Here is a 230,686-nt window from a genome sequence, read left to right on the forward strand (position 1 = left end):
GTTGCGATTTTATCTTCAAGCGCTTTTAGGCGTTTTGTAAAATTTTCGAGATTATGGCGCAGCCAAATAGAGCGAACGCCACTCCCCGAAACAAAAATGCCTTTTTTTCTTAGTTCATTACTACTGCGGTGTTGACCGTGTGCAGGATATTCAATCGCATACTCGACTACAGCGCTTTCAATCTGTTCATCTACTCTATTTTTTACGTTAGGCACCCGTCGATTTTGATTAATTAAAGCGTCTATCCCACCATCGTTAACAAGTTCCTGGTAGCGATAAAACGTATCTCGGGATACCCCCATAATCTTACAGGCTTTTGAGACGTTATTAAGCTCTTCAGCGAGGTTAAGTAACCCGACTTTATGTTTGATGATAGGATTATTTGTTTGATACATAGAATTACCTTTTATTTAATTATCTAATGATGTTAATTAAAACCGGTAACGCTCTTTTTTAAATCAGAATTGTCGGATTAAGTTAAGACTAATACAATTTATTAAATAAATTTTAGCCCAAAAGTAACTTATTCATACGGCGAATAAATAGATTGGGATCTTCTAGGCTACCTTGTTCAACAAACAACGCCTGATCTAATAATATCTCTATCCACTCAGAAAATAAGCCATCATCAGTTAGCTCTGTCGCTTTTTTAACTAATGGATGTTCAGGATTAAGTTCAAAATTATATTTTATTTCCGGCGCTGATTGACCCACCGCAGCAAAAAGTTTTGCCATCTGAGTACTCATATCATTCGCATCGGTCGTCACGATTGCCGGCGTGTCTGTTAAACGGTGTGTTAACTTCACTTCCTTCACCCGCTCGCCTAATAATTTTTTTACCCGCTCAACGAAAGGCTCCAGTTTTTTATCGGTCTCTTCTTGCTCTTTCTTATCTTCATCAGCCAATTTTTCTAATGACTCATCTGTCTTACTAACAGATTGAAAGGATTTGCCTTCAAACTCTGGCAAATAGTTCATCATCCACTCATCAATCCGCTCAGACAATAATAAAACCTCAATCCCTTTTTTACGGAATAGTTCTAAATGCGGGCTATTTTTCGCAGCGGCATAACTATCTGCAGTAATGTAATAGATCTTTTCCTGCCCTTCAATCATACGACTAACATAATCTTCTAAAGAAACATTCTGTAAATTACTCTCATTATGCGTTGATGCAAAGCGTAATAATTTAGTAATCGCTTCTTTATTAGTTGTATCTTCCGCTGGCCCCTCTTTCAACACTAGTCCAAATTCTTGCCAGAATTGTTGATACTGTTCAGGTTCACTTTTAGCTAATTTTTCCAACATTTGCAATGCGCGTTTGGTTAATGCACTGCGCAAACTACGAGTGATATCACTATCTTGTAAAATTTCGCGCGAAACATTTAATGGTAAGTCATTGGAGTCAACTAACCCACGTACAAAACGTAAGTAATTTGGCATAAATTGCTCTGCTTCATCCATAATAAAAACACGATGAACATAAAGCTTTAAACCATGTTTATTATCACGATTCCATAAATCAAAAGGCGCTTTAGTCGGTATATAAAGTAGGCTGGTATATTCTTGTTTACCCTCTACCCGATTATGACTCCATATTAAAGGATCTGCATAATCATGGGAAACATGCTTATAAAACTCTTTATATTCTTCAGCCGTAATATCGTTTTTGTTACGTGTCCATAGCGCCTGGGCTTTATTAATTTTTTCCCAAATAACAGTATCATTTTCTTCGTTCTTGGCTTCAATTTCCACTGGCAGGGCAATATGATCTGAATATTTGCTGATCACTGAACGTAAACGCCAGTCATCTAAGAATTCCGTTTGGTCTTCACGTAAATGCAAGGTAATTTCAGTCCCACGCTCTGCTTTTTCAATATCAGCAACGGTATATTCACCCTCACCCTGAGATTGCCAGAAAACCCCTTTATCGGCGGCCACGCCCGCTGCCCGAGTACGCACTGTCACTTTATCTGCAACAATAAAAGCTGAATAGAAACCAACACCAAACTGACCGATTAATGGGCTATCTTTCGCTTGTTCGTTGCCTAAAGACTGTAAAAAAGCCTTGGTACCAGATTTAGCAATAGTCCCTAAATTATCAATAACCTCTTCGCGCGTCATGCCAATGCCGTTATCACTAATCGTTAAGGTTTTTTTGTCTTTATCAATAGCAATTCTAACTCTTAAATCACCGTCATTTTCATAAAGATCAGATTGTGATAGTGCTTTAAAACGTAATTTATCCGCTGCATCAGATGCGTTTGAAATCAGCTCGCGTAGAAAGATTTCTTTATTGGAATAAAGAGAATGGATCATCAATTGCAATAACTGTTTTACTTCTGATTGAAATCCAAGAGTTTCTTGTCCTTTCATACTCATTAAATAGCCTCAATTTTAGAATAATTTTATTAGGTTGAATGGTTATGAAACTCAGATGGGGATATAACTTGAAAATTTCAAGTTCACCGTCGTGAAAAGCGTGCTTGATAGCCGATATGATTAACTTTTTCACAAAAAAATAAGCAGAGTCTTTAACCTCTGCATATGTTTATTTTATATTACGCTTATACTATCAATAATTAATTTTCTGACGGCCAATAATTGAATGTGATAACGTGGTTCCGTCAACCATTTCAAGCTCACCGCCAACAGGAATACCATGAGCAATACGACTGGCCATCACCCCATATTGAGCACATATGCCAGCAATATAATTAGAGGTTGCTTCCCCTTCAATTGTTGGATTGGTCGCCAGGATCACTTCTGATAGCGTCTCAGTCGCGAGTTTATCGGCTAAGCTTTCAAGACCGATATCCTTAGGTCCAATACCATCTAATGGCGACAAATGCCCCATTAAAACAAAATAACGCCCGGCAAACTGTCCTGTTTGTTCAATTGCATAAATATCAGCAGGGCTTTCAACTACACAAATTTGGCCAGTTTGTTGACGCCTCGGATTAGTACAAATAGAACAGTGATCTTTTTCAGTAAATGTTCGACAACCCTGACAATGGCCAATTTCCGACATTGCACATGTCAATGCCTGAGCCAATTGCATGCCACCACTACGATCACGTTGCAGAAGATGGAAAGCCATACGTTGCGCCGATTTTGGTCCTACACCAGGTAAAGAGCGTAGCGCTTCCATTAAAGATTCAAGAAGGGGGCTCGTTTGCATCAAAATGGCATCTTAAAGCCTGGAGGTAATTGCATGCCATTGGATACATTGGCCATTTTTTCTTTTTGGGCTTCTTCTATACGACGCGCAGCATCATTAAATGCAGCAGCAATAAGATCTTCTAACATATCTTTGTCATCTGCCATTAAACTAGGATCAATTTCAATCCGACGACAATTATGCGCGCCATTAATGGTTATTTTAACAAGACCTGCACCCGATTCGCCGGTAATCTCCATGTTAGCAATCTCTTCTTGTACTTTCTGCATCTTTTCTTGCATTTGCTGAGCCTGTTTCATCAGGTTACCCAGCCCACCTTTACCAAACATAATATTCTCTCTTTCTGATCTGTTACAAAAATAGATTTTAACATTGCAACATTATACTTAAAGGTATGCATTCGGCTATACCGGCCGAATACTTTCTTCATCTAACTGCGCGTCAAACAGCGTGCGCAAAGTCTGAATCGTTTTATCCACTATAATAGATTGACGAGCCTGTGCTAGCTTCTCTTCATAAATTACCTGCCGCCATTCCAAAGGTGTCTTGACGGCTGAATTATCATCTTCAATGATAACCAGTTTTATCGGCTTACCATATAACTCACTCAAGGCTTTTGTTAATGTTTTATGCGCCGGTTTAGTATTCAAATGCCGTTGCGTTGAGCGTAAATGTAAACAAATTTCCGTTTCACTTAACGCTTCTTTATAAGCATTTAACGCAACTTGTTCTATCAATTTTGGCATTTTTAACTGACAAATTTCTGCCGACCAGTGGTCACGTTCTCGAGCTTCAAGCGCAATTTTATTGGCAAGTTCCGGCGTCCTTTCATATTCCAATGCTTGTTTAATATTGCCAGGCGTGGTTACTCGCTCTACTTTTTGTTCAGAAACATTTTGCGGGCGCCATTGATAAGATTTACCCTTTTGATTTTTTTCATTTTTATTAGCTGGTTTGGGCTGATTTAAAACAGAGAGCTGATGCTGTGCCGAAACGGTAGCTAACCTTTCTAGCGCCGACATCGCTAGTGGCGTTTTTGTCTTTGGTGATGCTGTTTCAGACTTTTTTAACGGCGTTTTTTCTTGTGCTTTATTTAGCGATGCTTTTGCTTGCAATAATTGCAATGTAGGCATACTAATTAATTTTTCATCCGATGAGCTTGTTGCTTTATTGGTGATTTTTTTTTTATCTTTTAAGTTAGCAGAAATATCGACATGATTATCAATATCATTGGCTATAGTAGTTGTTTCAGAGAGACTTGGTGATGACACCAATGGAATTTCAATATCATTAACACACTTAGGATGAAATGCTAATGCACGTAACAATGTCATCTCAACTCCCATTCGCCTTTCTGGCGCATAGGGAAGCTCTTTACGTCCGACTAACAAGGTTTGATAATAGAGCTGTAAATCCGTTGGCGTAATCAAGCGCGCAAGTAAACGTAGACGCTCGTCTATAGGTGATGCAGTATTTTGCATCTTCACAGGTAAAAGCTGGACCATCGCAATACGATGAATTAATGATAACATTTCAATCAATACGCTTTCCCAGTCACCGCCTCGCAAAGCAATATCTTCTACTAAAGCCATGATTTTTGGACCATCAGCATGCACAATCGCTTCAATGATCGCTAGCGGCTGTTCATCATCTAATATGCCTAGCATTTGGCTAACTGAATCTGCCGATACTTGCCCTTGCCCCATAGCAATAGCTTGATCGGTTAAACTTAATGCATCACGTAAACTACCTTCGGCAGCTCTAGCGATTAATTGGCGGGCATGTTTATCACTAGATATTTGCTCAGCCGCTAAAATGCGTTCAAGTTGACTGCTTATTTGGTCAATATCAAGTGATCTTAAATGAAATTGAAGGCAACGTGATAAAACCGTTATCGGTAATTTCTGTGGATCTGTCGTTGCTAATAGAAATTTTACATGTTCTGGTGGTTCTTCCAGCGTCTTGAGTAAAGCATTAAAGCTATGACGAGATAGCATATGAACTTCGTCGATTAAGTACACTTTAAATCGACCGCGTGCCGGTGCATACTGGACATTATCTAGTAGCTCGCGGGTATCCTCAACTTTAGTGCGCGAAGCGGCATCAATTTCAATCAAATCAACAAATCGCCCATCCGCTATCTCTAGGCAGTTAGCACATTTACCACAAGGGTTTTGGCTTATCCCTACCTCACAGTTAAGCCCTTTCGCAAACAGCCGCGCAATGGTCGTTTTTCCAACTCCACGTGTACCAGAAAATAAGTAGGCATGATGGAGCCGCTGCTGTTGCAAACCATTTGCCAGCGCGGTCAAAACATGTTGTTGCCCAACAACATCGGTAAATGTTTGTGGGCGCCATTTACGGGCAAGTACCTGGTAGCTCATGATTCTTATTAGACGTTAAATATATAGAGATTCGCCAACATATCGCTGTTCGCTAGTCAGCACATTTTACTAGAAAATTTTGCGCATTAACTCCCTGGGAATTCAGCCAAATTAAAACAATTGACCCCTTGCTTTTTTAAACGTTCGATACCACCGTCAGGCAAACAGATAATAAATGCCGCTTCATTAACTTTACCACCAAGCTGCCGGATCAAGCGTACTGTCGCTTCAATCGTTCCACCTGTAGCAAGTAAATCATCAACAACTAAAACATTGTCTTTGGCTGAAATACTATCTTTATGGATCTCTAGTTCATCGGTACCATATTCTAGCTCATAATTTTGTCGTAATGTGGCGCGCGGTAATTTTCCTTCTTTACGTACTGGTACAAATCCTACACCTAAACGCAAAGCAAGCGGCACCCAAATAAAAATCCTCTCGCTTCAGTGCCAATAATTTTAGTAATACCTTTATTTTTATAATGCTAAACGAGTAGATCAATTGTGGCCTGATAAGCGTCCGGATTATCCAATAAGGTTGTAATATCACGAAACAATACGCCTGGTATCGGATAATCAGGAATTGTTTCAATACTATCTTTTATAAATTATATTTTTTTCATTAACCATCATAATTATCATCATAGATAAAATAATCAAACGTTACAATCTATGAAAACTACTATAAAAATGCAATAACTAGCTTACCAATATGCGCGTTTTTACTGTAAGAAGTCAAATCTCAATCACATATTTTATTATTATGGCTTAATATATGAAAACACAAAAGTTGCTAAACGCTCTTGAAGAGCAAATTGAAGCATTGGCAGAAAAAATAAAACCAATTGCACACTCTTCTTTTATAACATTGCGTTTTGATCAAAAATTATTTCATCGAAAAAGCCATCAATTAAGCGAATGTTTATTTGAAATTAAGCAACATTTTAATCAATTAAAACATGCGGTTATTACGTCACGTTCAGAACAGGTTACTTTTTTGACAGAAAAAATTATTGCTCAAATTGGTGCTATAACGCGAGAATCTGCAACCCAAACTTTAAGAGAACAAGAAAGCCAACATAGCCAAAAAGAAAAAACCATAGATCTTTACGAACGTTTAGTTCAACACCAAGATTATGAACGTCGCCTAATCGCAATGATAAATGATCGAGAGCAACAATTATATAAACAGCAGTCATACGTTGCTTGCCAGAAGCTGCAACAAGAAATAGCTGCATTAACTGGAAGATTAGTGAGATGCCGTCAGGCTCTTTCAAGCATAGAAAGGGCAATTGAACGCTATGAAAATCAAAGTATCGAATAAAAAATAATATAGGTGATATTTAATGAATTTAGAGAATGCTCCAATAGAAATCCAAGTTGCCATTGATTTAATTTATATTCTAGAAATTAATCAAATAGAACCCACTACAGCACTCAAAGCGCTTGATATTGTAAAAAAAGATTATGAGAATAAGTGTATTAGTCTTAACTTAATCTGACAATTCTGATTTAAAAAAGAGCGTTACCGGTTTTAATTAACACCAATTAGATAATTAAATAAAAGGTAATTCTATGTATCAAACAAATAATCCTATCATCGAACATAAAGTCGGGTTACTTAACCTTGCTGAAAAGCTTCATATAGCTAGGCGACTTAATTTTGATTACAGCATATGTATTAAAAACAGGTCATCGATAGTGCATCCTGTTTCCATCTTTTTACGTTTAGCTTGAGACCATTTATGTTCTATAGGATTTAAATCTGGTGAATACACAGGCAAATATTCTATCTGGTGTCCTGCGTTTATAATTGCCTGTTCAATATTCTTACCTTTGTGAAAGCTAGCGTTGTCCATAAAAATAACAGAATTTTCAGGAAGTTCTGGGAGCAATATTTTTGTGATCCAAACATAAAAAACATCACGATTAATATTGCAATCAAATAATCCGATAGCAAAAAGGGTTGTTCCCAATAAAGCGCCAATAACATTTGTTCTTCCCTTAGCACCCCAGTTTTTCAGGCCAAAACAACGGTGACCTTTTGGGGAATAGCCGTGAGTTCGTGGAGTGTCATGTGAAAAACCACTTTCATCAATAAAAACAACAGATTTATCTTTTTTTTCATACTGTTGTCTTTTTTGCTGATGTGCCAGCCTGTCGCTTTCGTTGGTTTTTGGATGGAATAGAGTTTTTTTTATAGGTTAATCCCAGCTTTTTAAGGGATTGCCAAATAGTCTTTTTACAAACACCGAATCGCTCTGCCCGTTCCTTTTGGTAAGCATCTGGATACTGTTCCACATCTTTTGCTAAAGCATTTTTATCGAGCTTCCTCTTACGTGGCGTTGAATTTTTTGGCTCTGGTCGTTTAAGCCAACGTACTAAAGACGCTTTTCCAATACGGAATTGTTTCGCAGTTTCTCGAATTGTTAAACCTTCGGCTTTCCTTACAGATATTACTTTACGTCGAAAATCAATTGTATAACTCATAACACACCTTGTAATCAAAATTAAGTCGCCTAGCTATATTTATCGGCTTCACTGAAACAGCAACTGAAAACAATGGGAATTAACCTTATAACGAATATCAAGCACGAGTTTCGCACCAATAAAAAAACGCTCTATTTTTAAGTTTAATTCAGCATAATATATAAATAGACAAAATCTTATAAATTAAAAGCAACTTATTGTAATTTAAACAAATTTATACGTTTTAGTAACTTGCAAATTAACCATTGCTTTTAAGTCATTTCTGGAATTTTATATGCCTGTGCGAAACTCGTGTCAAGAAGAAAATGAAGCCTGTCGAACAGACTTGTTTTGACAAAGTCATCTTGCGTCATCGTTCTGTCATTGAAACGGTATTTGATGAGTTTCTTTGTCAGATAGAGCATACGCGGCACCGCTCTCCTGCTAACTTTGTAGTGAATTTATTAGCAGGGCGGGTTGCATATTGTTTAATTCCATCTAAACCAAAGATACCTGTGGCAGGAACATATCTTCAAGCATAATTGATCCGAACTCAGGTTATGATACCATTAAATACCGCACTTCGTGCTCATAATCTTGAACTGGATATCGAGATAGCCAATGCAAAAGTGGGTCCATGGTTAGAACGAGTCACACATCAGCGGATTCATGGAACAACCTTAGAAAAGCCAGCAAACAGATTAGCTAAGGAAGTTAAGTATCTTCTTCCCTTACCAGCAAGGGTTTGCCAATCTATCTCGCAGACTAATACGCTTAATGTCCGTATCGTACCGCCCCTTGAATCTGTCAATTTGCAACACTCAATCAGCGTATATGAAGCATTGCTGGGAGGTGAACATATTATTGCATGAACAAATTGAACACCTGTGTGAGTCATTGAAATTAAATTCTGTTCCGACTCATTGGTCATCACTTGCCGAACAGTGCATCGCCCAAGACAAAAGCTACGGAGAGTTTTTACTGTCCCTATTAAAAGGTGAACAACAACAACGAGATGAACGAACTCGCAATCTCTTTAGTCGGATGGCGGGATTCCCAACGCTTTAAAGCTTCTAAATATTCATCAGAATAAGTATTTTTGTGTTGCCATGGCGGCCATTGTAATTTACCTTTTAAAACAAAATATTGAATGTAATGCTCACACACTTAATATTTTTAGATATAAAAACAGTATGTGTTGCTATTTTGTGTTACAGAATTAGGTTTTTCAATGTAATGTATACTGTATGAAATTACAAGTTATAGATAAAAGTAACTAATATTTATCATACTTAAATTATTGATATTTATTTAAATTAATTATAAGGTATTGATATGTCTTTATTAATTACTCATCGATGTATCAACTGTGATATGTGTGAACCAGAATGCCCAAATGAAGCGATTTCAATGGGAGAAGAATTTTACCAAATCAATCCCAATCTTTGCACTGAATGCATTGGACACTATGATAAGCCAACTTGCCAATCCGTTTGTCCGATCAACAATACCATTTTAAAAGATCCTAATAATCCTGAAACAGAAGAACAATTATGGGATAAATTTGTCTTATTACATCATGCCGATAAAATTTAACTTTCCATAATCACAGTGGCACAAGCATAATTTTGTTCATCAGATAATGATACATGGATATGTTGCACACCTAAAGAATCAGCCAATATTTTTGCTTGTCCTAATAAATTAAGCCCTGGCTTACCTAATTGATCATTAAAAACTTCAAATTGATTAAGCGCTAAACCGTTTCGGATCCCCGTGCCTAAAGCTTTTGTTGCTGCTTCTTTGACCGCAAAACGCTTAGCCAAAAAACGGACTGGCTGAGAATGATGTTGATATTGTCGCCACTCTTGCGCGGACAATATACGCTTTGCCAGACGTTCCTCTAAACGCTTGATAATTTGCTCAATACGTACAATTTCAACCAGATCAGTACCTAATCCAATAATCGCCATTAACAACGCGCCTCACGAAGAATTTTCTTCATATCACTCACGGCTGTCGCCATGCCACTAAAAAGTGCTCGCCCAATAATCGCATGGCCAATATTAAGTTCATATATATTAGGCAATTGAGCAATACGTTGAACATTATGATAAGTTAACCCATGACCCGCATTGACCTTAAGTTTTTTTGCAGTGGCATAACTTATCGCCTGCTTGATACGTTTAAACTCTTCTTGCTGTTTTAACTCGCTCTTAGCATCAGCATAGGCACCGGTATGAATTTCAATAAAGGGCGCACCAATTTCCACTGCTGCATCAATTTGTTGTTCTTTAGCATCAATGAACAAAGAAACCGTGATACCTGCTTCGGTTAATCGTTTGACCGCCGTTGCGACTAATGCTCGTTGCCCAACAACGTCAAGCCCACCTTCTGTCGTAACTTCTTCACGTCGCTCTGGTACCAAGCAGCAAAATTGAGGTTTGATCTGACATGCAAAATTGACCATTTCATCCGTTATTGCCATCTCCAAATTCATCCGGGTTTGTAACGTCTGGCGAAGTAGCTTAACGTCACGATCAGTAATATGACGGCGATCTTCACGCAAATGAACAGTGATCCCATCTGCATCAGCTTGTTCAGCAAGAAATGCTGCATGTAGCGGATCGGGATATTGTGTTCCCCGTGCATTACGCACCGTGGCAACATGATCAATATTAACGCCTAATAATAACTCTGCCATATTTAACTCCAGTTATCCATTTCATAGTTTGAATTTCGTTTATCCATGCAATCATAATATATTCAAATAGGTTTTAATAACCACACTTCAACGCGTTTTAAGCAATATAACCTGGTAAAAAAGCTCGCGGCTTTTTAATGGACTTCCCCCCAGATAAGGCTTTAGCCCAATACGCGTAAAACGCTTGGCTGCTCTTAATGTATCGACATCAGGAAACTGACGAGCGGCAAATGCCTTAAGTTGCTTGCCAGTAAAACTTAAGTGATCAATAACCAAACTGGCAATAAAGCCTTTCTCTTCTCGATAACGGTAAGTCATACTATCTGTCACTGGTTCACCACTACCGGAACAGTGTAAAAAATCAACACCATAACCTAAATGAGATAGCAATGATAATTCAAAACGGCGCAATGCATGTTCCGGCGTATATTCACTACCAGCCAATACCTGCAAACAGGTAAGATATTCAAAAAATAGGGTTTGATAAGGGATATTTTGGGCTAAAACTCGCGCAAGCAATTCATTAACATATAGACCGCTATACAGTACGGTACCGGTAAATGGTAGCGCTAGAGAAATCGGTTCTGCGCCACGCAACGTTTTCATTTCTCCCTTGCCTCCCCAACGGATCAGCAATGGCGTAAAGGGTTGTAAACAGCCTTTTAAATTAGATCGACGGCTACGAGCACCTTTGGCTAATAGTCGAATACGGCCCTCATTTTCGGTGAAAAAATCTAACAATAAACTCGTTTCACTATAAGGGCGAGTATGAAGTACAAATGCACGTTGCCAACCGTCCACGGAAACCCGCCTTAATGAAGATCGTCCATATAACCTAAACTACGCAGTGCACGTTCATCATCGGCCCATCCGGCTTTAACTTTCACCCAAAGTTCAAGATGAACCTTAGTAGCAAAAAGTTTTTCCATATCCATCCGAGCTTCAATGCCAATTTTCTTAATTTTGCTACCTTTATTGCCAATAACCATTTTTTTCTGACCATCTCTTTCAACCAAAATCAGGCCATGAATGTTATAGCCACCGCGTTCATTTACCACAAATTGTTCAATTTCAACTGTGACCGAATAGGGGAGTTCATCGCCGAGAAAACGCATTAACTTCTCACGAATAATTTCACCAGCCATAAAACGTTGTGAGCGATCGGTGATATAGTCCGCTGGAAAATGATGTGCTGCTTCTGGCATATGTTGGCGGACAATTTTAGTAATAATATCGATACCGATACCTTTTTCTGCACTAATTGGCACAATATCCAGAAAATTCATTTGCTTGCTAAGAAATTCAATATGGGGCAGCAAACGGGTTTTATCCACCACATTATCAATTTTATTGATCACTAATAATACAGGGCAAGGCAAATGACGCAGTTTATTTATTACCATCTCATCATCGCTTGTCCAATGTGTGCCTTCAACAACAAAAATAATTAGTTCCACATCACCAATTGAGCTACTTGCTGCCCGATTCATTAAACGATTTATTGCGCACTTTTCTTCTACATGCAATCCTGGAGTATCGACATAAATTGTTTGATAATTACCTTCTGTCTCAATGCCCATGATGCGATGACGGGTTGTCTGTGGTTTATGTGAAGTAATAGAAATCTTTTGCCCGAGTAATTGGTTCAATAATGTTGATTTACCCACATTTGGGCGCCCTACAATGGCTACAAATCCACAATAGGTTTTCTGTTTGCTCATTCAAGCTCCAATATTTTTAATGCCTGTTCAGCTGCGGCTTGTTCAGCCTTACGACGACTTGAACCCACTCCTTCAACCGGTTCATTTATACCACTAACCTGACAATGAATAGTAAATTCCTGATCGTGCGCTTCACCGCGAACTTGAACTACCAAATAACTTGGTAAAGGTAAATGGCGTCCCTGTAAATACTCTTGTAAACGTGTTTTAGGATCTTTTTGTTTATCGCCGGGGCTAATTTCTATTAATCGAGTGTCATACCAAGCTAAAACAATTTGTTCAGTCGTTTGAATATCACTATCTAAAAAAATACTGCCAATTAACGCTTCGATAGTATCTGCTAATATTGATTCTCGACGAAAACCACCGCTTTTTAATTCACCTGGCCCTAAACGCAAATATTCTCCCAAATCAAACTCTCGTGCAAGCTCAGCCAGTGTATTACCCCTGACCAATGTTGCTCGCATACGACTCATATCGCCTTCATCAACTTTAGGAAAACGATGATAAAGATCATTGGCAATCACAAAACTAAGAATTGAATCGCCTAAAAACTCCAATCTCTCATTGTGACTACTACTGGCACTACGATGAGTTACCGCTTGCTTTAATAATTCAATTTGTTTAAAAGTATAGCCAAGCTTACGCTGTAGCTGTTTAATTTCTTGCCGCTCTGACCACTCAATTAAAGAAGAATTCATGTGCTACCAATTATTTCATTATTAAATTACAAAAAGCATACGCAACAGATCTGCAAAATAAATTTTTACAAAACTGTTGCGTTGGCAGGTTTCCTGATATCGTTCAAGAAACCATCATTTTTGATTATCGTGCTATATTCTATATCGATTAGGATATAAATCAATTTAGCATTAATGATTAGTTTATCTCATTATTTTATTAGTTGATTGCACCAATACGACTCAAACGCACTCCAGTTGGCCATTCACCCTCGTGCTTATCAAGGCTAAACCAGATAATAACTGCACGCCCAACTAAATTTTCTTCTGGTACAAAACCCCACATACGACTATCTGCACTATTATCCCGATTATCTCCCATCATAAAATAGTGCTTAGGAGGAACAATCCATTCATTGTCTGGTAAACCGGGCTGTTGATAACGTGACCGGGTATATACTTGTGGGATCACTAAGATTTCATGGCTAGTACCATCTAATTTTTCGATTCTTTCCGCTTGGCGTAATGCGTTACTTGGTACTGGTTCGCCCAATGGAATTTGATAACTTCCTTTCTGACTTTCGACCATAGAGTCAATATTAAAAAATAAAGCCCATTCACCCTCTTTTAATGAAGAATAGATAATTGGTAACGCTCGAACACAGTTTGAAATTGAACAATTCGGATATATACGTAACTCTTTTTGTTCAGGATCATAAACAATTTTATCACCAGGTAGACCAATAACACGTTTAACAAAATCTACACTAGGATCCTTAGGATATTTAAATACCGCAATATCACCATGTTTAGGTTTTCCTGTTTCCAATAATGTCGTTTGGGTAACAGGATCTTTTAATCCATAAGCAAACTTTTCTACTAGTATAAAATCACCGACCAATAAGGTAGGCATCATTGAACCTGACGGGATTTGAAATGGCTCATAAATAAACGAACGTATCACTAATACAATCGCTAATATCGGAAAAATAGATGAACAAGTATCAACCCATGATGATTTATGAATATTTTCAGCTAAATGCGTCTGCTCTACGCTTCCCTCAGTAACTTTTTGCTGCTGCGCCATTTTTTTCTTACGAGCAGGTGCTAATTTAAAACGATCAATACCCCAGATAATCCCTGTAATCAAGGTCGCCAGCGTCAAGATCAAAGAAAAAGTGTTAGCCATTATGACTCCTTACAACGGTTAGTTATCTTTACCTACGTGAAGAATAGCAAGGAACGCTTCCTGTGGTAGTTCAACATTACCAACCTGCTTCATTCGTTTCTTACCTTCTTTCTGTTTCTGTAGTAATTTTTTCTTACGGCTAACATCACCACCATAACATTTAGCTAATACATTTTTACGTAATTGTTTCACCGTTGAACGCGCTATAATATGGGTACCAATTGCAGCCTGGATTGCAATATCAAACTGTTGGCGCGGAATCAGATCTTTCATTTTATCTACCAGCTCACGACCACTATATGGTGCATTTGCACGATGAGTAATCAATGCTAAGGCATCCACTCTTTCGCCATTAATTAACACATCTACACGCACCATATCAGCCGCCTGGAAGCGGGCAAAGCCATAATCCAATGAAGCATATCCTCGTGAAGTAGATTTCAATCGATCAAAGAAATCTAACACCACCTCAGCCATAGGAATTTCATAGGTTAATGCGACCTGATTACCATGGTAAACCATATTAGTCTGAACACCGCGTTTTTCTACACAGAGCGTAATAACATTACCAAGATATTCCTTAGGCATTAGCATGTTACATCCTGCAATTGGTTCGCGTAATTCATTTATATTATTAAGTGCTGGTAATTTAGAGGGACTATCAACATAGATGACATCACCATTTGTTAACTCAACTTCATAAATAACTGTAGGCGCAGTTGTAATAAGATCCAAATCATATTCACGTTCCAAACGCTCCTGGATAATCTCCATATGAAGTAGACCAAGGAAACCACACCGAAATCCAAAACCTAATGCAGTTGAACTCTCTGGTTCATAAAATAGCGAAGCATCATTCAAGCTTAATTTAGCTAAAGCGTCACGAAATGCTTCATAATCATCAGAGCTAACGGGGAATAAACCGGCATAAACCTGCGGTTTTACTTTTTTAAAACCAGGCAACGCCTGTATTGCAGAATGACGAGCACCAGTTAATGTATCGCCAACCGGCGCGCCGTGAATATCTTTTATGGCACAGACCAACCAACCGACTTCACCACAATTTAGTTGTTGACGATCAATTCGTTTGGGTGTGAAAATTCCTAAGCGATCAACATTATAAAGTTGGCCAGAGCTCATCACTTTAATTTTATCGCCTTTACAAAGCGTACCATTTTTAATCCGTACCAGCGAAACAACACCTAAATAATTATCAAACCACGAATCAATAATTAATGCCTGCAAAGGCGCTGTCGGATCACCTTCTGGTGGTGGGATCTCTTTAACCAGCCGTTCAATTACGTCTTGTACCCCTAATCCAGTTTTTGCCGAACATCGAACAGCATCATGAGCATCGATGCCAACAATATCTTCAATTTCTTCAGCTACCCGATCAGGCTCTGCCGCAGGTAAATCGATTTTATTAAGTACAGGAACAACTTCTAAATCCATTTCAATAGCGGTATAACAATTAGCAAGGGTTTGCGCTTCCACACCTTGCCCTGCATCAACAACCAGTAATGCACCTTCACAAGCAGCTAATGAACGGGATACTTCATAAGAGAAGTCAACATGGCCAGGTGTATCAATAAAATTAAGCTGATAAGTTTCACCATCACTGGCTTTATAATTCAGGGTAACACTCTGCGCTTTTATTGTGATCCCTCGTTCCCGCTCCAAATCCATAGAATCTAATACCTGGGCTGCCATTTCACGATCAGAAAGGCCACCACAGATCTGGATAATACGATCCGACAGAGTTGATTTACCATGATCAATGTGAGCGATGATGGAAAAATTTCTTATATGTTTGATTTTCAAGGTTATATCTTCTTCTAAATGGCCTTATAAAATCAGTTTTAGCGATAGCTTAGCCCTACAAAGCTAAAACTAATAAAAGCTGTTATAACAATCTTGGGAATGCATTTTACATATAAGCGACAAACAACTCCACGAGTTTCGCACCAATAAAAAAACGCTCTATTTTTAAGTTTAATTCAGCATAATATATAAATAGACAAAATCTTATAAATTAAAAGCAACTTATTGTAATTTAAACAAATTTATACGTTTTAGTAACTTGCAAATTAACCATTGCTTTTAAGCCATTTCTGGAATTTTATATGCCTGTGCGAAACTCATGTGATAATGAAAAAGTCGTTTTTATAAATAAGGCGGTTATAGGCATAGATTAGTGACGATATGTAATTACTAATGATAGACATTTAGGCTTACTATGTCATTCATACTTGCTGTTTTAATTCATCAGGCGGTAAACCTATTTGTAAAATGATCGGTTGATATAGCGTCTCTTTTTCCCAATAGTGCGCAATTTTTTTTGCCAGAAAAAAGCCAACACTGCCACCAATAACTGCACCTAAAAAAATAATAAATTGATTAAAAAAAAGAAATTGCATAACCCCACTGCCGATAAAAAGGCCAAGTAATGGGGTAAGGTAAACAAGCATTGCTGAACGTAATAAACTGGCTTCAGGGATCCCGACTTCAATTTTCTGACCAACTATCAGAGGCTGACTGATCTCAAGTTCTAATTGATACTCAGTTTTCGGTCCTATTTTATTGAGAATATAAGATCCGCAAGTTGAGCGAGCAGCACAACTGCCACAACCGGAATTAGAACCATATCGTAAAACAGCTCGACCATTATGCCAATACACAACCGTTGCCCACTCTTTAACCATTACTTGCCTCTTTAAAACTAACATTAGCTGCAATCTGGCTAGCAGTTAACAATGGTAACTGGCCAATAACCGTCACTTCGTATTGTCCCTTTATTACCGTATAAATAGTTAAACCACCTTTACGAAATGGTTTTTCACTAAGTTGACGCTCACCTGCTTTAGTAACATTAATAGAAAAACTAAATAACCCATCACTAAATAACATGGCTTCTAAAGATTCATTAGCAGCAATCTCTTTACAACTACGAGAAATTTCTTCAAATCCCAACGGCAGTTGGTTTATTTGCCAGTTAAATCGCTTAGTGATCGATTTGGGAATAAGTAATAAGGGAGGCATATTCAACGATGCGATCACATGCATTGATTTCAGCAACGCTTGACTATTAAAAGCCACAGAGACAACTCTAAATTGCTCTAATATTTCATTCTTACTATCTAAAAGATCAATGCACAATGGTAACTTGCTTTTTTCATCAATTAATAAGATATAGCTAAAACGTGAATTATCTTTCGGTATAACACGAATAACCTGACAGCTTATATCACCAATATGCGTTCTGCCTAGCTTAATGAAATTGTAATAGGATTGCAGTTTAGTAAAATTAGCAAAAACTACCGACGGCAAATAATCAACGATATAAGCGCCCTCTAAGCTAAAAGAATCAAATCCTGGCTCAAAGTAGCTAATTTGATTACCTTTCTGAATAATTTCACGACGAGAATTATCCATCTGCATCATTTGAGCAATTGGTTTATTGTCAATAATGACATGACGATATCTGATCGGCGTTATACCTTGTGGATTGACAATAATAAATGATAATTCGTAAGGTAAAGACTTTACTGCATTACCCATATCAGTTAATAAAGTTTCAGCCGATAATTCTTTCGCATAGGAATGTAAAGGCAACAATAAACCGCCCAGCAAAAAAAAGAGGGCGGATAACCAATGCTTCATTACTACTATTCTGCTCCTGAGTAAGATTTTTCTGCTACTGGTGAAGATGATGTTACACTTTGATTCAGCGTTAAACGACGCTCAAGCTCATATTGTTGTAACATCAGACCAAGTCGGCGATTACGTTGTTCTAGCTGCTCGGTTTGTGGATGAGCAACCAATTGATCATTAAATACATTTAAACTCACAGGCGACGCAGCACTCATGATAGGTACCGTATTAAATATGGGTGAGTCAGATTTGACATCAGCTTCTATGCTAGACGTATTATAATTCTGAACACCAGCAATAACAGCTACGGCAACGCTCGCTGCGACACCAACTTGCGTCATCTGGTTAGCCCAAGGGCGAAGCTTACGCCAAAAAGGCATTAAACACCAGCTAGCAGGCGCAGGTTGTGACTCCGGTATTGCATTAAGCGCAATTTGGATAGGCTCACTTGCCAGCGCCTGCTCTACTTTGTCGTTAATATCAAGATGGATAACTTCGTTGATATCGCCTCTCAAACTGTCGCGGATAAGATGGTAGCTCTCCCATCGTTTCTGTAACGAAACATCTTGTAAAATGGTATGGATCAATTCTGAATCAAAGATCTCTCCATCCATTAAAGCGGAAAGTCTCTCTCTATGCATGCCAAAGTACCCTTCAGTAAAATGTGAACCACATTTAATTTCGTATTAGCGGTTGCAGTTTATTATCAATAGCTTCTCTTGCTCGAAAAATGCGCGAACGAACTGTACCAACAGGACAATCCATAATAAGCGCTATCTCCTCATAACTTAGTCCATCTAACTCCCTAAGCGTAATTGCCAAACGTAAATCTTCAGGAAGTGATTCTATAGTCCGGAAGACTACTTTTCTCAATTCTTCTGACAACATTAAATTCTCAGGGTTCGAAATTTCTTTTAATGCATTAGAAGCCTCAAAATTCTCTGCATTAACTACATCCAAATCACTCGATGGCGGTCGACGTCCTTGGGATATAAGATAATTTTTTGCTGTATTTACTGAGATCCGGTAAAGCCAAGTATAAAATGCGCTTTCACCACGAAATGAACTGATAGCGCGATAAGCTTTAATAAATGCCTCTTGAGCTACATCCGGTACATCTCCCTGCGGCACATAACGAGAAACAAGGCTCACAACTTTATTCTGGTATCTAATAACCAGTAAATTAAAAGCTTTTTTATCCCCTTTTTGTACCCGTTCAACCAGCACCTGGTCTGTTAACTGCTCGCTCATTCGAGGTCATTTCTCCCGAAAATAAGCCTCATTTTTTCCTTATTTGAACCCGCCATGTTTTCTCTCATTTGTAAGCAAGCATTTTTTTGAGTGACAAAAACTAGCAAAGTTCCAGTCAATTTAAATTATTTATATTTAATCTAAGCTAAACCATAAGAAAAGTTCTTTCAAGGTCATCGTATTTACTCTAAATAAAAGAATAGGCTAACATGGTAATTTACTCTATTCCAAAACCTTAGTAATAAAATATTATGCCATCAACACAATATTATACGGATATTTTAATCATTGGTAGTGGCATCGCCGGTCTATCGTTAGCACTTCGATTAGCGCCACAATACCAAATAACGATACTCATAAAAACATTTCAACTGAAGGTGCATCTTAACTATGCTCAATGTGGAATTGCAGCGGTTTTTGATCAAACCGATAGTATAGAAGCCCACGTTAATGATACTTTAATTGCCGGTGCAGGGCTGTGTGATAAAAAAACCGTTGAATTTGTCGCCTGTAATGCCCGCCATTCTGTCCAATGGCTTATTAATCAAGGTGTTTTATTTGATAAAGAGCTAAATTGGGCCGGTAAAGAACAATATCATCTTGCAAAAGAAGGTGGCCATAGCCATCGCCGTATTCTTCATCATGCCGATGCAACAGGCAAACAAGTAGAAACAACCTTGGTTGAAAAAGCCATCAAGCATCCGAATATCACTATTAAGGAGCAGTATAACGCCATCGATTTGATCCGCTCAGATAAAGATCCAGCAACAATTATCGGTGCTTACATTTGGGATCTCAATCAACAACAAATCGTTATTTGCCATGCAAAAGTGACAGTCTTAGCAACCGAAGGAGCCGCAAAAGTATATCAATATACTACCAATCCTGATATTTCATCAGGCGATGGAATTGCAATGGCCTGGCGAACAGGTTGCCGTGTAGCCAATCTTGAATTTAATCAATTTCATCCGACTTGCCTTTATCATCCACAAAAGCACGCAATTTTCTACTAACTGAAGCGTTACGAGGTGAAGGTGCCTATCTTAAGCGATCTATGCCTGATTTTGATAAAATAGCGGAACTCGCCCCTCGTGATATAGTTGCCCGTGCCATTGATCATGAACACGAGTTTCGCACCAATAAAAAAACGCTCTATTTTTAAGTTTAATTCAGCATAATATATAAATAGAAAAAATCTTATAAATTAAAAGCAACTTATTGTAATTTAAACAAATTTATACGTTTTAGTAACTTGCAAATTAACCATTGCTTTTAAGCCATTTCTGGAATTTTATATGCCTGTGCGAAACTCGTGTATATGCTATTGATGAAGTCAGTTATACAGGGTTACATGGTGCCAACCGACTAGCATCCAATTCATTATTAGAGTGTCTCGTCTATAGATGGTCTGCGGCAAAACAGATAAAACCACGAGTTTCGCACAGGCATATAAAATTCCAGAAATGGCTTAAAAGCAATGGTTAATTTGCAAGTTACTAAAACGTATAAATTTGTTTAAATTACAATAAGTTGCTTTTAATTTATAAGATTTTTTCTATTTATATATTATGCTGAATTAAACTTAAAAATAGAGCGTTTTTTTATTGGTGCGAAACTCGTATCAATGTCATAATTTAACCTGAGTTCAGAATAAGCATTATCAATTATGCTTGAAGATATGTTCCTGCCATCGGTATCTTTGGTTTAGATGGAATTAAACAATATGCAACCCGCCCGGCTAATAAATTCACTACAAAGTTAGCAGGAGAGTAGTGCCGCGTATGCTCTATCTGACAAAGATTTTTTAACTCATCAAATACCGTTTCAATGACAGAACGATGACGCAAGATGGCTTTGTCGAAACAAGTCTGTTCAACAGGCTTCATTTTCTTCTTGATATTCGTTATAAGGTTAATTCCCATTGTTTTCAGTTGCTGTTTCAGTGAAGCCGATAAATACCCTTTATCCGCATACAAACAACCAGAAAGATCTTTTATCAGCTCAGGTAATGGTTTCCGATCATCTGTGTTTCCTGGTGTAAGTCGAAAACTGAGTATTTCCCTCAAAAGATTGATAATTACATGAAGTTTGAAACCAAAGAACCAACCTGTTGAGGTTTTTCCTCGTTCAGCTATCCCATCGAAGACTTTATGCCGGCGGATCCGTAAGTTATCACACAGCTATCGGAGTAGAATCGGCAACCGACAGACCCGTGCACTTTCCCTTAATTGACTCAAACAGTACCGTTAAAGCTAAGGCACTGCGCGGAAATAACTCTACGCAGCGTGAATATGATGGCAAGTTAGGAAATTCCTTCCTGAGATATAAACGGACATAATAGAGATAAAATACCTTGAATTGGCTGAATCGGAGTTGATGAAACAAAACAACCAGTGTCATCATTTCAGCCAATGAAAGCTGAGTAGACCGTCTAGGTAGTGTTCAAAAATCTGTGTCATATCTTAAACTCAAAAAAAGAGGTATGACAATATGAGAAATCAATCATTTAATTTTGATGAAGCGTTGAAGCAATTACAATCAGGTAAAAATTTACTCGGTACGGATGGAATACTCACACCACTCATAAAACAGCTGACCGAAGCTGCCCTGCAGGCAGAAATAGAACACTACCTATCGACAACGTCAATCGATACGCGTATGGCTATACTCGAAAAACGGTTAAATCGACATCAGGTTAATTTGAACTGAAAACGCCCAGAGACAGGTCAGGTGCTTTTGAGCCTCCGCTCATTAAGAAAAATCAGACAAAATTATCAGAGGATATTGATAACAAAATCCTATCGTTATTTGCATTAGGCATGAGTTATCGTGATATTCAAAAACATGTTGCAGAATTATATGGACTGGAAATATCAGATGGAGCTATTACGCATATTACTGATAAATTACTCCCTGAATTAAAAGCCTGGCAACAACACCCTCTGGAGGCGCTCTATCCTTTTGTCTGGCTCGATGCCATTCATTACAAGATAAAACATGATGGTCACTATATCAATAAGGCAATCTACACAGTACTTGGACTAACCACCGATGGGCATAAGGAATTGTTAGGACTCTATATGTCTGAAACAGAAGGAGCACATCATTGGCTGAGCGTTCTGACTGACTTACATAACCGTGGTATACAAGATATTTTAATCGCTTGTATTGACGGATTAAAAGGGTTTCCAGAAGCGATAGCCAGTATTTTCCCGCAGACAGAAGTTCAGCTATGCGTAGTTCATCAAATTCGCAATAGCTTACGTTATATTGCCAGTAAAGACCAAAAAGCCTTTATGGCTAAGCCGGTTTATCGTGCAGATACTAAAGCGGCTGCTGAGCTTGCCCTTGATGAACTGGAAACGAAATGGGGTGAAAAATATCCGATAGTGCTAGAATCCTGGCGAAGTAAATGGGAGTTGCTCAGTGCTTATTTTCGATACCCTAAAGCCATTAGAAAACCCATTTATACGACCAATGCAGTAGAGGCGGTTCATCGGCAGTTTAGAACATTAACTAAAACCAAAGGGGCTTTTCCTAATGAAAACAGCTTATTAAAATTACTCTATATTGGCATCAATCAGGTATCCAACAAATGGACTATGCCGATTAGTAACTGGGCGTTAACCATTGCTCAATTGTCCATCTATTTTAAAGGGCGCCTAGATGGTATAATCAAAATATAAAATCCCCTGACACAGAATTATGAACACCCTCACCGTCTACGACGCTTACTACCGTTATTCAGCAAAATTTCATACATTTTTGGCTCGAAGTCTTTACAAAAATCATCCATCAGGCAATAAAGTTCAGTAAGATTTTCCATCATTGTTTAACAATGCTCTACTCTTTAACCAGATTGTTAGAGTATTTTAACGAAATATGCGCATTCAACTATTTGAATAGCAAGACTTTCACTTTATTTCTTATCCCGAACTCAGGTTAAATTAACTAAACCTATGCCAGCAATAACATCATGTTCATTACCTGAATATTGATAATGGACCATCTCTATTTTTTTACTACGTGTTTTGGCAATCAATGTATCATCGGCAATTAGTACGCAAGGGCTTTTTATTGTCTATAGAAGGTTGAACTAATTGCCATAAGTCTTTAGGTCGAAAACATCTACTTTTTAGCCATCGACTAATAGTGTCATGAGACAAAGGCGATAGGCTTGCTTCTGATAACGCCAAACCAGAGTATCTTACACTGCTTATTTGTAAGAATGTTTTATAGATATTTTTAATGCATGGATAACCGGACAAAATACGAACACCCTAATTTTTTCTTGTTTTGAACTTTATACTTCTTTTTTGGAGATTGCGAAACTCGTGAACTAGAGAGGGGAATATAATTAACCCTCTTTTATATATGGCGGACAAAATGCTACCGAATTGCCATTAATTATTAATAATTATTTATATCATCACTCAAACATTCAACAAAACATTTTAATAGATGAACAATTTGGGCGTTCTGTTTATAATCCATTAAAATAGTTGCTGAATAGAGACTTGCATTTTTTGTCACGCTATAGACAATAAAAAGAGGTTTAACTTAGAAAATAACGGTTTGAAATGATCAACAAAGAGCGGTTGTTACGAGATAATCGTTTATGTAAAGCAATCATTGGATTATCAGTCGAAGAATTGAAAAATTTAGCCGCTGAATTTTCAGCTTGTTATTTGATTTATCGGAAAAAGAATCGAAAAGATCACGAGCGGCAGATGGGTGCAGGGCAGAAAGGATTTATCCCAACCCCATTAGATAAACTGCTTTTTATTTTATTGTATTTAAAATGTTATCCGACCTATGATTTGCAAGGACTTCTTTTTGGTTTAGATAGAACACGGGTATGTCGCTGGGTAAAAATATTATTGCCGGTTTTAGAGATGACCTTGGGGCGAGAATGTGTTTTGCCCGCTCGTCAAATTCGCTCTGCTGAGGAATTTTTTCGCGCCTTTCCTGGAGTTAAAGACGTCTTTATTGATGGGACAGAGCGACCTGTCCAAAAGCCTAAGAATCTGCGTCGGCGAAAAAAAATGTATTCGGGAAAGAAAAAACAGACCACTCGAAAAGGGCTTATTATGACTGACGAAACGAGGAAAATTGGATTTATCCCCATGATCAAAAATGGGCGCCGTCACGATAAACGCTTACTCGATAAAGTCGATATAATTCGCCATATTCCCCCTGAGGTAACCATCTGGGCCGATACCGGTTTTCAAGGTATAGATAAACAGCATCCTAATACACAAATCCCAAAAAAAGGAACTCGAAAAAGACCTTTATCGCCTGAACAAAAACAAGAAAATAAAATAATCTCGGGCATCCGTATTACGGTTGAACACGCCATCGCGGGTATCAAGCGCCTCGGTTGTATGACCCAAATTTTACGGAATCGTAGACCCTTTATTGATGATACCTTTTTACTCCTTAGTGCCGGTCTTTGGAATTTCCATCTCAGAACAGCCTAAAATTTACTTCAATCACCGAAATACCCTTATTTCACTATTAAGCAACATGCTTATTGCCTAACCAGAGGTATACAATGACTGCAACCACATTTTCTGAACTTGAGTTAGACCAAAGTCTTCTCAATGCACTGGATGATAAAGGCTATGACCGCCCGACAGTCATTCAGCTTGCAACTATCCCTGCCGCTATGGAAGGACGCGATATTTTAGGTTCATCGCCCACAGGAACAGGAAAAACTGCCGCTTACTTACTGCCAGTGATCCAACATTTACTTGATTTTCCACGTAAACGATCTGGACCACCGCGTATTCTCATACTAGCGCCAACCCGTGAGCTGGCAATGCAAGTAGCTGAACAAGCAAAAGAATTAGCCAAATACACCCATCTTGATATCGCAACCATTACTGGCGGGGTATCTTATATTAACCACGCTGAAATTTTTAGTGAAAACCAAGATATTGTGGTCGCAACCACAGGACGCTTACTACAGTATATCAAAGAAGAAAATTTTGATTGTCGGGCGATCGAAACATTAATTTTAGATGAAGCCGATCGAATGCTTGATATGGGATTTGCCAACGACATTGAAACCATTGCCGGAGAAACACGCTGGCGCAAACAAACTATGCTATTTTCAGCAACACTAGCCGGTGACGTCATTCACGATTTTGCTAATCGATTACTGAATAATCCTTATGAAATTGATGCTGATCCTTCAAGGCGTGAACGAAAAAAGATCCAACAATACTATTATCGCGCTGATAACCTCGAACATAAAACTGTGCTACTTTGCCATCTTTTAAAACAACCCGATGCCACTAAATCTATTATCTTTGTCCGTAAACGCGAAAGAGCACATGAGTTAGTTCAATGGTTACAGCAAGCCAAAATAAAAACCTGGTTACTTGAAGGAGAAATGGTTCAAGCAAAGCGGACTGAAGCGGTTAAACGCCTAAATAGTGGGCAAATTAACGTCTTAGTCGCGACCGATGTTGCCTCACGTGGCCTTGATATTGACGATATTAGTCACGTATTCAATTTCGACTTACCGCGTACTGCTGATGTTTATCTGCATCGAATTGGTAGAACCGCACGCGCGGGGCGAAAGGGGATTGCAATTAGCTTAGTAGAAGCCCATGATCAACCGCTATTAGGTAAAATTAACCGTTATCTTAAAGAACCATTAAAAATACGCGTCATTGATAGCCTTCGGCCTACCACCAAAGCACCGGCTGAAGGTTCACTACGTAAACCCAAACTATCGAAAAAAATCCAGCTAAAACGACAAGAAAAGAAAAAAATTGACCAACAAAAAAAGAAAAAAACCAAAGAACGCCATCGCGATAGTAAAAATATTGGCAAACGTCGTAAACCATCAGTAAAGCAAACTGATAACAACTAATAAACACACGAGTTTCGCACAGGCATATAAAATTCCAGAAATGGCTTAAAAGCAATGGTTAGTTTGCAAGTTACTAAAACGTATAAATTTGTTTAAATTACAATAAGTTGCTTTTAATTTTAAGTTTTATATAATTAAAATCATTATATATCAGACAGATAAAAAACAATTATCACTATAGTTCACTATATACTCACTGTTAATTTTAAATTTCAATCCAACTATTATTCCTATCATCCTGATATTTAGCTGTCATTTCTGCTGATTTATGGCCTAATAATTTACGAGTAAATTCACTTCCATTTTTTTCTGTATACAATCTGGCAGACAAACTCCTTATCTCGTGAAAAGTCGGGGGAGATCCTTCCCATGCTAATTTAGCTTTATCCCTAAATTTCGCAAATTCGTTTGATATTCTTGTTACTGTAATCTGTTTTTTGTCTTTTGTAATAACAAAATCAGTTTCATGATTAATTTTTTCCAGAGTGTCATTTAGTCTCATAGAGACAATTTCAATATCAAGCGGAATAGCTATTTTAGTTTCAGTTTTTTGCTGAATGACCCATAATTTCCCATCATGAATATCTTCCCATTTCAATTTTGAAATATCAGATACCCTCTGACCTGTAACTAAAGCAAGTTTCATTGCATGATTTAACCAATGACTGTGATCGTTTATTAACTTTAAAATAATATTAAAGTCATTTAGAGACAACCTTGCTCGCTGAATTTTAATTTTTGGATTTTTTGTTTGAGATACAGGGTTAATCTTTATAATATCCGTGTAAAGAGCTTCCTTGAAAATATCATTCAAAGTTCCCCTTATTTGTTTAGCAGCCGAAGGTTTATCTTTTATTAAATAGGAATAAATAAAGTCGCTGATTATTTTAGTAGAAATATTTTCTATCGGTGCGTCAAGAATTCCTTTTCTTATCGCTATAGCTAGGCGACTTAATTTTGATTACAGCATATGTATTAAAAACAGGTCATCGATAGTGCATCCTGTTTCCATCTTTTTACGTTTAGCTTGAGACCATTTATGTTCTATAGGATTTAAATCTGGTGAATACACAGGCAAATATTCTATCTGGTGTCCTGCGTTTATAATTGCCTGTTCAATATTCTTACCTTTGTGAAAGCTAGCGTTGTCCATAAAAATAACAGAATTTTCAGGAAGTTCTGGGAGCAATATTTTTGTGATCCAAACATAAAAAACATCACGGTTAATATTGCAATCAAATAATCCGATAGCAAAAAGGGTTGTTCCCAATAAAGCGCCAATAACATTTGTTCTTCCCTTAGCACCCCAGTTTTTCAGGCCAAAACAACGGTGACCTTTTGGGGAATAGCCGTGAGTTCGTGGAGTGTCATGTGAAAAACCACTTTCATCAATAAAAACAACAGATTTATCTTTTTTTTTTCATACTGTTGTCTTTTTTGCTGATGTGCCAGCCTGTCGCTTTCGTTGGTTTTTGGATGGAATAGAGTTTTTTTTATAGGTTAATCCCAGCTTTTTAAGGGATTGCCAAATAGTCTTTTTACAAACACCGAATCGCTCTGCCCGTTCCTTTTGGTAAGCATCTGGATACTGTTCCACATCTTTTGCTAAAGCATTTTTATCGAGCTTCCTCTTACGTGGCGTTGAATTTTTTGGCTCTGGTCGTTTAAGCCAACGTACTAAAGACGCTTTTCCAATACGGAATTGTTTCGCAGTTTCTCGAATTGTTAAACCTTCGGCTTTCCTTACAGATATTACTTTACGTCGAAAATCAATTGTATAACTCATAACACACCTTGTAATCAAAATTAAGTCGCCTAGCTATACCTTTTTACTCCTTAGTGCCGGTCTTTGGAATTTCCATCTCAGAACAGCCTAAAATTTACTTCAATCACCGAAATACCCTTATTTCACTATTAAGCAACACGCTTAATGAAGCGATACGGTTATTAGTCACCAGCTTCCCTAAAACCGCCACGTCATTTTTACCGGAATGGGAAGCGACGTTAGGTTTACCGGATAAATGTATGACCGCACCGCCTGATACCTTACCCAAACGCCAAGGGATAGCATTAGCGAAACTATTACGGACGGGTGGTCAATCAAAAAATTATTTTATCGCGCTCGCAGCAGAGACCGATTATCAGGTGACTATTACTGAATTTCGACAGGCGAGAGCTGGACTCTCGGCCTGTGGGCATGCGCTAAATGGTGAGGCATGGCCCTTTGTCTGGCGAATGCACGCGGGTAAAACGGTCGTATTATCTGCCCGTGCGGGTAGGAGTTATTGCGGTGACCCGCTGCGCGCCTGGGGTGATAAACAACTGGAATGTCAGTTTAATCAGATAGCTCCTTCTCACACCATTCTACAGGTCGGTTACGACCAATAATTTTCTGTTTTTACCCTTTTTACGCTATCACGTTATGGTGAGGATTTGTTATGAAAAAAATTGGGGATGTTACCCCTACCGCAACGCAAGCGGGCGAATTCACTAATGGGAATGTCGCGGCCGGCATTGCGCCGACCATTCTGGAAGGCGAGTGGCTTAACTCATTGCAGCGAGAAGTATTGAATGTCCTGTTAAAAGCCAATATTAAACAAGACCCTGAGATTGACGACCAGCTTACCCAGGCAATTATAAAATTAGCCGGAACGGCTTTTGGTGGGAGAATAAAGCAAACCCTGGGTGATTCAAGCACAGATGTCGTGAGTCAAAAAACCTTGACCGATGAATTAAGAAAAACCTCGACAGTTGATGGGATTTATCCGGTAGGAATTGTTGTTTGGTTTGCACGAAAACAACAATCCCAATACCTTATTTCCTAATACAAAGTGGCAATACATTGGTGAAAATAAAACCATTCGGTTAGCGAAAGCAGATGGCTCTAATGTATTAACCACCGGTGGGTCTGACGCTATTAAGCTAACAGAAGCACAATTACCCGCTCATGGGCACGCTTTTTCAGCAACTACCAGTAGCTATGATTATGGTAATAAAAATACCAATATAACAGGTAATCATTCACATAATTTTCAGGGAATAGTACCGGATAACTGGAAAGCTGCCGGACAAAGTGGTTCTAGAAATCAATGGGAAGTTGGTACTAAAACAACCACCCAAGCCGGTAACCACGCCCATACTGTTACTCTTGGTCCACATTCACATACGGTTTCAGGTACAACCGGAAAGATGGGAAATGGTAGCGAAATTAATATCACCAATGCTTTTGTTACTTTGATGGGTTGGTACGGAATTAGCTAAGGAATAAAAATGTTCAGAATTTTCAAAGCCTATAATTACACGAGTGATACCGGTGAGTTGTTTGGTTCTTGCGATGCTTACACGGATGAATTTCATAAGATACTGCCTTTTCATACTGAGAAGAAACCGCTTGATAAAAGGCAAGGTTTTGCCGTTGTTTTTAACGAACAAAGTCAGGAATGGGAATATCAGGAAGATCATCGAGGCTTGGTTTTGTTTGATACGAAAAACCGTCAATCTGTCACCCTTGAAAAACTGGGGAAAGTGCCGAAGAATTTGACACCATTAGCTCCTCAAAGTGAATATGATGCCTGGAACGGTGAAAAGTGTGTCAAGGATGTTGAAGCTGAAAATTTAGCAAAAAGATATAAATTGGAAGGCATCAAACAACAAAAATTATATGATGCCACTGGTGAAATTGCCCCTCTTCAAGATGCCATAGATTTAGATATGGCGACCGAAGAGGAGAAAAAACGACTGATAGCCTGGAAAAAATATCGTGTACTAGTTAATCGTATAGAAACATCAACTACAGATAATATAGTTTGGCCTGCAAAACCGTATTAATATAGCCTTAAGGCGGTAAATCAATCGGTAATTTTGTATAATCAACAAGTTTATCGTTAAAATTAAGGACATGGTTCTGATTTTTACATTTATCATTTGAAATCATCGTACATGAATTGTCTATACGGTTATCACCTATTCCTGACCATTGAGAGAATAGACTGAAAAAATTTAACGCACTTCTTTGAGCGGTTATATATTGTCTTTCTTTGGCGTTGTACGCAGTAATAAATAGCGGTATTTCAAAACCTTGTTTATAACGATCTTCATGCATAAGCCTTAATTCTTCAGAATTATTTTTTCCAGAGAAACCAAGACCATGATCGGAAAAATACATCATAGACCATTTTGAATGACTTTCAGCTAAATATTGATGAATGGCGGCCAATAATTTGTCGGTATTTTTTATACTTTGAACATAGCATGAAATTTCTTTGTTTTTGTAAAAAGTATCATATTGACCGTTTGTTCTGCTACATGCTCTGGGGTGACTGCCCATTAAATGAATAACGATAACTTTTTTTTTGTTGAGATGAATTTATTGCTTTAGCGATTTCAGGAAGTAATTCAGCATCGTTTGATGCTCTACTATCAGAAAAATTACCTTTTTTCAGAAAAACTGAATAATCTGCTTTTTTTCCTATAGCGGCAACGGGAGTATCGTTAAATCCTACAGCGCCCTGATTAGATAACCAATAAGTCATAAATCCTCTTTTTTTTGCTAATGAAATGATGTTATTGGCTATTTTTGGGGGTATTGAAAGGGAATTGATAAGTGAATGCTGAGTGGTTGCTCCGGCAGAAATGTAATGCGTAAAGAGTATCCCATTAGCAGAATTCATAAAGGGTGTATTATTGATAGGAAACCCATAAGCATGCATAAAGTCGCGTCTGGCACTTTCGCCAATCACAACAACATAGGTATTGAATAAAGTGGTAACATTGCTTGGTTGAAATTCATCTTTTTCGGATATTAAACTAAAAAGTTTTTTAGTCTCTTCTTGGGCATAATAAAAATCTTTTATAAATTTAAGTTCAGGGTAACCGGTATTCAAAATATTAAAATAACCTTCATTCTTATAATCTTTTATTGGGCCATAGAGGAGAACTGAAATAAAAATACAAAAAGCGATTATTTTTTTCTATTTGTTTTTAATTTAAATATTGTGCAAATATATCCTATTACCAAAATTAATGATGATATTAGTAATAAATAATTAGGAATACTGAAAATAAAATCTATTGTCTCATTTAAATTTGTGTAACTTAACGATGTAGTTATTGTTAGAGAAGGAGAACCATATAAAAAGCTTACGGGAAAATAGACAGCACCAGCAAGTGAAAACATTAATATAAAAATAAAATATATTGCCCTGTAGGAATTTAATATCAATAATAGTGAAACAATACCTATCGTGTACTGTATTCTTGGAACATACCCAAGAGCATAGTGAATTACAGAAAATAATATCAGCAGCAATGATAATTTTAGGTAAAAATCAATACTATAATTTTTTATTCTTTCTAACTTATTTATACTTAATAGCATGTAATCTTTTCCATAAATACTTAATATAAGCACTAAATGCTGACAAATAATTTTTCTGATATAGTGCATGTTTAAATTGATATTTCAGCAAATGGGCGCCTGTAGCGCTTTTCAATGCAATATCTTTCCAGGGAGAGGCGTTTTTAGCCACGATGAAGGCTTGTGTTGATGATGGGTTTGCCCATTTATGCCAAGGTTTTGTATGTCCTATTATAGTGTATTAATAAATCGTTATTACATATTTCTCTTTTTTTGTTGCCTTTCATTTCATCATCAAGACTGTAAATTTTATTCCATTTTTTATCCAAGAAAACGAGTTTATCAACTAATAACAAATTAAGCGCATCTTGATCAGGAAACGGGAGTTTTTTCTTTAATAACAAATTAATGGCCTGAGTTGATATATTTTCTTTTTGCCATTGTTGAATATTTATTAATAAAAATCCAGAGTTGAAATATTTTTCACCTGTACTACTGACATCTATTGATTTAAATTTATTTTTTCCACCTTCCTGTATGACAGCTGCAATTTCATTATTGTGGAAAGTGATTTTAGTTAATTGACTTATATTTCCATTACAAAAGATATCTGCGTCAAGATAAAGCACTTTATTAACCTTTAAAAATAAATAGTTAACAACTATAAATCTAAAATAAATAGCATATGACCAATTTTGGGTTGTTGGTAACTTTTTTATTTCATCACATTTAAGAAGATATATTGTTATTTTGGTATTATATTGTTTAGCTAACTGTGAGAACAAACTTTTTTGTTTATTATCAAAAAAATCAGTAAAAATATGGAAATGAAAATTCATATTTTTGTTATGCATTAGTATCGAGGCGATAGAGACTCCAGTACCAAATAGAAAGTTTTTGTCTACTCCATAAGCAATGTTAAATACATCATCTGAATAACGTAATTTCTCATTTTCTAAATTAATAACTTTTGTTACTAATTTATCAATTTCTAACATATTTTCCTCAGGCACATTTACAAGTGACTCAATCATAGAAGCATAATATTAGCAGCGTTGGGGGAAGTTGTTAACCTTAGTGAATTACTATCCCTACCTATACAAAAATGATCCACTTAGCAATGTAAAACTAATGCATCAAGAGTAAAAATGGCCGTTTTAAGATACGGCTGATCATGACATTGGAGATCAAAGTAGAGATTTCTGTTTTACATCGCCAGGAATGCCTATACGTTCGATTGAGCGATGGCTTTAAAAAAACCGGTTTTACTACGTTGCTAAAGCGATTTTTAAGCAACAACCCTTATTAATGCATTCTTTTTTTCACATTAGGCAGATCAACATAATGGTCTGCTGAATTCAAAGATACAAGGATGCCAAGTTAAATAGATTGATAGCGACAGACTAACTCTCCTTCATCACATCACCACAAAGCCCATTCCTATGATTCACCGACTACTCACTGTTATGACCAATAGTGAAGCAGCTTAAAAAGAGGTTTATAAAAATGGCAACCCGTTATATCGGACTTAAAGAAATGTGTCAATTAACCGGTAAGAGTCACCCTACACTTTGGAGAATGTGGGCAAAAAAGAAAGACTTTCCTGCTCCACAAAAAAGTAGAAGCGGTACTTTCTTAGGCTGGCCTGAAAAAGATTATGAAGAATGGGTTGACTCCTAAAGAGATAACAACACCCGTTAAAGCACCTGTTATTTTTGATTTGAGGAGGGAAAGCCACATAACCCATTAATTTTATTGGCGCGCCCTGTAGGACTCGAACCTACGACCTACGGCTTAGAAGGGCGATAACTTCTTATTTTAACTCATAACAAATGATTTCATTCAGTTTCAACTTGCTGTAATAAAAAGAATTTTACATGTTGTATGATTTCACTTTATAACATAGTATTTCACCATAACGACACCCGTAAGAGCACCCGTAATGGCAGGAATATTACTCACTGACACTGACAGCAAGATCAAAGGTATTAAACCAAAAGAGCAAGCGTATTACGTATGGCAGTCATCAGCCACCAGAGGTACAGGGCGCTTGGGTCTGAAAGTTTACCCTTCCGGCAGAAAGATTTTTGTTTACAAGTACCATAAAGAGGGTGCTCGAAAATTCCTTTCACTGGGAGATTATCCCACGGTAACCCTCGCAGAAGCAACCGCAAAAGCCCTCACCGCCGCTGCCAATATCACCACGCCAGAAACGTCTATTGCTGAACACGCCACTATAAAACAATTGTTTGACGATTACATCACCACTCAAAAAAACAAGGTAATCGCTCTTATGACAAAACAAAAAACAGACTCAACCAAGTGTTAACCAGTAAGTACATTGATCCTGCTACACCCGCTAAGGAAATAACACCCGTTCAGATCAAGCGTGTTCTTGCAGAGTTTATAGAACGTGGGGCAAACGCCGGAGCAAATAAGATTAGAGCTAACCTTCATGCCGTATTCAATTTTGGGTTATTCGCGGATAACGATCCGGCCAACATTAACGAAAAAACCATTTACGGGCTTGACCGAAATCCAGTCAGTGTCATTCCACCGCAAAAACGGGTAGATAAGGCGCTTGATCGTTTTTTGTCATGGGACGAACTCAGCGAGCTATTAAGATTGCTCTTAGTAACGGAATCAGCTTGCCCCATTCAGCCAGACTTCGCTCAATTGACCCTTCTGTGTATCTTTAGCGGCGGGCAGCGCCCTTGGGAAATAATGACCAATACTCGTGATCAATGGGATGAAAAAAATAAAACCCTTACAGTACCGCCTCACATATCAAAAAATAGTGATTTCCACATTATCCCACTGAATCAAAGCGCCACTGAGATTCTGAAACGGCAGAGAAAAAAATATCCAGACGCGCTGTTTCTCTTTCCGGGAAATACAAAAGAAGGGCATTTGCTGTCCGCTGAGTACAGTAAACAACTCCGTAAATTCTGTAAATTAACCGGTTTTAATAAATTCACCCCCAGAGATATTCGCCGTACCTCCAAAACCTTGGCAGGAAATATGGGCATTAGTGCAGAAATGCGTGATAGACTTCAAAATCACAAAAGGCCTGGCGTGTCAGCAAAACATTACGATAGGTATGATTATCTAAGAAAAAAACGAGAAATAATTGAACAGTGGGAAAAAAATTACTTGCTTTATGATGGATATAATTTTACATAGATTAGCTATCAGCTATGAACTGCTAATAGATTAGAAATATAAGGCCTTATACCGCTAGGAATACTCTTTTGCGGATACAAAAGGAGCAAGTATGCAATCAGTAAAAGTAGGTATCACTGCTATACAACAACTGGATTCATCTCCCCTAACAAAAAATCAAAAATCCCTTATATGTATGCTTACTATTGGAAATATTCTCGAATTTTTTGATTTATTTCTAGTCGGTTTTGTCATTACCCTGCTTATGCAAGATCAACGGTGGTCATTAAGCACAATACAGTCAGGTTTAATCCTCGCTGGAGCAGGATTTGGAACTGTCATCGGCGCAATTTTTTGGGGGTGGCTTGCTGATAAATATGGCCGTAAGAAATCATTTTTCTCATGTATTTTATTACTTGTAATATTTACCGGACTGGCTGCGCTAACGCCTGAAAATAATTGGTTATTTTTGTCAATCATGCGAGTTTGCGTAGGTATAGCCGTTGGCGGGCTTAATGTGACTTCTGTACCTTATGTTCAAGAATTTGTGCCATCTAAAAAAAGAGGGTTATTTACTGGTCTGACTTCAGCATTTGTACCATTGGGTCTATTTCTTGGATCATTCGCCACTCGTTATCTGGCTGAACCGCTTGGTTGGAGAGGACTTTTAATTATTGGTTGTCTTCCTGTTATTTTATTAGCATGGAGAAAATTCATTCCAGAATCACCACGATATTTAGTATCTAAAGGACGTTTTCAGGATGCCCGTGAAGCTTACTCCTGGGCGATGAATATCCCTGTAACTAATGTGGGGCATTTACCTGAAGATATATCGATTAGCAAAAAGTCTTATCTAAATATAATAAGACACTATCCAAAACAACTTACTATTGTCGCTATTGGTTCATTTTCTTTTATACTTGGAAGTTTCGCTATTCAGTCATGGGGACAGATATTATTGAATCAGGTTTTCCATTTTAGTATTAATGTTGTAGCAAATTTATTCATGATACTTTCTTTAGGGGATTTAGTTGGCCGATTATTTTCAGCATGGCTTTCCGATTATCTTGGAAGACGTCGAACACTCTTTTTATTCGGTCTTATTGGTGCGCTTGGATGTATGATTGCAACACTGTCTGTACAGATCAGCACAATCGTGCATTTTTTAAATTTGAATATGATATCTTCAGGCTGGATTTTCTTTGTTGGCACTCTTATTGCTATGATGTTTGGCGATGGTGCATTTGGGATTATCAATGCATTTGGTGGAGAAATGTTTTCTAATCAGGTACGCTCGACCTGTCTTGGACTCGGTTATGGTGTAGGTGCCACAGCTAAAATTGTTGGTCCTGTTTTTCTCGGCGGTCTCATCGATGGCAAAAATTTTTCTGAAGATGTCGTGTTCGTACCCTTCCTCATATTTTCGTTTATTTTTTTTATCGGTTCTATCGTTTATCTATTTGCTCGCGAAACCCGCAATATTCAACTTGAGGCTATGTAATTGATATCAATCTGTGACTCAGATTTGTTAGTATTCATAGATATGAATTTGATCACTTAGAAGCAATATCTTATGTAAAAATCGATTTTAAATCAAATTGTTACGTCCCCATTGCATATATTCTGTATAGAATCAGTAATCAATAATTTATTACTTATTAATATGTCAAAGGGATACAGAACAGCACATACCAGTACCAATGCACAAAATATTCGTTCCCACTTAGGATATTTACTGGGGTTCAATATTGGCATACAGAAACGTCGACGATATGGCCATAGTAACGGTATTCCTGCTGGTGTTAACATATCAGCTACAACGTAGCTAATATAACCAACGACCATGGCATGGACAAAATCTACCGATATCGGAATGATAATTCGTGACAACAAGTCTGAAGAAAGAAATATGCTGCACCCTACAATAGCCAGAAAACTGTGAGTAATATAGCTAGGCGACTTAATTTTGATTACAGCATATGTATTAAAAACAGGTCATCGATAGTGCATCCTGTTTCCATCTTTTTACGTTTAGCTTGAGACCATTTATGTTCTATAGGATTTAAATCTGGTGAATACACAGGCAAATATTCTATCTGGTGTCCTGCGTTTATAATTGCCTGTTCAATATTCTTACCTTTGTGAAAGCTAGCGTTGTCCATAAAAATAACAGAATTTTCAGGAAGTTCTGGGAGCAATATTTTTGTGATCCAAACATAAAAAACATCACGATTAATATTGCAATCAAATAATCCGATAGCAAAAAGGGTTGTTCCCAATAAAGCGCCAATAACATTTGTTCTTCCCTTAGCACCCCAGTTTTTCAGGCCAAAACAACGGTGACCTTTTGGGGAATAGCCGTGAGTTCGTGGAGTGTCATGTGAAAAACCACTTTCATCAATAAAAACAACAGATTTATCTTTTTTTTCATACTGTTGTCTTTTTTGCTGATGTGCCAGCCTGTCGCTTTCGTTGGTTTTTGGATGGAATAGAGTTTTTTTTATAGGTTAATCCCAGCTTTTTAAGGGATTGCCAAATAGTCTTTTTACAAACACCGAATCGCTCTGCCCGTTCCTTTTGGTAAGCATCTGGATACTGTTCCACATCTTTTGCTAAAGCATTTTTATCGAGCTTCCTCTTACGTGGCGTTGAATTTTTTTGCTCTGGTCGTTTAAGCCAACGTACTAAAGACGCTTTTCCAATACGGAATTGTTTCGCAGTTTCTCGAATTGTTAAACCTTCGGCTTTCCTTACAGATATTACTTTACGTCGAAAATCAATTGTATAACTCATAACACACCTTGTAATCAAAATTAAGTCGCCTAGCTATACCTCTATGACCGAACACTTTGGCAATGGGTATCGAAAGCCGTTTTAATCGTTGGCCTAAAAAAGACTTGGGGTGATCGATGTCTGGTAGCAGGCAGGTTAATATTCCGCCAATAATGATATGCCCCCAGTTCCCTTGAGCTAATGCTGGTGATAACGCCAATTTTTTCGCAAAAATAGCGTTTGCTAAAGCAAAGATGAAATGCCCGCCAGCAGTCATAGTAACCACACATAGTTATATTTAGATATAATTATTTGCTTGTGTGCATTATGCAGCTAAAATCATTCAACAATCAACAGTTTACTAAGTTAAAAACTCCGTCAATGCTAGATAGCTGTTGGTGACATCCATCAGAAGCGATCCGGCTTATTAGAGGTTCAGTAATTTCAATGGTAGACTATCCCCTTAACGCGGTATAATACACCCATGACAAAATCTTCACTATCCCAACATGATTCACTCTTTAAAAAGTTCCTAGGCGATATCGCCGTAGCTCGGGACTTTCTGGAAGTGCATTTGCCTCCTCATCTTCGGGAGCCTTGCGATTTCAACACTTTTGCGATTGTAGTGGTCAACTAAAATTGGCCACTACAAGTTAACCGATCCTGATGCAGCTGCGGCGCGTGTTGGAGAACGCTGGGTAGTCATCTCAGAATTTAATCGTAGAGTCCTTGAAGCTTATTACAACCGTCCTGCAGAAGAACGTGATGCTTGGCTTAAATGGCTTGGGTTGTGATGACCAGGCAAGAAGTCTAAACGAAAGTTCATAGCCAGCGTTTGCTGCGGAACTGCTCTTTAACATTTTGGTATCAGCAAAAAAAAGTCTGTGAAACGGATGGCAGGGAAGTTGCGCCTGTAATTTGCTGATAGCTTCGCAGGTTGTTTATGCGAAGCGGAGTTGAGCCTACTATCGTAGGGACTTTCCAGCCGGAGTATGCCGATACAGGTGTACACAAACCCCAAATAACCAATAGGTGGATTTGTAGTAAGTATTTTTCGTGCTTAGCATAAATCTTCTTATAGAGGAGCCATTTATCCATGAATGCTCGACAACGTTGCCGTGAACGTCGGCAGATGCGCTATAGAGATCAGTGTAGAATACGCACAATAAGATTAAATTTACTAAAAAAACGCTCCACCGAAGAAATCATTAATCGTGTATGGAGCGAACATCATACACAAGAAAATGCTATTGTGAACCTGCTTGTTGCATTTAAACATCAATTAGACAGACACCCCACAGACAGTATCAACAACCGCTGTCTAACAAAAACTTATCTTTATACGGTGAAGAACCGTTATCCTCGCAGAAGGAGACGTAATGGATCTGGCAACCGAGAACAAGATTTTACGAATAATCAAAAACTTGACACAAGAACAACTCGAGGCCTGCGATAAAGAAGGCGAACGCATTTATGAATCGTTAAATGACGGGTATCTTGCTCACGTCTTATCACAGCAAATCTTTATCTACGAAGATAATTATGATGAGTCTCTTCTCGCAATCCAAACTACTCCTGGTTTCAATAATGCACTCTATGACTTAGGTCAACAACTCGCCAAAATTCTTTATGCCAAGAAGTGTCAAGATTCCTATTATGTGTATTAGTCTTAACTTAATCCGACAATTCTGATTTAAAAAAGAGCGTTACCGGTTTTAATTAACATCATTAGATAATTAAATAAAAGGTAATTCTATGTATCAAACAAATAATCCTATCATCAAACATAAAGTCGGGTTACTTAACCTCGCTGAAGAGCTTAATAACGTCTCAAAAGCCTGTAAGATTATGGGGGTATCCCGAGATACGTTTTATCGCTACCAGGAACTTGTTAACGATGGTGGGATAGACGCTTTAATTAATCAAAATCGACGGGTGCCTAACGTAAAAAATAGAGTAGATGAACAGATTGAAAGCGCTGTAGTCGAGTATGCGATTGAATACCCTGCACACGGTCAACACCGCAGTAGTAATGAACTAAGAAAAAAAGGCATTTTTGTTTCGGGGAGTGGCATTCGCTCTATTTGGCTGCGCCATAATCTCGAAAATTTTACAAAACGCCTAAAAGCGCTTGAAGATAAAATCGCAACAGAAGGAATTATCCTGTCAGAATCACAAATCAGTGCTCTAGAAAAGAAAGCGCAAGATGATGAAGCCTGTGGTGAGATTGAAACAGCGCATCCAGGTTATCTGGGTTCACAAGATACTTTTTATGTCGGTCATTTAAAAGGCGTTGGTCGTGTTTATCAACAAACTTACATTGATACTTACAGTAAAGTCGTTCATTGTAAGCTTTACACAACAAAAAGCGCGATAACGGCGGCAGATTTATTAAATGACAAGGTTCTCCCTTTTTATTCCCAGCATGGGTTACCGGTGTTACGTATACTGACGGACAGAGGCAGTGAGTATTGTGGTAAAGTTGAACATCACGATTATCAACTTTATCTCGCTATCAATGATATTGATCATACAAAAACTAAAGCTCGTTCACCTCAAACTAATGGGATTTGTGAACGCTTTCATAAAACTGTATTACAAGAGTTCTATCAGGTGGCTTTTCGTAAGAAAATCTATAGGGCTTTAAATGAATTACAAGCTGATTTAGATAAATGGTTAGCGGAATATAATAACCAACGCACTCATCAAGGAAAAATGTGTTGCGGTCGAACTCCTATGGCAACTTTACACGATGGAAAACAACTTTGGAGAGAGAAAGATTTAAATCAAATTTAACCTGACAGGTACTGTATAAATAACCGGTAACTGTTAGATCAAGTCTGAGCTACTACATTTCAATGACAGAACGATGACGCAAGATGACTTTGTCGAAACAAGTCTGTTCAACAGGCTTCATTTTCTTCTTGATATTCGTTATAAGGTTAATTCCCATTGTTTTCAGTTGCCGTTTCAGTGAAGCCGATAAATACCCTTCATCCGCATACAAACAACCAGAAAGATCTTTTATCAGCTCAGGTAATGGTTTCCGATCATCTGTGTTTCCTGGTGTAAGTCGAAAACTGAGTATTTCCCCCAAATGATTGATAATTACATGAAGTCACGAGTTTCGCACAGGCATATAAAATTCCAGAAATGGCTTAAAAGCAATAGTTAATTTGCAAGTTACTAAAACGTATGAATTTGTTTAAATTACAATAAGTTGCTTTTAATTTATAAGATTTTGTCTATTTATATATTATGCTGAATTAAACTTAAAAATAGAGCGTTTTTTTATTGGTGCGAAACTCGTGTATTTGTTACTAAGTAATCAATACGGCCGTTTTTGGCTATAAATTGGTAGTGTTCAAAAATCTGTGTCATATCTTAAACTCAAAAAAAAAAAGAGGTATGACATATGAGAAATCAATCATTTAATTTTGATGAAGCGTTGAAGCAATTACAATCAGGTAAAAATTTACTCGGTACAGATGGAATACTCACACCACTCATAAAACAGCTGACCGAAGCTGCCCTGCAGGCAGAAATAGAACACTATAGCTAGGCGACTTAATTTTGATTACAAGGTGTGTTATGAGTTATACAATTGATTTTCGACGTAAAGTAATATCTGTAAGGAAAGCCGAAGGTTTAACAATTCGAGAAACTGCGAAACAATTCCGTATTGGAAAAGCGTCTTTAGTACGTTGGCTTAAACGACCAGAGCCAAAAAATTCAACGCCACGTAAGAGGAAGCTCGATAAAAATGCTTTATCAAAAGATGTGGAACAGTATCCAGATGCTTACCAAAAGGAACGGGCAGAGCGATTCGGTGTTTGTAAAAAGACTATTTGGCAATCCCTTAAAAAGCTGGGATTAACCTATAAAAAAAACTCTATTCCATCCAAAAACCAACGAAAGCGACAGGCTGGCACATCAGCAAAAAAGACAACAGTATGAAAAAAAAGATAAATCTGTTGTTTTTATTGATGAAAGTGGTTTTTCACATGACACTCCACGAACTCACGGCTATTCCCCAAAAGGTCACCGTTGTTTTGGCCTGAAAAACTGGGGTGCTAAGGGAAGAACAAATGTTATTGGCGCTTTATTGGGAACAACCCTTTTTGCTATCGGATTATTTGATTGCAATATTAATCGTGATGTTTTTTATGTTTGGATCACAAAAATATTGCTCCCAGAACTTCCTGAAAATTCTGTTATTTTTATGGACAACGCTAGCTTTCACAAAGGTAAGAATATTGAACAGGCAATTATAAACGCAGGACACCAGATAGAATATTTGCCTGTGTATTCACCAGATTTAAATCCTATAGAACATAAATGGTCTCAAGCTAAACGTAAAAAGATGGAAACAGGATGCACTATCGATGACCTGTTTTTAATACATATGCTGTAATCAAAATTAAGTCGCCTAGCTATACCTATCGACAACGTCAATCGATACGCGTAAAAATGGCTATAAGCCTGTTGCTCAATAGCAAAATTAATTATGACTTACAAAAAAACCAGCCGATGATGATAAAATCATCAATTTTTGCATTAAAAATAACCCATGTAAGATTAAAAAATAAACTATTTTTGTATTTTTTAGATGTATCTAACTTGTTTTTATTTTAAGCAACTTTATTTCACTATTGAGCAACATGCTTTATATTCGAAAAACGGTTAAATCGACATCAGGTCAATTTGAACTGAAAACGCCCAGAGACAGGTCAGGTGCTTTTGAGCCTCAGCTCATTAAGAAAAATCAGACAAAATTATCAGAGGATATTGATAACAAAATCCTATCGTTATTTGCATTAGGCATGAGTTATCGTGATATTCAAAAACATGTTGCAGAATTATATGGACTGGAAATATCAGATGGAGCTATTACGCATATTACTGACAAATTACTCCCTGAATTAAAAGCCTGGCAACAACGCCCTCTGGAGGCGCTCTATCCTTTTGTCTGGCTCGATGCCATTCATTACAAGATAAAACATGATGGTCGCTATATCAATAAGGCAATCTACACAGTACTTGGACTAACCACCGATGGGCATAAGGAATTGTTAGGACTCTATATGTCTGAAACAGAAGGAGCACATCATTGGCTGAGCGTTCTGACTGACTTACATAACCGTGGTATACAAGATATTTTAATCGCTTGTGTTGACGGATTAAAAGGGTTTCCAGAAGCGATAGCTAGTATTTTCCCGCAGACAGAAGTTCAGCTATGCGTAGTTCATCAAATTCGTAATAGCTTACGTTATATTGCCAGTAAAGACCAAAAAGCCTTTATGGCTGATTTTAAGCCGGTTTATCGTGCAGATACTAAAGCGGCTGCTGAGCTTGCCCTGTAGTGGTCAACTAAAATTGGCCACCCTACCTGACTGTTCACGGAACAGTCGCTCTGATTCGTTTGGCGTTAATCCACCGTTATACCAGTGAGGTCTTATATCGCTATAATAGTGGGTTATGTAGCGAATAATGGCTGACTGAGCAGTACTAAAGCTTTGGTAGCCAGTCGTTGGCACCCATTCGGTCTTCAGACTACGGAAGAATCGTTCCATCGGACTATTATCCCAACAATTCCCTCTGCGACTGATACTTTGGGTCATCTGATAACGCCACAATGCCTGCCTATACTGACGACTGGTATAATGACTTCCCTGATCACTATGGAACATCACCTGTTTGGGATGCCCACGTAGTTCCCAAGCCATTTGTAGTGCTTTGGCGGTTAATTCTGAGTCTGGTGCAAATGACATTGCCCAGCCCACCGGTTTTCGGGCAAACAAATCCAATACCACAGCCAGATAGGCCCATCGTGAGCCTGTCCAAATATAGGTTACATCGCCGCACCAAACCTGGTCAGGCTTTGTAACAGCGAACTGCCTATTGAGCAGATTTGGAATATCAATACGTTCATTTCCACCGCGGTTGTATTTATGTTTTCGCTCTTGGCAACTGACGATGATTAATTCTTTCATCAACTTACCCGCTAACCACCGCCCAAGTTTCACGTTGTGTGTATTGGTAACCATCGTGGCGATAGTCCTTGCGCCAGCAGAGCCGCCACTAACGTTCCACGCTTCGCTGACTAGGCTACGTTTTATCGTCCGCTCAATATCTGGCTCCTTAGGCTGACACCAATAGCGATATAGCTAGGCGACTTAATTTTGATTACAAGGTGTGTTATGAGTTATACAATTGATTTTCGACGTAAAGTAATATCTGTAAGGAAAGCCGAAGGTTTAACAATTCGAGAAACTGCGAAACAATTCCGTATTGGAAAAGCGTCTTTAGTACGTTGGCTTAAACGACCAGAGCCAAAAAATTCAACGCCACGTAAGAGGAAGCTCGATAAAAATGCTTTAGCAAAAGATGTGGAACAGTATCCAGATGCTTACCAAAAGGAACGGGCAGAGCGATTCGGTGTTTGTAAAAAGACTATTTGGCAATCCCTTAAAAAGCTGGGATTAACCTATAAAAAAAACTCTATTCCATCCAAAAACCAACGAAAGCGACAGGCTGGCACATCAGCAAAAAAGACAACAGTATGAAAAAAAAGATAAATCTGTTGTTTTTATTGATGAAAGTGGTTTTTCACATGACACTCCACGAACTCACGGCTATTCCCCAAAAGGTCACCGTTGTTTTGGCCTGAAAAACTGGGGTGCTAAGGGAAGAACAAATGTTATTGGCGCTTTATTGGGAACAACCCTTTTTGCTATCGGATTATTTGATTGCAATATTAACCGTGATGTTTTTTATGTTTGGATCACAAAAATATTGCTCCCAGAACTTCCTGAAAATTCTGTTATTTTTATGGACAACGCTAGCTTTCACAAAGGTAAGAATATTGAACAGGCAATTATAAACGCAGGACACCAGATAGAATATTTGCCTGTGTATTCACCAGATTTAAATCCTATAGAACATAAATGGTCTCAAGCTAAACGTAAAAAGATGGAAACAGGATGCACTATCGATGACCTGTTTTTAATACATATGCTGTAATCAAAATTAAGTCGCCTAGCTATAACTGCTTCGGTGAACATTAAAAATACGACACAAAGTTTTCACCGGATAAAGCACTCTTAGCTTTTCAACTACCGAAAATTTTTCAGTGAGTCGGACATTAAGAGCGCAGTAGCCTTTTTTAAGATGTCATTCTCCATTTCCAGCCGGTGGATTTTTTTCTTCATTTCTCCGAACTCAATTTGTTCAGGTGTTAATAAGCGTGTTGCTTAATAGTGAAATAAGGGTATTTTTCGGTGATTGAAGTAAATTTTAGGCTGTTCTGAGATGGAAATTCCAAAGACCGGCACTAAGGAGTAAAAAGGTATCATCAATAAAGGGTCTACGATTCCGTAAAATTTGGGTCATACAACCGAGGCGCTTGATACCCGCGATGGCGTGTTCAACCGTAATACGGATGCCCGAGATTATTTTATTTTCTTGTTTTTGTTCAGGCGATAAAGGTCTTTTTCGAGTTCCTTTTTTTGGGATTTGTGTATTAGGATGCTGTTTATCTATACCTTGAAAACCGGTATCGGCCCAGATGGTTACCTCAGGGGGAATATGGCGAATTATATCGACTTTATCGAGTAAGCGTTTATCGTGACGGCGCCCATTTTTGATCATGGGGATAAATCCAATTTTCCTCGTTTCGTCAGTCATAATAAGCCCTTTTCGAGTGGTCTGTCTTTTCTTTCCCGAATACATTTTTTTTCGCCGACGCAGATTCTTAGGCTTTTGGACAGGTCGCTCTGTCCCATCAATAAAGACGTCTTTAACTCCAGGAAAGGCGCGAAAAAATTCCTCAGCAGAGCGAATTTGACGAGCGGGCAAAACACATTCTCGCCCCAAGGTCATCTCTAAAACCGGCAATAATATTTTTACCCAGCGACATACCCGTGTTCTATCTAAACCAAAAAGAAGTCCTTGCAAATCATAGGTCGGATAACATTTTAAATACAATAAAATAAAAAGCAGTTTATCTAATGGGGTTGGGATAAATCCTTTCTGCCCTGCACCCATCTGCCGCTCGTGATCTTTTCGATTCTTTTTCCGATAAATCAAATAACAAGCTGAAAATTCAGCGGCTAAATTTTTCAATTCTTCGACTGATAATCCAATGATTGCTTTACATAAACGATTATCTCGTAACAACCGCTCTTTGTTGATCATTTCAAACCGTTATTTTCTAAGTTAAACCTCTTTTTATTGTCTATAGCGTGACAAAAAATGCAAGTCTCTATTCAGCAACTATTTTAATGGCAGACCAGGCGATGTTTTCCCTTGACGTTCTAAACGAAGGGCTCTTACCCACCGGTTAATCGCTGAAAGACTGACGTTCATGCCTTTCGCAGCTTCCTGGTAGGTGTAATTTTGGTCAAGGACTAATTTGGCGGTTTCACATTTAAATTCAGCAGTAATTATTTTACTCATTTCGGCACCTATAAAAATTATGAGGTAAGCATATCACCTCAACTTAGGTGGCCAAATTTAGTATGCCACTACAATGGTCACTATATCAATAAGGCAATCTACACAGTACTTGGACTAACCACCGATGGGCATAAGGAATTGTTAGGACTCTATATGTCTGAAACAGAAGGAGCACATCATTGGCTGAGCGTTCTGACTGACTTACATAACCGTGGTATACAAGATATTTTAATCGCTTGTGTTGACGGATTGAAAGGGTTTCCAGAAGCGATAGCCAGTATTTTCCCGAAGACAGAAGTTCAGCTATGCGTATAGCTAGGCGACTTAATTTTGATTACAAGGTGTGTTATGAGTTATACCATTGATTTTCGACGTAAAGTAATATCTGTAAGGAAAGCCGAAGGTTTAACAATTCGAGAAACTGCGAAACAATTCCGTATTGGAAAAGCGTCTTTAGTACGTTGGCTTAAACGACCAGAGCCAAAAAATTCAACGCCACGTAAGAGGAAGCTCGATAAAAATGCTTTAGCAAAAGATGTGGAACAGTATCCAGATGCTTACCAAAAGGAACGGGCAGAGCGATTCGGTGTTTGTAAAAAGACTATTTGGCAATCCCTTAAAAAGCTGGGATTAACCTATAAAAAAAACTCTATTCCATCCAAAAACCAACGAAAGCGACAGGCTGGCACATCAGCAAAAAAGACAACAGTATGAAAAAAAAGATAAATCTGTTGTTTTTATTGATGAAAGTGGTTTTTCACATGACACTCCACGAACTCACGGCTATTCCCCAAAAGGTCACCGTTGTTTTGGCCTGAAAAACTGGGGTGCTAAGGGAAGAACAAATGTTATTGGCGCTTTATTGGGAACACCCCTTTTTGCTATCGGATTATTTGATTGCAATATTAATCGTGATGTTTTTTATGTTTGGATCACAAAAATATTGCTCCCAGAACTTCCTGAAAATTCTGTTATTTTTATGGACAACGCTAGCTTTCACAAAGGTAAGAATATTGAACAGGCAATTATAAACGCAGGACACCAGATAGAATATTTGCCTGTGTATTCACCAGATTTAAATCCTATAGAACATAAATGGTCTCAAGCTAAACGTAAAAAGATGGAAACAGGATGCACTATCGATGACCTGTTTTTAATACATATGCTGTAATCAAAATTAAGTCGCCTAGCTATAGTTCATCAAATTCGCAATAGCTTACGTTATTTGCCAGTAAAGACCAAAAAGCCTTTATGGCTGATTTTAAGCCGGTTTATCGTGCAGATACTAAAGCGGCTGCTGAGCTTGCTCTTGATGAACTGGAAACGAAATGGGGTGAAAAATACCCGATAGTGCTAGAATCCTGGCGAAGTAAATGGGAGTTGCTCAGTGCTTATTTTCGATACCCTAAAGCCATTAGAAAACCCATTTATACGACCAATGCAGTAGAGGCGGTTCATCGGCAGTTTAGGAAATTAACTAAAACCAAAGGGGCTTTTCCTAATGAAAACAGCTTATTAAAATTACTCTATATTGGCATCAATCCGGTATCCAACAAATGGACTATGCCGATTAGTAACTGGGCGTTAACCATTGCTCAATTGTCCATCTATTTTAAAGGGCGCCTAGATGGTATAATCAAAATATAAAATCCCCTGACACAGAATTATGAACACCCTCGAAGAAAATGAAGCCTGTTGAACAGACTTGTTTCGACAAAGCCATCTTGCGTCATCGTTCTGTCATTGAAACGGTATTTGATGAGTTAAAAATCTTTGTCAGATAGCGCATACGTGGCACCACTCTCCTGCTAACTTTGTAGTGAATTTATTAGCCGGGCGGGTTGCATATTGTTTAATTCCATCTAAACCAAAGATACCTGTGGCAGGAACATCTCTTCAAGCATAATTGATAATGCTTATCCCGAACTCAGGTTATCCTAAAGGTCGAAATAAAAATCGTGAAACTAGGATAGAATAGGGTAATTACGCTGGAAATTAAAGCATAAAGCGGGTAGAAAGATGGCTATCAACCTGATTATTTATTTTAAGTGGTAAAAATACAACTTTTCTAATTAAATTTCGTTACAATAAAAAATACCCACAATATATGGGTATTAATAGTGGGTCATTTATTTAGTGTATTTGCGGAACACTCATCGGATTGATAATAGCATCCGGTGAGGTGGATAATGTTTTTCCTAAGCTACTATTTAAACGGAGCAGATCGCCTTCATTTAAAGTCCCACGGGCATACTGAATTTTTAGATCATTAATCAGATAATCATAACGTGCATTGGCTAAATTCTGTTTCGCCTGAAAAAGGGCTGTTGTTGCGTTCAATACATCCACGATAGTCCGAGTGCCGACCTGATAGCCTGCTTCCATCGCATCTAGCGAACTTTGTGCTGAAACAACCAATTGTTGGTAGGCTTTGATGCTACTAATAGAAGAAATAACATTATTATAGGAAGAGCGTGCTATCTGAATAACATTGCGATAAGTACTCTCAAGCTGTTCACTGGCACTAATATAACCATACTGTGCTTGCTCAACGCGTGAGTTAGTTCGGCCACCAGTATATAAAGGCACACTCAACGTTAGTCCGACACTATTTTGGCCAGTATAGCTAGGACCATTTTTATTCCATATTTGTTGATTAGCACTACCATGATAATGGGTGTTACTAACACCGGTTGACGCTTCTAATCCAAGGGTAGGTAAATGTCCTGATTGTTCATAGCGAATATTTTCTCGCGCCAGATCTTGTGATAAACGGGCACTAAGTAAACTTAAGTTGCGCGTTTCAGCATCTTTTAATAGCTTCTCTACTCGTGCGGGTGTCTGGGTACTGAAATGAGCAATATCTAAAGCCGCTAATTGACTGTAATAGATGCCGCTAACTTGACGTAACTTTTCCAGCGAATTTTCTAATTGATTACGGCTCGATACTTCTTGAGCTAATACGCTGTCATAATTAGCGCGGGCGTTTTGTACATCGGTAATCGCGACTAATCCTACGTTGAAACGTTGGATTGTTTGATCTAACTGGCGATAAACGGCTTTTTTCTGTGCTTCAATATAGTCTAATAAGTCAATAGCATGTAATACGTCAAAATAAGCTGTGGCGGTATCAAGAATTAATTTTTGTTGGTTAGTTTGATAAGTGACATATGCAATACCGGCGGTTTTTTCCTGCACGTCTAACTGTTGCCATTTTGACATATCAAAGATGGTTTGGGTGAGTTTAAGATTGGCGCCAAGTTGGTTGTTTTCCGTGTCATGATTATCACGATAACCGCTGTTATAGGTGAAATTTGCGCCTAAACCTAATTGTGGTAGCAAAGGACTACGAGATTCATTAATTTTTTCAAATGCTTGATTACGTTCTGCTAGCGATTTACGTAAATCCGGATTACTTTCTTTTGCTTTCTGATAGACTTGCAATAAATTTTCAGCTTGCCCAGTGGCACTTAGTCCAACTAGGCTAATGGTGATAAAAAGAGAGATAAATTTTTTCATTCTGATTCCTTGATTATACAATTTTTTGCTTTAGTTATCTCAGAAAAACATGAACACCGCTAATTTTAGCAGAATATGTCATTATTCCATGGTAGCTGTTTGTGCCATCTATCATGTTAAATCTGGCCAATGCTACATTATTTATAAGCTAATTTCCTTAAAAAACATTATACAAGTCTCACTTTTTGTCAGTTAGTGCATATAAATTCAGAGAATTTCTATGAGCGATAAAAAAAATTTACCCTTCAAGTTTAGCCAAAATGATGTGGAAATTACGGCTAAATTCGATCTTTATAATGGTTTTTTTCGTTTTGTCGAATACCGTTTTCGACATAAGTTGTTTAATGGTGGTTGGAGCAAGGAAATTCGGCGAGAAGTTTTGGAACGGGGTAATGCCGGCGTTATTTTACCCTATGATCAAGGTAGTGTTAGTTGAACAAGTACGGATCCCTGCGATGGATACGAGCGAAACACCGTGGTTGTTAGAAGTTATTGCTGGCATGGTAGAACAAAATGAAAACTTAGAACGGCTAGTTCGTCGTGAAGCAAAAGAAGAAGCGGATATTACCATTCAGCATTGTTACTATGCACTAAGTTATCTTACCAGCCCCCCGGGGGTACAACTGAGCGTATTTATGTTCATATCGGTGAAATTGATGCATCCGCTATCAAACCCGGCAGTGTATATGGATTAAGCAGTGAAAATGAAGATATTCGTGTCCATGTTGTTAGTCGTGAACAAGCTTATCAATGGGTGGAGTTAGGGTAATTGATAATGCGGCTACCGTAATCGCAATACAATGGTTACAATTAAATCATCTTAGGTTGAAAAATAACTGGTTGAAGAACTTAAAATAGCGGTTTGTCATAACATGAAAAAGAAGTGTGTATCAGCCTACAGATATTAATAAAGTATTAATATTAAAATAACGTATAAAGTAGGTAGAAACTAAGGAAATTGCTTGGATAGTCTGTTTAAATTAACAACAAAGCAAAAAAGCCTGGTGAGGATCTTGCAAATTACCGATACTCACCTTTTTGCTAATGTTGATGATACTCTACTTGGCGTCAATACTTTTGGTAGTTTTCATGCAGTAATTGATGCAATTTTAGCGCGCAATGAAAATGTTGACTTGGTTGTTGCTACCGGTGATTTGGTTCAAGATCAATCGGCATCAGCTTATCAGCATTTTACTGAAGGGATCAAACGGTTATCTGCTCCTTGTGTTTGGTTGCCGGGCAATCACGATTATCAACCGGCAATGGTTGCTACTTTAGCAAAAGCAGGAATTTTACCCTCTAAGCAGGTGCTAATTAATGATAATTGGCAAATCCTTATGTTGGACAGCCAAATTCAAGGTGCTGTGCATGGAAAATTATCTAAGCAACAGCTGTTATGGATGAAACGCTGTTTTGATGCATACACGGAACGTAGTCATTTATTGATGTTACATCATCATCCTTTGCCTTCGGGTTGTACCTGGCTTGATCAACATAGCTTGCGTAACTCTCATATTTTGGCTGACTATTTAAGTCAATATCAACAAGTTAAAGCGATTTTATGTGGACATATTCATCAAGAAATAGATGAATATTGGCAAGGGGTTCGCATGATGGCAACACCATCAACCTGTATACAATTTAAACCTCATTGTACTAATTTTACATTAGATACAATGGCACCGGGGTGGCGTTATCTTGATCTTTCTATCAATGATGACGGTGAAGATGTGTTGGATACACAAGTTTTCAGATTGGATAGTGATAAATTTCGCCTAGATTTCGACTCAGGTGGTTATTAATGTCAACATTAATTTATATACATGGTTTTAATAGTTCCCCCTTATCGCAAAAGGCAAATAGCTTAAAAACTTGACTACAGCGACAACATCCAGAAGTTAATATGTTGATATCCCAGCTTCCTTGTTATCCAGCAGAAGCGATTGAGTTATTACAGAATCTCGTAGCAGCCCATGCGGAAGAGCCGATTGGGTTGTTAGGTTCTTCATTGGGCGGTTATTTTGCTATTTGGTTATCGCAGAAATTTAATTTACCCGCTGTGGTTGTAAATCCAGCGGTACGCCCTTTTGATTTGTTTGAGCAGTATTTAGGTGAGCAAGTCAATCCTTATACAAAGGAACGCTACATTTTACAATCCCACCATTTAAATGAACTACAAGCAATACAAATTGATGCATTAACCGCGCCTGATTTGATTACTACAAAACAGGTGATGAAATATTGGACTATCGTCAAGCTGTTATCTATCTTATGGAGTTAAGTTTTATAAAATAAAAATACTTATATATCAAAGAGATAAAAAGAAATTGTCACTATAATTCACTATTCACTCACTATAAATTTTAAATTTCAATCCAACTATTACTCCTATCATCCTGATATTTAGCTGTCATTTCAGCAGACTTATGACCTAATAATTTTTGAGCAAAATTACTACCCATTTTTTCAGTATACAGTCTTGCCGACAAGCTTCTAATTTCATGAAAAGACGGTGGTGATCCTTCCCATGTTAATTTTGTTTTATCCCTAAATCTTGTAAATTCGGTTGATATTCTTGCTACTGTAATTTGTTTTTTATTTTTTGTAATAACAAAATCCGCGTCATGATTAATTTTTTCCAGAGTTTTATTTAAACTAATAGATTCAATTTTAATATCAAGCGGAATAGCTATTTTAGTTTCAGTTTTTTGTTGAATAACCCATAGTTTCCCATCATAAATATCTTTCCATTTCATTTTTGAAATATCAGACACTCTCTGACCGGTAACTAAAGCCAGTTTCATTGCATGATTTAACCAATGATTGTCATCGTTTATTAACTTTAAAATAATATTAAAGTCATTCAGAGACAACCTTGCTCGCTGAATTTTAATTTTTGGAGTTTTTGTTTGAGATACAGGGTTAATTTTTATAATATAGCTAGGCGACTTAATTTTGATTACAGCATATGTATTAAAAACAGGTCATCGATAGTGCATCCTGTTTCCATCTTTTTACGTTTAGCTTGAGACCATTTATGTTCTATAGGATTTAAATCTGGTGAATACACAGGCAAATATTCTATCTGGTGTCCTGCGTTTATAATTGCCTGTTCAATATTCTTACCTTTGTGAAAGCTAGCGTTGTCCATAAAAATAACAGAATTTTCAGGAAGTTCTGGGAGCAATATTTTTGTGATCCAAACATAAAAAACATCACGATTAATATTGCAATCAAATAATCCGATAGCAAAAAGGGTTGTTCCCAATAAAGCGCCAATAACATTTGTTCTTCCCTTAGCACCCCAGTTTTTCAGGCCAAAACAACGGTGACCTTTTGGGGAATAGCCGTGAGTTCGTGGAGTGTCATGTGAAAAACCACTTTCATCAATAAAAACAACAGATTTATCTTTTTTTTCATACTGTTGTCTTTTTTGCTGATGTGCCAGCCTGTCGCTTTCGTTGGTTTTTGGATGGAATATAGCTAGGCGACTTAATTTTGATTACAAGGTGTGTTATGAGTTATACAATTGATTTTCGACGTAAAGTAATATCTGTAAGGAAAGCCGAAGGTTTAACAATTCGAGAAACTGCGAAACAATTCCGTATTGGAAAAGCGTCTTTAGTACGTTGGCTTAAACGACCAGAGCCAAAAAATTCAACGCCACGTAAGAGGAAGCTCGATAAAAATGCTTTAGCAAAAGATGTGGAACAGTATCCAGATGCTTACCAAAAGGAACGGGCAGAGCGATTCGGTGTTTGTAAAAAGGCTATTTGGCAATCCCTTAAAAAGCTGGGATTAACCTATAAAAAAAACTCTATTCCATCCAAAAACCAACGAAAGCGACAGGCTGGCACATCAGCAAAAAAGACAACAGTATGAAAAAAAAGATAAATCTGTTGTTTTTATTGATGAAAGTGGTTTTTCACATGACACTCCACGAACTCACGGCTATTCCCCAAAAGGTCACCGTTGTTTTGGCCTGAAAAACTGGGGTGCTAAGGGAAGAACAAATGTTATTGGCGCTTTATTGGGAACAACCCTTTTTGCTATCGGATTATTTGATTGCAATATTAATCGTGATGTTTTTTATGTTTGGATCACAAAAATATTGCTCCCAGAACTTCCTGAAAATTCTGTTATTTTTATGGACAACGCTAGCTTTCACAAAGGTAAGAATATTGAACAGGCAATTATAAACGCAGGACACCAGATAGAATATTTGCCTGTGTATTCACCAGATTTAAATCCTATAGAACATAAATGGTCTCAAGCTAAACGTAAAAAGATGGAAACAGGATGCACTATCGATGACCTGTTTTTAATACATATGCTGTAATCAAAATTAAGTCGCCTAGCTATAACGCCCTCTCTCCGGCTCTTGTTAAGCACGGATTGCTTATTTTACCTCGCATTATTGAACGCAATGTGACAAGAGAGACAAACAAGAAATGGCGGAAGCTTATTTTATGTCACCGTTAAAGCAGAATTTGATTTTATTGCCACTGAAGATGGTAGCAAACATACCGTAACCACATTAAGCGTGTTGCTTAATAGTGAAATAAGGGTATTTCGGTGATTGAAGTAAATTTTAGGCTGTTCTGAGATGGAAATTCCAAAGACCGGCACTAAGGAGTAAAAAGGTATCATCAATAAAGGGTCTACGATTCCGTAAAATTTGGGTCATATAGCTAGGCGACTTAATTTTGATTACAAGGTGTGTTATGAGTTATACAATTGATTTTCGACGTAAAGTAATATCTGTAAGGAAAGCCGAAGGTTTAACAATTCGAGAAACTGCGAAACAATTCCGTATTGGAAAAGCGTCTTTAGTACGTTGGCTTAAACGACCAGAGCCAAAAAATTCAACGCCACGTAAGAGGAAGCTCGATAAAAATGCTTTAGCAAAAGATGTGGAACAGTATCCAGATGCTTACCAAAAGGAACGGGCAGAGCGATTCGGTGTTTGTAAAAAGACTATTTGGCAATCCCTTAAAAAGCTGGGATTAACCTATAAAAAAAACTCTATTCCATCCAAAAACCAACGAAAGCGACAGGCTGGCACATCAGCAAAAAAGACAACAGTATGAAAAAAAAGATAAATCTGTTGTTTTTATTGATGAAAGTGGTTTTTCACATGACACTCCACGAACTCACGGCTATTCCCCAAAAGGTCACCGTTGTTTTGGCCTGAAAAACTGGGGTGCTAAGGGAAGAACAAATGTTATTGGCGCTTTATTGGGAACAACCCTTTTTGCTATCGGATTATTTGATTGCAATATTAACCGTGATGTTTTTTATGTTTGGATCACAAAAATATTGCTCCCAGAACTTCCTGAAAATTCTGTTATTTTTATGGACAACGCTAGCTTTCACAAAGGTAAGAATATTGAACAGGCAATTATAAACGCAGGACACCAGATAGAATATTTGCCTGTGTATTCACCAGATTTAAATCCTATAGAACATAAATGGTCTCAAGCTAAACGTAAAAAGATGGAAACAGGATGCACTATCGATGACCTGTTTTTAATACATATGCTGTAATCAAAATTAAGTCGCCTAGCTATAATAGTCCGATGGAACGATTCTTCCGTAGTCTGAAGACCGAATGGGTGCCAACGACTGGCTACCAAAGCTTTAGTGCTGCTCAGTCAGCCATTATTCGCTACATAACCCACTACTATAGCGATATAAGACCTCACTGGTATAACGGTGGATTAACGCCAAACGAATCAGAGCGACTGTTCCGTGAACAGTCAGGTAGGGTGGCCAATTTTAGTTGACCACTACAATAGACGCTTTAATTAATCAAAATCGACGGGTGCCTAACGTAAAAAATAGAGTAGATGGACAGATTGAAAGCGCTGTAGTCGAGTATGCGATTGAATACCCTGCACACGGTCAACACCGCAGTAGTAATGAACTAAGAAAAAAAGGCATTTTTGTTTCGGGGAGTGGTGTTCGCTCTATTTGGCTGCGCCATAATCTCGAAAATTTTACAAAACGCCTAAAAGCGCTTGAAGATAAAATCGCAACAGAAGGAATTATCCTGTCAGAATCACAAATCAGTGCTCTAGAAAAGAAAGCGCAAGATGATGAAGCCTGTGGTGAGATTGAAACAGCGCATCCAGGTTATCTGGGTTCACAAGATACTTTTTATGTCGGTCATTTAAAAGGCGTTGGTCGTGTTTATCAACAAACTTACATTGATACTTACAGTAAAGTCGTTCATTGTAAGCTTTACACAACAAAAAGCGCGATAACGGCGGCAGATTTATTAAATGACAAGGTTCTCCCTTTTTATTCCCAGCATGGGTTACCGGTGTTACGTATACTGACGGACAGAGGCAGTGAGTATTGTGGTAAAGTTGAACATCACGATTATCAACTTTATCTCGCTATCAATGATATTGATCATACAAAAACTAAAGCTCGTTCACCTCAAACTAATGGGATTTGTGAACGCTTTCATAGAACTGTATTACAAGAGTTCTATCAGGTGGCTTTTCGTAAGAAAATCTATAGGGCTTTAAATGAATTACAAGCTGATTTAGATAAATGGTTAGCGGAATATAATAACCAACGCACTCATCAAGGAAAAATGTGTTGCGGTCGAACTCCTATGGCAACTTTACACGATGGAAAACAACTTTGGAGAGAGAAAGATTTAAATCAAATTTAACCTGACAGGTACTGTATAAATAACCGGTAACTGTCAGATTAAGCCTGAGCTACTACAAAGTAAATTAACTAAACCTATGCCAGCAATAACATCATGTTCATTACCTGAATATTGATAATGGACCATCTCTATTTTTTTACTACGTGTTTTGGCAATCAATGTATCATCGGCAATTAGTACACAAGGGCTTTTTTTGTCTATAGTTGTTTCAACTAATCTCCACAGGTCTTTAGGTCGAAACCACCTGCTTTTAGCCATCGACTAATACAAAGGTGATGGGCTTACTTCTGATAAAGCCAAACCAGAGTATCTCACACTGCTCACCTGTAAGAATGTTTTGTAGATATCTTTAATGCATGGATAACCGGACAAAATATAAACATCCTAATTTTTTCTTGTTTTTAAATTTATACTTCTTTTTCGGAGCTTGCGAAACTCGTGTAATATTGAATCTTCCGTTGCTTCCAGTCCTGATTTTGATCCGATAAAAGTAGAAATCGATAAAAAAATCGACAATAAATTTGGATTGGTTTTTAGTGGATTTTCTGGGATGGGATATGAAAATACAGAAAAATTATAAGACTATATAACAAAAGAGATAAAACAAAATATTGATGAGCATGGGATTCATAATTTACTTATTGTTGCCTGCGCGACTCCTGAAGGTATTGGCTGTATCTATGATATTGCTAAAAATTTAGGGGTAAGCACTTTTTGCATTGTTTCACAACAATGCTTCAACAAATAGCCTATCAAAAAATTGTGAGAGTGTTATGCAAATAAAGGATCCGGATAACAGCTGGAAAGTTTTGGATGATTCTGGTGGTTCTTATATGGTATACGTTGCAAGTAAAAATGGATGTTTTTCACGCGTTTCGCACCAATAAAAAAACGCTCTATTTTTAAGTTTAATTCAGCATAATATATAAATAGACAAAATCTTATAAGTTAAAAGCAACTTATTGTAATTTAAACAAATTTATACGTTTTAGTAACTTGCAAATTAACCATTGCTTTTAAGCCATTTCTGGAATTTTATATGCCTGTGCGAAACTCGTGACGTAGTAAAAAAATAGAGATGGTCCATTATCAATATTCAGGTAATGAACATGATGTTATTGCTGGCATAGGTTTAGTTAATTTACTTTGGCATAATCTAACAACTGTTGAATCAATTCCTATTGATTATCGTATTTAATCTGAGTTCGGGATAAGAAATAAAGTGAAAGTCTTGCTATTCAAATAGTTGAATGCGCATATTTCGTTAAAATACTCTAACAATCTGGTTAAAGAGTAGAGTATTGTTAAACAATGATGGAAAATCTTACTGAACTTTATTGCCTGATGGATGATTTTTGTAAAGACTTCGAGCCAAAAATGCATGAAATTTTGCTGAATAACGGTAGTAAGCGTCGTAGACGGTCTACTCAGCTTTCATTGGCTGAAATGATGACACTGGTTGTTTTGTTTCATCAACTCCGATTCAGCCAATTCAAGGTATTTTATTTCTATTATGTCCGTTTATATCTCAGGAAGGAATTTCCTAACTTGCCATCATATTCACGCTGCGTAGAGTTACTTCCGCGCAGTGCCTTAGCTTTAACGGCACTGTTTGAGTCAATTAAGGGAAAGTGCACGGGTCTGTCGGTTGCCGATTCTACTCCGATAGCTGTGTGTGATAACTTACGGATCCGCCGGCATAAAGTCTTCGATGGGATAGCTGAACGAGGAAAAACCTCAACAGGTTGGTTTTTTGGTTTCAAACTTCATGTAATTATCAATCATTTGGGGGAAATACTCAGTTTTCGACTTACACCAGGAAACACAGATGATCGGAAACCATTGCCTGAGCTGATAAAAGATCTTTCTGGTTGTTTGTATACGGATAAAGGGTATTTATCGGCTTCACTGAAACAGCAACTGAAAACAATGGGAATTAACCTTATAACGAATATCAAGAAGAAAATGAAGCCTGTTGAACAGACTTGTTTCGACAAAGCCATCTTGCGTCATCGTTCTGTCATTGAAACGGTATTTGATGAGTTAAAAAATCTTTGTCAGATAGCGCATACGCAGCACCGCTCTCCTGCTAACTTTGTAGTGAATTTATTAGCAGGGCTGGTTGCATATCACGAGTTTTGCACCAATAAAAAAACGCTCTATTTTTAAGTTTAATTCAGCATAATATATAAATAGACAAGATCTTATAAATTAAAAGCAACTTATTGTAATTTAAACAATTTTATACGTTTTATAGCTAGGCGACTTAATTTTGATTACAGCATATGTATTAAAAACAGGTCATCGATAGTGCATCCTGTTTCCATCTTTTTACGTTTAGCTTGAGACCATTTATGTTCTATAGGATTTAAATCTGGTGAATACACAGGCAAATATTCTATCTGGTGTCCTGCGTTTATAATTGCCTGTTCAATATTCTTACCTTTGTGAAAGCTAGCGTTGTCCATAAAAATAACAGAATTTTCAGGAAGTTCTGGGAGCAATATTTTTGTGATCCAAACATAAAAAACATCACGATTAATATTGCAATCAAATAATCCGATAGCAAAAAGGGTTGTTCCCAATAAAGCGCCAATATAGCTAGGCGACTTAATTTTGATTACAGCATATGTATTAAAAACAGGTCATCGATAGTGCATCCTGTTTCCATCTTTTTACGTTTAGCTTGAGACCATTTATGTTCTATAGGATTTAAATCTGGTGAATACACAGGCAAATATTCTATCTGGTGTCCTGCGTTTATAATTGCCTGTTCAATATTCTTACCTTTGTGAAAGCTAGCGTTGTCCATAAAAATAACAGAATTTTCAGGAAGTTCTGGGAGCAATATTTTTGTGATCCAAACATAAAAAACATCACGGTTAATATTGCAATCAAATAATCCGATAGCAAAAAGGGTTGTTCCCAATAAAGCGCCAATAACATTTGTTCTTCCCTTAGCACCCCAGTTTTTCAGGCCAAAACAACGGTGACCTTTTGGGGAATAGCCGTGAGTTCGTGGAGTGTCATGTGAAAAACCACTTTCATCAATAAAAACAACAGATTTATCTTTTTTTTCATACTGTTGTCTTTTTTGCTGATGTGCCAGCCTGTCGCTTTCGTTGGTTTTTGGATGGAATAGAGTTTTTTTTATAGGTTAATCCCAGCTTTTTAAGGGATTGCCAAATAGTCTTTTTACAAACACCGAATCGCTCTGCCCGTTCCTTTTGGTAAGCATCTGGATACTGTTCCACATCTTTTGCTAAAGCATTTTTATCGAGCTTCCTCTTACGTGGCGTTGAATTTTTTGGCTCTGGTCGTTTAAGCCAACGTACTAAAGACGCTTTTCCAATACGGAATTGTTTCGCAGTTTCTCGAATTGTTAAACCTTCGGCTTTCCTTACAGATATTACTTTACGTCGAAAATCAATTGTATAACTCATAACACACCTTGTAATCAAAATTAAGTCGCCTAGCTATAAATGGTCTCAAGCTAAACGTAAAAAGATGGAAACAGGATGCACTATCGATGACCTGTTTTTAATACATATGCTGTAATCAAAATTAAGTCGCCTAGCTATAGCGTACCTAAATTAGTTTTGTGCGAAACTCGTGTAATTTAGACGGTAAATTAGCACAAGGAAAAATAATGGCTGAAATATGTCCAATACAAACGAAATATACAAAAGAGGTATAGTATAAAAAATAATCTCTCCAACTGACTTACTATAAACGAATAAGGCAATATATTTAGCCCGCCATTTATTCTTAATAGCTAGGGTAGTTTGCTATCTTACAAAATGGAGTGATTATTTTAATTGTAAAAACTCTCAGTCTCTTGATGGGTATATTGCATTAAACAAAAAAACGTTTATCAAGTGGTGTTCAGTGTTATTGATATCTTACATATTATAGATTTTAGACGTTAAAGATTAGCAAGTCTTTGCGTAATTAGTTAAAAAATTACAATAAATATAGTTTTCTTTATTAGAAGGCTAGATTTATTTGGTTAAATTTTTTCAAAAGATAAAGTGTATTGTTCAAGCCAACGCATTAATAAAGTTAAAATACTATTCACGCATAAATAGATAATTCCCGCTGCAATAAAAACATCGACATTATAAGTTTGGCCAAAAATTTGTTGGCTATATCCCATAATTTCTAATAGCGTTATGGTACTTGCTAGTGAAGTGCTTTTAAAGATAAGGATCACCTCATTAGAATAGGATGAAAGTGCACGTTTAAGCGCGTAAGGCAAAATAATTCTTAGGGTTTGGTAATTTGACATACCTAACGCCTGACAAGATTGCCAGCTAGCTTTAGGAATTGCTTTTACTGCACCATGAAATAATAAGGTGGAATAGGCGGCACTATTAAGCGCTAACGCTAACAGGGCACAAACCCATGGAGTAGAAATCAATGCCCATAATGCAGGGTACTCTTTTAGTGCTGGAAGTTGACCGGGTCCATAGTAAATCAAAAAAAATTGAACCAGCAAAGGAGTACCGGTAAATAGCGTAATGTAACCTTGAATAATAGCTGAAAAAATCGCTGTTTTTAACGATAAAATAATAGTCAAAAATAGTGCTAACAAAAAGGCAATGAGTAACGCGTATAATGTTAACGATAGACTGGTTGGTAAGCCTGGTAGCAATGAAATGATTAAATCGATCATTTTGCAACTCCCCGTTCAAACTGAGTTGTGCGTAATTCTATGCGCCGTAAAATAAATTGACTTACTAGGGTGATAACCAGGTAGATTAATGCCACAATTAAGTACCAAGTAAAAGGTTCCTGAGTACGATTGACAATAGTTTTGGTTTGTAACATCAAGTCATTTACGCTAATCAGTGAAACCAATGCAGTATCTTTTAGCAATACCAGCCATTGATTGCCTAAGCCAGGTAATGCATGACGCCACATTTGGGGCATAATAAGCCGTAGGAAAGCAATATTTCGATTGAGACCCAATGCATGAGCTGATTCCCATTGGCCGGATGGTATCGCTTTTAGGGAGCCTCTTAAGGTTTGCGATGCATAGGCGGCATAGAGTAGAGCAAGAGCAACAACACCACAAAAAAAAGGGATAAAATCGAATTCACTATTTTGTGGGAAGAACCATTCAGGATCAACTTGCCAGGTTGTTTGCCAGAAAATGAAATTAATATTAATGCCGTCACCTAACAACATAATAAATTGTAATGTGCCATAGTAAACGAACAGCACAACTAATAATTCAGGTAATCCGCGAATTAAAGTCACCCAGCAAGAACCAAGCAAGGCTACAGGCCGCCAGCGAACAGATTCCCAAGCAGTAAATAACAGGGCTAATAACAGCCCTAGTATCAAAGCGATACCAGCAAGAGTAATCGTCAAACCGGCGGCATTTATTAGAAACAACAGATTATTCATCACGATAATCGACTATTTTTGCAACCATTTTTGATAGATAGCATCGTAGGTGCCATCTTGTTTTACTTGTGCCATCGCTTTATTTAATTTATCTAGCAGCGTTTTGTTTCCTTTGCGTACCGCAATACCAAGACCCACACCAAAATAATTAGCATCTGTTATTTTTTCATCCACGGCGGCAAGGTTTTCGTTACCTTTTGTTTTTAACCATTCCGTTGTGACAGCGGTATCTCCAAACACAGCATCTATACGGCCATTTTGTAAATCGAGGATAGCAGTTTGGTAATTATCATACGGGACAGCTTGCATCTCTTTATGCTGTTGGATAATATATTTTTGATGGGTGGTTCCATTTTGCACGCCAACTTTTTTACCTTTTAATAATGATATTTTATTAATTTTATTTTTTACCGCGATAAATGTTGCTGAATTATTGTAATAACTATCAGTAAAATCAACTTGTTTTTGCCTCTCTGGGGTAATATCAATTCCGGCCATCAAAGCATCAAATCGACGCATTTTCAAACTGGGGATTAAGCTATCAAAGGATTGGTGAGTAAATGTACAGTTGGCATTGAGTTTTTTACATATGGCATTGGCCAGATCAATATCAAAACCGACAATGTTATTATTGGCATCAATTGATTCGAATGGGGCATATGTTGCTTCAGTTGCAAAGCGTATCGTCTCCTTTGGTGAGGCTAGTACTGATATGGATAGGCTGCATAAGATAATAGCTAACAGTGATTTTTTCATTACGTTATTCTCAATGAGATGAATGGGATAGATAATTTTCCAAGCCTTGAGTTTGTGGTCTAGTGAAACGATCAATATCGCCTTGTTCCACAATTACCCCTTTTTCCATATAAACTATCTTGCTCGCTGTTTTACGGGCAAAATCAATTTCATGAGTCACTATCAGTTGGGTGATGCCCGTTTTTGATAATTCCTGTATAATATTAACTACTTGGGTTGTAATTTCAGGATCGAGAGCGGCTGTTGGTTCATCAAATAACAGTATTTCAGGCTCCATCATTAATGCTCTGGCAATTGCCACTCGCTGTTGCTGACCTCCAGAAAGATACAATGGGAAGCGATTAGCAAATTCAGTTAACCGTAAACGGTGCAATAAATTTGCTGCTTTTTCTTTAGCTGTTGCCTTAGTTAAACCTAATACTAAACAAGGCGCCTCAATCAGATTTTCCATTACGGTCAAATGTGGCCACAAGTTATATTGTTGAAATACCATCCCCACTTTTTGTCTTAACGCTCTGATTTCATTTTTTTTGGTTTGGCGTGAAAAATCAAAATGGTACCCAGCGATGTTCAGTTGGCCTGAACGGGGCATCTCTAGTAAATTGAAGACACGTAATAATGAGCTTTTGCTAGCACCGCTTGGGCCAAGTAATACCATCGTTTCACCCGTTTCACATGTCAAATTGATATTGTGTAGGGCTTGCTCTTCACCATAAAAGCAATTAATTTGTTTTAATTGAATAATCATGATAAAAATCTGAATAAATAAACAAGTTAAACAATGATAATCTTAATGGAATAATTATGCAATATGTAATTTCTATAAATAGACTAACATTGATGTTTTGTAAGGATTTTTGGCTTTATTAAGCTTATTTTGTTGTTTTTTATGCATCATTAATGCAATTTTATTGATTGTTTAGCCATGCCCTTAAATATAAAACAATGAATTGGGCTCATGATTAGCCAATACATTAGTCCTGAAAAACCGGCAGGATGCCACCATGCTCTGACATCTAACGTTCGATATTTGCCACAATCCTTGATGGTAAAAATTAAACGCCCTAGTCCCTGTGCTTTCATACCAAATAATAGGGTTAATTGATGTCTGGGTTTGATATTAATCACTTTCCAGCTATCGATCATGTTGCCTAAATATAATTCTTCATGTTTAGGGCGGCCATATTTTACTTTGTTGAGCATTGAATCATAAATCAAGGCGCGTAATTGCCATAAAATATTGGCGTAGAAACATCCTCTTTTGCCACCAATTTGTTGCACGATTTGCCAAATAGTCCGGCTAGTAGCGCGGATTGTTAGCGTAAAACCGGCATCTTTCGGATAATAACTAACCTGAGTTCGGGATAAGCATTATCAATTATGCTTGAAGATATGTTCCTGCCACCGGTATCTTTGGTTTAGATGGAATTAAACAATATGCAACCAGCCCGGCTAATAAATTCACTACAAAGTTAGCAGGAGAGCGGTGCCGCGTATGCGCTATCTGACAAAAATTTTTTAACTCATCAAATACCGTTTCAATGACAGAACGATGACGCAAAATGGCTTTGTCGAAACAAGTCTGTTCAACAGGCTTCATTTTCTTCTTGATATTCGTTATAAGGTTAATTCCCATTGTTTTCAGTTGCTGTTTCAGTGAAGCCGATAAATACCCTTTATCCGCATACAAACAACCAGAAAGAGCTTTTATAGCTAGGCGACTTAATTTTGATTACAAGGTGTGTTATGAGTTATACAATTGATTTTCGACGTAAAGTAATATCTGTAAGGAAAGCCGAAGGTTTAACAATTCGAGAAACTGCGAAACAATTCCGTATTGGAAAAGCGTCTTTAGTACGTTGGCTTAAACGACCAGAGCCAAAAAATTCAACGCCACGTAAGAGGAAGCTCGATAAAAATGCTTTAGCAAAAGATGTGGAACAGTATCCAGATGCTTACCAAAAGGAACGGGCAGAGCGATTCGGTGTTTGTAAAAAGACTATTTGGCAATCCCTTAAAAAGCTGGGATTAACCTATAAAAAAAACTCTATTCCATCCAAAAACCAACGAAAGCGACAGGCTGGCACATCAGCAAAAAAGACAACAGTATGAAAAAAAAGATAAATCTGTTGTTTTTATTGATGAAAGTGGTTTTTCACATGACACTCCACGAACTCGCGGCTATTCCCCAAAAGGTCACCGTTGTTTTGGCCTGAAAAACTGGGGTGCTAAGGGAAGAACAAATGTTATTGGCACTTTATTGGGAACAACCCTTTTTGCTATCGGATTATTTGATTGCAATATTAATCGTGATGTTTTTTATGTTTGGATCACAAAAATATTGCTCCCAGAACTTCCTGAAAATTCTGTTATTTTTATGGACAACGCTAGCTTTCACAAAGGTAAGAATATTGAACAGGCAATTATAAACGCAGGACACCAGATAGAATATTTGCCTGTGTATTCACCAGATTTAAATCCTATAGAACATAAATGGTCTCAAGCTAAACGTAAAAAGATGGAAACAGGATGCACTATCGATGACCTGTTTTTAATACATATGCTGTAATCAAAATTAAGTCGCCTAGCTATATGACTAAATCATCACTATCCCAACATGATGCTGTAGTGGTCAACTAAAATTGGCCACTACAATATTGATAACAAAATCCTATCGTTATTTGCATTAGGCATGAGTTATCATGATATTAAGCGTGTTGCTTAATAGTGAAATAAGGGTATTTCGGTGATTGAAGTAAATTTTAGGCTGTTCTGAGATGGAAATTCCAAAGACCGGCACTAAGGAGTAAAAAGGTATCATCAATAAAGGGTCTACGATTCCGTAAAATTTGGGTCATACAACCGAGGCGCTTGATACCCGCGATGGCGTGTTCAACCGTAATACGGATGCCCGAGATTATTTGATTTTCTTGTTTTTGTTCAGGCGATAAAGGTCTTTTTCGAGTTCCTTTTTTTGGGATTTGTGTATTAGGATGCTGTTTATCTATACCTTGAAAACCGGTATCGGCCCAGATGGTTACCTCAGGGGGAATATGGCGAATTATATCGACTTTATCGAGTAAGCGTTTATCGTGACGGCGCCCATTTTTGATCATGGGGATAAATCCAATTTTCCTCGTTTCGTCAGTCATAATAAGCCCTTTTCGAGTGGTCTGTCTTTTCTTTCCCGAATACATTTTTTTTCGCCGACGCAGATTCTTAGGCTTTTGGACAGGTCGCTCTGTCCCATCAATAAAGACGTCTTTAACTCCAGGAAAGGCGCGAAAAAATTCCTCAGCAGAGCGAATTTGACGAGCGGGCAAAACACATTCTCGCCCCAAGGTCATCTCTAAAACCGGCAATAATATTTTTACCCAGCGACATACCCGTGTTCTATCTAAACCAAAAAGAAGTCCTTGCAAATCATAGGTCGGATAACATTTTAAATACAATAAAATAAAAAGCAGTTTATCTAATGGGGTTGGGATAAATCCTTTCTGCCCTGCACCCATTTGCCGCTCGTGATCTTTTCGATTCTTTTTCCGATAAATCAAATAACAAGCTGAAAATTCAGCGGCTAAATTTTTCAATTCTTCGACTGATAATCCAATGATTGCTTTACATAAACGATTATCTCGTAACAACCGCTCTTTGTTGATCATTTCAAACCGTTATTTTCTAAGTTAAACCTCTTTTTATTGTCTATAGCGTGACAAAAAATGCAAGTCTCTATTCAGCAACTATTTTATTGGCTGAGCGTTCTGACTTACATAACCGTGGTATACAAGATATTTTAATCGCTTGTGTTGACGGATTAAAAGGGTTTCCAGAAGCGATGGCCAGTATTTTCCCGCAGACAGAAGTTCAGCCATGCGTAGTTCATCAAATTCGCAATAGCTTACGTTATATTGCCAGTAAAGACCAAAAAGCCTTTATGGCTGATTTTAAGCCGGTTTATCGTGCAGATACTAAAGCGGCTGCTGAGCTTGCCCTTGATGAACTGGAAACGAAATGGGGTGAAAAATACCCGATAGTGCTAGAATCCTGGCGAAGTAAATGGGAGTTGCTCAGTGCTTATTTTCGATACCCTAAAGCCATTAGAAAACCCATTTATACGACCAATGCAGTAGAGGCGGTTCATCGGCAGTTTAGGACATTAACTAAAACCAAAGGGGCTTTTCCTAATGAAAACAGCTTATTAAAATTACTCTATATTGGCATCAATCAGGTATCCAACAAATGGACTATGCCGATTAGTAACTGGGCGTTAACCATTGCTCAATTGTCCATCTATTTTAAAGGGCGCTTAGATGGTATAATCAAAAGATAAAATCCCCTGACACAGAATTATGAACACCCTCATTTTCTTATTTTTAATCTAACTTAGTGGATACTACTATGTTTTCATTTAGTCCAAGGTTGCAAACCAGAACATGTTGCCAGTGGTTAGTTTCTTTCTTGTCCTTATCTTGTGGTTTATTCTTTCTTTTTAATGCAACGTTAGTTGAGAGTGCTACCTTAACCAATATAACTTCAAGGCAAACTATTCAAAACCAATTAAATGCCTTAAGTAATCGTAGCAATTTAACTGCGTATGAAACGCTAGCTTTATCTGACTACAAAAAAGCCATCCAATTTTATGATGAATTAGCTGGATTAGAAAAACAAGCTGAATTAATGCAAAAAAGAGTGATGCAAGCGCCAAGAGAAGCGCGATATGCACTTGATAATTTAGCTAAAATTAAACGTGAGCAACAACAAAGTGAGCAGACTAAAACTGAATATCAGCATTTATCATTATGGCAACTCGAGAGCCAGTTAAAAAATAAATTAGAAATATTACAAAACCAGCAGGAAAATCTGGCCAATATTAATAACAACTTAGTTTCATTACAAACCCAGCCAGAGCGAGCAATGAATATTATGCTAGAAAATGCTCGGCGGCTACAAGATATTCGTTACCAACTAAATAATGATTTCTCTTCCAATGACGATATTCGGCCTTCTTTGCAAGTATTATTGCAAGTGGAACAATTATACCTGCAGCAGCAAAATAAATTTCAGCAACACTCATTACAAGCTAATACTCAATTACAGGATGTGCTACAGAAGCAACGTGATTATACAGCAACTTATCTTGAGTTAATTCAAAGTGATATACAATATATTCAGGCTGCTATTAATAATAAACGCTTAAATTATTCTGAGGAAACCGCTAAAGAAGCGCAACGCTCAACGATAAATAGTCAGGAGGTGGAAGAATATCCGGTAATTAAACATGAAAAAGCGATTAATAAAGCACTGAGTGAACGTTTGATCTCAGTAACTCAAGATAGTAACCAATTAGTACAAAAAGGAATAAGGATTAAATCTTGGCTAGAAAGAGCCATACAAGTAGAGAGTAATTTAAAAGAGCAAATTACTGTTTTACGAGGAAGTCTATTACTTTCACGCATCCTTTTTCAAAAACAGATTAATTTGCCACCGAATATACTGACAAAAAATCTGCCCATCTTAATTGCCGATTTACGGCTGGAACAGTTTGATATTAACCAAGAGCGTGATCAGTTATATCAGTCTTCTAATTATATTAATAAGTTGGCCGATACAATAAATGATTCAATAGTAGATAAGACTAAGACCATGCCACTTTCGAAGGAAGTCTGGCGGGCTTTGGAGTCACTGATTGATATACGCCGTGACCTTTTAGAACAGTTAAATATTCAACTGGGTAATCAGATTTCTCAGGCGATTAATTTACAGTTAGATCAACAACAATTACTGGGTGTCATTGATTCTTTAGAACAGACATTAGCTCAGCAAATTTTTTGGGTAAATAGTAATAAACCGATTGATCTGACATGGCTAACTTCTTTTCCTGATGCGGCGAAAGCAGAAATTACCGCTTTTAATTTTAAATTACCATTAGTTAGCATAGTCAAAGGGTTAATTAACTCTTCTGTTGTCACGATTCCCCTTTTGTTGGCTTGTCTGTTCTTTTTTGGGATGAATCGCAAGTTTAAACAGCGTTTAAAAGAAATCAATGAGGAAGTTAGAGTGTTCAAAAAAGATAGCCAATTACATACCCCTGTAGCGTTAATTTTAACCCTAATGATGACGTTTCCTGGTGCTTTTATTGTACTCGTTGTCGGTTACTGGTTTTTAAAAACAGGTAATCCTCATGGTGATTTTGTTTGGAGTTTTGCCCTGCAATTGGCTTTATTTTGGGTTTTATTTAGATGGTGTATTAATATTCTTAAGCCTGATGGTATTGCAGAAAATCATTTTTTAATTGCTAAAAAAGAGAATACCTGGTTACGCCAACATTTGATAAATTTGATGTTGCCGTTAATTGTGTTGATTTATTGGTCAAGTTATGGCGTCATGTATCCTTTGCGGTTGGCGGATGACGTCATCGGACAATTGATTGTTCTAATATTTCTGTTTTTGGTTTTTCTATTTACTTTGCCGTTTTGCCGTCGGATCTGGCAACTAAAAGGTGGGCATTTAACTCGCACTATTGTTATTACCATATTGGCTTTTTCTCCATTAGTACTAATTGGTTTAATGATGGTCGGTTATTATTACACTACTCTTCGGCTTTCAAGTCGTTGGATTGATAGTCTCTACTTATTACTCCTTTGGTATATTATTTACCATAGTTGTATTCGTGGATTATCGATAGCAGCGCGCAAGCTTGCTTATAAAAGGGCGTTAGAGCGCCGTCATAATATGACGCGAGAAGAACAAGAAAATGAACCGATCACCGAACCACCAATGTCAATTGAATTGATTAGTCAACAATCTCTACGTTTAACCAGTATGGTATTGTTTTTGATCTTTATCGTCGCTTTTTATTGGATTTGGTCAGATTTCATTACTATTTTCTCATTTTTAGATGGTATTCAACTTTGGCATACGAATGTACAAAGTGAGGCTGGTCATACTTTACAAGCAGTTACCCTAGCTAATTTAATTTTGGCGATTATTATTTTTATTGTCGCTTTAGTGATGACGCGAAATCTACCCGGTTTGTTAGAGGTTTTAGTATTGTCCCGGCTTAAGCTTCGGCAGGGATCAAGCTATGCGATCACGACGATGCTGACCTATATTATCATCGGTATTGGTACAATTATTGTATTAGCAATGTTAGGTGTTACTTGGAATAAGCTACAGTGGCTAGCGGCAGCATTAACATTTGGCTTAGGTTTTGGTCTACAAGAAATTTTTGCCAACTTTGTTTCGGGTATTATTATTCTGTTTGAACGGCCGGTCAGAATTGGTGATACTGTTACGATTGGTAATTTTTCAGGCACAGTGAGTAAAATTCGTATTCGAGCAACCACCATAACTGATTTTGATCGCAAAGAAGTCATTATTCCTAACAAAGCATTTGTGACTGAACGTTTAATAAATTGGTCGTTAACAGATACTATTACCCGTATTATTATCAAGCTAGGCGTTGCCTATGGTTCTGATCTTGATAAAGTGAAGGCGATTTTATTACAGACAGCGCAAAGTAATAATAAGATCATGTCAGATCCTGCGCCATTAGTATTTTTTACTGATTTTGGCGACAGTACTCTTAATCATGAATTACGTTTTTATGTTCGCCAGATAGCGGATAGAAGCACAACCTTGGACGAAGTTAATCGACTGATTGATCGCTTATGTCGAGAACAAAATATCAATATTGCTTTTAATCAGTTAGAAGTTCATCTTCATAATAGCAAAGGTGATTCTGTGCAAGAAGTTGAGCGTACGCTAGGCGGTGTGTAGTGGTCAACTAAAATTGGCCACCCTGACTGTTCACGGAACAGTCGCTCTGATTCGTTTGGCGTTAATCCACCGTTATACCAGTGAGGTCTTATATCGCTATAGTAGTGGGTTATGTAGCGAATAATGGCTGACTGAGCAGTACTAAAGTGTATTAGTCTTAACTTAATCCGACAATTCTGATTTAAAAAAGAGCGTTACCGGTTTTAATTAACATCATTAGATAATTAAATAAAAGGTAATTCTATGTATCAAACAAATAATCCTATCATCAAACATAAAGTCGGGTTACTTAACCTCGCTGAAGAGCTTAATAACGTCTCAAAAGCCTGTAAGATTATGGGGGTATCCCGAGATACGTTTTATCGCTACCAGGAACTTGTTAACGATGGTGGGATAGACGCTTTAATTAATCAAAATCGACGGGTGGTGCCTAACGTAAAAAATAGAGTAGATGAACAGATTGAAAGCGCTGTAGTCGAGTATGCGATTGAATACCCTGCACACGGTCAACACCGCAGTAGTAATGAACTAAGAAAAAAAGGCATTTTTGTTTCGGGGAGTGGCGTTCGCTCTATTTGGCTGCGCCATAATCTCGAAAATTTTACAAAACGCCTAAAAGCGCTTGAAGATAAAATCGCAACAGAAGGAATTATCCTGTCAGAATCACAAATCAGTGCTCTAGAAAAGAAAGCGCAAGATGATGAAGCCTGTGGTGAGATTGAAACAGCGCATCCAGGTTATCTGGGTTCACAAGATACTTTTTATGTCGGTCATTTAAAAGGCGTTGGTCGTGTTTATCAACAAACTTACATTGATACTTACAGTAAAGTCGTTCATTGTAAGCTTTACACAACAAAAAGCGCGATAACGGCGGCAGATTTATTAAATGACAAGGTTCTCCCTTTTTATTCCCAGCATGGGTTACCGGTGTTACGTATACTGACGGACAGAGGCAGTGAGTATTGTGGTAAAGTTGAACATCACGATTATCAACTTTATCTCGCTATCAATGATATTGATCATACAAAAACTAAAGCTCGTTCACCTCAAACTAATGGGATTTGTGAACGCTTTCATAAAACTGTATTACAAGAGTTCTATCAGGTGGCTTTTCGTAAGAAAATCTATAGGGCTTTAAATGAATTACAAGCTGATTTAGATAAATGGTTAGCGGAATATAATAACCAACGCACTCATCAAGGAAAAATGTGTTGCGGTCGAACTCCTATGGCAACTTTACACGATGGAAAACAACTTTGGAGAGAGAAAGATTTAAATCAAATTTAACCTGACAGGTACTGTATAAATAACCGATAACTGTCAGATTAAGTCTGAGCTACTACAACTAAAGCTTTGGTAGCCAGTCGTTGGCACCCATTCGGTCTTCAGACTACGGAAGAATCGTTCCATCGGACTATTATCCCAACAATTCCCTCTGCGACTGATACTTTGGGTCATCTGATAACGCCACAATGCCTGCCTATACTGACGACTGGTATAATGACTTCCCTGATCACTATGGAACATCACCTGTTTGGGATGCCCACGTAGTTCCCAAGCCATTTGTAGTGCTTTGGCTGTTAATTCTGAGTCTGGTGCAAATGACATTGCCCAGCTCACCGGTTTTCGGGCAAACAAATCCAATACCACAGCCAGATAGGCCCATCGTGAGCCTGTCCAAATATAGGTTACATCGCCGCACCAAACCTGGTCAGGCTTTGTAACAGCGAACTGCCTATTGAGCAGATTTGGAATATCAATACGTTCATTTCCACCGCGGTTGTATTTATGTTTTCGCTCTTGGCAACTGACGATGATTAATTCTTTCATCAACTTACCCGCTAACCACCGCCCAAGTTTCACGTTGTGTGTATTGGTAACCATCGTGGCGATAGTCCTTGCGCCAGCAGAGCCGCCACTAACCTTCCACGCTTCGCTGACTAGGCTACGTTTTATCGTCCGCTCAATATCTGGCTCCTTAGGCCGACACCAATAGCGATAACTGCTTCGGTGAACATTAAAAATACGACACAAAGTTTTCACCGGATAAAGCACTCTTAGCTTTTCAACTACCGAAAATTTTTCAGTGAGTCGGACATTAAGAGCGCAGTAGCCTTTTTTAAGATGTCATTCTCCATTTCCAGCCGGTGGATTTTTTTCTTCATTTCTCTGAACTCAATTTGTTCAGGTGTTAATGGCAGACCAGGCGATGTTTTCCCTTGACGTTCTAAACGAAGGGCTCTTACCCACCGGCTAATCGCTGAAAGACTGACGTTCATGCCTTTCGCGGCTTCCTGGTAGGTGTAATTTTGGTCAAGGACTAATTTGGCGGTTTCACATTTAAATTCAGCAGTAATTATTTTACTCATTTCGGCACCTATAAAAATTATGAGGTAAGCATATCACCTCAACTTAGGTGGCCAAATTTAGTATGCCACTACAGCTTGTAATTCGGCTAAATCACGAGTTTCGCACAGGCATATAAAATTCCAGAAATGGCTTAAAAGCAATGGTTAATTTGCAAGTTACTAAAACGTATAAATTTGTTTAAATTATAATAAGTTGCTTTTAATTTATAAGATTTTGTCTATTTATATATTATGCTGAATTAAACTTAAAAATAGAGCGTTTTTTTATTGGTGCGAAACTCGTGAAATAAAGAATAAGGATTTATTAAAATATCACCACCAACGAAATGAGAAACTAATAAATAAAATCAGCAAGTTACTAATAAAGCAAATGTAATAGTACAATAAAAATAACATTATATTTATATTCTATTTTTTGCCATAAAACCTTATGTCAAAATTAATCAACCTATTTAGTAAATTTAATCAGTAAAATAAGATATTATTTTTATTCTTTTTTCTATTATTAAAATTATCCTTTTATTGTTAGAAGTTTATTTTAATCATAATGGATAACAAAATATTACCTTATATTGTAAAAGTTTAATTTTAGAATCAATTTATCACTATAAATACATTATTATTTAAGATAAAAGTGACATATCCAGATGGATAAACCCCATTAAAATTGACTTAAGCAGTAAAAATTGCAATTGAAAACTAGGGTCGAAGTGTGTGATCCGTTATTATATCCACGATTTTTTGAAAAGGAATAACGAGGAAGCCTTGAGATGTGGTTTAAAAATTTAATGATCTACCGCTTAAATCGGGAATTTACATTATCCGTCGATAAGCTTGAAAAACAACTTGCCACACTGGCTTATAGCCCATGCGGAAGCCAAGATATGATGAAAATAGGTTGGACGTCACCGATGGAGCCTCACAGTGAAGCGCTAATACACTCGGTTAATAATCAAATTCTACTTTGTGCACAGAAGGAAGAAAAACTGCTGCCAGCACAAGTTATCAAACAAGAGTTACAAGCAAAAATTAAAAAACTAGAAACAGCTCAGGCGCGAAAACTGAAAAAAAGCGAAAAAGATCCATTGAAAGACGAAGTAATTCATGCGCTTTTGCCCAGAGCTTTTAGTAAAATCAGTCATACTTATATCTGGTTAGATATAATCAATAACCTGATTATCGTAGATGCAGCCAGTACTAAGCGTGCTGAAGATAACCTGGCTTTTTTACGTAAAACATTAGGTTCGCTGCCAGTTGTACCTTTAAGTTATCAAAATCCGATCGAACTGACATTAACTGAGTGGGTACGCTCGGGCCAACCAGCCAATGGTTTTAGTTTATTGGACGAAGCTGAATTAAAAGCACCTGTTGAAGAAGATGGCGTGATCCGTTGTAAAAAACAAGATTTATGCTGCGATGAAATTATTGCCCATATTGAAGCTAAAAAACGGGTAACAAAATTAGCATTAGAATGGGAAGAGCGTATTCAATTCATTCTTTCGGACGACGGAACTGTTAAAAGACTAAAATTTAGTGATCTAATAAAAGAACAAAATGATGATATTGATAAAACAGATTTTGCCCAACGTTTTGATGCTGATTATATCTTGATGACAAACAAAATAAGTGCGTTGATAAAATGCCTAATTGATGCTTTAAGTGCAGAAATGAATACTTAATGTGATTGGCTTAGTAATGCACTAAAACCATTGGGAATGGCGATTTTTAATCGCCAATTTAATTTTATCGATTAGGTAAATTCCCCCTTCCCTGGCTGAATGATAAATAAACTCATATCACTATACCTTTATTTGTTTAAATGAATAAATATAATTATTTGTAATAACTTATATACTTTTTATTACAAAATTGCCAACCATATAGATTATTATTTATGATTCTCAGATTAGGATTTTATCGCTAAAAATAATAGCAATAACTGTTTCAGTTATATAAGGCAGGGAGTTTTATTAAAATCAATAATATAAATATATTAAAAAGCAAATAAGAATTTTTCTTATTTACTTAACAGAGAATTGAATATACCGATTTTTATATTGAAAATATTAAATAGACACGAGTTTCGCACCAATAAAAAAACGCTCTATTTTTAAGTTTAATTCAGCATAATATATAAATAGACAAAATCTTATAAATTAAAAGCAACTTATTGTAATTTAAATAAATTTATACGTTTTAGTAACTTGCAAATTAACCATTGTTTTTAAGCCATTTCTGGAATTTTATATTCTTGTGCGAAACTCGTGATAGATTAAAAAAAACGTTATTTTGGCTAGATAACGTTAATACTAATATAGTTAAATATTATTGATATACTTTGCTGTATGTAGTTATCAAATCAGTCAGCCCATTAAAATTTCTAAAAAATAGCTGTAAATCATAGCTAGCTTAGGAAATGCTCATGTTAATTAGCTAATAAATACAATTAGATATAAATTCTATTGTAAACATAACTATATTGTTTATACAAATAAATACAAAAATTCTGCTATCAATAGTGATTATCTACAATATTAATAATATATTATCTAATATTTATTCTATAATTAAACTCTATTTTGATGCAAGTATTTTTTTGTTAAATTATTTTGTCAATTTATAACGCAATTAAATTACCTTATTTTTTATAGGTAATTATACTGTACATTAAAACTGATCTTACTTAGTGTATTCATTAGAATTATATATATTATAAATAGAATTTAACTAGTATATAATAAAAAATTGCTAATGTTTACTTCCAATTTATTAGCTTAAGAAAAATGAAATTAATAACCATAAATAATATAAAATATGAATATAAATTTTTTGTTGTTATATCTTAACTTCAATTAATAGTTTATTATTTTACTACATTAATAAATTTGGAATTATTAATTATATTACTTATTAACCATATAATTAACATGGATATGAAATATAAAAATATATAACACTATTGATTTATTACTAACCTAATTGAATAAATACTGGGTATTTAATTACCCAGTTTTGACATTATTAGCAATACTCTATTTTGTACTCTGTGACATTTCTATGCCAACTAATCCCACTTTAAGATAGCCAGATTTACGTAATAAGTTCATTACATCCATTATCTTTTCATAATTTACTGTTTTATCTGCTTGAAAAAAAATAGTGGTTTCTTTATTTGTACCGGTTATTAGATCCAATGCTGATGCCAATTGTTCCTGAGAGACATTTTGCTCTCCAACATACATTTGACCATTCGCTTTCACTGTTAAAAATAACGGTTTTTCCGGTCTAGGTTGGGGTTTAGCTGCAGAAGCCGGTAAATCAACTTTAATATCTACTGTCGCTAAAGGTGCAGCAACCATGAAAATAATCAGTAAAACCAACATTACATCAATAAATGGTGTAACATTAATTTCATGCATTTCACCATTATCATTTAAATCATCGTTTAAACGGATCGCCATAAGCACTTACCTTTCTTTTTTACTATCAGCTAAATCCAAATCTCTACCTAATAATACCGTCGCTTGAGCAGCTACATCACCCAGTTGACCACGGTAAGTATTAATCATGCGTGCAAATAAATTATAAATAACCACCGCCGGTATCGCAGCTACCAGCCCTATTGCTGTGGCCAACAAAGCTTCTGCTATACCGGGCGCAACAACTGCTAAATTAGTCGTCTGAGAATGGGCTATACTAATAAAGCTATTCATAATTCCCCAAACCGTACCAAATAAACCGATAAAGGGAGAAATTGCCCCTATGGTTGCTAAATAACCATTACCTCGTCCCATGTAACGACTAATTGAAGCAACCACTCTTTCAAGGCGAAAACTGGCACGATCTTTGGTTCCATTTGAATCATGACTGCCAGCTGATAATGTTTTTTCCGCCACAACTTCATCATATAATTTTCTAGTAACACTACTTTTTTTAAATGTTGCAGCAATTTCTACCACATCATCGAGTGATTTTACTTTAGATAGTTTTTGTTGTTCTTTTCGTAGCTGTCGGTATGCTCCAATCAATTCGATGCTTTTTGAGAAAAACAGTGCCCAGGTAATGATTGAAGCAACAATTAATCCTAGCATTACTACCTTTACAACCATGTCAGCATGCTGATACATACTCCAAACCGAAAGATCTTGATCAAATCCTCCTTGTGCAGTTAATAAATTAGGTTCCTGTTGTAGACTCACTAAATTTTTTTCCGCAGCAAGCTGTTTCTCGCTCGATTGCTCTTCATTAGCTGAAGTCGTTTGGATTTGATTTGTAGTGGATATATCTTGCTGATTAAGTGTATTAACAGGCTGAAACTGCTCAGACAGACCTGCCGGATTTGTCTCGGCGAATGTTATATTTATCAAACTCATTGCCAATAAAATAGAAGCTATCAATTTACGCATCAGTTGGCTATCACTCTTCGGTTATTTAACGTGATCCTTTTAGCTGATCATAACTTATGCCAGCTAGTCTATTGGTAGTAAATTTTGATTTACCACGCTTACATTATGAAAAACTGAGTGATCATACCAGACATTAAATCATTTGATAGTAATTATCATTACTATTTGATGAATTTTTTATTTATCACGAGTTTCGCACAGGCATATAAAATTCCAGAAATGGCTTAAAAGCAATGGTTAATTTGCAAGTTACTAAAACGTATAAATTTATTTAAATTACAATAAGTTGCTTTTAATTTATAAGATTTTGTCTATTTATATATTATGCTGAATTAAACTTAAAAATAGAGCGTTTTTTTATTGGTGCGAAACTCGTGTTTGAGAGAAGCAAATATTAAAAATGGCAAATATCTGTTGCGATTATCAGTTATTAAAACAAGTCAAATTGCAGCAAAACTTATTGATAGCAGTTAAATAAACACGAGTTTCGCAATCTCCAAAAAAGAAGTATAAATTTAAAAACAAGAAAAAATTAGGGTGCTTATATTTTGTCCGGTTATCCATGCATTAAAAATATCTATAAAACATTCTTACAAGTAAGCAGTGTAAGATACTCTGGTTTGGCGTTATCAGAAGTAAGCCCATCGCCTTTATCTCATGACACTATTAGTCGATGGCTAAAAAGTCGATGTTTTCGACCTAAAGACTTATGGCGATTAGTTCAACCTTCTATAGACAAAAAAAGCCCTTGCGTACTAATTGCCGATGATACATTGATTGCCAAAACACGTAGTAAAAAAATAGAGATGGTCCATTATCAATATTCAGGTAATGAACATGATATTATTGCTGGCGTAGGTTTAGTTAATTTACTTTGGCATAATCTAACAACTGTTGAATCAATTCCTATTGATTATCGTATTTATGATAAAGATTCTGATGGAAAAACAAAAAATACGCACTTTTCCGAAATGCTCGCTCTTGCTAAAAAAGAGGGATCATACCAGAAGCGGTAGTGATGGATGCCTGGTATTCTAGCCTGGATAATCTGAAATCAATTCGCTCTCATGGTTGGGTCAGGGTAACCACGCTGAGGAAAAACAGGATTGTTAACCATAACAAACAACTGAACAAGTTAGACATCTCAGAAGAAGGAACCTTAATACACTTACGAGGTTATGGTTGGGTGACTGTTTTCAAATTTACAGCCAAAAACGGCCGTATTGATTACATGGTAACACGAGTTTCGCACCAATAAAAAAACGCTCTATTTTTAAGTTTAATTCAGCATAATATATAAATAGACAAAATCTTATAAATTAAAAGCAACTTATTGTAATTTAAACAAATTTATACGTTTTAGTAACTTGCAAATTAACCATTGCTTTTAAGCCATTTCTGGAATTTTATATGCCTGTGCGAAACTCGTGTCATTTAATTTTGATGAAGCGTTGAAGCAATTACAATCAGGTAAAAATTTACTCGGTACGGATGGAATACTCACACCACTCATAAAACAGCTGACCGAAGCTGCCCTGCAGGCAGAAATAGAACACTACCTATCGACAACGTCAATCGATACGCGTAAAAATGGCTATACTCGAAAAACGGTTAAATCGACACCAGATCAATTTGAACTGAAAACGCCCAGAGACAGGTCAGGTGCTTTTGAGCCTCAGCTCATTAAGAAAAATCAGACAAAATTATCCGAGGATATTGATAACAAAATCCTATCGTTATTTGCATTAGGCATGAGTTATCGTGATATTCAAAAACATGTTGCAGAATTATATGGACTGGAAATATCAGATGGAGCTATTACGCATATTACTGACAAATTACTCCCTGAATTAAAAGCCTGGCAACAACACCCTCTGGAGGCGCTCTATCCTTTTGTCTGGCTCGATGCCATTCATTACAAGATAAAACATGATGGTCACTATATCAATAAGGCAATCTACTGTAGTGGCATACTAAATTTGGCTACCTAAGTTGAGGTGATATGCTTACCTCATAATTTTTATAGGTGCCGAAATGAGTAAAATAATTACTGCTGAATTTAAATGTGAAACCGCCAAATTAGTCCTTGACCAAAATTACACCTACCAGGAAGCCGCGAAAGGCATGAACGTCAGTCTTTCAGCGATTAGCCGGTGGGTAAGAGCCCTTCGTTTAGAACGTCAAGGGAAAACATCGCCTGGTCTGCCATTAACACCTGAACAAATTGAGTTCAGAGAAATGAAGAAAAAAATCCACCGGCTGGAAATGGAGAATGACATCTTAAAAAAGGCTACTGCGCTCTTAATGTCCGACTCACTGAAAAATTTTCGGTAGTTGAAAAGCTAAGAGTGCTTTATCCGGTGAAAACTTTGTGTCGTATTTTTAATGTTCACCGAAGCAGTTATCGCTATTGGTGTCGGCCTAAGGAGCCAGATATTGAGCGGACGATAAAACGTAGCCTAGTCAGCGAAGCGTGGAACGTTAGTGGCGGCTCTGCTGGCGCAAGGACTATCGCCACGATGGTTACCAATACACACAACGTGAAACTTGGGCGGTGGTTAGCGGGTAAGTTGATGAAAGAATTAATCATCGTCAGTTGCCAAGAGCGAAAACATAAATACAACCGCGGTGGAAATGAACGTATTGATATTCCAAATCTGCTCAATAGGCAGTTCGCTGTTACAAAGCCTGACCAGGGGTGCGGCGATGTAACCTATATTTGGACAGGCTCACGATGGGCCTATCTGGCTGTGGTATTGGATTTGTTCGCCCGAAAACCGGTGGGCTGGGCAATGTCATTTGCACCAGACTCAGAATTAACCGCCAAAGCACTACAAATGGCTTGGGAACTACGTGGGCATCCCAAACAGGTGATGTTCCATAGTGATCAGGGAAGTCATTATACCAGTCGTCAGTATAGGCAGGCATTGTGGCGTTATCAGATGACCCAAAGTATCAGTCGCAGAGGGAATTGTTGGGATAATAGTCCGATGGAACGATTCTTCCGTAGTCTGAAGACCGAATGGGTGCCAACGACTGGCTACCAAAGCTTTAGTACTGCTCAGTCAGCCATCATTCGCTACATAACCCACTACTATAGCGATATAAGACCTCACTGGTATAACGGTGGATTAACGCCAAACGAATCAGAGCGACTGTTCCGTGAACAGTCAGGTAGGGTGGCCAATTTTAGTTGACCACTACACTACACAGTACTTGGACTAACCACCGATGGGCATAAGGAATTGTTAGGACTCTATATGTCTGAAACAGAAGGAGCACATCATTGGCTGAGCGTTCTGACTGACTTACATAACCGTGGTATACAAGATATTTTAATGCTTGTATTGACGGATTAAAAGGGTTTCCAGAAGCGATATAGCTAGGCGACTTAATTTTGATTACAAGGTGTGTTATGAGTTATACAATTGATTTTCGACGTAAAGTAATATCTGTAAGGAAAGCCGAAGGTTTAACAATTCGAGAAACTGCGAAACAATTCCGTATTGGAAAAGCGTCTTTAGTACGTTGGCTTAAACGACCAGAGCCAAAAAATTCAACGCCACGTAAGAGGAAGCTCGATAAAAATGCTTTAGCAAAAGATGTGGAACAGTATCCAGATGCTTACCAAAAGGAACGGGCAGAGCGATTCGGTGTTTGTAAAAAGACTATTTGGCAATCCCTTAAAAAGCTGGGATTAACCTATAAAAAAAAACTCTATTCCATCCAAAAACCAACGAAAGCGACAGGCTGGCACATCAGCAAAAAAGACAACAGTATGAAAAAAAAAGATAAATCTGTTGTTTTTATTGATGAAAGTGGTTTTTCACATGACACTCCACGAACTCACGGCTATTCCCCAAAAGGTCACCGTTGTTTTGGCCTGAAAAACTGGGGTGCTAAGGGAAGAACAAATGTTATTGGCGCTTTATTGGGAACAACCCTTTTTGCTATCGGATTATTTGATTGCAATATTAACCGTGATGTTTTTTATGTTTGGATCACAAAAATATTGCTCCCAGAACTTCCTGAAAATTCTGTTATTTTTATGGACAACGCTAGCTTTCACAAAGGTAAGAATATTGAACAGGCAATTATAAACGCAGGACACCAGATAGAATATTTGCCTGTGTATTCACCAGATTTAAATCCTATAGAACATAAATGGTCTCAAGCTAAACGTAAAAAGATGGAAACAGGATGCACTATCGATGACCTGTTTTTAATACATATGCTGTAATCAAAATTAAGTCGCCTAGCTATAGCCAGTATTTTCCCGCAGACAGTCAGCTATGCGTAGTTCATCAAATTCGCAATAGCTTACGTTATATTGCCAGTAAAGACCAAAAAGCCTTTATGGCTGATTTTAAGCCGGTTTATCGTGCAGATACTAAAGACTGCTGAGCTTGCACTTGATGAACTGGAAACGAAATGGGATGAAAAATACCCGATAGTGCTAGAATCCTGGCGAAGTAAATGGGAGTTGCTCAGTGCTTATTTTCGATACCCTAAAGCCATTAGAAAACCCATTTATACGACCAATGCAGTAGAGGCGGTTCATCGGCAGTTTAGGACATTAACTAAAACCAAAGGGGCTTTTCCTAATGAAAACAGCTTATTAAAATTACTCTATATTGGCATCAATCAGGTATCCAACAAATGGACTATGCCGATTAGTAACTGGGCGTTAACCATCATTGCTCAATTGTCCATCTATTTTAAAGGGCGCCTAGATGGTATAATCAAAAGATAAAATCCCCTGACACAGAATTATGAACACCCTCAATTAAAACCAACTTATTGTAATTTAAACAAATTTATACGTTTTAGTAACTTGCAAATTAACCATTGCTTTTAAGCCATTTCTGGAATTTTATATGCCTGTGCGAAACTCGTGTCAAATAAACATTTTTTATCTAACTGGCTTTTATACTTAACGCTTGAATAAATCCAACATAATTCAGTTTTTTAAGGTAAACTGGCAACTATATCGATTCTTCATTTGGTTGTTCCTAACAGGGTAAGCTATGCAAGTTCTCAATGAGATCGTGATGGCAATTTGGCATCATGATTTTGCTAAACTAAATAATCCCGATATTTTATGGATTATTTATGCTGTACTTTTTACCATTATTGTATTAGAAAACAGTATTCTTCCTGCCGCATTTCTGCCAGGAGATACGTTGCTTATTCTTTCCGGTGCTTTGATTGCAAAAGGTGTTCTTTCCTTTATTCCCACAATTATTATTTTAACTATTGCTGCTAGCTTAGGTTGCTGGTTAGGTTTTTTACAAGGACGCTGGCTTAGTGATACCCATTTAGTAAAACAATGGTTAAAACAGATCCCACAAGAGTATCACGATCGTGCAAACCGATTATTTAATAACCAAGGCTTATATGCGCTTTTGATCGGTCGTTTTTTAGCTTTTGTGCGAACACTATTGCCAGTTTTAGCAGGACTTTCGACTTTGAGCCACCGGCGCTTTCAACTATTCAATTGGCTTAGCGGCCTATTATGGATTGGGATCATTGTTTCTCTAGGTTACGCAATAAATCAAATTTCTTTTATAAAACGCCATGAGAATATCGTTATGAATATTTTAATACTTTTACCGATACTGCTACTCATTAGTGGATTTATTGGCTCACTTGTCGTATATTGGAAACATAAAAAAAGCAATTAAATATTATGGATTTTATTCGCGCAGAATAAGAAAATGGCCCTGTTAAATAGGCCATTTCAAACACGAGTTTCGCACCAATAAAAAACGCTCTATTTTTAAGTTTAATTCAGCATAGTATATAAATAGACAAAATCTTATAAATTAAAAGCAACTCAGCAACTCATTGTAATTTAAACAAATTCATACGTTTTAGTAACTTGCAAATTAACCATTGCTTTTAAGCCATTTCTGGAATTTTATATGCCTGTGCGAAACTCGTGTCAAATAGTCAGTAATAGTTAATGCTGGATCATTTTATGCATCTCTTGGACAGAGATAACCTGCTCTGTAGGATCGACATCGAGAGAGATCGCGGTCGCAAAACCGCCATTGATAGTGGTATCATAATTTACTTTATATTGTAATGCACTACGACGAATCAGCTTCGAATCTTCTATTGCACAACGGCCCGCGGTAGTATTGACAGTATAACTGTATTCACCATTTTTTATTCTATCCTGAATATGAGGGCGTCCCTCATGCACTTTATTAACTAAACGCGGGTTAATTCCGCCCTCACCAAGCACAATTGTGGTACCATGAGTTGCATCTAACTCAAAACCATGAGCAATTAATTTAGCCGCTAAATCAACAACCTTGGCTTTATCATTCTCTCTTACTGAAAGTAATGCGCGGCCAGATTTTTTCATAGTAGAAGAGCAACCAAGCATAGCTTTAGCAAATGCTTCGGCAAAAGTGCGACCAATACCCATAACTTCACCGGTGGAACGCATTTCTGGCCCTAAAATAGGATCAACGCCAGGGAATTTATTAAATGGTAATACGACTTCTTTTACCGAATAATAAGGGGGAATAATTTCTTTCGTTACACCCTGTTTAGCTAAAGATTGCCCGACCATGACACGAGCAGCCACTTTTGCCAGTGGTATTCCTGTTGCTTTTGATACAAAAGGCACTGTACGCGCAGCACGTGGATTCACCTCGATTAAATAGACGTCATTATCTTTAACCGCAAATTGAACATTCACTAATCCTCGAACGCGTAGTTCAAAGGCCAGTTCTTTTACCTGTTCACGCATGACATTTTGTATATTCTGACTCAAAGTATAAGGTGGCAAGGAACAGGCCGAATCACCAGAGTGAACGCCCGCCTGTTCAATATGCTCCATAATACCACCAATTAATACGGTTTCCCCATCACAAATGGCATCTACATCAACCTCAATGGCATCATCCAGGAAATGATCGAGCAATACTGGCGCATCATTGGAAACACTTACCGCTGTCTGAAAGTACCGACGTAAGTCAGTTTCATCGTAGACAATTTCCATTGCCCGCCCGCCTAAAACATAGGAAGGACGCACAACTAATGGATAACCAATACTGTGAGCCTTTTCTATAGCCTGTTCAATTGTCGTAACCGTGGCGTTTTCTGGTTGCTTAAGTCCTAAACGGGCCACTACTTGTTGAAAACGTTCACGATCTTCAGCGCGATCAATCGCATCCGAGCTAGTGCCAATAATTGGAACACCCGCTTTTTCTAAGGCAAGCGCCAATTTTAAAGGTGTCTGGCCACCATACTGCACAATTACACCTTCAGGTTGTTCGACCCTGACTATTTCTAATACATCTTCTAACGTTACTGGTTCAAAATAAAGACGATCAGATGTATCATAATCAGTAGAAACCGTTTCAGGATTACAGTTTACCATTATTGTCTGATAGCCATCTTCACGTAACGCCAACGCAGCATGAACGCAGCAATAATCAAACTCAATTCCTTGACCAATACGGTTTGGTCCACCACCAAGTACCATAATCTTAGATTTACTATTGCCAGGGTTGGCTTCACATTCATCTTCATAAGTGGAATAGAGATAAGCGGTATCTGTGGCAAACTCTGCTGCACAAGTATCAACTCGCTTAAAAACAGGATGCAGTTTATAATTTTGGCGTAATTTACGGATTTCAGCTTCAGAAACACCGACTAATTTAGCCAAACGAATATCAGCAAACCCTTTTCGTTTCAAGAGCCGCAAGAATTCTGCCGATAAGCCATTAATGCCAAACTCAGCAACTTTCTCTTCTAAACGAACAAGCTCTTCAATTTGTACCAAGAACCAACGATCAATATTGGTTAGATTAAATACACCATCCACAGACATACCTGCGCGGAAAGCATCGGCTATATACCAGATACGTTCAGCTCCAGCATCTTTCAATTCTCGGCGAATTTTTGTTAACGAGTCGAATTCATCTAAATCTACTTTAGGATCAAAACCCGTTGCGGCAACTTCTAGTCCACGCAATGCTTTTTGCATTGATTCTTGAAAAGTTCGCCCAATAGCCATTACTTCACCAACAGATTTCATCTGTGTTGTCAGACGATCATTACTACCAGGAAATTTTTCAAAGTTAAAGCGTGGGATCTTAGTCACGACATAATCAATAGAAGGTTCAAAAGAAGCAAGTGTCCGTCCTCCGGTAATATCATTCATTAATTCATCAAGTGTATAACCTACGGCAAGTTTTGCTGCAACCTTAGCAATAGGAAAACCGGTTGCTTTAGATGCCAAGGCCGAAGAACGTGATACTCGTGGATTCATTTCAATAACAATTAAGCGGCCAGTTTTAGGATTTACGGCAAATTGAACATTTGAACCACCAGTTTCTACACCAATTTCTCGCAACACCGCCATCGATGCATTGCGCATGATTTGATATTCTTTATCAGTTAAAGTTTGAGCGGGTGCGACAGTGATAGAATCTCCCGTATGGATCCCCATTGCATCGACATTTTCAATAGAACAGATAATGATGCAATTATCATTTTTGTCACGCACCACTTCCATTTCATACTCTTTCCAACCAATCAGCGATTCATCTATCAATAATTCGTTGGTCGGTGAAAGATCTAAACCTGTCAGACAAATATCTTCAAACTCTTCACTGTTATATGCAATACCACCACCCGAGCCGCCCATAGTAAATGAAGGGCGAATAATACATGGGAAACCTACTTTTGCTACTACGCCTAACGCTTCTTCCAGGGAATGAGCAATTCCTGAACGTGCAGTTTCAAGGCCAATTTTCTTCATTGCTTTATCAAATCGCTGACGATCTTCTGCCTTATCAATTGCATCAGCAGTTGCGCCAATCATGGTAACAGCAAATTCTTTTAATACGCCTTTACGCTCTAATTCTAAAGCACAGTTTAAAGCAGTTTGCCCTCCCATCATAGGCAAAATCGCATCAGGACGTTCTTTTTCAATAATTTTGCGTACCACTTCCCACTGAATCGGCTCAATATAAGTAGCATCAGCTAGATCCGGATCCGTCATGATTGTCGCCGGATTGGAATTAACTAAAATAACTCGATAACCCTCTTCACGTAGTGCTTTACACGCTTGTGCACCTGAATAATCAAATTCACAAGCTTGGCCAATAACAATTGGACCCGCACCTAAAATCAGGATGCTTTTGATATCTGTCCGCTTCGCCATTTTTTGCTCCTGATCAATCAACTTGAGTATCTAAATTTGTTTGATGATATTTTTTAATCAATTCAATAAAATAATCAAATAGGGATTCTGCATCTTTAGGGCCTGGACTTGCTTCGGGATGCCCTTGAAATCCAAATACAGGCTTCTCGGTATGATGTATGCCTTGTAAACTTCCATCAAACAGTGATTTATGGGTCACGCGCAATTTGTCAGATAATGTTGCTTCATCGACTGCAAAACCGTGATTTTGTGTGGTGATCATGACGCGATTATTAACTAAATCTTTTACTGGATGGTTACCGCCATGGTGGCCAAATTTCATTTTAACGGTATCAGCCCCACTGGCTAATGCCAGTAATTGGTGACCTAAGCAAATACCAAAAATAGGTATTTCTGTTGTTAAAAACTGTTTAATTGCTTTAATTGCATAATCACAGGCTGCTGGATCACCCGGGCCATTAGAAAGAAAAATGCCATCAGGTGCCATTTTTAATACTTCATCAGCCGCTATTGTTGCTGGCACAACCGTCAAATAACAGCCACGATCAACGAGTAAACGTAAAATATTTCGTTTAACACCAAAATCATAAGCAACGACATGATAAGGCAGTTGCTCCCGTGCCTTAGTTGCCGATAATCCATCGGCACCAAGATGCCAACTCTGTTGCTGCCAAGTATAAATGTCTTTAGTAGCAACTTCTTTAGCTAAATCCAGCCCTTTTATTCCACCAAATAACTTAATTTTTTCTAATGCCAAATCGATGTATAAATTTTCACCAGTAATAATGCAACCATTTTGCGCGCCTTTTTCCCTTAATAGCCGCGTAAGCTTACGGGTATCAATATCAGCAATGGCGACTGTTTTATGGCGTTTTAAATAATCAGATAAACTATCTTTTCCACGAAAGTTACTATAAATTAACGGTAAATCACGTATAACAAGCCCTTGGGCATGAATGATGGCGGACTCTTCATCATCTGGGTTAATTCCTGTGTTTCCAATATGGGGATAAGTGAGTGTAACAATTTGGCGGGAGTAGGAAGGATCAGTGAGAATTTCTTGATATCCAGTTATTGATGTATTAAAAACTACTTCTCCAACAGCAATTCCTTCAGCCCCAATGGAATGACCATGAAACTGGGTTCCGTCTTCCAGAACCAATATAGCTGGCTTAATCAAAATACCCTCCAGAAGAATAAAAAATGACGTATTGAGCATATTTATTCATGCGTAAGCCAATAAATTCGTGCCAAAATGGAATTTAAGCAAATTTTTGACAAATTGTGCGTATTCTAATGATGAGAAGAGTGATTGTCTAGTAAAAAATAATTTTTTATTGCTTTTTTAGTTAATTTATAATAAAAAATCAATGTAACTAGTAAAATGATAAATTATCTTAGCAAAATAATCGATTGCATAGCATAATAATTGTAAAAGTATGGTTTAGATAAATTTCATTATAGTAAATGCGCAAAAAATCATCTTAAGTCAATAAAATTTTTATTTTAAATAATAGAAATAAAAGTTATCAAATAAAAAACTTAATAACGGCCAGAAAAAAATCACAAATTTAAAATTAATTTTTATTTATCAAACGAATAGATAAATAAAAAATTAAATATTTTCTAAATTTAATACATCTTTCATGCTATATAAACCACTTTTTTCCCCTTTTAACCACAAACAGGCCTTCACAGCCCCATTTGCAAACGTCATCCGACTTGATGCTTTATGAGTTATCTCTATTCTTTCACCTATATCAGCAAAAATCGCCGTATGCTCGCCAACAATATCGCCAGCTCTAATCGTTGCAAAGCCAATGCTGTTATTTTCTCTTTCATCAGTAATACCTTGGCGACCATACACTGCACAATCTTTTAAATCACGGCCAATTGACTTGGCAATAACATCGCCCATTGCTAAGGCTGTTCCTGAGGGCGCATCGACTTTATGCCTGTGGTGAGCTTCAATAATTTCAATATCACTATATTCGCCCATCACTTTTGCGGCTTTTTCTAATAACTTCAACATCAAATTAACGCCGACACTAAAATTGGCTGCTAATATAATAGGGATCGTTTTCGCCGCTTCTTCAATCGACTTCTGTTCAGTTTCATTAAAACCTGTAGTACCAATAATCATCGCTTTGGCATATTTTTTACAAACTGACAGGTAATATTGCGTACCTTCGGGACGGGTAAAATCGATCAAAATATCAAATTTATCTAAAACATTAATTAGTTCATCACTAATTATAACATTTAAACGGCCAATACCGACTAATTCACCAGCATCAGTACCTACTATACTTGAACCTTTTCTTTCTAATACAGCCCCTAAAACAACGCCATTCTGTTGTGAAACTGCTTTGATTAGTTCACGTCCCATGCGGCCACCCGCACCAACAATGGCAACACGAATATCTGAATTAGTCATTGTTTATCTCTCTTGGTTAAAAGCAGATTAAATATCCTGAGTTCGATAAGATTAACATTCATCCTAGCTTAACGCTTACAACAACCGTCAGTGACAAAAAAAAGCCATTAAAGTTGGCTTAATTAATAGATAAATTGCTGCACTAAAAAATTCATTTAATAAAATACCAAAATAGCTATTATTATATTTGCTTGATTCCAACACGTAGCTCTTTTGGTACTTCAAAAACAATATTTTCTTCATGACCAGCAAGTTCGATCATTTCACTGGCACCTAAAACCTTTAAACGTTCAATAACCTGACGAACAAGAATATCTGGTGCAGATGCGCCAGCAGTAAGCCCAATAATCTGCATATTTTCCAGCCAATCTTCTTGAATATCATCAGCAGAGTCAATCAGGTAACCCTGCTTGCCTGCTCTTTGAGCCAATTCAGCAAGACGATTGGAATTAGAAGAATTTTTAGAGCCGACAACTAGTACAATATCAGCCTTATTAGCCAATTCACGCGCTGCTTCCTGACGATTGGTTGTCGCATAACAGATATCATCTTTGCGTGGCCCGATAATATTTGGAAAACGAGTATTTAGCGCGTCAATAACATGAGCAGTATCATCAACCGATAAGGTAGTCTGGGTCATAAAACAGAGGTTATTTTCATCTTTTACTTGTAATTTCCAGACATCCTCCGGCGATTCAACCAGATACATACCTCCAGCCGGATTATTATATTGCCCCATTGTGCCTTCTACTTCAGGATGCCCAACATGACCAATTAAAATCGCTTCTTTACCTTTACGACTGGCACATACAACTTCCATGTGTACTTTAGTCACCAATGGACAAGTTGCATCAAATAACATGGTCAGATGACGTTGCTTAGCTTCCTGCCGAATTGCTTGAGAAACACCATGTGCAGAAAAGATCAAAATAGCACCATCAGGGACTTCAGAAATTTGTTCAATAAAAATCGCACCACGTTGCTGTAAATTGTCAACCACATAGCGGTTATGGACAACTTCATGACGAACATAAATCGGCGCACCATAAAGCGCCAGTGCTCTATCAACAATACTAATTGCCCGATCAACACCTGCACAGAAACCCCGAGGGTTAGCCAGCAATATTTGCATTTAATTCCTCCCATTTCGGGCCAATGTCCAACACTTCAATGTTAAAAATGATATTCTGAGCCGCTAATGGGTGATTAAAATCAACAGTGATAGACTCTTCCGTCACTGCTGTTACGATCCCTGGCATTTCACTGCCATTTATCGTGGTAAATAATATGATGGCACCGACTTCAGGTATACCGACCTGAATAAAATCTTTTGGCATAAAGTATTGGATCATATCTGGGTTTGGTTTACCAAAAACGTCCTCTCCGCCTAAAGTAAATGTCTTTTTTTCACCAACACTTAAACCAATTAATTGTTTTTCAAGTACTAGCGAGAGGCTTTTATCGCCAAGGCGAAAAAGTACCGGTTTATCCTGATTATAGGTTGAATCAGCAATTGAACCATCCTCAAGCTTGATCGTGAAATGCAGCAACACGGCACTATTTGCTTGTACTAAGGTTAACATGACAATAAAAACCCACTGTTAGAAATAAATCAACCTGTTATCAACGTAAACGAACGATAAACTAAGATCCACTCGCTTTTTTATCTGCATTGATAAAACTGTCGAGAATGATGAGTGCCGCACCAATACAAATCGCCATATCCGCAATGTTAAATGTTGGCCAATGCCAGTCACCAACATAAAAATCAATAAAGTCAACTACGAAGCCATGGACTAAGCGGTCGCACAAATTCCCTAGTGCTCCACCAATAACTAATGCATAAGCAATATTACTCAATTTTTTATTCACGCTTTGGCGATACATCATTACGATAAGCACCACACAAATGACAATCGCAACAAAGGCAAAGAACCAACGCTGCCATCCCCCTTTATCAGCTAGAAAACTAAATGCTGCACCAGTGTTTTGAGCATAAGCCAAATTGAAATAAGGCATTAATGGTATCGACTCATATAATTGAAAATTATTCAAAATGAGTTGCTTACTACCAAGATCAACAATTAATATCACAACCGTTAACCATAACCAGCGTAAGCCAGTAGAGCAAATAGGATTTTTCATTAGGCAAACTTACGTATTTCACCGTTACCGGCTACATTAGTAACACAGCGGCCGCATAATTCTGCATACTCCGCCTCCCGACCAATATCCGTTGCATAATGCCAACACCGAGGACATTTATCACCTTCCGCCTGCTGGAAAGCAATTTTCAATCCACTCAGTTCACTATTCTGTGCCTGAACTGGAGCTTGGCTAATATAAATTACTTTAGCCTGTGAAGTTAACAATACAAAACGTAACTCATCACCTAAACGATTAAGTATTTCAGCCAGTTCTGTATCAGCATATAAAATCACTGTGGCCTCCAACGAGCTGCGGATAAGTTTGTCTGCACGCGCTTGTTCGAGAACTTTATTAACCTCACTACGGATAATTAATAACTTATTCCAAAATTCACCATTAAGCGTTTCATTAACATCCAAGCCAAACAAGTCAGCATAATATTCCTCAGTAAAGACATATTTGCTCTGTCTAGCAGCAGGCAATTGCTGCCAAATTTCATCGGCCGTGAAAGAAAGGATCGGCGCAATCCAGCGTACCAATGCTTCTATGATATGAAATAAGGCTGTTTGACAACTACGACGTGCCAAGCTATCACTTTTTGCCGTATATTGACGATCTTTTATAATATCTAAATAGAAAGAACCCATTTCAACTGAACAAAACTGCATCAAACGCTGAACGACTGCATGAAAATCATAATTAGCATAATGCATAACGATTTCCGCTTGAGCGGCTTTCGCCCGCCCTACTGCCCAGCGATCTAATATCACCATATCTTCTGGTTTAACTTGATGTGAAGCAGGATCAAAACCGTTCAAATTGGCTAATAAGAAGCGTGCTGTATTACGAATACGCCGATAGCTGTCGGCAGAACGTTTTAAAATCTCATTTGAAACAGCAATTTCACTAGTATAGTCGGTTAAAGCAACCCATAGCCGTAGAATATCAGCCCCTAAATCATTCATGACGTCTTGTGGGCTAATGGTATTACCCAAAGATTTTGACATTTTACGGCCTTGTCCATCAACCGTAAAACCGTGGGTTAATACTTCTCGATAAGGCGCTTTTCCTTTCATCGCAGTTGATAGCATTAGAGACGACATAAACCAACCACGATGTTGATCAGAGCCTTCCAAATATAAATCAGCAGAATGGCCTTTAAATTCAGGACGAACATCTACAACGGCATAGTGTGTAGAACCAGAATCAAACCAGACATCAAGCGTATCGGGGACTTTAACATAATCAGCAGCATCACTTCCTAATAGGGCAACGGGGTCAAGATCCCACCACGCCTGGATACCTGCTTTTTCAACATGTTTAGCGACTTCTTCAATCAATTCTAACGTCCGCGGATGTAATTCTTCTGTCTGCTTATGCACAAATAATGCCATCGGCATACCCCAGGTGCGCTGACGAGAAATACACCAATCTGGACGATTTGCAACCATAGATTCAATCCGGCTTTGTCCCCAATCTGGGATCCATTTAACCCCGTTAATCTCTTTTAGCGATTGTTCACGTAAACCATTTTTTTCCATACTGACAAACCACTGAGGTGTGGCACGAAAAATAATCGGTGTCTTATGCCGCCAGCAACAAGGATAACTATGCTGTAATATTTCTTTATGTAGCAATGCCCCTTTTGCCGCTAAAAGTTCGATAATTAATTCATTTGCTTTAAATACAAAAACACCATCCAAACCAGGATAAGTATTAGGTAAATAACAACCATTTGGACCGACGGGATCTGCTATTTCAAGTTTATATTTCTGCCCAACAATATAATCATCCGGACCATGGCCTGGTGCCGTATGTACAATCCCTGTACCCGCGTCTAAAGTAACGTGATCGCCTAAAATAACAGGCACATCGAAATTCATAAATGGGTGATGAAAGCGCAGTAATTCCAATTCAGAGCCATTACATTGTGCTAAAATTTGCCACTCTGTTGCTGCAATACGCTGCATTACTGTTTCAACCAGTGATTTTGCCAAAATTAAACATTCATTATTATTGACTTTCACTAATTGATATTCAAAATCAGCGTTAACCGCAATCGCACGGTTGGCGGGTAACGTCCAAGGTGTTGTCGTCCAGATCACGGCTGAAACCGGCAAAGCCGACGATTTTACGCCAAATTTACTATAAACAGCGTTAGCATCCACCGCGCTAAAACGTACATCAATGGAAGGTGATGATTTATCATAATATTCAACTTCCGCTTCCGCTAAAGAAGAACCGCAAGCAGTACACCAATGAACCGGTTTAGCACCTTTCACTAAGTGGCCATTTTCAATCACTTTACCTAACGCACGAATAATATTGGCTTCGGTACTAAAATCCATGGTTAAATAAGGCTGTTCCCAATCACCAAGTACGCCCATTCTGATAAAATCAGCTTTCTGGTCCTCAATTTGTTCTTTGGCATATTTGCGACACTCTTCACGAAAAACAGCTGCAGAGACCTTGTCACCGGGTTTACCAATAATTTGTTCAACTTTATGTTCAATTGGCAAACCGTGACAATCCCAACCAGGAATATATGGCGAATCAAATCCGGCCAGTCCTTTAGATTTAATGATAATATCTTTGAGAATTTTATTAACTGAGTGACCAATATGAAGACTACCATTTGCATAGGGAGGACCATCATGCAGTATAAACATCTGTTTGCCTGTTTTGGCCTGGCGAATAGCTTGGTACAACCCTTCTTTATACCAACGGGCTAACATTTGTGGTTCTCGTTTAGCGAGATCACCGCGCATAGGGAACCCTGTTTTCGGTAAATTCAGGGTATTTTTATAGTCACTCATCTAAATTTTCAGTTCCAATTTTCTGCTAAATATCTAAATTATGACGACTGGAAGAATTGTCTCGCAGCCATCATATCCTTACCGATTTGCTGTCTTAATTTATCAATAGAAGCAAATCGCTGCTCGTTACGCAATTTTTTACGCAATACAACATCAATATGACGTCCATATATATCCATATGCACATCCATCAAATGAACTTCAATTTGATGATCTACCCCATTCACGGTTGGCCGTGTGCCAATATTTGCCACTGCCTGCAATGGGTGATCGGCTAATCCATATACTTCTACCACATAAACGCCTTTAACAGGCATGACTAAACATTTAAATGGTATATTCGCGGTTGGGAAACCGATCGCACTACCAAGCTGGCGACCATGTACCACTCGACCACTTAATCGGTAAGGGTGTCCCATAAGATTCTCAGCAAGGGTAAGATTATCACTTAGCAGTGCTTGTCTGACAGCCGTACTACTAACTCGCTGGCCGGCGTCACAAAAACTTTCAGTATTGGCCACTTCAAAACCATATTGTTCCCCTGCCTCACGAAGATATTTAAAATCACCCTGTCTATTTTTGCCAAAGCGAAAATCATCACCGATCGCCAAAAATTTAACCCCCAATTTTTCCACCAGCAATTGTGAAACAAAAGCCTGCGGTGTCAATGAAGCAAATGTTGGATTAAATTTAACACACAGTAAATAATCAACGCCATGTTCGGTAAAGTATTTTATCTTATCACGTAAACGCGTTAAACGTGCTGGCGCATTTGCGCCCAAAAAAAACTCCAATGGTTGAGGTTCAAAAATCATGACCATCGTTGGCAGCCCGAGACGCTCACTCTGTTGTTTTAAATGTTTCAATAATGCCTGATGCCCTCGATGAACAGCATCAAAATTGCCAATAGTCAACACACAACCATGATGATATGCGCGAATATTATGTATACCACGTACTAACTTCATAATCTGCTCAATATAATAAAAATTGCTGGATTATACCGCTTACTACCCTGAAGGTTAAGTCACCATTTGATTAATATTTATAACAAAGATAATAAATGGTTGTTTGTCAGTAAAAAAATACTTAATCTAACCACTTTCCTACAATTTCATCCGGTTTTTCACATTTAAAACTGTATTCGCACTCAGTAAACTGATAAAATCCTAGGTCATCACAACAGATCGCATTGCTGTACACGATGCTCATTTACACAAATTCATTGACAAATGAAGGTTAAAAAGGCATATTCCTCGACCTTTAGATTGTCCTCGATAGAATAAATATTTGGGAGTTGAACCTTGGCTAATATCAAATCAGCTAAGAAACGTGCTATACAATCAGAGAAACGCCGTCAGCATAATGCTAGCCGTCGTTCTATGGTGCGTACTTTTATCAAAAAAGTTTATGCCGCTATCGTCACTGGCGATAAAGAAGCAGCACAAAAAGCATTTAACGACATGCAACCTATTGTTGATCGCTATGCTAGCAAAGGCTTGATCCACAAAAATAAAGCTGCACGTCATAAAGCAAATTTAGCAGCGCAAATCAAATCAATGTAAATTTATTTTGATTTTGCTAAAAAACCGGCTGAAGCCGGTTTTTTTTATTATTAAAAATGGTTCTTATTGTTTATAAAAGCTTTGATCAAATAGACCAGAAAAATCCTTATTACAGACACGTTGTACTGCTGGATGCTGAATCATACGTTCAGCAAAAATAACATAATATTCTTCTTTTACTTTATCCATATGACCAATTTCAACCACTTCATTATCTAAAAAAATCTCACTAGCATAGAGCGATGGCGCAACAAATATTGCGTTATGATACATGCCAAATGCTTTCATCAACGCAGCATCATCAAACTCACCCAGGATTTCTACCTGCAAATTATTATTCTGGATCCAAGAAAGCAGGTGACGACCTAACATAGAACGCCGACCTGGGATCAATAATCGCCGCTCCTCTAGACACAGTGGAAAAGGTTTCTCTGGTATTGGTTTGCGACAGAAAAAACTAACGCCACACTCTCCAAGCTTGACGGAAAATAACCCTTCTTGTTGGGACGAATCAACCGGGCAATCAGATAAGATCATGTCTAACTTATGTTGACTTAATTGCTCCAATAAAAGCTCGTGTGTCGATTCAAAACAGCGTAAATGGATCCGCTCATGCTCAACAATAGCTGTTTCAAGGACACGGCTTACCAGCCGTTTCGATAAAGCGTCAGCAACACCAACATCAAATAGCAAATTCGTTTCACGGCTATAATTAACAATATCTAGCATTTCCTGGCTTAGCACAAACATTTTATCAGCATAACGAAAAACCAGTTGCCCTAGTTCTGAAGGAACCAGCCCTCTGCCTTGCCTTTTAAATAATTTACCATTCAAACGTTCTTCTAATGCCTTAATCTGACCTGTTATTGTCTGAGGCGTTAAATAAAGTTCTTCAGCGGCGCCAACAACCGATCCCTCTTTACAAACATGCCAGAAGTAATAGAGATGATTAAAATTGAGATGCGACACTCTCATATCGATTCCTTTTTGTACCACCGATAACTGTTTATATTCGTTATTTTCTGAACACCAGAAGATAAGCGATTCATTTCATTTTACCTAAATAAGATACTCTCGCTACAAAAATAAAATATTGTATCGCGAACACAAAAATACTATTTATTTCACGTAAATATAACTTAAAATTAACGTTATCCTGCCTGATTAGCTGTTTTAGTGCTAATTGGCTTTTTAGGTAATACACTATTCAATAATAATAATCCTAAGATAGCAGCTAGCGTCGAACCGATTAGGATCCCCAATCGTGCATAAGTACTAAAATTATCTAAACCTTCAAATGCTAAACTGGCAATAAAAATTGACATGGTAAAGCCAACACCACAGAGTACTGAAACAGCAAATATCTGCTTAAGGTTAATTTTGGCGGGTAATTTTGCAACACCTAATTTCAACGCAAGCCAACTAAACAGAAAAATACCTGTTGGTTTACCAATTAATAAGCCTAACGCGACACCGATCGGTAAAGCACTGGCAAAATTAGTTAGGGTAACACCATCAAGTTGTATGCCTGCATTAGCAAAGGCAAATAATGGCAAAATTAAATAAGCAACCCAAGGATGTAAAAGATGTTCTAATTGTTCAGAGGGTGAATTATTTTGTCCCCCTTTAAGCGGTATCAAAAAGCCCACAATGACACCAGCTAACGTTGCATGAATACCTGATTTTAATATACAGACCCATAAAATGATGCCAACAATCAAATAAGCAGAAGTATTTTCAACTTTACGCCAATTCATCCATATTAATACCAATAAAGAAAGCATAGCTAACCCTAATGCCATGATAGAAACAGATTTAGTATAAAAGAGAGCAATGATGATAATCACGCCAAGATCATCAATAATCGCCAATGCCAGTAGAAATACTTTTAACTCTGTTGGTACACGTTTACCTAATAGCGCCATGATACCCAATGCAAATGCAATATCTGTCGCCGCTGGGATCGCCCACCCCTGCAGGGCAATTTCATCATTCGCATTAAAAAATAGATATACCAGAGCAGGTAATAACATACCGCCTACCGCAGCAACAGCGGGAAATATTGCTTTATCACGACCGTCTAACGAGCCTTCTATCAGTTCTCGTTTAACTTCCAGGCCAACAACCAAAAAGAAAATGGCCATTAAACCATCGTTGATCCACAATAAAAAAGGTTTATCAATATCTAATACGCTGATTTTAACCGCAATGGGAATATTAAGAAATTGCTGGTAAATACCTTGCAATGGTGTATTAGCCATAATCAAAGCTAAGATGGTAGCAATAATTAACAGCCCCCCACTTGCTGCTTCTAACTTTAAAAACCGTCGTATAATTGCTGTCATTACTATAACCTCAGTGTTAATTAGCTTAATTAATTTTATGCTAATACATACAATTCGGAAAACCATTTTTTTTAACGTAAATAATTCGTTTATACCGAGTGGTTACTAACTATTTTGACGCTATTAAGCCGATTAGCTATTTAAAATTAGGTTAACATTGAAAAACAATTAGTTAATCTTTAGTAGCTCAGACTTGATCTGACAGTTGCCGGTTATTTATACAGTATCTGTCAGGTTAAATTTGATTTAAATCTTTTTTCTCTCCAAAGTTGTTTTCCCTCGTATAAAGTTGCCATAGGAGTTCGACCGCAACACATTTTTCCTTGATGAGTGCGTTGGTTATTGTATTCGTCTAACCATTTGTCTAAATCAGCTTGTAATTCGGCTAAATTACCGAAGATTTTTACGAAAAGCCCACCTGATAGAACTCTTGTAATACAGTTTTATGAAAGCGTTCACAAATCCCATTGATTTGAGGTGAACGAGCTTTAGTTTTTGTATGATCAATATCGTTGATAGCGAGATAAAGTTGATAATCGTGATGCTCAACTTTACCACAACACGAGTTTCGCACAGGCATATATAGCTAGGCGACTTAATTTTGATTACAGCATATGTATTAAAAACAGGTCATCGATAGTGCATCCTGTTTCCATCTTTTTTACGTTTAGCTTGAGACCATTTATGTTCTATAGGATTTAAATCTGGTGAATACACAGGCAAATATTCTATCTGGTGTCCTGCGTTTATAATTGCCTGTTCAATATTCTTACCTTTGTGAAAGCTAGCGTTGTCCATAAAAATAACAGAATTTTCAGGAAGTTCTGGGAGCAATATTTTTGTGATCCAAACATAAAAAACATCACTGTTAATATTGCAATCAAATAATCCGATAGCAAAAAGGGTTGTTCCCAATAAAGCGCCAATAACATTTGTTCTTCCCTTAGCACCCCAGTTTTTCAGGCCAAAACAACGGTGACCTTTTGGGGAATAGCCGTGAGTTCGTGGAGTGTCATGTGAAAAACCACTTTCATCAATAAAAACAACAGATTTATCTTTTTTTTCATACTGTTGTCTTTTTTGCTGATGTGCCAGCCTGTCGCTTTCGTTGGTTTTTGGATGGAATAGAGTTTTTTTTATAGGTTAATCCCAGCTTTTTAAGGGATTGCCAAATAGTCTTTTTACAAACACCGAATCGCTCTGCCCGTTCCTTTTGGTAAGCATCTGGATACTGTTCCACATCTTTTGCTAAAGCATTTTTATCGAGCTTCCTCTTACGTGGCGTTGAATTTTTTGGCTCTGGTCGTTTAAGCCAACGTACTAAAGACGCTTTTCCAATACGGAATTGTTTCGCAGTTTCTCGAATTGTTAAACCTTCGGCTTTCCTTACAGATATTACTTTACGTCGAAAATCAATTGTATAACTCATAACACACCTTGTAATCAAAATTAAGTCGCCTAGCTATAAAATTCCGGAAATGGCTTAAAAGCAATGGTTAATTTGCAAGTTACTAAAACGTATAAATTTGTTTAAATTACAATAAGTTGCTTTTAATTTATAAGATTTTGTCTATTTATATATTATGCTGAATTAAACTTAAAAATAGAGCGTTTTTATTGGTGCGAAACTCGTGACTATGTAATCAATACGGCCGTTTTTGGCTGTAAATTTGAAAACTGTCACCCAACCATAACCTCGTAAGTGTATTAAGGTTCCTTCTTCTGAGATGTCTAACTTGTTCAATTGTATATTACGTTAACAATCCGATTTTTTCTCAGCGTAGTTAACAAAAACCAACCATGAGATCGAATTGATTTCAGATTATCCAGGCTAGGATACCAAGCATCCATCGCTACCGCTTCAGGCTTGATCCCTCTTTTTTTAGCGAGTGCAAGCATTTCGGAAAAATGCGTATTTTTTGTTTTTCCATCAGAATCTTTCTCATAAATACGATAATCAATAGGAATTGATTCAACAGTTGTTAGATTATGCCAAAGTAAATTAACTAAACCTGTCATGAGTTTCGTAAGCTCCGAAAAAGAAGTATAAAGTTCAAAACAACACGAGTTTCGCACAAAACTAATTTGGATACGTTAATAAAACACGGATGTGCTCAGTAATAGCATTTTTGATTACGTCCCAATTTTGTTGATAAAGAGTTATTTTTTCAGATATACGACGTTTATGTTGTTCAAACCAAGCAGAAATAGCGAGAAAAATATGATTTCTTTGCGCTCGGCTCGTGCGAGCCTGACAGTGTTCAATACCACAATTTTGTTTAACTTCTCGATGATAAACTTCAACAGACCAACGGGCATCCATGATAGATTTGACGTATTGACGGGAGGGATTGTCTTTGTTTGTTACTCTGTAATCAATACGGCCGTTTTTGGCTGTAAATTTGAAAACAGTCACCCAACCGTAACCTCGTAAGTGTATTAAGGTTCCTTCTTCTGAGATGTCTAACTTGTTCAGTTGTATGTTACGGTTAACAATCCGATTTTTTCTCAGCGTAGTTACCCAAACCCAACCATGAGATCGAATTGATTTCAGATTATCCAGGCTAGAATACCAAGCATCCATCGCTACCGCTTCAGGTTTGATCCCTCTTTTTTTAGCAAGAGCAAGCATTTCGGAAAAATGCGTATTTTTTGTTTTTCCATCGGAATCTTTATCATAAATACGATAATCAATAGGAATTGATTCAACAGTTGTTAGATTATGCCAACGTAAATTAACTAAACCTATGCCAGCAATAACATCATGTTCGTTACCTGAATACTGATAATGAACCATCTCTATTTTTTACTACGTGTTTTGGCAATTAGTGTATCGTCAGCTATTAGTACACAAGGACTTTTTTTGTCTATAGATGTTTCAACTAATATCCACAGGTCTTTAGGTCGAAAACATCTACTTTTTAGCCATCGACTAATAGTGTCATGAGACAAAGGTGATGGGCTTACTTCTGATAACGCCAAACCAGAGTATCTACTGTTCACCTGTAAGAATGTTTTGTAGATATCTTTAATGCATGGATAAACTGACAAAATATAAACATCCTAATTTTTTTTTGTTTTGAACTTTATACTTCTTTTTTGGAGCTTGCGAAACTCGTGAAATACAGGAATTAAGCGCATTAACGTTTATTGAGCGTAATGAAAATGTAGTGTTGCTTGGCCCAAGCGGTGTAGGCAAAACGCATTTAGCTGGATTAGGACACGCGTTTCACACCAATAAAAAAACGCTCTATTTTTAAGTTTAATTCAGCATAATATATAAATAGACAAAATCTTATAAATTAAAAGCAACTTATTGTAATTTAAACAATTTTATACGTTTTAGTAACTTGCAAATTAACCATTGCTTTTAAGCCATTTCTGGAATTTTATATGCCTGTGCGAAACTCGTGTTACCAACAAGTCATCGATAATGAAAAAAAGCTTACTATCAATCTGCAGCCGAAACCCTGTTATCCTGATTGTCAATATTAGTATCGACTAGTCGCATATGTAACAGCGGAAAAGGGTTGCCTTCGCCATCTAATTCAGAGCGATCATAAATCCGAAAACCTTGCCGTTGATAAAAACCTATCGCTTGTTTATTTTGTTACGAGTTTCGCACAAAACTAATTTGGGTACGCTAATAAAACACGGATGTGCTCAGTAATAGCATTTTTGATTACGTCCCAATTTTGTTGATAAAGGGTTATTTTTTCAGATATACGACGTTTATGTTATTCAAACCACGCAGAAATAGCGAGAAAAATATGATTTCTTTGCGCTCGGCTCGTGCGAGCCTGACAGCGTTCAATACCACAATTTTGTTTAACTTCTCGCTGATAAACTTCAACAGACCAACGGGCATCCATGATAGTTTGACGTATTGACGGGTGGGATTGTCTTTGTTTGTTACTCTGTAATCAATACGGCCGTTTTTGGCTGTAAATTTGAAAACAGTCACCCAACCGTAGCCTCTTAAGTGTATTGGAGTTCCTTTTTCTGAGATGTCTAACTTGTTCAGTTGTTTGTTATGGTTAACAATCCTGTTTTTCTCAGCGTGGTTACCCAGACCCAACCATGAGAGCGAATTGATTTCAGATTATCCAGGTAGAATACCAGGCATCCATCACTACCGCTTCTGGTATGATCCCTCTTTTTTTAGCAAGAGCGAGCATTTCGGAAAAGTGCATGTTTTTTGTTTTTCCATCAGAATCTTTATCATAAATACGATAATCAATAGGAATTGATCCAACAGTTGTTAAATTATGCCAAAGTGAATTAACTAAACCTATGCCAGCAATAACATCATGTTCATTACCTGAATATTGATAATGGACCATCTCTATTTTTTACTACGTGTTTTGGCAATCAATGTATCATCGGCAATTAGTACGCAAGGGCTTTTTTTGTCTATAGAAGGTTGAACTAATCGCCATAAGTCTTTAGGTCGAAAACATCTACTTTTAGCCATCGGCTAACAGTGTCATGAGATAAAGGCGATGGGCTTACTTCTGATAACGCCAAACCAGAGTATCTTAACACTGCTTACTTGTAAGAATGTTTTATAGATATTTTTAATGCATGGATAACCGAACAAAATATGAACACCTTAATTTTTTCTTGTTTTGAACTTTATACTTCTTTTTTGGAGATTGCGAAACTCGTGTTTGTTCATTAACATCGACTTCATTGACGGCAAAGTTAGTCACAGCATATTGTAGCAATGCTTTGTCAATACCCTTACCGCGTGAAATGGGCGAGATAAATAGCATTTCTAACCGATTTTCTTTAGTCGCCATAAAGCCGGTAATACAGTTATGCTCATTCACTGACATGTAAACATCAATATTGGGTAAATAGTTATTTAAACACGAGTTTCGCACCAATAAAAAAACGCTCTATTTTTAAGTTTAATTCAGCATAATATATAAATAGACAAAATCTTATAAATTAAAAGCAACTTATTATAATTTAACAAATTTATACGTTTTAGTAACTTGCAAATTAACCATTGCTTTTAAGCCATTTCTGGAATTTTATATGCCTGTGCGAAACTCGTGTATGCATATATTTTTCCTTGCTATAAAGTTAGTTATATTAAAGTCTATGATTTTGGTTTAAGGGCTATGAAGTTAAATTTTGCTCAATTGCGGTAGACTGGGTTTTAAAATCAGCAATCCAAGTATACCCGCAATTTGACATTGACCGCAGCCATCATATTTTATTTCATCAGTGATTGGGTAATTTTTCACTGAAAATAAGAACGCTTGTTGTGGGCAAATGTTGGTAAACGTCTTATCAGCACCGAATAATCCTCGCAGCAACCCGCTAGGCTAACATAACGATGTGACTTTAATACACGATAGTAGCTTTCATCTTGTTTATTATTGGCGATGGTGTTGACTTGGCGAGAAGTAAAATATTGCTACTTAATTAGTATTATTTTAACTTCTTTTATTAACAAACTGGGCTAATTAGATCAATTTTTAGCTAATTTCACTAAAGCTAGCGGAATATAATAAATCTTTACGGCAAACTTGATATTTCATTGCACTAAATCATTGTATAGTGAGTGCCTTAACGGTATTCAGAGCTAAATATGGCATAAGGATTTATGTGTATCCTAATAGGGAATGCGGATTTTTACTCTGTTTACCGTTAGTTTCAATTACGCCTTGGTCTGCTATTAATTTCAATATAAATTACCTTTCTGTTGTTTTAATCACTATATCAATACCAGAGCCAGTTGATATTCTATACTAGTAGTTTAGTTTCATAATTTTGGTTAGGTATCCTTGATGAGTTTATTAGATAAGAATGAAAACATTTAGTGTTAGAGAAAATTGTTGTCTATGATTATTGATGGTTTGGTAGATGGAGCTTGCTTGGGAAATAACCTGGATATCCTGGAACATGGTGAATTGCGAGGGATCAGTCATATGTCAATTAAGCGTGGTGGTATATTCATAGGCCAGTCTGAGAAAATTGAGCATCAATCGGAAAAAGTAATAAAATTAGAAGCCATTGAAGAGATACCCAAAAGTAAATGAGCATTTTTTGCTAACGTGATAGAATGCGGTGTTATATTGATAGTAAAATCTTTTTCAATTGGTAATGCATGGTTATTATCCTAAAGACTCCTCGTTTAATTTTATGGGAATGGCGAGAAGCTGATTGGCTCCCTTTTTATCGTCTTAATAGTGATCCTGATGTTATGCGTTATTCCTACATTTACTTTAAAAAAAAACAAAGCGATGCTTTCACTGAAAGTATTAGACAGAAATTTATCCAACAGCAAGGTTGGGGATTGTGGGCCGTAGAGTTGTTAGCACAGAAGCAATTTATTGGATTTGTTGGGCTCAATATTCCCGCATATGATCTACCTTTTATGCCTTGTACTGAAATTGGCTGGCGATTAGCTAAGCCATTTTGGCGGCAAGGATTGGCTTATGAAGCTGCTCGAAGCGTATTAGATTTTGCTTTTTTGCAGCAAGAAATGCCGGAAATTGTCTCTTTGTTACCGCTAAAATTAATCGTCCCTCTGAAAATTTGATGAAAAAATTAACAATGGTAAAAAGATGCGCATAATTTTTTACATCCAGCGTTACCATCGGCTCATCCCTTACAGGAACATATTCTTTATCGGCTCAATCAGCAGCAGTGGTTAAGAAATAGCCCTAATTGACAGCTAAACTATTTCGTTAGAGTTAATTCGCCTGCTATTCCAGCAGGCGAGGTGGCGTTATTTAAGCCTAATTTGTTGGTGAATAATACGCTGCATTTCATCTTTTATATGAAGCTTTTCTTTTTTTAATTTGATGACGTTATCATTATAGCCTGCGCCATTTGGGCCTTCTAATTCAGTGATCTGTTTATCCAGTTGATGGTGTTTTTCAAATAGTGATTGGAAGCGTGGATGAAAGCGTTTTAGGTGAGAAAATAACTCATGATCAGACAGCAACATATAACCTCCGGCAAAATTATTGAGAGTTAATTTAAGTATAACAATAATTAAAATTTAGCAACGGCGAACACAATAATTTACATTGTTAAATGTTATATATAATTATTTGATTTTTAATAATATTTGCAAATTAATTGGTTGTTTTACTCTTTACGATTTTTTACTTTTTGACACGACAGTTATACTAAAAAAGATGCTTGAATTAGCTAAGTATAAAAATTATTGTTATCAGTTATAGTTAATATCACTTTTATCACTATTTATAAAGTAGGATGTGGCAATGAATAAATATACCTTTCCATTACTGGGATGCTCCTAACGACATCTTATAGCTAGGCGACTTAATTTTGATTACAAGGTGTGTTATGAGTTATACAATTGATTTTCGACGTAAAGTAATATCTGTAAGGAAAGCCGAAGGTTTAACAATTCGAGAAACTGCGAAACAATTCCGTATTGGAAAAGCGTCTTTAGTACGTTGGCTTAAACGACCAGAGCCAAAAAATTCAACGCCACGTAAGAGGAAGCTCGATAAAAATGCTTTAGCAAAAGATGTGGAACAGTATCCAGATGCTTACCAAAAGGAACGGGCAGAGCGATTCGGTGTTTGTAAAAAGACTATTTGGCAATCCCTTAAAAAGCTGGGATTAACCTATAAAAAAAACTCTATTCCATCCAAAAACCAACGAAAGCGACAGGCTGGCACATCAGCAAAAAAGACAACAGTATGAAAAAAAAGATAAATCTGTTGTTTTTATTGATGAAAGTGGTTTTTCACATGACACTCCACGAACTCACGGCTATTCCCCAAAAGGTCACCGTTGTTTTGGCCTGAAAAACTGGGGTGCTAAGGGAAGAACAAATGTTATTGGCGCTTTATTGGGAACAACCCTTTTTGCTATCGGATTATTTGATTGCAATATTAATCGTGATGTTTTTTATGTTTGGATCACAAAAATATTGCTCCCAGAACTTCCTGAAAATTCTGTTATTTTTATGGACAACGCTAGCTTTCACAAAGGTAAGAATATTGAACAGGCAATTATAAACGCAGGACACCAGATAGAATATTTGCCTGTGTATTCACCAGATTTAAATCCTATAGAACATAAATGGTCTCAAGCTAAACGTAAAAAGATGGAAACAGGATGCACTATCGATGACCTGTTTTTAATACATATGCTGTAATCAAAATTAAGTCGCCTAGCTATACCACTCATCTCGGGGAAGGCAATAATATCGTTCGCTATAATAGTAAATTACCGATAGTGGTATATGTTCCTAACGATATGGCAGTTAAATATCGCGTGTGGTCAGCACCAGAAGAACTTAACAGTGCGAAGATCAAATAATGGTTTAATTTAACCAACAAGCCATCTCCTGTGAGATGGCTAGATGTGTGCTTGGTTTATTATTTTAGCGAGTGACTAAAACAGTTATTTTCGCATGACGAACAATGCTAGCTGCGGTTGATCCTAGCAGGTAACTGGTAGAATTGGGGCTATGAGAGCCAATAAGAATTAAATCGGCGTCAATATCTGATGCATAGCTTAAAATTTCCTCTTTTGTCGGGCCAATGCCTATTTTACAAGTAATTTGCCCATTAGGAATGTTTACTTTTTTAATGATATCTTTAAGTAGTTCGAGTGCGACTCGGCTGCGCTCTTCAGAATCTTGTTGGCTCTCTGGTAGGACCGCAATTTCAATACCAAAAAATATTTCTAAATTGGGCAGCACAGATAGGAAGTGGATTTCTGGTTTGCTAGGTTGGTTAAATGAGACCAGTGTTTCAACATGCTTAATCACTTTTTGATTCAATTCATCTTCAACAATATCGATAGGAACTAAGATCTTATTATACATGATACCCTCGCATCATATTGTCATCTAATTATATTGTAGCAATAGTAAAAAATGATGTCGTGATATTTTTATTTGCTCGTTATTTGGAATAATTAACTTAATATAAAAAATATTTAAAATAAGCGTGTTATTTTAATCAATTATTCTAATTGAAAATAAATATTATTTCTATTTCATTATAGATAGTGGTAGATAATAAATAAGTAAATAATTATCAATTGCACTTTATTAAAATAAATGATTATGAAAATGAAAAATCAAGACAAATATAATTTTTTATGTCATCTTATAGGAAGGTAAATTAATATTTGTTTTTGAATAAAATTAGCATTAATAATAACAATATTGTTTTTAAGGTTTACTATCATTTTTTCCTTATTTTACTAAAAATAATTAACTTTAGAATTTGATTATGACACAGACTAAACACCGCGAAGAAAAAAACACACTTTTTGTTTCCGATGAGCAGCAAATAAAATTTAGAGCTTCCAAAAAGAGCACGATCATTAGTATCGTTGTCAATTTTTTTCTCTCTTTATGGCAAATTATTATCGGCTTTTTGGCACATTCCCAAAGTTTGATTGCTGATGGTCTTCACTCATTATCAGATTTATTGGCAGATTTTGTGGTGTTGATTGCGAATAAATATAGTCATAAACAACCTGATGCCGATCACCCTTATGGTCATTTTCGCTATGAAAATGGAGCATCTTTAGTACTGGGAACGATTTTGTTAGTGGTCGGCGGTGGCATGATATGGAAAGCGATTGAAAAAATGCTAAATCCAGCTGAAATTCCCGATGTGCATATTATTGCTCTGGTTGTTGCGCTATTATCACTTATTGTTAAAGAAGGTCTATTTCGTTATATGCTTTTTGTGGCAGATAAGGTTAATTCAAATATGTTAGTTGCTAATGCATGGCATGCACGTTCAGACGCAGCTTCATCTTTAGTAGTTGCCATTGGTATCATTGCTAGTTTATGCGGTTTTAAGATCTTTGATCCTATTGCGGCCTTAATTGTTGGTGTTCTGGTTATTAAAATGGGGTATAAGTTTACTTATCAAGCGTTTAACGATCTGATGGATAAGGGGGCTGATGAACAGACTCTAGCGGCTATCCGTAAACAGCTGTTGGCAATGGGCGGAGTGATTGATATTCATGATCTTAAGACCCGTAAATCTGGTGATTATTTACTAGTTGATGTTCATCTTGAAGTTAATGGCCTTTTAACGGTAGAACAAGGCCATCAAATTGCTGTTTCAGCGCGAAAAAAATTACTTGAAAATCCCACTATCTTAAATGTCATGATCCATGTGGATTCGGTTGAAATGCAATAGCTCATTTCCTGATTGATAATAAATAGCAATCGATAAATATCATTGCCGCTACTAAGTTTATTAGTTTCATAATACTTATGAATATTATCGCTAATTTTCTTTATCAAAGATTATATTATTGAATGGTGTGATATATTAGTTAGCTAAAATGTGATGTTTATCGATATATCATCGCTTACATAGCATAATATTATGTTCATGGCTTATTGGGTCATCCAGGCAATATCCTAATTTAATTAAGGTTGAAAAAGAGGTTAATGTGGAAATATTAGTAACAGGCGGTATGGGTTATATTGGTAGTCACACTTGCGTTCAGATGTTGGCAGCGGGTATGCAGCCTGTTATTTTAGATAATTTGTGTAATGCCAGTAGTGAAGTATTGGCGCGAATAGAAACATTAACGGGTTGTCGTCCGGTTTTTTATCATGGAGATGTACGTGATGAAAAATTATTAGACACCATTTTTTCCAACCATACTATTAAAGCCGTTATTCATTTTGCTGGGTTAAAAGCGGTTGGTGAATCGGTTACTAAGCCTCTTGAATATTATGATAATAATGTCAATGGCACGCTGGTATTAGCGCGTAGTATGCATCGGGCTGGTATAAAAAATATTATTTTTAGCTCTTCTGCCACCGTTTATGGTGATCCGGCAACGGTGCCTATCACCGAAGAGTTTCCGATTGGCAATACCACTAATCCGTATGGTAGCAGTAAAATTATGGTAGAGCGCTGTTTATCGGATCTCCAGTATGCTGATAATAGTTGGTCGGTTACCCTGCTTCGCTATTTTAATCCGGTTGGGGCACATCCATCCGGCACGATGGGGGAAGATCCGCAAGGTATACCTAATAATTTGACGCCTTATATCACTCAGGTAGCTATTGGCCGGCAGCAGAAACTGATGATTTTTGGTGCTGATTATCCTACCCCAGATGGCACAGGAGTGCGTGATTATATTCATGTCATGGATCTCGCTGATGGGCATATTGCGGCACTTAAATCAGTTGGTTTTAAGCCTGGTTTACACATCTACAATTTAGGTACAGGTAATGGGACAAGTGTATTAGAGATGCTGAAAGCATTTGAAGAAGCTTGTGGTAAAAAAATCGCCTATGAAATTAGTCCTCGCCGACCAGGTGATATTGCTGAATGTTGGTCAAGCTCTGCTAAAGTTGAACGTGATCTGGGATGGAAAGCCACTCGCTCGATTCAACAGATGGCTGCTGATGGATGGCGTTGGCAATGCCAGAATCCACAAGGTTATGGTAAAAAATAATAGCTAGATTGTGGTTTGATTTGTAATAGTCCACATCAATACCCAGCTTATTAGCTGGGTTTTTGTATATGTTATTTATCAATAATTGATAATTTCTATTTGTATTATAAGTTATAACGTTATCTCTTTTCTTCTTACTAATTGAGTATGAATTTCTGACAGACCAATTTTCTATCGAACGCTATCAGGATCGATTATTAATAACCAGTCTCGATAATATGAATGTTATTCCATTATTACTATGGTGATACTGCCGATATTAGTCTACAAGGTGATATTGTTCAATTATCAAATATTAACACGAGTTTCGCAATCTCCAAAAAAGGAGTATAAATTCAAAACAAGAAAAAATTAGGGTGTTCATATTTTGTCCGGTTATCCATGCATTAAAAATATCTATAAAACATTCTTACAAGTAAGCAGTGTAAGATACTCTGGTTTGGTGTTATCAGAAGTAAGCCCATCGCCTTTATCTCATAACACTATTAGTAGATGGCTAAAAAGTAGATGTTTTCAACCTAAAGACCTATGGCGATTAGTTCAACCTTCTATAGACAAAAAAAGCCCTTGCGTACTAATTGCCGATGATACATTGATTGCCAAAACACGTAGTCACGAGTTTCGCACCAATAAAAAAACGCTCTATTTTTAAGTTTAATTCAGCATAATATATAAATAGACAAAATCTTATAAATTAAAAGCAACTTATTGTAATTTAAACAAATTTATACGTTTTAGTAACTTGCAAATTAACCATTGCTTTTAAGCCATTTCTGGAATTTTATATGCCTGTGCGAAACTCGTGAACATAAGAACAATAAGTGTGTTATTAAAAAATTTCATCAATGATCTCGACTATGAAGTGATAGAATTGGTATTAATAATACGTTCATTATTTAACATTTCAATAACATTTGGTTGATTAAGTTTCAATGACCGAAGAATAATGCTATTAAGTTAGCTATTATTAATAGCCAGATGAAATAGCAGGTAATTTGTTATGACTTATCATATTGAATTAAAATGCAAAATAAGTTTGCCACGCATTGTTGTTTATATTGCCGTAAGATTGATTAACGGCCTTAATTGTTAAACAAAAAATAGCATTAGAAAAGGTTATTTTTATCAATACCAAGGCGTTTCATGCGTGATAATAATGTTGTGCGTTTTAGCCCCAGTCGTAGTGCTGCGCCTTTAGAACCGGTAATAACACCATTGGTTTCTTTTAGGACACGGACGATACGTTGATACGCATCTTCTACAGGATGAAATTCACTATTTACGCCCTTTACCGGAATTTTTGGTTCACTGGCATTGAAATTCATTTCCGCTAATGAGAGCTGAAGTACATTGCCTCGTGTCAATAAAACGGCACGTTCAATCACATTTTCTAGCTCTCGCACATTGCCTGGCCAATCCATTTTACTTAATAGCTGTAAAGTTTGCGCAGGAATGCTGTCAATATTGCGTCCGAGGCGGTTGGCAATTTTAAAAGTAAAAGCTTTCACCAGTAATGGAATGTATTTGGGCCGTTCCCGTAATGGGGGAAGGTAGATAGGAAAAACATTCAGTTGATAATAGAGATCGGCTCTAAATTCACGATCGGCAACCATTTGCCTAAGGTCACGGTTAGTGGCGGCAATAAGACGTACATCTGTGTGGATGAGCCGGTTACCACCTAGGCGTTCAAATTCTTGTTCTTGTAATACCCTCAACAGCTTAGATTGAAGTTCCAGTGGCATATCGCCCACTTCATCTAAAAATAACCTGAGTTCGGGATAAGAAATAAAGTGAAAGTCTTGCTATTCAAATAGTTGAATGCGCATATTTTGTTAAAATACTCTAACAATCTGGTTAAAGCGTAGAGCATTGTTAAACAATTATGGAAAATCTTACTGAACTTTATTGCCTGATGGATGATTTTTGTAAAGACTTCGAGCCAATGCATGAAATTTTGCTGAATAACGGTAGTAAGCGTCGTAGACGGTCTACTCAGCTTTCATTGGCTGAAATGATGACACTGGTTGTTTTGTTTCATCAACTCCGATTCAGCCAATTCAAGGTATTTTATCTCTATCATGTCCGTTTATATCTCAGGAAGGAATTTCCTAACTTGCCATCATATTCACGCTGCGTAGAGTTACTTCCGCGTAGTGCCTTAGCTTTAACGGCACTGTTTGAGTCAATTAAGGGAAAGTGCACGGGTCTGTCGGTTGCCGATTCCACTCCGATAGCTGTGTGTGATAACTTACGGATCCGCCGGCATAAAGTCTTCGATGGGATAGCTGGACAAGGAAAAACCTCAACAGGTTGGTTCTTTGGTTTCAAACTTCATGTAATTATCAATCATTTGGGGGAAATACTCAGTTTTCGACTTACACCAGGAAACACAGATGATCGGAAACCATTACCTGAGCTGATAAAAGATCTTTCTGGTTGTTTGTATGCGGATAAAGGGTACACGAGTTTCGCACAGGCATATAAAATTCCAGAAATGGCTTAAAAGCAATGGTTAATTTGCTAGTTACTAAAACGTATAAATTTGTTTAAATTACAACAAGTTGCTTTTAATTTATAAGATTTTGTCTATTTATATATTATGCTGAATTAAACTTAAAAATAGAGCGTTTTTTTATTGGTGCGAAACTCGTGCAGTAATCTCGACTGATTAAACGTGCAACAGCTGCATACACCTGGCGAAGGGGCATCGCTTGATGATCTTTTCCCTGCGTACGCTGACGTAATGTTTTTTGATAGGATGAATAGTATTCTGGGGTGACATGTAACCCTCGCGCCAATTCCGCCAAACGGCCATAAATATCGGTTTGGACAGTCTCATCAAAAATCCGGTTTCTATCGCCCTGATGTGATTTGATGATTTGATCACAACAACTTTCATAGAAACACGAGTTTCGCACAGACATATAAAGTTCTAAAAATAGCTAAAATAATGTTTTATCCGCAAGATATTAAATAATATAAAATATATATTTATTTCAATAAGTTATATTTTAATTAGCAATTTTTGCGAATTATATATTATGTTGAATTGAACTTAAAAATAACTTGTTTATTTGTCGGTGCGAAACTCGTGAGAAATTGAAAAAAACCTGACAGGTTGCTGGCTAACTGTTTAATCCGTGTATTATTCATGTCAAGCAGCAAATTGAAATCAAGAATATCTGGGGTATCGATAAGGGGCACGGGCCAGTTTTCAACAAGCATTTCATAACGTTGATTGACAGCTGGCAGTCGTGGCCAGATTTTTTGATGAAACTAAAATAAAGAAAGTGATGCGCCTCATGCAAGCCCTTTTCACTGATTAACGATTGATAACGTTTTTGATAACGGTAACGTAAATGCTGAGGTAACGATGCGATATCGTTTAAAATCGCTTGCCCCTGAACTATCTCACGGGTAAGCGGTTTCGGATAGGAAACTGCTTCATGTCGGGGATGATTCCACCAATACTTAAATGCCATCTGGGGTGAATAGGTCACTGGTGAGACAGTAAAATCAATAGTGGCATGCCTCATTGACATGCACCCCCCTAATTTATCGGGATCAAGCAGATTAATCGCAGTTTCACAACGGCGCGATAAGATCTCGACGGTTTCCCGATGGTGATCAAGGGTACTTATCTCGTTGGCATTTGTTCTTAGCGTATGATGTGAAATTAAATCCATTACGAGTCGCACCGGATCGGCATGAAGACAGACAACTTCGTAACACCGTGAGGAAGGATTCGCTTCCAATAAGCGCCATTCCATTTTATGGGTGTGTGAATTTTGCTGGCACGAAATGGCAAAGCGGGTGCCAAAAATATAAACGCCCGTTTTGGGGTCTAACGGGCTCATGACTTGCCTCCGAGTACGGCAATGATTTCTTTTGCGAGCTGCCGCTTACCCGAGATTGCCCGTGGTGCGGATATTTCATGAACCGTAAATCCCAGATTGACATAAAGTGATTTTGCGGCAATTGAATTAGAAACGGTGATAGGGTTTCCCTGATGGGTATTAATTTTTTTTAGCCTTTTGGCTAACTTTTTATGTTCCGCTTCGGTAAATTTCTCAGGGCAGTATTGAGTAAACCCGTTTTTATGATCCAGATAAGGTGGATCACAATAAATCCCATCCCCGCTTTTAACTAATGACAGGGTTTCTGACCAGTCACGACAGCACAAGGTCATTGATTGCGATTGACGGCCGATAAATCGATTGATTTCTTTTTCGGGGAAATAGACCGTTTTATATTTTCCCGCCGGAACATTAAATTGGCCTTTTTGATTATACCGACAGAGGCCATTAAAACCGTGCTTATTTAAATACAGAAAACACACCGCCCGCCACAATATAGCTAGGCGACTTAATTTTGATTACAAGGTGTGTTATGAGTTATACAATTGATTTTCGACGTAAAGTAATATCTGTAAGGAAAGCCGAAGGTTTAACAATTCGAGAAACTGCGAAACAATTCCGTATTGGAAAAGCGTCTTTAGTACGTTGGCTTAAACGACCAGAGCCAAAAAATTCAACGCCACGTAAGAGGAAGCTCGATAAAAATGCTTTAGCAAAAGATGTGGAACAGTATCCAGATGCTTACCAAAAGGAACGGGCAGAGCGATTCGGTGTTTGTAAAAAGACTATTTGGCAATCCCTTAAAAAGCTGGGATTAACCTATAAAAAAAACTCTATTCCATCCAAAAACCAACGAAAGCGACAGGCTGGCACATCAGCAAAAAAGACAACAGTATGAAAAAAAAGATAAATCTGTTGTTTTTATTGATGAAAGTGGTTTTTCACATGACACTCCACGAACTCACGGCTATTCCCCAAAAGGTCACCGTTGTTTTGGCCTGAAAAACTGGGGTGCTAAGGGAAGAACAAATGTTATTGGCGCTTTATTGGGAACAACCCTTTTTGCTATCGGATTATTTGATTGCAATATTAATCGTGATGTTTTTTATGTTTGGATCACAAAAATATTGCTCCCAGAACTTCCTGAAAATTCTGTTATTTTTATGGACAACGCTAGCTTTCACAAAGGTAAGAATATTGAACAGGCAATTATAAACTCAGGACACCAGATAGAATATTTGCCTGTGTATTCACCAGATTTAAATCCTATAGAACATAAATGGTCTCAAGCTAAACGTAAAAAGATGGAAACAGGATGCACTATCGATGACCTGTTTTTAATACATATGCTGTAATCAAAATTAAGTCGCCTAGCTATAATCTAACAACTGTTGAATCAATTCCTATTGATTATCGTATTTATGATAAAGATTCTGATGGAAAAACAAAAAACACGCACTTTTCCGAAATGTTCGCTCTTGCTAAAAAAAAAGAGGGATCATACCAGAAGCGGTAGTGATGGATGCCTGGTATTCTACCTGGATAATCTGAAATCAATTCGCTCTCATGGTTGGGTCTGGGTAACCACGCTGAGAAAAACAGGATTGTTAACCATAACAAACAACTGAACAAGTTAGACATCTCAGAAAAAGGAACTCCAATACACTTAAGAGGCTACGGTTGGGTGACTGTTTTCAAATTTACAGCCAAAAACGGCCGTATTGATTACAGAGTAACAAACAAAGACAATCCCACCCGTCAATACGTCAAATCTATCATGGATGCCCGTTGGTCTGTTGAAGTTTATCATCGAGAAGTTAAACAAAATTGTAGTATTGAACGCTGTTAGGCTCGCACGAGCCGAGCGCAAAGAAATCATATTTTTCTCGCTATTTCTGCGTGGTTTGAACAACATAAACGTCGTATATCTGAAAAAATAACCCTTTATCAACAAAATTGGCATGTAATCAAAAATGCTATTACTGAGCACATCCGTGTTTTATTAGCGTACCCAATTAGTTTTGTGCGAAACTCGTGTATTAATGTCAGTTTTTTGTTCTTATTTATTACTAGGTTAGTTTTTAACGGACTCGCCAGTTAATCGATAAGGGTAGTGCTGATTAGATTTAGGCATAGTATCCTCATTAAGTTATCGGTTTTATTGCGATGATAGAAACACGAGTTTCGCACCAATAAAAAAACGCTCTATTTTTAAGTTTAATTCAGCATAATGTATAAATAAACAAAATCTTATAAATTAAAAGCAACTTATTGTAATTTAAACAAATTTATACGTTTTAGTAACTTGCAAATTAACCATTGCTTTTAAGCCATTTCTGGAATTTTATATGCCTGTGCGAAACTCGTGAGAAAAAGAAATAAGATTTTTTAATTGCGTTATTTCAAGAAATCCCCAACATAAAATTATTATGGCGATGTTTTAATTTCTTGAGGATGTTTTCCAAGAATTTCGATAACGGCCTGAAAAATAGAGTTAAGATCCCGTTCAAAAATAATACCAACATTTAATTGCATTTCTTTTATCGCATTGATGATAGCTATCATGAGTGCTAATTTTTCTTTCGGAGTAAGGTTTTTTATCTCCTGTTTTTTATTTTCTTCAGGAAGTCTCCCGAAAAAAGTGAATGAATGGTATTAATGACTAATTGATCTAACGGTTTAGCCTCTAGCGCTAATTTTTCCTCGTTATCCTTTTTTTGATAATATTCAATATGGATAATTCGGCAAATTTTTTATCGTCATTAAATCACGAGTTTCGCACAGGCATATAAAATTCCAGAAATGGCTTAAAAGCAATGGTTAATTTGCAAGTTACTAAAACGTATAAATTTGTTTAAATTACAATAAGTTGCTTTTAATTTATAAGATTTTGTTTATTTATACATTATGCTGAATTAAACTTAAAAATAGAGCGTTTTTTTATTGGTGCGAAACTCGTGTAAATAACTCAATGTGATTACCATCAAAGGCGAGGCCGTGAAGGTTATTTATTCCAAACTTTTTAGCATGTTCAGTAAGATGTGCGATTACTTGATAATAGACTGCCATGGTTACCCTCTTAAAAATTAGATTAGTGAGTCGGTTTTTATGCCCTGACCGAAAACAGGGTGTTGTGGTATAGTGCTTATGCCCACTTTTTCTTTGCAGTGAGCGTTGGGCATAAAATCCAACAACAAGGCGTGAAGTCCATGTCCCAAGAAAGCAAAGACGATACCCGATTACATAAACCTGCCCCGTCACAGCAAGAAGAACAAAAGACAGGGGATAACGATAAAAAATAAGGAGTCCCAAAATGGAACAGCCATCCGAACACATTAAATTTGAAGTCAATTACTCGATTTACCTTGCCGAAATGACAGAAATCTTTAATCGCCGGATTAATCAGTTTTGTACCTTTTGGCAAATACTTTTCGGGGCAGCTATTTTTGGTGGTATTCAACACGAATGGTTGTTGGGTTTTCTGATTGCCTTGACTTCCGCCATTCAGTTTGTTGTTAAATTTGGTGAAAAAGGCGGTAGCGCAAAATCCCAAGTCAGACGTTACCGAAGGCTGGCGGATGAACTTCCGCAACTGGATGAAAACCAGATTAAAGCGAGGATGCGAGAGATTGAAGAGACCGACACACAACCCTTGACCGCGCTTTATCATCCCGCCAAAAAAAGGGCAAGTATTGCGTTGTACGGTGTTGATAGAGAAGCTGAACACCCCCTTACGCGATGGGAACAAATGATTGCTTTCATCGGCGGTGGCATTCCTAAGTAGTGACATCGGGTTACCTCTTTAAATGCGTTTGTGTACTATGTGGTGACGATACTTTCATTTCCACGAGTTTCGCACAGGCATATAAAATTCCAGAAATGGCTTAAAAGCAATGGTTAATTTGCAAGTTACTAAATCGTATAAATTTGCTTAAATTACAATAAGTTGCTTTTAATTTATAAGATTTTGTCTATTTATATATTATGCTGAATTAAACTTAAAAATAGAGCGTTTTTTTATTGGTGCGAAACTCGTGATTTCGTCACTCGCCGTAGCAAAGTTGTAAATTTCCCTGGTGTTAAATAAAAAATAATTAGTTATATTTTTAATGATTAATTGTTCTAAAAGTTTTATTTTGATTGAATTGCCAATCTTTAATTTCTGGTGATAATTCAATCTGTATCAGTAAATGATCATGAAGATACAATCGTAATAATTTACCGTCACAGGCGGGCACAACGGAAAGTTCATCAATGCCATCACATAAGCCAGTCTTGTCGCTTTGACTCTTAAGCTAGGATTTCTCATTATATTTATCCCCTTGTATAATTTATCGATATAGTGGATTGCCTGAGCCATCGCATCAAACATGCCCAAAGAGTCTTTGCCATACCAGACGTGATATAGCTAGGCGACTTAATTTTGATTACAAGGTGTGTTATGAGTTATACAATTGATTTTCGACGTAAAGTAATATCTGTAAGGAAAGCCGAAGGTTTAACAATTCGAGAAACTGCGAAACAATTCCGTATTGGAAAAGCGTCTTTAGTACGTTGGCTTAAACGACCAGAGCCAAAAAATTCAACACCACGTAAGAGGAAGCTCGATAAAAATGCTTTAGCAAAAGATGTGGAACAGTATCCAGATGCTTACCAAAAGGAACGGGCAGAGCGATTCGGTGTTTGTAAAAAGACTATTTGGCAATCCCTTAAAAAGCTGGGATTAACCTATAAAAAAAACTCTATTCCATCCAAAAACCAACGAAAGCGACAGGCTGGCACATCAGCAAAAAAGACAACAGTATGAAAAAAAAGATAAATCTGTTGTTTTTATTGATGAAAGTGGTTTTTCACATGACACTCCACGAACTCACGGCTATTCCCCAAAAGGTCACCGTTGTTTTGGCCTGAAAAACTGGGGTGCTAAGGGAAGAACAAATGTTATTGGCGCTTTATTGGGAACAACCCTTTTTGCTATCGGATTATTTGATTGCAATATTAATCGTGATGTTTTTTATGTTTGGATCACAAAAATATTGCTCCCAGAACTTCCTGAAAATTCTGTTATTTTTATGGACAACGCTAGCTTTCACAAAGGTAAGAATATTGAACAGGCAATTATAAACGCAGGACACCAGATAGAATATTTGCCTGTGTATTCACCAGATTTAAATCCTATAGAACATAAATGGTCTCAAGCTAAACGTAAAAAGATGGAAACAGGATGCACTATCGATGACCTGTTTTTAATACATATGCTGTAATCAAAATTAAGTCGCCTAGCTATAACGTGTAATGGGATTTATTATTTTTCTAGGCAATTTGATAATGTCAAAATCACGATAACAAAAACTGTGAGCACTTTTTTGTTTAACACGAGTTTCGCACAAAACTAATTTGGGTACGCTAATAAAACACGGATGTGCTCAGTAATAGCATTTTTGATTACGTCCCAATTTTGTTGATAAAGGGTTATTTTTTCAGATATACGACGTTTATGTTGTTCAAACCACGCAGAAATAGCGAGAAAAATATGATTTCTTTGCGCTCAGCTCGTGCGAGCCTGACAGCGTTCAATACCACAATTTTGTTTAACTTCTCGATGATAAACTTCAACAGACCAACGGGCATCCATGATAGATTTGACGTATTGACGGGTGGGATTCTCTTTGTTTGTTACTCTGTAATCAATACGGCCGTTTTTAGCTGTAAATTTGAAAACAGTCACCCAACCGTAGCCTCGTAAGTGTATTGGAGTTCCTTCTTCTGAGATGTCTAACTTGTTCAGTTGTTTGTTATGGTTGACAATCCTGTTTTTCCTCAGCGTGGTTACCCAGACCCAACCATGAGAGCGAATTGATTTCAGATTATCCAGACTAGAATATAGCTAGGCGACTTAATTTTGATTACAAGGTGTGTTATGAGTTATACAATTGATTTTCGACGTAAAGTAATATCTGTAAGGAAAGCCGAAGGTTTAACAATTCGAGAAACTGCGAAACAATTCCGTATTGGAAAAGCGTCTTTAGTACGTTGGCTTAAACGACCAGAGCCAAAAAATTCAACGCCACGTAAGAGGAAGCTCGATAAAAATGCTTTAGCAAAAGATGTGGAACAGTATCCAGATGCTTACCAAAAGGAACGGGCAGAGCGATTCGGTGTTTGTAAAAAGACTATTGGCAATCCCTTAAAAAGCTGGGATTAACCTATAAAAAAAACTCTATTCCATCCAAAAACCAACGAAAGCGACAGGCTGGCACATCAGCAAAAAAGACAACAGTATGAAAAAAAAGATAAATCTGTTGTTTTTATTGATGAAAGTGGTTTTTCACATGACACTCCACGAACTCACGGCTATTCCCCAAAAGGTCACCGTTGTTTTGGCCTGAAAAACTGGGGTGCTAAGGGAAGAACAAATGTTATTGGCGCTTTATTGGGAACAACCCTTTTTGCTATCGGATTATTTGATTGCAATATTAACCGTGATGTTTTTTATGTTTGGATCACAAAAATATTGCTCCCAGAACTTCCTGAAAATTCTGTTATTTTTATGGACAACGCTAGCTTTCACAAAGGTAAGAATATTGAACAGGCAATTATAAACGCAGGACACCAGATAGAATATTTGCCTGTGTATTCACCAGATTTAAATCCTATAGAACATAAATGGTCTCAAGCTAAACGTAAAAAGATGGAAACAGGATGCACTATCGATGACCTGTTTTTAATACATATGCTGTAATCAAAATTAAGTCGCCTAGCTATACCAGGCATCCATCACTACCGCTTCTGGTATGATCCCTCTTTTTTTAGCAAGAGCGAGCATTTCGGAAAAGTGCGTGTTTTTTGTTTTTCCATCAGAATCTTTATCATAAATACGATAATCAATAGAAATTGATTCAACAGTTGTTAGATTATGCCAACGTAAATTAACTAAACCTATGCCAGCAATAACATCATGTTCATTACCTGAATATTGATAATGGACCATCTCTATTTTTTACTACGTGTTTTGGCAATCAATGTATCATCAGCAATTAGTACGCAAGGGCTTTTTTTGTCTATAGAAGGTTTAACTAATCGCCATATAGTAGCTCAGACTTGATCTGACGGTTACCGGTTATTTATGCAGTACCTGTCAGGTTAAATTTGATTTAAATCTTTCTCTCTCCAAAGTTGTTTTCCATCGTGTAAAGTTGCCATAGGAGTTCGACCGCAACACATTTTTCCTTGATGAGTGCGTTGGTTATTATATTCCGCTAACCATTTATCTAAATCAGCTTGTAATTCATCTAAAACCCTATAGATTTTCTTACGAAAAGCCACCTGATAGAACTCTTGTAATACAGTTTTATAAAAGCGTTCACAAATCCCATTAGTTTGAGGTGAACGAGCTTTAGTTTTTGTATGATCAATATCATTGATAGCGAGATAAAGTTGATAATCGTGATGTTCAACTTTACCACAATACTCACTGCCTCTGTCCGTCAGTATACGTAACACCGGTAACCCATGCTGGGAATAAAAAGGGAGAACCTTGTCATTTAATAAATCTGCCGCCGTTATCGCGCTTTTTGTTGTGTAAAGCTTACAATGAACGACTTTACTGTAAGTATCAATGTAAGTTTGTTGATAAACACGACCAACGCCTTTTAAATGACCGACATAAAAAGTATCTCGTGAACCCAGATAACCTGGATGCGCTGTTTCAATCTCACCACAGGCTTCATCATCTTGCGCTTTCTTTTCTAGAGCACTGATTTGTGATTCTGACAGAATAATTCCTTCTGTTGTGATTTTATCTTCAAGCGCTTTTAGGCGTTTTGTAAAATTTTCGAGATTATGGCGCAGCCAAATAGAGCGAACGCCACTCCCCGAAACAAAAATGCCTTTTTTTCTTAGTTCATTACTACTGCGGTGTTGTAGTGGTCAACTAAAATTGGCCACCCTACCTGACTGTTCACGGAACAGTCGCTCTGATTCGTTTGGCGTTAATCCACCGTTATACCAGTGAGGTCTTATATCGCTATAGTAGTGGGTTATGTAGCGAATAATGGCTGACTGAGCAGTACTAAAGCTTTGGTAGCCAGTCGTTGGCACCCATTCGGTCTTCAGACTACGGAAGAATCGTTCCATCGGACTATTATCCCAACAATTCCCTCTGCGACTGATACTTTGGGTCATCTGATAACGCCACAATGCCTGCCTATACTGACGACTGGTATAATAAAATAGTTGCTGAATAGAGAGTTGCATTTTTTGTCACGCTATAGACAATAAAAAGAGGTTTAACTTAGAAAATAACGGTTTGAAATGATCAACAAAGAGCGGTTGTTACGAGATAATCGTTTATGTAAAGCAATCATTGGATTATCAGTCGAAGAATTGAAAAATTTAGCCGCTGAATTTTCAGCTTGTTATTTGATTTATCGGAAAAAGAATCGAAAAGATCACGAGCGGCAGATGGGTGCAGGGCAGAAAGGATTTATCCCAACCCCATTAGATAAACTGCTTTTTATTTTATTGTATTTAAAATGTTATCCGACCTATGATTTGCAAGGACTTCTTTTTGGTTTAGATAGAACACGGGTATGTCGCTGGGTAAAAATATTATTGCCGGTTTTAGAGATGACCTTGGGGCGAGAATGTGTTTTGCCCGCTCGTCAAATTCGCTCTGCTGAGGAATTTTTTCGCGCCTTTCCTGGAGTTAAAGACGTCTTTATTGATGGGACAGAGCGACCTGTCCAAAAGCCTAAGAATCTGCGTCGGCGAAAAAAAATGTATTCGGGAAAGAAAAGACAGACCACTCGAAAAGGGCTTATTATGACTGACGAAACGAGGAAAATTGGATTTATCCCCATGATCAAAAATGGGCGCCGTCACGATAAACGCTTACTCGATAAAGTCGATATAATTCGCCATATTCCCCCTGAGGTAACCATCTGGGCCGATACCGGTTTTCAAGGTATAGATAAACAGCATCCTAATACACAAATCCCAAAAAAAGGAACTCGAAAAAGACCTTTATCGCCTGAACAAAAACAAGAAAATAAAATAATCTCGGGCATCCGTATTACGGTTGAACACGCCATCGCGGGTATCAAGCGCCTCGGTTGTATGACCCAAATTTTACGGAATCGTAGACCCTTTATTGATGATACCTTTTTACTCCTTAGTGCCGGTCTTTGGAATTTCCATCTCAGAACAGCCTAAAATTTACTTCAATCACCGAAATACCCTTATTTCACTATTAAGCAACACGCTTAATGACTTCCCTGATCACTATGGAACATCACCTGTTTGGGATGCCCACGTAGTTCCCAAGCCATTTGTAGTGCTTTGGCGGTTAATTCTGAGTCTGGTGCAAATGACATTGCCCAGCCCACCGGTTTTCGGGCAAACAAATCCAATACCACAGCCAGATAGGCCCATCGTGAGCCTGTCCAAATATAGGTTACATCGCCGCACCAAACCTGGTCAGGCTTTGTAACAGCGAACTGCCTATTGAGCAGATTTGGAATATCAATACGTTCATTTCCACCGCGGTTGTATTTATGTTTTCGCTCTTGGCAACTGACGATGATTAATTCTTTCATCAACTTACCCGCTAACCACCGCCCAAGTTTCACGTTGTGTGTGTAGTGGTCAACTAAAATTGGCCACTACATAGCCATTTTTACGCGTATCGATTGACGTTGTCGATAGGGAGTGTTCTATTTCTGCCTGCAGGGCAGCTTCGGTAAGCTGTTTTATGAGTGGTGTATTCCATCTGTACCGAGTAAATTTTTACCTGATTGTAATTGCTTCAAAGCTTCATCAAAATTAAATGATTGATTTCTCATATGTCATACCTCTTTTTTTGAGTTTAAGATATGACGCAGATTTTTGAACACTACTCGCCTAACCCGTCAGGCAACATGCACCAGCCTACCTTCACAATTAGAAATTGAGTCCGATTTTAAGTTTTATGATGATAGGCTCTGGTTATTTGGCTTAACAGGGACAGCTAAGTCATCACGTTTACTGGAAATATTTAGATATGCGAACCGCCGATATGGTATCAATCTTTTTATCATTGACAGCCTGATGAAATGTGGGCTTGCCGATGATGATTGCAATGGGCAAAAAGCCTTTATGGATGCGTTGTGTGATTTTAAAAACAAAACCTCAAGCCATGTTATTTTAGTGACACACAGTCGTAAATCGGAAAGTGAAGAAAAACCCACAGGGAAAATGGACGTAAAAGGCTCTAGTTCAATCACTGACCTTGCTGATAACCTTTTTCATCATCTGGCGCAATAAACGCAGAGAACGAGCGTTACAGAAGCTCGAGGCTAGTCAAATATTAACTGAAAAAGAGCAGGAGTATTTAAAAGAGCCATCCTCCATATTGTGTCTGGAAAAACAGTGAAATGGGGAAGGGTGGGAAGGAAAAATCTCACTGTATCTAAATAAAGAGGCTCATCAATTTTTAGCAGAAGAAAACACAAGCCCTTACAATTATATAGCAAATATGCCAAACAACGACTATGACCAGGTTTGGATGAATCAAAACGTCTCAACAGATTGATTTTTATTACTTAAATACCCTCATCAAACAAGCAGGCCCCCCAATGAAATACCTTATCAAAGCAATCATTGTTAAGGATGGTTGCGCACCTGTGTATTGGCAGTGTTATAAGATATTTTAATATGAGTATCTTCTTTGTTTTTCTTTTTCAAAAAAATAATAATTTGAAAGAGTTAAATTATTATTAGCCAATCCATATAAAGGGTTGAGCTTATTGGAAGAAAAATCAAAATATTCGATGGAATTAGATAGCTTAGGAAATTGTTTAAATTTATTATTTGATATATCTAAATATTTAATGGAAACAGGAACATTAATTAATTCTGTTAATTTGTTATTTGAGACATTTAAATAATTTAGTGAATTAGGTAATTCAGGTAAGTTCGTCAATTGATTATTACATGCTACAATTTTTGTTAAGCTAGATGGTAATTTTGGTAAATGTGCTAAGTGATTATCTGAAACATAAAGTTCAACTAAAAAATCAGGGAGGTTAGGCAGAGCAGTTAATTTGTTATTTAATACATTTAAATAACTTAGTGAATTAGGTAATTCAGATAAATTTGCAAGATTATTGCCAGAAAGACAAAGAAAGTTTAATCTGATTGGTAGTTCTGATATATTTGTGAAATTATTATTACAAGCTTGAAGAGTTTTTAAGGAGGTAGGTAATTGGGGTAGATCCATTAGTTGATTTTGAGAAATATCAATGTAACTTAATGAATCAGGTAACATAGGCAGATTAGTTAACTTGTTTCCTGAAATATTTAATGAATTTATGAAAATAGGCAATTCAGGTAATGAACTTAAGTTTAAATGATCTAAACTAAGCCAATGATTATTTTTATCTAAGCATTCTTTTAGTCTTAATACAGCTATTTCACGGTACTCTCCATTGTATGTTGGTATGTCATTTTCCCAATTTTCCCAGATAGCATAAAGTTCTTCTTTATATTTATCTTCGGTAGTAAATATCTTATTTTTAGATAAATTAGTTATAGATAGAATCTGATTATCGATATTAGCCTTTGGTAAAGAAAAAAGTTGAAATGATCCATTATCATATTCTCCTATCATAATTCACTCCTTATATAGCATTATAAAATAATATATTTTATGTCAAAATAGAATATAAATATTCTAAATCAAGATGGAAAAAGCTACTTGTTATCGCTCTTGTAATATTTTGCGCACTGTATAGCCTGTTATCGTTAAGCTAGGAGAATACCCTTACGAGTTACCGCTCATGCAGAGATTACCTATGCACGAGTTTCGCACCAATAAAAAACGCTCTATTTTTAAGTTTAATTCAGCATAATATATAAATAGACAAAATCTTATAAATTAAAAGCAACTTATTATAATTTAAACAAATTTATACGTTTTAGTAACTTGCAAATTAACCATTGCTTTTAAGCCATTTCTGGAATTTTATATGCCTGTGCGAAACTCGTGCTATGGTGAGATGACGATTGCCAAAATAGCGATGCTGGCAAATATGACCGTCAGACTTAAGGTGGGTGAAATGGATGAAATCTACCGTCAAATGAAAAGTGAGCTAAAACGAATAAAAACGATGCGACTTCAAGGTTTTTCAGGACGTATTGAGTTTTTCTTACCGGATTGGTATCAGGCAGGCATTACCTTTCGAATGGGCGAAGAAATAGCCCACAAACGCTAAACAATCATGAACATTCAACGCAGGGCATTGAGACCATGCCACTATTCACACGAGTTTCGCACCAATAAAAAAACGCTCTATTTTTAAGTTTAATTCAGCATAATATATAAATAGATAAAATCTTATAAATTAAAAGCAACTTATTGTAATTTAAACAAATTTATACGTTTTAGTAACTTGCAAATTAACCATTGCTTTTAAGCCATTTCTGGAATTTTATATGCCTGTGCGAAACTCGTGTATTCATATTTTATTGCCGGAGGGGAATGAATGCGGAACATTCAGCAGGTATTAGCTCGCTGGGGAGCATGGGTAGCTGATAATAGAGAAGATGTGTATTGGTCACCTGTAGCAGCAGGATTTAAGGGGCTAATTCCGCTTAAAATAAAATCCAAACCCCAGTGCTGCGAAGATGATGCCATGATTATTTCAAGTTGTATGGCTAAACTAAATCAGAAAAACAGTGATATCCACGATTTACTCTTTGAATACTATGTATTTGGTAAAACGTTTATCCAATTAGCTGATGAACACCATTGCTCAGACACACATATAGGGAAAAAACCACAAAAAACGGAAGACGTGATTGAAGGTATGTTGATGCTGCTGAACATAAAATTGGAAATGGATCCGGATGTAGAAAAATAGCCTAAAAATACTTTACGATCGTAAAAATCCTGATATTGTGATAAGAGTGACAACAACGTCAGTTAACTTACTTCAGTCTGCTTTTTGTGGGATTATTCAATTTTAGCTAAAATTATTGAAAGTATTTCATCGTGTGTTTTTTTATCATATTGTTACAATACTTTCAATAGTAATTTTTATGGGGAGGTAATTATGAATATAAGCACAAGTTGTCCTAGCCAATTTGCATCCATATCATCAGCGGAATCATTCACGAGTTTCGCACAGGCATATAAAATTCCAGAAATGGCTTAAAAGCAATGGTTAATTTGCAAGTTACTAAAACGTATAAATTTGTTTAAATTACAATAAGTTGCTTTTAATTTATAAGATTTTGTCTATTTATATATTATGCTGAATTAAACTTAAAAATAGAGCGTTTTTTTATTGGTGCGAAACTCGTGTTATTCTCAAAAAATGAGAGAGATAAAGCATTTTTAACAAAAAATAATGTTAATAATAAGACCGTGAAATTTGATGACATTCCGGTAATCTATCATTTTAGTGCAGACAAGAATGAGAATAAAAGCACTAAATTACATGTTACAGTACAGGAGTACAGACGCGCTGTAGATAAGCAAGCAAAATTATATGGGCTAAGGGCTGCTTTTGGACATGATCAGCCCTTTAAAGATCCTTACCCTTACGACCATAAAGTTGGTTTGGAAAATATGGTTAAATATAATAATAAATAATATTTTTAACTAATTTCACTTTTAATATCGTACTCACCAAAAAATTAATAAGGCCTCGCTTTTGCGGGGCGTTTTTATTTACGCCACGGCAATACTCACAAATCAAATAGTCTAAACAAGTAAGGCGGTTGGCTCCCTGTTAATTTAAAGCAATGGAACCCTCAAAGGTAGGGTATATGCGTATGTCTGAAAAATACTCAACCCCGACGGCCTACCTCTGGAGCATTATGACAACTATCTTAGGTTTTTTTACCCTTGAGCAGTGGGTAGCTGTGATGGGTATTGTCTGCACGATAGGGACATTTTTTATCAACGTGTACTACCGCAAAAAGGAGTACAAACTCAAGGAACGTCAGTATGAAGATACCGAAAAAAATATTGATGGCAACGGGCGGTAGTGCGTTGTTTTTAGCCTCAACGATGATAACGCATTTTGAAGGATTAAAATTTAAACCTTACTTCGATGGAGGTGGTGTACTCTCTGTTTGTTATGGTCATACAGGCAAGGATATTGTGCGTAACCGGATGTACACGCAAGAAGACTGCGATAAGTGGCTTAATGACGATTTAAAAGCCGTTAAACGTTATGTTGACCCGTTGATTAAGGTCAATATCAACACGCTATAGCTAGGCGACTTAATTTTGATTACAAGGTGTGTTATGAGTTATACAATTGATTTTCGACGTAAAGTAATATCTGTAAGGAAAGCCGAAGGTTTAACAATTCGAGAAACTGCGAAACAATTCCGTATTGGAAAAGCGTCTTTAGTACGTTGGCTTAAACGACCAGAGCCAAAAAATTCAACGCCACGTAAGAGGAAGCTCGATAAAAATGCTTTAGCAAAAGATGTGGAACAGTATCCAGATGCTTACCAAAAGGAACGGGCAGAGCGATTCGGTGTTTGTAAAAAGACTATTTGGCAATCCCTTAAAAAGCTGGGATTAACCTATAAAAAAAACTCTATTCCATCCAAAAACCAACGAAAGCGACAGGCTGGCACATCAGCAAAAAAGACAACAGTATGAAAAAAAAGATAAATCTGTTGTTTTTATTGATGAAAGTGGTTTTTCACATGACACTCCACGAACTCACGGCTATTCCCCAAAAGGTCACCGTTGTTTTGGCCTGAAAAACTGGGGTGCTAAGGGAAGAACAAATGTTATTGGCGCTTTATTGGGAACAACCCTTTTTGCTATCGGATTATTTGATTGCAATATTAATCGTGATGTTTTTTATGTTTGGATCACAAAAATATTGCTCCCAGAACTTCCTGAAAATTCTGTTATTTTTATGGACAACGCTAGCTTTCACAAAGGTAAGAATATTGAACAGGCAATTATAAACGCAGGACACCAGATAGAATATTTGCCTGTGTATTCACCAGATTTAAATCCTATAGAACATAAATGGTCTCAAGCTAAACGTAAAAAGATGGAAACAGGATGCACTATCGATGACCTGTTTTTAATACATATGCTGTAATCAAAATTAAGTCGCCTAGCTATAACGTGGGCGTGGGCAATTTTGCCAAATCGACCTTGCTCAAAAAGCTCAACAACAATGACCGAAAAGGGGCATGTGATGAAATGAAGCGGTGGGTTTATGTGAAAGGCGAAATTTGGAAAGGGATAATTACCCGTCGGGAAATTGAGAGCGTAATATGTTCACGAGTTTCGCACCAATAAAAAAACGCTCTATTTTTAAGTTTAATTCAGCATAATATATAAATTAGACAAAATCTTATAAATTAAAAGCAACTTAAGTAGTGTTCAAAAACCTGTGTCATATCTTAAACTCAAAAAAAGAGGTATGACATATGAGAAATCAATCATTTAATTTTGATGAAGCGTTGAAGCAATTACAATCAGGTAAAAATTTACTCGGTACGGATGGAATACTCACACCACTCATAAAACAGCTGACCGAAGCTGCCCTGCAGGCAGAAATAGAACACTACCTATCGACAACGTCAATCGATACGCGTAAAAATGGCTATACTCGAAAAACGGTTAAATCGACATCAGGTCAATTTGAACTGAAAACGCCCAGAGACAGGTCAGGTGCTTTTTAGCCTCAGCTCATTAAGAAAAATCAGACAAAATTATCAGAGGATATTGATAACAAAATCCTATCGTTATATTTGCATTAGGCATGAGTTATCGTGATATTCAAAAACATGTTGCAGAATTATATGGACTGGAAATATCAGATGGAGCTATTACGCATATTACTGACAATTACTCCCTGAATTAAAAGCCTGGCAACAACACCCTCTGGAGGCGCTCTATCCTTTTGTCTGGCTCGATGCCATTCATTACAAGATAAAACATGATGGTCACTATATCAATAAGGCAATCTACACAGTACTTGGACTAACCACCGATGGGCATAAGGAATTGTTAGGACTCTATATGTCTAAAACAGAAGGAGCACATCATTGGCTGAGCGTTCTGACTGACTTACATAACCGTGGTATACAAGATATTTTAATCGCTTGTATTGACGGATTAAAAGGGTTTCCAGAAGCGATAGCCAGTATTTTCCCGCAGACAGAAGTTCAGCTATGCGTAGTTCATCAAATTTGCAATAGCTTACGTTATATTGCCAGTAAAGACCAAAAAGCCTTTATGGCTGATTTTAAGCCGGTTTATCGTGCAGATACTAAAGCGGCTGCTGAGCTTGCCCTTGATGAACTGGAAACGAAATGGGATGAAAAATACCCGATAGTGCTAGAATCCTGGCGAAGTAAATGGGAGTTGCTCAGTGCTTATTTTCGATACCCTAAAGCCATTAAAAACCCATTTATACGACCAATGCAGTAGAGGCGGTTCATCGGCAGTTTAGGAAATTAACTAAAACCAAAGGGGCTTTTCCTAATGAAAACAGCTTATTAAAATTACTTTATATTGGCATCAATCAGGTATCCAACAAATGGACTATGCCGATTAGTAACTGGGCGTTAACCATTGCTCAATTGTCCATCTATTTTAAAGGGCGCCTAGATGGTATAATCAAAATATAAAATCCCCTGACACAGAATTATGAACACCCTCGCGGTTAACTTCAGCAGGAGGTCAATCCCGACATCTGATTTTGCAGATGCAAATAAACTATAGCGTATGATTTCTTCTTTCGTCAATTTTAATTTTTTGCTGCTTCTTGCGTTTTATAAAAAAATACTATTAATTGAGGTTATTGATTTATTAACATGTTAAAATTATGAATATAAGCAATGTATTAACAAATCACATTATCTCGTTTATGGGAAGACAGGTAGAAAGTTGGGGTATGAAAGATACTGAATCTCGTTTTATCTACGCTAATAAAACTGTCATTCTTGATTCTTGTTTGCCAATAAACTTCAATATTGAAGGAAAACTAGCTTCTGAATGTCCTGCTTCATGGAATGAATATGCAGATACATTCGATAAGTATGACCAAATAGCTCTGAAGTTAGCTAAGCCAATGCTTTATATTAGTACGTATACAACATGGAAGTATAAAGAGAATATATCGGAATCTTCTTTCATTAAACATATTCCCTATTACAACCAGAATAAAATTACAGGGACTATATTTCATGCGAAAAAGATACACCCCCTATTAGTATCAAAATATTTTTTTAAACAACCGACCACTTTTTCTTTTTTAACAAATCACCCACCGAATAATTCATTTACTACTGAAGAACTTAATGTGCTTTTTTTCGCGATGAAACTTATGAGTAATCAAGAAATCGCATTGCGTTTAGGTACCTATTCTTGTGTTGTAGAGCAAATAATACAACAGATATATAGAAAGATTGATATTTACTCACGAAAACAACTGAGAGATTATGGTATCGCTGAAGGCTTTGATAATTACATCCCGCCATTTTTACTAAAGGGATTGCTATAGTTGAAGGGGAGAAATCTCCCCTTTAGAATTTAATATTCTGATATTAAAATCAGTTCTTGTGACTGGTTGTGTTTTCCCTAGTATTGGAATGCATTTTTATTATTAGTGATAGAGTCAAAAAGCACATGGCTCTTTTTTAATTGTTAAAGCATTATTATCTCAATCAAAAAACAGTAATAGATCCCTTAAAGGGATCATAAATTATTTCTCATCGTTGTCATTCCCTGTTTGTTTTCGATAACCGTACAATGCAAAAAGCACCAAACGCACATGAAATATTGTTAACAATCCGGTTAATGAATTTGTTTTAAATTTAGATTTAACCTGAGTTCGGGATAAGAAATAAACACGAGTTTCGAACCAATAAAAAAACGCTCTATTTTTCAGTTTAATTCAGCATAATATAGTAAATAGACAAAATCTTATAAATTAAAAGCAACTTATTGTAATTTAAACAAATTTATACGTTTTAGTAACTTGCAAATTAACCATTGCTTTTAAGCCATTTCTGGAATTTTATATGCCTGTGCGAAACTCGTGGTAGATAAAAAATTACAAGTTTATGGTAACGAAGAGCAACTGAGAAGCGCCATTTCAAATCTTATCTATAATGCGATTAACCATACACCGGTTGAAACATCTATTCATATTGGTTAGCAACAGATTAAACAGGGAGCACTTTTTCTATTCACGATAATGGTCCGGTAATTGCTTCAGTGCATTTTACTCGGTTAACTGAACGTTTTTATCGAGCAGATAAACCGCGTTCACGTCGAATGAATGGGGGCGGTAGCGGATTGGGATTGGCAATTGTCAAACATGCATTAATACACCAGCATTCCCAATTAGATATTGAAAGTCAATTAGGTAAGGGGTCGGTGTTTAGTTTTATTTTACCGTCTAGTTTAATTGTAACAACAAAAAATGGCCAAAATTAAATTTCATTTGCTGAATTTTAGTTAAACAGATTTAACTAAATAATGCATTTGCATGAATAGATGTTAGTGTTGATTAAATCTTATACAAATCATGTAATGTATATTGAGTAAACACTAAAATCAATGACTAAATAAAAATTATTTCAGATTTTTATTCTGCTTTTTCGATTTACTATTGCCTTTTATCATTATATAAGTTTTACTTGTACATGAGTTTCGCACAGGCATATAAAATTCCAGAAATGGCTTAAAAGCAATGGTTAATTTGCAAGTTACTAAAACGTATAAATTTGTTTAAATTACAATAAGTTGCTTTTAATTTATAAGATTTTGTCTATTTACTATATTATGCTGAATTAAACTGAAAAATAGAGCGTTTTTTTATTGGTGCGAAACTCGTGTTGTAATCTGTTATTGGTGGATTTTTCTGCTTTTACTAAATTTATCAGGTTAATTAAATATTCTTATTGATTAAAAATCAGCAGAGATCAGCGTCAATAAGTAAGTGGTTTAGGTTTTGATTCTACTTAAGTTGAATTATAAATAACAACAAATTAACAAATAATTATGGCATATCGTTTAACATCTAGAGATATTTTAGCGTTAGGGTTTATGGCCTTTGCGTTGTTTGCAGGGGCAGGAAATATTATTTTTCCTCCTATGGTTGGATTGCAAGCTGGTGAACAAGTATGGACAGCGGCAGCTGGATTTCTGCTAACAGGTGTCGGTTTGCCTGTTATTACAGTTATTGCGCTAGCAAAAGTAGGTGGTGGCATCGAACAGCTTAGTGCTCCAATTGGTAAATGTGCGGGGTTATTGTTAGCTATTGTCGCCTATTTATCTGTTGGGCCATTATTTGCCACACCTCGTACTGCAACAGTTTCTTATGAAGTCGGAATTGCCCCACTAGTAGGAGGTGTTTCATCGATTTCATTGTTTATCTATAGCCTAGTTTATTTTGCTGTGGTGATAGCTATTTCACTCTATCCAGGACGACTACTCGATAGCGTAGGACATATCTTAGCGCCAATAAAAATGATTGCATTGGCTGTTTTGGGCATTGCTGCGGTACTTTGGCCGGCGGGTGAACCCATTATATCAACGCCATCATATACTGAAATGGCATTTTCTAATGGTTTTATTAATGGTTATCTGACAATGGATACCTTGGGTGCAATGGTGTTTGGCATTGTTATTGTTAATGCTGCCCGTTCACGTGGTGTCGAAAATTCTGCTCTTTTAACCCGTTATACCATGTGGGCTGGATTAATTGCCGGCGTGTTATTAACATTGGTTTATGTTTTACTGTTTAAACTGGGTGAGAATAGCGGCACCTTATTACCTAATGCCAGCAATGGTGCTGATGTTTTGCATGCCTATGTGCAACATACTTTTGGTAATTTTGGTAGCTTTTTTTTAGCGATACTCATTTTTGTTGCTTGTCTGGTAACTGCGGTTGGACTCACTTGTGCTTGTGCGGAATTTTTTGCGCTTTATGTGCCAATTTTTTATCGTAAATTAGTCTGGATACTTGGCATCTTTTCTATGGTGATCTCGAATTTAGGATTGAGTAAACTGATTGGATTTTCTATGCCTGTATTAATCGCGATTTATCCACCATGTATTGTATTGATTTTAATGAGTTTTACCTTGAAATGGTGGAAGTGCCCATCCAGGGTAGTTGCGCCAACTATGTTGACCAGTCTAATCTTTGGCTTATTAGGTGCGATGAAATCTTCTGAGCTTTTGCAAGCATTTATTCCTGATATTGCGAAGAAATTACCACTTTATGTTCATGATTTAGCCTGGTTGGTACCTTCATTAATCGTTTTAGTGATTTTTGCATTCTATGATCGTATTAGTACTAAACAACACTGATATAAAGCGAGATACCTAAAGAGTGTTATTTAATCGGAAATAAACCCTAGCCTCCAATCAGCTAGATGTATAAGAAATTAATACCCGAAATGGTTACTCATTAACCTGCGCCATGATGAAATCCTTTTTATTTTCTTCTAAATTTTGCCAAAATTATGTTGAAGGTTGAGATAAGGAACGGAATAGATGGTTAAAAAACGATTAATTATTAATCAATTTTGAACAAAAGGATAGATCTACCCTGTCGTGAGTTTTTATCGCCACCGCAAACAAGCCAGATCATGGTGACGTGCCATAAGTTCTTTACGATTCAATCCAAAATTCATTCCTGCGAAAAGTAATTTTTTCCCACATAAGAGACAAGCAAGTGGATCGACTTTAAAGACGTGTTGATACATGTTTCGCCAGGTGACTTTTTTAGCGGGTTTTTTATCTTGCTGGGCTAAAGGATAAACAACCTCCGTTAACATTTTTCGCATCCGTGCTGATGGACTTAAAAAGCCGTAATAGCGGATCATGTGAAACCATTTTTCTGGCACATGAGACGCAAACTGGGTAATAAATTCATCGGATGTCATGATCAGGTCTTCCTGTTTTTTCGTGCGGTGGCTCTTATAGCGTAACGTGATGTTATCTTCGCCGTAAGCGACTGAGCGAGACAGGGGGTTTCTTTAGATAAAATCCGAGATAAAGGGTGACATGGGTAATATTGGAAAGAATATCAGAAAGATTAATATTCCACCCGCGCTTGTAGTGAGTGTTAAATAATTGATTCCATGATGCTTTACTTCTTCCTTCAGCTTTAAGCTCATCGGGAATGGTGAGCGTGTAATAATGTTTTCGCGATAAAAGCTGATATCCCGCCAGGTATTCTTTTTAGTCACCCCGCCGGCTGTGGTTGAAAAATGAATATGCGGATGCCATTTTGGTCTCGTCCCCAGGTATGGATGGCAGTGAAAACGCCCGGGGTGATATTGAGGTCACGGCAGATGGTTAATATCACATCAGCGGCTAATCGATTCATTTCACCGAGAAGCCAACGGTTGGCGCGAATAATAGGCCAATATTCACAAGGCATGGTAGAAGTGATGTGCTGCCAAGGAGCTTCGGGTAACCAAGCTAGCGTATTGTTAATCCATTGTAGGCAAGCTTTGACGCCACAATGGGGGCAGCTTCGACTTTTGCAGGTAAATTTAACCCGTTTCTCAGAATTACATTGAAGGTTAGGGCAGCGCCAAATTGACCACCCCATAAGCGAAGTGCCGCTTTACCATGGTTTCCATCACAACAGTGCAGACACTATCAGGGGGTTGGCAATTAAGCCAATTGAGCCAGCGTTGACCAAATTGAAAAACATGACTAAAACGCGGTGACATAAAAGGGACCAAAAGATTGAGACAATAGGTATCGGGTTATACCAGTACTAACAAGTAATGACAAGTCGTCGCCATAGGCGACCATCTTGGTTCACGAGTTTCGCACCAATAAAAAAACGCTTTATTTTTAAGTTTAATTCAGCATAATATAGTAAATAGACAAAATCTTATAAATTAAAAGCAACTTATTGTAATTTAAACAAATTTATACGTTTTAGTAACTTGCAAATTAACCATTGCTTTTAAGCCATTTCTGGAATTTTATATGCCTGTGCGAAACTCGTGTTGTTTTCATTAATGGCGCTCTTTTTTCTGACACGAGTTTTGCACAAAACTAATTTGGGTACGCTAATAAAACACGGATGTTCTCAGTAATAGCATTTTTGATTACGTCCCAATTTTGTTGATAAAGGATTATTTTTTCAGATATATGACGTTTATGTTGTTCAAACCACGCAGAAACAGCGAGAAAAATATGATTTCTTTGCGCTCGGCTCGTGCGAGCCTGACAGCGTTCAATACCACAATTTTGTTTAACTTCTCGCTGATAAACTTCAACAGACCAACGGGCATCCATGATAGATTTGACGTATTGACGGGTGGGATTGTCTTTGTTTGTTACTCTGTAATCAATACGGCCGTTTTTGGCTGTAAATTTGAAAACTGTCACCCAACCGTAGCCTCGTAAGTGTATTGGAGTTCCTTCTTCTGAGATGTCTAACTTGTTCAGTTGTTTGTTATGGTTAACAATCCTGTTTTTCCTTAGCGTGGTTATCCAGACCCAACCATGAGAGCGAATTGATTTCAGATTATCCAGACTAGAATACCAGGCATCCATCACTACCGCTTCTGGTATGATCCCTCTTTTTTTAGCAAGAGCGAGCATTTCGGAAAAGTGCGTGTTTTTTGTTTTTCCATCAGAATCTTTATCATAAATACGATAATCAATAGGAATTGAGTCAACAGTTGTTAGATTATGCCAAAGTAAATTAACTAAACCTATGCCAGCAATATAGCTAGGCGACTTAATTTTGATTACAGCATATGTATTAAAAACAGGTCATCGATAGTGCATCCTGTTTCCATCTTTTTACGTTTAGCTTGAGACCATTTATGTTCTATAGGATTTAAATCTGGTGAATACACAGGCAAATATTCTATCTGGTGTCCTGCGTTTATAATTGCCTGTTCAATATTCTTACCTTTGTGAAAGCTAGCGTTGTCCATAAAAATAACAGAATTTTCAGGAAGTTCTGGGAGCAATATTTTTGTGATCCAAACATAAAAAACATCACGGTTAATATTGCAATCAAATAATCCGATAGCAAAAAGGGTTGTTCCCAATAAAGCGCCAATAACATTTGTTCTTCCCTTAGCACCCCAGTTTTTCAGGCCAAAACAACGGTGACCTTTTGGGGAATAGCCGTGAGTTCGTGGAGTGTCATGTGAAAAACCACTTTCATCAATAAAAACAACAGATTTATCTTTTTTTTCATACTGTTGTCTTTTTTGCTGATGTGCCAGCCTGTCGCTTTCGTTGGTTTTTGGATGGAATAGAGTTTTTTTTATAGGTTAATCCCAGCTTTTTAAGGGATTGCCAAATAGTCTTTTTACAAACACCGAATCGCTCTGCCCGTTCCTTTTGGTAAGCATCTGGATACTGTTCCACATCTTTTGCTAAAGCATTTTTATCGAGCTTCCTCTTACGTGGCGTTGAATTTTTTGGCTCTGGTCGTTTAAGCCAACGTACTAAAGACGCTTTTCCAATACGGAATTGTTTCGCAGTTTCTCGAATTGTTAAACCTTCGGCTTTCCTTACAGATATTACTTTACGTCGAAAATCAATTGTATAACTCATAACACACCTTGTAATCAAAATTAAGTCGCCTAGCTATAACATCATGTTCATTACCTAAATATTGATAATGGACCATCTCTATTTTTTTACTACGTGTTTTGGCAATAAGCGTGTTGCTTAATAGTGAAATAAGGGTATTTCGGTGATTGAAGTAAATTTTAGGCTGTTCTGAGATGGAAATTCCAAAGACCGGCACTAAGGAGTAAAAAGGTATCATCAATAAAGGGTCTACGATTCCGTAAAATTTGGGTCATACAACCGAGGCGCTTGATACCCGCGATGGCGTGTTCAACCGTAATACGGATGCCCGAGATTATTTTATTTTCTTGTTTTTGTTCAGGCGATAAAGGTCTTTTTCGAGTTCCTTTTTTTGGGATTTGTGTATTAGGATGCTGTTTATCTATACCTTGAAAACCGGTATCGGCCCAGATGGTTACCTCAGGGGGAATATGGCGAATTATATCGACTTTATCGAGTAAGCGTTTATCGTGACGGCGCCCATTTTTGATCATGGGGATAAATCCAATTTTCCTCGTTTCGTCAGTCATAATAAGCCCTTTTCGAGTGGTCTGTCTTTTCTTTCCCGAATACATTTTTTTTCGCCGACGCAGATTCTTAGGCTTTTGGACAGGTCGCTCTGTCCCATCAATAAAGACGTCTTTAACTCCAGGAAAGGCGCGAAAAAATTCCTCAGCAGAGCGAATTTGACGAGCGGGCAAAACACATTCTCGCCCCAAGGTCATCTCTAAAACCGGCAATAATATTTTTACCCAGCGACATACCCGTGTTCTATCTAAACCAAAAAGAAGTCCTTGCAAATCATAGGTCGGATAACATTTTAAATACAATAAAATAAAAAGCAGTTTATCTAATGGGGTTGGGATAAATCCTTTCTGCCCTGCACCCATCTGCCGCTCGTGATCTTTTCGATTCTTTTTCCGATAAATCAAATAACAAGCTGAAAATTCAGCGGCTAAATTTTTCAATTCTTCGACTGATAATCCAATGATTGCTTTACATAAACGATTATCTCGTAACAACCGCTCTTTGTTGATCATTTCAAACCGTTATTTTCTAAGTTAAACCTCTTTTTATTGTCTATAGCGTGACAAAAAATGCAAGTCTCTATTCAGCAACTATTTTAATCAATCTATCATCGGTAATTAGTACCCAAGGGCTTTTTTTGTCTATAGAAGGTTGAACTAATCGCCATAAGTCTTTAGGTCGAAAACATCTACTTTTTAGCCATCGGCTAACAGTGTTATGAGATAAAGGCGATGGGCTTACTTCTGATAACGCCAAACCAGAGTATCTTACACTGCTTACTTGTAAGAATGTTTTATAGATATTTTTAATGCATGGATAACCGGACAAAATATGAACACCCTAATTTTTTCTTGTTTTTAAATTTATACTTCTTTTTTGGAGATTGCGAAACTCGTGTCTGATAGAGTTTCGGCAAAAGCGATCATTGCTGGATAAAGTTGCCAAAAAAAAGCAGAAAAATCGTGGTAATGCAGAATAAAATCATCAAAGGAGCCGATTAAATTAACCAGTTTAGGACGTCTGCGCGCCATGCTGTTTAATACATTATTAATATATTCAGGTTCTGCATAATGGATCAGCCAGTTTTGTGACCATAAATACTCATTTAATTCTTGAAATTTTTCTGGGGTATAATATAGGTTTGGTTCAATTTGTTGGCGAGCATAATGAACAAATTGGGGTAGAGTCTGTTTTGCTTCGATTTGATCCCAATATAAAGCGAGAAAATGATCCCAAACTAAATCGAGAGTGATCGCTGAGACTCGGCGGTATGGCGGTCGAAAAAGTTGCTTCGCATTAATCACAATGGGGTGCTGATCGGTGAATTTATCTACCTGACGATGCATTCTGATCCCGGCCACAACATCTGGTGAATACAAGCCTTCAGGATCACCGCGAACGAAATCCGCCATTAAATTTCCTAATAAGGAACTTTGTGCTCGTTGAGCTAAATGTAAGTGTGCAAGAAAATTCATAGTGTCATTATAAGTGAATTTTTAATTTTCGTGATACTTATTATGTTGCACTGTTTTTATCGCCGCACTAGACTAGTGCGCTTGTTTTGATCAAATAGTGTAAAGAAATGCGTGTCTCTGATTTTGCTTTTAAATTACCTGATGAGTTAATAGCCCATTATCCCTTAGCCAAACGTAGTCATTGCCGGCTACTTTCTTTAAACGGTTCAACAGGTGAACTGGCACATGGTATATTTACTGATATTGTTGATAAATTAGAATTAGGTGATTTGCTGGTTTTCAATAATACTCAGGTTATACCGGCTCGTCTTTATGGTCGTAAAATGTCTGGCGGCAAAATTGAAGTATTGATTGAGCGCATATTGGGAAGTCATCGGGTGTTGGCGCATATTCGTGCTTCTAAAGCACCCAAGGTGGGAACTGAATTATTATTAGGTGATGATGAAAGTGTCAAAGCCATTATGTTGGCAAGACACGATACGCTATTTGAAATTGATTTTCAGGATAAGCGAGATGTGTTAGCTATTTTAAATGATATTGGTCATATGCCATTACCACCTTACATTGACCGCCCTGATGAAGAGGTTGATAGAACACTTTATCAAACGGTTTATGGCCAACGGCCTGGTGCCGTTGCTGCGCCGACGGCAGGATTACATGTTGATGAATCATTACTAGCGGCGCTGCGGCAAAAAGGGGTAGCAATGGCGTTTGTGACGCTACATGTTGGTGCCGGCACATTTCAACCTGTGCGGGTTGAAAATGTTGCTGAACATACCATGCATGCAGAATATGTTGAAGTATCGCAACAGGCTGTTGATGCAATATTGGCGTGTAAAGCGAGAGGTAAACGGGTTATTGCGGTTGGCACAACTTCGATTCGATCATTAGAAAGCGCGGCTTGTGCGTGTAAAGAAGGTATCATTGCCCCCTTTTTTGATGATACTCGAATTTTTATTTACCCAGGCTTTCATTTTCAAATTGTTGATGCATTAATTACTAATTTCCATTTACCTGAGTCTACATTGATTATGTTGGTATCTGCTTTTGCTGGTTATCAAAATACGATGAATGCTTATCAAAAAGCAATCGCAGAAAAGTACCGTTTTTTTAGTTATGGTGATGCCATGTTTATCACGCACAATCCTAAAGCAGAGAGTGAAAAAGTGGCTAACTAGTTGTTAACTATTAAATTAACCTGAGTTCGGGATAAGCATTATCAATTATGCTTGAAGATATGTTCCTGCCACCGGTATCTTTGGTTTAGATGGAATTAAACAATATGCAACCAGCCCTGCTAATAAATTCACTACAAAGTTAGCAGGAGAGCGGTGCCGCGTATGCTCTATCTGACAAAGATTTTTTAACTCATCAAATACCGTTTCAATGACAGAACGATGACGCAAGATGACTTTGTCGAAACAAGCCTGTTCAACAGGCTTCATTTTCTTCTTGACACGAGTTTCGCACCAATAAAAAACGCTCTATTTTTAAGTTTAATTCAGCATAATAGTATAAATAGACAAAATCTCATAAATTAAAAGCAACTTATTGTAATTTAAACAAATTTATACGTTTTAGTAACTTGCAAATTAACCATTGCTTTTATAAGCCATTTCTGGAATTTTATATGCCTGTGCGAAACTCGTGGATTAATTAAAGCATCTATCCCACCATCGTTAACAAGTTCCTGGTAGCGATAAAACGTATCTCGGGATACCCCCATAATCTTACAGGCTTTTGAGACGTTATTAAGCTCTTCAGCGAGGTTAAGTAACCCGACTTTATGTTTGATGATAGGATTATTTGTTTGATACATAGAATTACCTTTTATTTAATTATCTAATGATGTTAATTAAAACCGGTAACGCTCTTTTTTAAATCAGAATTGTCGGATTAAGTTAAGACTAATACATTTTAATACATATGCTGTAATCAAAATTAAGTCGCCTAGCTATATTTACACAATAAACCAAAACTCAGCTAAAAACAATCAATCTAACAACCATATATAGACTAAAATTTGAACCTGTTTTTTACTTACGACGCCATACGGTTCCTTGCGGACTATCCTCTAATATAATGCCCATTTTAGTCAGTTCATAACGCGCTGAATCAGCCTGTGCCCATAATTTGTTTTCGCGTGCATCATTACGTTGCTTAATTAGTGCCTCAATTTTTTCTATGTCAGCGCTGTGAGAAATTTGTGCTCCACTTTGTAAGAATTGTTCAGGATTTTGTGTTAATAACCCCAAGATATTGGCCAATTGGCGTAATTGTACTGCTAATCCATTCGCCATTACCATATCATCGACTTTCAGTCGATTAATTTCTCTTGCCAAATCAAATAGAACTGAATAAGCCTCCGGCGTATTAAAATCATCGTTCATTGCTTGCATAAAACGCCGCTTAAATATTTCATTATCAGTAGATATAACATTATTAGTATCAGTATCTCGTAAAGCGGTATAAAGACGCTCAAGCGCGGTGCGAGCTTGCTTTAAATTTTCTTCGGTATAATTTAATTGACTACGGTAATGCCCTGATAATAAGAAATAACGCACCGTTTCGGCATCATAATGTGTCAATACATCACGAATGGTAAAGAAATTATTTAATGATTTCGACATTTTCTCCCGATCTACCATAACCATTCCAGTATGCATCCAATAGTTTACATAGGGGCCATTATGGGCACAGGATGATTGAGCTATTTCATTTTCATGATGAGGAAACATCAAATCTGCCCCACCACCATGGATATCAAAATGTTCACTCAGTTGTTTACCATTCATGGCTGAACACTCTATATGCCAACCTGGCCGCCCATCTCCCCAAGGAGAAGACCAACTTGGCTCATTAGGTTTAGACATTTTCCATAGCACAAAATCTAATGGATTACGCTTGGCATCCGTAACTTCAACCCGCGCTCCAGCTTGTAATTGCTCGAGATTTTGGCGGGATAATAGTCCATAATCAGGATCGCTATTAATAGCGAACATGACATCACCATTCTCTGCAATATAAGCATGGCCACGCCCAATTAGTCGCGCAGTCAAATCAATAATTTCTTTAATATGGTCAGTTGCTCTTGGTTCAAAATCAGGGCGCAAAATATTTAACGCATCAAAATTCTTATACATTTCAGCCAACATGCGTGATGTCAAAGCGTCGCATGTTTCATTATTTTCAGCTGCCCGTTTGATGATCTTATCATCCACATCAGTAATATTACGTACATAAGTCAGGTCATAACCCAAATAACGTAAATAACGGCTAATCACATCAAAAGCGACAAAGGTTCTGCCATGACCAATATGACATAAATCATAAATAGTAACACCACACACGTACATGCCAATTTTGCCTGGGGTAATTGGTCTAAACTCTTCTTTTTGACGACTTAGTGTATTATAAATTTTTAACATTGAGACTTTTTCCATCATCAGCCGGTACATGCGGTAAATGGTTTATTTTAATTACAAGACTATGCAAGAGGCCATTGCTACCAATAAACACAACTATTGGAGCCTTATATTCTGAGTTATGCAACTACAAGGCGCAAGGAAATTATTCAATATTCCACAAATACTGACGCAATCAGCCCAATATGGTATAAAATAGTTGATCTACTTTAAATTGATTACTTTGCTTTTTGATTTTTACATTACTTATAACGATTTATCAGGATAGTGATTATGGTAACTTTTCACACCAATTTAGGCGATATTGTCATTAAAACTTTTGATGAAAAATCGCCCATAACGGTAAAAAATTTTTTAAACTATTGTCGTGATGGATTTTACGATAACACGATTTTTCATCGCGTTATTAATGGATTTATGATCCAAGGTGGCGGTTTTGAACCCGGAATGCAGCAAAAAACGACCAAGGATCCAATCAAAAATGAAGCGAATAACGGATTAAAAAATAACCGTGGTACGTTCGCGATGGCTAGAACCAATGATCCACATTCAGCCACAGCACAATTCTTTATTAATGTTGTCGACAACGACTTTCTAAATTTCCGTTCAGAACAGCAAAATGGCTGGGGTTACTGTGTTTTTGGCGAAGTAGTTGAAGGAATGGATATTGTTGATAAAATTAAAGGAGTCGAAACAGGTCGTAGTGGCTTACATCAAGATGTACCAGTTGAAGATGTTATCATCAAACGCATAACGGTTAACGAATAATTACAAACTATGGCAATCTTATTTATTGCTGACTTACATTTAAGTGAAAAAGAGCCGGCTATCACTGCCGGTTTTCTGCATTTCTTACGCGAACAAGCGAGCCAAGCTAAGGCTTTGTATATTTTAGGTGATTTTTTTGATTATTGGATCGGTGATGATGATCCCAGCCTGCTACATGAAGCTATAGCTCAAGAACTTAAGGAACTGCAAAGTAAAGGTGTTCCATGCTACTTTATTCATGGTAATCGTGATTTTTTACTGGGTAAGAAATTTGCTAAAGAAAGTGGCATGATTTTATTACCAGCAGAGAAAGTATTAACGCTACATGGCCATAATATCCTCATTTTACACGGTGATACACTTTGTACTGATGATATTTTCTATCAGCGTTATCGAAAACGAGTATATAATGGCTGGTTGCAACGGATATTTCTAGCGCTTCCATTATCTACCCGCCACCGCATCGCTGAAAGAATGCGTAAGAATAGCCAATCTGCTACCCAACTTAAGCCAGAGTATATTACCGATGTTAATGAACAAACAGTAATTGAAAAATTTCGAAAATATCAAGTCGATTGGATGATCCATGGCCATATGCATCGACCTGCTATCCATAAAATTAATGTTAATGGTAAAATATTACACCGAGCAGTGTTAGGTGCCTGGGATCAAAATGGCTCAGTGATCAAAATAACGCCTAAAACCATCGAACTGCTGCATTTCCCTTTTTATTAACGTTTCCCATCTCAGCTTAATCCTATGATGAAAAATTTAGGTAAACGTTTTCCTTCTTTATCGGCCATGATACGATCTCTCTTAATTTGCCATCAATAAATGACTTAAATCCAGGAGCAACAAATTAATGATCGCTCAATTTGATGCACAGAAACCGTCACATTCTAAAGCCAAAATTGCCATAGTAATGGGCTCCAAAAGCGACTGGAGCACGATGAAATATGCGGCCGATATACTTAGTGAACTAGAACTACCCTATCAAGTAGAAATTGTTTCTGCTCATCGCACGCCAGACAAACTCTTCACCTTTGCTGAACAAGCAAAGGAAAAAGGATTGCAAATTATCATTGCCGGTGCTGGTGGAGCCGCACATTTACCCGGTATGCTAGCAGCTAAAACGTTAGTTCCTGTTTTTGGCGTTCCTGTTGTAACAGCGACACTTAATGGTATTGATAGTCTTTATTCGATTGTTCAAATGCCAAAGGGTATTCCGGTGGCTACCTTTGCAATTGGTAAAGCTGGGGCAGCCAATGCGGCATTACTGGCAGCCCAATTTCTTGCTGGTACAGATAGTGAACTTTATGAGCGTTTATCAATCTGGCGTTTAAAACAAACTAATGACGTCTTAAGCAATCCCGATCCACGGGAGGTGGAATGAAATCGATTTGCGTCCTTGGTAATGGCCAGTTAGGCCGCATGTTACGCCAAGCAGGAGAGCCGTTAGGTATTAGTGTCTATCCTATCGGTATCGATGATAAATTAGAAACTATACCCTATCAACACAGCATTATAACAGCCGAAATTGAGCGCTGGCCAGAAACTCCGCTTACCTGTGAATTAGCTCGCCAAGCTAGCTTTATTAATCGCGATATCTTTCCGCAACTGGCCGACCGGTTGCCACAAAAGCAATTGCTAGATTCTTTAGCCTTAACGACGGCTCCCTGGCAACCTCTTACCAATCAAACACAATGGCCACAATTATTTACCGAGTTAGGCGATTTTGTTATTGTTAAATGTCGTACTGGTGGTTATGACGGCCGTGGACAATGGCGTATCACACCGGATAACCTATCAATACTACCAGCTAAGATTTATGGCCAAGCAATTGTTGAAAAAGCCATTCCTTTTTTAGGAGAAGTTTCACTTGTCGGTGCACGTAATATAAATGGCCAATGTGTTTTTTACCCGTTAACACACAATCTGCATCAAGAAGGCATACTACGAGCAAGTATCGCTTTTCCTCAGCCAGATAAAAAATTGCAAACTCAGGCAGAATTGATGCTGTCGACCATTATGACAAAATTAAATTATGTGGGTGTGATGGCAATGGAATGTTTTATTTTAAATGATAAACTGCTAATTAACGAATTAGCGCCACGTGTTCATAATAGCGGTCACTGGACGCAAAATGGCGCATCTATCAGTCAATTTGAACTCCATCTGCGAGCCATTTCAAATCTACCAATTCCTACCCCTAATATAGACACTACGGCAGTCATGATTAATTTGATAGGTACAGCATTAAATCCTGCATGGTTGTCATTACCTTTAGTTCACCTACATTGGTATCAAAAAGACGTTCGTCCAGCGCGCAAAGTAGGCCATCTAAATTTGTGTAGTAACAATCGGCAGGCGATAAAAAACTCATTAAATACAATACAAACCTTACTTCCTAGTGAATATAACGATAGTATTGGATGGCTAAACACAAAATTAATGCATTCCCCACGACACGATGAGTGAAAATAAAAACAACAAGCCAGTTTATTGTTAAGCTTACTGTTTTCATGCAATAGTTGTCTGCTTAGGAGTCATAATGCCTGCACAACAACAAATATTTGGTCCTATTTACCCATGGTATATGTTAACCTGAGTTCGGGATAAGAAATAAACACGAGTTTCGCACCAATAAAAAAACGCTCTATTTTTAAGTTTAATTCAGCATAATATATAAATAGACAAAATCTTATAAATTAAAAGCAACTTATTGTAATTTAAACAAATTTATACGTTTTAGTAACTTGCAAATTAACCATTGCTTTTAAGCCATTTCTGGAATTTTATATGCCTGTGCGAAACTCGTGTCTAACCTTGGTATAACGAGTTGGTGTTCCATTTTTCAATGGATATTGATTTAAATAGCGTTAGTACTGAAGTAAAAGGTAGAGATTTATAACGGGTGTATATGATGCGTTGCCCAGTTTGTAAAAATACCGCTCATACTAGAACGAGCCGTTACTTAACTAACAAAACTAAGGAATCTTATTATCAATGTCAAAATATAAGATGTTCTTGTACTTTAAAACATTAGAAATGTTTAGCCAGAATAATTTCTGCTCCAGAGACAGAAGAAAATTTTACTATTGTTATCTGATAAGAATAATATTATGAAATATTCACTCATTAGCTTTAAAAGCAGTAAGTCATTACTTAAAAATAAGTAAAAATTAAGCAGAAGGTTAGCCCCGTTATATGGGGCATTGCTAAATATTTTTTTATAATTGATGATTACTCTTTAACTATTACGCTGCTATTAATTAAAGTGACAATATTATTTTTGCTAATTTTACAGCGTTTACGGGTTTCAATTTCACCATCAACTTTTACATCACCCTGGGCGATAAGCGCTTTTGCTGCGCCGCCGCTATCCACCCAACCTTGTAATTTCAATAAATCACATAATTTAATATAAGGCTGCCCATTTAGATGAAAGATTTCCATTTTATCGCCTATTGGTTAGTATTTTGAATATCATGATATTCTTCACAAGCTTGTAAGGTATTTTGCATGAGTGTTGCCACTGTCATTGGGCCAACGCCACCAGGCACAGGAGTGATCCAGCTAGCGCGTTGTTGTGCTTCTTGATAGCAGACATCGCCGGTAACTGTGCCATTTTCAAGCCGATTAATTCCCACATCCATAATAATGGCACCCGGTTTTATCAATTCACCGGGAATAAAATTTGGTTTACCAATAGCCACAACTAGCAAATCAGCCTGCTCTATATGTTGACGTAAATTAGTAGTAAAGCGGTGGGTGACAGTAGTTGTACAACCAGCAAGTAGTAATTCCAGGCTCATCGGGCGACCTACGATATTTGAAGCACCAACGATAACCGCATTTAAACCAAGTAGATTAATTTGGTAGCGCTCAAGTAAGGTAATAATGCCGCGAGGTGTACAAGGGCGTAGTCTTGGGGCACGTTGACAAAGACGGCCTATGTTATAAGGATGAAAACCGTCAACATCTTTGTCTGGATGTATATGTTCTAATATCTTGATATAGTCAATAGTTTTGGGCAGTGGTAATTGAACCAGGATGCCATCAATTGCATTGTCATTATTAAGTTGATCAATTAATTGTAAAAGTTCAGACTCAGTGGTTTTTTCCGCTAAATCATATGAGCGAGAAATAAAACCAACCGCTTCACAAGTACGACGTTTACTGTTTACGTAGATCTGTGAAGCCGGATCATTACCGACTAAAATGACTGCAAGTCCGGGAGCTCGCTTGCCTAGTAAAAGTCTCAATTTAACTTTTTCGGCAATTTCCTGTCTGATTGTTTCGGAAATCATTTTTCCGTCAATAATTTTTGCTGACATTTATTTCATTAATCCATAAAAACATTGTGATACTGCTATTTTGTCAGAAGAAAGCGATGCTGTCAGTTTTATTAGTAGTCAGAAAATGAGCAGATAGATAATTTGTCATTGAAAAGACGTTGACTCAGTGTTCAGCAACCGTATAATCCAACGACATTATTTTATTATTGAATAAGCGTTTTTCTAAGCGCCCTTAGCTCAGCTGGATAGAGCAACGGCCTTCTAAGCCGTAGGTCGTAGGTTCGAGTCCTACAGGGCGCGCCAATAAAATCAATGGGTTATATGATATTCAGCCTTTTAGTATTTTTAAGTGGGACAATTTTGGGACATGGTTTGAGATTTTTCTATTAAATCTGTCAAAAACGCCGTCAATTTGTTTGGCGTGTTCAGTAAGATGATTAGGCGCTAAGTGTGCATATCGCCTTACCATTTCCACTGATTCCCATCCACCCATTTCTTGTAGAACTGAAAGTGGAACACCAGATTGAATTAACCAACTAGCCCAGGTATGCCTCAGGTCATGAAAACGAAAGTTTTCTATTCCGGCTCGTTTCAGTGCCGCTCTCCATGCGGTGTTAGAATCGATCCGCATTTTTCTAATCGAATTTGTTTGTGAGCCATCAGATCGTTTTGCTGACATTGTATGTACGAATACCCATTTTTGATGATTACCCAATTGTCGCGTCAGAATACAGCAAGCTGTATCGTTTAGAGCTACGCCTATAGCTTTTCCCGATTTGCTGTTTTCTGGCTCTATCCAGGCAACTTTTCTTTGCATATCAATTTGTGACCATACTAAATTAATGATATTTGAACGACGTAAACCTGTTGCAAGCGCAAATTCTACCGTCGATCTAAGGGGGTTCAGGACATTCATTTATTAACCTTTCTGCTTCATCCGGTTCTAATCATCTAATCCGTTTTTCTCTAGCCGATGGAACCTTAATAACCGGTGATTTTTCTATCCATTTCCAATCTTTTTCAGCAGATCTCATTATTGATTTAAGTAGTGCTAAATGCTTAGCTTTTGTTGCGATAGAAACTTCTTTTTCTTTATAAACGGGTATTTCTATTCCTTTTCATTTTGCTAATAGTACTATATATTTTTGCCTCTGTAATATCTTTTAATCGGGTACCACTGAAATGCAGTAGCCAAAAACTAAGTCTACCTTTGTCATCGTCTAAAGATTTTTTGTTAACCTTCTCTTCGATCCATCTCAAGCAAGCTTCGTCAAATGTGACATTAGGAAAATCATCTAACTTTGCTATTCTCCATAATTCAGTTTTTCGTTTATCGTGTAACTCCTGAGCTTGTTTTTTGTCCTCTGTGCCAAGTGATTCTTTAATTCTTTTTCCGCACGGTGTCGAGTAGTTGCCGTACCAAATTTTACCACGTTTGAAGATTGACATTTTTTACTCCTGATGACATCAATCTCGCTCTCGGCGAGAGTATTGTTCGAATTTTCAACGGCTTCAATACAAGCTTCTTTTGTAAATAAATAAGGTGATTTCTTTTTGTACGGATTTTTGCGTTGATAACTAATGATTCCAAGCTTGCACCAATTAGTCAGTGTGTATTCACTTATTCCTATTATTTTCGCTGCTTCTTGCCGCGTTAAAGTCGTTTTGTTCATTAAGCGTGTTGCTTAATAGTGAAATAAGGGTATTTCGGTGATTGAAGTAAATTTTAGGCTGTTCTGAGATGGAAATTCCAAAGACCGGCACTAAGGAGTAAAAAGGTATCATCAATAAAGGGTCTACGATTCCGTAAAATTTGGGTCATACAACCGAGGCGCTTGATACCCGCGATGGCGTGTTCAACCGTAATACGGATGCCCGAGATTATTTATATTTTCTTGTTTTTGTTCAGGCGATAAAGGTCTTTTTCGAGTTCCTTTTTTTGGGATTTGTGTATTAGGATGCTGTTTATCTATACCTTGAAAACCGGTATCGGCCCAGATGGTTACCTCAGGGGGAATATGGCGAATTATATCGACTTTATCGAGTAAGCGTTTATCGTGACGGCGCCCATTTTTGATCATGGGGATAAATCCAATTTTCCTCGTTTCGTCAGTCATAATAAGCCCTTTTCGAGTGGTCTGTCTTTTCTTTCCCGAATACATTTTTTTTCGCCGACGCAGATTCTTAGGCTTTTGGACAGGTCGCTCTGTCCCATCAATAAAGACGTCTTTAACTCCAGGAAAGGCGCGAAAAAATTCCTCAGCAGAGCGAATTTGACGAGCGGGCAAAACACATTCTCGCCCCAAGGTCATCTCTAAAACCGGCAATAATATTTTTACCCAGCGACATACCCGTGTTCTATCTAAACCAAAAAGAAGTCCTTGCAAATCATAGGTCGGATAACATTTTAAATACAATAAAATAAAAAGCAGTTTATCTAATGGGGTTGGGATAAATCCTTTCTGCCCTGCACCCATTTGCCGCTCGTGATCTTTTCGATTCTTTTTCCGATAAATCAAATAACAAGCTGAAAATTCAGCGGCTAAATTTTTCAATTCTTCGACTGATAATCCAATGATTGCTTTACATAAACGATTATCTCGTAACAACCGCTCTTTGTTGATCATTTCAAACCGTTATTTTCTAAGTTAAACCTCTTTTTATTGTCTATAGCGTGACAAAAAATGCAACTCTCTATTCAGCAACTATTTTATTACATTCCTCATCCAAAAACTCACACTATTCTCAGGCGCTTGATTGCCCCACAAAAATCAATAACGAAACACGAATGGTTATCTTCGTTCTTTGTTAGGTTAGGGATATAATTTGCGGGGTAGAGTATTAGGATTTATTTGCTGCGTTGTTTGATGCTTTTTTTGGTATTGCCAAGGTGGGTCTGCGAGTATCAGGTCATACTTCACTTCATCTCCTGTTAAATATACCAGCTTTTACTTTTATGTAAGTCGTCTATTTTTTCTAAGACAGTGATTTTATTACCGCCATTTCCGGTTAATATTCCGCTTTCTCCATCGGTATCGAATTGATATATCAGTCCTTTGTTTGTTAATTTTTTTTCCTTCAATCTAATTATTTTCATCACCTCACCATGATAAATAACTTGCACCCTGCTTTGACATGATGTAACGTTGTTCGGTATTCATGGCCGTTATTCATAATATTTATCCGGTTATTGATAAAATACCAGTGTAAAATTCTTATCTTTATTGATTAAATGAATGCAAATGTTGATAAAAAAGTGATCATTTATGAATTATTTATGGTAGCATTGTTGGCGTTGTGTGTTAGTTAACAGCAACATTTTCCCTGGTGTTGGCCAGTCTTGCGCTGGTCTTTTTTTTAGTGATGCGGAAATACCAAATAGCTGTCAATTTCTAGTGAATACTTTGGCTATTAGCAAATAATGATTTCAGATTGATACCGTATACCTGTAGCCATGATTCAGCAGGCCATGACTTTACATGTATTAGTCTTAACTTCATCTGACAATTCTGATTTAAAAAAGAGCGTTACCGGTTTTAATTAACATCATTAGGTAATTAAATAAAAAGGTAATTCTATGTATCAAACAAATAATCCTATCATCAAACATAAAGTCGGGTTACTTAACCTCGCTGAAGAGCTTAATAACGTCTCAAAAGCCTGTAAGATTATGGGGGTATCCCGAGATACGTTTTATCGCTACCAGGAACTTGTTAACGATGGTGGGATTGTAGTGGCATACTAAATTTGGCCACCTAAGTTGAGGTGATATGCTTACCTCATAATTTTTATAGGTGCCGAAATGAGTAAAATAATTACTGCTGAATTTAAATGTGAAACCGCCAAATTAGTCCTTGACCAAAATTACACCTACCAGGAAGCCGCGAAAGGCATGAACGTCAGTCTTTCAGCGATTAGCCGGTGGGTAAGAGCTCTTCGTTTAGAACGTCAAGGGAAAACATCGCCTGGTCTGCCATTAACACCTGAACAAATTGAGTTCAGAGAAATGAAGAAAAAAATCCACCGGCTGGAAATGGAGAATGACATCTTAAAAAAGGCTACTGCGCTCTTAATGTCCGACTCACTGAAAAATTCTCGGTAGTTGAAAAACTAAGAGCGCTTTATCCGGTGAAAGCCTTGTGTCGTATTTTAATGTTCACCGAAGCAGTTATCGCTATTGGTGTCGGCCTAAGGAGCCAGATATTGAGCGGACGATAAAACGTAGCCTAGTCAGCGAAGCGTGGAACGTTAGTGGCGGCTCTGCTGGCGCAAGGACTATCGCCACGATGGTTACCAATACACACAACGTGAAACTTGGGCGGTGGCTAGCGGGTAAGTTGATGAAAGAATTAATCATCGTCAGTTGCCAAGAGCGAAAACATAAATACAACCGCGGTGGAAATGAACGTATTGATATTCCAAATCTGCTCAATAGGCAGTTCGCTGTTACAAAGCCTGACCAGGTTTGGTGCGGCGATGTAACCTATATTTGGACAGGCTCACGATGGGCCTATCTGGCTGTGGTATTAGATTTGTTTGCCCGAAAACCGGTGGGCTGGGCAATGCATTTGCACCAGACTCAGAATTAACAGCCAAAGCACTACAAATGGCTTGGGAACTACGTGGGCATCCAAAACAGGTGATGTTCCATAGTGATCAGGGAAGTCATTATACCAGTCGTCAGTATAGGCAGGCATTGTGGCGTTATCAGATGACCCAAAGTATCAGTCGCAGAGGGAATTGTTGGGATAATAGTCCGATGGAACGATTCTTCCGTAGTCTGAAGACCGAATGGGTGCCAACGACTGGCTACCAAAGCTTTAATACTGCTCAGTCAGCCATTATTCGCTACATAACCCACTACTATAGCGATATAAGACCTCACTGGTATAACGGTGGATTAACGCCAAACGAATCAGAGCGACTGTTCCGTGAACAGTCAGGTAGGGTGGCCAATTTTAGTTGACCACTATAGTTATGCTCGTTAAGCTCATTGCTTTTTCTTCGCTCATTGAGCAACTGTGTCAATTCAAACAAGGTCATGGGTTATTCCTATCTTGCTAAGAGTAAAACGAGGCTTGCCAACGCGATGATTAGCAAGGTGGGGGATAATTTTTATGGTGTCTTTTCTAACGAAGCTGTCACTATTTACGATATAGCGAAGCTCCTGCTGTTTAAGCTAGTTCATATTTTTAGCTCTTGGTTAATTGAAGATTGAACAGAGAAAAGTAATTAGTGTTTCAGGTAAATACCCTGGATGGACTTGTCATGAGTATGTGTTCCATTCCAGGTTAACTTCATGGGCAGCTTGTAATTCAGATATAAATCATAAAGACGCTGCGCACCTTTTTTGAGCAAGACAGGTTGATAACTGATGAATCTGTCAGCACCATGAGGGCTTATTTCGTTTTGTTTTTCGGTTAAATATTTATCCCGTGCATAAGAAGCAACACGCCAGCGTATGCCTGATTAACTTTCGTTGTAGAGCCACTTCCGCTCAGCAAGGAATTGATTTATCTGTTGAATACACGAGTTTCGCACCAATAAAAAACGCTCTATTTTTAAGTTTAATTCAGCATAATATATAAATAGACAAAATCTTATAAATTAAAAGCAACTTATTGTAATTTAAACAAATTTATACGTTTTAGTAACTTGCAAATTAACCATTGCTTTTAAGCCATTTCTGGAATTTTATATGCCTGTGCGAAACTCGTGGAATATTCACCCCATTAAGCATTTTGCTAAATTGGGTAGGGGTCATGCCTTCTTTGAAGAGATTTTTAAGGCAATCCCGTTCTGTTTCAAGTTGTTGAACCTGTACACCTAACAGTTGAACTTTTTTATGCTGCTCCGCCCAGGCAATCGCAGATTCAGCAGGGTCAAGGAAATTGGGTAAGCCTAAAGTTGTTGGGTTATTGGGTAATTGGGTAATTGGGTAATTGGGTAATTGGGTAATTGGGTAATTGTGATTGTAAAATTCGTCTTTCACATTCAATGAAGTACTGTCTGGCCTGTTTACCTTTTTCATTGCGCTCAACCATTGATAGCTCTTTTGCCATATCGAGTGAAATTTGATATTCCTTTGCCGAACAGCCTCCGAAGGAGTTTTCCACAGAATTATGGAAAACTATATAGTCGATATTTTCAACAAATCCCTAATCTGAAATTCGCTTTTTTATCCATGTAGAAAAGTCTTGCTTACTTTCCAAAAAAAAGCCTGTTGCTCAATAGCAAAATTAATTATGACTTACAAAAAAACCAGCCGATGATGATAAAATCATCAATTTTTGCATTAAAAATAACCTATGTAAGATTAAAAAATAAACTATTTTTGTATTTTTTAGATGTATCTAACTTGTTTTTATTTTAAGCAACTTTATTTCACTATTGAGCAACATGCTTAAAGTATGTAAATCACGGGCATTAACCGTCTGGATTAATTCACCATTGATGTTTTTTGTTTCGATGTTGATTAAATTTTGCATGTAGAAATTCCTCAAAGTTAATTGATGAAAGATTTTGCAGATTGAACCCTAAACCCGTTATACTTCCCCAAAAGGAGGATTTACTATGGGTCAGGTTGCATTTGATACACAAGAATTTGTCGAAACATTAGAGAATGCAGGTTTGCCAAAAGAGCAGGCAAAAGCAATTTCTATTGCTGTACGTAAGTCACATGAGGTTGCTGATGTAGCCACCAAAAGAGATTTAAACGATGTTCGCAAAGAAATAGAAGCTAGATTTGATAAAGTTGATGCTCGCTTCGAGAAAACTGACGCTCAAATAGCTGATGTTCGTAAAGACTTATCGGCTGAAATAGCTGATGTTCGTAAAGACTTATCGGCTGAAATAGCTGATGTTCGTAAAGACTTATCAGCTGAAATAGCTGATGTTCGTAAAGACTTATCGGCTGAGATGAATTTACGTTTCGAAAAAACAGATGGCCAAATAGCGTTGATTCGTAAAGATGTTGAAACTATTGCTACTGGACTACTTTTAAAACTTGGTGGTGTAATCGTTGTGACTATTAGTGCTGCAACAGCAATACTCAAATTCTTCTAATCTCTCGGTTGTAGGTTCAAGTCCTGCACAGCCCGCCAATTTCGCGATATATCTTCATGAGTCTTAAATTCTCTTTTTTAAGACGCTTATTTTCTTTTGTTAAGCACTGTATAATTTCTTTGAAAGTGCGTGTTTCTCTGTCGCCATCATTCCATATATTAATACTGCTTAAGTATCTTGAGTCGCTTAAATTACGACTACCATTAGTAATCCCAACCAGATTACCCATATTGGGATGCTTTGCCGTTACAATGCGTGGATAGTCCAATCTCATTATGTGTACTCCTTGTTAACATTTGCTGAAAAGTTAGGATGTGTGCCAAGTGCCTCTTGGTGTCCGATTACAGTCATCACGGACGGGTAAACGCAATCAAACTATATTTAGTTATTTTTGAAAGATAATTTATAGTGTGTTGACTGTCCCACGAGCGCAGAGCCGCATTCACACATCCTGAAACTAATTTGATGGCCTGATTATTTAGCCACCTCAGGCGGCAGTGGTTTCTCCTGTACCCCTACAGTGAGAAATAAGCTAAAATAATCTCACCCTTACAGAGTGAGAAAATTAAGCCTATGAACAACACTTGGTGGCAGGAATTTATTCGTTTTTTCCTGCAAGGAATAACACTAAACCGATTGATTTATATGCTTATTATCTTGATAATCTTAATAATTATTACACCAGCACAGATAAAAGAATGGATAAATTTTTACAATCCTGAAATTATTCCAAGTTATTGGATGTTCTACATTCTATTATTTTGTGTTAGCTATGTTATAGCTTCCATTCTCGGTGCTACCTACAATTTTATAAAGCCTTTTTATTACTCACTGTTAAATTGGATATATAAGCGTAAAGCCGAAAAATATATAGACCAATTAACGGATGATGAGAAAGACTTTATTTGTCTGTTTTTAGATTTGAAGCGACCAGTAAATAAATTCAATAGGAATAACCCGTTGATGGAAAAATTAGTTCAAAAAGGGATCATGATTGATTTGGGCACATTACTATCAGCAAGATAAAAATCAGTATAAAATTAATGAGTATTATTTGTATTAATCTTGACTTAATCTGACAATTCTGATTTAAAAAAGAGCGTTACCGGTTTTAATTAACATCATTAGATAATTAAATAAAAGGTAATTCTATGTATCAAACATAAAGTCGGGTTACTTAACCTCGCTGAAGAGCTTAATAACGTCTCAAAAGCCTGTAAGATTATGGGGGTATCCCGAGATACGTTTTATCGCTACCAGGAACTTGTTAACGATGGTGGGATAGACGCTTTAATTAATCAAAATCGACGGGTGCCTAACGTAAAAAATAGAGTAGATGAACAGATTGAAAGCGCTGTAGTTGAGTATGCGATTGAATACCCTGCACACGGTCAACACCGCAGTAGTAATGAACTAAGAAAAAAAGGCATTTTTGTTTCGGGGAGTGGCGTTCGCTCTATTTGGCTGCGCCATAATCTCGAAAATTTTACAAAACGCCTAAAAGCGCTTGAAGATAAAATCGCAACAGAAGGAATTATCCTGTCAGAATCACAAATCAGAGCTCTAGAAAAGAAAGCGCAAGATGATGAAGCCTGTGGTGAGATTGAAACAGCGCATCCAGGTTATCTGGGTTCACAAGATACTTTTTATGTCGGTCATTTAAAAGGCGTTGGTCGTGTTTATCAACAAACTTACATTGATACTTACAGTAAAGTCGTTCATTGTAAGCTTTGCACAACAAAAAGCGTGTTGCTTAATAGTGAAATAAGGGTATTTCGGTGATTGAAGTAAATTTTAGGCTGTTCTGAGATGGAAATTCCAAAGACCGGCACTAAGGAGTAAAAAGGTATCATCAATAAAGGGTCTACGATTCCGTAAAATTTGGGTCATACAACCGAGGCGCTTGATACCCGCGATGGCGTGTGTTCAACCGTAATACGGATGCCCGAGATTATTTTATTTTCTTGTTTTTGTTCAGGCGATAAAGGTCTTTTTCGAGTTCCTTTTTTTGGGATTTGTGTATTAGGATGCTGTTTATCTATACCTTGAAAACCGGTATCGGCCCAGATGGTTACCTCAGGGGGAATATGGCGAATTATATCGACTTTATCGAGTAAGCGTTTATCGTGACGGCGCCCATTTTTGATCATGGGGATAAATCCAATTTTCCTCGTTTCGTCAGTCATAATAAGCCCTTTTCGAGTGGTCTGTCTTTTCTTTCCCGAATACATTTTTTTTCGCCGACGCAGATTCTTAGGCTTTTGGACAGGTCGCTCTGTCCCATCAATAAAGACGTCTTTAACTCCAGGAAAGGCGCGAAAAAATTCCTCAGCAGAGCGAATTTGACGAGCGGGCAAAACACATTCTCGCCCCAAGGTCATCTCTAAAACCGGCAATAATATTTTTACCCAGCGACATACCCGTGTTCTATCTAAACCAAAAAGAAGTCCTTGCAAATCATAGGTCGGATAACATTTTAAATACAATAAAATAAAAAGCAGTTTATCTAATGGGGTTGGGATAAATCCTTTCTGCCCTGCACCCATCTGCCGCTCGTGATCTTTTCGATTCTTTTTCCGATAAATCAAATAACAAGCTGAAAATTCAGCGGCTAAATTTTTCAATTCTTCGACTGATAATCCAATAAGCGTGTTGCTTAATAGTGAAATAAGGGTATTTCGGTGATTGAAGTAAATTTTAGGCTGTTCTGAGATGGAAATTCCAAAGACCGGCACTAAGGAGTAAAAAGGTATCATCAATAAAGGGTCTACGATTCCGTAAAATTTGGGTCATACAACCGAGGCGCTTGATACCCGCGATGGCGTGTTCAACCGTAATACGGATGCCCGAGATTATTTTATTTTCTTGTTTTTGTTCAGGCGATAAAGGTCTTTTTCGAGTTCCTTTTTTTGGGATTTGTGTATTAGGATGCTGTTTATCTATACCTTGAAAACCGGTATCGGCCCAGATGGTTACCTCAGGGGGAATATGGCGAATTATATCGACTTTATCGAGTAAGCGTTTATCGTGACGGCGCCCATTTTTGATCATGGGGATAAATCCAATTTTCCTCGTTTCGTCAGTCATAATAAGCCCTTTTCGAGTGGTCTGTCTTTTCTTTCCCGAATACATTTTTTTTCGCCGACGCAGATTCTTAGGCTTTTGGACAGGTCGCTCTGTCCCATCAATAAAGACGTCTTTAACTCCAGGAAAGGCGCGAAAAAATTCCTCAGCAGAGCGAATTTGACGAGCGGGCAAAACACATTCTCGCCCCAAGGTCATCTCTAAAACCGGCAATAATATTTTTACCCAGCGACATACCCGTGTTCTATCTAAACCAAAAAGAAGTCCTTGCAAATCATAGGTCGGATAACATTTTAAATACAATAAAATAAAAAGCAGTTTATCTAATGGGGTTGGGATAAATCCTTTCTGCCCTGCACCCATCTGCCGCTCGTGATCTTTTCGATTCTTTTTCCGATAAATCAAATAACAAGCTGAAAATTCAGCGGCTAAATTTTTCAATTCTTCGACTGATAATCCAATGATTGCTTTACATAAACGATTATCTCGTAACAACCGCTCTTTGTTGATCATTTCAAACCGTTATTTTCTAAGTTAAACCTCTTTTTATTGTCTATAGCGTGACAAAAAATGCAAGTCTCTATTCAGCAACTATTTTAATGATTGCTTTACATAAACGATTATCTCGTAACAACCGCTCTTTGTTGATCATTTCAAACCGTTATTTTCTAAGTTAAACCTCTTTATTATTGTCTATAGCGTGACAAAAAATGCAACTCTCTATTCAGCAACTATTTTAATGAACGACTTTACTGTAAGTATCAATGTAAGTTTGTTGATAAACACGACCAACGCCTTTTAAATGACCGACATAAAAAGTATCTTGTGAACCCAGATAACCTGGATGCGCTGTTTCAATCTCACCACAGGCTTCATCATCTTGCGCTTTCTTTTCTAGAGCACTGATTTGTGATTCTGACAGGATAATTCCTTCTGTTGCGATTTTATCTTCAAGCGCTTTTAGGCGTTTTGTAAAATTATCGAGATTATGGCGCAGCTAAATAGAGCGAACGCTACTCCCCGAAACAAAAATGCCTTTTTTTCTTAGTTCATTACTACTGCGGTGTTGACCGTGTGCAGGGTATTCAATCGCATACTCAACTACAGCGCTTTCAATCTGTTCATCTACTCTATTTTTTACGTTAGGCACCCGTCGATTTTGATTAATTAAAGCGTCTATCTGTAGTGGTCAACTAAAATTGGCCACCCTACCTGACTGTTCACGGAACAGTCGCTCTGATTCGTTTGGCGTTAATCCACCGTTATACCAGTGAGGTCTTATATCGCTATATAGCTAGGCGACTTAATTTTGATTACAAGGTGTGTTATGAGTTATACAATTGATTTTCGACGTAAAGTAATATCTGTAAGGAAAGCCGAAGGTTTAACAATTCGAGAAACTGCGAAACAATTCCGTATTGGAAAAGCGTCTTTAGTACGTTGGCTTAAACGACCAGAGCCAAAAAATTCAACGCCACGTAAGAGGAAGCTCGATAAAAATGCTTTAGCAAAAGATGTGGAACAGTATCCAGATGCTTACCAAAAGGAACGGGCAGAGCGATTCGGTGTTTGTAAAAAGACTATTTGGCAATCCCTTAAAAAGCTGGGATTAACCTATAAAAAAAACTCTATTCCATCCAAAAACCAACGAAAGCGACAGGCTGGCACATCAGCAAAAAAGACAACAGTATGAAAAAAAAGATAAATCTGTTGTTTTTATTGATGAAAGTGGTTTTTCACATGACACTCCACGAACTCACGGCTATTCCCCAAAAGGTCACCGTTGTTTTGGCCTGAAAAACTGGGGTGCTAAGGGAAGAACAAATGTTATTGGCGCTTTATTGGGAACAACCCTTTTTGCTATCGGATTATTTGATTGCAATATTAATCGTGATGTTTTTTATGTTTGGATCACAAAAATATTGCTCCCAGAACTTCCTGAAAATTCTGTTATTTTTATGGACAACGCTAGCTTTCACAAAGGTAAGAATATTGAACAGGCAATTATAAACGCAGGACACCAGATAGAATATTTGCCTGTGTATTCACCAGATTTAAATCCTATAGAACATAAATGGTCTCAAGCTAAACGTAAAAAGATGGAAACAGGATGCACTATCGATGACCTGTTTTTAATACATATGCTGTAATCAAAATTAAGTCGCCTAGCTATAGTAGTGGGTTATGTAGCGAATAATGGCTGACTGAGCAGTACTAAAGCTTTGGTAGCCAGTCGTTGGCACCCATTCGGTCTTCAGACTACGGAAGAATCGTTCCATCGGACTATTATCCCAACAATTCCCTCTGCGACTGATACTTTGGGTCATCTGATAACGCCACAATGCCTGCCTATACTGACGACTGGTATAATGACTTCCCTGATCACTATGGAACATCACCTGTTTGGGATGCCCACGTAGTTCCCAAGCCATTTGTAGTGCTTTGGCGGTTAATTCTGAGTCTGGTGCAAATGACATTGCCCAGCCCACCGGTTTTCGGGCAAACAAATCCAATACCACAGCCAGATAGGCCCATCGTGAGCCTGTCCAAATATAGGTTACATCGCCGCACCAAACCTGGTCAGGCTTTGTAACAGCGAACTGCCTATTGAGCAGATTTGGAATATCAATACGTTCATTTCCACCGCGGTTGTATTTATGTTTTCGCTCTTGGCAACTGACGATGATTAATTCTTTCATCAACTTACCCGCTAGCCACCGCCCAAGTTTCACGTTGTGTGTATTGGTAACCATCGTGGCGATAGTCCTTGCGCCAGCAGAGCCGCCACTAACGTTCCACGCTTCGCTGACTAGGCTACGTTTTATCGTCCGCTCAATATCTAGCTCCTTAGGCCGACACCAATAGCGATAACTGCTTCGGTGAACATTAAAAATACGACACAAAGTTTTCACCGGATAAAGCACTCTTAGCTTTTCAACTACCGAAAATTTTTCAGTGAGTCGGACATTAAGAGCGCAGTAGCCTTTTTTAAGATGTCATTCTCCATTTCCAGCCGGTGGATTTTTTTCTTCATTTCTCTGAACTCAATTTGTTCAGGTGTTAATGGCAGACCAGGCGATGTTTTCCCTTGACGTTCTAAACGAAGGGCTCTTACCCACCGGCTAATCGCTGAAAGACTGACGTTCATGCCTTTCGCGGCTTCCTGGTAGGTGTAATTTTGGTCAAGGACTAATTTGGCGGTTTCACATTTAAATTCAGCAGTAATTATTTTACTCATTTCGGCACCTATAAAAATTATGAGGTAAGCATATCACCTCAACTTAGGTGGCCAAATTTAGTATGCCACTACACTTGTCTCTTATGTGGGAAAAAATTACTTTTCGCAGGAATGAATTTTGGATTGAATCGTAAAGAACTTATGACACGTCACCATGATCTGGCTTGTTTGCGGTGGCGATAAAAACTCACGACAGGGTAGATCTATCCTTTTGTTCAAAATTGATCAATAATTAATCGTTTTTTAACCGTCTATTCCGTTCCTTATCTCAACCTTCAACATAATTTTGGCAAAATTTAGAAGAAAATAAAAAGGATTCCATCATGGCGCAGGTTAATGAGTAACCATTTCGGGTATTAATTTCTTATACATGAACTAAGCACGAGTTTCGCACCAATAAAAAAACGCTCTATTTTTAAGTTTAATTCAGCATAATATATAAATAGACAAAATCTTATAAATTAAAAGCAACTTATTGTAATTTAAACAAATTTATACGTTTTAGTAACTTGCAAATTAACCATTGCTTTTAAGCCATTTCTGAAATTTTATATTCCTGTGCGAAACCCGTGACATATAGAGTCCTAACAATTCCTTATGCCCTGTGTAGATTGCCTTAATGTTTTATCTTGTAATGAATGGCATCGAGCCAGACAAAAGGGTAGAGCGCCTCCAGAGGGCGTTGTTGCCAGGCTTTTAATTCAGGGAGTAATTTGTCAGTAATATGCGTAATAGCTCCATCTGATATTTCCAGTCCATATAATTCTGCAACATGTTTTTGAATATCACGATAACTCATGCCTAATGCAAATAACGATAGGATTTTGTTATCAATATTCTCTGATAATTTTGTCTGATTTTTCTTAATGAGCTGAGGCTCAAAAGCACCTGACCTGTCTTTGGGCGTTTTCAGTTCAAATTGACCTGATGTCGATTTAACCGTTTTTCGAGTATAGCCATTTTTACGCGTATCGATTGACGTTGTCGATAGGTAGTGTTCTATTTCTGCCTGCAGGGCAGCTTCGGTCAGCTGTTTTATGAGTGGTGTGAGTATTCCATCCGTACCGAGTAAATTTTTACCTGATTGTAATTGCTTCAACGCTTCATCAAAATTAACTGATTGATTTCTCATATGTCATACCTCTTTTTTTTTAAGTTTAAGATATGACACAGATTTTTGAACACTACCAATGATGACACTGGTTGTTTTGTTTCATCAACTCCGATTCAGACAATTCAAGGTATTTTATCTCTATTATGTCCGTTTATATCTCAGGAAGGAATTTCCTAACTTGCCATCATATTCACGCTGCGTAGAGTTACTTCCGCGCAGTGCCTTAGCTTTAACGGCACTGTTTGAGTCAATTAAGGGAAAGTGCACGGGTCTGTCGGTTGCCGATTCTATTCCGATAGCTGTGTGTGATAACTTACGGATCCGCCGGCATAAAGTCTTCGATGGAATAGCTGAACGAGGAAAAACCTCAACAGGTTGGTTCTTTGGTTTCAAACTTCATGTAATTATCAATCATTTGGGGGAAATACTCAGTTTTCGACTTACACCAGGAAACACAGATGATCGGAAACCATTACTTGAGCTGATAAAAGATCTTTCTGGTTATTTGTATGCGGATAAAGGGTATTTATCGGCTTCACTGAAACAGCAACTGAAAACAATGGGAATTAACCTTATAACGAATATCAAGAAGAAAATGAAGCCTGTTGAACAGACTTGTTTCGACAAAGCCATCTTGCGTCATCGTTCTGTCATTGAAACGGTATTTGATGAGTTAAAAAATCTTTGTCAGATAGCGCATACGCGGCACCGCTCTCCTGCTAACTTTGTAGTGAATTTATTAGCCAGGCTGGTTGCATATTGTTTAATTCCATCTAAACCAAAGATACCGGTGGCAGGAACATCTCTTCAAGCATAATTGATAATGCTTATCCCGAACTCAGGTTGTATTAGCCCCTTTACGGGTAGCGCAATCCACTTGGCCGGATGAAGCGCTTAAATGGAACCACCTGCATAATATTGAAGTGCAACCCATCATTGGCACCGCCAAAGCACGGATGGCTGCACTCAAAAATACCCATGCCAGTGTATTTACTGTCAATTATGACAATCTCGTCTGGTTGGTTGATATCCTTGGGGACAGTTGGCCTTTCGGCACAATTATCGCCGCGATGAGAGCACCCGATTAAAATTATTCCGGTTACGCAAAGGCGGTAAACGCACCGCAGCACTCGCCAAAATGGCCCATAAATTTTATTCATCGCTGGGTGAATTTGACAGGTACGCCTTCACCCAATGGCCTAATGGACTTATGGGGGCAAGCGTGGTTTGTTGACCAAGGCGAACGAATTGTGGTATTGAACGTTGTCAGGCTCGCACGAGCCGAGCGCAAAGAAATCATATTTTTCTCGCGATTTCTGCGTGGTTTGAACAACTTAAACGCCGTATATCTGAAAAAATAACCCTTTATCAACAAAATTGGGACGTAATCAAAAATGCCATTACTGAGCACATCCGTATTTTATTAGCGTACCCAAATTAGTTTTGTGCGAAACTCGTGTATAAAATAGAATAAATTGGTTGTATTTATATTCACAAATAAAATATGTTAAATTAAATATATTAATAAATAAGTTATTAATTATAGAAATATTCATCTGTTGTAAAATAGACATGTTAATAAACAATAAATCACGAGTTTCGCAATCTCCAAAAAAGAAGTATAAAGTTCAAAACAAGAAAAAATTAGGGTGTTCATATTTTGTCCGGTTATCCATGCATTAAAAATATCTATAAAACATCCTTACAAGTAAGCAGTGTAAGATACTCTGGTTTGGCGTTATCAGAAGTAAGCCCATCGCCTTTATCTCATGACACTATTAGTCGATGGCTAAAAGTAGATGTTTTCGAGCTAAAGACCTATGGCGATTAGTTCAACCTTCTATAGACAAAAAAAGTCCTTGCGTACTAATTGCCGATGATACATTGATTGCCAAAACACGTAGTAAAAAAATAAAGATGGTCCATTATCAATATTCAGGTAATGAACATGATGTTATTGCTGGCATAGGTTTAGTTAATTTACTTTGGTATAATCTAACAACTGTTGAATCAATTCCTATTGATTATCGTATTTATGATAAAGATTCTGATGGAAAAACAAAAAACACGCACTTTTCCGAAATGCTCGCTCTTGCTAAAAAAAGAGGGATCATACCAGAAGCGGTAGTGATGGATGCCTGGTATTCTAGCCTGGATAATCTGAAATCAATTCGCTCTCATGGTTGGGGCTGGGTAACCACGCTGAGGAAAAACAGGATTGTTAACCATAACAAACAACTGAACAAGTTAGACATCTCAGAAGAAGGAACTCCAATACACTTACGAGGCTACGCTTGGGTGACTGTTTTCAAATTTACAGCCAAAAACGGCCGTATTGATTACAGAGTAACAAACAAAGACAATCCCACCCGTCAATACGTCAAATCTATCATGGATGCCCGTTGGTCTGTTGAAGTTTATCATTGAGAAGTTAAATAAAATTGTGGTATTGAACGCTGTCAGGCTCGCACGAGCCGAGCGCAAAGAAATCATATTTTTCTCGCAATTTCTGCGTGGTTTGAACAACATAAACGTCGTATATCTGAAAAAATAACCCTTTATCAACAAAATTGGGACGTAATCAAAAATGCCATTACTGAGCACATCCGTGTTTTATTAGCGTACCTAAATTAGTTTTGTGCGAAACTCGTGTAAATAAAAATTAGCCCGCCTTAACGGGCAATCTATTGAAAAAAAGTAAATTAGTAAAATTTATTAATTTAATAAAGAAGGCGTGTCCGGATCGTACCAGGTAAAGATTTTAGTTTTTGTAATAAACTTTTTGCCGTCGTTGCCGGTTGTGATGTAATATCAATCACAACATAACCAATATTGCCGGTGGTTTGCAAATATTGTGCCGCTATATTAATCTCGTCTTCCATAAAGATCTGATTAATACGATTTAACATCCCCTGACGATTTTCATGAATATGTAATAAACGATTAGTATCGTCAGTATGGATAGGTAATGAAACTTCAGGGAAATTGACCGCCGATAAAGTAGAGCCATTATCAGAATATTTTGCTAACTTATTAGCCACTTCAGAACCAATATTTTCCTGTGCTTCTTGCGTTGAGCCACCAATATGAGGGGTTAAAATAACATTATCAAAACCTATTAACGGTGAGCTGAAAGGATCACCATTACTGGCTGGTTCTTTAGGAAATACATCAATTGCAGCACCTGAGATATGCTGACTTTTTAATGCCTCAGCTAAGGCAGGGATATCAACTACGCTACCACGTGAAGCATTGATCAAAATCGCGCCGGGTTTCATCAAGGTTAGTTGTTCCTTGGCAAACATATTCTTAGTACTCGCTGTTTCAGGAACATGTAAGCTAACTACATCACCCATATTGAGTAATTCGGTCATAGTAGGAACTTGGCAAGCATTACCTAGCGGTAACTTATTTTCAATATCATAGAAATAAACATTCATTCCAATATTTTCAGCTAAGATACCTAATTGGGTACCAATATGACCATAACCAATGATACCTAATTTCTTACCCCGTGCTTCATAGCTTCCTTTGGCTTGTTTATTCCATATTCCACGATGGGCTTTCATGCTCGCTTCTGGAATACGACGTAAAAGCAACAGTAATTCGCCAAGTACCATTTCTGCCACAGAGCGTGTATTGGAAAATGGCGCATTGAAAACTGGAATGCCCCGCTTAGCCGCAGATTGAATATCAACTTGATTGGTGCCAATGCAAAAGCAACCGACTGCAATCAATTTTTCAGCCACGACTAAAACCTGTTCGCTAAGATAGGTACGGGAACGAATACCGATAAAGTGGACATCAGGGATCACTGCGATTAATTCTTCTGTTGATAATGCACCTTCATGATATTCAATATTGTCATAGCCTGCTGCCCGCAAATTATTAATTGCACTTTGATGCACACCCTCTAAAAGCAAAAATTTAATTTTCTGTTTTTGTAAAGATACATTAACCATTTACCCCATCCTATCATTAAGATTACGGCTATCACCTATTTTGTTCATACAAACATAACAAAAATTTTCCCAGTAGCAATACTATCATTTACCCAAGCAACGAAATAAATCTCAACCAAAACGCTATAACGAACAAAAAGAAAATTTAAGAGGCAAAAATAAGATTTTTATCATACACGAGTTTCGCACAGGCATATAAAATTCCAGAAATGGCTTAAAAGCAATGGTTAATTTGTAAGTTACTAAAACGTATAAATTTGTTTAAATTACAATAAGTTGCTTTTAATTTATAAGGTTTTTTCTATTTATATATTATGCTGAATTAAACTTAAAAATAGAGCGTTTTTTTATTGGTGAGAAACTCGTGTCATACTAAATCAATTATTATGATATAACTCACTAAATTTGATAGTAAAAAAATATAAATTTAATCGAGGCAATAAGTACTACCTTAATAACCGATCAGCGCTTTAAAAACCACCAAATAATTAGCTTTTAGCTGTTAATTTGTTCACTCCAGCTGGCTTTGCCAGCAAAATAATATCTGCTGGGCGATTGGCAAATAACCCTACCGTTACTACGCCGGCAATCGCATTAATTTTATTTTCAAGGTAGATCGGATCGAGGATCTTTAAATTGTGAACATCAAGAATGACATTGCCATTATCAGTAACCACATTTTGCCGATATTCTGGCATGCCTCCTAACCTTACCAATTGACGAGCGACATAAGCGCGCGCCATCGGAATCACTTCAACGGGTAATGGAAATTTACCTAAAATATCAACTTGCTTAGATTTATCAGCTATAGCGATAAATTGCTTAGCCATTGCAGCGATGACTTTTTCACGCGTCAAAGCAGCGCCACCCCCTTTGATCATCATTAGATCTGGATTAAATTCATCAGCACTATCAATATAAATATCAACACCATCCACATCATTACTATCAAGAATAGGAATGGCTAACGCGGTTAATTTGTCCGTAGAAGCAACAGAACTTGAGACTGCACCTTTAATTAAATGCTTTTGTGTCGCTAAGCCATCAATAAAATGCGCAACGGTAGAGCCTGTTCCAACACCAACCACCATATCGGGTTTGATATATTCCAAAGCAGCCCAGCCGACCATTTTTTTTAATTCATCCTGTGTCATAATTAGTTGCCTTATTATTTCTTATTGCTAAAACCTACTAATTAATTAGTATAACGGAATTTCCCCAGCTATCGATTGGAAAAATATTGCATAGTAAGATATAGAATAACATCTGAATTGAATTTTAAAGAGATTTTTTCGTGATTAAACGCCCTGACTATCGAGCACTACAAGCATTGGATACTGTGATCCGTGAACGCGGCTTTGAGCGCGCTGCGCAAAAGTTATGTATCACTCAATCTGCCGTTTCCCAACGAATTAAGCAGCTTGAGAACCTATTTGGTCAGCCATTATTAGTGAGGACGATCCCTCCTCAACCAACTGAGCAAGGGCAAAAACTACTCGCGCTATTACATCAAGTGGAATTACTAGAAGAGCAATGGCTTAGTGACGAAAGTAATGGCACAACTCCGTTGTTGCTATCAGTGGCAGTCAATGCTGATAGTTTAGCAACTTGGTTCCTGCCGGCTCTTAATCCAGTACTACATGACAGTCCTATTCGCCTTAATATTCAAGTCGAAGATGAAACCCGGACTCAAGAGCTTTTACGTAGAGGAGAGGTCGTTGGCGCGATTAGTATTCAACCAGAGCCTTTACCTGGCTGCCTGGTAGATAAACTGGGTGCACTGGATTATTTATTCGTTTCCTCACCTACTTTTGCTGAGCGTTATTTCCCTACTGGGGTAACAAAAGTCTCACTGTTAAGAGCACCAGCTGTCGCTTTTGATCATCTAGATGATATGCATCAAGCTTTTGTGCAACAGAATTTTAACCTATCTCCGGGTAGTGTACCTTGCCATATTGTGAATTCATCAGAGGCATTTGTTCAACTTGCTAAGCAAGGCTCAACCTGTTGTATGATCCCACATTTACAAATTATTAATGAATTAAATTCAGGTGAACTAGTCGACCTTACGCCCGGATTATGTCAGCATAGAATGCTATATTGGCACCGCTTTTCGCCTGAAAGTAGGACAATGAGAAAGGTGACTGACGCCCTGGTAAAAAGTGGACGCCAGATATTAAAACAAGCAGATAATGATAATGTGGCAAATAACAATTAACGTTTCAAATCAAAAACAACGTCAACTTGATCGGTAAAATCAATACTCTGTTGTTCATAAGTTTTATTGCTATCACTGGCAGAGGCAGCCACCATTTGGTTCATAGCCTTCATTCTTGGCATTGGATAAGGTGTTGCATCAGGTGCTCGATAATTAATACTATAAACTTTTCCTAGTTTAACATTAAATCCTGCCGCTAACGCTTCTGCTTGCGCTTTAGCATTGTCAATTGCTTTATTACGAGCTTTGTCACGATAGTGTTTAGGATCCTTAACACCAAATTGCACCGAATTAATTTCATTTAAACCAGCTGCTAGCGCACCATCCAATAAAGTATTCAATTGATTTAGTTTATATAGTTTAACTTCTACTGAACGTTCTGCAGTATAACCGACTATTTTAGATTTTTCGGCGCTTTTATCATATTCATATTTCGGTTGAGTCGTGATATTTGCCGCATTGATATCGCTACTTTCTATCCCTTTATCCTTGAGAAAGTCAAAATATTGCTTAACACGTGCGTCAACCGCCGTTTTAGCTGAGGCAGCATTTTTTTCAGTTACAGCAACATTAATTAGTAAAGTGACCATATCTGGTGTGGCTTTAATCGTTGCATTACCTGATGTCACGATATGTGGCCTATTAGGTAAGGAGTTAGATTGAGCAAGTAATGGTAATGAACTGACTGACATCATCGCTAAAAATATAATCGAACTAAGCTTCACGAGACCTCCTGCACATAATTAATCAACTCTAGATAGACTATTTGCTAGCCAATAATCGTTTATTCTTAACATAATAGAATATTAAAAAGCATAATGGGAAGATTAATCATAATGAATAATTTTAATCAACGCTAACTAATGCAAGTTTAAATAGAGAGATAGTTTATTTGTGATAGTTCAGACTTAATCTGACAGTTACCGGTTATTTATACAGTACCTGTCAGGTTAAATTTGATTTAAATCTTTCTCTCTCCAAAGTTGTTTTCCATCGTGTAAAGTTGCCATAGGAGTTCGACCGCAACACATTTTTCCTTGATGAGTGCGTTGGTTATTATATTCCGCTAACCATTTATCTAAATCAGCTTGTAATTCATTTAAAGCCCTATAGATTTTCTTACGAAAAGCCACCTGATAGAACTCTTGTAATACAGTTTTATGAAAGCGTTCACAAATCCCATTAGTTTGAGGTGAACGAGCTTTAGTTTTTGTATGATCAATATCATTGATAGCGAGATAAAGTTGATAATCGTGATGTTCAACTTTACCACAATACTCACTGCCTCTGTCCGTCAGTATACGTAACACCGGTAACCCATGCTGGGAATAAAAAGGGAGAACCTTGTCATTTAATAAATCTGCCGCCGTTATCGCGCTTTTTGTTGTGTAAAGCTTACAATGAACGACTTTACTGTAAGTATCAATGTAAGTTTGTTGATAAACACGACCAACGCCTTTTAAATGACCGACATAAAAAGTATCTTGTGAACCCAGATAACCTGGATGCGCTGTTTCAATCTCACCACAGGCTTCATCATCTTGCGCTTTCTTTTCTAGAGCACTGATTTGTGATTCTGACAGGATAATTCCTTCTGTTGCGATTTTATCTTCAAGCGCTTTTAGGCGTTTTGTAAAATTTTCGAGATTATGGCGCAGCCAAATAGAGCGAACGCCACTCCCCGAAACAAAAATGCCTTTTTTTCTTAGTTCATTACTACTGCGGTGTTGACCGTGTGCAGGGTATTCAATCGCATACTCGACTACAGCGCTTTCAATCTGTTCATCTACTCTATTTTTTACGTTAGGCACCCGTCGATTTTGATTAATTAAAGCGTCTATCCCACCATCGTTAACAAGTTCCTGGTAGCGATAAAACGTATCTCGGGATACCCCCATAATCTTACAGGCTTTTGAGACGTTATTAAGCTCTTCAGCGAGGTTAAGTAACCCGACTTTATGTTTGATGATAGGATTATTTGTTTGATACATAGAATTACCTTTTATTTAATTATCTAATGATGTTAATTAAAACCGGTAACGCTCTTTTTTAAATCAGAATTGTCGGATTAAGTTAAGACTAATACACATTATTCGCTACATAACCCACTACTATAGCGATATAAGACCTCACTGGTATAACGGTGGATTAACGCCAAACGAATCAGAGCGACTGTTCCGTGAACAGTCAGGTAGGGTGGCCAATTTTAGTTGACCACTACACAAGATGATGAAGCCTGTGGTGAGATTGAAACAGCGCATCCAGGTTATCTGGGTTCACAAGATACTTTTTATGTCGGTCATTTAAAAGGCGTTGGTCGTGTTTATCAACAAACTTACATTGATACTTACGTAAAGTCGTTCATTGTAAGCTTTACACAACAAAAAGCGCGATAACGGCGGCAGATTTATTAAATGACAAGGTTCTCCTTTTTTATTCCCAGCATGGGTTACCGGTGTTACGTATACTGACGGACAGAGGCAGTGAGTATTGTGGTAAAGTTGAACATCACGATTATCAACTTTATCTCGCTATCAATGATATTGATCACAAAAAAACTAAAGCTCGTTCACCTCAAACTAATGGGATTTGTGAACGCTTTCATAAAACTGTATTACAAGAGTTCTATCAGGTGGCTTTTCGTAAGAAAATCTATAGGGCTTTAAATGAATTACAAGCTGATTTAGATAAATGGTTAGCGGAATATAATAACCAACGCACTCATCAAGGAAAAATGTGTTGCGGTCGAACTCCTATGGCAACTTTACACGATGGAAAACAACTTTGGAGAGAGAAAGATTTAAATCAAATTTAACCTGACAGGTACTGTATAAATAACCGGCAACTGTCAGCTCAAGTCTGAGCTACTGCAAATTTTTCTCGTTTAATCATCACTCTGACGGCTTCATCTGTATTACCGATCAACTCGGCAAATTTTTCTATCGTTACCACGTCAACGGGATATTGCCCTGTATAGTCACTATTAATCATTCGTGCCTCATGTGTTTCAGACCGCTGTAGACCGTTCCTGACTCTTTAAACATAAAAATAGAGCTTGCTTAACACAGGGTACATTTGCCGCGATTTATCCAGTTTGTCTGGTTTTAGAGGCATTTGTAGATCAATAAAGATTCTATAACGCAGACCTTTAATGAGAATATAATCTATCATCTGGAACCTTGCCAAATGAAAATGTCTCAAAAGATTAAAGCCATTAGAAAAGCAGAGGGGTTAACACAGATAAAATTCTGTAAAATTAGCGGGATAGCATTAAGTTCGTTAAAAAATTATGAAGGAGGACACGCGGAGCCAGGTCTTCAACCCATACTCCAAATTACAAATACAAGTCTTTTTGAAAAATACACCATGTGGCTAATGACCGACAAAGTAGCTCCAGCAGCCGAACAAATAGCACCAGCTCTCACACATTGTGGAATCGATGGCGGGGAAGCACAAAAGCAGACAAAAAAAACGGGGGCGGATTCGGATGTGAGATCATCCTACTACGCAAAGAAAACTTGATAAATATACAAGGTGAGTTTGATAATTGATTGGTAAATCAGGATACTTTTTGGGAGCTCCTGCTCAAAGCAACGATATGCTCCCACAAGATAAAAGTAGTTAGACAATAATATAATTTATTGTTTTATATAATGATTCATATTTAGACTAGAGGCAAGCTAGCTTCTTGCCTCATAGTTTATCTAGTTCACTATCTGAAAGACCGGTATAGCGCTTAATATTTGTGCGATCAATACCATCAGACAGAAGTTGCTTCGCTAGTTGGCGGGTAGCTTCTTGACGACCTTTTTCTAGGCCCTTCTCTATACCTTGCTGCAATCCCTCATTAACCCCATCTTGTCGGCCTAGCTGGTAGCTTGCCTAGCTGAATCCCTTGTTGGATACCCCTAGCCTAGCCTTTAGCCTCAAGCTGTTCTGCAATCGTCATAAAATCCTCCCGATAAGTCGGTGCTTTTTCAGCAAGGGTACGTATGAATGCCTCGCCGTCAATCGTATTTCCTGCTCGAGCAATATAATATAATAAACTCTTGCATTGTTCTTTGGAATACTGCCATTTTTCTGTTAGAGTAGCTAACTCTACGGCAAGTTCCAACATATCTCGCGTTCGGATGTGCTTTTGTACCAGTTGCAGGAGTGCTACTCGGCGGTGTGTCAGGATCTCCTTATCCGGTATCGTGGTAATATCAACTAGCGGGAATGCTTGCCTATAAACTGATTCTGCCAGTTCAGGGTCAGCAAAACAATCGAGCCATTGAGTACTGTACGGATAGGGCGACGTGGTGCCGTGATAGAAAAGCAGAGGAATAACCACTGGCAATGTGTCGTTGCCTTGTTCAAGGTGCCGCTGCATGGCTGCTACACTGTACCGTAGGAGCCTAAATGCCATTAGCTTTTCTGGCCTGCTCTGGTGTTCGACTAATGTGTATATAGCCTTTTCCCGCATTCGTCTGCACAGAGTACAGCATATCTGAACATTGTGTGCGCAAATCGTCTTCGATAAAGCCACCTGACTCCATCGCAAGAGTGTTGAAATCGCAACGCTCCCGAAGATGAGGAGGCAAATGCACTTCCAGAAAGTCCCGAGCTACGGCGATATCGCCTAGGAACTTTTTGAAGAGTGAATCATGTTGGGATAGTGAAGATTTTGTCATGGGTGTATTATACCGCGTTAAGGGGATAGTCTACCATTGAAATTACTGAACCTCTAATAAGCCAGATCGCTTCTGATGGATGTCACCAACAGCTATCTAGCATTGACGGAGTTTTTAACTTAGTAAACTGTTGATTGTTGAATGATTTTAGCTGCATAATGCACACAAGCAAATAATTATATCTAAATATAACTATGTGTGGTTACTATGACTGCTGGCGGGCATTTCATCTTTGCTTTAGCAAACGCTATTTTTGCGAAAAAATTGGCGTTATCACCAGCATTAGCTCAAGGGAACTGGGGGCATATCATTATTGGCGGAATATTAACCTGCCTGCTACCAGACATCGATCACCCCAAGTCTTTTTTAGGCCAACGATTAAAATGGCTTTCGATACCCATTGCCAAAGTGTTCGGTCATAGAGGTATTACTCACAGTTTTCTGGCTATTGTAGGGTGCAGCATATTTCTTTCTTCAGACTTGTTGTCACGAATTATCATTCCGATACCGGTAGATTTTGTCCATGCCATGGTCGTTGGTTATATTAGCCACGTTGTAGCTGATATGTTAACACCAGCAGGAATACCGTTACTATGGCCATATCGTCGACGTTTCTGTATGCCAATATTGAACCCCAGTAAATATCCTAAGTGGGAACGAATATTTTGTGTATTGGTACTGGTATGTGCTGTTCTGTATCCCTTTGACATATTAATAAGTAATAAATTATTGATTACTGATTCTATACAGAATATATGGCAATGGGCACGTAACAATTTGATTTAAAATCGATTTTTACATAAGATATTGCTTCTAAGTGATCAAATTCATATTTATGAATACTAACAAATCTGAGTCACAGATTGATATCAATTACATAGCCTCAAGTTGAATATTGCGGGTTTCGCGAGCAAACAGATAAACGATAGAACCGATAAAAAAAATAAACGCAAATATGAGGAAAGGTACGAACACGACATCTTCAGAAAAATTTTTGCCATCGATGAGACCGCCGAGAAAAACAGGACCAACAATTTTAGCGGTAGCACCTACACTATAACCGAATCCAAGACAGGTCGAGCGTACCTGATTAGAAAACATTTCTCCACCAAATGCATTGATAATTCCAAATGCACCATCGCCAAACATCATAGCAAATAAGAGTGCCAACAAAGAAAATCCAGCCTGAAGATATCATATTCAAATTTAAAAAATGCACGATTGGGCTGATCTGTATAGACAATGCTGCAATCATACATCCAAAAGCACCAATAAGACAGAATAAAAAGAGAGTTCGACATCTTCCAAGATAATCGGAAAGCCATGCTGAAAATAATCGGCCAACTAAATCCCCTAAAGAAAGTATCATGAATAAATTTGCCACAACATTAAATTGCATTAGTCTTAACTTAATCTGACAATTCTGATTTAAAAAAGAGCGTTACCGGTTTTAATTAACATCATTAGATAATTAAATAAAAGGTAATTCTATGTATCAAACAAATAATCCTATCATCAAACATAAAGTCGGGTTACTTAACCTCGCTGAAGAGCTTAATAACGTCTCAAAAGCCTGTAAGATTATGGGGGTATCCCGAGATACGTTTTATCGCTATGTAGTGGCATACTAAATTTGGCCACCTAAGTTGAGGTGATATGCTTACCTCATAATTTTTATAGGTGCCGAAATGAGTAAAATAATTACTGCTGAATTTAAATGTGAAACCGCCAAATTAGTCCTTGACCAAAATTACACCTACCAGGAAGCCGCGAAAGGCATGAACGTCAGTCTTTCAGCGATTAGCCGGTGGGTAAGAGCCCTTCGTTTAGAACGTCAAGGGAAAACATCGCCTGGTCTGCCATTAACACCTGAACAAATTGAGTTCAGAGAAATGAAGAAAAAATCCACCGGCTGGAAATGGAGAATGACATCTTAAAAAAGGCTACTGCACTCTTAATATCCGAATCACTGAAAAATTTTCGGTAGTTGAAAAGCTAAGAGTGCTTTATCCGGTGAAAACTTTGTGTCGTATTTTTAATGTTCACCGAAGCAGTTATCGCTATTGGTGTCGGCCTAAGGAGCCAGATATTGAGCGGACGATAAAACGTAGCCTAGTCAGCGAAGCGTGGAACGTTAGTGGCGGCTCTGCTGGCGCAAGGACTATCGCCACGATGGTTACCAATACACACAACGTGAAACTTGGGCGGTGGTTAGCGGGTAAGTTGATGAAAGAATTAATCATCGTCAGTTGCCAAGAGCGAAAACATAAATACAACCGCGGTGGAAATGAACGTATTGATATTCCAAATCTGCTCAATAGGCAGTTCGCTGTTACAAAGCCTGACCAGGTTTGGTGCAGCGATGTAACCTATATTTGGACAGGCTCACGATGGGCCTATCTGGCTGTGGTATAGCTAGGCGACTTAATTTTGATTACAAGGTGTGTTATGAGTTATACAATTGATTTTCGACGTAAAGTAATATCTGTAAGGAAAGCCGAAGGTTTAACAATTCGAGAAACTGCGAAACAATTCCGTATTGGAAAAGCGTCTTTAGTACGTTGGCTTAAACGACCAGAGCCAAAAAATTCAACGCCACGTAAGAGGAAGCTCGATAAAAATGCTTTAGCAAAAGATGTGGAACAGTATCCAGATGCTTACCAAAAGGAACGGGCAGAGCGATTCGGTGTTTGTAAAAAGACTATTTGGCAATCCCTTAAAAAGCTGGGATTAACCTATAAAAAAAAACTCTATTCCATCCAAAAACCAACGAAAGCGACAGGCTGGCACATCAGCAAAAAAGACAACAGTATGAAAAAAAAGATAAATCTGTTGTTTTTATTGATGAAAGTGGTTTTTCACATGACACTCCACGAACTCACGGCTATTCCCCAAAAGGTCACCGTTGTTTTGGCCTGAAAAACTGGGGTGCTAAGGGAAGAACAAATGTTATTGGCGCTTTATTGGGAACAACCCTTTTTGCTATCGGATTATTTGATTGCAATATTAACCGTGATGTTTTTTATGTTTGGATCACAAAAATATTGCTCCCAGAACTTCCTGAAAATTCTGTTATTTTTATGGACAACGCTAGCTTTCACAAAGGTAAGAATATTGAACAGGCAATTATAAACGCAGGACACCAGATAGAATATTTGCCTGTGTATTCACCAGATTTAAATCCTATAGAACATAAATGGTCTCAAGCTAAACGTAAAAAGATGGAAACAGGATGCACTATCGATGACCTGTTTTTAATACATATGCTGTAATCAAAATTAAGTCGCCTAGCTATATTGGATTTGTTTGCCCGAAAACCGGTGTGCTGGGCAATGTCATTTGCACCAGACTCAGAATTAACCGCCAAAGCACTACAAATGGCTTGGGAACTACGTGGGCATCCCAAACAGGTGATGTTCCATAGTGATCAGGGAAGTCATTATACCAGTCGTCAGTATAGGCAGGCATTGTGGCGTTATCAGATGACCCAAAGTATCAGTCGCAGAGGGAATTGTTGGGATAATAGTCCGATGGAACGATTCTTCCGTAGTCTGAAGACCGAATGGGTGCCAACGACTGGCTACCAAAGCTTTAGTACTGCTCAGTCAGCCATTATTCGCTACATAACCCCACTACTATAGCGATATAAGACCTCACTGGTATAACGGTGGATTAACGCCAAACGAATCAGAGCGACTGTTCCGTGAACAGTCAGGTAGGGTGGCCAATTTTAGTTGACCACTACACCACCGATGGGCATAAGGAATTGTTAGGACTCTATATGTCTGAAACAGAAGGAGCACATCATTGGCTGAGCGTTCTGACTGACTTACATAACCGTGGTTACAAGATATTTTAATCGCTTGTGTTGACGGATTAAAAGGGTTTCCAGAAGCGATAGCCAGTATTTTCCCGCAGACAGAAGTTCAGCTATGCGTAGTTCATCAAATTCGCAATAGCTTACGTTATAGCCAGTAAAGACCAAAAGCCTTTATGGCTGATTTAAAGCCGGTTTATCGTGCAGATACTAAAGCGGCTGCTGAGCTTGCCCTTGATGAACTGGAAACGAAATGGGGTGAAAAATACCCGATAGTGCTAGAATCCTGGCGAAGTAAATGGGAGTTGCTCAGTGCTTATTTTCGATACCCTAAAGCCATTAGAAAACCCATTTATACGACCAATGCAGTAGAGGCGGTTCATCGGCAGTTTAGGACATTAACTAAAACCAAAGGGGCTTTTCCTAATGAAAACAGCTTATTAAAATTACTCTATATTGGCATCAATCAGGTATCCAACAAATGGACTATGCCGATTAGTAACTGGGCGTTAACCATTGCTCAATTGTCCATCTATTTTAAAGGGCGTCTAGATGGTATAATCAAAATATAAAATCCCCTGACACAGAATTATGTGTATTAGTCTTAACTTAATCCGACAATTCTGATTTAAAAAAGAGCGTTACCGGTTTTAATTAACATCATTAGATAATTAAATAAAAGGTAATTCTATGTATCAAACAAATAATCCTATCATCAAACATAAAGTCGGGTTACTTAACCTCGCTGAAGAGCTTAATAACGTCTCAAAAGCCTGTAAGATTATGGGGGTATCCCGAGATACGTTTTATCGCTACCAGGAACTTGTTAACGATGGTGGGATAGACGCTTTAATTAATCAAAATCGACGGGTGCCTAACGTAAAAAATAGAGTAGATGAACAGATTGAAAGCGCTGTAGTCGAGTATGCGATTGAATACCCTGCACACGGTCAACACCGCAGTAGTAATGAACTAAGAAAAAAAGGCATTTTTGTTTCGGGGAGTGGCGTTTGCTCTATTTGGCTGCGCCATAATCTCGAAAATTTTACAAAACGCCTAAAAGCGCTTGAAGATAAAATCGCAACAGAAGGAATTATCCTGTCAGAATCACAAATCAGTGCTCTAGAAAAGAAAGCGCAAGATGATGAAGCCTGTGGTGAGATTGAAACAGCGCATCCAGGTTATCTGGGTTCACAAGATACTTTTTATGTCGGTCATTTAAAAGGCGTTGGTCGTGTTTATCAACAAACTTACATTGATACTTACAGTAAAGTCGTTCATTGTAAGCTTTACACAACAAAAAGCGCGATAACGGCGGCAGATTTATTAAATGACAAGGTTCTCCCTTTTTATTCCCAGCATGGGTTACCGGTGTTACGTATACTGACGGACAGAGGCAGTGAGTATTGTGGTAAAGTTGAACATCACGATTACCAACTTTATCTCGCTATCAATGATATTGATCATACAAAAACTAAAGCTCGTTCACCTCAAACTAATGGGATTTGTGAACGCTTTCATAAAACTGTATTACAAGAGTTCTATCAGGTGGCTTTTCGTAAGAAAATCTATAGGGCTTTAAATGAATTACAAGCTGATTTAGATAAATGGTTAGCGGAATATAATAACCAACGCACTCATCAAGGAAAAATGTGTTGCGGTCGAACTCCTATGGCAACTTTACACGATGGAAAACAACTTTGGAGAGAGAAAGATTTAAATCAAATTTAACCTGACAGGTACTGTATAAATAACCGGCAACTGTCAGATTAAGTCTGAGCTACTACAAATTATGAACACCCTCTCATCATTTCAGCCAATGAAATCTGAGTAGACCGTCTACGACGCTTACTACCGTTATTCAGCAAAATTTCATGCATTTTTGGCTCGAAGTCTTTACAAAAATCATCCATCAGGCAATAAAGTTCAGTAAGATTTTCCATCATTGTTTAACAATGCTCTACTCTTTAACAAGATTGTTAGAGTATTTTAACGAAATATGCGCATTCAACTATTTGAATAGCAAGACTTTCACTTTATTTCTTATCCCGAACTCAGGTTAATTTATGGTATTCGACCCATTAGTCCATTTGCGACCTCTTTAATTGAAGCCGGTTATCCCACTAAGCCACTTATGATTAAAGGGAAAACCGCCGATTGGAATCCACAAGCTGGATTTATTTGTGTTAATCAAAATTTTAGTAAGCTTGTTGGACAGTCAGAACAGGTGCAAAAATACAATGCCTTGATCAGTAAAAATATACAAAATGGTGAAGCGATTAGTGTGCCTTTGACTATAACCCGCGATAGGATCAACGAATTGATCGAGTTAGGTTGTCTTGAATTATCTTGCTCACGTGGTGATGGCATGATTTTGTTAGCGCACTCACCAACTGGACAGGAATATCAATTTGACGCTATTTATCAATCTAATAGTAATAAGAAATAGCCGAGAAACCGATTTATGTGTTGAGTGAACCGAAAATACACGAACCATTTGTCCCTGATTATGATTTATTATTGGTAGCTCCTCATATTGGTGATTATGGCACACTTGATACTGTGATACCGAGTGAACGTAATGATACCAAATTAGGCACCGCAAACCATCGTTTGTTTAAATTAGCCGATGATATTCATCGTGCTTTGTATCGCGATGAACAGCATAAACTTATTCATCATGGTACAGATGTGAATAATGAGTCATCGGAATTGGCAGACAATTTTCCGGTGACACTATTTTTGCCTAAAGCGATCGAAAAATATGCCAAAATAACGGTACTGGATTCAGCGGAGGCACTGGCTTAATTTATTCAAGCCGCTAAAAATGAAGGTTATCATGTACCGCTCAATGTACGTTGGCAAGAAATGCACAATATTCGTCGCGCGTCTTATGAAGAGGCTCGTCAACGAGTTGAGCATTATTACCGTAAATTGTCATTAAAATAGTTGCTGAATAGAGACTTGCATTTTTTGTCACGCTATAGACAATAAAAAGAGGTTTAACTTAGAAAATAACGGTTTGAAATGATCAACAAAGAGCGGTTGTTACGAGATAATCGTTTATGTAAAGCAATCATTGGATTATCAGTCGAAGAATTGAAAAATTTAGCCGCTGAATTTTCAGCTTGTTATTTGATTTATCGGAAAAAGAATCGAAAAGATCACGAGCGGCAGATGGGTGCAGGGCAGAAAGGATTTATCCCAACCCCATTAGATAAACTGCTTTTTATTTTATTGTATTTAAAATGTTATCCGACCTATGATTTGCAAGGACTTCTTTTTGGTTTAGATAGAACACAGGTATGTCGCTGGGTAAAAATATTATTGCCGGTTTTAGAGATGACCTTGGGGCGAGAATGTGTTTTGCCCGCTCGTCAAATTCGCTCTGCTGAGGAATTTTTTCGCGCCTTTCCTGGAGTTAAAGACGTCTTTATTGATGGGACAGAGCGACCTGTCCAAAAGCCTAAGAATCTGCGTCGGCGAAAAAAAATGTATTCGGGAAAGAAAAGACAGACCACTCGAAAAGGGCTTATTATGACTGACGAAACGAGGAAAATTGGATTTATCCCCATGATCAAAAATGGGCGCCGTCACGATAAACGCTTACTCGATAAAGTCGATATAATTCGCCATATTCCCCCTGAGGTAACCATCTGGGCCGATACCGGTTTTCAAGGTATAGATAAACAGCATCCTAATACACAAATCCCAAAAAAAGGAACTCGAAAAAGACCTTTATCGCCTGAACAAAAACAAGAAAATAAAATAATCTCGGGCATCCGTATTACGGTTGAACACGCCATCGCGGGTATCAAGCGCCTCGGTTGTATGACCCAAATTTTACGGAATCGTAGACCCTTTATTGATGATATAGCTAGGCGACTTAATTTTGATTACAGCATATGTATTAAAAACAGGTCATCGATAGTGCATCCTGTTTCCATCTTTTTACGTTTAGCTTGAGACCATTTATGTTCTATAGGATTTAAATCTGGTGAATACACAGGCAAATATTCTATCTGGTGTCCTGCGTTTATAATTGCCTGTTCAATATTCTTACCTTTGTGAAAGCTAGCGTTGTCCATAAAAATAACAGAATTTTCAGGAAGTTCTGGGAGCAATATTTTTGTGATCCAAACATAAAAAACATCACGATTAATATTGCAATCAAATAATCCGATAGCAAAAAGGGTTGTTCCCAATAAAGCGCCAATAACATTTGTTCTTCCCTTAGCACCCCAGTTTTTCAGGCCAAAACAACGGTGACCTTTTGGGGAATAGCCGTGAGTTCGTGGAGTGTCATGTGAAAAACCACTTTCATCAATAAAAACAACAGATTTATCTTTTTTTTCATACTGTTGTCTTTTTTGCTGATGTGCCAGCCTGTCGCTTTCGTTGGTTTTTGGATGGAATAGAGTTTTTTTTATAGGTTAATCCCAGCTTTTTAAGGGATTGCCAAATAGTCTTTTTACAAACACCGAATCGCTCTGCCCGTTCCTTTTGGTAAGCATCTGGATACTGTTCCACATCTTTTGATAAAGCATTTTTATCGAGCTTCCTCTTACGTGGCGTTGAATTTTTTGGCTCTGGTCGTTTAAGCCAACGTACTAAAGACGCTTTTCCAATACGGAATTGTTTCGCAGTTTCTCGAATTGTTAAACCTTCGGCTTTCCTTACAGATATTACTTTACGTCGAAAATCAATTGTATAACTCATAACACACCTTGTAATCAAAATTAAGTCGCCTAGCTATACCTTTTTACTCCTTAGTGCCGGTCTTTGGAATTTCCATCTCAGAACAGCCTAAAATTTACTTCAATCACCGAAATACCCATTAAACAACACGCTTATTATAAAGACCACTCTCTGTAGATAGCTGCGTTAAGTTGTTATTTATGAGTTGGTAAATCAAAATGGCGTGCCAGTATTGGAGCAGTAAAATTTTTCTTAAGATAAAATCCACGCGGTAGCGTCATTATTGGTTGGCCGTGTCTACCTATCCCTTCTGTCAAAGCCTTATTATTTGCAGCTTTAGGGCGAATTTGTAGTACCTGGCCATGGCGTGCGGTGATGTTTTCAACCTGACCTAACACGATCATATCCATTAACTCTTCCCAATCTTTTTTAAGCAGCTGCTCTTCAATTGGATTGGGACTCCACAGTAGTGGTGAAGCGACTCTTCGCTTGGCTAATGGGATTTGGCGCTCACCTTCAATCGGTATCCATAAAACCCGTGATAGCTTATGACGTACATGACTTGAAAGCCAGGTTACTCCACTATTACCGGTTAAAGCTGCTACACAAACGAAGGTTGTTTCTAATGGTTCACCATAGCGGTTAATAGGGATGGTTTTAAGTTCAATACCAAGATGAGCAAAATCTTGTTCTGCTTTGCTACCAGCATTTGCGCCTAAACAATATTCTAATAACTGACCTACCCAACCTTTAGCACGTCTAAGATCGTGGGGGACTGCGATACCTGCCTGATAAGCCAGTTCAGCCATGGTATAACCCGCTAGGTTTTTGGCTTTACTCAGTAAACTTTGTTCATCATCAGGGGGCAGGGGAGAAAATTGCATAAATCATACCTGTATAAAAAATAGCCAGTTAAATTTGTACACACAGTGAAAATTTTAACATAAAAATAGTTGCTGAATAGAGACTTGCATTTTTTGTCACGCTATAGACAATAAAAAGAGGTTTAACTTAGAAAATAACGGTTTGAAATGATCAACAAAGAGCGGTTGTTACGAGATAATCGTTTATGTAAAGCAATCATTGGATTATCAGTCGAAGAATTGAAAAATTTAGCCGCTGAATTTTCAGCTTGTTATTTGATTTATCGGAAAAAGAATCGAAAAGATCACGAGCGGCAGATGGGTGCAGGGCAGAAAGGATTTATCCCAACCCCATTAGATAAACTGCTTTTTATTTTATTGTATTTAAAATGTTATCCGACCTATGATTTGCAAGGACTTCTTTTTGGTTTAGATAGAACACGGGTATGTCGCTGGGTAAAAATATTATTGCCGGTTTTAGAGATGACCTTGGGGCGAGAATGTGTTTTGCCCGCTCGTCAAATTCGCTCTGCTGAGGAATTTTTTCGCGCCTTTCCTGGAGTTAAAGACGTCTTTATTGATGGGACAGAGCGACCTGTCCAAAAGCCTAAGAATCTGCGTCGGCGAAAAAAAATGTATTCGGGAAAGAAAAGACAGACCACTCGAAAAGAGCTTATTATGACTGACGAAACGAGGAAAATTGGATTTATCCCCATGATCAAAAATGGGCGCCGTCACGATAAACGCTTACTCGATAAAGTCGATATAATTCGCCATATTCCCCCTGAGGTAACCATCTGGGCCGATACCGGTTTTCAAGGTATAGATAAACAGCATCCTAATACACAAATCCCAAAAAAAGGAACTCGAAAAAGACCTTTATCGCCTGAACAAAAACAAGAAAATAAAATAATCTCGGGCATCCGTATTACGGTTGAACACGCCATCGCGGGTATCAAGCGCCTCGGTTGTATGACCCAAATTTTACGGAATCGTAGACCCTTTATTGATGATACCTTTTTACTCCTTAGTGCCGGTCTTTGGAATTTCCATCTCAGAACAGCCTAAAATTTACTTCAATCACCGAAATACCCTTATTTCACTATTAAGCAACACGCTTTTAGAAAATAACGGTTTGAAATGATCAACAAAGAGCGGTTGTTACGAGATAATCGTTTATGTAAAGCAATCATTGGATTATCAGTCGAAGAATTGAAAAATTTAGCCGCTGAATTTTCAGCTTGTTATTTGATTTATCGGAAAAAGAATCGAAAAGATCACGAGCGGCAGATGGGTGCAGGGCAGAAAGGATTTATCCCAACCCCATTAGATAAACTGCTTTTTATTTTATTGTATTTAAAATGTTATCCGACCTATGATTTGCAAGGACTTCTTTTTGGTTTAGATATAGCTAGGCGACTTAATTTTGATTACAAGGTGTGTTATGAGTTATACAATTGATTTTCGACGTAAAGTAATATCTGTAAGGAAAGCCGAAGGTTTAACAATTCGAGAAACTGCGAAACAATTCCGTATTGGAAAAGCGTCTTTAGTACGTTGGCTTAAACGACCAGAGCCAAAAAATTCAACGCCACGTAAGAGGAAGCTCGATAAAAATGCTTTAGCAAAAGATGTGGAACAGTATCCAGATGCTTACCAAAAGGAACGGGCAGAGCGATTCGGTGTTTGTAAAAAGACTATTTGGCAATCCCTTAAAAAGCTGGGATTAACCTATAAAAAAAACTCTATTCCATCCAAAAACCAACGAAAGCGACAGGCTGGCACATCAGCAAAAAAGACAACAGTATGAAAAAAAAGATAAATCTGTTGTTTTTATTAATGAAAGTGGTTTTTCACATGACACTCCACGAACTCACGGCTATTCCCCAAAAGGTCACCGTTGTTTTGGCCTGAAAAACTGGGGTGCTAAGGGAAGAACAAATGTTATTGGCGCTTTATTGGGAACAACCCTGTTTGCTATCGGATTATTTGATTGCAATATTAATCGTGATGTTTTTTATGTTTGGATCACAAAAATATTGCTCCCAGAACTTCCTGAAAATTCTGTTATTTTTATGGACAACGCTAGCTTTCACAAAGGTAAGAATATTGAACAGGCAATTATAAACGCAGGACACCAGATAGAATATTTGCCTGTGTATTCACCAGATTTAAATCCTATAGAACATAAATGGTCTCAAGCTAAACGTAAAAAGATGGAAACAGGATGCACTATCGATGACCTGTTTTTAATACATATGCTGTAATCAAAATTAAGTCGCCTAGCTATAGAACACGGGTATGTCGCTGGGTAAAAATATTATTGCCGGTTTTAGAGATGACCTTGGGGCGAGAATGTGTTTTGCCCGCTCGTCAAATTCGCTCTGCTGAGGAATTTTTTCGCGCCTTTCCTGGAGTTAAAGACGTCTTTATTGATGGGACAGAGCGACCTGTCCAAAAGCCTAAGAATCTGCGTCGGCGAAAAAAAATGTATTCGGGAAAGAAAAGACAGACCACTCGAAAAGGGCTTATTATGACTGACGAAACGAGGAAAATTGGATTTATCCCCATGATCAAAAATGGGCGCCGTCACGATAAACGCTTACTCGATAAAGTCGATATAATTCGCCATATTCCCCCTGAGGTAACCATCTGGGCCGATACCGGTTTTCAAGGTATAGATAAACAGCATCCTAATACACAAATCCCAAAAAAAGGAACTCGAAAAAGACCTTTATCGCCTGAACTGTATTAGTCTTAACTTAATCCGACAATTCTGATTTAAAAAAGAGCGTTACCGGTTTTAATTAACATCATTAGATAATTAAATAAAAGGTAATTCTATGTATCAAACAAATAATCCTATCATCAAACATAAAGTCGGGTTACTTAACCTCGCTGAAGAGCTTAATAACGTCTCAAAAGCCTGTAAGATTATGGGGGTATCCCGAGATACGTTTTATCGCTACCAGGAACTTGTTAACGATGGTGGGATAGACGCTTTAATTAATCAAAATCGACGGGTGCCTAGCGTAAAAAATAGAGTAGATGAACAGATTGAAAGCGCTGTAGTCGAGTATGCGATTGAATACCCTGCACACGGTCAACACCGCAGTAGTAATGAACTAAGAAAAAAAGGCATTTTTGTTTCGGGGAGTGGCGTTCGCTCTATTTGGCTGCGCCATAATCTCGAAAATTTTACAAAACGCCTAAAAGCGCTTGAAGATAAAATCGCAACAGAAGGAATTATCCTGTCAGAATCACAAATCAGTGCTCTAGAAAAGAAAGCGCAAGATGATGAAGCCTGTGGTGAGATTGAAACAGCGCATCCAGGTTATCTGGGTTCACAAGATACTTTTTATGTCGGTCATTTAAAAGGCGTTGGTCGTGTTTATCAACAAACTTACATTGATACTTACAGTAAAGTCGTTCATTGTAAGCTTTACACAACAAAAAGCGCGATAACGGCGGCAGATTTATTAAATGACAAGGTTCTCCCTTTTTATTCCCAGCATGGGTTACCGGTGTTACGTATACTGACGGACAGAGGCAGTGAGTATTGTGGTAAAGTTGAACATCACGATTATCAACTTTATCTCGCTATCAATGATATTGATCATACAAAAACTAAAGCTCGTTCACCTCAAACTAATGGGATTTGTGAACGCTTTCATAAAACTGTATTACAAGAGTTCTATCAGGTGGCTTTTCGTAAAAAATCTATAGGGCTTTAAATGAATTACAAGCTGATTTAGATAAATGGTTAGCGGAAATAATAACCAACGCACTCATCAAGGAAAAATGTGTTGCGGTCGAACTCCTATGGCAACTTTACACGATGGAAAACAACTTTGGAGAGAGAAAGATTTAAATCAAATTTAACCTGACAGGTACTGTATAAATAACCGGCAACTGTCAGATTAAGTCTGAGCTACTACAATCAGGGAAGTCATTATACCAGTCGTCAGTATAGGCAGGCATTGTGGCGTTATCAGATGACCCAAAGTATCAGTCGCAGAGGGAATTGTTGGGATAATAGTCCGATGGAACGATTCTTCCGTAGTCTGAAGACCGAATGGGTGCCAACGACTGGCTACCAAAGCTTTAGTACTGCTCAGTCAGCCATTATTCGCTACATAACCCACTACTATAGCGATATAAGACCTCACTGGTATAACGGTGGATTAACGCCAAACGAATCAGAGCGACTGTTCCGTGAACAGTCAGGTAGGGTGGCCAATTTTAGTTGACCACTACAAATATGCGTAATAGCTCCATCTGATATTTCCAGTCCATATAATTCTGCAACATGTTTTTGAATATCACGATAACTCATGCCTAATGCAAATAACGATAGGATTTTGTTATCAATATCCTCTGATAATTTTGTCTGATTTTTCTTAATGAGCTGAGGCTCAAAAGCACCTGACCTGTCTCTGGGCGTTTTCAGTTCAAATTGACTTGATGTCGATTTAACAGTTTTTCGAGTATAGCCATTTTTACGCGTATCGATTGACCTTGTCGATAGGTAGTGTTCTATTTCTGCCTGCAGGGCAGCTTCGGTCAGCTGTTTTATGAGTGGTGTGAGTATTCCATCCGTACTGAGTAAATTTTTACCTGATTGTAATTGCTTCAACGCTTCATCAAAATTAAATGATTGATTTCTCATATGTCATACCTCTTTTTTTGAGTTTAAGATATGACACAAATTTTTGAACACTACCTAAATACAAAATCTTATAAATTAAAAGCAACTTATTGTAATTTAAACAAATTTATACGTTTTAGTAACTTGCAAATTAACCATTGCTTTTAAGCCATTTCTGGAATTTTATATGCCTGTGCGAAACGCGTGTATATCAAACATTTGATGCTCAACTTCCAATAGCGACTAGGTTGCTTATTACCATTTCTGATAAAATTGCTGACAATGCTTTGTATATCGTTGTCACCTTAGCTTGCATTTGTTTATAATATTTTACATATAGAAAACATACGCCAAATTTAATTAAACAAGAACAAAAGGTTATCTTACATTTGCCATTACACAATAAGCTTATTGGTTGGCAACAACTTTGCTATTTTTTTCAAACTCTACATATTACCCAAAAATCAGGATTAACATTATTAGAAGGATTCGAATATGTATTAAAAACACTAAAACATCCCGTTTATCATGATGCTATCCATTCTATATATCAAAAAATTCAACGAGGTATTTCTTTTAGCGACAGTATAAAAAGAAAGAAACTATTCCCATATCTATGCTTGCAATTTATTACAGCCGGAGAATTATCTGGCAATTTAGTATTATTTTTAGAAAAACTAGCTAATTGGTATCAAAATAACCTAATAAACTATGTTAATAAAAAGATAAAATTAATTGAACCAATGCTAATACTATTACTCGCAGTTGTAATTACTGGATTATTATTCACTATGTATTTGCCGATTTTTAATTTAGGTAATATTATTTCTTAAGTAATCAATGTAACAATAAAATAAAAAATATGATTATGTTAAAACCCGTTATAATAAACATAAAAAAATTATCAAACCTTTGCCTGGAATTTACCATTTTAATTTATTGAAAGAGAGGATGCATGAGCTATATTGTTGCTCTTACAGGCGGGATAGGAAGCGGCAAAAGTACCGTTTCAGATAAATTTGCATCCTTAGGAGTACCAATTGTTGATGCAGACATCATTTCAAGACAAATAGTTATGCCTAATACTTATGCTTTTAACATGATAAAACAACATTTTGGTTCAACTATTCTCAATAACGATGGCTCTTTAAATCGCGCCAAGTTAAGAAAAAAAATATTTAGCGATCCAAGAGAAAAAAATTGGTTAAATAATTTGCTTCATCCATTAATACATCAAGAAACACAACGCCAGCTAACTTTACTTAATTCCCCTTATGTAGTTTGGGTTGTCCCGTTATTAATTGAAAATAATCTAGAGCACCTTGCCAACCACGTGCTAGTCATTGACGTAACACCAGAAGAACAAATAGCTCGTATAATGAAGCGTGATAGAATTAGCCAACAAGAAGCAAAAAATATTTTATCTAACCAAGTTAGCCGGATAAGGCGCTTAGAAAAAGCTGATGATATAATTAATAATCACGATAATAACTTAACACTTGATGAAACTTTAGCGAAATTACATCAGAAATATTTGCAATTAGCTATGAATGCTTCTCAGGAAACACACAATGAGTAATACTATTTCTATCATTATTTATGAACATCCATTAAATGAGAAAATGCGCTCTTGGCTGCGCATGGAATGTTTGCTTCAGCAACTCATTGACTTGAAAAACATCAACTCATTAGCTAGTGGGTTAGCTTTTTTTCGTGCCGTTTCTGAATTAATCGAAGTATTAGATCGCAGTGATATACGTGCAGACATTATTAAAGAATTAGATAAACAAAAAAATAAACTTAATCAATGGTGCAGTGATCCCCATGCAGATAAAACTCTGATTAAAAATCTTCTAAAAGAACTGCAAGAAAATCTCACTTCCTTAAGAGAAGCACCACGCATTGGTCAACACTTACGGCAAGATAAAGTTATTAGTATTGCTCGCCAGCGGTTAATTATACCCGGAGGTTGTTGTAGTTTTGATTTACCAGCCTTACATTTATGGTTAAATACTCATAAAAAAGAGATAGAAGCTAGAATTAACTTTTGGATTGACGACATCCTTCCGTTACGTTCTGCTTTAAATATGCTATTAAATTTGATCCGCAAGTCTAATACATTCACCAGTCAAAAAAGCTATAAAGGCTTCTATCAAGGTAGTGTAGAAAATGCGGATCTGATCCGAATAAAGTTACCGATCAATCTATCTCTATATCCTCAAATTTCTGGACATAAAACACGTTTTGCTATCCGATTCTTACATGAAGACAGTGAAAATGGTATTGTACCTGATGAATTACCATTTAAATTAGCCTGTTGTTAGGAGTCATTATGTCAGATAAGCTCACGGTAAAATGTCCGACTTGCCATAAAATTGTTATTTGGCAAGAGAGTAGCCCTTATCGCCCTTTTTGTAGCAAACGATGTCGATTAATCGATCTTGGTGAATGGGCTGGTGAGGAAAAAAGGATCTCAAGTCAACGAAATATTTCCGAAATAGATGATTGGAGTGAAATATCCGATGATCATGACATTAAAAAATAAGCTTAAAGTCAAAAACGCTTTGAATTTTACCTATACCATTATATACCCCTTAGATAACCTGAGTTCTCGGGATAAGCGATAGTTGCGAGAAAACAAAAATAGCCGATTTATCAAAAAATATTTTAAAATCAATAAGATAAAAAAAGCAGGAAAATTCTTAGTGATAGCATGTTAAAAAAGAAGCTATTTTTCTCTACTAAAATCATGAAAAAAACCAAAATTAATACTGTTTTATGTAATTATTTTAAGTTAACTATTTGAATATGTGATAAAAAATTAGGATCCTTATCCCGAACTCAGGTTAGATAAGATAATTTCAAAAACTTAGTTATATTAACTTATCTGTGGGATAGGCAACTCAAATCACATTGTTGATTAGCATATCAATAATTACTCGGTTGGCAGGTGGAAATTCTTCGGCTACCAGTGATTTTTGCAAAAGCCAACGTGAAGATTGGCCTTCTTTTCCATAAGGCTGGCAATCCCATTGCTCTACCAGAAAAAAATGTAATGTTATTCTACGATCTGGAAATTCATGTTCAACAACCTGCAACAATTGACTGTTAATAACATCTATCCCAATTTCTTCTTTAAGCTCACGCAACAATGCTTCTACCGGTGTTTCACCTACTTCTAATTTACCACCAGGAAATTCCCAAAAACCCCCCATATGTGAATTAGCTGCCCGCTGGGTAATAAAAATTTCTTGTTTCGTATTTCTAATAATACCAACAGCAATGTGTAATTGTTTTTTTTCCATAAAAATAATTTAATTACTTTTGAAGTTTACAGTAAAAGAGCGGATATATTCTCCGCTCTTATTTTTAATTGTTTTAGCAACTGAGCTCTAACCTAAGCTACCATGGCAATGCTTATATTTTTTACCTGAGCCACATGGACAAGGTTCATTACGACCAATCTTATGGCCTTGGGCCGCCATTTGAGCTTCTGTTTTTGACATCAATGCTTCATTTTCAATTTCATGGCTCAGGTGCTGCTTTTTCATAAGACGTTCTGCCTCTTCACGTCTCTGCTGATCAAGTATAGCTACTTCCTCTGGTAATCGAACTTCTACTTTGCTTAATGTGCTAATTACTTCATATTTCAGAGTTTCTAGCATATTGGCAAACATACCAAAAGACTCGCGCTTATATTCCTGTTTTGGATCTCTTTGTGCATAGCCTCGTAAATGAATACCTTGGCGCAAATAATCCATTGCAGCCAAATGCTCTTTCCATAATGTATCAAGAGTTTGTAACATGATGCCCTTCTCAAAATTACGCATCATCTCACTACCTACAATTGTCTCTTTTTCCTTATAAGCTGCAACCGTTTTTTCTAGAATACGTTCACGCAAAGTTTCTTCATGTAATTCGGGTTCTTTATCCAACCACTCTTGAACAGGTAATTCTAAACTAAAATCGTTGCTTAATCGCTTTTGTAAACCATCAATATCCCACATTTCTTCCAAAGATTGGGGAGGGATATAAGCACCAATAGTTACGGTTATAACATCTTCACGAATACTGTCAATCGTTTCACTAACATCACCACCATCTAATAAATCATTGCGCTGTGAATAGATAGCTCGACGCTGATCGTTAGCAACATCATCATATTCCAAAAGTTGTTTTCGAATATCAAAGTTACGGCTTTCAACCTTACGTTGTGCATTAGCAATTGCTTTCGTTACCCAAGGATGTTCAATCGCTTCACCAGGTTTCATACCCAATTTACGCATCATTCCTGCCACTCGATCAGAAGCAAAGATACGCATCAAAGAATCTTCCATTGAAAGATAAAAACGGGATGAACCGGGATCACCTTGGCGTCCAGAACGCCCACGTAATTGGTTATCAATACGACGGGATTCATGGCGTTCTGTACCAATGATATGTAAACCACCAGCAGCAATTACCGCTTCATGCCGCTCTTGCCATGCTGTCTTGATTTTATCAATTTGCTCCTGACTAGCGTCCTCTAGTTTATTGATTTCTGCTTGCCAGCTGCCTCCTAATACAATATCTGTACCTCGTCCCGCCATATTAGTTGCAATAGTCACTGAACCTGCCTGCCCTGCTTCAGCAATAATATCTGCTTCCATTGCATGGAACTTAGCATTTAAAACATTGTGCGCAATTTTAGCTTTAGTTAGTTCCTGAGAAATTAGCTCTGATTTTTCGATTGAAATAGTACCTACTAATGCCGGTTGGCCTCGGCTAGTACATTCACGAATATCATCAATAATCGCAGCAAATTTGTCCGCTTCAGTTATATAAACTAAATCAGGTAAATCATTACGGATCATCGGACGATTAGTTGGAATAACAATTGTGTCCAATTTATAGATAGATCTAAATTCGAAAGCTTCTGTATCAGCAGTACCGGTCATACCGGCGAGTTTTTCGTATAGCCGAAAATAATTTTGGAAGGTAATTGATGCCAACGTTTGATTCTCATTTTGAATTTCAACACCTTCTTTTGCCTCAACGGCTTGATGCAATCCATCTGACCAACGGCGTCCTTCCATTGTCCGTCCAGTATGCTCGTCAACAATAATAATCTGACCGTCTTTGACAATATAATCTACGTCCCGACTGAAAAGTGCATGAGCACGTAGGGCAGCCATGACATGGTGCATAAGCATAATATTAGCTGGAGAATATAATGACTCACCCTCTTCCATTAAATTCGCTTTTGATAATAATTGCTCAATTAATTCTAATCCACGTTCTGTCAATGTAACTTGACGTGATTTTTCATCAACAGAAAAATGACCTTCTCCTTGAAAAGTATCTGAATCTTCTTTTTCTTGCTGCTTAAGATTAGGGATTAGTTTATCCACTTTTTTGTATAGATCTGAACTATCTTCTGCCGGTCCTGAAATAATCAATGGGGTACGAGCTTCATCAATTAAAATAGAATCAACCTCATCGACTAATGCATAATGGAGTTTACGCTGCACCCGCTCTTCCGGACTAAAAGCCATGTTGTCACGCAGATAATCAAAACCATATTCATTATTAGTCCCATAGGTAATATCCGCGGCATAGGCTTCACGCTTCAATGTAGCAGGCATACCGGGTAAATTAACACCGACTGTCATACCAAGAAATTCAAACAATAGCCGATTATTTTCTGCATCACGCTTAGCTAAATAGTCGTTTACAGTAACAATATGGACACCCTTACCCGTTAAAGCATTTAAATATGCAGGTAATGTAGATGTTAATGTCTTTCCTTCACCAGTACGCATCTCTGCAATACAGCGCTCATTAAGTACCATACCACCTAGCAACTGAATATCAAAATGCCTCATATTAAATACCCGTTTACTGGCTTCGCGAACGGTGGCAAACGCCTCTGGGATTAAATCATCTAATGTTGCACCTGATTTAAGGCGCTGGCGAAATTCATCAGTCTTGGCTTTAAGTTCTTGGTCGGAAAATTTTTCAAATTCAGGCTCTAACTGATTAATAATATCAACAAATTTACCTAAACGACGTAAAGTACGATCATTACGACTACCAAAAATTTTTGTTAGTAACTTAGTTAACATAAATATTTTTTCTCAATTAAGGCGGTTTTCTTCTTATGATCCGCCTATATTATCTATTTTTAACCAATATAATTAATATATTCAGTTGAGCAATCGTTGTTATAAGAATCAACGAAAAATCTATGAAATTTGTGTTAAGGCCCAGCTCGAATACCCTGACCCCAAGCAACCCATAGCGCAGTTTGGTAGGTAATGTGGCAAGAAGATTGTGTTAATGAATAGCTGAAATTTCGCTCATTAGGATGAAAAACACTCAAATTAATCATAGAGTAAAGAGTGTCAAGCATATTATAAAGCGAAATTGGTTTGTTGTGCGCACTTAAGTTGGCGTCCAGCTGCTTTTGTGTTTCTTGGGCTGAAAAAACAAAAGTCAGCTGACGGATCATATTACGTAAAGCATGCTGATGCCAATAATTTGCGCCACAATTATAAAAAATACGATATTTACTGGCAGCTATTAGATGATCTAATGCTAAATTTTGCTGATAATGTGGTAATAACTGGCTAGTATGTGACACATTTTCAGTCACTTTTGCCAAAGTTGTAGGTATACCAATACTAGCCGTTACAATACCTAATAACAGGTGCGGCCAAAAATATCGTTTACCAAAATGTCGCCAAAGATCTAATATATTCATTGAATATCATATAATATAAGATTTGGAGTAAAAAATGCGCGATAATAGTTATCCCCAATCTTTAAATATTTTGTTAAAAGAGAGCAACCTTGAGTCCAATACCTTACAAACCATTCAACAGCGCGCACAGGCATTAATTAAACTCAATAATACTGTTATCAGCCTACTTCCTATCGAGTTAAAGGCTTGGTGTCGAGTCGCTAATTATCGTCAACACATTCTTATTCTAGAAGTTACAAATGCTAGCCGAAAAGTGCGACTAAACTATGAACTTCCTACGCTACTCTCAACATTACGTAACACTATTTTACCATCTTTATCTTCAATCAACATAATGATTAATCCATCATTATCATCTAAAACTTCAAAAAATTGCTTATCATTTCAGCAAATAGCTATAAAACCATCAAAACAGATAATAAGCCAGCTAAGCAAAGAAAGTGCAAAGACAATTCGTAACCTAGCAAAAAGAAGTCCAAAAAAACTAAAGGAAAAATTAGAGCGGCTAGCTGCATTGGCCGGAGAGAATACCAAAGCAACTAGCAATAAAGATTAGTGTTGAGTAAAAAGCATCAACGAAAGAGAGAGAATAATCACTGATGTAACATAGTTAGAATATCCTGCTTAAAATAATATATCTCAGATTATTATTGTCGAAGGTGTCTTAAATGCGACTGGCATTTCAGATTCATCTTCGAACGTCACCATATCCCAAGCAGATTCCGTCGCTAAAAGAGCCTGCAATAATTTGTTATTCAATGTATGGCCTGATTTATACGCGGTAAAAGCACCAATGATATTATGACCACACATAAATAAATCACCAATAGCATCTAGCGTTTTATGACGCACAAATTCATCTTCAAAACGCAAGCCATCTTCATTTAATACGCGATAATCATCAACAACAATCGCACAATCAAAGCTACCGCCCAAACATAACCCTTTAGATTGTAAATATTCAATATCACGCATGAAGCCAAACGTACGCGCACGGCTAATATCTCTAACAAAAGATTTTGCCGAAAAATCTAGTTTATAACGTTGAGTACTACTATTAATAGCAGGATGATTGAAATCGATAGTGAAATCTAAGCTAAATCCGTTATAAGGTGCTAGCTCAGCCCATTTATCACCATCTGTAACTCGGACACTTTCTTTAATACGAAGAAATTTCTTGGAGCTGTTTAACTCTTCAATGCCTGCATCTAACAATAAAAATACAAAAGGCGCAGCACTTCCATCCATTATTGGAATTTCTGGTGCATCTACCTCAACGATAATATTGTCAATTCCTAGCCCTGCCAATGCAGCATTCAGATGTTCTACCGTTGAAATACGTACATCATCTTCATTGACCAAGCAGGTACATAGCATGGTATCACGTACCGATTTTGCCTCAGCAGGGAAATCAACTGGTGGATTTAAATCTGTACGGCGGTAGATGACCCCGGCATTGGCCGGTGCTGGACGCAATACTAAAGTGACTTTCTTGCCAGTATGTAAACCGACGCCCGTCGCTTGAACAATACGTTTTAGTGTCCTTTGTTTGATCATCATTTTCTCTCACATCGTTAACAGTCTTGCTAATCCTCACCTCCAAGATTAGCAAGATATTTTAGCACAAAAAGCAGAGAAACCAATCAATTGTTAACTAATCAGCCTGTTTTCTTAAAAAAGCTGGAATATCAAGATAGTCCGGTTCTTTATCTGATTGCATATTTTGCTCATTCACCACTTTAGCTGCAGATTTTTCCTCTGTTAACGGCGTCATAGCCGGCATTGAGACTTGCATCTGCTGATAACGCTGCTCTAGCGACGATTTTTGGGCTGTTTTGTTAGTAACCAATGTGATTTCTGGCCGCTTATCCATACCAATTCCTGTAGCAACCACGGTCACCCGTAACTCATCATTCATTTCAGGATCCAGTGAAGTACCGATAACAACCGTTGCATTATCAGACGCAAATGCACGAATGGTATTACCCACTGTTTCAAATTCATCAAGCCGTAAATCAAAACCTGCGGTAATATTAACTAATACACCACGAGCGCCCGATAAATCGATATCTTCCAACAAGGGGCTGGAAATTGCCATTTCTGCCGCTTCTTCAGCTCGATCTTCACCTCGTGCTACGCCTGATCCCATCATAGCATAACCCATTTCAGACATGACGGTACGAACATCTGCAAAATCGACATTCATTAAACCTGGACGAGTAATAAGCTCAGCAATGCCTTGAACCGCGCCTTTCAACACATCATTGGCGGCACCGAATGCATCTAGCAAAGAAATACCGCGTCCAAGTACTTTTAATAATTTATCATTCGGAATGGTAATCAAGGAATCAACATGCTTAGACAGTTCTGAGATCCCTGTTTCAGCAAATGCCATGCGTTTTTTACCTTCAAAGTTGAAAGGTTTGGTCACAACCGCTACCGTCAGTATACCAAGCTCTTTAGCAACTTCGGCTACAACAGGGGCTGCGCCGGTGCCCGTACCACCACCCATACCAGCAGCAATAAAGACCATATCTGCCCCATCAAGCGCATTGCGCAAGGCTTCACGATCTTCTTCAGCGGCATTACGACCAACTTCAGGATTCGCTCCTGCTCCCAAGCCTTTGGTAATACCATTGCCGATCTGAATAGTTTGTCCTACTGCTGTTTTACGCAATGCCTGGGCATCTGTATTAACAGCAAAGAATTCAACACCTTCGATGCGTTCACGCACCATGTGTTCAACGGCATTGCCACCGCCACCGCCAACGCCGATGACTTTAATCACCGCGTCATTGGTTAATTCCATTGGTTCAAACATAATCTCTCTCCGTTTTGTGCCTTATATAGAAGCGAAGATTTGCTTCTTACAAAATTAAAATTCTTTTCTCAGCCAACTAGTGATTTTATGAAACCAACTACTCACTGATGTACGCTTATCCATTTCGGCTTCATTCCCAAGATGAGTCTGTTTGCCGTAATGCAGGAGCCCGACAGCTGTGGAGTAATAAGGCTCCTGTGCATAGTCCGTTAAACCAGTTATATTTAATGGCTTACCGATGCGTACCTGAGTATGGAATACTCTTTGGGCACATTTGACTAGACCATCAATTTGAGCACCGCCTCCTGTTAAGACAATACCCGCTGCCAGATGATGTTTAACACCTTGCTGACGTAATTGTTCTTGCAATTTTAAAATCTCGTCATTTACTAAGTTTAGCAACTCTGTGTAACGTGGCTCGATAACTTCAGCTAATGTTTGACGTTGTAAACTTCTTGGCGGCCGTCCACCTACACTTGGTACCTCAACATTTTCGTCTTTACTAACAATAGTACCTAATGCGCATCCATGGCGAACTTTTATTGTTTCCGCATCGCTAGGGGGGGTACCAAATGCATAAGCAATATCACTTGTCACGACATTACCAGCATAGGGTATAACCTTGGTATGGCGCAGCGCACCGCCAGTATAAACGGCTATGTCCATAGTTCCTCCGCCAATATCGACGACACATACCCCCAATTCACGCTCATCTTCCGTTAAAACGGAATAACTTGACGCTAAACCGGCAAAAATTAATTGATCTACTTTTAAACCACAACGTTCAACTGCTTTGACAATATTTTTGGCCATATCATTATGGCAAGTAATCAGATGTACCTTAGCTTGCATACGTACACCTGAAAGTCCTACTGGATTTTTAATTCCTTCTTGATAATCAATCGCATATTCTTGTGGCATAACGTGTAAAATTCTATGCTCATCACGGACCCGGACAGATTTAGCGGTATGAACTACGCTATCTACGTCATCTTGAGTAACTTCATCCTCAGAAATAGGCACCATACCTATTTCATTTTGGCAACTAACGTGCTTGCCAGAAAGCGCCAGATAAACCGATGACATTTGGCAATCCGCCATCAATTCTGCTTGATCAATAGCTCGCTGCACACATTTAACGACTGATTCCAAATCATTCACACCGCCTTTATCCATCCCTCGAGATGGACAATTGCCGACACCAATAATATTTACCATCCCATCAGACAGAATTTCACCAACCAGCGCAGAAACCTTGGAAGTTCCAATTTCAAGACCAACTACTAATTTTCTGTCCGTTGTTTTAATCATCGTTAATTTGCCTGTATCTGATCAATCAGCAGTCTCAAACTATTTCAATTCAGTGTGTAACAGGTTCGGCTAAAAGGGGTAACCAACCTACCGCAGCACCGCTACCATATCGCAAATCTATATATCCAATACGTTTATCTTTCACTTGTTTTAATAGTGGATAAAGCTCAACAAAACGGTTTAATCTTTCTTTAATATCCTGTTTACCGATATTTAATCGAATATCATTAGCTAAAACTAATTGCCACGCGCATCGTGCAGTCATTGATACTGACTTAATGCTAAAATTATGTGGCGCTAGTTGCTGTTGCATAACACGATACATCTCTAATACTTCTTGCTGGCTGCCTTGTGGACCATATAGCATTAGGAAATTACCTTTAACATTTAGTAACGCTGGTAAGCTAAAAACAGAGCCTTCTGCATTAATAAAAAAGGTATCATTCCATTTGGCATAAGGCTTATATTCCACTAAATGAATTTTTAGTTCATCCGGCCATTGTTTACGTACCGTAACTTGCCTTATCCATGGAATGGTTTTTATTTGATTCTGGATCGCATTCACATCAATAGTCATAAATGTACCCGGCATACCTAGTGCCAATATTGCTTTTCTAACATTATCATCACGGGTGTAATGGCGTTCTCCAGTGATCACCAGCTTGGAAATAGGCAATCGATTAACGTCTTTCATCCAATTTAATACCACCCACCCACTCCATATAATAGTACCCAATACTATCAAGAAGAAGATAATGCCTGCCAAATAAGAACCATTACTTCGGCCGCCATCGTTGCGGCGTACTTTAGGCTCTTTATTATGAACGTTCAGTGATGCCTGCGGCATATTACTTAGCCAATTCCAAAATCTTTTTAACTAACTGTGAAAAACTCATTCCTGCTTGTTTCGCAGCCATGGGTACTAAACTATGACCGGTCATTCCCGGTGAGGTATTAATTTCTAATAAATAAAAAATACCATTGTTATCCCTCATGACATCAACGCGTCCCCAACCAGTACAACCAACCGCCTTATAAGCAGCTAACGCTAATTCATTCAATTGTTGTTCTTCTTTAGTTTTCAACCCACTAGGACAGAAATATTGTGTTTCATTAGAGAGATATTTGGCATCATAATCATAAAAAACGCCTACCGGTTGAATACGAATCGAAGGCAGTACCTGCTCCCCTACAATTGCCACGGTATATTCAGGCCCATTTAGCCATTTCTCAATCAGCACATCTTTGTCATAACGAAAAGCAAACTCAAGCGCTATTCTTAATTCAGGCAAAGTGGTTACTTTACTCATACCAACGCTTGAACCTTCAAGACTTGGCTTCACAATAAGCGGTAACCCCAAATGATAAACAGACTCAAAAAGCATTTCATCTGACATCATTTCTAACTGTTGTTTCTCCAGTGCTATATAAGGTGCAATCGGTAAACCTATCCCCGCCCATAACTGTTTAGTACGTAGCTTGTCCATCGAAAGTGATGAAGCTAAAACACCACTACCGGTATAGGGTAAACCTAAAAATTCTAAAACCCCTTGCACCGTGCCATCTTCACCACCGCGTCCATGTAAAGCAATAAAAACTCTATTATAACCAGCTTCTTTTAATTTGATGACAGAAAAATCTTTAATATCAACTGGATAGGCATCTATTCCAGCATCACGTAAGCCATTTACTACCGCCTCACCAGATTGCAGTGACACCTCTCTTTCGGCTGAATTTCCGCCTAAAAGCACGGCAACTTTATCAGTCATGATCCTTTCCCTCATTTGTTAGCATTGGCCGTAAATCTGTGTCAGCCAAATTACGTGCTATCTTGCCGATATTGCCAGCTCCCTGTATAAGTATCAGGTCGTTATCTTTGATAATTTGTGCTAATGTTTCGCTAATTTGCTCATGTTCAGCGACAAAAATAGGATCCAATTTGCCTCGATTGCGAATTGTCCGACATAATGAGCGACTATCTGCACCAGGAATAGGCTCCTCTCCTGCCGGATAGACATCTAGCATTATTAATACATCAACCTGCTCTAAAATATTGGCAAAATCATCATATAAATCACGCGTGCGAGTATATCTATGGGGTTGAAAAACCATCACGATACGTTTATCTGGCCATCCTTCTTTTGCTGCTTTAATAGTAGCATTAACTTCTGTTGGATGGTGACCATAATCATCCACCAACATAACGCTACCTTTTTTGCCATTAACATCAGCTAAAGGGAAATTACCTAAGAAATCAAAACGTCGCCCCGTGCCTTGAAATTTTTCTAGCGCAGTCAAGATAGCACTATCATCAATTCCTTCTTCCGTCGCTACCGCAATAGCCGCAGTTGCATTTAATGCATTATGACGCCCTGGTGCATTCAAGATAAACGCTAAATCAGTTCGGTTTTCTCGGGCTACAGTAAAGAAACCTTGATTGCCACGTTGCTCATAGGATTTAATGCGCACATCTGCATCATCACTAAAACCATAAGTGGTAATATAACGACCTATTTGCGGTAGCAGCGAACGCACCACAGGATCATCGATACATAATACTGCTCGACCATAAAATGGCAGATTATGTAAGAAACTAATGAAAGTCTGTTTTAATTTCTCAAAATCACCATCGTAAGTCTCCATGTGATCTGCTTCAATATTTGTTATAACAGCAACTAGTGGTTGTAAATGTAAGAAAGAAGCGTCACTCTCATCAGCTTCTGCAATTAAATAGCGGCTAGTCCCTAAACGTGCATGGACTCCTGCTGCTTTCACTAATCCGCCATTGATAAAAGTTGGATCTAACCCTGCTTGTGCATAGATGTTGGCAATCATTGCGGTAGTCGTTGTTTTGCCATGGGTTCCTGCGATAGCAATTCCATGACGAAAACGCATTAATTCAGCCAACATTTCAGCGCGTCGAATGACCGGAATACGAGCTTCGCGTGCTGCAATAATTTCTGGATTATCGGCAGCGATTGCCGTAGATACGACAACAACGCAAGCATTTGCCACATTCTCTGGTCGGTGATTAAAATAAATTTTTGCGCCAAGCTCTATTAATTGCTCAGTAACCGTATTAGGTAACAAATCAGAACCACTAATTTCATAACCTTCGTTAGCCAATACTTCAGCAATACCGCCCATGCCAGCACCGCCAATGCCAACAAAATGGATATGCCTAACCCGATGCATTTCAGGCACTGTTGCTCTTAATTTGGCTAATTGTTGTGTATTCACTTTACTCTCTTCACTATTTCTATCGCTGATTTCAACATTCTGCAATGTAAAATAGGTTTCATTTAGCAACTTCAATTAAGGTTGCCGCCACACGTTTAGTTGCGTCAGTAATCGATGTCGCTCGTGCTTTTTTTGCCATGTTCAATAACTGCGGACGCGACCATTGATTTAATAGATTCACCAACGCATCCGTTGAAAATTGCGGCTGCTCAACAATTTTCGCTGCTCCAGCCTTCTCTAACGGTAACGCATTCCAGTACTGTTGCCGATCTTTATGCTGAAAAGGAACAAAAATTGCTGGTAAGCCGGCAGCTGCAACTTCACTTACCGTTAAAGCACCCGCTCGACAAATGATGATATCAGCCCAAGCATAAGCCTCAGCCATATCATCAATAAATTCAGTTACTTTATAATTATCTGATTTACCACATAGCTTTTTATATAAAGTTTCCGTCATTTGCTGAGCACCTTTGCCCGCTTGATGCCAAATAGTCACTTTTCCATCTAGTTGAGATGCAACTTCGGGTAATGTTTGGTTTAAAATTCTTGCCCCTTGACTACCCCCTATCACTAAAATTCGAATAGCGCCATCACGATCAATTAAACGTTCTTCAGGGTCAGGTAAGGCTAATACCGCCTCACGAACTGGGTTTCCGACTACCGTAGCATTAGGGAATGCACTTGGAAATGCTTGTAAGACACGCTTAGCAATTTTAGCTAACCACCGATTGGTTAAACCTGCTACCCCATTTTGCTCATGCAGTACAATTGGAATATTAGATAGCCAGGCAGCAATACCGCCTGGGCCAGAAACATATCCTCCCATGCCTAATACGACATCAGGTTGATAACGCTGCATAATCATTTTTGCCTGCTTTATTGCTTTAATAATTTTAAACAGAGCTACCAGCAATGCTTTGATACCTTTACCACGTAAACCAGAAATGTTTATAAATTCAATCTCAATGCCATGCTTAGGAACTAAATCTGCCTCCATCCGGTCAGCAGTTCCTAACCAACGAACATCCCAACCTTGTAGCTTTAAATAATTAGCCACTGCCAGTCCGGGAAAAACATGTCCTCCAGTACCGCCTGCCATCACCAGGAGGCGTTTTGGTTGGCTCATTTCGTTCTCCTTATAAATGCTTGTGCTCTCTTAAGGCGTGTTTCAAAATCGATACGTAACAAGATAGCAATGGCAATAAACATAATTAATAAGCTAGAGCCACCATAGCTAATTAACGGTAGTGTTAATCCTTTAGTTGGTAACATTCCGGCTGCAGCGCCAACATTAACCAACGCTTGGAAAGTGAACCAGATACCGATTGAACAGGCTAGATAACCAGAGAAATGTTGCTTTGCATCTAACGCCCGTTTGCCAATCATCATGCTGCGAAAAGCAACGAAAAATAACATTAAAAGCACTAACACAACACCGATATAACCTAGTTCTTCCGCTAAAACTGAGAAAATAAAATCAGTATGTGCTTCAGGCAAATATTCTAATTTTTGGATAGAATTACCTAAACCTTGGCCCCATAATTCACCACGCCCAAACGCCATCAAAGATTGTGTTAATTGATAGCCACTGCCAAAAGGATCCGCCCATGGATTGAGAAAAGAGGTTATTCGACGTAAACGATAAGGTTCAAAATAGATCAAGCCAATAACACCTACCGCACAAATAACAATACCTATAATAAACGGTGCTAATCTAGCACCGGCAAGGAATAGCAGTGCTAAAGTTGTCACAACCAGCACAATTACTGTACCTAAATCAGGTTGCAATAGCAGTAAAATAGCCATTAATATTAAAATGCACATCGGTTTGATAAAGCCCAAAAACCGCGTTCGCACCTCATCAGTTTTTCTGACTAAATAACTGGATACATAGCAAAACAAGGCTAATTTTGCGATCTCAGCCGGCTGTATACGCACAATACCGGTATTAATCCAACGAGAAGCTCCATTAACTGAGCTTCCGGCAACCAATACAACTAATAACAGTATTAGGGAGGTTATCAATAATAAAAAATTATATTTTTCCCACCACACCATTGGAATATTTAAGACTAATAAAGCTAAACCAAATGATAAAATAAGATAGATAACATCGCGTTTAGCAAAGAAAAAAGGATCTTGCGTTAAACGCTGCCCAACTGGCATCGATGCTGATGTCACCATAATAAAACCAATTATAGCCAGACCTAATGTAAGCCAAACCAAGGTACGATCATAAAGGATCGTATCCAGTATATCGTTATCCGGCTCACCGTTAGTCCAATTTGTTAGTCGTTTGAAGTTAAATATCATTCTTGACCTAACTCCTTCGCTAATTGGCTAAACCTATCACCCCGTAGTTCAAAGTTACGAAATTGGTCGAAGCTAGCACAAGCAGGTGAGAGAAGTACTATATCACCGGCTTTCAATTCTGGTGCGATGGCGCGCAGACATTGCTCCATTGTATCTAGTAACAAGCTATTAGGTTTTAATTGTGCCAATTGATAACCATCACGGCCAAAACAACACAATTTAATGTTTTTTGCTGAGATATAGGGTTTTAAAGGTGAAAAATCTGCTGACTTTCCTTCCCCACCCAATAATAAATAAAGCGTTCCAGCTACTTGTAAACCTTTTAAAGCTGCTTCTGTGCTGCCAACATTCGTTGCTTTAGAATCATTAACCCATTGAATACCTTGATGCTGATGAACTAATTGGCAACGATGAGGCAAGCCTGCATATTGAGTTAATGCCGTTAAACTTGCTTTCCTTGGAATATTCACCGCATCCGCTAAAGCCAGGGCAGCCGCGCCATTAAGATAGTTATGCTGCCCAACTAACCTTATTTCAGCGGTATTAATAATCGGCTGCCCTTTTATTTGTAGTTCTTGGCAACGTGTATTTAATTGGTAATCCCCGCTATTAATGCCAAAACTGATACAACGTGCATCACGGCCTAATAATGGCCAAGTTTGTGGTTCTTGTTCATTAATAATACAAACTTTAGCGCCAGCATAAATTCGTAACTTAGCCGCACGGTACTGTTCAACGCCTGTCGGATACCGATCCATATGATCTTCTGTCACATTTAATACGGTTGCTACCGTAGCCTTTAAACTTGATGTTGTTTCAAGCTGAAAACTAGAAAGCTCTAATACATACAAATCATAATCTTTTGCTAATAATGTCAACACCGGCGTTCCAATATTGCCACCAACTGCCACTTTCCAATTAGCTGCTTTTGCCATTTCGCCAACTAATGCTGTAACCGTACTCTTACCATTAGAACCGGTGATAGCAACTATCGGTTTATCTATTTCACGACAAAAAAGTTCAATATCACCAATAATTTCAATACCTTTATCTGCGGCTTTTTTTAATTCTGGGGTAGCAAGCGAAATACCGGGGCTTGCAACGATCAAATCAGCTGCCATCAACCATTCACTATTCCAACTACCACAGTGGCAGGCGACTTCCGCCGGCAATTTATCCTTACCTGGCGGTGTTATTCGGGTATCAATTACGCGTGGCACAACCTGACGAGAGAGAAAAAAGTCGATACAAAATAGACCTGTCTGACCTAACCCGATGATGACCACTTTTTTACCCTGATAATTAGCCATTATTAACGTACCTTTAATGTTACCAATCCAATCAGTACCAGCATTAATGAGATGATCCAAAAACGCACAATGACTCGAGGTTCAGGCCATCCTTTTAATTCGTAATGATGGTGGATCGGCGCCATCCGGAAAATGCGTTGACCACGCAGTTTAAATGATCCAACTTGTAAAATTACCGATAAGGTTTCAACGACAAACATTCCGCCCATAATCAATAATAAAAATTCTTGCCGTAATAAAACCGCAATAGTTCCCAATGCACCACCTAATGCCAATGAGCCAACATCGCCCATGAAAACTTGCGCAGGATAGGTGTTAAACCATAAAAATCCCAAACCGGCACCAACAATTGCCGTACAAACCACGACTAATTCACCTGCGTGGCTGATATAAGGAATTTTTAAATAGTTGGCAAAATTGAAATTACCCGTTGCCCAAGCCACTAATGCAAAACCTGCCGAAATAAAAACGGTTGGCATAATCGCTAAACCGTCTAATCCATCAGTTAAATTAACCGCATTACTTGTGCCAACAATGACAAAATAAGTCAGTAAAATATAAAACAGACCAAGTTGTGGTATGACATCTTTAAAAAATGGTACAACCAATTGAGTGACTGCCGTATCTTTACCTGTGCTATATAGAGCAAATGCTACTCCCAAAGCCAATACGGATTGCCAGAAATATTTCCAACGAGCAATCAACCCTCTAGAGTTTTTACGTACCACTTTACGATAATCATCAATAAAGCCAATAACACCATATCCCAATAAAACGGCTAATACGCACCAAACATATGGATTATTTAACCGCGCCCATAGCATGACTGAAATCACAATAGAGGATAAAATCAACACACCGCCCATGGTAGGTGTGCCACGTTTGCTAAAATGCGATTCGGGACCTTCATCACGCACAATCTGACCTATTTGTAATTTTTGCAAATAGGAAATCAAATGGGGTCCCATCCATAGCGCAATCACTAAAGCCGTTAACAAACTGGTAATAGCCCGAAATGTCAAATAGGAGAAAAGATTAAAGCCAGAAAAATATTTAACTAAATATTCGGCTAACCAGACTAACATAAAAAGCACTCCTGTAAGGCGTGTACAACTTCTTCCATTTCTATACTGCGCGAACCTTTAACTAAAACTGATACGGTTTCGTGTTCTTTTATTAATGGGATCAGTTTTGCAATTAACTCTTTTTTAGAAGCAAAATGCTCACCGCAACCACTCTGTTGACTAATAACGACACTTTGTTGACCAATACTTAACACTCGGTCAAGCTTCATTTGCTGAGTCACCAAGCCGACTTCTTGATGCCATTTTTCGGTCTGATCGCCTAATTCACCCATATCACCGACAACCCAAATACGGTATCCAGGCATTTGAGATAAAACATCAGCAGCAGCAATCATAGAACCGGTATTGGCATTGTATGTGTCATCTAAAATAAGTTTACCGGGCGCTAAATGAATTGGATATAAACGACCTGATACCGGCTGAACAGCTGCCAATCCAAACCTTATTTGCTCAAGCGTCGCACCAACAGACATAGCTAAAGCACTAGCCGCTAATGCATTGGCAACATTATGTTTACCGGCTAAGGGTAATAATATTGAGACAATACCGATTGGTGTATGCAACTCAAATTCGCTACCTATTGATTTTGTAGTAACATTTTCCGCATAAAAATCAGCCTGTTGCTGTTTCTCTATAGAAAAACGCCAAATGGTTTCTTGTTGTTTAAAATAAGATTGCCAATTTTTCCAATCATGGCTAGCCAAATTAATAACCGCCATTCCTGTTTCCGCTAATCCCTGAAAAATCTCGCCCTTTGCCTTAGCAACACCCGCTAGTGAACCAAAACCTTCAAGATGAGCAGCAAATAAATTATTAACTAATACACTATCCGGTCTAACCATATTAGTGGTATAGGCAATTTCACCGATATGATTGGCTCCCATTTCAATCACTGCATACTGGTGCTCTGCCGTCAATCGAAATAACGTTAACGGCACACCAATATCATTATTGAAATTACCTGCAGTAAAAAGTGTTGTGCCACATTGTGATAGAATGGCGGCCACCATCTCTTTAACCGAAGTTTTGCCAGAAGAGCCCGTTAGCCCTATAACCTTAGCTTTGCTTTGTGATCGAACCCAAGCGGCTAACTTTCCCATGGCTAAACGCGTATCTTTAACAATAACTTGTGGACAGTGAATAGTTAACGGCTGCTCAACTAATAATGCCGTAGCACCAGCTGCAGTAGCCTCTTTAGCAAAATGGTGACCATCAAAATACTCACCCTTTAAAGCAATAAACAAACCATTAATGGGTCGCTGGCGGCTATTGGTTGTTACCGCATTCAGCCATAAACTCGCTGCCTGCTGATCATTTGTTTGCTGTAAAACACCTTGTGTTACAGTAGCCAATTGCTTCAATGAAATAGGGATCATGCCATCACCCCCAATAACAGGGCTACAGTCAAACGATCGGAATAATCGAGCCGACGATCACCAATAATTTGATAATCTTCATGACCTTTACCGGCAATTAATATGACATCATCAGTATTTGCCTGCATAATCGCACTAGTGACCGCTTCCACTCGCCCAACAATCGGCATTGCCCGACCAGCATCAAGAAAACCGCTTAAAATATCATCAATTATGGCTTTTGGCTCTTCACTACGTGGATTATCATCGGTTACTACCACAATATCAGCATACTGTTCAGCCACACTCCCCATTAATGCACGTTTACCCTTGTCTCTATCACCACCACAACCAAATACACACCAAAGTTTGCCACGACAATGGAGACGGAGCGCAATTAATGCTTTTTCGAGTGCATCAGGAGTATGAGCATAATCGACAACAACCGTTGGCCGTCCTGGTGAGGTGAAGACTTCCATTCGTCCACAAACCGATTGTATGGCATGTGATGATTTTATCACCGTATCAAATGGGTAACCGATCATTAAAAGTGTCGCCATGGCTAGCATGACATTATTAACATTAAAAGCCCCCATTAATGGGCTTTCTAGCGAACTTTTTCCCCAAGTCGAATTAAAATGAATGGTCGCCCCACGATCATGATAATCAACTTGCTCCACTAGCACCCAAGCACCCTGCCAATCGGTAGGTATGCGATCCTCCATCGAAACTGCACATGCCTGTGGTAATCTTGCAAGCCACTGCAAACCGGTATCATCATCTACATTGATAATCTGTTTATCAGATTTATGGGTTGAAAATAATAACCATTTTGCCGCTGCATAATTTTGCATATCACCATGATAATCAAGGTGATCACGACTTAAATTAGTAAACACAGCAGCGGTAAAAGGAATAGCAGCAACCCGACCTTGCACTAAACCATGGGAGGAAACTTCCATCGCCACTAACGTTGCCTGCTTGTCAACCAACAACTGCAATTCAGCCTGAACATCAACCGCCGAGCCGGTGGTATTTTCACTAGGTACAATTTGTCCTAATATTCCGTTACCCACCGTACCCATTATGGCACTGACTTCGCCCAGCCCTTTCGCCCACTGAGCAATTAGCTGAGTAGTGGTTGTTTTACCATTTGTTCCTGTTACACCGATTAATCGCAATTTTGCAGCTGGATGTTGATAAAATTCTCCCGCTAACAGTGATAATTGATTATTCAGATCGTTAATATAGATGACAGGAACGCCATGCATATATCGAATCGTTCCAGCTTCTGTCTCGCCTTGTGCTTCAGCAATAATTGCGGCGATACCTTGCGCTATCGCTTGAGAAATATATTGTCGTCCATCTGTTTGATGGCCCTTAATTGCTAAAAATAGGTCTCCTGCCGCTACCTTACGGCTATCAACCGTCATTTTTCGTAACACCTTATCTGGCACGTTAACACCCAGTGGTGCAAGTAAATCGCGTAGATTACGATCTGCCACCTGTATCCTCTTTTATCTTGTTAATTACTAATTCATTATCATCTGAGGTCAATGAATCAGGCTCTATATTCATTAAACGTAAAACGCCGCCCATAATGGCTCCAAATACGGGTGCAGAAACAGCACCACCGTAATATTTCCCCGCAGTAGGCTCATTGATAATCACAACTAGGGCATAACGAGGGTTACTTGCCGGTGCTACGCCAGCCGTATAAGCAATATATTGATTAATATAATGGCCATCATTACCAACTTTTTTTGCTGTACCTGTCTTAATCGCTATTCGATAACCCTTCACTGCGGCTCTAACACCACCGCCACCAGGCAATGCAACACTTTCCATCATGCGAACCACCGTCCGCATAATCGCCTCAGGGAAAATACGAGCTCCGGATACCGGCGGATCAACTTTTGTAATTGATAGCGGACGATAAATACCAAAACTACCAATTGTTGCATAAACTCTCGCTAACTGTAATGGCGTTACCATTAGCCCATAACCAAAAGAAAAGGTGGCCCTTTCAAATTCAGACCACCGCATTTTTTTATTAGGAAAGACACCACTACTTTCTCCAATTAATCCTAAATTTGTTGGTTTACCCAAACCGAAACGAGCATAAACGTCTACCAGTTCATCGGCAGGCATTGCTAACGCTAACTTTGAAACACCAACATTACTTGATTTTTGTAAAATACCTGTAATCGATAACTCACTATACCTTGCTACATCTTTAATTTCATGACCACTAATTATATAGGGTTGAGTATTTAACACACTATTGGCTTTGACAATTCCATTATTCAATGCACTGACAATCACCATCGGTTTAACTGTTGATCCAGGTTCAAATACATCGGTGATCGCACGGTTACGCATCACTCGAGTTGGAGTACCAGCAAGATTATTCGGGTTATAGGATGGGCTGTTAGCCATCGCCAATACTTCACCCGTATGAACATCGACTAAAATAGCGGTACCCGACTCGGCTTTATTCTCCATTACATTGCGTGTTAATTCACGATAAACCAATGACTGTATGCGTTCGTCAATACTTAATACCAAGTCGTGGGCAACCTGACTATCAATGGAAGAAACATCTTCGATAACTCGCCCATAACGATCTTTACGCACTATCCTTTCGCCTGGAGCCCCAGTTAATAGATAGTTAAAACTTTTTTCAATTCCTTCAATTCCCTGTCCATCAATATCTGTTACCCCAATTAAATGAGCGGCTACTGGACCAGATGGATAATAGCGACGCGACTCTTTACGCAAATAAATACCCGCTATTTTTAATTTGCTAATATATTCACCAACAGATGGATTCACTTGGCGCTCTAAATAGGCAAACCGACTGTTAGGGTTAAGACTAATTTTATGGTTCACTTGCTCGAGCGGGATCCTTAGCTCATCCGCTAATGCTTGCCAACGTTCATCATTGGTTAATCCACCATTTTCGTAAATTATTTTCGGATCAGCCCAAATAGCATACACCGGAACACTTACTGCTAGCTGACGCCCCTCACGATCACTTATCATGCCCCGTGCAGCCGTCACTTTCTGAACGCGAAGCGAACGCATATCACCTTCTCTAACAAGCTCTTCAGGGTTAATAACTTGTAGATAAGTAACACGAATAATGAGACCAATTAATGCCAATCCTATGCCCGCACACAATAGCAAGAAACGCCAGCTAACATAGCTAACTTTTTCTTCGTACCGTCTTCTATACTTCACAGAGCGCGCAGGCTTCATGTTGTTTACCTATTGACTAAAACTATTTTGCAATCACAATATGTTCTTGTGTCGGATCTACATAGATCATTTGTAGCTTTTCAACCGAAAGACGTTCAACTCGACTATGATTTCCCAATGAGTTCTCTTCCAAAATCAAATTGCGCCATTCTATATCTAAAGATTCTTTTTCTTCTGTCATCAAATCCTTTTGTGCCGTTAATAACCGTGTTTGATGACTGACTGTGACAATTGAAATCGCTGATATGATAATCACTATCAATAGAATCAACGGGACAGCTCCGTGCCGAAAAATATCGTAACCAATGATCCTAATTAAGCTATATTTTTCCGCAGTCATTATCATTCCAACATTTCAGCAAAACGTACAACTGAGCTTCTTGCTCGTGGATTTTCGATAACTTCTCTTGCTGTCGGTTTCATTTTGCCTAACACTTTCAATATCGGGCTACCAATTGCTTTTAATTGCACATCGGTTAATGGTAATCCGACAGGGACTTTTGGTCCTCTGCTATGCTCTCGGATAAAACGCTTAACCAATCTATCTTCCAATGAATGAAAACTAATAATGGACAACCGTCCCTGCGGTGCCAATACCTTCAATGAACCCTCTAATGCTTTTGCTATTTCTTCCAATTCACTATTGATATAAATACGAATTGCCTGGAACGATCGCGTTGCTGGATGCTTATGTTTCTCTTTAAACGGACTAACTTGTGCTATCAGTTCTGCAAGTTGTTTTGTCCGTGTTAATGGCTCTTCTGCTGAATGATGGTTACGAGCCACAATCGCTTTTGCAATTCTTTTTGCAAATCGTTCTTCACCATAAGTTTTCAATACCCAGGCTATATCCGATTCTTCCGCTTTCATCAGCCATTCAGCGGCAGATTGACCTGTCGTCGGATCCATCCGCATATCTAATGGTCCATCACGCATAAAAGAAAAGCCTCGCTCTGGAGCATCTAATTGCGGTGATGAAACACCTAAATCAAGCAGTACGCCATCAATCTTGCCAACTAATTCCTCTTCTGCAATAAATGTCTGTAACTGAGAAAAAGAACCATGTTTAATTGAAAATCTGTCATCAGTGATCATTTTTTCAGCGGCTGCCACTGCATGCGGATCTCTATCTATCGCTATCAGACGCCCTTCATTGCCTAACAGAGAGAGAATTAATTGCGAGTGCCCTCCCCTGCCAAAAGTACCGTCAACATAAATGCCATTTGCTTTTATATTCAATCCATTGACTGCTTCATCAAGAAGCACACTGATATGTTTAAACCGACTGTCTGCCATATTAAAGAGATAGATCCTGTAACCGCGTTGATAATGGTTCATTTGTGCTGTGTTGAGCCTCAATATCTGTTTGTACTTGCTGATACCAAGTCTGCTCATCCCATAATTCAAATTTATTAATTTGACCAACCAGCATAACTGCCTTTTTGAGCCCGGCATGTTGCCGCAAAGTATTGGCGAGCAAAAGACGACCTGCACCATCCATCTGACATTCACTGGCATGCCCAAGTAATAAACGCTGAACACGACGTTCAGCCGGATTCATAGTAGAAAGTTGTGATAGTTTTTTTTCAATAATTTCCCATTCAGGTAATGTATAAAGTAATAGGCATGGCTGATGAAGGTCGATAGTAAAAACCATCTGCCCTTCAGACTCCTCGTTCAGCATACCGCGATAACGCGTAGGCACGGTTAATCGCCCTTTGCTGTCGAGATTGACGAGTGTTGCGCCACGAAACATATCTCTTCAACCCTTATATTACAAAAATCACCACATTACACCACAATTTCCCACTTACTATAGAGTTTACGAAGGGTATGAAAATCTTGTCAAGCAACAGCACAGTGCTTTAGTTTTATTTACAGAATAATGTTGGAAGATGATTGGGTGGGTTTTCTGACGAGTAAAAAATTAAAAACAATTAACATTATGATAAAATTGAATAAATTAATTTTTATACTTATATTCACTGTCGAAACTTGTTTATTTCGCAAAAAATGAAATAAAAACTAAAATACACAACCAATGCTTCATTTTAAATCAACCTTCAGATAACACTTTATCCATACAAATAACAATTAATCAAACTTCCCAAAAATTATTTGTCGTAAAATTTATATTATTTATCAGTATATTGCACATACTGATAAATATACAGTAATTTTTTATATCGCTTATCGTACAAAGTCTATACTTTGAATAGAAAAATATTCTAATCAGTCCGTGACTATTTTATGTGTAAATCTTATTATTCGAAACAATTTTATTAAGAATTATCCGAATTATTACCATTTATTATTATTCGTTTATTAATTTAAAAAAGGTGCCATTTTAATAGCGCCTTTTTTAAATTTGATTAAATATTTTTTAACTTAAGCACGAGTTTCACACAGGCATATAAAATTCCAGAAATGGCTTAAAAGCAATGGTTAATTTGCAAGTTACTAAAACGTATAAATTTGTTTAAATTACAATAAGTTGCTTTTAATTTATAAGATTTTGTCTATTTATATATTATGCTGAATTAAACTTAAAAATAGAGCGTTTTTTTATTGGTGCGAAACTCGTGTTAAGTTAAATTTTACGACTTAAGCTACCTCTCCTACATAGGTCACGCTGGATGCGTGTTACACCAACGCTTGGCTTATTATTTTCACTTAAACTGGCTAATACCAGTTCTATTACTTTATCAGCAATAGCTTGGTGACGTTGAACAACCGATAATACTGGACAAGTAAAAAAATCTAACAATTCATTATCACCAAAAGTTGCAATCACAATATCATTTACTAATTGCCCATTACGCTTTAACATCACGTCCGTTACTCCCTGTAACAAAGAAAATGATGTTGTAAAAAACGCTTCCGGCATTTCATTATGATTTAACCACTGCGCAAAAATTTCTTCAGCAGCATGACGTTCATAACTACTCGCATATAAATAAGTGACAGAATGTGAATTATCTTGCCAAGATTCTCTGAATCCTTGTTCACGTAATAAGCTAACAGAAAGCTCAGGTAGCGCACCTAAATAGAGAACTTTTTTAACCGAAAATTTGTGTAATTCAGTTGCTAACATTTTGGCATCTTGTAAATCATCACCAACCACACTAATAAAATGCTGTTGTTCTAATGCGCGATCTAAAGCAATAATGGGTAATGAACGGTTAGTCCAGCGCTGATAAAAGGGATGTTCCGGAGCTAAAGCGGTAGAAACAATGATTGCATCCACCTGACGCTTTAGTAAGTGCTCGATACACCGAGTTTCGTTATCTGGTTGATCCTCAGAGCAGGCAATAAGTAACTGATACCCACATTGACGTGCCTTACGCTCAAGATAATTTGCAATCCGTGTATAACTGGTATTTTCTAAATCTGGGATCACCAAACCAATTGAATGGGTACGACCAGCTCGAAGACCTGCAGCAACCGCATTTGGATAATAGTTATGTTCCTTAACAACAGACATCACTCTTTCAACAGTCTTATCACTGACTCGATACTGTTTAGCTTTACCATTGATAACATAACTGGCGGTTGTACGAGAAACTCCGGCTAGACGGGCAATTTCATCCAATTTCACGTTGATGACCCCTTTTACAAACAGGAAAAGTCTCAAAAACTTGAGACAATGAATGTTGCTCTATTTTAACTTGCTGAAGAGATATTTTCACCGCAAAATTCGCTTTTTTTTCACCATGAAAACCCTATTAGAATTTAGTCTTGGTACATGGATTCAATTTCACGCTGATATCGTTGTGCGATGATCATACGCCTTAATTTTAAAGTGGGGGGGTTAATTCACCATTTTCCATAGAAAAACGAATAGGTAACAGAGAAAGACGTTTTACTTGATGAAAACTAGCAAAATTCTTTTGCATTTCTTTAAGGCGTGAATCAAAGAGTTCAACAATACGACTATTACGTAATAGCTCCAATCGACAGCAATATTTCAAATTAACACGAGTTTCGCAAGCTCCAAAAAAGAAGTATAAATTTAAAAACAAGAAAAAATTAGGGTGTTCATATTTTGTCCGGTTATCCATGCATTAAAAATATCTATAAAACATTAAGCATGTTGCTCAATAGTGAAATAAAGTTGCTTAAAATAAAAACAAGTTAGATACATCTAAAAAATACAAAAATAGTTTATTTTTTAATCTTACATAGGTTATTTTTAATGCAAAAATTGATGATTTTATCATCATCGGCTGGTTTTTTTGTAAGTCATAATTAATTTTGCTATTGAGCAACAGGCTTATTCTTACAAGTAAGCAGTGTAAGATACTCTGGTTTGGCGTTATCAGAAAAAGGTAAGCCCATCGCCTTTATCTCATGACACTATTAGTCGATGGCTAAAAAGTAGATGTTTTCGACCTAAAGACCTATGGCGATTAGTTCAACCTTCTATCAGACAAAAAAAGCCCTTGCGTACTAATTGCCGATGATACATTGATTGCCAAAACACGTAGTAAAAAAATAGAGATGGTCCATTATCAATATTCAGGTAATGAACATGATGTTATTGCTGGCATAGGTTGTGCGAAACTCGTGATTAATTGAATGGGCATACTCTTCCAGTGAATCAAAACAAGGTACGATTAGTGCGGAAACAAATTTACGTGCATCAGCGATTACTGCAATATGTTCAATAAAACGATCTTGACCTAATGTCCCTTCAATCAACTGAGGAGCAATATATTTACCATTAGAGGTTTTCATTAAATCCTTTAACCATTCGGTAATGAACAAGTTTCCGACTGCATCAAGCTTACTGCTATCTCCCGTTTTGAACCAACCATCTTGGGTGAAGGCCTGTGCTGTTTCAGTTGGCTTATTAAAACAGCCCCTCATTACAATAGGCCCTTTGACCTGGCACAAGTTTCGCACCAATAAAAAAACGCTCTATTTTTAAGTTTAATTCAGCATAATATATAAATAGACAAAATCTTATAAATTAAAAGCAACTTATTGTAATTTAAACAAATTTATACGTTTTAGTAACTTGCAAATTAACCATTGCTTTTAAGCCATTTCTGGAATTTTATATGCCTGTGCGAAACTCGTGATAAAGTGAAAGTCTTGCTATTCAAATAGTTGAATGCGCATATTTCGTTAAAATACTCTAACAATCTGGTTAAAGCCTAGAGCATTGTTAAACAATGATGGAAAATCTTACTGAACTTTATTGCCTGATGGATGATTTTTGTAAAGACTTGGAACCAAAAATGCATGAAATTTTGCTGAATAACGGTAGTATAGCTAGGCGACTTAATTTTGATTACAAGGTGTGTTATGAGTTATACAATTGATTTTCGACGTAAAGTAATATCTGTAAGGAAAGCCGAAGGTTTAACAATTCGAGAAACTGCGAAACAATTCCGTATTGGAAAAGCGTCTTTAGTACGTTGGCTTAAACGACCAGAGCCAAAAAATTCAACGCCACGTAAGAGGAAGCTCGATAAAAATGCTTTAGCAAAAGATGTGGAACAGTATCCAGATGCTTACCAAAAGGAACGGGCAGAGCGATTCGGTGTTTGTAAAAAGACTATTTGGCAATCCCTTAAAAAGCTGGGATTAACCTATAAAAAAAACTCTATTCCATCCAAAAACCAACGAAAGCGACAGGCTGGCACATCAGCAAAAAAGACAACAGTATGAAAAAAAAGATAAATCTGTTGTTTTTATTGATGAAAGTGGTTTTTCACATGACACTCCACGAACTCACGGCTATTCCCCAAAAGGTCACCGTTGTTTTGGCCTGAAAAACTGGGGTGCTAAGGGAAGAACAAATGTTATTGGCGCTTTATTGGGAACAACCCTTTTTGCTATCGGATTATTTGATTGCAATATTAATCGTGATGTTTTTTATGTTTGGATCACAAAAATATTGCTCCCAGAACTTCCTGAAAATTCTGTTATTTTTATGGACAACGCTAGCTTTCACAAAGGTAAGAATATTGAACAGGCAATTATAAACGCAGGACACCAGATAGAATATTTGCCTGTGTATTCACCAGATTTAAATCCTATAGAACATAAATGGTCTCAAGCTAAACGTAAAAAGATGGAAACAGGATGCACTATCGATGACCTGTTTTTAATACATATGCTGTAATCAAAATTAAGTCGCCTAGCTATAAGCGTCGTAGACGGTCTACTCAGCTTTCATTGGCTGAAATGATGACACTGGTTGTTTTGTTTCATCAACTCCGATTCAGCCAATTCAAGGTATTTTATCTCTATTATGTCCATTTATATCTCAGGAAGGAATTTCCTAACTTGCCATCATATTCACGCTGCGTAGAGTTACTTCCGCGCAGTGCCTTAGCTTTAACGGCACTGTTTGAGTAAAGTGCACGGGTCTGTCGGTTGCCGATTCTACTCCGATAGCTGTGTGTGATAACTTACGGATCCGCCGGCATAAAGTCTTCGATGGGATAGCTGAACGAGGAAAAACCTCAACAGGTTGGTTCTTTGGTTTCAAACTTCATGTAATTATCAATTATTTGGGGGAAATACTCAGTTTTCGACTTACACCAGGAAACACAGATGATCGGAAACCATTACCTGAGCTGATAAAAAATCTTTCTGGTTGTTTGTATGCGGATAAAGGGTATTTATCGGCTTCACTGAAACAGCAACTGAAAACAATGGGAATTAACCTTATAACGAATATCAAGCACGAGTTTCGCACCAATAAAAAACGCTCTATTTTTAAGTTTAATTCAGCATAATATATAAATAGACAAAATCTTATAAATTAAAAGCAAATTATTGTAATTTAAATAAATTTATACGTTTTAGTAACTTGCAAATTAACCATTGCTTTTAAGCCATTTCTAGAATTTTATATGCCTGTGCGAAACTCGTGTCAAGAAGAAAATGAAGCCTGTTGAACAGACTTGTTTCGACAAAGTCATCTTGCGTCATCGTTCTGTCATTGAAACGGTATTTGATGAGTTAAAAAATCTTTGTCAGATAGAGCATACGCGGCACCGCTCTCCTGCTAACTTTGTAGTGAATTTATTAGCAGGGCTGGTTGCATATTGTTTAATTCCATCTAAACCAAAGATACCTGTGGCAGGAACATCTCTTCAAGCATAATTGATAATGCTTATCCCGAACTCAGGTTATTTAGATTTTATAGGTTGTAGTAACATGTTGGATTGATGTAAGTTAATGAAAAAATTTACTAGAGATATTTATGCAATACCGTGGAGTAAAAGTTCACAATAATTTATTACTGTCAATATTAAGGAGTTGTAATGGTGTGTATCACTCATGATGTTGAGCGACGTAAGGAACAATTATTAGAACGTTTACATCAAGATATTCCAGCTAATGTTACTTTCGCATTACAGAAAGATTTAGGTGGAAATATAAATATAGATAGTGATATTAGTGGACAATTGCTGACAAAAAATCAGTTGGCTATTGCTAAAATAATTACCCGGGAAGATGGTATATTTTGTGGAATGCGTTGGGTAGAGGAGATATTTCAGCAACTTGATGTATAAGAAATTAATACCCGAAATGGTTACTCATTAACCTGCGCCATGATGAAATCCTTTTTATTTTCTTCTAAATTTTGCCAAAATTATGTTGAAGGTTGAGATAAGGAACGGAATAGATGGTTAAAAAACGATTAATTATTAATCAATTTTGAACAAAAGGATAGATCTACTCTGTCGTGAGTTTTTATCGCCACCGCAAACAAGCCAGATCATGGTGACGTGCCATAAGTTCTTTACGATTCAATCCAAAATTCATTCCTGCGAAAAGTAATTTTTTCCCATATAAGAGACAAGCAAGTGGATCGACTTTAAAGACGTGTTGATACATGTTTCGCCAGGTGACTTTTTTAGCGGGTTTTTTAACTTGCTGGGCTAAAGGATAAACAACCTCCGTTAACATTTTTCGCATCCGTGCTGATGGACTTAAAAAGCCGTAATAGCGGATCATGTGAAACCATTTTTCTGGCACATGAGACGCAAACAGGGTAATAAATTCATCGGATGTCATGACCAGGTCTTCCTGTTTTTTCGTGCGGTGGCTCTTATAGCGTAACGTGATGTTATCTTCGCCGGAATAATATTTTAAGCGACTGAGCGAGACAGGGGGTTTCTTTAGATAAAATCCGAGATAAAGGGTGACATGGGTAATATTGGAAAGAATATCAGAAAGATTAATATTCCACCCGCGCTTGTCGTGAGTGTTAAGTAATTGATTCCATCATGCTTTACTTCTTCCTTCAGCTTTAAGCTCATCGGGAATGGTGAGCGTGTAATAATGTTTTTTCAATAATGCCGTTATCGCCACATTGTCATAATGTTTTCGCGATAAAAGCTGATATCCCGCCAGGTATTCTTTTTAGTCACCCCGCCGGCTGTGGTTGAAAAATGAATATGCGGATGCCATTTTTGGTCTCGTCCACAGGTATGGATGGCAGTGAAAACGCCCGGGGTGATATTGAGGTCACGGCAGATGGTTAATATCACATCAGCGGCTAATCGATTCATTTCACAGAGAAGCCAACGGTTGGCGCGAATAATAGGCCAACATTCACAAGGCATGGTAAAAGTGATGTGCTGCCAAGGAACTTCGGGTAACCAAGCTAGCGTATTGTTAATCCTTTGTAGGCAAGCTTTGACGCCACAATGTGGGCAGCTTCGACTTTTGCAGGTAAATTTAACCCGTTTCTCAGAATTACATTAAGCGTGTTGCTTAATAGTGAAATAAGGGTATTTCGGTGATTGAAGTAAATTTTAGGCTGTTCTGAGATGGAAATTCCAAAGACCGGCACTAAGGAGTAAAAAGGTATCATCAATAAAGGGTCTACGATTCCGTAAAATTTGGGTCATACAACCGAGGCGCTTGATACCCGCGATGGCGTGTTCAACCGTAATACGGATGCCCGAGATTATTTTATTTTCTTGTTTTTGTTCAGGCTTTTCGAGTTCCTTTTTTTGGGATTTGTGTATTAGGATGCTGTTTATCTATACCTTGAAAACCGGTATCGGCCCAGATGGTTACCTCAGGGGGAATATGGCGAATTATATCGACTTTATCGAGTAAGCGTTTATCGTGACGGCGCCCATTTTTGATCATGGGGATAAATCCAATTTTCCTCGTTTCGTCAGTCATAATAAGCCCTTTTCGAGTGGTCTGTCTTTTCTTTCCCGAATACATTTTTTTTCGCCGACGCAGATTCTTAGGCTTTTGGACAGGTCGCTCTGTCCCATCAATAAAGACGTCTTTAACTCCAGGAAAGGCGCGAAAAAATTCCTCAGCAGAGCGAATTTGACGAGCGGGCAAAACACATTCTCGCCCCAAGGTCATCTCTAAAACCGGCAATAATATTTTTACCCAGCGACATACCCGTGTTCTATCTAAACCAAAAAGAAGTCCTTGCAAATCATAGGTCGGACAACATTTTAAATACAATAAAATAAAAAGCAGTTTATCTAATGGGGTTGGGATAAATCCTTTCTGCCCTGCACCCATCTGCCGCTCGTGATCTTTTCGATTCTTTTTCCGATAAATCAAATAACAAGCTGAAAATTCAGCGGCTAAATTTTTCAATTCTTCGACTGATAATCCAATGATTGCTTTACATAAACGATTATCTCGTAACAACCGCTCTTTGTTGATCATTTCAAACCGTTATTTTCTAAGTTAAACCTCTTTTTATTGTCTATAGCGTGACAAAAAATGCAAGTCTCTATTCAGCAACTATTTTATTGAGGGTCAGGACAGCGCCAAATTGACCACCCCATAAGCGAAGTGCCGCAAGCCATAATCTTTACCATGGTTTCCATCACAACAGTGCGGACACTATCAGAGGGCTGGCGATTAAGCCAATTGAGCCAGCGTTGACCAAATTGAAAAACATGACTAAAACGCGGTGACATAAAAGGGACCAAAAGATTGAGACAATAAGTATCGGATTATACCAGTACTAACAAGCAATGACAAGTCGTCGCCATAGGCGACCATCTTGATCAATCTGTTCAGCTTAAATGGCAGGTGGTAGTGTTCAAAAATCTGTGTCATATCTTAAACTCAAAAAAAAGAGGTATGACAATATGAGAAATCAATCATTTAATTTTGATGAAGCGTTGAAGCAATTACAATCAGGTAAAAATTTACTCGGTACGGATGGAATACTCACACCACTCATAAAACAGCTGACCGAAGCTGCCCTGCAGGCAGAAATAGAACACTACCTATCGACAACGTCAATCGATACGCGTAAAAATGGCTATACTCGAAAAACGGTTAAATCGACATCAGGTCAATTTGAACTGAAAACGCCCAGAGACAGGTCAGGTGCTTTTGAGCCTCAGCTCATTAAGAAAAATCAGACAAAATTATCAGAGGATATTGATAACAAAATCCTATCGTTATTTGCATTAGGACATGAGTTATCGTGATATTCAAAAACATGTTGCAGAATTATATGGACTGGAAATATCAGATGGAGCTATTACGCATATTACTGACAAATTTACTCCCTGAATTAAAAGCCTGGCAACAACGCCCTCTGGAGGCGCTCTATCCTTTTGTCTGGCTCGATGCCATTCATTACAAGATAAAACATGATGGTCACTATATCAATAAGGCAATCTACACAGTACTTGGACTAACCACCGATGGGCATAAGAAATTGTTAGGACTCTATATGTCTGAAACAGAAGGAGCACATCATTGGCTGAGCGTTCTGACTGACTTACATAACCGTGGTATACAAGATATTTTAATCGCTTGTGTTGACGGATTAAAAGGGTTTCCAGAAGCGATAGCCAGTATTTTCCCGCAGACAGAAGTTCAGCTATGCGTAGTTCATCAAATTCGCAATAGCTTACGTTATATTGCCAGTAAAGACCAAAAAGCCTTTATGGCTAAGCCGGTTTATCGTGCAGATACTAAAGCGGCTGCTGAGCTTGCCCTTGATGAACTGGAAACGAAATGGGGTGAAAAATACCCGATAGTGCTAGAATCCTGGCGAAGTAAATGGGAGTTGCTCAGTGCTTATTTTCGATACCCTAAAGCCATTAGAAAACCCATTTATACGACCAATGCAGTAGAGGCGGTTCATCGGCAGTTTAGGACATTAACTAAAACCAAAGGGGCTTTTCCTAATGAAAACAGCTTATTAAAATTACTCTATATTGGCATCAATCAGGTATCCAACAAATGGACTATGCCGATTAGTAACTGGGCGTTAACCATTGCTCAATTGTCCATCTATTTTAAAGGGCGCCTAGATGGTATAATCAAAATATAAAATCCCCTGACACAGAATTATGAACACCCTCTGGCAGGTCCGTGATGGCGATAAAATTAAATCTGGCCAGATTCTTTGTACTATCGAAGGTGATGCCCATATACTGTTGATTACTGAAAGGGTTGCACTTTATTTTCTACAAACTTTATCCAAGTATTGTTACCAAAACAGCTCACTTATGTTGAGATATTACAAGGCACAGAAGTAAAATTGTTAGATACGCGTAAGACCATTCCTGGTTTAAGGAGCGCGCTCAAATATGCAGTACTTTGTGGAGGTGGTTTTAATCATAGGCTAGGTTTATTTGATGCTTATTTAACCATATTATTGCAGCAGGGAATATTGCTTCAGCAATTAAGAAAGCGCGTTTAGCGCATACAAATGTTCCTATCGAGGTTGAAGTTGAAAATATAAATGAATTGATTGAAGCAGTTGAAGCAAAAGCAGATATTGTTATGTTAGATAATTTTACTATTTCTATGATGCAAGAAGCGGTAATGATTGCTCAGGGAAAAGTGGCTCTCGAAGTATCGGGCAATATTACGCTGAAAACATTAAAAGAGTATGCAAAGACAGGGGTAGATTATATTTCTGTTGGTGCATTAACTCAAAATATTACAGCAATAGATCTTTCTATGAGATTTCATGAATAGTTGAATAATACTACTAAATATTCTAACTATTTATTCAATCAACAACATTGATATAAAAGAAACTTTATTAATTAAATTATTTTAGCTATTTTAAAAAATTAAGGATATTTTTAATATCAACTCTATCAATCGTTTTCACTAAAAATCATTAATATTATTTATAAAAAATTGTTATGTTTTTAACTGCTATATTGAATGTTAATTCATTTATATTGATTAATAATTTAATTAAAGGCAAATAGTAACGTTTCAGTTGATTAATTATAATGTATACAAAAATTAACATCGTTGCTAAAAAACAAATTAAAACTATTATTTTTTTAATTTTTAAAATTTTTTATCAAAAAATGCGACTTTCTTAAGGTTAAATATAAGCTCTTATGGACAGTTAGTGAATACTTTGTTACTTTAGTACATCTAGGGTCAATTGGTATTACCAATTGACTTTGCTAGTGTTAAATAAGTATTTACGCAAAATAATTAAGTGACCTATTGTAGATATGGTTTATAGCAAAATTCGCCAACCTAAATTATCTGATGTCATTGAACAGCGCCTTGAGCATTTAATCCTTGAAGGAATATTGCGCCCGGGAGAAAAATTGCTACCTGAACGTAAGTTGGCTAAGCAATTTAATGTTTCCCGTCCCTCTTTGCGTGAGGCGATTCAGAGGCTTGAAGCAAAAGGTTTTCTTCTTTGCCGACAAGGAGAGGGGGACGTTCGTCCAAACAAATCTATGGCAAAGCTTTAGTGATCCGCTTACCCAGTTATTATCTGGGCATATGGAATCACAATTTGATCTTTTAGAAACGCGTCATGCACTTGAAGGTATTGCTGCTTATTATGCTGCTTTAAGAGGAACCGATGAGGATCTGGCTCGAATTAAGATCAGTCATTTACAAATTCAGGATATTGAAGAGCGTGGGGATGTTAATGCTGAAGTTGAGGCTGTTTTGCAATATCAGCTGGTTGTTACTGAAGCGGCTCATAATGTGGTATTACTTCATATACTTCGTTGTATGGTTCCAATGTATAGAGCAGAATATTAGACAAAATTTTGAAGCTATTATCGCATGTGAACCTGAAAAAGCACAGGAAGCTTCACATCGTCATTTAGCATTTATTAAGGAGATTTTGCTGGACATCAGTCGTGAGCATACACGTCGTGAGCGTTCTTTACGTCGAATACAACAATATCAAAATTTAATTTAGTAGTGCAGATTTTTTTGTTGCTGCGTCTGCATTACCGCTCTGATTTATTAGAGACAAAGTTGCGGCAATAGTGACTATCTTTTGTTCTTCTTTCTGGTTTAGAAAATATGTTCAAAAGATGGCTCAGTAACTACATTAGAAACAGATAATAGATAAGGAATAGACCATGTCAGATATGTCGAAGAATGACGTGGATCCGATCGAAACTCGCGACTGGTTACAGGCGATCGAATCGGTCATCCGTGAAGAAGGTGTTGATCGTGCTCAGTATCTTATAGATCAAGTATTACAACAAGCACGTAAGGGCGGCGTTGATATCGCAGCTGGTTCTGGAAACTGTGATTATATCAACACTATTTCCGTAGAGGATGAGCCTGATTATCCAGGCAACATGGATTTAGAGCGTCGTATTCGCTCTGCGATTCGTTGGAATGCTGTAATGGCAGTTTTACGAGCTTCTAAAAAAGATCTGGAGTTAGGTGGTCATATAGCTTCTTTTCAGTCTTCTGCAACTTTATATGAAGTCTGTTTTAATCACTTCTTCCGGGCAAAAAACAATAAAAATGGTGGAGATTTAGTTTATTTCCAAGGACATATTTCACCTGGTATTTATGCACGCGCATTTTTGGAAGGTCGTCTCACTGAAGAGCAAATGGACAATTTCCGGCAAGAAATTGGTGTCAAAGGTCTTTCCTCTTATCCTCATCCTAAATTGATGCCTGAATTTTGGCAATTTCCTACGGTGTCGATGGGATTAGGTCCAATAGGTGCTATTTATCAAGCAAAATTCTTAAAATACTTACAACACCGAGGTTTAAAGGATACCGCAGATCAGACAGTTTATGCTTTCCTTGGTGACGGTGAAATGGATGAACCTGAATCTAAAGGTGCTATCACGATTGCGACTCGTGAAAAGTTAGATAACCTGGTTTTTGTGATCAACTGTAACTTACAACGCCTTGATGGGCCAGTTACTGGTAATGGTAAGATTGTTAATGAATTAGAAGGTATCTTTAGCGGTGCTGGATGGCAGGTCATTAAAGTCCTGTGGGGTGGCCGATGGGATGAATTATTGCGTAAGGATACTTCAGGTAAACTAATTCAGTTGATGAATGAAACTTTGGATGGTGATTATCAAACATTTAAGTCTAAAGATGGCGCTTATGTTCGTGAACATTTCTTCAATCGTTACCCTGAGACAAGTGCACTAGTCAAGGATATGACCGATGATGAAATCTGGTCGTTAAACCGTGGTGGTCATGATCCGAAAAAAGTTTATGCCGCTTTTAAAAAAGCGCAAGACACTAAAGGCAAGCCAACAGTCATTTTAGCTCAAACAGTTAAAGGCTACGGCATGGGCGATACTGCTGAAGGTAAAAATATTGCCCATCAGGTGAAAAAAATGAACCTGGAAGGGGTTCGTTATTTCCGTGATCGCTTTAATGTGCCGGTAGCGGATGATCAAGTAGAAAAATTACCTTTTATTACTTTTAAAGAAGATTCAGCCGAATATAAATATCTGCATGAGCGTCGTCAGGCATTAGGTGGATATTTACCTGCACGAAATCTTACATTTGATGAAAAATTGGATATTCCTAGCCTAGAAGATTTTGGCCAATTATTAGTAGAGCAAAATAAAGAGATCTCTACTACGATCGCATTTGTACGCGCTTTGAATGTAATGTTAAAAAATAACTCAATTAAAGATCGTCTAGTACCAATTATTGCTGATGAAGCACGTACTTTTGGTATGGAAGGTTTATTCCGTCAAATTGGGATCTATAATCCAAATGGACAACAGTACACCCCTCAAGATCGTGAACAAGTTGCTTACTACAAAGAAGACGAAAAAGGTCAAATTTTTCAAGAAGGTATCAACGAATTGGGTGCCGGAGCTTCTTGGTTAGCTGCTGCTACATCATATAGCACAAATAATCTGCCGATGATCCCATTTTATATTTATTATTCCATGTTCGGCTTTCAGCGTATTGGTGATCTGTTATGGGCAGCTGGAGACCAGCAAGCGCGTGGCTTCCTAATTGGCGGAACCTCAGGACGTACCACATTGAATGGTGAAGGCTTGCAGCATGAAGATGGGCATAGCCATATCCAGTCATTAACCATACCTAACTGTATCTCTTATGATCCAGCTTATGCTTATGAAGTTGCTGTTATTATGCATGATGGTTTAGTTCGTATGTATGGTGAGAAACAAGAAAATGTTTACTACTATATTACTACCTTGAACGAAAATTATCATATGCCAGCGATGCCTACTGGTGTTGAGGAAGGTATTCGTAAAGGTATCTATAAACTTGAGTCACTAAAAGGCGAAAAAGGCAAAATTCAATTGTTGGGATCGGGTTCAATGATGCGTCATGTTCGCGAAGCTGCAAAAATTTTGTCTAGTGAGTATGGTATTGCTTCCGATGTTTATAGTGTAACGTCATTTACCGAATTAGCTCGTGAAGGACAGGATTGTGAGCGTTGGAATATGTTACATCCATCTGATAAACCTCGTGTACCTTATGTTGCTCAAATCATGAATGATGCTCCTGCAGTTGCATCAACAGATTATATGAAATTATTTGCGGAACAAATTCGTTCCTACATTCCTGCAAGTGATTATCGTGTTTTGGGTACTGATGGTTTTGGTCGTTCAGATAGCCGTGAAAACCTCCGTCATCATTTTGAGGTTGATACTTCCTATGTGGTAGCAGCAGCGTTGGGTGAATTAGCGAAACGTGGTGAAATGGATGTAAAATTGGTGAATGAAGCCATCAAAAAATACAACATCAACCCAGAAAAAATTAACCCGCGTTTGGCATAAGAGGTAAAATCAATGTCTATTGAAATTAACGTTCCTGATATTGGTGCAGATGAAGTTGAAGTTACCGAAATTATGGTAAAAGTGGGCGACAAAGTTTATGTTGAGCAGTCGTTAATTACCGTAGAAGGTGAAAAGGCGTCAATGGAAGTTCCGTCACCACAGGCTGGGGTTGTGAAAGAAATTAAAGTCGCAGTTGGTGACAAAGTCGCAACCGGTAAGTTGATTATGGTTTTTGATACAGCGGAAAAAGTAACAGAAGCTAGCGCTAAAACAACCTCTGATGCAAACACGGATAAAGCAGATGGCAAAGATGTGGGTCAAGCAAAAAGTGAATTAAAGGAAGTTATTGTACCGGATATTGGTAATGATGAAGTTGAAGTTACGGATATAATGGTTAACGTTGGTGATAAAATCTCCGTTGAGCAATCGCTAATTACTGTAGAAGGCGAAAAGGCATCGATGGAAGTGCCAGCACCTTTTGCCGGCGAAGTTAAAGAGATCAAAATTGCTAAAGGCGATAAAGTTAAAACCGGTTCACTTATTATGATTTTTGCGGTTGATGCCACCGCAGCTTCGCCAGCTGCTAGTGCGGAAACTAGCAGCGCTGAAATAGCGAAAAAATCAGAGGCCTCGCCTTCTGACCCCCCTCAAGTCACATCTACAGCACAGGCAAGTAATGTTTCTGAGACTAAAAATGAATTTATTGAAAATGATGCGTATGTGCATGCAACGCCGCTTATTCGCCGTTTAGCGCGTGAATTTGGTGTTAATTTGGCTAAGGTAAACGGAACAGGGCGTAAAGGTCGCATTCTGCGTGAGGACGTTCAGATTTATGTCAAAGAGGCGGTAAAACGTTCTGAAGCTGAAGCGACTACTGCGGGTGGTTTGCCAGGCATGCTACCATGGCCAAAAGTTGATTTTAGTAAATTTGGTGAAGTTGAAGAAGTTGAATTCGGCCGCATTCAAAAGATATCTAGCGCTAATTTGAGTCGTAACTGGGTAATGATTCCGCATGTGACTGTCATGGAAGATGCTGATATTACCGAAGTAGAAACTTTCCGTAAGCAACAAAATAAAGAGATGGAAAAGTTGCAAACGGGAGTAAAAATTACACCATTAGTTTTTGTCATGAAAGCGGTTGCTCGAGCATTAGAAGAAATGCCTCGTTTCAATAGTTCAATTTCTGCCGATGCTCAGCGATTAACATTGAAAAAATATGTTCATATTGGTATCGCCGTTGATACCCCAAATGGTTTGGTTGTGCCTGTTATTCGCGATGTTAATAAGAAAGGTATTATCGAGCTTTCCAAAGAATTGATGGAAGTATCGAAGAAAGCACGTGCCGGCAAGTTGACCGCGTCTGATATGCAAGGTGGCAGCTTTACTATTTCTAGCTTAGGTGGTATCGGTACAACGAGTTTTACACCAATTATTAATGCGCCAGAAGTGGCTATTATGGGGCTATCTCGCTCATCAATGAAGCCAGTATGGAATGGCAGTGAATTTATTTCACGTCTGATATTACCTATGTCACTCTCCTTTGATCATCGTGTCATTGATGGTGCAGACGGCGCTCGTTTTGTCACTCGTATTGCACAGTTAATTAGTGATATTCGCCGTTTGGTTATGTAATTTATAGACCGACTGAATGTCGGTCTGTTTTATTATTAGTAATTACAGAATTTTTTCTAATTCGTCCTATAGGTTGAGAGTTATGTCACGTTAGAGCACTTTCAAGGATGTTAACAATTCTGTAAACTGCCTATAATACACACGTCTCGGTGGTTATAAATTTTTTCGTCTGACCCGCCGGACAACAAAAGTAAGAGGTCATGATGAGTACTGAAATTAAAACCCAAGTAGTGGTTCTAGGTGCGGGACCTGCGGGTTATTCAGCAGCTTTTCGCTGTGCAGATCTTGGTTTAGAAACGGTTTTAGTCGAGCGTTATGAGACATTGGGTGGCGTTTGTCTTAATGTCGGTTGTATTCCTTCCAAAGCATTATTGCATGTTGCAAAAGTGATTGAAGAAGCAAAGGCATTGGCGGCACATGGGATCGTATTTGGTGAACCGAAAACAGATATTGATAAAGTACGGCTGTGGAAAGAAAAGGTTATTGGCCAATTAACAACTGGTTTGGCAGGGATGGCAAAAGGTCGTAAAGTTAAAGTTGTTAATGGATTAAGTAAATTTACCGGTGCTAATACATTGGTTGTTGAAGGTAAAAAAGAAACAACAACCATAAACTTTGACAATGCTATTATTGCTGCAGGTTCACGTCCGATCCAGCTTCCATTTATTCCTCATGACGACCCGCGAGTATGGGATTCTACTGATGCTTTGCAACTAACAAAAGTACCCAAGCGTATGTTAGTGATGGGCGGCGGTATCATCGGTTTAGAAATGGGTACTGTTTATCATGCATTAGGATCGGAAATTGATGTGGTTGAAATGTTCGATCAGGTTATTCCTGCAGCAGATAAGGACATTGTTAAGCTTTTTACTAAACAGATAAGTAAGAAGTTTAATTTAATGCTCGAGACGAAAGTAACTGCGGTGGAAGCCAAAAAAGATGGTATCTACGTAACGATGGAAGGCAAGAAGGCGCCGGCCAAACCACAATGTTATGATGCTGTTTTAGTGGCAATTGGTCGTATACCGAATGGCAAATTAATTGATGCGGGTAAAGCGGGAGTAGAAGTGGATGAGCGAGGATTTATCCACACTGATAAACAGATGCGTACCAATGTGCCCCATATTTATGCGATTGGTGACATTGTCGGTCAGCCAATGCTGGCTCATAAAGGTGTTCATGAGGGCCATGTGGCGGCTGAAGTGATTTCTGGTTTGAAACACTATTTTGATCCAAAAGTCATTCCTTCAATTGCTTATACTGAGCCTGAAGTTGCTTGGGTTGGTTTGACGGAAAAAGAAGCTAAAGAAAAAGGTATCAGTTATGAAGTAGCCACTTTCCCATGGGCTGCTTCTGGTCGTGCTATTGCATCTGATTGTTCAGAGGGTATGGCTAAGCTTATTTTTGATAAGGAAACCCACCGCGTTATTGGCGGAGCGGTTGTCGGTGTTAATGGTGGCGAATCACTTGGTGAAATTGGCTTAGCGATTGAAATGGGGTGTGATGCAGAAGATATTGCATTGACTATTCATGCTCACCCGACATTATACGAGTCAATCGGTATGGCAGCTGAAGTATTTGAGGGAAGTATTACTGATTTGCCTAATCCAAAAGCAAAGAAAAAGTAATTTATTTTATTCTCGTAAAATAAATTTGTTGTAAGTATTATTCGACTTGTTACTAGCTCCTTTATTTGATTTATAAGGGAGCTAATCTTTTTGATTGAAAGTAAGAATAATATTTTATTCAATTGAAATGTTTATTATTTAATGAAATTAACTAGTTATTGCAATTTTTTATAAAAAACAAACCATTTCTGCTACTAATTGGGTAAAATTTTTTACCTAGAATAACCTGAGTTCGGGATAAGCATTATCAATTATGCACGAGTTTCGCACCAATAAAAAAACGCTCTATTTTTAAGTTTAATTCAGCATAATATATAAATAGACAAAATCTCATAAATTAAAAACAACTTATTATAATTTAAACAAATTTATACGTTTTAGTAACTTGCAAATTAACCATTGCTTTTAAGCCATTTCTGGAATTTTATATTCCTGTGCGAAACTCGTGTTATGCTTGAAGAGATGTTCCTGCCACAGGTATCTTTGGTTTAGATGGAATTAAACAATATGCAACCCGCCCTGCTAATAAATTCACTACAAAGTTAGCAGGAGAGCGGTGCCGCGTATGCGCTATCTGAGAGGGTGTTCATAATTCTGTGTCAGGGGATTTTATATTTTGATTATACCACCTAGGCGCCCTTTAAAATAGATGGACAATTGAGCAATGGTTAACGCCCAGTTACTAATCGGCATAGTCCATTTGTTGGATACCTGATTGATGCCAATATAGAGTAATTTTAATAAGCTGTTTTCATTAGGAAAAGCCCCTTTGGTTTTAGTTAATGTCCTAAACTGCCGATGAACCTCCTCTACTGCATTGGTCGTATAAATGGGTTTTCTAATGGCTTTAGGGTATCGAAAATAAGCACTGAGCAACTCCCATTTACTTCGCCAGGATTCTAGCACTATCGGGTATTTTTCACCCCATTTCGTTTCCAGTTCATCAAGGGCAAGCTCAGCAGCCGCTTTAGTATCTGCACGATAAACCGGCTTTAAATCAGCCATAAAGGCTTTTTGGTCTTTACTGGCAATATAACATATATTAGTCTTAACTTAATCTGACAATTTTGATTTAAAAAAGAGCGTTACCGGTTTTAATTAACATCATTAGATAATTAAATAAAAGGTAATTCTATGTATCAAACAAATAATCCTATCATCAAACATAAAGTCGGGTTACTTAACCTTGTAGTGGTCAACTAAAATTGGCCACCCTACCTGACTGTTCACGGAACAGTCGCTCTGATTCGTTTGGCGTTAATCCACCGTTATACCAGTGAGGTCTTATATCGCTATAGTAGTGGGTTATGTAGCGAATAATGGCTGACTGAGCAGTACTAAAGCTTTGGTAGCCAGTCGTTGGCACCCATTCGGTCTTCAGACTACGGAAGAATCGTTCCATCGGACTATTATCCCAACAATTCCCTCTGCGACTGATACTTTGGGTCATCTGATAACGCCACAATGCCTGCCTATACTGACGACTGGTATAATGACTTCCCTGATCACTATGGAACATCACCTGTTTGGGATGCCCACGTAGTTCCCAAGCCATTTGTAGTGCTTTGGCGGTTAATTCTGAGTCTGGTGCAAATGACATTGCCCAGCCCACCGGTTTTCGGGCGAACAAATCCAATACCACAGCCAGATAGGCCCATCGTGAGCCTGTCCAAATATAGGTTACATCGCCGCACCCCTGGTCAGGCTTTGTAACAGCGAACTGCCTATTGAGCAGATTTGGAATATCAATACGTTCATTTCCACCGCGGTTGTATTTATGTTTTCGCTCTTGGCAACTGACGATGATTAATTCTTTCATCAACTTACCCGCTAACCACCGCCCAAGTTTCACGTTGTGTGTATTGGTAACCATCGTGGCGATAGTCCTTGCGCCAGCAGAGCCGCCACTAACGTTCCACGCTTCGCTGA

The 230,686-nt window shown here is 37.8% G+C and carries 206 protein-coding genes, 1 tRNA gene and 96 pseudogenes (2 of these 303 only partly in view); 151 read left to right on the top strand and 152 right to left on the bottom strand.

Annotated elements, in window-relative coordinates:
* The 6 genes and pseudogenes from AYJ55_RS15600 to apt all read right to left on the bottom strand — a co-directional run.
* Nucleotides 1-395, bottom strand: partial view of an IS481 family transposase gene (locus AYJ55_RS15600; RefSeq protein WP_063654070.1) — the beginning only. Its footprint begins 646 nt before the window's first position; the window shows 395 of its 1,041 coding nt (coding positions 1-395); the start codon lies at nucleotides 393-395; the stop codon falls past the left edge of the window.
* Between the two features lie 112 nt (nucleotides 396-507).
* Nucleotides 508-2,382, bottom strand: coding sequence for a molecular chaperone HtpG (htpG, locus tag AYJ55_RS15605; protein ID WP_063657189.1), 1,875 nt, complete (start codon nucleotides 2,380-2,382; stop codon nucleotides 508-510).
* A 193-nt stretch (nucleotides 2,383-2,575) separates the two neighbouring features.
* Nucleotides 2,576-3,181: a recombination mediator RecR gene (gene recR, locus AYJ55_RS15610; protein ID WP_063657190.1), complete on the bottom strand. Its 606-nt coding sequence runs from the start codon at nucleotides 3,179-3,181 to the stop codon at nucleotides 2,576-2,578.
* On the bottom strand, nucleotides 3,181-3,510 hold the full coding sequence (locus AYJ55_RS15615) for a YbaB/EbfC family nucleoid-associated protein (RefSeq protein ID WP_063657191.1): 330 nt from the start codon (nucleotides 3,508-3,510) through the stop codon (nucleotides 3,181-3,183). The genes recR and AYJ55_RS15615 overlap by 1 nt, the downstream gene beginning before the upstream one ends.
* 75 nt (nucleotides 3,511-3,585) lie before the next feature.
* The gene (gene dnaX, locus AYJ55_RS15620; RefSeq protein WP_063657192.1) at nucleotides 3,586-5,565 is read right to left on the bottom strand and encodes a DNA polymerase III subunit gamma/tau; all 1,980 of its coding nucleotides are present in this window, start codon (nucleotides 5,563-5,565) and stop codon (nucleotides 3,586-3,588) included.
* Nucleotides 5,566-5,651: 86 nt separating this feature from the next.
* Nucleotides 5,652-6,169 (bottom strand): annotated as a pseudogene (apt, locus tag AYJ55_RS15625) (adenine phosphoribosyltransferase).
* Nucleotides 6,170-6,339: 170 nt separating this feature from the next.
* Here apt and priC point away from each other — a divergent pair.
* The 3 genes from priC (at nucleotide 6,340) to AYJ55_RS30905 (ending at nucleotide 7,301) form a co-directional block, all read left to right on the top strand.
* Entirely contained in the window at nucleotides 6,340-6,888 is a 549-nt protein-coding gene (priC, locus tag AYJ55_RS15630; RefSeq protein ID WP_063657193.1) for a primosomal replication protein PriC, read from the top strand.
* Nucleotides 6,889-6,910: 22 nt separating this feature from the next.
* Entirely contained in the window at nucleotides 6,911-7,066 is a 156-nt protein-coding gene (rsmS, locus tag AYJ55_RS26465) for a pleiotropic regulatory protein RsmS (RefSeq protein WP_074168094.1), read from the top strand.
* Nucleotides 7,067-7,139: 73 nt separating this feature from the next.
* Nucleotides 7,140-7,301, top strand: coding sequence for a hypothetical protein (locus tag AYJ55_RS30905; protein WP_187153287.1), 162 nt, complete (start codon nucleotides 7,140-7,142; stop codon nucleotides 7,299-7,301).
* Here AYJ55_RS30905 and AYJ55_RS15635 read toward each other — a convergent pair.
* Both AYJ55_RS15635 and AYJ55_RS15640 read right to left on the bottom strand, forming a co-directional pair.
* The gene (locus AYJ55_RS15635; RefSeq protein ID WP_162505291.1) at nucleotides 7,232-7,765 is read right to left on the bottom strand and encodes an IS630 family transposase; all 534 of its coding nucleotides are present in this window, start codon (nucleotides 7,763-7,765) and stop codon (nucleotides 7,232-7,234) included. The two genes, AYJ55_RS30905 and AYJ55_RS15635, sit on opposite strands and share 70 nt — an antisense overlap.
* Complete coding sequence (locus AYJ55_RS15640) at nucleotides 7,689-8,054, bottom strand: IS630 transposase-related protein (RefSeq protein ID WP_063653415.1); 366 nt, start codon at nucleotides 8,052-8,054, stop codon at nucleotides 7,689-7,691. The genes AYJ55_RS15635 and AYJ55_RS15640 overlap by 77 nt, the downstream gene beginning before the upstream one ends.
* Nucleotides 8,055-8,341: 287 nt before the next feature.
* Here AYJ55_RS15640 and AYJ55_RS26470 point away from each other — a divergent pair.
* From AYJ55_RS26470 to AYJ55_RS15655, 4 genes and pseudogenes are all read left to right on the top strand, one after another.
* Nucleotides 8,342-8,575, top strand: a pseudogene (locus AYJ55_RS26470) (transposase); the annotation flags it as partial.
* Complete coding sequence (locus AYJ55_RS30910) at nucleotides 8,576-8,905, top strand: hypothetical protein (RefSeq protein WP_063657194.1); 330 nt, start codon at nucleotides 8,576-8,578, stop codon at nucleotides 8,903-8,905. It abuts the pseudogene before it with no gap.
* A complete protein-coding gene (locus AYJ55_RS15650; RefSeq protein WP_063657195.1) occupies nucleotides 8,898-9,101 on the top strand; it encodes a P-loop NTPase family protein in 204 nt (67 codons plus the stop codon). The genes AYJ55_RS30910 and AYJ55_RS15650 overlap by 8 nt, the downstream gene beginning before the upstream one ends.
* Nucleotides 9,102-9,368: 267 nt before the next feature.
* Nucleotides 9,369-9,629, top strand: coding sequence for a YfhL family 4Fe-4S dicluster ferredoxin (locus AYJ55_RS15655; RefSeq protein ID WP_063657196.1), 261 nt, complete (start codon nucleotides 9,369-9,371; stop codon nucleotides 9,627-9,629).
* Here the strand turns inward: AYJ55_RS15655 and acpS are convergent.
* From acpS to rpoE, 11 genes are all read right to left on the bottom strand, one after another.
* Entirely contained in the window at nucleotides 9,626-10,006 is a 381-nt protein-coding gene (gene acpS / locus AYJ55_RS15660) for a holo-ACP synthase (protein WP_063657197.1), read from the bottom strand. The genes AYJ55_RS15655 and acpS overlap by 4 nt on opposite strands.
* Nucleotides 10,006-10,737, bottom strand: a complete 732-nt coding sequence (gene pdxJ / locus AYJ55_RS15665; RefSeq protein WP_063657198.1) for a pyridoxine 5'-phosphate synthase — start codon at nucleotides 10,735-10,737, stop codon at nucleotides 10,006-10,008. The genes acpS and pdxJ overlap by 1 nt, the downstream gene beginning before the upstream one ends.
* 87 nt (nucleotides 10,738-10,824) lie before the next feature.
* Nucleotides 10,825-11,538 carry a DNA repair protein RecO gene (gene recO / locus AYJ55_RS15670; protein ID WP_063657199.1) on the bottom strand — a complete coding sequence of 238 codons (714 nt, stop codon included), beginning with the start codon at nucleotides 11,536-11,538 and terminating at the stop codon, nucleotides 10,825-10,827.
* Nucleotides 11,539-11,549: 11 nt separating this feature from the next.
* Entirely contained in the window at nucleotides 11,550-12,458 is a 909-nt protein-coding gene (gene era / locus AYJ55_RS15675; RefSeq protein WP_063657200.1) for a GTPase Era, read from the bottom strand.
* Nucleotides 12,455-13,159, bottom strand: coding sequence for a ribonuclease III (rnc, locus tag AYJ55_RS15680; RefSeq protein ID WP_063657201.1), 705 nt, complete (start codon nucleotides 13,157-13,159; stop codon nucleotides 12,455-12,457). The genes era and rnc overlap by 4 nt, the downstream gene beginning before the upstream one ends.
* Before the next feature lie 199 nt (nucleotides 13,160-13,358).
* On the bottom strand, nucleotides 13,359-14,327 hold the full coding sequence (lepB, locus tag AYJ55_RS15685; RefSeq protein ID WP_063657202.1) for a signal peptidase I: 969 nt from the start codon (nucleotides 14,325-14,327) through the stop codon (nucleotides 13,359-13,361).
* Between the two features lie 18 nt (nucleotides 14,328-14,345).
* Entirely contained in the window at nucleotides 14,346-16,142 is a 1,797-nt protein-coding gene (gene lepA, locus AYJ55_RS15690) for a translation elongation factor 4 (protein ID WP_063657429.1), read from the bottom strand.
* Nucleotides 16,143-16,570: 428 nt separating this feature from the next.
* Entirely contained in the window at nucleotides 16,571-17,029 is a 459-nt protein-coding gene (rseC, locus tag AYJ55_RS15695) for a SoxR-reducing system protein RseC (RefSeq protein WP_063657203.1), read from the bottom strand.
* Nucleotides 17,022-17,987, bottom strand: a complete 966-nt coding sequence (gene rseB / locus AYJ55_RS15700; protein ID WP_063657204.1) for a sigma-E factor regulatory protein RseB — start codon at nucleotides 17,985-17,987, stop codon at nucleotides 17,022-17,024. Before rseB ends, rseC begins: the two co-directional genes overlap by 8 nt.
* A gap of 5 nt (nucleotides 17,988-17,992) precedes the next feature.
* The gene (gene rseA / locus AYJ55_RS15705) at nucleotides 17,993-18,619 is read right to left on the bottom strand and encodes an anti-sigma-E factor RseA (protein ID WP_063657205.1); all 627 of its coding nucleotides are present in this window, start codon (nucleotides 18,617-18,619) and stop codon (nucleotides 17,993-17,995) included.
* Between the two features lie 34 nt (nucleotides 18,620-18,653).
* A complete protein-coding gene (gene rpoE / locus AYJ55_RS15710; RefSeq protein ID WP_063657206.1) occupies nucleotides 18,654-19,229 on the bottom strand; it encodes an RNA polymerase sigma factor RpoE in 576 nt (191 codons plus the stop codon).
* A 251-nt stretch (nucleotides 19,230-19,480) separates the two neighbouring features.
* Between rpoE and AYJ55_RS15715 the strand changes: the two are divergent.
* Nucleotides 19,481-20,666: pseudogene (locus tag AYJ55_RS15715) on the top strand (FAD-binding protein); the annotation flags it as partial.
* Nucleotides 20,667-20,893: 227 nt separating this feature from the next.
* Here the strand turns inward: AYJ55_RS15715 and AYJ55_RS26480 are convergent.
* Nucleotides 20,894-21,662, bottom strand: a pseudogene (locus AYJ55_RS26480) (IS982 family transposase); the annotation flags it as partial.
* Nucleotides 21,663-21,719: 57 nt separating this feature from the next.
* Here AYJ55_RS26480 and AYJ55_RS15725 point away from each other — a divergent pair.
* A pseudogene (locus AYJ55_RS15725) lies at nucleotides 21,720-22,915 on the top strand (IS256 family transposase).
* Nucleotides 22,916-22,947: 32 nt separating this feature from the next.
* Here the strand turns inward: AYJ55_RS15725 and AYJ55_RS36180 are convergent.
* Together AYJ55_RS36180 and AYJ55_RS29345 are read right to left on the bottom strand one after the other, a co-directional pair.
* Nucleotides 22,948-23,055, bottom strand: a pseudogene (locus AYJ55_RS36180) (IS982 family transposase); the annotation flags it as partial.
* A 117-nt stretch (nucleotides 23,056-23,172) separates the two neighbouring features.
* Nucleotides 23,173-23,497 (bottom strand): annotated as a pseudogene (locus AYJ55_RS29345) (IS701 family transposase); the annotation flags it as partial.
* Nucleotides 23,498-23,809: 312 nt separating this feature from the next.
* Between AYJ55_RS29345 and AYJ55_RS15730 the strand changes: the two are divergent.
* Nucleotides 23,810-24,709, top strand: coding sequence for a transposase family protein (locus AYJ55_RS15730; RefSeq protein ID WP_063657208.1), 900 nt, complete (start codon nucleotides 23,810-23,812; stop codon nucleotides 24,707-24,709).
* Between the two features lie 74 nt (nucleotides 24,710-24,783).
* Nucleotides 24,784-26,112, top strand: coding sequence for an ATP-dependent RNA helicase SrmB (srmB, locus tag AYJ55_RS15735; protein ID WP_063657209.1), 1,329 nt, complete (start codon nucleotides 24,784-24,786; stop codon nucleotides 26,110-26,112).
* A gap of 205 nt (nucleotides 26,113-26,317) precedes the next feature.
* Here srmB and AYJ55_RS15740 read toward each other — a convergent pair whose 3' ends face one another.
* The 3 genes and pseudogenes from AYJ55_RS15740 to AYJ55_RS32060 form a co-directional block, all read right to left on the bottom strand.
* Nucleotides 26,318-26,926: a tyrosine-type recombinase/integrase gene (locus AYJ55_RS15740; RefSeq protein WP_074168097.1), complete on the bottom strand. Its 609-nt coding sequence runs from the start codon at nucleotides 26,924-26,926 to the stop codon at nucleotides 26,318-26,320.
* A gap of 147 nt (nucleotides 26,927-27,073) precedes the next feature.
* A pseudogene (locus tag AYJ55_RS32055) lies at nucleotides 27,074-27,514 on the bottom strand (IS630 family transposase); the annotation flags it as partial.
* Between the two features lie 18 nt (nucleotides 27,515-27,532).
* Nucleotides 27,533-27,898 carry an IS630 transposase-related protein gene (locus AYJ55_RS32060; protein WP_063653415.1) on the bottom strand — a complete coding sequence of 122 codons (366 nt, stop codon included), beginning with the start codon at nucleotides 27,896-27,898 and terminating at the stop codon, nucleotides 27,533-27,535.
* 53 nt (nucleotides 27,899-27,951) lie between these two features.
* Here AYJ55_RS32060 and AYJ55_RS15755 point away from each other — a divergent pair, with 53 nt between their 5' ends.
* Genes AYJ55_RS15755 through AYJ55_RS15770 form a run of 4 tightly spaced genes read left to right on the top strand, consistent with a single transcriptional unit; the run spans nucleotide 27,952 to nucleotide 29,940 of the window.
* A complete protein-coding gene (locus AYJ55_RS15755; RefSeq protein ID WP_245677391.1) occupies nucleotides 27,952-28,500 on the top strand; it encodes a YmfQ family protein in 549 nt (182 codons plus the stop codon).
* Nucleotides 28,501-28,550: 50 nt separating this feature from the next.
* Nucleotides 28,551-28,937: a hypothetical protein gene (locus AYJ55_RS33370; protein WP_063657212.1), complete on the top strand. Its 387-nt coding sequence runs from the start codon at nucleotides 28,551-28,553 to the stop codon at nucleotides 28,935-28,937.
* Nucleotides 28,888-29,373, top strand: a complete 486-nt coding sequence (locus tag AYJ55_RS15765; protein ID WP_245677392.1) for a phage baseplate protein — start codon at nucleotides 28,888-28,890, stop codon at nucleotides 29,371-29,373. The genes AYJ55_RS33370 and AYJ55_RS15765 overlap by 50 nt, the downstream gene beginning before the upstream one ends.
* Before the next feature lie 9 nt (nucleotides 29,374-29,382).
* Nucleotides 29,383-29,940: a tail fiber assembly protein gene (locus AYJ55_RS15770; protein ID WP_063657214.1), complete on the top strand. Its 558-nt coding sequence runs from the start codon at nucleotides 29,383-29,385 to the stop codon at nucleotides 29,938-29,940.
* A 7-nt stretch (nucleotides 29,941-29,947) separates the two neighbouring features.
* Here AYJ55_RS15770 and AYJ55_RS29355 read toward each other — a convergent pair whose 3' ends face one another.
* The 5 genes from AYJ55_RS29355 to AYJ55_RS15780 form a co-directional block, all read right to left on the bottom strand.
* Nucleotides 29,948-30,439 (bottom strand): sulfatase-like hydrolase/transferase, encoded by a 492-nt coding sequence (locus tag AYJ55_RS29355; RefSeq protein WP_162505625.1) that lies wholly within the window; start codon nucleotides 30,437-30,439, stop codon nucleotides 29,948-29,950.
* A complete protein-coding gene (locus AYJ55_RS29360) occupies nucleotides 30,414-30,995 on the bottom strand; it encodes a sulfatase-like hydrolase/transferase (protein WP_162505626.1) in 582 nt (193 codons plus the stop codon). The genes AYJ55_RS29355 and AYJ55_RS29360 overlap by 26 nt, the downstream gene beginning before the upstream one ends.
* A 77-nt stretch (nucleotides 30,996-31,072) precedes the next feature.
* Nucleotides 31,073-31,522 (bottom strand): hypothetical protein, encoded by a 450-nt coding sequence (locus AYJ55_RS30915; protein WP_187153302.1) that lies wholly within the window; start codon nucleotides 31,520-31,522, stop codon nucleotides 31,073-31,075.
* On the bottom strand, nucleotides 31,470-31,640 hold the full coding sequence (locus AYJ55_RS36185; protein ID WP_187153288.1) for a glycosyltransferase family 8 C-terminal domain-containing protein: 171 nt from the start codon (nucleotides 31,638-31,640) through the stop codon (nucleotides 31,470-31,472). Before AYJ55_RS36185 ends, AYJ55_RS30915 begins: the two co-directional genes overlap by 53 nt.
* 34 nt (nucleotides 31,641-31,674) lie before the next feature.
* Entirely contained in the window at nucleotides 31,675-32,502 is an 828-nt protein-coding gene (locus tag AYJ55_RS15780; RefSeq protein ID WP_162505628.1) for a glycosyltransferase, read from the bottom strand.
* Between the two features lie 472 nt (nucleotides 32,503-32,974).
* Between AYJ55_RS15780 and AYJ55_RS26485 the strand changes: the two genes are divergently transcribed.
* From AYJ55_RS26485 to AYJ55_RS15790, 4 genes are all read left to right on the top strand, one after another.
* On the top strand, nucleotides 32,975-33,148 hold the full coding sequence (locus AYJ55_RS26485; RefSeq protein ID WP_074168098.1) for a helix-turn-helix transcriptional regulator: 174 nt from the start codon (nucleotides 32,975-32,977) through the stop codon (nucleotides 33,146-33,148).
* Nucleotides 33,149-33,410: 262 nt separating this feature from the next.
* Nucleotides 33,411-33,797: an Arm DNA-binding domain-containing protein gene (locus AYJ55_RS33375; protein WP_245677393.1), complete on the top strand. Its 387-nt coding sequence runs from the start codon at nucleotides 33,411-33,413 to the stop codon at nucleotides 33,795-33,797.
* Nucleotides 33,791-34,651: a site-specific integrase gene (locus tag AYJ55_RS15785; RefSeq protein WP_245677394.1), complete on the top strand. Its 861-nt coding sequence runs from the start codon at nucleotides 33,791-33,793 to the stop codon at nucleotides 34,649-34,651. The genes AYJ55_RS33375 and AYJ55_RS15785 overlap by 7 nt, the downstream gene beginning before the upstream one ends.
* A 91-nt stretch (nucleotides 34,652-34,742) precedes the next feature.
* Nucleotides 34,743-36,131, top strand: coding sequence for an MFS transporter (locus tag AYJ55_RS15790; protein WP_063657215.1), 1,389 nt, complete (start codon nucleotides 34,743-34,745; stop codon nucleotides 36,129-36,131).
* A gap of 92 nt (nucleotides 36,132-36,223) precedes the next feature.
* Here AYJ55_RS15790 and AYJ55_RS26490 read toward each other — a convergent pair whose 3' ends face one another.
* From AYJ55_RS26490 to AYJ55_RS15805, 4 genes and pseudogenes are all read right to left on the bottom strand, one after another.
* Complete coding sequence (locus AYJ55_RS26490; protein ID WP_342668176.1) at nucleotides 36,224-36,523, bottom strand: metal-dependent hydrolase; 300 nt, start codon at nucleotides 36,521-36,523, stop codon at nucleotides 36,224-36,226.
* A gap of 77 nt (nucleotides 36,524-36,600) precedes the next feature.
* Nucleotides 36,601-37,134: an IS630 family transposase gene (locus AYJ55_RS15795; protein ID WP_162505291.1), complete on the bottom strand. Its 534-nt coding sequence runs from the start codon at nucleotides 37,132-37,134 to the stop codon at nucleotides 36,601-36,603.
* Nucleotides 37,058-37,423: an IS630 transposase-related protein gene (locus AYJ55_RS15800; protein WP_063657216.1), complete on the bottom strand. Its 366-nt coding sequence runs from the start codon at nucleotides 37,421-37,423 to the stop codon at nucleotides 37,058-37,060. The genes AYJ55_RS15795 and AYJ55_RS15800 overlap by 77 nt, the downstream gene beginning before the upstream one ends.
* A gap of 22 nt (nucleotides 37,424-37,445) precedes the next feature.
* A pseudogene (locus AYJ55_RS15805) lies at nucleotides 37,446-37,679 on the bottom strand (metal-dependent hydrolase); the annotation flags it as partial.
* A gap of 207 nt (nucleotides 37,680-37,886) precedes the next feature.
* On the opposite strand from AYJ55_RS15805, the pseudogene AYJ55_RS26495 reads away from it, so the two are divergent.
* The 4 genes and pseudogenes from AYJ55_RS26495 to AYJ55_RS15815 all read left to right on the top strand — a co-directional run.
* Nucleotides 37,887-38,024, top strand: a pseudogene (locus tag AYJ55_RS26495) (Rpn family recombination-promoting nuclease/putative transposase); the annotation flags it as partial.
* A 16-nt stretch (nucleotides 38,025-38,040) separates the two neighbouring features.
* Nucleotides 38,041-38,196, top strand: coding sequence for a Cox family DNA-binding protein (locus AYJ55_RS26500; RefSeq protein WP_074168136.1), 156 nt, complete (start codon nucleotides 38,041-38,043; stop codon nucleotides 38,194-38,196).
* Between the two features lie 585 nt (nucleotides 38,197-38,781).
* Nucleotides 38,782-39,069 (top strand): hypothetical protein, encoded by a 288-nt coding sequence (locus AYJ55_RS15810; protein WP_063657217.1) that lies wholly within the window; start codon nucleotides 38,782-38,784, stop codon nucleotides 39,067-39,069.
* Nucleotides 39,070-39,157: 88 nt separating this feature from the next.
* Nucleotides 39,158-40,198, top strand: coding sequence for an IS481 family transposase (locus AYJ55_RS15815; protein ID WP_063657218.1), 1,041 nt, complete (start codon nucleotides 39,158-39,160; stop codon nucleotides 40,196-40,198).
* A 58-nt stretch (nucleotides 40,199-40,256) separates the two neighbouring features.
* Here the strand turns inward: AYJ55_RS15815 and AYJ55_RS15820 are convergent.
* Nucleotides 40,257-40,520 (bottom strand): annotated as a pseudogene (locus AYJ55_RS15820) (transposase); the annotation flags it as partial.
* A gap of 297 nt (nucleotides 40,521-40,817) precedes the next feature.
* Between AYJ55_RS15820 and AYJ55_RS30920 the strand changes: the two are divergent.
* The 4 genes and pseudogenes from AYJ55_RS30920 to AYJ55_RS15835 all read left to right on the top strand — a co-directional run.
* A pseudogene (locus AYJ55_RS30920) lies at nucleotides 40,818-40,958 on the top strand (IS256 family transposase); the annotation flags it as partial.
* A 35-nt stretch (nucleotides 40,959-40,993) separates the two neighbouring features.
* Entirely contained in the window at nucleotides 40,994-41,359 is a 366-nt protein-coding gene (locus AYJ55_RS15825) for an IS630 transposase-related protein (RefSeq protein ID WP_063655295.1), read from the top strand.
* Nucleotides 41,328-41,816: an IS630 family transposase gene (locus AYJ55_RS15830; RefSeq protein ID WP_063653499.1), complete on the top strand. Its 489-nt coding sequence runs from the start codon at nucleotides 41,328-41,330 to the stop codon at nucleotides 41,814-41,816. The genes AYJ55_RS15825 and AYJ55_RS15830 overlap by 32 nt, the downstream gene beginning before the upstream one ends.
* 262 nt (nucleotides 41,817-42,078) lie before the next feature.
* Nucleotides 42,079-42,762 (top strand): annotated as a pseudogene (locus tag AYJ55_RS15835) (IS256 family transposase); the annotation flags it as partial.
* Between the two features lie 6 nt (nucleotides 42,763-42,768).
* Here AYJ55_RS15835 and AYJ55_RS15840 read toward each other — a convergent pair.
* Nucleotides 42,769-43,566, bottom strand: a pseudogene (locus AYJ55_RS15840) (IS3 family transposase); the annotation flags it as partial.
* 36 nt (nucleotides 43,567-43,602) lie between these two features.
* Between AYJ55_RS15840 and AYJ55_RS15845 the strand changes: the two are divergent.
* Together AYJ55_RS15845 and AYJ55_RS15850 are read left to right on the top strand one after the other, a co-directional pair.
* Nucleotides 43,603-43,968, top strand: coding sequence for an IS630 transposase-related protein (locus AYJ55_RS15845; protein WP_063653415.1), 366 nt, complete (start codon nucleotides 43,603-43,605; stop codon nucleotides 43,966-43,968).
* Entirely contained in the window at nucleotides 43,937-44,425 is a 489-nt protein-coding gene (locus tag AYJ55_RS15850; protein WP_063653499.1) for an IS630 family transposase, read from the top strand. Before AYJ55_RS15845 ends, AYJ55_RS15850 begins: the two co-directional genes overlap by 32 nt.
* Before the next feature lie 21 nt (nucleotides 44,426-44,446).
* Here AYJ55_RS15850 and AYJ55_RS33380 read toward each other — a convergent pair.
* The 3 genes and pseudogenes from AYJ55_RS33380 to AYJ55_RS15860 form a co-directional block, all read right to left on the bottom strand.
* A pseudogene (locus AYJ55_RS33380) lies at nucleotides 44,447-44,643 on the bottom strand (IS3 family transposase); the annotation flags it as partial.
* A gap of 55 nt (nucleotides 44,644-44,698) precedes the next feature.
* Nucleotides 44,699-45,598, bottom strand: a complete 900-nt coding sequence (locus tag AYJ55_RS15855; RefSeq protein WP_063653812.1) for a transposase family protein — start codon at nucleotides 45,596-45,598, stop codon at nucleotides 44,699-44,701.
* A gap of 84 nt (nucleotides 45,599-45,682) precedes the next feature.
* Nucleotides 45,683-45,859, bottom strand: a pseudogene (locus AYJ55_RS15860) (transposase); the annotation flags it as partial.
* Between the two features lie 72 nt (nucleotides 45,860-45,931).
* Here AYJ55_RS15860 and AYJ55_RS26515 point away from each other — a divergent pair.
* The 5 genes and pseudogenes from AYJ55_RS26515 to AYJ55_RS33385 form a co-directional block, all read left to right on the top strand.
* Nucleotides 45,932-46,171, top strand: a pseudogene (locus AYJ55_RS26515) (transposase); the annotation flags it as partial.
* 36 nt (nucleotides 46,172-46,207) lie between these two features.
* On the top strand, nucleotides 46,208-46,573 hold the full coding sequence (locus AYJ55_RS15865) for an IS630 transposase-related protein (protein WP_063653415.1): 366 nt from the start codon (nucleotides 46,208-46,210) through the stop codon (nucleotides 46,571-46,573).
* Nucleotides 46,542-47,030, top strand: coding sequence for an IS630 family transposase (locus AYJ55_RS15870; protein ID WP_222703522.1), 489 nt, complete (start codon nucleotides 46,542-46,544; stop codon nucleotides 47,028-47,030). The genes AYJ55_RS15865 and AYJ55_RS15870 overlap by 32 nt, the downstream gene beginning before the upstream one ends.
* A 12-nt stretch (nucleotides 47,031-47,042) precedes the next feature.
* Nucleotides 47,043-47,506: pseudogene (locus AYJ55_RS15875) on the top strand (transposase); the annotation flags it as partial.
* Nucleotides 47,507-47,538: 32 nt separating this feature from the next.
* Nucleotides 47,539-47,765: pseudogene (locus AYJ55_RS33385) on the top strand (transposase); the annotation flags it as partial.
* Between the two features lie 227 nt (nucleotides 47,766-47,992).
* Here AYJ55_RS33385 and tolC read toward each other — a convergent pair.
* On the bottom strand, nucleotides 47,993-49,378 hold the full coding sequence (gene tolC, locus AYJ55_RS15880) for an outer membrane channel protein TolC (protein WP_063657222.1): 1,386 nt from the start codon (nucleotides 49,376-49,378) through the stop codon (nucleotides 47,993-47,995).
* Between the two features lie 220 nt (nucleotides 49,379-49,598).
* Here tolC and nudF point away from each other — a divergent pair.
* The 3 genes and pseudogenes from nudF to AYJ55_RS15895 all read left to right on the top strand — a co-directional run.
* Nucleotides 49,599-50,236 (top strand): annotated as a pseudogene (nudF, locus tag AYJ55_RS15885) (ADP-ribose diphosphatase).
* Nucleotides 50,237-50,340: 104 nt separating this feature from the next.
* Complete coding sequence (gene cpdA, locus AYJ55_RS15890; RefSeq protein WP_063657223.1) at nucleotides 50,341-51,180, top strand: 3',5'-cyclic-AMP phosphodiesterase; 840 nt, start codon at nucleotides 50,341-50,343, stop codon at nucleotides 51,178-51,180.
* Nucleotides 51,180-51,646 (top strand): annotated as a pseudogene (locus tag AYJ55_RS15895) (YqiA/YcfP family alpha/beta fold hydrolase); the annotation flags it as partial. The gene cpdA and the pseudogene AYJ55_RS15895, both read left to right, overlap by 1 nt.
* A gap of 95 nt (nucleotides 51,647-51,741) precedes the next feature.
* On the opposite strand, the gene AYJ55_RS15900 reads toward AYJ55_RS15895, so the two are convergent.
* Complete coding sequence (locus tag AYJ55_RS15900; protein WP_063657225.1) at nucleotides 51,742-52,251, bottom strand: tyrosine-type recombinase/integrase; 510 nt, start codon at nucleotides 52,249-52,251, stop codon at nucleotides 51,742-51,744.
* An 86-nt stretch (nucleotides 52,252-52,337) separates the two neighbouring features.
* On the bottom strand, nucleotides 52,338-52,859 hold the full coding sequence (locus AYJ55_RS15905) for an IS630 family transposase (RefSeq protein ID WP_342668182.1): 522 nt from the start codon (nucleotides 52,857-52,859) through the stop codon (nucleotides 52,338-52,340).
* 35 nt (nucleotides 52,860-52,894) lie between these two features.
* Between AYJ55_RS15905 and AYJ55_RS15910 the strand changes: the two genes are divergently transcribed.
* From AYJ55_RS15910 to AYJ55_RS15930, 7 genes and pseudogenes are all read left to right on the top strand, one after another.
* Nucleotides 52,895-53,260 carry an IS630 transposase-related protein gene (locus AYJ55_RS15910; RefSeq protein WP_063656581.1) on the top strand — a complete coding sequence of 122 codons (366 nt, stop codon included), beginning with the start codon at nucleotides 52,895-52,897 and terminating at the stop codon, nucleotides 53,258-53,260.
* Nucleotides 53,229-53,717: an IS630 family transposase gene (locus AYJ55_RS15915; RefSeq protein ID WP_063653499.1), complete on the top strand. Its 489-nt coding sequence runs from the start codon at nucleotides 53,229-53,231 to the stop codon at nucleotides 53,715-53,717. Before AYJ55_RS15910 ends, AYJ55_RS15915 begins: the two co-directional genes overlap by 32 nt.
* Nucleotides 53,717-53,936: pseudogene (locus AYJ55_RS33390) on the top strand (ERF family protein); the annotation flags it as partial. The gene AYJ55_RS15915 and the pseudogene AYJ55_RS33390, both read left to right, overlap by 1 nt.
* Nucleotides 53,937-54,102: 166 nt before the next feature.
* Nucleotides 54,103-54,468 carry an IS630 transposase-related protein gene (locus tag AYJ55_RS15920; protein ID WP_063653415.1) on the top strand — a complete coding sequence of 122 codons (366 nt, stop codon included), beginning with the start codon at nucleotides 54,103-54,105 and terminating at the stop codon, nucleotides 54,466-54,468.
* A complete protein-coding gene (locus AYJ55_RS15925; protein WP_063653499.1) occupies nucleotides 54,437-54,925 on the top strand; it encodes an IS630 family transposase in 489 nt (162 codons plus the stop codon). The genes AYJ55_RS15920 and AYJ55_RS15925 overlap by 32 nt, the downstream gene beginning before the upstream one ends.
* Before the next feature lie 23 nt (nucleotides 54,926-54,948).
* A pseudogene (locus tag AYJ55_RS26535) lies at nucleotides 54,949-55,164 on the top strand (integrase core domain-containing protein); the annotation flags it as partial.
* Nucleotides 55,165-55,172: 8 nt separating this feature from the next.
* Nucleotides 55,173-56,063 (top strand): annotated as a pseudogene (locus AYJ55_RS15930) (IS481 family transposase); the annotation flags it as partial.
* Between the two features lie 60 nt (nucleotides 56,064-56,123).
* Here the strand turns inward: AYJ55_RS15930 and AYJ55_RS36190 are convergent.
* Nucleotides 56,124-56,435, bottom strand: a pseudogene (locus AYJ55_RS36190) (IS701 family transposase); the annotation flags it as partial.
* A 688-nt stretch (nucleotides 56,436-57,123) separates the two neighbouring features.
* Here AYJ55_RS36190 and AYJ55_RS33395 point away from each other — a divergent pair.
* Together AYJ55_RS33395 and AYJ55_RS15940 are read left to right on the top strand one after the other, a co-directional pair.
* Nucleotides 57,124-57,258, top strand: a pseudogene (locus tag AYJ55_RS33395) (IS701 family transposase); the annotation flags it as partial.
* 119 nt (nucleotides 57,259-57,377) lie between these two features.
* Complete coding sequence (locus tag AYJ55_RS15940; RefSeq protein WP_063657430.1) at nucleotides 57,378-58,232, top strand: IS982 family transposase; 855 nt, start codon at nucleotides 57,378-57,380, stop codon at nucleotides 58,230-58,232.
* 107 nt (nucleotides 58,233-58,339) lie between these two features.
* On the opposite strand, the gene AYJ55_RS15945 is transcribed toward AYJ55_RS15940, so the two are convergent.
* From AYJ55_RS15945 to AYJ55_RS15985, 9 genes and pseudogenes are all read right to left on the bottom strand, one after another.
* Nucleotides 58,340-58,684, bottom strand: a complete 345-nt coding sequence (locus AYJ55_RS15945; protein ID WP_074168105.1) for a transposase — start codon at nucleotides 58,682-58,684, stop codon at nucleotides 58,340-58,342.
* The gene (locus tag AYJ55_RS15950; RefSeq protein ID WP_162505291.1) at nucleotides 58,684-59,217 is read right to left on the bottom strand and encodes an IS630 family transposase; all 534 of its coding nucleotides are present in this window, start codon (nucleotides 59,215-59,217) and stop codon (nucleotides 58,684-58,686) included. Before AYJ55_RS15950 ends, AYJ55_RS15945 begins: the two co-directional genes overlap by 1 nt.
* Entirely contained in the window at nucleotides 59,141-59,506 is a 366-nt protein-coding gene (locus AYJ55_RS15955) for an IS630 transposase-related protein (RefSeq protein ID WP_063653415.1), read from the bottom strand. Before AYJ55_RS15955 ends, AYJ55_RS15950 begins: the two co-directional genes overlap by 77 nt.
* A 566-nt stretch (nucleotides 59,507-60,072) precedes the next feature.
* The gene (gene artM / locus AYJ55_RS15960; protein WP_063657228.1) at nucleotides 60,073-60,738 is read right to left on the bottom strand and encodes an arginine ABC transporter permease ArtM; all 666 of its coding nucleotides are present in this window, start codon (nucleotides 60,736-60,738) and stop codon (nucleotides 60,073-60,075) included.
* Nucleotides 60,735-61,475, bottom strand: coding sequence for an arginine ABC transporter permease ArtQ (gene artQ / locus AYJ55_RS15965; protein ID WP_063657229.1), 741 nt, complete (start codon nucleotides 61,473-61,475; stop codon nucleotides 60,735-60,737). The genes artM and artQ overlap by 4 nt, the downstream gene beginning before the upstream one ends.
* Nucleotides 61,476-61,487: 12 nt before the next feature.
* Nucleotides 61,488-62,231 carry an arginine ABC transporter substrate-binding protein gene (gene artJ, locus AYJ55_RS15970; protein WP_063657230.1) on the bottom strand — a complete coding sequence of 248 codons (744 nt, stop codon included), beginning with the start codon at nucleotides 62,229-62,231 and terminating at the stop codon, nucleotides 61,488-61,490.
* Nucleotides 62,232-62,241: 10 nt separating this feature from the next.
* Nucleotides 62,242-62,979: an arginine ABC transporter ATP-binding protein ArtP gene (gene artP / locus AYJ55_RS15975; RefSeq protein WP_063657231.1), complete on the bottom strand. Its 738-nt coding sequence runs from the start codon at nucleotides 62,977-62,979 to the stop codon at nucleotides 62,242-62,244.
* A gap of 149 nt (nucleotides 62,980-63,128) precedes the next feature.
* Nucleotides 63,129-63,593: pseudogene (locus AYJ55_RS15980) on the bottom strand (DUF2867 domain-containing protein); the annotation flags it as partial.
* A 16-nt stretch (nucleotides 63,594-63,609) separates the two neighbouring features.
* Nucleotides 63,610-63,933, bottom strand: a pseudogene (locus AYJ55_RS15985) (transposase); the annotation flags it as partial.
* Between the two features lie 44 nt (nucleotides 63,934-63,977).
* Between AYJ55_RS15985 and AYJ55_RS15990 the strand changes: the two are divergent.
* Both AYJ55_RS15990 and AYJ55_RS15995 read left to right on the top strand, forming a co-directional pair.
* Nucleotides 63,978-64,343: an IS630 transposase-related protein gene (locus tag AYJ55_RS15990; RefSeq protein ID WP_063653415.1), complete on the top strand. Its 366-nt coding sequence runs from the start codon at nucleotides 63,978-63,980 to the stop codon at nucleotides 64,341-64,343.
* Nucleotides 64,312-64,800 (top strand): IS630 family transposase, encoded by a 489-nt coding sequence (locus AYJ55_RS15995; protein ID WP_222703523.1) that lies wholly within the window; start codon nucleotides 64,312-64,314, stop codon nucleotides 64,798-64,800. Before AYJ55_RS15990 ends, AYJ55_RS15995 begins: the two co-directional genes overlap by 32 nt.
* A 193-nt stretch (nucleotides 64,801-64,993) precedes the next feature.
* Here the strand turns inward: AYJ55_RS15995 and AYJ55_RS16000 are convergent, their stop codons facing one another.
* Entirely contained in the window at nucleotides 64,994-65,893 is a 900-nt protein-coding gene (locus AYJ55_RS16000; RefSeq protein ID WP_063657012.1) for a transposase family protein, read from the bottom strand.
* A 98-nt stretch (nucleotides 65,894-65,991) separates the two neighbouring features.
* Between AYJ55_RS16000 and AYJ55_RS16005 the strand changes: the two are divergent.
* The 3 genes and pseudogenes from AYJ55_RS16005 to AYJ55_RS16015 form a co-directional block, all read left to right on the top strand.
* Nucleotides 65,992-66,561: pseudogene (locus AYJ55_RS16005) on the top strand (IS256 family transposase); the annotation flags it as partial.
* A 68-nt stretch (nucleotides 66,562-66,629) separates the two neighbouring features.
* Nucleotides 66,630-70,010 (top strand): mechanosensitive channel MscK, encoded by a 3,381-nt coding sequence (mscK, locus tag AYJ55_RS16010; protein ID WP_063657235.1) that lies wholly within the window; start codon nucleotides 66,630-66,632, stop codon nucleotides 70,008-70,010.
* A gap of 243 nt (nucleotides 70,011-70,253) precedes the next feature.
* Nucleotides 70,254-71,297 (top strand): IS481 family transposase, encoded by a 1,044-nt coding sequence (locus AYJ55_RS16015; RefSeq protein WP_063657236.1) that lies wholly within the window; start codon nucleotides 70,254-70,256, stop codon nucleotides 71,295-71,297.
* Between the two features lie 57 nt (nucleotides 71,298-71,354).
* On the opposite strand, the pseudogene AYJ55_RS33400 reads toward AYJ55_RS16015, so the two are convergent.
* A pseudogene (locus AYJ55_RS33400) lies at nucleotides 71,355-72,379 on the bottom strand (IS3 family transposase); the annotation flags it as partial.
* A 770-nt stretch (nucleotides 72,380-73,149) separates the two neighbouring features.
* Between AYJ55_RS33400 and rdgC the strand changes: the two are divergent.
* Nucleotides 73,150-74,058 (top strand): recombination-associated protein RdgC, encoded by a 909-nt coding sequence (gene rdgC, locus AYJ55_RS16030; protein ID WP_063657237.1) that lies wholly within the window; start codon nucleotides 73,150-73,152, stop codon nucleotides 74,056-74,058.
* A gap of 1,353 nt (nucleotides 74,059-75,411) precedes the next feature.
* Here rdgC and exbD read toward each other — a convergent pair.
* Complete coding sequence (gene exbD / locus AYJ55_RS16035) at nucleotides 75,412-75,840, bottom strand: TonB system transport protein ExbD (protein WP_063657238.1); 429 nt, start codon at nucleotides 75,838-75,840, stop codon at nucleotides 75,412-75,414.
* A 6-nt stretch (nucleotides 75,841-75,846) separates the two neighbouring features.
* Nucleotides 75,847-76,785 carry a tonB-system energizer ExbB gene (gene exbB / locus AYJ55_RS16040; protein ID WP_063657239.1) on the bottom strand — a complete coding sequence of 313 codons (939 nt, stop codon included), beginning with the start codon at nucleotides 76,783-76,785 and terminating at the stop codon, nucleotides 75,847-75,849.
* 548 nt (nucleotides 76,786-77,333) lie between these two features.
* On the opposite strand from exbB, the pseudogene AYJ55_RS16045 reads away from it, so the two are divergent.
* The 7 genes and pseudogenes from AYJ55_RS16045 to AYJ55_RS16080 all read left to right on the top strand — a co-directional run.
* Nucleotides 77,334-78,025 (top strand): annotated as a pseudogene (locus tag AYJ55_RS16045) (IS701 family transposase); the annotation flags it as partial.
* A 187-nt stretch (nucleotides 78,026-78,212) separates the two neighbouring features.
* Nucleotides 78,213-78,767 (top strand): annotated as a pseudogene (locus tag AYJ55_RS16055) (transposase); the annotation flags it as partial.
* Nucleotides 78,768-78,819: 52 nt separating this feature from the next.
* Nucleotides 78,820-79,982, top strand: a protein-coding gene (locus tag AYJ55_RS16065) for an IS3 family transposase (RefSeq protein ID WP_162505633.1) whose coding sequence is annotated in 2 segments (ribosomal slippage) — nucleotides 78,820-79,075 and nucleotides 79,075-79,982 — 1,164 coding nt in all. Because the reading frame shifts where the segments join, the coding sequence is not laid out codon by codon here.
* Nucleotides 79,983-79,991: 9 nt separating this feature from the next.
* Nucleotides 79,992-80,164, top strand: a pseudogene (locus tag AYJ55_RS26540) (transposase); the annotation flags it as partial.
* A gap of 36 nt (nucleotides 80,165-80,200) precedes the next feature.
* Nucleotides 80,201-81,025, top strand: a complete 825-nt coding sequence (locus AYJ55_RS16070) for an IS630 family transposase (RefSeq protein WP_063657243.1) — start codon at nucleotides 80,201-80,203, stop codon at nucleotides 81,023-81,025.
* A gap of 44 nt (nucleotides 81,026-81,069) precedes the next feature.
* Nucleotides 81,070-81,538 (top strand): annotated as a pseudogene (locus AYJ55_RS16075) (transposase); the annotation flags it as partial.
* Between the two features lie 274 nt (nucleotides 81,539-81,812).
* Nucleotides 81,813-82,469 (top strand): DedA family protein, encoded by a 657-nt coding sequence (locus tag AYJ55_RS16080; RefSeq protein ID WP_063657245.1) that lies wholly within the window; start codon nucleotides 81,813-81,815, stop codon nucleotides 82,467-82,469.
* Nucleotides 82,470-82,747: 278 nt separating this feature from the next.
* On the opposite strand, the gene carB is transcribed toward AYJ55_RS16080, so the two are convergent.
* The 8 genes from carB to ribF all read right to left on the bottom strand — a co-directional run bounded on the left by carB (nucleotide 82,748) and on the right by ribF (nucleotide 94,341).
* On the bottom strand, nucleotides 82,748-85,972 hold the full coding sequence (gene carB / locus AYJ55_RS16085; RefSeq protein WP_063657246.1) for a carbamoyl-phosphate synthase large subunit: 3,225 nt from the start codon (nucleotides 85,970-85,972) through the stop codon (nucleotides 82,748-82,750).
* A gap of 13 nt (nucleotides 85,973-85,985) precedes the next feature.
* A complete protein-coding gene (gene carA / locus AYJ55_RS16090) occupies nucleotides 85,986-87,152 on the bottom strand; it encodes a glutamine-hydrolyzing carbamoyl-phosphate synthase small subunit (RefSeq protein ID WP_425393817.1) in 1,167 nt (388 codons plus the stop codon).
* A 435-nt stretch (nucleotides 87,153-87,587) separates the two neighbouring features.
* Complete coding sequence (gene dapB, locus AYJ55_RS16095) at nucleotides 87,588-88,409, bottom strand: 4-hydroxy-tetrahydrodipicolinate reductase (RefSeq protein WP_063657248.1); 822 nt, start codon at nucleotides 88,407-88,409, stop codon at nucleotides 87,588-87,590.
* A 181-nt stretch (nucleotides 88,410-88,590) separates the two neighbouring features.
* Nucleotides 88,591-89,541 carry a 4-hydroxy-3-methylbut-2-enyl diphosphate reductase gene (gene ispH / locus AYJ55_RS16100; RefSeq protein WP_063657249.1) on the bottom strand — a complete coding sequence of 317 codons (951 nt, stop codon included), beginning with the start codon at nucleotides 89,539-89,541 and terminating at the stop codon, nucleotides 88,591-88,593.
* Nucleotides 89,522-89,992 carry an FKBP-type peptidyl-prolyl cis-trans isomerase gene (gene fkpB, locus AYJ55_RS16105; protein WP_063657250.1) on the bottom strand — a complete coding sequence of 157 codons (471 nt, stop codon included), beginning with the start codon at nucleotides 89,990-89,992 and terminating at the stop codon, nucleotides 89,522-89,524. The genes ispH and fkpB overlap by 20 nt, the downstream gene beginning before the upstream one ends.
* A 61-nt stretch (nucleotides 89,993-90,053) precedes the next feature.
* Nucleotides 90,054-90,554, bottom strand: coding sequence for a signal peptidase II (gene lspA / locus AYJ55_RS16110; RefSeq protein WP_063657251.1), 501 nt, complete (start codon nucleotides 90,552-90,554; stop codon nucleotides 90,054-90,056).
* Nucleotides 90,554-93,373 carry an isoleucine--tRNA ligase gene (gene ileS, locus AYJ55_RS16115; protein WP_063657252.1) on the bottom strand — a complete coding sequence of 940 codons (2,820 nt, stop codon included), beginning with the start codon at nucleotides 93,371-93,373 and terminating at the stop codon, nucleotides 90,554-90,556. The genes lspA and ileS overlap by 1 nt, the downstream gene beginning before the upstream one ends.
* Nucleotides 93,374-93,411: 38 nt before the next feature.
* Nucleotides 93,412-94,341 carry a bifunctional riboflavin kinase/FAD synthetase gene (ribF, locus tag AYJ55_RS16120; RefSeq protein ID WP_063657253.1) on the bottom strand — a complete coding sequence of 310 codons (930 nt, stop codon included), beginning with the start codon at nucleotides 94,339-94,341 and terminating at the stop codon, nucleotides 93,412-93,414.
* 336 nt (nucleotides 94,342-94,677) lie between these two features.
* On the opposite strand from ribF, the gene rpsT reads away from it, so the two are divergent.
* Nucleotides 94,678-94,938 (top strand): 30S ribosomal protein S20, encoded by a 261-nt coding sequence (rpsT, locus tag AYJ55_RS16125; RefSeq protein WP_063657254.1) that lies wholly within the window; start codon nucleotides 94,678-94,680, stop codon nucleotides 94,936-94,938.
* A 63-nt stretch (nucleotides 94,939-95,001) separates the two neighbouring features.
* Here rpsT and nhaR read toward each other — a convergent pair whose 3' ends face one another.
* From nhaR to AYJ55_RS16155, 7 genes and pseudogenes are all read right to left on the bottom strand, one after another.
* A complete protein-coding gene (nhaR, locus tag AYJ55_RS16130; RefSeq protein WP_063657255.1) occupies nucleotides 95,002-95,913 on the bottom strand; it encodes a transcriptional activator NhaR in 912 nt (303 codons plus the stop codon).
* Nucleotides 95,914-96,089: 176 nt separating this feature from the next.
* Nucleotides 96,090-97,283, bottom strand: a complete 1,194-nt coding sequence (nhaA, locus tag AYJ55_RS16135; protein ID WP_063657256.1) for a Na+/H+ antiporter NhaA — start codon at nucleotides 97,281-97,283, stop codon at nucleotides 96,090-96,092.
* Between the two features lie 230 nt (nucleotides 97,284-97,513).
* A pseudogene (locus AYJ55_RS26545) lies at nucleotides 97,514-97,842 on the bottom strand (integrase core domain-containing protein); the annotation flags it as partial.
* Nucleotides 97,843-97,913: 71 nt separating this feature from the next.
* Nucleotides 97,914-98,423 (bottom strand): IS630 family transposase, encoded by a 510-nt coding sequence (locus AYJ55_RS26550; protein ID WP_342668183.1) that lies wholly within the window; start codon nucleotides 98,421-98,423, stop codon nucleotides 97,914-97,916.
* Complete coding sequence (locus AYJ55_RS16145) at nucleotides 98,347-98,712, bottom strand: IS630 transposase-related protein (protein WP_063653415.1); 366 nt, start codon at nucleotides 98,710-98,712, stop codon at nucleotides 98,347-98,349. The genes AYJ55_RS26550 and AYJ55_RS16145 overlap by 77 nt, the downstream gene beginning before the upstream one ends.
* 198 nt (nucleotides 98,713-98,910) lie before the next feature.
* Nucleotides 98,911-99,296, bottom strand: a pseudogene (locus AYJ55_RS16150) (IS701 family transposase); the annotation flags it as partial.
* Between the two features lie 67 nt (nucleotides 99,297-99,363).
* Nucleotides 99,364-100,334 (bottom strand): annotated as a pseudogene (locus AYJ55_RS16155) (IS701 family transposase).
* A 65-nt stretch (nucleotides 100,335-100,399) separates the two neighbouring features.
* Between AYJ55_RS16155 and AYJ55_RS33405 the strand changes: the two are divergent.
* Nucleotides 100,400-100,495: pseudogene (locus tag AYJ55_RS33405) on the top strand (ATP-binding protein); the annotation flags it as partial.
* A 417-nt stretch (nucleotides 100,496-100,912) separates the two neighbouring features.
* Here the strand turns inward: AYJ55_RS33405 and AYJ55_RS36195 are convergent.
* Together AYJ55_RS36195 and AYJ55_RS16170 are read right to left on the bottom strand one after the other, a co-directional pair.
* Nucleotides 100,913-101,883 (bottom strand): annotated as a pseudogene (locus tag AYJ55_RS36195) (IS701 family transposase).
* Entirely contained in the window at nucleotides 101,861-102,169 is a 309-nt protein-coding gene (locus AYJ55_RS16170) for a GNAT family N-acetyltransferase (RefSeq protein WP_063657261.1), read from the bottom strand. The pseudogene AYJ55_RS36195 and the gene AYJ55_RS16170 overlap by 23 nt, the downstream one beginning before the upstream one ends.
* A gap of 969 nt (nucleotides 102,170-103,138) precedes the next feature.
* Between AYJ55_RS16170 and AYJ55_RS16175 the strand changes: the two genes are divergently transcribed.
* Together AYJ55_RS16175 and AYJ55_RS16180 are read left to right on the top strand one after the other, a co-directional pair.
* Entirely contained in the window at nucleotides 103,139-103,336 is a 198-nt protein-coding gene (locus AYJ55_RS16175; protein ID WP_162505634.1) for a hypothetical protein, read from the top strand.
* A 68-nt stretch (nucleotides 103,337-103,404) separates the two neighbouring features.
* Complete coding sequence (locus AYJ55_RS16180) at nucleotides 103,405-103,839, top strand: GNAT family N-acetyltransferase (RefSeq protein WP_342668177.1); 435 nt, start codon at nucleotides 103,405-103,407, stop codon at nucleotides 103,837-103,839.
* 189 nt (nucleotides 103,840-104,028) lie between these two features.
* On the opposite strand, the gene AYJ55_RS16185 is transcribed toward AYJ55_RS16180, so the two are convergent.
* Nucleotides 104,029-104,250 carry a DUF465 domain-containing protein gene (locus AYJ55_RS16185; RefSeq protein WP_032116497.1) on the bottom strand — a complete coding sequence of 74 codons (222 nt, stop codon included), beginning with the start codon at nucleotides 104,248-104,250 and terminating at the stop codon, nucleotides 104,029-104,031.
* A gap of 365 nt (nucleotides 104,251-104,615) precedes the next feature.
* Here AYJ55_RS16185 and AYJ55_RS16190 point away from each other — a divergent pair, with 365 nt between their 5' ends.
* The 3 genes from AYJ55_RS16190 to AYJ55_RS33410 are packed head-to-tail and all read left to right on the top strand — an operon-like array spanning nucleotide 104,616 to nucleotide 105,602.
* A complete protein-coding gene (locus AYJ55_RS16190) occupies nucleotides 104,616-104,981 on the top strand; it encodes an IS630 transposase-related protein (protein WP_063653415.1) in 366 nt (121 codons plus the stop codon).
* A complete protein-coding gene (locus AYJ55_RS16195) occupies nucleotides 104,950-105,438 on the top strand; it encodes an IS630 family transposase (RefSeq protein ID WP_063653499.1) in 489 nt (162 codons plus the stop codon). The genes AYJ55_RS16190 and AYJ55_RS16195 overlap by 32 nt, the downstream gene beginning before the upstream one ends.
* Nucleotides 105,439-105,488: 50 nt before the next feature.
* Nucleotides 105,489-105,602: an ecotin family protein gene (locus tag AYJ55_RS33410; protein WP_281181174.1), complete on the top strand. Its 114-nt coding sequence runs from the start codon at nucleotides 105,489-105,491 to the stop codon at nucleotides 105,600-105,602.
* A 64-nt stretch (nucleotides 105,603-105,666) separates the two neighbouring features.
* Here AYJ55_RS33410 and AYJ55_RS16200 read toward each other — a convergent pair whose 3' ends face one another.
* The gene (locus tag AYJ55_RS16200) at nucleotides 105,667-106,113 is read right to left on the bottom strand and encodes a universal stress protein (RefSeq protein ID WP_063657263.1); all 447 of its coding nucleotides are present in this window, start codon (nucleotides 106,111-106,113) and stop codon (nucleotides 105,667-105,669) included.
* Nucleotides 106,114-106,525: 412 nt separating this feature from the next.
* Here AYJ55_RS16200 and AYJ55_RS16205 point away from each other — a divergent pair, with 412 nt between their 5' ends.
* From AYJ55_RS16205 to AYJ55_RS29405, 3 genes and pseudogenes are all read left to right on the top strand, one after another.
* Nucleotides 106,526-107,452, top strand: a complete 927-nt coding sequence (locus tag AYJ55_RS16205) for a cation diffusion facilitator family transporter (RefSeq protein ID WP_063657264.1) — start codon at nucleotides 106,526-106,528, stop codon at nucleotides 107,450-107,452.
* A gap of 259 nt (nucleotides 107,453-107,711) precedes the next feature.
* On the top strand, nucleotides 107,712-108,731 hold the full coding sequence (galE, locus tag AYJ55_RS16210) for a UDP-glucose 4-epimerase GalE (protein ID WP_063657265.1): 1,020 nt from the start codon (nucleotides 107,712-107,714) through the stop codon (nucleotides 108,729-108,731).
* A gap of 367 nt (nucleotides 108,732-109,098) precedes the next feature.
* Nucleotides 109,099-109,344: pseudogene (locus tag AYJ55_RS29405) on the top strand (IS701 family transposase); the annotation flags it as partial.
* A 493-nt stretch (nucleotides 109,345-109,837) separates the two neighbouring features.
* Here the strand turns inward: AYJ55_RS29405 and AYJ55_RS16215 are convergent.
* A pseudogene (locus AYJ55_RS16215) lies at nucleotides 109,838-110,497 on the bottom strand (sigma 54-interacting transcriptional regulator); the annotation flags it as partial.
* 116 nt (nucleotides 110,498-110,613) lie between these two features.
* Here AYJ55_RS16215 and AYJ55_RS16220 point away from each other — a divergent pair.
* Nucleotides 110,614-111,228: pseudogene (locus AYJ55_RS16220) on the top strand (IS982 family transposase); the annotation flags it as partial.
* Between the two features lie 100 nt (nucleotides 111,229-111,328).
* Here the strand turns inward: AYJ55_RS16220 and AYJ55_RS16225 are convergent.
* From AYJ55_RS16225 to AYJ55_RS16235, 3 genes are all read right to left on the bottom strand, one after another.
* A complete protein-coding gene (locus AYJ55_RS16225) occupies nucleotides 111,329-111,655 on the bottom strand; it encodes a hypothetical protein (RefSeq protein ID WP_063657268.1) in 327 nt (108 codons plus the stop codon).
* A gap of 225 nt (nucleotides 111,656-111,880) precedes the next feature.
* The gene (locus AYJ55_RS30925) at nucleotides 111,881-112,588 is read right to left on the bottom strand and encodes a DUF5405 family protein (protein WP_063657269.1); all 708 of its coding nucleotides are present in this window, start codon (nucleotides 112,586-112,588) and stop codon (nucleotides 111,881-111,883) included.
* Nucleotides 112,585-113,070 (bottom strand): DNA adenine methylase, encoded by a 486-nt coding sequence (locus AYJ55_RS16235; protein ID WP_063657270.1) that lies wholly within the window; start codon nucleotides 113,068-113,070, stop codon nucleotides 112,585-112,587. The genes AYJ55_RS30925 and AYJ55_RS16235 overlap by 4 nt, the downstream gene beginning before the upstream one ends.
* Nucleotides 113,071-113,120: 50 nt before the next feature.
* Here AYJ55_RS16235 and AYJ55_RS16240 point away from each other — a divergent pair, with 50 nt between their 5' ends.
* From AYJ55_RS16240 to AYJ55_RS36200, 3 genes and pseudogenes are all read left to right on the top strand, one after another.
* On the top strand, nucleotides 113,121-113,486 hold the full coding sequence (locus tag AYJ55_RS16240) for an IS630 transposase-related protein (RefSeq protein WP_063653415.1): 366 nt from the start codon (nucleotides 113,121-113,123) through the stop codon (nucleotides 113,484-113,486).
* Nucleotides 113,455-113,943, top strand: a complete 489-nt coding sequence (locus AYJ55_RS16245) for an IS630 family transposase (protein WP_063657271.1) — start codon at nucleotides 113,455-113,457, stop codon at nucleotides 113,941-113,943. The genes AYJ55_RS16240 and AYJ55_RS16245 overlap by 32 nt, the downstream gene beginning before the upstream one ends.
* A 20-nt stretch (nucleotides 113,944-113,963) precedes the next feature.
* Nucleotides 113,964-114,602, top strand: a pseudogene (locus AYJ55_RS36200) (transposase); the annotation flags it as partial.
* A gap of 413 nt (nucleotides 114,603-115,015) precedes the next feature.
* On the opposite strand, the gene AYJ55_RS30940 reads toward AYJ55_RS36200, so the two are convergent.
* Nucleotides 115,016-115,153: a hypothetical protein gene (locus tag AYJ55_RS30940; RefSeq protein ID WP_187153291.1), complete on the bottom strand. Its 138-nt coding sequence runs from the start codon at nucleotides 115,151-115,153 to the stop codon at nucleotides 115,016-115,018.
* Nucleotides 115,154-115,901: 748 nt separating this feature from the next.
* On the opposite strand from AYJ55_RS30940, the gene AYJ55_RS16255 reads away from it, so the two are divergent.
* The 3 genes from AYJ55_RS16255 to AYJ55_RS16265 all read left to right on the top strand — a co-directional run bounded on the left by AYJ55_RS16255 (nucleotide 115,902) and on the right by AYJ55_RS16265 (nucleotide 117,852).
* A complete protein-coding gene (locus AYJ55_RS16255; RefSeq protein WP_063657273.1) occupies nucleotides 115,902-116,372 on the top strand; it encodes a hypothetical protein in 471 nt (156 codons plus the stop codon).
* Between the two features lie 657 nt (nucleotides 116,373-117,029).
* Nucleotides 117,030-117,395 (top strand): IS630 transposase-related protein, encoded by a 366-nt coding sequence (locus AYJ55_RS16260; protein ID WP_063653415.1) that lies wholly within the window; start codon nucleotides 117,030-117,032, stop codon nucleotides 117,393-117,395.
* A complete protein-coding gene (locus AYJ55_RS16265; RefSeq protein WP_063653499.1) occupies nucleotides 117,364-117,852 on the top strand; it encodes an IS630 family transposase in 489 nt (162 codons plus the stop codon). Before AYJ55_RS16260 ends, AYJ55_RS16265 begins: the two co-directional genes overlap by 32 nt.
* A gap of 128 nt (nucleotides 117,853-117,980) precedes the next feature.
* Here the strand turns inward: AYJ55_RS16265 and AYJ55_RS26575 are convergent.
* Nucleotides 117,981-118,472, bottom strand: a pseudogene (locus tag AYJ55_RS26575) (transposase); the annotation flags it as partial.
* A gap of 36 nt (nucleotides 118,473-118,508) precedes the next feature.
* Here AYJ55_RS26575 and AYJ55_RS16275 point away from each other — a divergent pair.
* Both AYJ55_RS16275 and AYJ55_RS16280 read left to right on the top strand, forming a co-directional pair.
* Nucleotides 118,509-118,793: an IS630 transposase-related protein gene (locus tag AYJ55_RS16275; RefSeq protein ID WP_063654386.1), complete on the top strand. Its 285-nt coding sequence runs from the start codon at nucleotides 118,509-118,511 to the stop codon at nucleotides 118,791-118,793.
* A 48-nt stretch (nucleotides 118,794-118,841) separates the two neighbouring features.
* Nucleotides 118,842-119,330, top strand: coding sequence for an IS630 family transposase (locus AYJ55_RS16280; protein ID WP_063653499.1), 489 nt, complete (start codon nucleotides 118,842-118,844; stop codon nucleotides 119,328-119,330).
* Nucleotides 119,331-119,348: 18 nt separating this feature from the next.
* On the opposite strand, the pseudogene AYJ55_RS16285 reads toward AYJ55_RS16280, so the two are convergent.
* The 3 pseudogenes from AYJ55_RS16285 to AYJ55_RS16295 form a co-directional block, all read right to left on the bottom strand.
* Nucleotides 119,349-119,677: pseudogene (locus tag AYJ55_RS16285) on the bottom strand (IS701 family transposase); the annotation flags it as partial.
* A 54-nt stretch (nucleotides 119,678-119,731) separates the two neighbouring features.
* Nucleotides 119,732-120,511, bottom strand: a pseudogene (locus AYJ55_RS16290) (integrase core domain-containing protein); the annotation flags it as partial.
* Between the two features lie 6 nt (nucleotides 120,512-120,517).
* Nucleotides 120,518-120,817, bottom strand: a pseudogene (locus AYJ55_RS16295) (integrase core domain-containing protein); the annotation flags it as partial.
* Nucleotides 120,818-120,901: 84 nt separating this feature from the next.
* Here AYJ55_RS16295 and AYJ55_RS16300 point away from each other — a divergent pair.
* Entirely contained in the window at nucleotides 120,902-121,801 is a 900-nt protein-coding gene (locus tag AYJ55_RS16300) for a transposase family protein (RefSeq protein ID WP_063653812.1), read from the top strand.
* A 53-nt stretch (nucleotides 121,802-121,854) separates the two neighbouring features.
* Here AYJ55_RS16300 and AYJ55_RS16305 read toward each other — a convergent pair.
* Nucleotides 121,855-122,214: pseudogene (locus AYJ55_RS16305) on the bottom strand (DDE-type integrase/transposase/recombinase); the annotation flags it as partial.
* Nucleotides 122,215-122,257: 43 nt separating this feature from the next.
* Nucleotides 122,258-122,430, bottom strand: a pseudogene (locus tag AYJ55_RS32090) (IS256 family transposase); the annotation flags it as partial.
* Between the two features lie 55 nt (nucleotides 122,431-122,485).
* Here AYJ55_RS32090 and AYJ55_RS33415 point away from each other — a divergent pair.
* Nucleotides 122,486-123,158, top strand: a pseudogene (locus AYJ55_RS33415) (P-loop NTPase family protein); the annotation flags it as partial.
* A 117-nt stretch (nucleotides 123,159-123,275) separates the two neighbouring features.
* Here AYJ55_RS33415 and AYJ55_RS16315 read toward each other — a convergent pair.
* Complete coding sequence (locus tag AYJ55_RS16315) at nucleotides 123,276-124,235, bottom strand: leucine-rich repeat domain-containing protein (protein WP_063657276.1); 960 nt, start codon at nucleotides 124,233-124,235, stop codon at nucleotides 123,276-123,278.
* Between the two features lie 358 nt (nucleotides 124,236-124,593).
* Here AYJ55_RS16315 and AYJ55_RS16320 point away from each other — a divergent pair, with 358 nt between their 5' ends.
* The 12 genes and pseudogenes from AYJ55_RS16320 to brnQ all read left to right on the top strand — a co-directional run bounded on the left by AYJ55_RS16320 (nucleotide 124,594) and on the right by brnQ (nucleotide 132,935).
* A complete protein-coding gene (locus tag AYJ55_RS16320) occupies nucleotides 124,594-124,839 on the top strand; it encodes a hypothetical protein (protein WP_162505637.1) in 246 nt (81 codons plus the stop codon).
* A 270-nt stretch (nucleotides 124,840-125,109) separates the two neighbouring features.
* Nucleotides 125,110-125,487: an antiterminator Q family protein gene (locus AYJ55_RS16325; RefSeq protein ID WP_063657278.1), complete on the top strand. Its 378-nt coding sequence runs from the start codon at nucleotides 125,110-125,112 to the stop codon at nucleotides 125,485-125,487.
* A gap of 506 nt (nucleotides 125,488-125,993) precedes the next feature.
* Nucleotides 125,994-126,221 (top strand): hypothetical protein, encoded by a 228-nt coding sequence (locus AYJ55_RS16330; RefSeq protein WP_187153292.1) that lies wholly within the window; start codon nucleotides 125,994-125,996, stop codon nucleotides 126,219-126,221.
* A gap of 182 nt (nucleotides 126,222-126,403) precedes the next feature.
* Nucleotides 126,404-126,619: a phage holin family protein gene (locus AYJ55_RS16335; protein WP_281181162.1), complete on the top strand. Its 216-nt coding sequence runs from the start codon at nucleotides 126,404-126,406 to the stop codon at nucleotides 126,617-126,619.
* Complete coding sequence (locus AYJ55_RS16340) at nucleotides 126,579-126,848, top strand: glycoside hydrolase family protein (protein ID WP_162505638.1); 270 nt, start codon at nucleotides 126,579-126,581, stop codon at nucleotides 126,846-126,848. Before AYJ55_RS16335 ends, AYJ55_RS16340 begins: the two co-directional genes overlap by 41 nt.
* Before the next feature lie 33 nt (nucleotides 126,849-126,881).
* The gene (locus tag AYJ55_RS16345) at nucleotides 126,882-127,247 is read left to right on the top strand and encodes an IS630 transposase-related protein (RefSeq protein WP_063653415.1); all 366 of its coding nucleotides are present in this window, start codon (nucleotides 126,882-126,884) and stop codon (nucleotides 127,245-127,247) included.
* A complete protein-coding gene (locus AYJ55_RS16350) occupies nucleotides 127,216-127,704 on the top strand; it encodes an IS630 family transposase (RefSeq protein ID WP_063653499.1) in 489 nt (162 codons plus the stop codon). The genes AYJ55_RS16345 and AYJ55_RS16350 overlap by 32 nt, the downstream gene beginning before the upstream one ends.
* Nucleotides 127,705-127,721: 17 nt before the next feature.
* A pseudogene (locus AYJ55_RS26585) lies at nucleotides 127,722-127,907 on the top strand (glycoside hydrolase family protein); the annotation flags it as partial.
* A gap of 131 nt (nucleotides 127,908-128,038) precedes the next feature.
* Nucleotides 128,039-129,244 (top strand): annotated as a pseudogene (locus tag AYJ55_RS16355) (IS256 family transposase).
* Nucleotides 129,245-129,483: 239 nt separating this feature from the next.
* Nucleotides 129,484-130,119 (top strand): helix-turn-helix transcriptional regulator, encoded by a 636-nt coding sequence (locus tag AYJ55_RS16360; protein WP_162505640.1) that lies wholly within the window; start codon nucleotides 129,484-129,486, stop codon nucleotides 130,117-130,119.
* Between the two features lie 540 nt (nucleotides 130,120-130,659).
* Nucleotides 130,660-131,057 (top strand): annotated as a pseudogene (locus tag AYJ55_RS29420) (ATP-binding protein); the annotation flags it as partial.
* 567 nt (nucleotides 131,058-131,624) lie between these two features.
* Nucleotides 131,625-132,935, top strand: a complete 1,311-nt coding sequence (gene brnQ, locus AYJ55_RS16370) for a branched-chain amino acid transport system II carrier protein (RefSeq protein ID WP_063657284.1) — start codon at nucleotides 131,625-131,627, stop codon at nucleotides 132,933-132,935.
* A gap of 254 nt (nucleotides 132,936-133,189) precedes the next feature.
* Here brnQ and AYJ55_RS35180 read toward each other — a convergent pair.
* The 8 genes and pseudogenes from AYJ55_RS35180 to AYJ55_RS16405 form a co-directional block, all read right to left on the bottom strand.
* A pseudogene (locus AYJ55_RS35180) lies at nucleotides 133,190-134,311 on the bottom strand (IS91 family transposase).
* A 334-nt stretch (nucleotides 134,312-134,645) separates the two neighbouring features.
* Nucleotides 134,646-135,323: pseudogene (locus tag AYJ55_RS16385) on the bottom strand (IS701 family transposase); the annotation flags it as partial.
* Between the two features lie 23 nt (nucleotides 135,324-135,346).
* A complete protein-coding gene (locus AYJ55_RS16390; RefSeq protein WP_162505291.1) occupies nucleotides 135,347-135,880 on the bottom strand; it encodes an IS630 family transposase in 534 nt (177 codons plus the stop codon).
* On the bottom strand, nucleotides 135,804-136,169 hold the full coding sequence (locus AYJ55_RS16395) for an IS630 transposase-related protein (protein ID WP_063653415.1): 366 nt from the start codon (nucleotides 136,167-136,169) through the stop codon (nucleotides 135,804-135,806). Before AYJ55_RS16395 ends, AYJ55_RS16390 begins: the two co-directional genes overlap by 77 nt.
* A complete protein-coding gene (locus AYJ55_RS29425) occupies nucleotides 136,153-136,365 on the bottom strand; it encodes a hypothetical protein (RefSeq protein ID WP_162505641.1) in 213 nt (70 codons plus the stop codon). Before AYJ55_RS29425 ends, AYJ55_RS16395 begins: the two co-directional genes overlap by 17 nt.
* Complete coding sequence (locus AYJ55_RS16400; protein ID WP_063653812.1) at nucleotides 136,328-137,227, bottom strand: transposase family protein; 900 nt, start codon at nucleotides 137,225-137,227, stop codon at nucleotides 136,328-136,330. Before AYJ55_RS16400 ends, AYJ55_RS29425 begins: the two co-directional genes overlap by 38 nt.
* 85 nt (nucleotides 137,228-137,312) lie before the next feature.
* Nucleotides 137,313-137,543, bottom strand: a pseudogene (locus tag AYJ55_RS29430) (IS701 family transposase); the annotation flags it as partial.
* 35 nt (nucleotides 137,544-137,578) lie between these two features.
* Nucleotides 137,579-138,190: an acyl carrier protein phosphodiesterase gene (locus tag AYJ55_RS16405; RefSeq protein ID WP_063657286.1), complete on the bottom strand. Its 612-nt coding sequence runs from the start codon at nucleotides 138,188-138,190 to the stop codon at nucleotides 137,579-137,581.
* Between the two features lie 107 nt (nucleotides 138,191-138,297).
* On the opposite strand from AYJ55_RS16405, the gene queA reads away from it, so the two are divergent.
* Nucleotides 138,298-139,368, top strand: coding sequence for a tRNA preQ1(34) S-adenosylmethionine ribosyltransferase-isomerase QueA (queA, locus tag AYJ55_RS16410; RefSeq protein ID WP_063657287.1), 1,071 nt, complete (start codon nucleotides 138,298-138,300; stop codon nucleotides 139,366-139,368).
* A 45-nt stretch (nucleotides 139,369-139,413) separates the two neighbouring features.
* Here queA and AYJ55_RS16415 read toward each other — a convergent pair.
* The 3 genes and pseudogenes from AYJ55_RS16415 to cysS all read right to left on the bottom strand — a co-directional run.
* Nucleotides 139,414-139,653 (bottom strand): annotated as a pseudogene (locus AYJ55_RS16415) (transposase); the annotation flags it as partial.
* A gap of 95 nt (nucleotides 139,654-139,748) precedes the next feature.
* Nucleotides 139,749-140,009, bottom strand: a complete 261-nt coding sequence (locus AYJ55_RS34740; RefSeq protein ID WP_281181163.1) for a helix-turn-helix domain-containing protein — start codon at nucleotides 140,007-140,009, stop codon at nucleotides 139,749-139,751.
* Between the two features lie 217 nt (nucleotides 140,010-140,226).
* Nucleotides 140,227-141,618 (bottom strand): cysteine--tRNA ligase, encoded by a 1,392-nt coding sequence (gene cysS / locus AYJ55_RS16425; protein WP_063657433.1) that lies wholly within the window; start codon nucleotides 141,616-141,618, stop codon nucleotides 140,227-140,229.
* Nucleotides 141,619-141,888: 270 nt separating this feature from the next.
* On the opposite strand from cysS, the gene ppiB reads away from it, so the two are divergent.
* From ppiB to AYJ55_RS26600, 5 genes and pseudogenes are all read left to right on the top strand, one after another.
* Nucleotides 141,889-142,383 carry a peptidylprolyl isomerase B gene (gene ppiB, locus AYJ55_RS16430; protein ID WP_063657289.1) on the top strand — a complete coding sequence of 165 codons (495 nt, stop codon included), beginning with the start codon at nucleotides 141,889-141,891 and terminating at the stop codon, nucleotides 142,381-142,383.
* A gap of 9 nt (nucleotides 142,384-142,392) precedes the next feature.
* Nucleotides 142,393-143,118 (top strand): UDP-2,3-diacylglucosamine diphosphatase, encoded by a 726-nt coding sequence (lpxH, locus tag AYJ55_RS16435; RefSeq protein ID WP_063657290.1) that lies wholly within the window; start codon nucleotides 142,393-142,395, stop codon nucleotides 143,116-143,118.
* Between the two features lie 127 nt (nucleotides 143,119-143,245).
* Nucleotides 143,246-143,776: a 5-(carboxyamino)imidazole ribonucleotide mutase gene (gene purE, locus AYJ55_RS16440; RefSeq protein WP_063657291.1), complete on the top strand. Its 531-nt coding sequence runs from the start codon at nucleotides 143,246-143,248 to the stop codon at nucleotides 143,774-143,776.
* Nucleotides 143,773-144,861: a 5-(carboxyamino)imidazole ribonucleotide synthase gene (purK, locus tag AYJ55_RS16445; protein ID WP_063657292.1), complete on the top strand. Its 1,089-nt coding sequence runs from the start codon at nucleotides 143,773-143,775 to the stop codon at nucleotides 144,859-144,861. Before purE ends, purK begins: the two co-directional genes overlap by 4 nt.
* A 442-nt stretch (nucleotides 144,862-145,303) precedes the next feature.
* A pseudogene (locus tag AYJ55_RS26600) lies at nucleotides 145,304-145,423 on the top strand (ogr/Delta-like zinc finger family protein); the annotation flags it as partial.
* A 203-nt stretch (nucleotides 145,424-145,626) separates the two neighbouring features.
* Here AYJ55_RS26600 and AYJ55_RS16450 read toward each other — a convergent pair.
* Together AYJ55_RS16450 and folD are read right to left on the bottom strand one after the other, a co-directional pair.
* Nucleotides 145,627-145,839 carry an RNA-binding S4 domain-containing protein gene (locus AYJ55_RS16450; RefSeq protein ID WP_063657293.1) on the bottom strand — a complete coding sequence of 71 codons (213 nt, stop codon included), beginning with the start codon at nucleotides 145,837-145,839 and terminating at the stop codon, nucleotides 145,627-145,629.
* Between the two features lie 8 nt (nucleotides 145,840-145,847).
* Entirely contained in the window at nucleotides 145,848-146,720 is an 873-nt protein-coding gene (gene folD / locus AYJ55_RS16455; RefSeq protein WP_063657294.1) for a bifunctional methylenetetrahydrofolate dehydrogenase/methenyltetrahydrofolate cyclohydrolase FolD, read from the bottom strand.
* 187 nt (nucleotides 146,721-146,907) lie between these two features.
* Between folD and AYJ55_RS16460 the strand changes: the two genes are divergently transcribed.
* Nucleotides 146,908-146,984, top strand: a tRNA-Arg gene (locus AYJ55_RS16460).
* 25 nt (nucleotides 146,985-147,009) lie between these two features.
* Here the strand turns inward: AYJ55_RS16460 and AYJ55_RS16465 are convergent.
* The 3 genes and pseudogenes from AYJ55_RS16465 to AYJ55_RS30945 all read right to left on the bottom strand — a co-directional run bounded on the left by AYJ55_RS16465 (nucleotide 147,010) and on the right by AYJ55_RS30945 (nucleotide 149,781).
* Nucleotides 147,010-148,130: pseudogene (locus AYJ55_RS16465) on the bottom strand (tyrosine-type recombinase/integrase).
* Between the two features lie 407 nt (nucleotides 148,131-148,537).
* Entirely contained in the window at nucleotides 148,538-149,308 is a 771-nt protein-coding gene (locus AYJ55_RS16470; protein WP_063657295.1) for a transposase family protein, read from the bottom strand.
* Nucleotides 149,309-149,613: 305 nt separating this feature from the next.
* Nucleotides 149,614-149,781 carry a hypothetical protein gene (locus AYJ55_RS30945; RefSeq protein WP_187153273.1) on the bottom strand — a complete coding sequence of 56 codons (168 nt, stop codon included), beginning with the start codon at nucleotides 149,779-149,781 and terminating at the stop codon, nucleotides 149,614-149,616.
* Nucleotides 149,782-150,258: 477 nt separating this feature from the next.
* Between AYJ55_RS30945 and AYJ55_RS26605 the strand changes: the two are divergent.
* Nucleotides 150,259-150,411, top strand: a pseudogene (locus tag AYJ55_RS26605) (helix-turn-helix domain-containing protein); the annotation flags it as partial.
* A 72-nt stretch (nucleotides 150,412-150,483) separates the two neighbouring features.
* Nucleotides 150,484-151,647, top strand: a pseudogene (locus AYJ55_RS16480) (IS3 family transposase).
* 696 nt (nucleotides 151,648-152,343) lie between these two features.
* Here AYJ55_RS16480 and AYJ55_RS33420 read toward each other — a convergent pair.
* Nucleotides 152,344-152,712 (bottom strand): hypothetical protein, encoded by a 369-nt coding sequence (locus AYJ55_RS33420; protein WP_063657297.1) that lies wholly within the window; start codon nucleotides 152,710-152,712, stop codon nucleotides 152,344-152,346.
* Between the two features lie 542 nt (nucleotides 152,713-153,254).
* Between AYJ55_RS33420 and AYJ55_RS16490 the strand changes: the two genes are divergently transcribed.
* Nucleotides 153,255-153,746: a CCDC90 family protein gene (locus AYJ55_RS16490; protein WP_063657298.1), complete on the top strand. Its 492-nt coding sequence runs from the start codon at nucleotides 153,255-153,257 to the stop codon at nucleotides 153,744-153,746.
* Nucleotides 153,747-153,762: 16 nt separating this feature from the next.
* Here AYJ55_RS16490 and AYJ55_RS16495 read toward each other — a convergent pair whose 3' ends face one another.
* Complete coding sequence (locus tag AYJ55_RS16495; RefSeq protein WP_063657299.1) at nucleotides 153,763-154,020, bottom strand: hypothetical protein; 258 nt, start codon at nucleotides 154,018-154,020, stop codon at nucleotides 153,763-153,765.
* Between the two features lie 299 nt (nucleotides 154,021-154,319).
* Here AYJ55_RS16495 and AYJ55_RS16500 point away from each other — a divergent pair, with 299 nt between their 5' ends.
* Complete coding sequence (locus AYJ55_RS16500) at nucleotides 154,320-154,772, top strand: super-infection exclusion protein B (protein WP_063657300.1); 453 nt, start codon at nucleotides 154,320-154,322, stop codon at nucleotides 154,770-154,772.
* Between the two features lie 120 nt (nucleotides 154,773-154,892).
* Nucleotides 154,893-155,513 (top strand): annotated as a pseudogene (locus tag AYJ55_RS16505) (helix-turn-helix domain-containing protein); the annotation flags it as partial.
* 119 nt (nucleotides 155,514-155,632) lie between these two features.
* On the opposite strand, the gene AYJ55_RS16510 reads toward AYJ55_RS16505, so the two are convergent.
* The 3 genes and pseudogenes from AYJ55_RS16510 to AYJ55_RS29440 all read right to left on the bottom strand — a co-directional run.
* On the bottom strand, nucleotides 155,633-156,481 hold the full coding sequence (locus tag AYJ55_RS16510; protein ID WP_187153294.1) for a transposase family protein: 849 nt from the start codon (nucleotides 156,479-156,481) through the stop codon (nucleotides 155,633-155,635).
* The gene (locus AYJ55_RS16515; protein ID WP_063653812.1) at nucleotides 156,444-157,343 is read right to left on the bottom strand and encodes a transposase family protein; all 900 of its coding nucleotides are present in this window, start codon (nucleotides 157,341-157,343) and stop codon (nucleotides 156,444-156,446) included. Before AYJ55_RS16515 ends, AYJ55_RS16510 begins: the two co-directional genes overlap by 38 nt.
* 232 nt (nucleotides 157,344-157,575) lie before the next feature.
* Nucleotides 157,576-158,010, bottom strand: a pseudogene (locus AYJ55_RS29440) (transposase family protein); the annotation flags it as partial.
* A 147-nt stretch (nucleotides 158,011-158,157) separates the two neighbouring features.
* Between AYJ55_RS29440 and AYJ55_RS16520 the strand changes: the two are divergent.
* Both AYJ55_RS16520 and AYJ55_RS16525 read left to right on the top strand, forming a co-directional pair.
* A complete protein-coding gene (locus AYJ55_RS16520; protein ID WP_063653415.1) occupies nucleotides 158,158-158,523 on the top strand; it encodes an IS630 transposase-related protein in 366 nt (121 codons plus the stop codon).
* Nucleotides 158,492-158,980: an IS630 family transposase gene (locus AYJ55_RS16525; protein ID WP_063653499.1), complete on the top strand. Its 489-nt coding sequence runs from the start codon at nucleotides 158,492-158,494 to the stop codon at nucleotides 158,978-158,980. The genes AYJ55_RS16520 and AYJ55_RS16525 overlap by 32 nt, the downstream gene beginning before the upstream one ends.
* A gap of 18 nt (nucleotides 158,981-158,998) precedes the next feature.
* Here AYJ55_RS16525 and AYJ55_RS33425 read toward each other — a convergent pair.
* Both AYJ55_RS33425 and AYJ55_RS16540 read right to left on the bottom strand, forming a co-directional pair.
* Nucleotides 158,999-160,068, bottom strand: a pseudogene (locus tag AYJ55_RS33425) (IS3 family transposase); the annotation flags it as partial.
* Nucleotides 160,069-160,638: 570 nt separating this feature from the next.
* Nucleotides 160,639-161,200 (bottom strand): annotated as a pseudogene (locus AYJ55_RS16540) (transposase); the annotation flags it as partial.
* Nucleotides 161,201-161,258: 58 nt separating this feature from the next.
* Between AYJ55_RS16540 and AYJ55_RS16545 the strand changes: the two are divergent.
* The 4 pseudogenes from AYJ55_RS16545 to AYJ55_RS16555 form a co-directional block, all read left to right on the top strand.
* Nucleotides 161,259-161,999 (top strand): annotated as a pseudogene (locus AYJ55_RS16545) (IS982 family transposase); the annotation flags it as partial.
* Nucleotides 162,000-162,012: 13 nt separating this feature from the next.
* Nucleotides 162,013-162,432, top strand: a pseudogene (locus AYJ55_RS29450) (SNF2-related protein); the annotation flags it as partial.
* Nucleotides 162,423-162,623, top strand: a pseudogene (locus AYJ55_RS36205) (IS701 family transposase); the annotation flags it as partial. The pseudogenes AYJ55_RS29450 and AYJ55_RS36205, both read left to right, overlap by 10 nt.
* Nucleotides 162,624-162,842: 219 nt before the next feature.
* Nucleotides 162,843-163,816: pseudogene (locus tag AYJ55_RS16555) on the top strand (IS701 family transposase).
* Nucleotides 163,817-163,902: 86 nt separating this feature from the next.
* Here AYJ55_RS16555 and serA read toward each other — a convergent pair.
* Nucleotides 163,903-165,144, bottom strand: a complete 1,242-nt coding sequence (serA, locus tag AYJ55_RS16560; protein WP_063657306.1) for a phosphoglycerate dehydrogenase — start codon at nucleotides 165,142-165,144, stop codon at nucleotides 163,903-163,905.
* A gap of 488 nt (nucleotides 165,145-165,632) precedes the next feature.
* Nucleotides 165,633-166,298, bottom strand: coding sequence for a ribose-5-phosphate isomerase RpiA (rpiA, locus tag AYJ55_RS16565; RefSeq protein WP_063657307.1), 666 nt, complete (start codon nucleotides 166,296-166,298; stop codon nucleotides 165,633-165,635).
* A gap of 143 nt (nucleotides 166,299-166,441) precedes the next feature.
* Between rpiA and AYJ55_RS16570 the strand changes: the two genes are divergently transcribed.
* The gene (locus tag AYJ55_RS16570) at nucleotides 166,442-167,362 is read left to right on the top strand and encodes a LysR family transcriptional regulator ArgP (RefSeq protein WP_063657435.1); all 921 of its coding nucleotides are present in this window, start codon (nucleotides 166,442-166,444) and stop codon (nucleotides 167,360-167,362) included.
* On the opposite strand, the gene AYJ55_RS16575 is transcribed toward AYJ55_RS16570, so the two are convergent.
* Nucleotides 167,359-168,087, bottom strand: coding sequence for an oxidative stress defense protein (locus AYJ55_RS16575; RefSeq protein ID WP_063657308.1), 729 nt, complete (start codon nucleotides 168,085-168,087; stop codon nucleotides 167,359-167,361). The two genes, AYJ55_RS16570 and AYJ55_RS16575, sit on opposite strands and share 4 nt — an antisense overlap.
* Before the next feature lie 225 nt (nucleotides 168,088-168,312).
* Nucleotides 168,313-169,353, bottom strand: coding sequence for an IS481 family transposase (locus tag AYJ55_RS16580; RefSeq protein ID WP_063654070.1), 1,041 nt, complete (start codon nucleotides 169,351-169,353; stop codon nucleotides 168,313-168,315).
* Between the two features lie 97 nt (nucleotides 169,354-169,450).
* Here AYJ55_RS16580 and AYJ55_RS29455 point away from each other — a divergent pair.
* Both AYJ55_RS29455 and AYJ55_RS16585 read left to right on the top strand, forming a co-directional pair.
* Nucleotides 169,451-169,576, top strand: a pseudogene (locus tag AYJ55_RS29455) (IS3 family transposase); the annotation flags it as partial.
* A gap of 11 nt (nucleotides 169,577-169,587) precedes the next feature.
* Nucleotides 169,588-170,177 (top strand): annotated as a pseudogene (locus AYJ55_RS16585) (integrase core domain-containing protein); the annotation flags it as partial.
* Between the two features lie 38 nt (nucleotides 170,178-170,215).
* On the opposite strand, the gene AYJ55_RS29460 reads toward AYJ55_RS16585, so the two are convergent.
* Nucleotides 170,216-170,353: a Cox family DNA-binding protein gene (locus tag AYJ55_RS29460; protein WP_162505646.1), complete on the bottom strand. Its 138-nt coding sequence runs from the start codon at nucleotides 170,351-170,353 to the stop codon at nucleotides 170,216-170,218.
* Nucleotides 170,354-170,548: 195 nt separating this feature from the next.
* On the opposite strand from AYJ55_RS29460, the gene AYJ55_RS16590 reads away from it, so the two are divergent.
* Nucleotides 170,549-170,884 (top strand): helix-turn-helix domain-containing protein, encoded by a 336-nt coding sequence (locus AYJ55_RS16590; protein WP_063657309.1) that lies wholly within the window; start codon nucleotides 170,549-170,551, stop codon nucleotides 170,882-170,884.
* A 171-nt stretch (nucleotides 170,885-171,055) separates the two neighbouring features.
* Here AYJ55_RS16590 and AYJ55_RS16595 read toward each other — a convergent pair.
* Nucleotides 171,056-172,035 (bottom strand): annotated as a pseudogene (locus AYJ55_RS16595) (Rpn family recombination-promoting nuclease/putative transposase).
* 207 nt (nucleotides 172,036-172,242) lie between these two features.
* Between AYJ55_RS16595 and AYJ55_RS16600 the strand changes: the two are divergent.
* Complete coding sequence (locus AYJ55_RS16600) at nucleotides 172,243-172,821, top strand: metal-dependent hydrolase (RefSeq protein WP_063657310.1); 579 nt, start codon at nucleotides 172,243-172,245, stop codon at nucleotides 172,819-172,821.
* 87 nt (nucleotides 172,822-172,908) lie between these two features.
* Here AYJ55_RS16600 and AYJ55_RS33430 read toward each other — a convergent pair whose 3' ends face one another.
* Complete coding sequence (locus tag AYJ55_RS33430) at nucleotides 172,909-173,208, bottom strand: hypothetical protein (protein ID WP_245677399.1); 300 nt, start codon at nucleotides 173,206-173,208, stop codon at nucleotides 172,909-172,911.
* Between the two features lie 317 nt (nucleotides 173,209-173,525).
* Here AYJ55_RS33430 and AYJ55_RS26635 point away from each other — a divergent pair.
* The 7 genes and pseudogenes from AYJ55_RS26635 to AYJ55_RS16635 form a co-directional block, all read left to right on the top strand.
* Nucleotides 173,526-173,651, top strand: a pseudogene (locus tag AYJ55_RS26635) (helix-turn-helix domain-containing protein); the annotation flags it as partial.
* Nucleotides 173,652-173,723: 72 nt separating this feature from the next.
* A pseudogene (locus tag AYJ55_RS33435) lies at nucleotides 173,724-174,447 on the top strand (IS3 family transposase); the annotation flags it as partial.
* A 36-nt stretch (nucleotides 174,448-174,483) separates the two neighbouring features.
* A pseudogene (locus tag AYJ55_RS33440) lies at nucleotides 174,484-174,801 on the top strand (IS630 transposase-related protein); the annotation flags it as partial.
* A gap of 17 nt (nucleotides 174,802-174,818) precedes the next feature.
* Nucleotides 174,819-175,307, top strand: a complete 489-nt coding sequence (locus tag AYJ55_RS26645; RefSeq protein WP_063653499.1) for an IS630 family transposase — start codon at nucleotides 174,819-174,821, stop codon at nucleotides 175,305-175,307.
* A gap of 21 nt (nucleotides 175,308-175,328) precedes the next feature.
* Nucleotides 175,329-175,773: pseudogene (locus tag AYJ55_RS16625) on the top strand (IS3 family transposase); the annotation flags it as partial.
* A gap of 43 nt (nucleotides 175,774-175,816) precedes the next feature.
* Nucleotides 175,817-176,424: pseudogene (locus AYJ55_RS16630) on the top strand (IS256 family transposase).
* 118 nt (nucleotides 176,425-176,542) lie between these two features.
* Entirely contained in the window at nucleotides 176,543-177,583 is a 1,041-nt protein-coding gene (locus AYJ55_RS16635) for an IS481 family transposase (protein ID WP_063657312.1), read from the top strand.
* Nucleotides 177,584-177,657: 74 nt separating this feature from the next.
* Here the strand turns inward: AYJ55_RS16635 and AYJ55_RS30950 are convergent.
* A pseudogene (locus AYJ55_RS30950) lies at nucleotides 177,658-177,795 on the bottom strand (IS982 family transposase); the annotation flags it as partial.
* Nucleotides 177,796-177,914: 119 nt separating this feature from the next.
* On the opposite strand from AYJ55_RS30950, the gene AYJ55_RS16640 reads away from it, so the two are divergent.
* The 3 genes from AYJ55_RS16640 (at nucleotide 177,915) to AYJ55_RS16650 (ending at nucleotide 179,818) form a co-directional block, all read left to right on the top strand.
* Nucleotides 177,915-178,301 (top strand): anthrax toxin-like adenylyl cyclase domain-containing protein, encoded by a 387-nt coding sequence (locus AYJ55_RS16640; RefSeq protein WP_281181177.1) that lies wholly within the window; start codon nucleotides 177,915-177,917, stop codon nucleotides 178,299-178,301.
* A 20-nt stretch (nucleotides 178,302-178,321) separates the two neighbouring features.
* Nucleotides 178,322-178,660 carry a hypothetical protein gene (locus tag AYJ55_RS16645; protein WP_063657314.1) on the top strand — a complete coding sequence of 113 codons (339 nt, stop codon included), beginning with the start codon at nucleotides 178,322-178,324 and terminating at the stop codon, nucleotides 178,658-178,660.
* 219 nt (nucleotides 178,661-178,879) lie between these two features.
* Nucleotides 178,880-179,818, top strand: coding sequence for a transposase family protein (locus AYJ55_RS16650; protein WP_063657315.1), 939 nt, complete (start codon nucleotides 178,880-178,882; stop codon nucleotides 179,816-179,818).
* Here the strand turns inward: AYJ55_RS16650 and AYJ55_RS26650 are convergent.
* The 3 genes from AYJ55_RS26650 to mutH all read right to left on the bottom strand — a co-directional run bounded on the left by AYJ55_RS26650 (nucleotide 179,749) and on the right by mutH (nucleotide 181,434).
* Entirely contained in the window at nucleotides 179,749-180,282 is a 534-nt protein-coding gene (locus tag AYJ55_RS26650; protein WP_162505291.1) for an IS630 family transposase, read from the bottom strand. The two genes, AYJ55_RS16650 and AYJ55_RS26650, sit on opposite strands and share 70 nt — an antisense overlap.
* Nucleotides 180,206-180,571: an IS630 transposase-related protein gene (locus AYJ55_RS16655; protein WP_063655295.1), complete on the bottom strand. Its 366-nt coding sequence runs from the start codon at nucleotides 180,569-180,571 to the stop codon at nucleotides 180,206-180,208. The genes AYJ55_RS26650 and AYJ55_RS16655 overlap by 77 nt, the downstream gene beginning before the upstream one ends.
* Nucleotides 180,572-180,744: 173 nt before the next feature.
* On the bottom strand, nucleotides 180,745-181,434 hold the full coding sequence (mutH, locus tag AYJ55_RS16660) for a DNA mismatch repair endonuclease MutH (protein WP_063657316.1): 690 nt from the start codon (nucleotides 181,432-181,434) through the stop codon (nucleotides 180,745-180,747).
* A gap of 147 nt (nucleotides 181,435-181,581) precedes the next feature.
* On the opposite strand from mutH, the gene AYJ55_RS16665 reads away from it, so the two are divergent.
* The 7 genes and pseudogenes from AYJ55_RS16665 to AYJ55_RS26655 all read left to right on the top strand — a co-directional run.
* A complete protein-coding gene (locus tag AYJ55_RS16665) occupies nucleotides 181,582-182,481 on the top strand; it encodes a transposase family protein (RefSeq protein ID WP_063657317.1) in 900 nt (299 codons plus the stop codon).
* 72 nt (nucleotides 182,482-182,553) lie between these two features.
* Nucleotides 182,554-182,874 (top strand): helix-turn-helix domain-containing protein, encoded by a 321-nt coding sequence (locus AYJ55_RS16670; protein WP_063657318.1) that lies wholly within the window; start codon nucleotides 182,554-182,556, stop codon nucleotides 182,872-182,874.
* On the top strand, nucleotides 182,858-183,223 hold the full coding sequence (locus AYJ55_RS16675) for an IS630 transposase-related protein (protein ID WP_063653415.1): 366 nt from the start codon (nucleotides 182,858-182,860) through the stop codon (nucleotides 183,221-183,223). The genes AYJ55_RS16670 and AYJ55_RS16675 overlap by 17 nt, the downstream gene beginning before the upstream one ends.
* Nucleotides 183,192-183,680, top strand: coding sequence for an IS630 family transposase (locus AYJ55_RS16680; RefSeq protein WP_222703526.1), 489 nt, complete (start codon nucleotides 183,192-183,194; stop codon nucleotides 183,678-183,680). Before AYJ55_RS16675 ends, AYJ55_RS16680 begins: the two co-directional genes overlap by 32 nt.
* A 56-nt stretch (nucleotides 183,681-183,736) precedes the next feature.
* Nucleotides 183,737-184,168, top strand: a complete 432-nt coding sequence (locus AYJ55_RS16685) for a transposase family protein (protein ID WP_063657319.1) — start codon at nucleotides 183,737-183,739, stop codon at nucleotides 184,166-184,168.
* Between the two features lie 88 nt (nucleotides 184,169-184,256).
* Nucleotides 184,257-185,295: pseudogene (locus AYJ55_RS16690) on the top strand (IS481 family transposase).
* 56 nt (nucleotides 185,296-185,351) lie between these two features.
* Nucleotides 185,352-185,663, top strand: a pseudogene (locus AYJ55_RS26655) (integrase core domain-containing protein); the annotation flags it as partial.
* Nucleotides 185,664-185,671: 8 nt separating this feature from the next.
* Here the strand turns inward: AYJ55_RS26655 and AYJ55_RS16695 are convergent.
* Nucleotides 185,672-186,082: pseudogene (locus tag AYJ55_RS16695) on the bottom strand (transposase); the annotation flags it as partial.
* Nucleotides 186,083-186,450: 368 nt separating this feature from the next.
* Between AYJ55_RS16695 and AYJ55_RS16700 the strand changes: the two are divergent.
* From AYJ55_RS16700 to yacG, 4 genes are all read left to right on the top strand, one after another.
* Entirely contained in the window at nucleotides 186,451-186,894 is a 444-nt protein-coding gene (locus AYJ55_RS16700; protein WP_063657321.1) for a type II secretion system F family protein, read from the top strand.
* Nucleotides 186,895-187,016: 122 nt separating this feature from the next.
* Nucleotides 187,017-187,640, top strand: coding sequence for a dephospho-CoA kinase (coaE, locus tag AYJ55_RS16705; protein ID WP_063657322.1), 624 nt, complete (start codon nucleotides 187,017-187,019; stop codon nucleotides 187,638-187,640).
* Entirely contained in the window at nucleotides 187,633-188,385 is a 753-nt protein-coding gene (gene zapD / locus AYJ55_RS16710) for a cell division protein ZapD (protein WP_063657323.1), read from the top strand. Before coaE ends, zapD begins: the two co-directional genes overlap by 8 nt.
* An 8-nt stretch (nucleotides 188,386-188,393) precedes the next feature.
* Nucleotides 188,394-188,606, top strand: a complete 213-nt coding sequence (yacG, locus tag AYJ55_RS16715; protein ID WP_063657324.1) for a DNA gyrase inhibitor YacG — start codon at nucleotides 188,394-188,396, stop codon at nucleotides 188,604-188,606.
* 358 nt (nucleotides 188,607-188,964) lie between these two features.
* On the opposite strand, the gene mutT is transcribed toward yacG, so the two are convergent.
* The 3 genes from mutT to secM all read right to left on the bottom strand — a co-directional run bounded on the left by mutT (nucleotide 188,965) and on the right by secM (nucleotide 192,803).
* Complete coding sequence (gene mutT, locus AYJ55_RS16720; RefSeq protein ID WP_063657325.1) at nucleotides 188,965-189,366, bottom strand: 8-oxo-dGTP diphosphatase MutT; 402 nt, start codon at nucleotides 189,364-189,366, stop codon at nucleotides 188,965-188,967.
* 87 nt (nucleotides 189,367-189,453) lie between these two features.
* Nucleotides 189,454-192,165, bottom strand: coding sequence for a preprotein translocase subunit SecA (gene secA / locus AYJ55_RS16725; protein ID WP_063657326.1), 2,712 nt, complete (start codon nucleotides 192,163-192,165; stop codon nucleotides 189,454-189,456).
* Between the two features lie 134 nt (nucleotides 192,166-192,299).
* The gene (gene secM, locus AYJ55_RS16730) at nucleotides 192,300-192,803 is read right to left on the bottom strand and encodes a secA translation cis-regulator SecM (protein ID WP_063657327.1); all 504 of its coding nucleotides are present in this window, start codon (nucleotides 192,801-192,803) and stop codon (nucleotides 192,300-192,302) included.
* Between the two features lie 34 nt (nucleotides 192,804-192,837).
* On the opposite strand from secM, the gene AYJ55_RS16735 reads away from it, so the two are divergent.
* Nucleotides 192,838-193,359, top strand: a complete 522-nt coding sequence (locus tag AYJ55_RS16735) for a DUF721 domain-containing protein (protein WP_063657328.1) — start codon at nucleotides 192,838-192,840, stop codon at nucleotides 193,357-193,359.
* Between the two features lie 83 nt (nucleotides 193,360-193,442).
* Here the strand turns inward: AYJ55_RS16735 and lpxC are convergent, their stop codons facing one another.
* The 18 genes and pseudogenes from lpxC to AYJ55_RS33445 all read right to left on the bottom strand — a co-directional run.
* Nucleotides 193,443-194,360, bottom strand: a complete 918-nt coding sequence (gene lpxC / locus AYJ55_RS16740) for a UDP-3-O-acyl-N-acetylglucosamine deacetylase (RefSeq protein WP_063657436.1) — start codon at nucleotides 194,358-194,360, stop codon at nucleotides 193,443-193,445.
* Nucleotides 194,361-194,457: 97 nt separating this feature from the next.
* The gene (ftsZ, locus tag AYJ55_RS16745; protein WP_063657329.1) at nucleotides 194,458-195,624 is read right to left on the bottom strand and encodes a cell division protein FtsZ; all 1,167 of its coding nucleotides are present in this window, start codon (nucleotides 195,622-195,624) and stop codon (nucleotides 194,458-194,460) included.
* A gap of 54 nt (nucleotides 195,625-195,678) precedes the next feature.
* The gene (gene ftsA, locus AYJ55_RS16750) at nucleotides 195,679-196,935 is read right to left on the bottom strand and encodes a cell division protein FtsA (RefSeq protein WP_063657330.1); all 1,257 of its coding nucleotides are present in this window, start codon (nucleotides 196,933-196,935) and stop codon (nucleotides 195,679-195,681) included.
* A gap of 49 nt (nucleotides 196,936-196,984) precedes the next feature.
* Nucleotides 196,985-197,782, bottom strand: coding sequence for a cell division protein FtsQ (ftsQ, locus tag AYJ55_RS16755; protein WP_063657331.1), 798 nt, complete (start codon nucleotides 197,780-197,782; stop codon nucleotides 196,985-196,987).
* A gap of 1 nt (nucleotide 197,783) precedes the next feature.
* The gene (locus AYJ55_RS16760; protein ID WP_063657332.1) at nucleotides 197,784-198,704 is read right to left on the bottom strand and encodes a D-alanine--D-alanine ligase; all 921 of its coding nucleotides are present in this window, start codon (nucleotides 198,702-198,704) and stop codon (nucleotides 197,784-197,786) included.
* Nucleotides 198,697-200,130 carry a UDP-N-acetylmuramate--L-alanine ligase gene (murC, locus tag AYJ55_RS16765; protein ID WP_425393818.1) on the bottom strand — a complete coding sequence of 478 codons (1,434 nt, stop codon included), beginning with the start codon at nucleotides 200,128-200,130 and terminating at the stop codon, nucleotides 198,697-198,699. The genes AYJ55_RS16760 and murC overlap by 8 nt, the downstream gene beginning before the upstream one ends.
* A 103-nt stretch (nucleotides 200,131-200,233) precedes the next feature.
* The gene (gene murG, locus AYJ55_RS16770) at nucleotides 200,234-201,301 is read right to left on the bottom strand and encodes an undecaprenyldiphospho-muramoylpentapeptide beta-N-acetylglucosaminyltransferase (RefSeq protein WP_063657333.1); all 1,068 of its coding nucleotides are present in this window, start codon (nucleotides 201,299-201,301) and stop codon (nucleotides 200,234-200,236) included.
* Entirely contained in the window at nucleotides 201,298-202,488 is a 1,191-nt protein-coding gene (gene ftsW, locus AYJ55_RS16775; RefSeq protein WP_063657334.1) for a cell division protein FtsW, read from the bottom strand. Before ftsW ends, murG begins: the two co-directional genes overlap by 4 nt.
* Nucleotides 202,485-203,798, bottom strand: coding sequence for a UDP-N-acetylmuramoyl-L-alanine--D-glutamate ligase (gene murD / locus AYJ55_RS16780; protein ID WP_063657335.1), 1,314 nt, complete (start codon nucleotides 203,796-203,798; stop codon nucleotides 202,485-202,487). Before murD ends, ftsW begins: the two co-directional genes overlap by 4 nt.
* Before the next feature lie 2 nt (nucleotides 203,799-203,800).
* A complete protein-coding gene (mraY, locus tag AYJ55_RS16785; RefSeq protein WP_063657336.1) occupies nucleotides 203,801-204,883 on the bottom strand; it encodes a phospho-N-acetylmuramoyl-pentapeptide-transferase in 1,083 nt (360 codons plus the stop codon).
* Entirely contained in the window at nucleotides 204,877-206,259 is a 1,383-nt protein-coding gene (murF, locus tag AYJ55_RS16790; RefSeq protein WP_063657337.1) for a UDP-N-acetylmuramoyl-tripeptide--D-alanyl-D-alanine ligase, read from the bottom strand. The genes mraY and murF overlap by 7 nt, the downstream gene beginning before the upstream one ends.
* A complete protein-coding gene (murE, locus tag AYJ55_RS16795) occupies nucleotides 206,256-207,743 on the bottom strand; it encodes a UDP-N-acetylmuramoyl-L-alanyl-D-glutamate--2,6-diaminopimelate ligase (protein WP_063657338.1) in 1,488 nt (495 codons plus the stop codon). The genes murF and murE overlap by 4 nt, the downstream gene beginning before the upstream one ends.
* The gene (gene ftsI, locus AYJ55_RS16800) at nucleotides 207,730-209,499 is read right to left on the bottom strand and encodes a peptidoglycan glycosyltransferase FtsI (RefSeq protein WP_063657339.1); all 1,770 of its coding nucleotides are present in this window, start codon (nucleotides 209,497-209,499) and stop codon (nucleotides 207,730-207,732) included. Before ftsI ends, murE begins: the two co-directional genes overlap by 14 nt.
* A 22-nt stretch (nucleotides 209,500-209,521) precedes the next feature.
* Nucleotides 209,522-209,839, bottom strand: coding sequence for a cell division protein FtsL (gene ftsL, locus AYJ55_RS16805; RefSeq protein WP_074168118.1), 318 nt, complete (start codon nucleotides 209,837-209,839; stop codon nucleotides 209,522-209,524).
* A 2-nt stretch (nucleotides 209,840-209,841) separates the two neighbouring features.
* Nucleotides 209,842-210,795 carry a 16S rRNA (cytosine(1402)-N(4))-methyltransferase RsmH gene (rsmH, locus tag AYJ55_RS16810; protein WP_063657341.1) on the bottom strand — a complete coding sequence of 318 codons (954 nt, stop codon included), beginning with the start codon at nucleotides 210,793-210,795 and terminating at the stop codon, nucleotides 209,842-209,844.
* A gap of 1 nt (nucleotide 210,796) precedes the next feature.
* Nucleotides 210,797-211,255 carry a division/cell wall cluster transcriptional repressor MraZ gene (gene mraZ / locus AYJ55_RS16815; RefSeq protein ID WP_063657342.1) on the bottom strand — a complete coding sequence of 153 codons (459 nt, stop codon included), beginning with the start codon at nucleotides 211,253-211,255 and terminating at the stop codon, nucleotides 210,797-210,799.
* 834 nt (nucleotides 211,256-212,089) lie between these two features.
* Nucleotides 212,090-213,097: a catabolite repressor/activator gene (gene cra, locus AYJ55_RS16820; RefSeq protein ID WP_063657343.1), complete on the bottom strand. Its 1,008-nt coding sequence runs from the start codon at nucleotides 213,095-213,097 to the stop codon at nucleotides 212,090-212,092.
* 134 nt (nucleotides 213,098-213,231) lie between these two features.
* A pseudogene (locus tag AYJ55_RS33445) lies at nucleotides 213,232-213,476 on the bottom strand (long-chain fatty acid--CoA ligase); the annotation flags it as partial.
* Nucleotides 213,477-213,775: 299 nt separating this feature from the next.
* Between AYJ55_RS33445 and AYJ55_RS36210 the strand changes: the two are divergent.
* A pseudogene (locus tag AYJ55_RS36210) lies at nucleotides 213,776-214,065 on the top strand (IS701 family transposase); the annotation flags it as partial.
* On the opposite strand, the pseudogene AYJ55_RS16830 reads toward AYJ55_RS36210, so the two are convergent.
* Nucleotides 214,060-214,398 (bottom strand): annotated as a pseudogene (locus AYJ55_RS16830) (long-chain fatty acid--CoA ligase); the annotation flags it as partial. The pseudogenes AYJ55_RS36210 and AYJ55_RS16830 sit on opposite strands and share 6 nt — an antisense overlap.
* A gap of 281 nt (nucleotides 214,399-214,679) precedes the next feature.
* Between AYJ55_RS16830 and AYJ55_RS30955 the strand changes: the two are divergent.
* The 6 genes and pseudogenes from AYJ55_RS30955 to AYJ55_RS16855 form a co-directional block, all read left to right on the top strand.
* Nucleotides 214,680-214,784: pseudogene (locus AYJ55_RS30955) on the top strand (IS982 family transposase); the annotation flags it as partial.
* Between the two features lie 25 nt (nucleotides 214,785-214,809).
* Entirely contained in the window at nucleotides 214,810-215,175 is a 366-nt protein-coding gene (locus AYJ55_RS16835; protein ID WP_063653415.1) for an IS630 transposase-related protein, read from the top strand.
* Nucleotides 215,144-215,632, top strand: a complete 489-nt coding sequence (locus tag AYJ55_RS16840; RefSeq protein ID WP_063653499.1) for an IS630 family transposase — start codon at nucleotides 215,144-215,146, stop codon at nucleotides 215,630-215,632. Before AYJ55_RS16835 ends, AYJ55_RS16840 begins: the two co-directional genes overlap by 32 nt.
* A gap of 23 nt (nucleotides 215,633-215,655) precedes the next feature.
* A pseudogene (locus tag AYJ55_RS33450) lies at nucleotides 215,656-216,221 on the top strand (IS982 family transposase); the annotation flags it as partial.
* Nucleotides 216,222-216,390: 169 nt separating this feature from the next.
* A pseudogene (locus AYJ55_RS16850) lies at nucleotides 216,391-216,621 on the top strand (transposase); the annotation flags it as partial.
* 161 nt (nucleotides 216,622-216,782) lie between these two features.
* On the top strand, nucleotides 216,783-217,034 hold the full coding sequence (locus AYJ55_RS16855) for a beta/alpha barrel domain-containing protein (RefSeq protein WP_063657348.1): 252 nt from the start codon (nucleotides 216,783-216,785) through the stop codon (nucleotides 217,032-217,034).
* A 181-nt stretch (nucleotides 217,035-217,215) separates the two neighbouring features.
* On the opposite strand, the pseudogene AYJ55_RS34745 reads toward AYJ55_RS16855, so the two are convergent.
* The 5 genes and pseudogenes from AYJ55_RS34745 to AYJ55_RS33460 form a co-directional block, all read right to left on the bottom strand.
* Nucleotides 217,216-217,734: pseudogene (locus tag AYJ55_RS34745) on the bottom strand (transposase); the annotation flags it as partial.
* Between the two features lie 92 nt (nucleotides 217,735-217,826).
* The gene (locus AYJ55_RS34750) at nucleotides 217,827-218,090 is read right to left on the bottom strand and encodes an IS91 family transposase (RefSeq protein WP_063657349.1); all 264 of its coding nucleotides are present in this window, start codon (nucleotides 218,088-218,090) and stop codon (nucleotides 217,827-217,829) included.
* 9 nt (nucleotides 218,091-218,099) lie between these two features.
* Nucleotides 218,100-218,216, bottom strand: a pseudogene (locus AYJ55_RS36215) (hypothetical protein); the annotation flags it as partial.
* A gap of 171 nt (nucleotides 218,217-218,387) precedes the next feature.
* Nucleotides 218,388-219,171: pseudogene (locus AYJ55_RS16870) on the bottom strand (transposase); the annotation flags it as partial.
* Nucleotides 219,172-219,260: 89 nt separating this feature from the next.
* Nucleotides 219,261-219,428: pseudogene (locus AYJ55_RS33460) on the bottom strand (IS91 family transposase); the annotation flags it as partial.
* A gap of 174 nt (nucleotides 219,429-219,602) precedes the next feature.
* On the opposite strand from AYJ55_RS33460, the gene AYJ55_RS36220 reads away from it, so the two are divergent.
* The 7 genes and pseudogenes from AYJ55_RS36220 to lpdA all read left to right on the top strand — a co-directional run bounded on the left by AYJ55_RS36220 (nucleotide 219,603) and on the right by lpdA (nucleotide 228,757).
* Nucleotides 219,603-219,950, top strand: coding sequence for a transposase (locus AYJ55_RS36220; protein ID WP_425393811.1), 348 nt, complete (start codon nucleotides 219,603-219,605; stop codon nucleotides 219,948-219,950).
* Between the two features lie 26 nt (nucleotides 219,951-219,976).
* On the top strand, nucleotides 219,977-220,804 hold the full coding sequence (locus AYJ55_RS16880; protein WP_425393812.1) for an IS256 family transposase: 828 nt from the start codon (nucleotides 219,977-219,979) through the stop codon (nucleotides 220,802-220,804).
* 31 nt (nucleotides 220,805-220,835) lie between these two features.
* Nucleotides 220,836-221,457 (top strand): annotated as a pseudogene (nadC, locus tag AYJ55_RS29485) (carboxylating nicotinate-nucleotide diphosphorylase); the annotation flags it as partial.
* A gap of 500 nt (nucleotides 221,458-221,957) precedes the next feature.
* Nucleotides 221,958-222,667, top strand: a pseudogene (gene pdhR / locus AYJ55_RS16895) (pyruvate dehydrogenase complex transcriptional repressor PdhR).
* A gap of 166 nt (nucleotides 222,668-222,833) precedes the next feature.
* A complete protein-coding gene (gene aceE, locus AYJ55_RS16900; RefSeq protein ID WP_063657354.1) occupies nucleotides 222,834-225,497 on the top strand; it encodes a pyruvate dehydrogenase (acetyl-transferring), homodimeric type in 2,664 nt (887 codons plus the stop codon).
* Between the two features lie 12 nt (nucleotides 225,498-225,509).
* The gene (gene aceF, locus AYJ55_RS16905) at nucleotides 225,510-227,129 is read left to right on the top strand and encodes a pyruvate dehydrogenase complex dihydrolipoyllysine-residue acetyltransferase (RefSeq protein ID WP_063657355.1); all 1,620 of its coding nucleotides are present in this window, start codon (nucleotides 225,510-225,512) and stop codon (nucleotides 227,127-227,129) included.
* Between the two features lie 203 nt (nucleotides 227,130-227,332).
* Complete coding sequence (gene lpdA / locus AYJ55_RS16910; protein WP_063657356.1) at nucleotides 227,333-228,757, top strand: dihydrolipoyl dehydrogenase; 1,425 nt, start codon at nucleotides 227,333-227,335, stop codon at nucleotides 228,755-228,757.
* Nucleotides 228,758-229,205: 448 nt separating this feature from the next.
* Here lpdA and AYJ55_RS33465 read toward each other — a convergent pair.
* The 3 pseudogenes from AYJ55_RS33465 to AYJ55_RS16920 all read right to left on the bottom strand — a co-directional run.
* A pseudogene (locus AYJ55_RS33465) lies at nucleotides 229,206-229,334 on the bottom strand (IS982 family transposase); the annotation flags it as partial.
* 32 nt (nucleotides 229,335-229,366) lie between these two features.
* Nucleotides 229,367-229,792 (bottom strand): annotated as a pseudogene (locus tag AYJ55_RS16915) (transposase); the annotation flags it as partial.
* 160 nt (nucleotides 229,793-229,952) lie between these two features.
* Nucleotides 229,953-230,686, bottom strand: a pseudogene (locus tag AYJ55_RS16920) (IS3 family transposase); its annotated part runs 61 nt beyond the window's last position; the annotation flags it as partial.

Origin of the sequence: Candidatus Arsenophonus triatominarum, from assembly GCF_001640365.1 — a bacterium.
GTDB lineage: Bacteria > Pseudomonadota > Gammaproteobacteria > Enterobacterales > Enterobacteriaceae > Arsenophonus > Arsenophonus triatominarum.

Bases quoted from the DNA above. Each gene is read 5' to 3' on its own strand.
- lspA (WP_063657251.1), bottom strand. From the start codon at position 90,554: ATGAAAAATCCTATTTGCTCTACTGGCTTACGCTGGTTATGGTTAACG.
- rpiA (WP_063657307.1), bottom strand. From the start codon at position 166,298: ATGACACAGGATGAATTAAAAAAAATGGTCGGCTGGGCTGCTTTGGAA.
- AYJ55_RS16405 (WP_063657286.1), bottom strand. From the start codon at position 138,190: ATGAATTTTCTTGCACACTTACATTTAGCTCAACGAGCACAAAGTTCC.
- era (WP_063657200.1), bottom strand. From the start codon at position 12,458: ATGAGCAAACAGAAAACCTATTGTGGATTTGTAGCCATTGTAGGGCGC.
- murD (WP_063657335.1), bottom strand. From the start codon at position 203,798: ATGGCTAATTATCAGGGTAAAAAAGTGGTCATCATCGGGTTAGGTCAG.
- mscK (WP_063657235.1), top strand. From the start codon at position 66,630: ATGTTTTCATTTAGTCCAAGGTTGCAAACCAGAACATGTTGCCAGTGG.
- AYJ55_RS15640 (WP_063653415.1), bottom strand. From the start codon at position 8,054: ATGAGTTATACAATTGATTTTCGACGTAAAGTAATATCTGTAAGGAAA.
- AYJ55_RS33375 (WP_245677393.1), top strand. From the start codon at position 33,411: ATGGCAGGAATATTACTCACTGACACTGACAGCAAGATCAAAGGTATT.
- AYJ55_RS15655 (WP_063657196.1), top strand. From the start codon at position 9,369: ATGTCTTTATTAATTACTCATCGATGTATCAACTGTGATATGTGTGAA.
- AYJ55_RS16180 (WP_342668177.1), top strand. From the start codon at position 103,405: ATGGTTATTATCCTAAAGACTCCTCGTTTAATTTTATGGGAATGGCGA.
- AYJ55_RS15845 (WP_063653415.1), top strand. From the start codon at position 43,603: ATGAGTTATACAATTGATTTTCGACGTAAAGTAATATCTGTAAGGAAA.
- rseB (WP_063657204.1), bottom strand. From the start codon at position 17,987: ATGAAGCATTGGTTATCCGCCCTCTTTTTTTTGCTGGGCGGTTTATTG.
- AYJ55_RS16080 (WP_063657245.1), top strand. From the start codon at position 81,813: ATGCAAGTTCTCAATGAGATCGTGATGGCAATTTGGCATCATGATTTT.
- AYJ55_RS36220 (WP_425393811.1), top strand. From the start codon at position 219,603: ATGAGAAATCAATCATTTAATTTTGATGAAGCGTTGAAGCAATTACAA.
- AYJ55_RS16650 (WP_063657315.1), top strand. From the start codon at position 178,880: ATGATCAACAAAGAGCGGTTGTTACGAGATAATCGTTTATGTAAAGCA.
- coaE (WP_063657322.1), top strand. From the start codon at position 187,017: ATGAGCTATATTGTTGCTCTTACAGGCGGGATAGGAAGCGGCAAAAGT.
- purK (WP_063657292.1), top strand. From the start codon at position 143,773: ATGAAATCGATTTGCGTCCTTGGTAATGGCCAGTTAGGCCGCATGTTA.
- artJ (WP_063657230.1), bottom strand. From the start codon at position 62,231: ATGAAAAAATCACTGTTAGCTATTATCTTATGCAGCCTATCCATATCA.
- AYJ55_RS16175 (WP_162505634.1), top strand. From the start codon at position 103,139: ATGATTATTGATGGTTTGGTAGATGGAGCTTGCTTGGGAAATAACCTG.
- AYJ55_RS15990 (WP_063653415.1), top strand. From the start codon at position 63,978: ATGAGTTATACAATTGATTTTCGACGTAAAGTAATATCTGTAAGGAAA.
- zapD (WP_063657323.1), top strand. From the start codon at position 187,633: ATGAGTAATACTATTTCTATCATTATTTATGAACATCCATTAAATGAG.
- AYJ55_RS16655 (WP_063655295.1), bottom strand. From the start codon at position 180,571: ATGAGTTATACAATTGATTTTCGACGTAAAGTAATATCTGTAAGGAAA.
- lpxH (WP_063657290.1), top strand. From the start codon at position 142,393: ATGGCAATCTTATTTATTGCTGACTTACATTTAAGTGAAAAAGAGCCG.
- AYJ55_RS16015 (WP_063657236.1), top strand. From the start codon at position 70,254: ATGTATCAAACAAATAATCCTATCATCAAACATAAAGTCGGGTTACTT.
- murF (WP_063657337.1), bottom strand. From the start codon at position 206,259: ATGATCCCTATTTCATTGAAGCAATTGGCTACTGTAACACAAGGTGTT.
- aceE (WP_063657354.1), top strand. From the start codon at position 222,834: ATGTCAGATATGTCGAAGAATGACGTGGATCCGATCGAAACTCGCGAC.
- AYJ55_RS33420 (WP_063657297.1), bottom strand. From the start codon at position 152,712: ATGAAAAAGGTAAACAGGCCAGACAGTACTTCATTGAATGTGAAAGAC.
- brnQ (WP_063657284.1), top strand. From the start codon at position 131,625: ATGGCATATCGTTTAACATCTAGAGATATTTTAGCGTTAGGGTTTATG.
- AYJ55_RS16070 (WP_063657243.1), top strand. From the start codon at position 80,201: ATGAGTTATACAATTGATTTTCGACGTAAAGTAATATCTGTAAGGAAA.
- AYJ55_RS16000 (WP_063657012.1), bottom strand. From the start codon at position 65,893: ATGATCAACAAAGAGCGGTTGTTACGAGATAATCGTTTATGTAAAGCA.
- ftsW (WP_063657334.1), bottom strand. From the start codon at position 202,488: ATGATATTTAACTTCAAACGACTAACAAATTGGACTAACGGTGAGCCG.
- mutT (WP_063657325.1), bottom strand. From the start codon at position 189,366: ATGGAAAAAAAACAATTACACATTGCTGTTGGTATTATTAGAAATACG.
- AYJ55_RS16500 (WP_063657300.1), top strand. From the start codon at position 154,320: ATGAACAACACTTGGTGGCAGGAATTTATTCGTTTTTTCCTGCAAGGA.
- recR (WP_063657190.1), bottom strand. From the start codon at position 3,181: ATGCAAACGAGCCCCCTTCTTGAATCTTTAATGGAAGCGCTACGCTCT.
- AYJ55_RS16400 (WP_063653812.1), bottom strand. From the start codon at position 137,227: ATGATCAACAAAGAGCGGTTGTTACGAGATAATCGTTTATGTAAAGCA.
- AYJ55_RS16335 (WP_281181162.1), top strand. From the start codon at position 126,404: ATGTCTGAAAAATACTCAACCCCGACGGCCTACCTCTGGAGCATTATG.
- AYJ55_RS16260 (WP_063653415.1), top strand. From the start codon at position 117,030: ATGAGTTATACAATTGATTTTCGACGTAAAGTAATATCTGTAAGGAAA.
- rseA (WP_063657205.1), bottom strand. From the start codon at position 18,619: ATGCATAGAGAGAGACTTTCCGCTTTAATGGATGGAGAGATCTTTGAT.
- rsmS (WP_074168094.1), top strand. From the start codon at position 6,911: ATGAATTTAGAGAATGCTCCAATAGAAATCCAAGTTGCCATTGATTTA.
- srmB (WP_063657209.1), top strand. From the start codon at position 24,784: ATGACTGCAACCACATTTTCTGAACTTGAGTTAGACCAAAGTCTTCTC.
- AYJ55_RS16470 (WP_063657295.1), bottom strand. From the start codon at position 149,308: ATGATCAACAAAGAGCGGTTGTTACGAGATAATCGTTTATGTAAAGCA.
- yacG (WP_063657324.1), top strand. From the start codon at position 188,394: ATGTCAGATAAGCTCACGGTAAAATGTCCGACTTGCCATAAAATTGTT.
- AYJ55_RS16255 (WP_063657273.1), top strand. From the start codon at position 115,902: ATGGAACAGCCATCCGAACACATTAAATTTGAAGTCAATTACTCGATT.
- artP (WP_063657231.1), bottom strand. From the start codon at position 62,979: ATGATTATTCAATTAAAACAAATTAATTGCTTTTATGGTGAAGAGCAA.
- AYJ55_RS29460 (WP_162505646.1), bottom strand. From the start codon at position 170,353: ATGATTAATAGTGACTATACAGGGCAATATCCCGTTGACGTGGTAACG.
- ftsZ (WP_063657329.1), bottom strand. From the start codon at position 195,624: ATGTTTGAACCAATGGAATTAACCAATGACGCGGTGATTAAAGTCATC.
- AYJ55_RS16665 (WP_063657317.1), top strand. From the start codon at position 181,582: ATGATCAACAAAGAGCGGTTGTTACGAGATAATCGTTTATGTAAAGCA.
- murG (WP_063657333.1), bottom strand. From the start codon at position 201,301: ATGAGCCAACCAAAACGCCTCCTGGTGATGGCAGGCGGTACTGGAGGA.
- AYJ55_RS16315 (WP_063657276.1), bottom strand. From the start codon at position 124,235: ATGATAGGAGAATATGATAATGGATCATTTCAACTTTTTTCTTTACCA.
- AYJ55_RS15770 (WP_063657214.1), top strand. From the start codon at position 29,383: ATGTTCAGAATTTTCAAAGCCTATAATTACACGAGTGATACCGGTGAG.
- aceF (WP_063657355.1), top strand. From the start codon at position 225,510: ATGTCTATTGAAATTAACGTTCCTGATATTGGTGCAGATGAAGTTGAA.
- AYJ55_RS16200 (WP_063657263.1), bottom strand. From the start codon at position 106,113: ATGTATAATAAGATCTTAGTTCCTATCGATATTGTTGAAGATGAATTG.
- AYJ55_RS15815 (WP_063657218.1), top strand. From the start codon at position 39,158: ATGTATCAAACAAATAATCCTATCATCAAACATAAAGTCGGGTTACTT.
- ppiB (WP_063657289.1), top strand. From the start codon at position 141,889: ATGGTAACTTTTCACACCAATTTAGGCGATATTGTCATTAAAACTTTT.
- AYJ55_RS32060 (WP_063653415.1), bottom strand. From the start codon at position 27,898: ATGAGTTATACAATTGATTTTCGACGTAAAGTAATATCTGTAAGGAAA.
- AYJ55_RS30940 (WP_187153291.1), bottom strand. From the start codon at position 115,153: ATGATAGCTATCATCAATGCGATAAAAGAAATGCAATTAAATGTTGGT.
- ispH (WP_063657249.1), bottom strand. From the start codon at position 89,541: ATGCAAATATTGCTGGCTAACCCTCGGGGTTTCTGTGCAGGTGTTGAT.
- AYJ55_RS16450 (WP_063657293.1), bottom strand. From the start codon at position 145,839: ATGGAAATCTTTCATCTAAATGGGCAGCCTTATATTAAATTATGTGAT.
- AYJ55_RS29355 (WP_162505625.1), bottom strand. From the start codon at position 30,439: ATGGGCAGTCACCCCAGAGCATGTAGCAGAACAAACGGTCAATATGAT.
- AYJ55_RS15865 (WP_063653415.1), top strand. From the start codon at position 46,208: ATGAGTTATACCATTGATTTTCGACGTAAAGTAATATCTGTAAGGAAA.
- AYJ55_RS16240 (WP_063653415.1), top strand. From the start codon at position 113,121: ATGAGTTATACAATTGATTTTCGACGTAAAGTAATATCTGTAAGGAAA.
- folD (WP_063657294.1), bottom strand. From the start codon at position 146,720: ATGTCAGCAAAAATTATTGACGGAAAAATGATTTCCGAAACAATCAGA.
- nhaR (WP_063657255.1), bottom strand. From the start codon at position 95,913: ATGAGAGTGTCGCATCTCAATTTTAATCATCTCTATTACTTCTGGCAT.
- AYJ55_RS30925 (WP_063657269.1), bottom strand. From the start codon at position 112,588: ATGAGCCCGTTAGACCCCAAAACGGGCGTTTATATTTTTGGCACCCGC.
- AYJ55_RS16340 (WP_162505638.1), top strand. From the start codon at position 126,579: ATGAAGATACCGAAAAAAATATTGATGGCAACGGGCGGTAGTGCGTTG.
- rdgC (WP_063657237.1), top strand. From the start codon at position 73,150: ATGTGGTTTAAAAATTTAATGATCTACCGCTTAAATCGGGAATTTACA.
- AYJ55_RS16360 (WP_162505640.1), top strand. From the start codon at position 129,484: ATGGGAAGACAGGTAGAAAGTTGGGGTATGAAAGATACTGAATCTCGT.
- mraZ (WP_063657342.1), bottom strand. From the start codon at position 211,255: ATGTTTCGTGGCGCAACACTCGTCAATCTCGACAGCAAAGGGCGATTA.
- AYJ55_RS16225 (WP_063657268.1), bottom strand. From the start codon at position 111,655: ATGTCTGTGCGAAACTCGTGTTTCTATGAAAGTTGTTGTGATCAAATC.
- secM (WP_063657327.1), bottom strand. From the start codon at position 192,803: ATGAATATATTAGATCTTTGGCGACATTTTGGTAAACGATATTTTTGG.
- AYJ55_RS16515 (WP_063653812.1), bottom strand. From the start codon at position 157,343: ATGATCAACAAAGAGCGGTTGTTACGAGATAATCGTTTATGTAAAGCA.
- ileS (WP_063657252.1), bottom strand. From the start codon at position 93,373: ATGAGTGACTATAAAAATACCCTGAATTTACCGAAAACAGGGTTCCCT.
- mraY (WP_063657336.1), bottom strand. From the start codon at position 204,883: ATGTTAGTCTGGTTAGCCGAATATTTAGTTAAATATTTTTCTGGCTTT.
- htpG (WP_063657189.1), bottom strand. From the start codon at position 2,382: ATGAGTATGAAAGGACAAGAAACTCTTGGATTTCAATCAGAAGTAAAA.
- priC (WP_063657193.1), top strand. From the start codon at position 6,340: ATGAAAACACAAAAGTTGCTAAACGCTCTTGAAGAGCAAATTGAAGCA.
- AYJ55_RS16495 (WP_063657299.1), bottom strand. From the start codon at position 154,020: ATGAGATTGGACTATCCACGCATTGTAACGGCAAAGCATCCCAATATG.
- AYJ55_RS16735 (WP_063657328.1), top strand. From the start codon at position 192,838: ATGCGCGATAATAGTTATCCCCAATCTTTAAATATTTTGTTAAAAGAG.
- AYJ55_RS16345 (WP_063653415.1), top strand. From the start codon at position 126,882: ATGAGTTATACAATTGATTTTCGACGTAAAGTAATATCTGTAAGGAAA.
- tolC (WP_063657222.1), bottom strand. From the start codon at position 49,378: ATGAAAAAATTTATCTCTCTTTTTATCACCATTAGCCTAGTTGGACTA.
- AYJ55_RS16670 (WP_063657318.1), top strand. From the start codon at position 182,554: ATGATCAACAAAGAGCGGTTGTTACGAGATAATCGTTTATGTAAAGCA.
- AYJ55_RS34740 (WP_281181163.1), bottom strand. From the start codon at position 140,009: ATGTATCAAACAAATAATCCTATCATCAAACATAAAGTCGGGTTACTT.
- dnaX (WP_063657192.1), bottom strand. From the start codon at position 5,565: ATGAGCTACCAGGTACTTGCCCGTAAATGGCGCCCACAAACATTTACC.
- AYJ55_RS16490 (WP_063657298.1), top strand. From the start codon at position 153,255: ATGGGTCAGGTTGCATTTGATACACAAGAATTTGTCGAAACATTAGAG.
- dapB (WP_063657248.1), bottom strand. From the start codon at position 88,409: ATGACTAATTCAGATATTCGTGTTGCCATTGTTGGTGCGGGTGGCCGC.
- mutH (WP_063657316.1), bottom strand. From the start codon at position 181,434: ATGCAATTTTCTCCCCTGCCCCCTGATGATGAACAAAGTTTACTGAGT.
- AYJ55_RS33370 (WP_063657212.1), top strand. From the start codon at position 28,551: ATGAAAAAAATTGGGGATGTTACCCCTACCGCAACGCAAGCGGGCGAA.
- exbB (WP_063657239.1), bottom strand. From the start codon at position 76,785: ATGCGTAAATTGATAGCTTCTATTTTATTGGCAATGAGTTTGATAAAT.
- AYJ55_RS15780 (WP_162505628.1), bottom strand. From the start codon at position 32,502: ATGATTGAGTCACTTGTAAATGTGCCTGAGGAAAATATGTTAGAAATT.
- fkpB (WP_063657250.1), bottom strand. From the start codon at position 89,992: ATGTTAACCTTAGTACAAGCAAATAGTGCCGTGTTGCTGCATTTCACG.
- murC (WP_425393818.1), bottom strand. From the start codon at position 200,130: ATGCATCGGGTTAGGCATATCCATTTTGTTGGCATTGGCGGTGCTGGC.
- ftsA (WP_063657330.1), bottom strand. From the start codon at position 196,935: ATGATTAAAACAACGGACAGAAAATTAGTAGTTGGTCTTGAAATTGGA.
- ftsI (WP_063657339.1), bottom strand. From the start codon at position 209,499: ATGAAGCCTGCGCGCTCTGTGAAGTATAGAAGACGGTACGAAGAAAAA.
- AYJ55_RS34750 (WP_063657349.1), bottom strand. From the start codon at position 218,090: ATGCCTTGTGAATGTTGGCCTATTATTCGCGCCAACCGTTGGCTTCTC.
- AYJ55_RS16760 (WP_063657332.1), bottom strand. From the start codon at position 198,704: ATGACTGATAAAGTTGCCGTGCTTTTAGGCGGAAATTCAGCCGAAAGA.
- AYJ55_RS16520 (WP_063653415.1), top strand. From the start codon at position 158,158: ATGAGTTATACAATTGATTTTCGACGTAAAGTAATATCTGTAAGGAAA.
- pdxJ (WP_063657198.1), bottom strand. From the start codon at position 10,737: ATGGCAGAGTTATTATTAGGCGTTAATATTGATCATGTTGCCACGGTG.
- AYJ55_RS15955 (WP_063653415.1), bottom strand. From the start codon at position 59,506: ATGAGTTATACAATTGATTTTCGACGTAAAGTAATATCTGTAAGGAAA.
- AYJ55_RS16880 (WP_425393812.1), top strand. From the start codon at position 219,977: ATGGACTGGAAATATCAGATGGAGCTATTACGCATATTACTGACAAAT.
- AYJ55_RS15800 (WP_063657216.1), bottom strand. From the start codon at position 37,423: ATGAGTTATACAATTGATTTTCGACGTAAAGTAATATCTGTAAGGAAA.
- AYJ55_RS15855 (WP_063653812.1), bottom strand. From the start codon at position 45,598: ATGATCAACAAAGAGCGGTTGTTACGAGATAATCGTTTATGTAAAGCA.
- artM (WP_063657228.1), bottom strand. From the start codon at position 60,738: ATGATCGATTTAATCATTTCATTGCTACCAGGCTTACCAACCAGTCTA.
- AYJ55_RS16320 (WP_162505637.1), top strand. From the start codon at position 124,594: ATGCCTGTGCGAAACTCGTGCTATGGTGAGATGACGATTGCCAAAATA.
- AYJ55_RS15940 (WP_063657430.1), top strand. From the start codon at position 57,378: ATGGAAAATCTTACTGAACTTTATTGCCTGATGGATGATTTTTGTAAA.
- rpoE (WP_063657206.1), bottom strand. From the start codon at position 19,229: ATGAGCGAGCAGTTAACAGACCAGGTGCTGGTTGAACGGGTACAAAAA.
- exbD (WP_063657238.1), bottom strand. From the start codon at position 75,840: ATGGCGATCCGTTTAAACGATGATTTAAATGATAATGGTGAAATGCAT.
- artQ (WP_063657229.1), bottom strand. From the start codon at position 61,475: ATGAATAATCTGTTGTTTCTAATAAATGCCGCCGGTTTGACGATTACT.
- acpS (WP_063657197.1), bottom strand. From the start codon at position 10,006: ATGGCGATTATTGGATTAGGTACTGATCTGGTTGAAATTGTACGTATT.
- AYJ55_RS15810 (WP_063657217.1), top strand. From the start codon at position 38,782: ATGGATCTGGCAACCGAGAACAAGATTTTACGAATAATCAAAAACTTG.
- AYJ55_RS16590 (WP_063657309.1), top strand. From the start codon at position 170,549: ATGAAAATGTCTCAAAAGATTAAAGCCATTAGAAAAGCAGAGGGGTTA.
- AYJ55_RS15910 (WP_063656581.1), top strand. From the start codon at position 52,895: ATGAGTTATACAATTGATTTTCGACGTAAAGTAATATCTGTAAGGAAA.
- serA (WP_063657306.1), bottom strand. From the start codon at position 165,144: ATGGTTAATGTATCTTTACAAAAACAGAAAATTAAATTTTTGCTTTTA.
- queA (WP_063657287.1), top strand. From the start codon at position 138,298: ATGCGTGTCTCTGATTTTGCTTTTAAATTACCTGATGAGTTAATAGCC.
- AYJ55_RS16675 (WP_063653415.1), top strand. From the start codon at position 182,858: ATGAGTTATACAATTGATTTTCGACGTAAAGTAATATCTGTAAGGAAA.
- AYJ55_RS16145 (WP_063653415.1), bottom strand. From the start codon at position 98,712: ATGAGTTATACAATTGATTTTCGACGTAAAGTAATATCTGTAAGGAAA.
- rsmH (WP_063657341.1), bottom strand. From the start codon at position 210,795: ATGGCAGACAGTCGGTTTAAACATATCAGTGTGCTTCTTGATGAAGCA.
- AYJ55_RS16300 (WP_063653812.1), top strand. From the start codon at position 120,902: ATGATCAACAAAGAGCGGTTGTTACGAGATAATCGTTTATGTAAAGCA.
- secA (WP_063657326.1), bottom strand. From the start codon at position 192,165: ATGTTAACTAAGTTACTAACAAAAATTTTTGGTAGTCGTAATGATCGT.
- rnc (WP_063657201.1), bottom strand. From the start codon at position 13,159: ATGAATTCTTCTTTAATTGAGTGGTCAGAGCGGCAAGAAATTAAACAG.
- AYJ55_RS16275 (WP_063654386.1), top strand. From the start codon at position 118,509: ATGAGTTATACAATTGATTTTCGACGTAAAGTAATATCTGTAAGGAAA.
- lepB (WP_063657202.1), bottom strand. From the start codon at position 14,327: ATGGCTAACACTTTTTCTTTGATCTTGACGCTGGCGACCTTGATTACA.
- AYJ55_RS16580 (WP_063654070.1), bottom strand. From the start codon at position 169,353: ATGTATCAAACAAATAATCCTATCATCAAACATAAAGTCGGGTTACTT.
- AYJ55_RS26485 (WP_074168098.1), top strand. From the start codon at position 32,975: ATGGCAACCCGTTATATCGGACTTAAAGAAATGTGTCAATTAACCGGT.
- lpdA (WP_063657356.1), top strand. From the start codon at position 227,333: ATGAGTACTGAAATTAAAACCCAAGTAGTGGTTCTAGGTGCGGGACCT.
- AYJ55_RS16635 (WP_063657312.1), top strand. From the start codon at position 176,543: ATGTATCAAACAAATAATCCTATCATCAAACATAAAGTCGGGTTACTT.
- AYJ55_RS16205 (WP_063657264.1), top strand. From the start codon at position 106,526: ATGACACAGACTAAACACCGCGAAGAAAAAAACACACTTTTTGTTTCC.
- lpxC (WP_063657436.1), bottom strand. From the start codon at position 194,360: ATGATCAAACAAAGGACACTAAAACGTATTGTTCAAGCGACGGGCGTC.
- rseC (WP_063657203.1), bottom strand. From the start codon at position 17,029: ATGGTTAAAGAGTGGGCAACGGTTGTGTATTGGCATAATGGTCGAGCT.
- AYJ55_RS16835 (WP_063653415.1), top strand. From the start codon at position 214,810: ATGAGTTATACAATTGATTTTCGACGTAAAGTAATATCTGTAAGGAAA.
- AYJ55_RS15920 (WP_063653415.1), top strand. From the start codon at position 54,103: ATGAGTTATACAATTGATTTTCGACGTAAAGTAATATCTGTAAGGAAA.
- AYJ55_RS16855 (WP_063657348.1), top strand. From the start codon at position 216,783: ATGGTGTGTATCACTCATGATGTTGAGCGACGTAAGGAACAATTATTA.
- AYJ55_RS15730 (WP_063657208.1), top strand. From the start codon at position 23,810: ATGATCAACAAAGAGCGGTTGTTACGAGATAATCGTTTATGTAAAGCA.
- carB (WP_063657246.1), bottom strand. From the start codon at position 85,972: ATGGCGAAGCGGACAGATATCAAAAGCATCCTGATTTTAGGTGCGGGT.
- ftsL (WP_074168118.1), bottom strand. From the start codon at position 209,839: ATGACTGCGGAAAAATATAGCTTAATTAGGATCATTGGTTACGATATT.
- AYJ55_RS15790 (WP_063657215.1), top strand. From the start codon at position 34,743: ATGCAATCAGTAAAAGTAGGTATCACTGCTATACAACAACTGGATTCA.
- cysS (WP_063657433.1), bottom strand. From the start codon at position 141,618: ATGTTAAAAATTTATAATACACTAAGTCGTCAAAAAGAAGAGTTTAGA.
- ribF (WP_063657253.1), bottom strand. From the start codon at position 94,341: ATGAAGTTAGTACGTGGTATACATAATATTCGCGCATATCATCATGGT.
- AYJ55_RS16395 (WP_063653415.1), bottom strand. From the start codon at position 136,169: ATGAGTTATACAATTGATTTTCGACGTAAAGTAATATCTGTAAGGAAA.
- AYJ55_RS15615 (WP_063657191.1), bottom strand. From the start codon at position 3,510: ATGTTTGGTAAAGGTGGGCTGGGTAACCTGATGAAACAGGCTCAGCAA.
- nhaA (WP_063657256.1), bottom strand. From the start codon at position 97,283: ATGACAGCAATTATACGACGGTTTTTAAAGTTAGAAGCAGCAAGTGGG.
- AYJ55_RS16185 (WP_032116497.1), bottom strand. From the start codon at position 104,250: ATGTTGCTGTCTGATCATGAGTTATTTTCTCACCTAAAACGCTTTCAT.
- AYJ55_RS16325 (WP_063657278.1), top strand. From the start codon at position 125,110: ATGCGGAACATTCAGCAGGTATTAGCTCGCTGGGGAGCATGGGTAGCT.
- AYJ55_RS15825 (WP_063655295.1), top strand. From the start codon at position 40,994: ATGAGTTATACAATTGATTTTCGACGTAAAGTAATATCTGTAAGGAAA.
- purE (WP_063657291.1), top strand. From the start codon at position 143,246: ATGATCGCTCAATTTGATGCACAGAAACCGTCACATTCTAAAGCCAAA.
- ftsQ (WP_063657331.1), bottom strand. From the start codon at position 197,782: ATGCCGCAGGCATCACTGAACGTTCATAATAAAGAGCCTAAAGTACGC.
- AYJ55_RS16190 (WP_063653415.1), top strand. From the start codon at position 104,616: ATGAGTTATACAATTGATTTTCGACGTAAAGTAATATCTGTAAGGAAA.
- AYJ55_RS30905 (WP_187153287.1), top strand. From the start codon at position 7,140: ATGTATCAAACAAATAATCCTATCATCGAACATAAAGTCGGGTTACTT.
- AYJ55_RS16600 (WP_063657310.1), top strand. From the start codon at position 172,243: ATGACTGCTGGCGGGCATTTCATCTTTGCTTTAGCAAACGCTATTTTT.